Below are 198,380 nucleotides of genomic sequence, written 5' to 3' on the forward strand. Positions count from 1 at the left end.
CATCACAACGCCAAGACGGACCGCCGGTGTGATTATCTCTTCGACCCCGTCACCGGGTTTGTGTACTGGTTGTTTGAGGATGGCACGTGGGAGTCGACGGAGCCGCAGGGGATTATGGCCCAGCGGTGGCGCCAGACCATTTCCCAGCGCACCGAACAGCTCGCCGCCGAGCGCAACCTCATCCCGCTGCCCGAACCGGAGGAGACCAGCTTCGCAGACTAGGAGTGACGACGAGCGACGAGGATGACGTCGCTGTGATGCATGGCCCCGGCGCCGTGCGTGACGTGACGGTCGCGGCGGGATAATTCGACGACCTCGAGCTGCGTGAGCTGTTCGGCGAGCCATTCTGGCATGGCGACCTCATCGGATTCCATATCGTGGTGGACGAAGAGGAGCGTGCCGCCGGGAGCGACGAGCGACTCGAGACGAGCGACTGCGTCCGTGGTGGCGGGGATGCCGCCGTAGTGGACCGAGACCAAGTCATAGGTTGTGCCGCCGAGCTCGGCGAAGTCTGCGACGCGAGCGATTAATCCGTGTGCGCGGGTGCGGGCGACGGCGGTAGGCGCGAAGTCGATGCCCTCGGCGTCCCAGCCGTGCGCATCGAGCCAGGCCAAGTCCGCGCCTTCGCCGCAGCCGATGTCAAGGGCAGTGCCGGGCTTGAGCGTGCCTGCGTAATCGACAAGCGTGGAGTTGGGGTTGCCGGACCACAGTTGCTCGGACTCGAGGTAGCGGGCTTCCATTTCCTCGGCGGTGGGCTGGTATCCAGGACCCTTGTGCTCGTGGTGATGTTGGTGCTGTGTCATTGCACCAATGCTACTGGCAGGAGTGCTTAGGCGCGCTCGATGGGATTCGTGAGCGAACCAATGCCGGGAATCTCGATCTCAATGGAGTCGCCCGGGACCATGGGCGCGGTGCCCGCCGGGGAACCGGTCGTGACAACGTCGCCGGGCAGCAGGGTCATGGACTGGGAGATCTCGGCGAGGATGCCGCCCATCTTCACAATCATCTGGTTGGTGTTGGAGTCCTGCTTCTGTTCGCGGACGCCATCGTGGGTGAGGTAGGCGTTGATCTTGGTGTCATCGAGATCGAACTTGTTGATGTCGGTCTCGATCCAGGGACCGAGCGGGCAGAAAGTGTCAATGCCCTTGGCACGTGCCCACTGGCCATCCTTGAACTGGAGGTCACGGGACGAGACGTCGTTGCAAATAAGGAAGCCAAGGACGTGATCCTGCCAGCGCTCCGGATCGATATTCTTGGAAACCTTGGAGATGACGACGGCGAGCTCGCCCTCGAACTCGACGTTGGTGGCGAACTCCGGGATCTTGATAGGAGCGCCCGGACCGATAACGGCGGTGGACGGCTTAACGAAGATGGTCGGCGGCAGGTCGTCTGCTGACTTGGCGAAGACCTCGGCGACGTGGTCGGCGTAGTTGCGGCCGAGCGCGACGACCTTGGTGGGCAGCGTCGGCGCGAGGAGGCGGAATTCGCCTTCCTTAAACTCGCGGCCGGTGGTCTCCGGCGGGGTAAACGGGGTGCCGGAAATTTCCTTCGCAACGAGCGAGCCGGGCTCGCCTTCGATGATGGCGAAACAAAGTCCTTCTTGGTGTGCAATTCGTCCTAAGCGCATGGGGGCAATCATACTCAGGGCAGGGTTAGCACACGTGCAAAGGTGGGATTAACAGCTGTGGCGCATGGAAAGGGCTATGCATTAAATTCTGCGCTCGGTGACGACGTCGCCGAGTTTTACGGCGTTCATATGGGACTGTTGAGCGAGGAAGAGCTCGCCGCACGCGAGGGCATCGGACAGCGCGTTGTGGCTGCCGTAGCGCGGTAGCCCATAGCGCTCGCGCACGCGGGCAAGCCGAAGGTCCTCGCCACGAGGCACGGTACCGGTACGCTCCATGCGACGTCGCTCCAGCGCGAAGGTGTCCGCAATGGTGAGCGTGGGTAGCTCGCCGCGCAGCTCGAGGCAGGCAGCGTCGAGAAAATCAGCCTCGATGCTGGCGAAGTGCGCGAGGAGAACGCGGCCGTGGAGTGCGGCCAGGAGGGCATCGAGGGCATCGGCAAGCGGAGTGCCGTGGGCGGACTCGTCGTGGGTGATGCCATGGAGGGTGGCGGACTCCCCCACCTCGACGCCGCGGATGACGTGGTAGCCAGCCAGACCAAGCGCGATGAGTTGGCCACGCACGGGAACCCAGCCCATGGAGACAATGCGGTCGCGACTGGAGTCGAAGCCGGTGGTTTCAAAATCGACGGCGAGAAACTCCACCTTGGCGAGCGGCGTGGATTTTTCGGGCGGGTCGAGGTCCAACTTTCTACGCGTGAAGAAACGAGTCAGCATGGACGAGCCTCCTCCCTCAAGAATTAGATATTGCGTACAGGATACTTGGTGGCCAAGGCGTTCTGCATCGACTTGATAATGCGGAAGGCGTCGCGCAACTGTTCGCGCTCAAGACGGCTGAGCTGCGCGGGGTCGATGCGATAGTTCGGGGTTTGCCCAGCCCGGACTTGAAGGGATTGGTGGCGGAGGGTGAGTGCGCGGAGGACCGAGTGGGCATCGGCAAGCTCGTGAGCTCCGGCGGCGGAGACGCTTTTTCCGGCAGCCGAGGTAAGACGCTCATCGGTCTCGAGGGCTGTCGAACCTGCGGCAAGGGCGAAGAGGCGCGCCATTTGGACGATGCCGGCGGTGCCGCCCTTCTTGATATCGAGGGTGTTGACGTGCTGGCCGTCGCGCTCGACCACGAGGCCGCGGAAGAACGTCAGCGGCGGCTCGCGGCGGGCGGCAAGGCTCGCCAGGTGTGCGTGGAGGCGCTGCGAGGTCGCTGCCGCGACGGCCGCGGCGTGGACGCGCTCGCCCAGCGCGAGGGTGCCCGCGACCGCGCGGAAGTCGAAGAATACCTGGGCATGGAGCAGGGCATCGGGCTCCGGTGCAGCGGTCCACGTTGCAAAGGTCTGTTCCCACTGCGCGACCGTCATGCGCCATCGCGGGTTCTTGGCCATCATGTCGCCCGGGCACAAGGACTGGCCGCCGGCGTCGAGGCCACGGCAGACGAACTCGGCGAGGCGTGCGAAGTACTCGCCGTGGGCCTCCGCGTCATAGGAGTTGTCGAGGACAAGCGCGTTGTCCTGATCCGAGGCGAGACCCATTTCCCGGCGGCCCTGGGAGCCAACCGCGACGAAGGCGTATGGCACGGGCGGCGGGCCAAGCTCGAGCTCCGCGAGTTGGCACAGGCGGCGGGCCAAAGCGTCCGCGGCCATCGTAATGATGTTCGCGACCTCCTGGGGGCTCGAGCCGCGATCGATATAGCGCACGGCGAGTGTCGCGGCCTCAGTAAACGCGCCGTGAAGCTCCGCGAGGCTGCTGCGGCGGGACAAATCCGCGGCAACAAAGATGGGATCCGCATGCAGGAGCCGGGCGATCTCCGAATCCGTGACGACGCCGAGGACGCGGTCGCCGACCACCGGCATGTGGTGGAAACCGCGCTCCGTCATGAGGAGATGGACTTCCATGGCCATGGCGTCGGGACGCACGGACAGTGGATTCTCCGTCATAATGCGACGCACAGGCTCGGACGGATCCAGGTTCGCCGCAAGAACCCGGGTGCGCAAGTCACGGTCCGTGACGATGCCGCGCAGCTGGCCGTCGTCGAGGACGAGCAGCGAAGATGTCTCCGCCTGCGTCATGGCGCGGGCGGCCTCGGCGATGGTGGCATCAGGAGACACAGATTGTACCGGCCGCAGCGTCATCTCAGACAGGCGCGTGCGCAGCAACTCCGTCGAGTCCTCCTGCAGCTCGTGCGCGAGGTGGGAAGCACGGCGGGCCTCCGTGTCGTAAAAGCGCGCGAGGTCCGGATTCTCCGCGGAGACTGCCTGAAAAGCGGCGCGCGGCAGCACAAGGAGCAGACAGTCCTCGACGACGTCAAAGGTATAGCACGAAACGGGGTCCTCGACGAGCGTCGAGTAGGCCAAGGACTCCCCCGCCCCGCGGCGGTCCACGAGCTGGCCTTCCTCGCTGACCACGTCCACCGCGCCCGAGCGGATGATGTAGAGGTTATCGCCCCGTTCGCCCGCCCTCAGCAGCTGTGTGCCGCGGCGGGCGTAGAGCACGCTGAGCTCTGACGTCAACGCGGCGAGATGAGGCAGGCGCGAAAAGGGTTCGTGTTGGGCGAGGAAGCCCGTGACCTCCTCAAGCTCGACGGTGGGGGTGTTCATAGTGGGCTAGATTACTGGTAACTGACGAACCATGGGCGCGGTTCGACAGAAAATGTCCCCTCCGGTGTAAGCATGGGCTGGTCTTCGTCAATGAAGTTCTTCCATGCCATGAAGAAATTCGGGCTCAGGCCTTCCCGCATCATGTTCCACGTCTCCATCTTGACATCGGTCGGCCCGTGGCCATCCGCGTGAAGGACGAAGGCAAGCTCCGGGTGGTCTGTATTGATGGTCTCGCGGTCGCGAATCATCTGCAGCTGGAACTGGTGCAGCACGAGCGCTTTCTGCGGCAGCTTCTTCTCGGAGACTAACCCCGCCAGCCAGTCTGCGACCTCGTTGACCTCTGCGGCCTCGACGTGGCCGATGTTTTCCATCGGCTGCTCATCCGGACCAATCTTCCACTCGGGGTCAAGCGCAAGTCCCACGTTGGGGCGCGAGAGCAGGTCCTCGTAGCGCTTCGCTTGCTCGAGCAGACTCGCGCGGCCTGGCTGCAGGTCAAGGACGGCGTAGCCTCCCGCGTCGACAATGGCGTCGACGTAGGGCTCCAGCTCCGCCGGGTCCGTCTCATTCGAGTAGTTGCCATCCGGTCCCGGGCCGCCGGAGGCCACCGTCGCGATGACCTCGAAGGCCGGAATGACCGGGTAATCCGTGAGCTGCTGATACTGCGCCGCGAGTTCCTTGACCTTCGCGACCGAGCCGGCCGGGTCCTGCTCGCCCATAACACCCAGCGCCGGTCCCGACGGGTGCCCGTAGAGCGCCACCATGCGTCGGCCCGGGAAGACGAGTCCGCCGCCGCCAGGCAGCTCGCCATTCGCGGCGAGCTCGACCCTCCGGTCAAAGTTTTCCTGTGTGCCAAACGCCGGGCCCAGCGCCACGACGTTGCCCTTGGTCACGGCATCCATGGACGCCTTCGTCGCGCGCGGGTCACCCACCGCAAGCGGCATCACGGTCGCGCCCGCGGCGCGTGCCGTGGCAATATCTGCCAATCCGGCCTCCGCCGTAACGAGCGCCGTGACGTCACGCGTCTTCGGCGGCGTCATGCCAGCGACGGTCTGCATATCCCCGAAAGGATCGCTTGCCGATGCCCCCTTCTCCAAAGCCTCCGCATTCTCATAGGTCCCCACGTTCCCGGCCGTGTATACCTTGGTCACGCCGAGTTTCTCCAGCTGCGCCGCGGTATCCGCGCCATCGAAAAACATGGGGATGCCCTTGTCGACTGCGGTCTCGGCGCCGACGAGCGCATGGTCTTTATCCGTGACGACGGCCTCCTCCGTAGCATCGAAGAAAGAAGACGCGTCGGCCATCACCGTGGGCGCGCTCGGCGCGGTGGTCTCCTGAGACGGCTGCGTTTCAGGCGTGCTGGAGCAGCTGCCGAGAGCGAGGGCACTCGCGGCGAGGACGGCGGCCGAAAATGTACGAAGGGAGCGCACTGTAGTCATTGGCCTAATGCTACAGGGCGCTCCCAGGAATGTGGTCTAGACTGCGGCGGCGATTCGGTCGCCCACCTCAGTCGTACGAATGGGGGCATCGCCGCGGGCGGAGACGTCCTCGGCAACCGCCTTCTCAATGCGCTGCGCGCCCGCCTCGTCACCCAGGTGGCGCAGCAGCATAGCGCCCGACAGGATGGCGGCAGTCGGGTCCGCAATGCCCTGGCCCGCAATATCCGGGGCCGAGCCGTGGACGGGCTCGAACATGGACGGGTTGGTGCCGGAGGCATCGATATTGCCGGAGGCCGCTAGGCCGATGCCGCCGGTCACGGCGCCAGCAAGGTCCGTCAAAATGTCGCCAAAAAGGTTGTCGGTAACGATGACGTCGTAGCGGGACGGGTCCGTGACTATGTAGATGGTCGCGGCATCAATGTGGTTGTAGTCGACCGTCACATCCGGGAATTCCTGTGCGACCTCGTCGACGGTGCGCTGCCACAGCGAACCGGCGTTGACGAGCACATTCGTCTTGTGCACGAGCGTGACGTGCTTGCGGCGCTTCTGGGCGCGCGCAAAGGCATCACGCACGACGCGCTCGACTCCGAAGCGGGTGTTTTGGGAGACCTCGGAAGCGACCTCGTGCGGGGTACCCTCCCTCAACGTGCCGCCGTTGCCACAGTAGAGGCCCTCGGTGCCCTCGCGGACGACGACGAAGTCGATGTCACCGGGATGAGCCAGCGGCGAGGTCGACGTCGGATACAGCTTGGACGGACGCAGGTTGACGTGGTGGTCAAGTGCAAAGCGCATCTTGAGCAGCAGGCCGCGTTCGAGAATGCCCGGCGGCACGGAGCCCGGGGCGCCGATGGCGCCGAGCAGAATGGCGTCATGTTCGCGCAGGGAGGCCAGATCATCCTCGGTGAGCAGTTCCCCGTTGCGCAGGTAGCGACGCGCACCGAGGTCGTACTCGGTCGTCTCGATATCGTCGCGCACGGCGCAGAGAACCTTGAGCGCTTCTGCCGTGACTTCCGGGCCGATACCGTCGCCACCAATAACCGCGAGTTTCATTTTGCGGGATTCCTTTCTCGCCTGATGGATTTTCTGGCTAGTGTAGCACGCAGAAACGGGCGCCACCATCCGGTGACGCCCGTTTCAGAGTGGGGTGTTTACTCGCTGAGCTCGAACTGGAAGGCCTCAGCCTCGAGCTTCGCCGAGATGGACTCAACGAGAGCCTCCGGGACCTCGCGATCGACGCGGAGGATGAGGACTGCGGACTCCGCAACCTTGCCCTGGGTCAGGGCAGCGGCCTGGATGTTGATCCCCTCCGCACCCAGCGCGGTACCGACGGTGCCCAGTGCGCCCGGCTTGTCCGCGTAGCGGAAGAAGATGTTGCGGCCGGTAGCGCGCATGTCGACGCCGCGGCCGTTGATACGGACGAACTTCTCGACGCCGTCGATGCCGGTAAGAGCACCAGTCAGCTGCGAGGAGTCGCCGTCGGCGGCGATGACCTTCACGCGCAGCGAGGAACGGTGGCCCTTGGACTCAGCGTTGGTGCGCACGGAGACGTCGACGCCGCGGGTCTCTGCGATCTGCATGGCGTTGACGAAGGTGACCGGCTCGGAGACGACGCGGGAGAACAGGCCGCGGACGGCGGACAGGCCCAGGGCCTCGACGTCCTCAGTGGACAGCTCGCCGCAGGCCTCGACCTCGATGGCGACCGGCGCCTTGTCGAGCAACGCACCAGCGGTGAGACCGAGCTTGCGGGCAATCTCGAGCCAGCCGGCGACCTCTTCGCCGACGCGGCCGCCCTGGACGTTGACGGCATCCGCAACGAACTCGCCGTTGAGGGCCTTGAGCACGGAGGCTGCAACGTCAGTACCGGCACGGTCCTGCGCCTCGACGGTCGACGCGCCCAGGTGCGGGGTGACCGTGACCTGCGGCAGCGCGAAGAGCGGCGAGTCGGTGCAGGGCTCGGTGGCGTAGACGTCGAAGCCAGCGCCACGGTGGCGGCCAGCCTTGATGGAGTCGGCGAGGGCCTGTTCATCGACGAGACCACCGCGGGCAGCGTTGATGAGGATCTGGCCTTCCTTCGCCTTGGCCAGCAGCTTCGCGTCGAACATGCCTGCGGTCTCCGGGGTCTTCGGCAGGTGGATGGTCACGAAGTCAGCGCGCGCCATAAGGTCTTCGAGTTCGACGAGCTCGACGCCCAGGGCGGCGGCGCGGGCCGGGTTCGCGTACGGATCGTAGGCAATGATGGTGGTCTCGAACGCGGCGAGGCGCTGCGCGAAGAGCTGGCCAATGTGGCCGAAGCCGACGATACCGACGGTCTTGCCGTAGATTTCCACGCCCTTGAAGGAGGAACGCTTCCACTCGGCACCGCGGAGGGAGGCGTCAGCCGAAGGAAGCTGACGGGCGGTGGCCATGAGCAGCGCGATGGCGTGCTCGCACGCGGAGTGGATATTGGAGGTCGGAGCGTTGACGACCATGACGCCGCGCGCGGTGGCAGCCGGGATGTCCACGTTGTCGAGACCCACGCCGGCACGGCCGACGATCTTGAGATTCGTCGCGGCGGCGAGAACTTCCTCATCGACCGTGGTGGCGGAACGGACAAGCAGCGCGTCGGCTTCCGGGACAGCGGCGAGGAGCTCGGCACGGTTGGGACCGTCGACCCAGCGGACCTCCACCCCCTCTCCCAGTGCAGTCACAGTGGACTGAGCGAGCTTGTCAGCGATGAGGACTACCGGCTTCGACATTACTTTCCTTCTTTTCCCTTGAGGGAAATGTCAGTGGGGTGTATAAGATACGCCGAATTGTAATCTATTCATGCCAGCCTTGTCCAATTCGGTCGGACAATAGGCTGGCATCACCGAAATCGCTGCCCAATGCCACCAGCGGGCCATTTTCTAGACCCGCCACCATCGCGTACGCCGCTTTCGACGCGGTCGGGTCGCCCGAGGGCATGACGCGCACGGACGCGCCAAAGGCCACGGCATTCGCGACCGCGGCAATGGGCGTCGTGGGCGTCGCGACAACAATCGGCGACATCTGGGCGTCGCGGCGCGATTGCGCAGGCAGCGGCTCGACGCGCTTGATGTCCTCGTAGCGCGTGAGCGGCTGCCACGCGGCCTTGAGCTCGATGTGCTTCGCGCTATCGAGGTTGGCAACCGCGGCGACCATGCGCTGCGGGTCCGCAATGACCTGGCTCGTGAACTCGAAGGCGGTGAACTCCCCCATCGCGCGGGTGAACCCATTGTCCTTGATGACGGTCAGGGAACCGGCCGTGTTGGACGCCAGTGGCACGTCGCCGACGAGGACGATGCGCGAGACCCCCAGCTCGTTGACGAGCCCCATGATATCCGTACGCGCGTCTTCCCCATACGTGACCATGGGTACGCGCTGAGCGACGGACAGGGACGCGGCGCGCAGCGCGGTGGCATCGGAATCTTCTGCAATGATGAGCGATTCCGAGTCTGGGAAGAAAGTGCGCACGGCGTCGACGCCCGTAGCGTCCGTGAGCACGCTGATGTGTCCCTCAAAATCCTTCGACACGAAGCCGTTGACGTTTTGTGCGCGGGCCTGCTCGAGGTTGATCTCCGAGTCCGGCAATTCCGTGATATTCGTGGGCACAGCTACGTGGGCGTCCTGTGCGCAGCCCGCGAGGAGCAGCGTGCAGGCACAGGCGGCGAGAAATCTACCGCACGAAGGCATTCGGCCCCTCATCACCGCCGCCCAGGTCGTTTTCGTTCACGTCGCGGATGACCGGCTTGCCGATGGCGTACTCGACCATGCCAATGAAACGCTCGCGGCGGTCGGCGAAGAAGCCTTTCCAATCCGAGGTGTGGAGCGTCGTCGGGTCGATCTCGTGCGAGGCGAGGACGGCGTCGAAATCAGCGTCGTCGAGGATCGACTTGGACTGCAGGCGCGGCAGGTAGCGCTGCGGCGAGCGGCCCTCGAGGACGACCTCGGTGCGCTTGCCCATGGGCGTACGGTTGAGCACGGACGCCGCGAGGACGGGATCGACGCCGTTCTTCTCGCACCAGGCGAGCGGGAAGACCGGAAAGAAACCCGGCTTGAGCTCGGAAAAGGAGTTCTTGTCGAAGACGCGGCCGGTGCGCCAATCACGGGCGCCGCGGGCCATGAGCAGCGCGTCGAGCGCCTTGAAGATGCCCGTCGTGGAATCCGCAGACAGCAGGCGGGATTCGCGGAAGTCAGTGTCACGCACGGTCTTCGGCTCTACGTCCGTGGTACCCAGCACCCAGGCGACAACCTCGTCGACGTCACGGCCGGAGCGCTGCGTCACGGCGGAAGAACCGTAGAGCTCGCCAAAGACGCCGGACCAGAACCAACGGTTGATCTTGTCCCACGCCTCTTGAGTGGACAACGCTCCGGGCTCGGAGACGAGACGCGCAAGGATGACGGACAGCGGCACGATCTGCTTGGAGAACGGCACCTGCTCGTGGCTCAAAATGCAGCGCTCGGACAGGAAGGAGGCGACCTCCGCCATGGTCACGCGCAGCGTCTTCGTCGCGTCCTTGTACTCCGGCAGGGACAGCGACAGGATGTCTTCGCGCGTGCCGGAGGCATGTCCGCGCAGCGAGGTCGCGAGCAGAGAGACGGCCGAGAGGAACTCCGTGCGTCCGATGGCGTCGAGCGCGCCGTGGCGACGCAGCAGCTTCTCGGTCTCGGCCCAGTCCTCCGCCAAGTGGAAGTTCTCGTCCTCGCTGGCGAAGACCGCGGTGAGCAGATCGAAGACATCCATCTGCAGGCCGGAGCTATTCGCCTGGGCGAAGACCTGGCCCACGCCAGCACGCTCGGTCTCGCGGGACAGGCGGATGATCGGGATATCGTAGCCTGCAAGCGGGCGGAGGATGCGGTTGTGGAACGCCACGGCGGCATCGGCAAGCTCAGCGTCGCCGGAGGCAGCCAACTCGAAGAGGGCCTTGGTGCCGTCCTCAAAGAGGAGATCGGCGACCGGAATGCAACCAGCTTCCAGCGCGGTGGCGCGGTCCGGGATGCGCTCCAGGTCCGGGCCGAAGTGCGAGCGCATCATGCCATCCTGATTCACTGCGAACACGGCCTCGTCCGGCATGAGCTCGTTGGAGACGGCCTTGCGCACGTCGACGTAGAAGGTGCGGGTGATCTTCTTATTGCGGAAGTCCTTGGTATTGACGCGGCCTTCGCCGCGGAAGCAGTGGTACAACGTGGTGAGGCGCTGCTGGCCATCGAGGAGCAACAGGCCCGGGTTCACGCCGGTATTCGGCGCACCGGTGAGCGGGCGCGGGCGGAAACGCATGGGCTCGTTACGAGTATCGAGCACCATGAGCGCGCCCACCGGGTAACCGCGCAGGACGGTGACGATGAGCGAGCGGATGCGATCTTCATCCCAGGCGTAGTGACGCTGGAAATCGGGCAACTGAATATCGCCGCGCTCGATGCGGGCGAACAGGTCGGTGAGATCAAAGCTTGGCGTTGTAAAACCCATGTGCCCGAGGGTACCCCGCAAAGGGAACACCCGCCCGCATAAAAGCGATCCCAGGGCATATCTCACACAAACGGAGCCAAAAGCAGGCATGCAAAAGCCCTCCCGCGTGTATCGCAGGAGGGCTTGAGTGCGAAGAGCTTAAGCGGTCTGCTCGCGAGCGTCGACCTTGACCCAGCTCATCATGTCGCGAAGCGTGGAGCCAGTCTTCTCAATCGGGTGGCTGGAGACCTCGGCGCGCATGCCCTCGAGCTCCTTGTTGCCACCCTCAACGTTGGCGACGAGGCGCTTGACGAAGGTGCCGTCCTGGATGTCCTTGAGAACGTCCTTCATGCGAGCCTTGACAGAGTCATCGATGATGCGCGGGCCGGAGACGTAGCCACCGAACTCAGCGGTATCAGAGATGGAGTAGTTCATATTGGCCAGGCCGCCCTCGAAGATGAGGTCGACGATGAGCTTCATCTCGTGCAGGCACTCGAAGTAGGCCATCTCCGGCTCGTAGCCAGCCTCAACGAGGGTCTCGAAGCCGCCCATGATGAGGTACTCCAGGCCACCACAGAGGACAACCTGCTCGCCGAAGAGGTCAGTCTCGGTCTCCGCCTTGAAGGTGGTGGGGATGACGCCGGCGCGGGCGCCACCGATAGCAGCGGCGTAGGACAGGGACAGGTCGTGGCCCTCCCCCTTCGGGTCCTGCGCAGTGGCGATGAGGCAAGGAACACCCTTGCCGTCGACAAACTGGCGACGGACGAGGTGGCCCGGACCCTTCGGCGCAACCATGCCAACGGTGATGTCAGCAGCCGGCTTGATGAGCTCGAAGTGGATATTAAGGCCGTGGCCGAAGAACAGGGCGTTGCCTGCCTCCAGGTTGGGCTCAATGTCCTCGGTGAAGATCTGCGCCTGGGACGTATCCGGAGCCAGCAGCATGACGACGTCGGCCCACTTGGCGGCCTCCGCGTTGGTGAGGACCTTGAAGCCGGCCTCTTCGGCCTTCACGCGAGACTTGGAGCCTTCACGCAGACCGACAGCAACCTCAACGCCAGAGTCGCGCAGGTTCTGCGCGTGCGCGTGGCCCTGGGAGCCGTAGCCGATGATGGCGACCTTGCGGCCCTGGATGATGGACAGATCTGCATCTGCGTCGTAGAACGTCTCAATTGCCATGAGTGTCAATCCTTACTGTTGGTTCGTGCGAGTGCTTTCTTTATTTCTAGCACACGATAGAAGAAAAGTGTTCATTATCTGAGACAAATTTTTCAGTTTGTCTCAATTGGCGGGAAATTTGGGGTTATTTCGTGGGCGCCATCGACTTCGGACCGCGGCCCAATGCGACGCGACCGGACTGAATGAGCTCGCGAATACCAAAGGGCTCGAGCACATCCAGCAGCGCACGCAGCTTGCCCGGGGTGCCCGTCGCCTCGATGACGACAGACTCGGGAGCGACGTCAACAACGCGAGCACGGAAGATGTCGACCGCACCGACGACCTGCGCGCGGTTGTCGTTATTAGCCGAGACCTTCACGAGCATGATCGCGCGCGAAATAGTGGTCTCCTCATCGAGCTCTACGACCTTGAGGACGTGGATGAGCTTGTTGAGCTGCTTGGTCACCTGCTCCGTCACGATGTCATTCGCATCGACGACGATGGTGAGGCGGTTGATGCCCTCCACCTCCGTCTTCGCTGACACAAGCGAGATGAGGTTGTAGCCGCGACGAGAGAACATGCCGGTGACGCGGGAGATGATGCCTTCCACGTCCTGCACGAGGACGGAGAGGGTGTGGCGAGTGATATCGGTTGCTGCCATGGTATTTAAGCCTCCTCCAGGGCCTCGTGGATGTCGGCGGGTTCTTCCGCCGCGGACGTGTTGTCATCAAAGAGCGGTCGCAGACCCAGCGCGTACTGAATCTCCTCGTTCGAAGCTCCACCCGCAATCATCGGCCACACCTGAGCGTCCTCGCCGACAATGAAGTCGATGACAACGGGGCGGTCATTGATGGCGCGGGCGCGCTCAATAGCGGGCACGACCTCGTCCTCAGTAGTCACGCGAATCGCCTCGCAGCCCAAAGCTTCCGTCAACTTCACAAAATCCGGCAGGTAATGGTCGGCCTCGCGCAGCTTGGTATGCGAGTAGTGCTCGTCGAAGAAGAGGGTTTGCCACTGGCGGACCATACCCAAGTTGCCGTTATTAATCACGGCAACCTTGAGCGGGAAGCCTTCCACCGCGGCGGTGGCCAGCTCTTGGTTCGTCATCTGGAAGCAGCCGTCGCCATCGATCGCCCAGACTTCCTTCTCCGGCATGGCGGCCTTGGCGCCCAGTGCCGCCGGGATGGAGTAACCCATCGTGCCCGCGCCGCCCGAGTTGATCCACGTGCGAGGATTCTCGAAGTCGATGAACTGCGCCGACCACATCTGGTGCTGGCCCACGCCAGCGACGTAGATAGCCTCCGGTCCGACGGTCTCCGAGAGCTTCTCCAGGACGAACTGCGGGTTAAGCTTGCCGTCCGCGGTGGGCTTCCAGCCGCGCGGGAAACGCTCCTTCATATCCTCCAGGTACGCAATCCAATCCTCGATGTCCGGCGGATTGAGCTTCGCCTTGCCCTGGTACGTCTTCGTCAACTGGAGCAGAACCTCGCGGGCGTCGCCCACAATCGGGACCTCAACCTCGCGCAGCTTGCCCACTTCGGCTGGATCGATATCTGCCTGAATAACCTTGGCGCCCGGCGCAAAGGTGTTCAAGTCGCCCGTCACGCGGTCGTCGAAGCGCGCGCCAATCGTAATAAGAAGATCCGCACGCTGCATGGCGGCCACAGCCGGCACCGTACCGTGCATGCCTGGCATACCCATGTGCAGCGGGTGCGAGTCCGGGAAAGAACCCAGCGCCATGAGCGTCGTCACCACCGGAATGCCCGTGTACTCCGCGAACTCCAGGAGCTCGCGGTGCGCATTGGCCTTAATGACGCCGCCGCCCACGTACAGCACCGGACGCTCGGACTTCGCGATGAGTTTTACCGCCGAAGAAATCTGACGCGGGTGCGGCGTCGTGGTCGGCTTGTAGCCCGGCAAGTCCAGCTGCGGCGGGTAGGAATAATCGAGGTAGCCGTTTTGGACGTCTTTGGGAATGTCGACGAGGACAGGACCCGGACGCCCCGTGGAGGCAAGATGGAAGGCCGCGACGATTGCTTCCGGGATCTCCTGCGGATCCGTGACAATGAAATTGTGCTTCGTAATCGGCATGGTCACGCCACGGATATCCGCCTCCTGGAAGGCGTCCGTACCCAACAGGCTCGAGCCCACCTGTCCGGTAATGGCGACGATGGGAACGGAGTCTAGGTTCGCGTCCGCAATCGGGGTCACAAGGTTGGTCGCGCCTGGGCCGGAGGTCGCAATGCACACGCCCACCTTGCCGGAGGCCTGTGCATAGCCTTCCGCCGCGTGGCCCGCGCCCTGCTCGTGGCGGACGAGCACGTGACGCAGCTTCGTAGAGGCATAGAGGGCATCGTACAGCGGCAACACGGCGCCGCCCGGAATGCCGAATACAAGGTCAGTGCCCAAATCTTCGAGGGTGCGGACGATGGCCTGCGCGCCAGTCATGCGCTCGGTGCCCTTCTTGGCGCCGGACGTCGACTTGGCGAGCGAAGCCGGGGTCGGCGACGGTGATGCTGCCACGGTCAATTACTCCTTGGGGTCAAAGCTTGTTTATTTTTACGGTGCCGCGGGTGTGGCGCCGTGCGATCTGTGAAGGATGAAGGTGGTCCTCCAACAACAAAGCCCCCGTCTCAGTTGCGGTGTGTGCAACTGGCGAGGGCGCTTGCTCTAATCAACGACAACTTATGCCGTTGCGGCAGGCGCCGCGTCCGGTACTACAAGCTGAAGTCGAATAATGATCATGGTTTCTATCTTACACTCGATAGGCTATCCCGCCACTTGATACCCCCATTTCACATATTGAAACAATCATCTCACGAGGTGAGCCGGATTTCTCACACTCGGACGGTCGCCCCCGTTACGCACCTCCCCGCCGTGTCCACTAGTGTCTATTGACATGAATGCGCACACCTTCAGGCCGGATCGCACCCATATCCTCGCCATTGTGCTCATTGCGATGATCGCCATCATCGGCATCGCGTGGGCACCACTCAAACTCGGTTGGCTGTTGATCTTCCCCGTCCTGTGGATCTGGTGGGTACTCAAAGCCCGCACCACGGTCTCCGAAGACGGCATTGATATTGGCTACGCCTTCCGCGGCAACGTGCACCTCGACTGGGATAACTTCCGCGGCATCGGTTTCAAAGGTTCCCGCACATTCGCTTCCGATGCCGCCGGCAAGGACCACAGCCTGCCCGGCGTCACGTTCAACTCGCTGCCCCAGCTTTCCGATGCCTCCCGCGGCCGCATCCCCGACGCTCTCACCGCCGGCCGGTACGCCGCCGAGGAAAAGGTCGTCATCATCCACCGCGACGGCGAGCAGATTCTTCTCACCAAGGAAGAATTCGCCGACTACAAGCGCACTCACCCCGACGCTTAAACTCACCCGAACATAAACAAGGACTCCCCATGTTTCCCCTGCGCTCCAAAGTAACCACCGTCGGCCGCCAGGCCTCCGGCGCCCGCGCCCTGTGGCGCGCCACCGGCACCAAGGAACACGAGTTTGGCAAGCCGATCGTCGCCATCGCCAACTCCTACACCCAGTTCGTTCCGGGCCACGTCCACCTCAAAAACGTCGGCGACATCGTGGCCGAGGCCGTCCGCGCCGCGGGCGGCGTGCCCAAGGAATTCAACACCATCGCCGTTGATGACGGCATCGCCATGGGACACCAGGGCATGCTCTACTCGCTGCCGTCGCGCGAGATCATCTCCGACTCCATTGAGTACATGGTCAACGCGCACACTGCCGATGCCCTCGTATGTATCTCCAACTGCGACAAGATCACCCCGGGCATGCTCAACGCAGCACTCCGCCTCAACATCCCCACCATCTTCGTCTCCGGCGGCCCGATGGAAGCCGGCAAGGCCGTCGTCGTCGACGGCGTGGCACATGCACCCACCGACCTCATCACCGCCATCAACGCGACCGCCAACGAGCAGGTCTCCGACGAGGGGCTGACCGCCATCGAGGCAGCCGCCTGCCCGACCTGTGGCTCCTGCTCCGGTATGTTTACCGCGAACTCGATGAACTGCCTCACCGAGGCCCTCGGCCTCTCCCTGCCGGGCAACGGCACCACGCTGGCCACCCACACCGCTCGCCGTTCGCTTTTTGAGAAGGCCGGCGCCACCATCATGGATCTGTGCCAGCGCTACTACGGTGAGGAAGACGAGTCCGTCCTGCCGCGCAATATCGCGACGAAGGAAGCCTTCACCAACGCCATGGCGCTCGACATGGCCATGGGTGGTTCTACCAACACCATCCTCCACACGCTTGCCGCCGCCCAGGAGGGCGAGGTCGACTTCACCCTCGAGGACATCAACAACCTGTCCTACAAGGTGCCGTGTATCTCCAAGGTGGCTCCCAACGGCAACTACCACATCGAGGACGTCCACCGTGCCGGCGGCATCCCCGCCATCCTCGGCGAGCTGCGCCGCGGCGGCTTCATCGACGAGTCCGTCCACACCGTCGCCTACGACACGGTCGACGGCTGGCTCAACGACTGGGACATCCGTGGCGGCAAGGCCATCGATGAAGCCACCGAGCTCTTCCATGCAGCCCCTGGCGGCGTGCGCACCACCGAGCCCTTTTCCCAGTCCTCCCAGTGGGAGACCCTCGACACCGACGCGGAGAACGGCTGCATCCACTCCGTGGACCACTCTTTCTCCTCCGACGGCGGCCTCGTTGTCCTGCGTGGCAACTTGGCCCCCAATGGCGCCATCGTCAAGGCCGCCGGCGTCGACGAGGAACTGTGGACGTTCTCCGGTCCTGCCCGCGTGGTCGAGTCCCAGGAAGAAGCCGTCTCCATCATCTTGAAGCACGAGGTCCAGCCGGGCGACGTCATCGTCATCCGCTACGAGGGCCCGTCCGGCGGCCCGGGCATGCAGGAAATGCTCCACCCGACCTCCTTCCTCAAAGGCTCGGGCCTGGGCAAGGCTTGCGCGCTTATCACGGATGGCCGTTTCTCCGGCGGTACCTCCGGCCTGTCCATCGGCCACATCTCCCCGGAAGCCGCCCACGGCGGACTCATCGGCCTGGTCGAAAATGGCGACACCATCACCATCGACATCCACGAGCGCACACTCACCCTCGAGGTCGATGAGACCGTCATCGCGGATCGTCGCAACGCCCAGGAGTCCCGCGAGAACCCCTGGACTCCGGTCAACCGCAACCGCCAGGTGACCAAGGCGCTGCGCGCCTACGCCAACATGGCGACCTCCGCTGACCGCGGCGCCGTCCGCGTTGTCGACGGCTTCGTCAACTAGGCATATCGACCCTCCTGTTGCCCCGACAGGAGGGCTTCGCCGTTTTCACGCGCGGATGGCCTAGAGTTATCTAGCGATGAAACTGCTTGAGAATCCCGCCTTCCGCCTCACCCTCGCCGTCCTCGGCGCGCTGGGTGGCCTCGCCACCATCATTCAGCACGTCCTCGTGACGGACTTCCCGGTGGACATGATCATCTACCGCGAAGGTGTGAAGGCCTTCCTCGACGGCCGGTCCGTCTACGCGGAACCCATGATGGCTGGCGACCTCAAGCTGCCATTTATTTACCCGCCCTTCGGCGCACTGTTCATGGTGCCGCTCACCATCTTCTCCGGCATTACGGATTCGATGGCCGGCGACATCATGATCGTCATCTCAGACCTCGCGATCCTCGCCTGCCTCTTCGGTATCTTCCGCGCCGTGACGAAGCGCAGCGACATCTGGTGGGCCATCCTGCCCGTCTGGGCCCTAGCCCTTAACTTTGAGCCCGTCCGCCTCAACGATGGCTTCGCCCAAATCAACATCGTGGTCATGGCGCTCGTCGTCGCCGATCTTGTTCCCCGCAAGCGCTTTCTCCCCCAAGGCTGGCTCATCGGCGTCGCTGCCGCTATCAAGATCACGCCGCTGGCCATCCTGCTCTACTTCCTGGTCCGCAAGGAATGGAAGCCCATCCTCACCGCAGCCGCATCGGCCGTCATCGCAACGCTGCTCGCCGCCGCGGTGCGCTGGCAGGTTTTCGTCGAGTTCTTCTCCACCAAACTGCTGCAGATGGGCTCCGGCGGCGACTTTGGTGTGGGCACGGACTACCAGTCCAACTCCTCGCTCAAGGCCGTCATCCAGCGTCTATTTACCTCCAAAGAGGCCGCCGAGGCCCACGGCACGCTTATCAACCTCCTGTGGCTCGCCGCGGCGCTGCTCACCGTCGTCCTCGGTGCGCTGCTCATCCGCCGCCTCGTCCACCGCGGCTGGGACACCGAAGCCTGGATGACCGCCGCCGTCGTCATGCTGCTCATCTCCCCCGTCTCCTGGTCCCACCACTGGGTCTGGCTCGCGCTCATCATCCCGGTACTCATCTACCGCGTCTTTGAAACCCGTACGTGGCTTACCGGCGGACTCATGGCCGTCCTCGTCGCCTGGGCCGCTATGCTGCTCACCGTCCCGCCCAAGTGGTGGTTCGGCGACCAAATCGACGTCTACGGCATGCCCTTCTTCCAGAAGTTCCTCGTCGATGACTTCGTGTGGCTGGCCGTTATCGCTTTCACGCTCTTCGCTCTGTGCTTCGCCCGCACTCAGTCCCCGACCACCTCGCGCAGCGCCGCCAAGTGACCCTCGAACGCCGACTTTCCGGCCGTGGTGAGCATGACCCACACGGTGTCCTTGCCGCGCGAGGAGCCATACTCACGAAAGCGTGAGACATAACCATGTTCCTCGAGCGTGCCCAGCTGCTTGGACAGCGTCGCATCCGAGAGCCCTACCTCGTCACGCAGCGCCGCAAACTTCATCTCCTTGCGGACCTGCCCCTCAACCGCCCCAAACGCGTTGAGCGCCGCGCAGATTTTGAAGCGATTGAGCGGGTGAATGACCGGATCAAGCGCCGCCATCACTGCACTCCCGGGTTCATCAACGCGCCACTGCGGAGCATCCAGGCACTATGCGCCGTAGCGCACGCCCCGAAGAGAACGCACGGCCACACCGGCATGGGATCAAAGAAATTATTGATGAGGTCGACGAACAACGGCCACAACATGAAGCTGAGGGCCGCGTAGAAACTCTTGCTCACCTTCGGCTGCGTAAACGGATCCTGGCGCATAGCCGGGCGCACCTTGGACAGACGGGCAATCTGCCACGCCAGGACGCAGAGAACTACGAACAACCCTCCCATCGTGAGAAAGCTCTGCCACCCTCCTCGGTTCAGTGCAAGAACGAAAATGGAAACGCCGTAGACAAGGCCAAAGAGCACCGCCATCCACACCGGCGCGGCGGTCGTCCGATGTGCCTTTTCCTGAACTCCGGCCTGGTATCCCAGGGCCTCACGAACTTCATCGTTCATCATTCCTCCTTGTTTTCCTCTATGGAAACTGTTTCATTTTCCGCTCTGGAAAGCAAGGGGTTATTAGCCGAAACCCCCGAATAAGGTCGAGAATTTTCAATTTTTCGCCGCTTATTCGGACGTTGTGGCTAAACAAGACAAAGCAAAAGCCCGCCGCAGCGAACTGCGACGGGCCGTGAAAGGAACACGGCCAAGCTTTTAGCTCAGCGGATTAACGCCGGCACCGAACCACCAGGCGACGACGAGGATAGCGATACCAATGACGACGAAGATCCAGGACGAGGCCAGCGGGCGGCGAGCCCAGGAGCGACCAAAGTCGAAGGAGATAACGCCCGGGCCAGTGAACTGCAGGGCGAAGGCTACCAGGAAGAGGACGATGGACAGCCACATGGCGTCCGGCCAATTGAACAGGTTGAGTCCAGCGCTCGACTGCGTGAGCTCATGAATGACAGTAAAGCCGGTGACAACCAGGCCCAGCATGGATGCCAGCGGGGTGACCAGGCCGAGCAGCAGGAAGACGCCAGCGATGAGCTGGAGCGTCGGCACCGCGATAGCGAGGACCTGCGGCAGGGCGTAGCCAGCAAACGAGGTCTCCAGCTCGGAGAGCCCCTGGGCTTCGCCGAGGCCGAAGAAGGTGCCAACACCGGCGACGATGAGGTACAGGGCCAGCGCGATACGGACGAAGAGGAGGCCGAAGTCGAGGGTGCCGCGGCGGGGGTCAGCCTTCCACTGCTCACGCTTGGCGCGGGCATCGGCAGCTTTTTGCTCCTCCGGGGTCGGGCCCTCTTCCGCCTCAGCGACGGCGACGGGCGCGGCGTTCGTATTCGGGTCGAAGTGCTGGGTAGGGGCAGCCATGTCGACCGTCTCATTGCGCACCTCAACGGGCTTGGAGTAATCCTCGGAAGTCTGCGCGAACTGCGTGGTCTCCGCCTGGGGCTCCTTCTGTGCGGCCGAGTCAAAGCTAATGGTCTCCGGCGAGCCACCCACCTGCTGGGGCTGGGCGCGGTCGCCGAAAGACGTGCTCGCAGGCGAGGAGCCGGTGCTCGGGTTGTAGGTCGGAACGTCGACGTCGTCGAAGTCGCGTGCGTTATCGGGCCTGTTTTTGTCGGTCATACTCTCCGAATGTAGAGCAGTTCCTGGGAGTTTGCCGTGGGGCGCGCCGATTGTTACCGAGGCGTTGTTTTTGCACTACGGGAAAACTCGGACTATTCTAAGGTTCAATATTTTGTTGACACGTTCACAACTTTGGGCACAACTTTAAGGCAGGGACCCGCAATGGCCACTCAGGAGACCGCAACGGATTGGGCCGGCGACGCGCACAATGCCTCTCCGGACGGCGAATTCGTCCGCGACACCACCTACATCGAAGACCGCATCTCCCCCAGCGTCTCCGAGCCGACCGCACAGGACGACGGCACATTCTTCTGGCCCATGGAAGCCGGCCGCTACCGCCTCGTCGCGGCACGCGCCTGCCCGTGGGCACACCGCGCCGTCATCACCCGTCGTCTCATGGGTCTCGAGGACACGCTCTCACTCGGTCTGGCTGGCCCGACGCACGACGTGCGCTCCTGGACCTTCGATCTGGATCCCGGCGAGGTCGATCCGGTACTCGGTACGAAGCGCCTTCAGGAGGCCTACTTCAACCGCTTCCCCAACTACCCGCGCGGCATCACGGTGCCAGCCATCGTGGAGGAATCCACGAAGCGCGTGGTGACAAACTCGTACAACACGATCGTCCGCGACTTCATCACGGAGTGGACCGATTTCCAGCGCGCGGGCGCGCCGGATCTCTACCCAGCTCAGCACGCCGAGGAGATGGAAAAGCTCAACGAGTACATCTTCCACAACATCAATAACGGCGTGTACCGCGCTGGTTTCGCGGGTTCCCAAGAGGCCTATGAGAAGGCCTACAACCAACTCTGGGAGGCGCTCGACTTCGTTGAGGAGCGCCTGGGCACGCAGCGCTACATGGTGGGCGACCACATCACGGAGACGGATATCCGTCTCTTTGTCACCCTCATCCGCTTCGATCCGGTCTACTACGGACACTTCAAATGTTCACGCGAGAAGACGGCAGAAATGCCGAATATCCGCGGCTATCTGCAGGAGCTGTTCCAAATCCCGGGCTTCGGCGACACCACCGACTTCACCGAGATCAAGCAGCATTACTACATGGTGCACACGGAGATTAACCCCACCAAGATCGTGCCCGTTGGTCCGGACATGTCCTGGCTGGCGCAGCCGCACGACCGCGACCGCTTCGGCGGTGCCCCGTTCGCTGAGGGCACCACGTTGCCCGGCGCGCTTCCCGCCGGCGAGCACATCAAGAACCCGGAGCAGTTCCAGATTGATCTCTTCGGTCCCGCCGTCGCAGGCAAGTAACGCCTAACGCAGTTCTGCCGCAGCCTCGTGCACAAACTCGGTGAGCTTATCGAGCATCTCCGAGTCCAAGCGCCAGCGCTGCCACCACAATTCCAGGTCGAGATGCACGTTGTCGAGGACGACGAGCTCGCCGCTTTCTAGAAGCGCCTCGGCCTGGATTTCTGGGATCATGCCCCAGCCCAAGCCAACCCGCACGGCTTCGTTGTAGGCATCGATGGCGGGCACAAAGTTACGCCGCCCGCGCATCTCCCGCAGCTCCAGACCCAACCCCCGGAGCGTCGATTTCAGCACGGGATCCTGCTTGCTGTAGAGCACCATCGGCATTTCTTCCCACGGCCCCACCAGCAGGTCCGGCGAGGCCATCGCGTAGTAGCGCATGGTCCCCAGCCGCGACGCCTCGCAGCCTGCGACCGGAGTATGTTCACTCGTCACGGCACCCAGCACGTCGCCGCGGCGCAGCATGCCCAGCGTTTCCGTCTCGTCTTCCACGCGCAACCGCAGCGTCGCACCGTCCAGCCCTGCCACCTTCCCGATGACCGGTTGAAACCACGAATGCAGACTGTCTGCGTTAACCCCCACCGACAACGGAATAGAACGCACACGCGCATCAAGCTGCGCTTGCGCCTCCGCTTGGACCAGCGCGATCCGTCGCGCGGTCTGCACGATGACTTCGCCCACCTCTGTGGGTTCGACCGGCGTCGTGCGCCGCAGCAGCACGCGTCCTGTATCGGATTCCAACGCCTTGATGCGCTGGCTTACCGCCGAGGGTGAAATCCCCAGCACCGCCGCCGCCACTTCAAAACTGCCTTCTTCCACGATGGCAAGCAGCGTATCCATCTGTACCTGGTTCATGAAGCTCATCTTAATCGAATGAAGAAGATGTAAATGGACTTCATATAACCCCCGTACTACTTTTCAAAGCATGTCAATCCTCGTCGCCGGTTTCGTCCTCGGTCTGTCGCTTATCGTCGCCATCGGTCCCCAGAATGCCTACATCATCAAGATGGGCATTAAACGCAACCATATCGGCGCGATTGTGCTGGCCTGCGCACTCTCCGACGTCATCCTCATCCTCGCCGGCACCGCCGGCGTGGGTTACCTCGTGGACCGCCACCCCATGGTCCTCACAGTCCTCAAGTACGCCGGCGTTATCTACCTCGCCTATTTCACGTACCTCTGCTTCCGCGACGCCTTCAAGCCCCAGGGCGAAGCCCTGGTCATTGAGCACACCGAGCCTTCCGATGCCCCCTCCACCTCCCCCAATTCTTCCTCCGCCGTCCAGACCCTGGTGCGCTCCGCTCCGGCTGCGACCTGGGTCAAGCCGGTCCTCGGCGCCATGGCGCTCACGTGGCTCAACCCCGCAGCCTATGTGGACACGCTCGTCATGCTCGGCGGTATCGCCAACCAATACGGCGAACAAGGCCGCTGGGTCTTCGCCGCCGGCTCCATCTGCGCGTCCTTCTGCTGGTTCCCCCTGGTCGGCTTCGGCTCCCAGCGCTTCGCCCACGTCCTTGCCCGCCCCAACGTGTGGCGCGGCATCAACTTCGCGATTGGCTGCGTCATGACGGGACTCACCCTTAAGCTACTGCTGCACTAAGCCCATAAACAAAGAGAACAGCCCCGTCATGCGCGATCGAGCGTGTGCATGAGGCGGGGACTGTTTTTATGTTTCGAATATATCGCACAAACGGCGGGCTGCTTAGTTCTCGTCGTTCGTTACGAGAGCCGAATCGATGGCCTCGAGCTCAGCGTCGCTGAAGTCGAGGTTGTCGAGTGCGTGCAGGTTCGACTCGAGTTGGGCGACGCTCGAGGCACCGTTGACGACCGAGGTGACGGTCTGTTCGCCGCGGTCGCGCAAAATCCAGGCCAGTGCCATTTGTGCCAACGTTTGGTCGCGTTCACCTGCAATGTCGTTGAGTGCACGCAGGGAGGCTAAGGCGGCATCGGAAAGCCAGTCTGCGTCAAGCGCACCGTTGCCGGGAGCGCGGGCGATGCGGGAGTCCGCGGGGATGCCGTCGAGGTAGCGATCCGTGAGACGACCCTGCGCCAGTGGCGAATAGCAGATAACGCCCAAGCCTGCGTCCGCGGCGACCTCGAGGAGGCTATCGCCTTCGTCACCCGGCTCTTCCACCCAGCGGTCGAGCATGTTGTAGCGCGGCTGGTGGATAAGGAGCGGGCACCCTTCCTCCTCCATGAAGTCCGCGGCCTCGGCCGTGAGGTCCGCGCCGTAGTTGGAGATTCCGACGTAGAGGGCCTTGCCCGCCGCCACGATGTCGCGCAGGGCGCCGAGAGACTCCTCGAGTGGGGTCTCGGGGTCCGGGCAGTGGTGGTAGAAGATGTCCACGTAGTCGAGGCCCAAGCGGCGCAGCGAGGCGTCGAGGGAGCTCACGAGGTACTTGCGCGAACCGCCTGTGCCGTAGGGCGAGGGGTTCATCTCGAAGCCCGCCTTGGTAGAAATAATCATCTCGTCACGGTGGCTCTGGAAGTCCCTGGCGAAGTGGCGTCCGAAGTTCTCTTCGGCGGCGCCGGGACCCGGACCGTAGTTATTCGCAAGGTCGAAGTGCGTGATGCCGTGGTCGAAGGCCGCGCGAAGGATGGCGGCTTGGGCGTGGAAGGTGGTGTCGTGGCCGAAGTTGTGCCACAGGCCTAAAGACAAAGCCGGGAGTTTGAGGCCGGAGGAGCCAACCCGGCGGTAGGTCATGTCGTCATAGCGGTGGGCGGCGGGTGTGTAGTCATCCATGCTGCCCATTGTGCCCTTGAAACAGAAACGGCCGCAGGGTCCCTGCGGCCGGATTCTTTGTTTTACTTGGAGAGCGTGGGGCCTTCCTCAATGTTTTTGACGGTGTCCTCGAGGAACTCCGCGATTTCTTCGTCGGAACGTCCTTCCTCAACGCCGTCGAGCCCGGTGTAATCCGTGACATCATGGGCATCCTCGTCGAAATCGTCGAGGGAGAAATCAACGTCGTCATCGGCATCGAGCTTCTCCGTCACCTCGGTGACGAGTTCTTCGTAAAGGGCCTCGTCCTCCATGTTGGAGTCGACGACGTGCTGACCGATTTCCTCGTCGAACTTCTCGTCATACGCCTTGTCCGGGTGCAGCTTGAGCGCGAGCAGCGCGCGAATGCGGTCGCGGCGAATGGACTCGTCCTGAATCTTGGACAGGCCACGCAACCACGCGGCCACGAGGACGACAACCATGACGATGCCCAAGTAACCGAGGACCGGGTACACGGAGCCCATGAGCTCCTTGAAGCCGACGAAGGAGAAGGCAAAGCCAACCAGCGTGCCCACGATAAAGACCGGACGGTAGAGGTGCGGGCGCGTGGAGGTCAGGCGCTTGCCCAGCGCGTAGAACATGCCGATGGCCGTGTTGAAAATCATAAGGTAGATGGTGATGGCCATGAGCAGACCCAGCGTGGGGTTGATCTCATTGACGAGGGTGAGCATCGGGATATCCGAGCCCGCGGCGTCCGGACGCATGAGCAGCACGAAGCCGGCGATGCCCATGAGGATCGCGTAGGAGATGCCGCCAATCAGGCCGCCCCAGCCTGCCTCGCGCGGACTGATGTTGTCGCCGCCAATGACGAGAGACATGGACACAGCGAGGATGAGCGCAAGACCGCAGTAATTGAGCGAGGACACCAGCCAGTTGTTAATGGGGCTTTCCGTCTGGGCTGCGATATTCATCGACTCGACCGGATCGGCCGGCATATTCAGAAGGGCGTGGATTCCTACGCCGACAACCGCGATGATGATGAGCGGGGTAATCGCACCGATAACCTGCGAGACCTTGTCAACGTCGAGCATGCCCGCGACAAGGACGAGGACGACCATGATAGCCGAGCCTATCCACGCGGAAATGCCGAATTGCTGGGACAGGTTTGAGCCCGCGCCGGCGAGCATGACCAAGCCGACGGCGAACAGCGTGAAGATGACGCAGACGTCAAGGAACCGCGAGATAAACGGGTGCGTGACGTGACGGAATACGTCCGAGTGCGCCGAGGCATGGAAGTACGAACCCAGCTGGAGGAACACCGTGCCGGACAAGGCCATGATGAGGCCTGCGACGATGATGCCCCACACGCCGCTCACACCAAAGGACGTGAAGTACTGGACCACCTCCTGTCCCGTGGCGAATCCAGCGCCGACGAGCAAGCCGATGAATGATAAAGCGATACCGATTGTCTTGTTAAAAGACACGTTTTCCTTTGGTTGACAGCAGTTCTCCATGCGCTCACGCCGCACCCCTCGGCGGAAGGCAATCGCTACCCATAATACCCCCGGCTACTCCCCCGGCGCCGTTTGTGGAATGGTGAGATTTCCTGCATCTATGCTCTTGCGTGGGGTAGACCAGGATTCTTTGGCCTGGATGAGGTGGCGGGCTTTAATCAATTCAGGCCACGATCGACGGCCGAAACAATAAGAACCCACAGCCAGCTTTCAGTCGTGCGCTCGTTGCCTCCTTGGCTTTGGGTTTATGGTGCCTCGGGCCTTCTCTCGACGTCCAAAGCGCCATAAAACCAAAGCTAAGCCGACGCGGGCTGAGAGGCGCTCGAAAGCGTCGCGGACGCTGTGGCGGAAGCCCTCGACGCGAACGGTGCGTTTGGCCTTGCGCTCCTCGCGGAGTCGGCCCTTGACTTCGCGGTAGAGAGTACCCGGGCTGCGTCGACTTCCTCCGCAACCGTGGAGACGCCCCAGCGGCAGGTGTCGGTATCGAAAGCGGCGAGGGCCATCTCAGCGAGGACGGACTCCTCTGCTTTGGTGAAATCCTTGAGCTCGGCGAAAGCGTGCTCGGCCTCAGCCTCGACGTGGAGGTGTCCTTTGAGCAAGGCGCGCACCCTTCGTTCAGCACATGATGTGACAACTCCACGGTGCGTCCGGCCGAAACCGGGCATGAGCGTAGAGTTCTTAGGCGTCGAAGGTGGAGGTGTCGATGACGAAGCGGAACTTCACGTCACCTTTCACCACGCGGTCATAGGCGGCGTCGACGTCGTCCACGCCGATCTTCTCGATGACGGCGCCGATGCCGTGCTCGCCACAGAAGTCGAGCATTTCCTGGGTCTCGGCGATGCCGCCGATGTTATTGCCGGTGAGCACCTTGCCGCCGCCAATGAGACGGTTCATGTGGATGCCCATCTCCTCCGGCGGCAAGCCCACGACGGACATGATGCCGCGCGGCTTGAGCAGGCCCAAGTACTGGTCGAGCGAGTACGGCGCGGAGATAGTCGACAGGATGAGGTCGAACTCGCCGCGGTGGTTCTTGAAGAAGTCCGGATCATCGCCCGAAGCCAGAAGGCGGTTGGCACCGAGCTCCAGGGCTTCCTTTTCCTTGCGCGTCGAGCGCGAGATGACGGTGACGTCCGCACCCTTGGCAGCAGCGATCTGGACGCCCATGTGGCCGAGGCCACCTAGGCCGACGATGGCGACCTTCTGATCGGGCTTGATGTCCCAACGGGCCAGCGGCGAGTAGGTCGTAATACCGGCGCAGAGCAGCGGCGCCGCGTGGTCGAAGTCGATAGAGTCCGGGATGGTGCACACGAAGTTCTCATTGACAACGACCTTCTGGGCGTAGCCGCCCTGGGTAATCGTGCCGTCGACATCCTCCGAGTTATACGTGCCCACGTTGCCGTTGAGGCAGTTCTGCTCCTGCCCATTGCGGCACTGCTCGCACTCGCCACAGGAGTTGACCAAGCAGCCCACGCCGACGCGGTCGCCGACCTTGAACTTCGTTACGTCAGAACCAACGGCTTCGACGACGCCGGCGATCTCGTGGCCGACAGTAAGCGGGAAGTGCGCCTCGCCCCACTCGTTGCGAATGGTGTGGATATCAGAGTGGCAGATGCCGGCGGCCTTGATATCGATGACGACATCGTCAGCGCGCGGGTCGCGGCGCTCGATGGTCGCGACCTTAAAGGGGGCATCAGGAGAGGTCTTCTGCAGGACCTTGGTAGAAATTGTCATGCAGCCGAGCCTACAGAAATGCCCCCTGACCTCGCATAACGGAAAGTGTTTCCAATAAAAATGCCACCGCCGCAGCGGTGGCACGGGAAAGCTAAAAGCTTTAAGCCAACTTCTTCGCGATGAGCTGGTTGACCTGAGCCGGGTCAGCCTTGCCGCGCGTGGCCTTCATGACGGCACCGACGATGGCGCCGGTGACCTTCTTGTTACCAGCCTTGTACTTCTCGACGATGTCCGGGTTGGCGGCAAGTGCCTCGTCGACGGCGGCCTCGATGGCACCGTCGTCGCGGACGACCTCAAGACCGCGGGCTGCGACGACCTCGTCGACGTCGCCCTCGCCGGCAAGGACGCCGTCGACGGCCTGACGGGCCAGCTTATTGGTGAGCTTGCCCTCGTTGACAAGAGCGATGACGCGGGCAACCTGGGCCGGGGTGATGTCCAGGGCGGCGAGCTCCGTGCCGGCCTCGTTGGCCTTACCGGAGAGGTAAGAGACCCACCAGGAACGGGCCTCGTCCGGCTTCGCGCCAGACTCGGTGGTGGCGATGATGAGGTCGAGTGCACCGGCGTTAACGAGGTCGCGCATCTCCTCGTCCTTGAGGCCCCACTCTTCCTGGATGCGGGCGCGGCGGATCCACGGCATCTCCGGAAGGGTCTTGCGGACTTCCTCGACCCACTCGCGGGAGACCTTCACCGGCGGGAGATCCGGGTCATTGAAGTAGCGGTAATCCTCCGCGGTCTCCTTCGGGCGGCCCTTGGAGGTCGTGCCGTCGACCTCCTGGTAGTGGCGGGTCTCCTGGTCGATGGTGCCGCCGTCTTCGAGGACCTGTGCCTGACGCTGCATCTCGAAGCGCACGGCCTGCTCGACGGAGCGCAGCGAGTTGATGTTCTTGGTCTCGGTACGAGTACCGAACTCCTCCTGGCCGATGGGGCGCAGGGAGAGGTTGGAGTCGACACGCATGGAACCCTGGTCCATGCGGGCATCGGAGACGCCGAGGGCCGCGACGAGCTCGCGCAGGGCGCCGACGTAGGCCTTGGCGACCTCGGGGGCACGTTCGCCCGCGCCGATGATCGGCTTGGTCACGATCTCAATAAGCGGGATGCCTGCACGGTTGCAGTCCACGAGCGACGAGGTTGCACCAGAGATGCGGCCGTCCGCGCCACCGATGTGGGTGAGCTTGGAGGTGTCTTCCTCCATGTGGGCGCGCTCGATTTCCACGCGCCACTCCGTGCCGTCCTCGAGCACGACGTCAAGGTAGCCGTCGTACGCAATCGGCTCGTCGTACTGGGAGATCTGGTAGTTCTTCGGCTGGTCCGGGTAGAAATAGTTCTTGCGCGCGAAGCGGGAGGACTCTGCGATCTTGCAGTTGAGCGCCAGGCCAATCTTCATGGCTCCCTCGACGCCATCGTGGTTGACAACCGGCAACGCGCCCGGCAGACCCAGGCAGACCGGATCCACGTTGGAGTTCGGGGCCGCGTTGAAGTTCGTGGCGGAGGTAGAGAACATCTTCGTATTCGTGTTGAGCTCGACGTGGACCTCCATGCCCATCACCGGTTCAAACTTTTCGAGGACCTCGTCGTAGTCCATCAGGTCATACATCGCAGCAGTCATGGGGGCTATCTTAATACGTCGCCCGACGCGAGGCGCCATGCGGATCGAACTTCGAACACAGGTCCACTTCTCTGCTTATTCCGCTGCGTCATGTCGGCCCCCTCCGATAGTCTCATCCTCATGACGCTAAGCACAGGAAACTTCGCCGCGACGGCGAATGTGCACACCCTGACTCGTCTCAAAGACGACTCCCCTGCCTGGGCCATCTTGCGCTCGCCCCTGGCGCCGGCCATTTTATCGATCCTGGGCACCGTCTTTACTGGGGACCGGCAGCAGATCGAGGGCTCCGAGCTCGTCCATGCCATCGGCCCACTCCTCACGGACATCCGGGAACAGACCGACGCGGATCTGCCACGGTCAGCCGCGCACTACCTCACAGAGTGGGTCAAGGCGGGATGGCTCATCCGCCGCAGTCCCCAGGGTCAACGCGAGGAGATCTACGAGCTCTCCATGGATACACTCGCCGCACTGGACTACATCCAGACTCTCGCCGCGCCGACGCGCACGGTCACTAGGTCGCGTCTTGCCACGCTCATCACATCGCTGCAGTCGCTCGCCGCAGACACCGACCCGGATGAGACCACGGCCATTGCAAGGTTGGAGGAACAGCAGGCCGCGCTCCAGGCGCGCATCGACAGGATTCGCGAGCGGGGCGTCGAGGCCATCTCCGATGACGAAGCCATTGAGAAGACACGCGAAGTCCTCGGGCTGCTCGGCGACCTGCCCACTGACTTCGCACGCGTGCGCAGCGATATCGAAGGAATCGATACGAACTTGCGTCGCGCGGTAGTCGAAGAAGAACTGACTGCCTCCGAGGTGCTCGAGAACGTATTCCGCGGCGTCGACCTCATCAGCGATTCCGAAGCTGGCCGCGCGTTCAACGGCTTCTATGAACTGCTCTTCGACCGCGAACAGGGAGCCCGGCTCGACGCCACCGTGGAGGCAGTCCTCTCGCGTGACTTCATTGATTCGCTCAGCCCCACGGACCGCACGCAGCTGCGTCACCTCGTGGGCGGCCTGGAAGGCTCGGCCGTTCAGGTCCAAGACTCCATGACCAGCCTATCCCGTTCGCTGCGTCGCTTCGTCCAATCCCGCGAGGCGGCCGCACAGCAGGCCCTCGTCCAGTCCATTACGTCGGCACAACAGCTGGCATTGCGCGTCGCCCAGCATCTCACCACCGGCCGCCATCCTATGGACATCGAGCTCGAGCTCAGTGGCTTCCAACCCCGCTCGATTTCCACGTGGCATCTCCATGATCCTGCCGACTATCGAATTACCGAAGAAGTCGAAGACCACACCGTGGGCGACATCGAACTCGCCGCGATGTACGAACGCATCCGCGCCTCGGAGATCGACTGGCCGGAACTCCATGCCGCGGTCAACGACGTGCGCACCACGCATCCGTCTCCCAGCATCGCCTACGTCTTGGGCGCGCACCCGGCAACGCAAGGCCTCGCCAGCGTGGTTGGGCTCATTCGCCTAGCGGACTCCTATGGCGAGCGCGGCGAAGGCACGGAGACACTGCCGTGGACGAGTACCCAAGGCCAGCGGCTCCGCGCGCGCTTTCCCGTGTGGCGCTTTACCCAGGAACTTCCCGAACTCAACGCTTTCTATCGGCCCTCAACCCCTACAAAGGACTCTTAAACCCTCATGTCTGAGCCCCTCTACCCTGATGACACCGGCACGCTCACCGCGCCGCAACGCCGCGCTTTCCAGGAACTCCTGCGTGGCCCCTTCGTCTCCTCGCTCAAGGCGCCGGAGATTTTCGCCACCGTCTCTGATTCACGCAAGGAACTCGCCAGCCAACTCGACAATCTCTTCCTCGATCTTGTCGTCGACGATCAGGCGGGCGTCGCCTACACTCGGGCGCGCGAGACTGACGTTCCTGAGCAACGCTCCATCGTGCGCACCATGTCGCTTACCTTCATGGATACCGTCGTTCTACTCTGGCTGCGCCACGAGCTCGTGAAGACCAGCCCCAACGAGCGCACAGTCGTCGACGAAGACGATGCCTATGAAGCCACCGTCCCCTACCAGCCTTCCCGCGGCACCGACCATACCGCGCAGCGCAAGCAGTTCACCGCGACGTGGAACAAAATGAAGAACAACAGCATCGTCAACGAAACCCCGGTGGCCGGGCGCTTTGAAGTCTCCCCACTCCTGCGCATCGTCTTTTCGGCCGAACACGTCGCCCAAGTTGAACGCAGCTATCAGGACTTCCTCGCCGAGCACACCGCCGAGTCTTCCCAAGAGGAGGATGACCGTGTCTAATACCTCGCCGCTCTTCGACTCCCCCGGCGCGCCGCAGGGCCTTATCCCTGGTCAGTTCCGGCTCAGCCAGATTCAGGTCTACAACTGGGGCACATTCGACGGCCTCCACACCATCCCCATCGCCCGGGCCGGCCACCTCATCACCGGCCCGTCCGGCTCCGGCAAGTCCACGCTCATCGACGCGGTCTCCACCATCCTCGTGCCGCAGACCCAACGGCGTTTCAATGCCGCCGCAGACTCGGGCGGCTCCTCCGGCCGCAGCCTCATCACCTACTGCCGCGGCGCATGGCGGCGCGAGCATGCTGCCGATGCCGACGAGCTCACCCAATCCTTCCTGCGCACCGGCCCCACGTGGTCCGGCGTGGCGCTCACGTTCAGCACGGGCACGCACCCCGAGGCCGAGACGATCACCGCGGTGCGTCTCATGTACCTCAGCGCCAACGCGCACACCGCCTCCGACATCGTCGATCTCTACATGCTCCTGCCGCGCGAGTTCTCCCTCGCAGAAGCCAGCGATATCGCGCGTGATGGCCTCAATATCGCACACTCGAAGAAGCACTTCCCTGAGGCCTCCGCCGTCCAGCGCAATCACCCTGCGTTTATCGATGCCCTCCGCAAGAAGCTGGGCATCATCAACCGCACGGCTTTGGAGCTGCTCCATAAGACGCAGTCAACGAAGACGCTCGGTGATCTCAATCATCTCATGCGCACCTTCATGCTGCCAGAGCCTGCAACCTTCGCCCTCGCTGAGAAAGCCGTCGAGCAGTTCGCGGATCTCGAGTCGTGCTACCAGTCCGTGGAGAACGCCCGCCGCCAAATCGCCTGTCTCGTTCCCCTCCGCGACGCCCACCGCGCGCTCGAGAAAATCCAGGCTCAGATCTCCGAGATCGTCGCCGATCAACAGGGCCTAGGCTGGTACGTCGCCACGAAGCAGCTCGACTTTGCACGCGCCGAACGCGACGCCGCACAGGCAGACGCTGCCGCGGCACGTGCTCGGTGGGAGTCCATCGATGAAGAACTCACGCAGCTGCGCACCGAGCATGCGGGCGTGCACACCGCCATCCACGGCGTGGAGAATGCCGGCATTGTTCAAGCACGAACGGCACTCGAGAACCAACAAAAACACCTGCGTCACATCGAAACCGCCGCCCATCAATTCGCCGCCCTCGCGGCACTCATCCCCGCGAGTATTCCATCGACGAGCGAGGAATTCGTCAACCTCCGCCTCCAGCTCGAGGACCACATCACGGAGCTCAACACGCAACTGGAGCACCTGCGCGCTGGCCATGAGTCCGCCGTCGTCGACGTGAGCGATATCGATCGCAAGGTCAAAGCCGACGTTGCGGAACTGGGGTCCATCAAGCAATTCGGCTCCGCCATGGATCCCTCGCTCCTCAAGGCCCGCGAACTCATCGCCCAGGCCGTGGGAATCGAATCCTCACAACTGCCGTTCGTTGCCGACTGCATCCACATGGCCGACGGCAAGACCGAATGGCAGCCTGTAGCCGAACGCGTCATGCACGGCTTCGCCCGCCAGATGCTTGTCCCAGACGAGCATTATCGCGACGTCACCGCGATTATCAACGCCACGCACCTCGGCACCAAGCTCACCTACGTCCGCTTCACGGATTCCCTTGCCGCGACTCCCATCGGTGCCTTCGGCTCGAATACCCTCGGCACCACAATCACCGTGCGCTCCGCGGGTCGCTTCGCCCGCTTCCACGACTGGATTCAATCCCAGCTTTCCAGCTCGTTTGATTACCTCTGCGCCGAGGACGTCGAAGAACTCGAAAAGGCTCACCGCGCCGTCACCCGCGACGGCCTCGTCAAGTACAACGCGCACCGTCACGTCAAAGACGACCGCTACGCCATCACGGAGCGCCGCCGCTGGGTGCTCTCCGGCAACGTCGACGAGAAGATCGAGGAGCTCACCGCCTCCCTCAAGGCACTGCGCGAGGACCTGGACAAGGCCGTTCGCCGCCGTAATGATCTTGCGAAGCGTATCGACGACACCAAGAACTCTCTGACCACCGTCCGCCGTCTTCTCGAGACGGAGGACTTCGCCGCCATCGATGTTTCCCGTGCCCGCGCCGACGTGGACAAAGCCCAAGCATGGCTCGACAAACTCGTCGATGACAACACGGACCTCCGCGAGCTCCAAGAACGCGACGCGCTGCTCACAGCACGCATCGCAGGGACCGATAAACAACGCTCCGCTTTGAGGGAGACCATCGGTTCCCATAACTCACGTGCCACGGCCGCCGAGAAACAGGTCACCCGGCTTGAAAGCCACTGCGCGGATCTGACTCCCGCCAGCGAGGACGTCATTGCACGTCTCGAGAAGGCCATTGCGCAACACACGCATTCCGCTCGACCGGACAACCTCGAGCGCGTCCGCGATCTCGTCGCGGACGAGCTGGCGAGCCGTCGGCGTTCCCTCGACCAGGCTGCGCAAGGCCATGAGTCCACGGCACAGAACGCCATGTCCTTCTACGTCGCGCAGTGGCCGTCGCGCAGCGGCGATCTTCGCCCCGAGCCGGCCTACCGCGGGGACTTCCTGCGGGAGCTCGAACGCCTCGAAGGCGATGACCTTCCTCGTTTTGCCGAGCAGTTCCGCACCATGCAACAGGAACAAGCGCAGCGCAACCTCGGCCAGATCCGCAATCAGATTCAACGCGCCACCCGTGAGATTCGCACGAGCGTGGAAACCATCAACGAATCCCTGCGTGCCGTGGAGTTCTATCCCGGCACCCACCTCACCATCGAGGTCCGCGAGGCTCAACCTGCCGTCGCCAAGGACTTTGTGGATAAGCTCTCCCAGGCGCTCGACGGCATCCTCCTCGAGCAGACTCTCGAGAGCGCCGAGGAACGCTTCGCCGTCCAGCGCGAGATCATCGGATTGCTGCGCGTGAGCGACGACACCCCACCCCGGCAACGCCAGCTCCGCCTCGACACCCGCCTCCACGTCAAGTTCCTCGGCGTCGAAATCTCCAGCGACGGCACCAAGGGCGCCGTCTACGATTCAGCCGAGGGCCTCTCCGGTGGACAAGCGCAGAAGCTCTCCTCTTTCTGCCTGGCCGCCGCCCTGCGCTATCAGCTCACCGGCCAAGGATCGTCTCCTGCACAGATGAAGGCCGCGACCGTCGACCACAATGACACCGTGTACCCCAAGTACGGCACCATCATCCTCGACGAGGCCTTCGACCGCGCCGATAGCCAGTTCACCCGCGCCGCCATGGACGCCTTCCGCCAGTTCGGCTTCCACATGATCCTCGCCACCCCGGAGAAACTGCTCCAGACAGTCCAGGACTACATCGGCGGCGTGCTCATGGTGCAGTGCGAAGACCGCAAGCACTCGCGCACGAGCCAGCTTCTCATCGAAGTAGAACCGGACGATCCCAAGGAGGAGTGAGTGAAACACATCAAAGATCTCACCGCCCGCGCCGCCACCGCGTACCGCCGCAACGTGCGCACCTGGCTCACCGGCGACTGCGCACCGGTGACGCTCAGCCTCGCCCCGCCCACGGCCAAAGATCTCGCTGACGACGGCGTCGAGGTCCAAGCCTGGCTGCGTGAGTGGGACGCCTGGGAGAAAGCTTGGTCCTCGCAGCAGGACGACCCCAGCCCACTCCACCGCGAGTCGAAGCGTCTCGGGCACCTCGGCTCCTATGACCTCCCGCGCCGCGTCGTCCTCACCACGCCCGCGGATATTGCACGGGCCGCAGGCACGACCGCCGAATGGAAGCGCATCCAGACCCGGTTCGGCAGACTGACCGCAGAACTGGGAGCCGATGCCGCCGAGCCACTCGTCCACCACTTCGAGCGCTGGCGCTCACTGCCCAACGAAGACGTCACCCGCCTCATCGCCGTCGTGGACTGGCTGCGCAGTCATGACGTCGCGCACTTCTACGAACGCGAGGTCCCCATCCATGGCGTCGACGGCAAATGGCTCGAGCGCCACCGCCAACTCACCACGGCGCTCGCCGGCGAACACGTCTTCAAGGCCACGCCGCGCCTAGTCTACCTCCACTTTCTCGATACCCCGGGCCCCGCAGGCTTGCCCATGCTCACCGTCCCCGTCGAGGATGCCTCCACACTGCTCGCGCCAGCATCCCGGCTGCTCGTCGTGGAAAACTACGTGACGTTCCTCGCCCTGCCGCCGCTGCCCGGGACCATCGCGGTTTTCGGCGGCGGCTTCGGCGCGGGCGACATGCTCGCTCGCCTCGCGCTCCCCGCGACCACAGATGTCATCTACTGGGGCGACCTCGACTCCCATGGCTTTGCCATTCTCAACCAAGTCCGCGCCCATCACCCCGCGACGCGCTCTGTCCTCATGGACATCGAGACCGCACAACGCCACGCCGCGCTCGCCGTCGAGGAGCCCCGCCCCTCCACCTCGGCCCTCACCCACCTCACGCCCGCCGAGCACCACTGCCTCGACTGGCTCACCGAGCATTCCTCCACCGGGTGTCTACGCATTGAGCAGGAAAGAATCACCTTTGACTACGCGACGGCTGCATTACAGGCGCTCTTCGCATAATCTGGTCGCCATGGAACCGCGCCTCGCTTTGGGTCTCTACCCCACTCTGCCCACCCTCGACCAGATCAGTGAAAGGCTGAACGCTCTCGACGCCCAGCTTCTCGAGCTTCCCGCGGAGGTCGAGGAAGGCACCGGCCTCTTCGCCCTCGTGGGAAACGACCATCTTGTCCTTATCCGGCGCACGGAGTCCGTCCTCCCCGACGCGCAGACTGGCCACCCATTGCTGGCACGCGCCAGCGCCCCGCACCTTAAAGACGCCACCGGCATGGTCGTCGTCATCACCTACGCCACAGAGAACCTCGCGGTCAGCCCCGTCGAGTTCGCCCATATCCACGCGCGCCTCACCGCCGCGCTCGTTCCCGACGCCCTCGCCATTCACAACACGGGCGCGGCCACCACCGTCGACGCCGACGTCTTCCGAGCAGCCGTTGACGAGGGCCCGCTGTCCTACGCACTCGCCCCGGTCTGGCTCTACGAGGAAGACGGTCGCTACGGCGCTTACACCATGGGCCTGCACCGCTACGGCCTGCCGGAGCTCCAGGTCGCGCCCGGCAGCACCGGCCCCATGGAGCTCTTCCAAGGCCTCACCCAGCTTGCCGATGCCGCCCTGTCCCCCAATCCCCCAACCGCCGGCGCCACAGTGCTTCTGGCCGAGGGCGAACAGCCCCGCACGCTCGTCGAGTCCACGTGGGTCGTGGGCAAGGACGTCCCTGCTCTTACTCTGCCCGCCGTCTAGCTTCGAAGGAATCCGCCGTGCCTACTCCCTTTGCCGTCAACCGCGCCCACCTCGCCCGTCAACGCTTTACGCTCGTCCTCCTCGACAGCGAGGCCGACGTCATGATGAAGATCCGCACCGCGCTGTCCAACTACTTTGGTCCGCGCCTCGGTTCCTTCACCCCGGCGCCCAAGGATGACGGGGCCTTCTCCGTGGCCATCAACAACGTGGCCACCATCGCCTTCGCGCAGACTGCCGGCACGATGGTGGGCGAGTCGGCTCCCATCGCGCACCCCATTCTCACGGGAAGCTTTGATCCGACGAAGGTACGCTCCATCGTAAGCATCGCCCAGGTCGAGCCCGCGCTTCCTGGCACAGACAACGAGTCGCGCGAGGGTGTCTTCGCCCAGCTGCGCATCCTCGCCGAGGCCACCGCGGCGCTCTGCACGCTGCCCGGCGTCGTGGGCGTACGCAACGATCTGGGCCGCGTCATCGCCCAGCCCGATATCTATGCCGAGGCCGTCGCGCGCGACGAAGCCCCACACTATCTCGCCACGGCATGGATCACGCCCGGCGAGGGCCGCACCATCAACGCGGGCACCGTGGGCATGCCGCCCCTCGGCCACCCGGAAATCCAGATTCAAGGCTTTACCGGCGACCCGACGGACCTCTACTACCGCATGGCCAACCTCATCGACTACGCCGCCCGCGGCCCGCTACTCAAGCCCGGCGACACACTTTCCTTCGGCGAGGGCCAGCCGCCTATCAGCATCACCGAGGCCACGAACTTCGTCTCCTCCGACATCCCTACCGTCGAGGTCCACCTGACCTAGGGCCTAGGCCTTGCGCGCGTCCGACCAGCGGCAGCCTGCCGCCAACAGTGCGCCGGACAGGTTGTGCCACACGGAGAACACCGCCCCCGGCAGCGCCGCCAGCGGATTCATGTAGGCGCTCGCCAGCGAGGTCGCCAGACCGGAGTTCTGCATGCCTACCTCGACGGCCATCGTGCGGCGCGCCGCCACCGGCTGGCCGGTGAACTTACCCGTGAGGTAGCCCAGCAGGTAACCAAAGCCGTTGTGCAGGATGACGGCCGCGAGAACCAGCGCACCCGCAGTCGCGATATTGTCGTGCGCGCCGCCCACCACGATGCACACGATGGCCGCGATCGCCGCCACGGAGATCCACGGCAACGCTGCCTGGATCTTCTCCACGATCTTCGGGATGAGCATGCGCACGAGCAGACCGCCAACGACCGGCACCAGCACGACCTTGACGATGGACATGGCCATCGAGCCCGCGCTCACCGGCATGTACTCCCCCGCCAGCCACAGCGTGAGCAGCGGCGTCAACACCGGCGCGAGCAGCGTCGAGATGGACGTCATCGTCACCGACAGCGCAACATCGCCACGGGCTAGGTAGGACACGACGTTGGAGCTCGTGCCACCAGGAGCACAGCCCACGAGGATGACGCCCACCGCGATATCCGCCGGCAGGTTCAGAACTTTGACGACCACGACAGCGACCAGCGGCATGATGACGAACTGTGCGATGACGCCGATGAGCACCGGCAGCGGACGCTTGGCCACCACTACGAAGTCGACGGGGCGCAGCGTAAGACCCATGCCAAACATGATGACGCCCAGCAACGGGGTAACCCACGGCGCAAACGAGCTGGAGGTCTCCGGAGCGAGGTAGCCCACGATGCCGCCAATAATCACGAGCACCGGGAAACCGAGCGCGGCAATAAGCGCGGCACGGTCCTGCGCTGCCGTAGTCTGCGTCGCCGGGCTCGCCGCGGCGACCTTTCGGGATTCACTCTGAGTGCTCATAGAGTGAACACTAGCGCCCATATATTGAGAAATCAATCTCACTTTTTGGAACGTGAGCAAGGAGACATGCACAAGGCCGCTCGAGGAAATCCTCAAGCGGCCTTCGACGAAGCTGTGAAATGTTTAGCCGAAAAGCGCACGCGCCGTGGCATAGCGGCGATCCGGCACGATCTTCAGCTTGCCCACTGCGTCTTCGAGCGGAACGAGGTCGATGTTCTCACCGTGGAGCGCAACACACATCCCGGACTCGCCGCGGTGTGCGGCGCGCGCAGCGTGAACGCCGTAGCGCGTCGCCAGAACGCGATCGTACGCAGTCGGGGCACCACCGCGCTGGATGTGGCCGAGCACCGTGGTACGCACGTCATAACCCGTGCGCTTGTGGATCTCGCCGGCAATGACCTGGCCAATGCCGTTGAAGGTCTGGTGACCGAACTGGTCAACGCCGCCTTCCTGGAACTCCATCGTGCCTTCCTTGGGCAGAGCGCCCTCGGCAACACAGATGATGCCGTACTTCTCGCCCATCTGGAAGCGACGCTCCATCGCCTTCGTGATGTCCGCGATATCGAACGGCTCCTCAGGAATCACGGTGTAGTGCGCGCCACCGGCCATACCGGCATGCAGCGCAATCCAACCCACGTGGCGGCCCATAACCTCAACGATGAGGATACGGTTGTGGGACTCTGCCGTGGTGTGCAGACGGTCAATGGCATCCGTCGCGACGGAAACGGCGGTATCGAAACCGAAGGTGTAGTCGGTGGCATTGACGTCGTTGTCAATGGTCTTCGGAACACCGATGACCGGAATGCCATTGTCCGAAAGGAACTTCGCGCCCTTGAGCGTGCCTTCACCGCCGATGGCAATGAGCGCGTCCACCTCAGCGTCAGCCATGTTGGCCTTTATCTGGTCGATGCCCGCCTTAAACTTATCCGGGTGCAGGCGGCCGGTACCGAGGATGGTACCGCCGCGCAAGAGGATACGGTCGATTTCCGCATCATCATAGAGGTCACGGCGGTGGTCTTCCATGAGACCAACCCAGCCGTCCTCGTAGCCGACGACGGTGTCGCCGAACTCGTTGGAGGCGGTGCGCACGACGGCGCGAATAACGGCATTGAGACCAGGGCAATCGCCACCGGAGGTAAGTACTGCAAGGCGCATGGCTCCCAATTTACCGCGCTGGCGCCTATCGTGCAGCAGCTGCCAACGTGTCCCGGAAGAACAAGGATGCGATAAGTCCCACAACCAGCGCCGCGACGATGACGAACAGCGAGTTCGCCATGCCACCCGATCCCTCCGCAGACTGCATAACCGCAGACACCGCTGACACGCCCACCACGGAGCCCACCTGTCGCGAGGTGTTGTACACGCCCGAGGCCGCCCCCATCAGTGGCGCCGGCGTATCGCGCATGGTCGTCGCGGCATTCGAGCCCCAGATAAAGGACTGCCCCACACCCAACAGCACCATGGGCACGCTCATCCACCACGCGCCCACTTCGGCGCGCATGAGTACAACGGTGAGCACCAGCGTGCCGATGAGTACGACAAAACCCGTCGTCGCAAGTCGCCGCGGGTCCACTTTGTCCGCCAAGGCGCCCGCCATCGGCGAGACAGCCAGCGAGATAATCGCCATCGGCGCGACGATCATGCCCGCCGTGCCGGCGCCCAGGCCCTTGACCTCCTGAAGCCACATCATCACCGGCAGCATCATCGACGCCGCCATGAATCCCATGGCCACAATCGCCAAAGACCCGGCCGAGTAGTTACGGTCCTTAAACAACCGTAGAGGCACGAGCGCCTCGGTACCGCGCGTCCCCGCCGTCGACTGCAGCCACACGAATGCCACAAGCCCGCCGATGCCCACGGCCATCAGGCCCCAGACCCAGCCAGCCCAGCCGGCCCCCGGGCCTTCCTGAATGCCGTAGACGAGTGCCGCAAGCGCCACGAACGAGACCGCGACGGACACATAGTCCACCCGGCGCGCCGTGGTCGCCAGCACCGGGACCCAGCGCTGCGAAAGCACGATGGCCGCAATGACAAACGGGACGTGCACCCAGAACACCGCCTGCCAGCCACATGCGCCCACAACGAAACCACCAAGCAGCGGGCCCGCGAGCGACGCGACGGAGCCGATGATGCCCCACACGCCAAGTGCGTGCCCGCGGCGCTCGCGCGCGAAGATGCGGTTGATAACGGCCATCGTCTGCGGCATCTGCAACGAGGCACCGAGCCCCTGCAGCCCTCGCGCCGCGATGAGGAACCCGATATTAGGCGCCAAAGCGCAGGCCAGCGCACCGATACCAAACAACGCAATGCCGAACTGGAACATCTTCTTTTGTCCATAGATATCGCCCAAGCGCCCGGTAAAGAGCAGCGGGGTCACGACGGCGAGTAGATAGATGGAACTCACCCACATCACCTGACCCACCGTTGCCTCAAGTCCGTGCTGGATGCCCGGCAGGGCGACCGCAATCATCGACTGGTCGAGCAGCGAGACGAAGAATCCCAGCGAAAGCGCGAACATCGCACGCCACGCGTCGCGTTCCGGTGGGACTTCAGAGTGAGAGGCAAATGTGGGCACGGTCATAGCCTGCGAGTCTAGCGAAGCCGCCCCAAGTGGTCGCGGCCGCGCCTACACTGTGTGCCATGGGATCCATCGACATTAAGAAACCGCAGACCGTCTCCACCGCCACCACCGTCGCCTTCGGCCTCATCGGCGGCTGGCTCACCGCACGCGAAACCGCCATCCGCCCGCTCGGCGGCGTTGTCCTCGGCGCCGCCGGCCTCTGGGCTGGCCGCAGCTGGCTCGCGAAGACCGATCCGGTCACCACCACGGCGCTCTCCGCCATCTACCTCGGTGCCTTCGGCGCCTCCCATCCGCTCGCGAAGAAGATCGGCGCTTGGCCAGCTGTCCTCACCGTCACCGGTGCGGCAGCTGGCGCCGCGTACTCACTTTCTGACATGAGGTAAAACCTCACAAAGGCACTATGCCAATAGCAATAAGCCCTGGTCGCGAAAAATGAGGATTTTTCGCGACCAGGGCTTATTGCTTTCGGAACATTGCCTTCGTGGGCTAGAGCTCGCGCGTGGCGGCTTCCTCTTCGACTTCCAGCTCGGCGACAAAGTCGCTCTTGGAGGCCTGCCACTCGTCTTCGGTCATGCGCAGGCGCCAGTACCCGGAGATCGACGCGTCGCGCTTCGATACGCCGCGGTTAACAAAGAGGTAGCGGCGCAGCGACTTGATCATCTCAGCCACGCCGTGGACGAACCAGCCGATGTTGCCATCTGGGATCTGGTAGGTACGGACGGCATCGGAAAGCGCGGTGCCGGGCATCTCTCCGTTGCGGTAGACGAAGCGGACCTCGGACTCGGGGTTCTCCGGCATAGGAATTTCGTGGCCCGGTGCCTCGACCTCAATAAAAGCGACCGCCGTCGAGCCCGCCGGAATCTTCTCCAGCGCCGCGGCAACCGCGGGCGCAGCCGCCTCGTCACCGGCGAGCACGAAGTGGTCGTAGTCGGCCGTTGGCGCCCAGCCGCCGCCGGGGCCAGCAAAGGCGAAGGTCTCGCCCACCTGGGCGTCGCGCGCCCACGGACCAGCCAAGCCCGCGTCGCCGTGAAGGACGAAGTCGATGGACATCTCGCCCGTCGTCGTGTCCACGGTGCGCAGCGTGTACGTGCGGGTTACGGGGCGCAGGTGCTTGGGCTGCGTGTCCTTGATGTGCCCCAGGTCGAAGGGCCAGGAGTAATCGGCGCCCTCCGGGACAAACAGAATCTTGATGTAGTGGTCTGTCTTATCGAGCTCACGCCCAATGATGCCCGGCGCCGTCGCAAAGAGGCGCACCATGTCGGGCGAGATCTGCTCCTTGCCCGTAATCGTCGCCTCGATGGCTGTGCGCCCCTTCTTCTTTGGTGGTTCGGGCCGTGACTCCTGCTGGGCAGAGCCCGCTGCAAGGAATTGCGCGCGCCGTTCTTCCTTCTCCTGGTAGCGGCGCGCCTTAGCATCGTGCTTCGCGCGCTTGCGGTCCGCGTAGGAGGCGGCATAGAGATCGGCACGGCCAGCCGCCATGCCTTCGCGATAGCCTTCGGCGTAGGCGGCGGCATACCCGGCTTTGAATCCCTCAGTCCACTCGGGCGACGGGTTGATCGGTGCGGGTGCAGGTTGCTGCTCAGCGCTCATGATGCCTCCTCTAGGTTCAACTAGAAGCAAAGGCTACCCTAACTCAAATGAGCAGTTCTAATCGCGGGGGTGGTTGTCCCTCCGCGCGCGAAGCCCCAAGACTCCCATAACCGTTGTGGAAACCACCAGCACCGCGGCGATGGACACCAAGATAACCGGGCTAGCCGATGTCGTCTGCAAGAGCCCCTTGGCCGCCAGTACAAACAACGTCACAAGAGCGACAAACGACACGAGGGACACGATTTGGGCCGCGCGGAACACGATTTCCTCTTTAAGGTCTACGTGGCCCCCTACCCTAACAAAGGCACGTGCATGCCGTGCCCGGACTTGTAGAACTGGGCGCAGTGACGCCACCAGTAAAAGGAACACTCAATGCGTACGCGCGTGAGCACGACACGGCACAGTAGGACATAGACGAAAGCCCCAGTTCACAGTGTGAACTGGGGCTCGATGCGCGTTAAGGTCTACTTGTTGCGGCCAGCCTCGTACGCGGCACCCACCTTGTACAGGCGGTCATCCTGGAACGCCGGCGCCATGATCTGCAGGCCGGTGGGCAGGTTGGTGTCCGAAGCCAGACCGGACGGCACGGACATGCCGCACACGCCAGCGAGGTTGAGCGGCAGGGTGCACAGATCGAAGTTGTACATCGCCATCGGATCTTTGACCTTCTCGCCCAGCTTGAAGGCCGTGGTCGGGGTGGTCGGAGACACGAGGACGTCGGCGACCTCGAAGGCCTTGGCGAAGTCCTGGGCGATGAGCGTACGCACGCGCTGCGCCTGGAGGTAGTACGCGTCGTAGTAGCCGACGGACAGGGCGTAGGTACCCAGCATGATGCGGCGCTTGACCTCGGGACCGAAGCCGGCGGCGCGGGACATGGACATGACCTCTTCGGAGGAGTGTGTGCCGTCGTCGCCAACACGCAGGCCGTAACGCATGCCATCGAAACGAGCGAGGTTCGAAGAGACCTCACACGGCATGATGAGGTAGTACGCAGCGAGAGCGTCGTCGAAGTGCGGGCAGTCGACCTCGACGATCTCAGCACCCTGGGAACGCAGCTGCTCCACGGCGGCGTGGTAGGCCTCCATGACGCCGTCCTGCCAGCCGTCGCGCTCGAACTGCTTGATTAGGCCCACCTTGACGCCGGTGAGGTCTCCGTTGGCGCCTTCCTTGGCGGCGGCGACAACCGGGGCAACCGGCTTATCCACGGAGGTGGCATCGAAAGCGTCGTGGCCCGCGATGATCTCGTGGAGCAGCGCCGTATCAAGCACGGTCGTCGCACACGGACCGGCCTGGTCCAGGGAGGACGCCGCAGCAATGAGGCCGTAGCGCGAGACGGTGCCGTAGGTCGGCTTCACACCCACGGTGTTGGTGAGGGCGGCCGGCTGACGAATGGATCCGCCTGTGTCGGTGCCGATGCCCAGCGGGGCCTGGCCGGAAGCCAGGGCCGCCGCGGTGCCGCCGCCGGAGCCGCCCGGGGTGCGGTCCGTGTCATACGGGTTGTGGGCCGGGCCGTAGGCGGAGTTCTCGTTCGAGGAACCCATGGCGAATTCGTCCAGGTTCGTCTTGCCCAGGATCGGGATGCCGGCCTCGCGCAGCTTGGTCACCAGCGTCGCGTCGTACGGGGACATCCAGCCCTCGAGCATCTTGGACGCGGCGGTCGTGGGGGCATCGGTAGTAACCAACAGGTCCTTGAGCGCGAGCGGAACGCCAGCCAGCGCAGAGGCCGGAGCCTCGCCAGCGTCGAGGGCCTTATCGACGGCATCGGCAGCAGCAAGTGCTTCCTCTGCGCCGACGTGGAGGAAGGAGTTGAGCTCGCCGTTAGTCTCCGCGATGCGATCCAGGAAGGCCTGAGTGACCTCGCGGGAGGTCAGCTCGCGGGAGTGGATCTTCTCCGCCAGCTCAGCGGCGGTGAGAGAGGTAAGCCCCTCCGAAGGTGCGATAAAAGTCGACATTTACTCTCCTCCCAGAATCTGCGGAACGACGAAGCGATCGTCTTCGCGAGCCGGCGCCTGGTCCAGGGCCTGCTCGGCGTTGAGCAAGCGAATGACCTTGTCCTCACGCATGGGCGCGTCCACGGAGTGCGGGTGGCTCATGGGTTCCACGCCCTCGGCGTCGACCTTGCCCACGGCCGAGACCGAGTCCACAATCTTGTCGATCTGGCTGGCAAATTGCGCCAGTTCCTCGTCGCTTAAAGCCAAGCGGGAAAGCTTGGCCAGGTGCGCGACCTCTTCACGCGAAATCTCAGACACGCGAACTCCATCCTTTAATTCAGATACGTCTGTGTAGCTAGGCAACCATGTTACTGCACTGTCCAGCATGCGGCGGCACGGGGCGCTCACTCCCCTCACCCATAGGGTTGGACCAATTCCTTGTGGAGTGATCCACGACACGAGTACCATGGGGCGGAACGCCCAAATCCATCGAAAGTTTGCCATGTCCTTCCTTATCCGAGTCATCCTTCCCGACACACCCGGCAGCCTCGGCCAGCTCGCCGAGGCCTTCGGCATCGCCGGCGCGAACATCCAGTCGGTGGATATTGTTGAGACATCCCCCGAGGGTTCCGTCACCGATGACATCGTGGTGGAGCTGCCCGCCGGCACCATGGCAGACGTCCTCTTTACCGCCGCCAACGAGGTCGACGGCGTCGAGATCGACTCCATCCGCCCCTTCAGCGGCACCGTCGACCGCCGCGGCCAGATCTCACTGCTCGCCCGCGTCGCCGCGAAGCATGACACGACCGCCGCCATGCAGGAGGTCTGCGCCGCCATGCCACAAGCGCTCACCTCCACGTGGGCCATCGTTATCGACAACAATGAGCCCATCCATCGCATTGCTGCTTCCGATGCCGCCCCCGAGGACGATGGCACCATCCCCTCCAACATCGCAGTCGACGGCGCACGCATTCTCCACCCCGAGTCCGAGGAGTGGATCCCCGAGTCGTGGGCGCTGCTTGACTCCGCGCTCGCCGCCGCCCCGCTCGGCAACACCGGCCTCGTCATGGTCATCGGCCGCGTCGGTGGCCCCGACTACTTGGCCTCCGAGGTCGACCACCTAGGGCACCTGGGCACGATTTTGGGTGCATTTGTGAAATAAGTATCCGATCGCAGCGTGCACCACTACGATCGGATAATGCCTTAAACGATCGAAGTTTGATGGACTTCGATCGTTTCTTGGTTTACGCTCTACCCATGTGGCCCGCCGTAGAACTGGAAGAACTCACGTGGACATCGCACGCGCCCATGTCCCGCCGGGCACAGGCAAAACAACCCGCGACGTACGAGTCCGCGCTTGTGCCCGCCATCGCCAGCGAAGCCGTGGAACTCTCCGCGGCGCTTGTGGCCAAGCTCGAGCAAGCCACCGTCGCCGCCGCGCGCTTCGACGCGGAGCACGCTGGAGCAATCCTCCCCTTCGCACCGCTGCTGCTGCGCGGCGAGTCCTTCGCCTCCTCCCGGATCGAACAGCTCAGTTCCACAGCCCGGCGCATCTTAGAGGCTGAGGTTTTCGGTTCCGCGTCCGGCAACGCCGACCTCATTGCCGCCAACACAGCACTCATGCGCGCTGCCTCGCGGCAGGAGGTCCCGGATGTAGCAGCGCTTGCCACGCTCCACGAGATTCTGCTCAGCCGCTCCGCGCCCGCCATCGCCGGTAAGTTCCGCACGGAGCCGGTGTGGATTGGCGGACCCGACGCACATCCCGTCGGCGCGCTCTTCGTTCCGCCGCATCAGCGACACCTCGAAAGACTTCTCACCGACCTCGTTGAGTTTCTTCATCGCACCGACATACCGGCCCTTGCACACGCCGCGCTCACCCACGCCCAGTTCGAGACCATCCACCCATTCGCGGACGGCAACGGGCGCACCGGACGCGCGCTCATCCATATCGTCTTGCGCGCCCACGGCCTTGCCGTCAATGGCATCCTTCCGCTGTCGGCTGCGCTGCTGCGCGACACCAGCACGTATTTCGCAGCGCTTGATGCCTATCGCGACGGAAGCATCGCGCCAATCGTCGCCTTGTTCGCCGATGCCGCCCTTCATGCCACAGAATTGGGCCGCGGACTCGCCACCCAGCTCACTCAGCTCCGTGCAGACTGGAACGACGAGATCTCCGCGCGCCGAGATGCTGTCGACTGGAAGCTCGCCGATTTCCTACTGCGCCAACCGCTTGTCGATGCCGCCATGGTCGCCGAAGAACTCGACGTCACCCCAGCCAACGCTCGGCGCGCCCTCGAACGGCTCGAGCACGACGGCGTTATTGTATCCGCGCAAGTCACCAAGAAAAAGCGCGCCTGGCGTGCACCTGAGGTTCTTGAGCTGCTCGACGAATTCGCGGATGCCGCTCGGCGTCCCGGTCTTGGCTGACTTCCTAGTTCACTGCCGTCGCCGCTACGGCTGCCACAATAATCGCGGCATTAATCGATGCGATGGCCTTGCGGATCGCCTCGTCAACATGACCAGGCGCGTCAACGGTTGCTTCCAGCTCCTCAACGCGCCTTGTTTTCCTTCCGCGACATGCCGCCCGACTCTTTCTCGAGCACCTGGTGGCCCGGCGCCACGGCGCTAAGCACGCCCAACAAGAACACGTCTTCCGGCGACGGCGCACGGGTGCCGCGCAGAACCTCCGCCAAGCGCGAGCGCAGTTGGGCTTCCGGTGAGGGTTAACGGCTGGATAAGATGTGCGGCCGAGTCCAAGGAAGTCCGCGGGCTCCTCGTCGACGATGCCGACCTCGACGAGACGCTCGCCGACAACGTGTGTCGGATCCACGCCGCGCGCGGACACGACCGCCGAGACCTTCTTTCCGTCTAGTTTGCGGAACGCCTCTACCCCGAAATCCAAGACCGGGTCGTTAAGGCTTGCCCCCCGGAGTCTACGACTCGGACGCGCGGGTTCTTCGCGTCGTCGTCGAATTTCGCGATTCCTCGAATCCCCAGGTTCGACAGAAGGGCGCCCGTCGTTCCCAGACGCGGTGCTTGAACGCCCGACTCGAACTTCCCGTCTGTCCGACGCAGCAGCAAAAATAGTTCTTCGACGATGAGCATGGGTTTTTCCGCTTTGAGCGGGAGCGCTCTCGCGTGTTGCGACCAGCATAGCGCCGGCTGGTGTGACGTATGACATATAACGCCGCTGTCGTCATCGCGGCATTCGATTGCGTTAGACTGCCGCCGTGGAGGAAAAGAAGCTCACCAGCCTGGTCTTTGGAAATGTCGTCATCGAGTCCGCGCTTATGGGCGCGTTCGTGCGCATCTACAGCCGCGACATGCGCTCCTATTCGATGAACACGGATCGGAACATCACGCTCAAGGCGCCGCTCGACGACTACGGGGCGAAATCCCACCCGGGCATCTCGACGCGCTGTGCGAACTCATCTTTCACGACGTCGAGGAAGAACTCGACACTCACTACCCGGGTGGCGTTGACCGTGCCCGCAAGGAGTTGCGCGAGTGGCTAGGTAACTCTGAACATTAGATTCCCGAAAGCGCAAAGATCCGATCACTCGCCTACTTTCGTATCGTTTAACGGGCTGGCAGCAGCGTTCGCCTTATCTCTTCCTGCCTCGGACCATTGGGCCTTCTTCTGCTCCGACTTCCGGTGCTTGCGCACCGCCGTGATCGCGAAGATGATGCCCAGGACAATCGGCACCCAAATCTTCGTGTACTCAAGCAGAAACTCGAGCCACGCGGGTATATCAAACTCCGGGAACTCCCAGTCCGGTACAGGGATAGTCGGCAGATCGATGTGCGGGAAATGCGGCACGGGCAGTGTGACGTACGGCGGCGAGGGCAGTTGCCAGTCCGGAAAATCAACATCAGGGATAAAGCTCAGCAGCCACCCGATGAAACGTGAGACTATCGGCCCGAGCACAAGAACGGCGAGCGCCCAGCCGCCTTTGCCCAAACCGGTCGCGATGGGAAACGCCACGCGCTTGAAGGTCGACGACTCCATTGCCGCGCGACGCTTTGCCCCGCGCGAGCCCGCGGGCGGCTCGAACTCCACGACCTCTGTCCCGTTGCGGTAGTCGACGTCGAGGAGCTCGCCGAACATGTTGGTCTGCACGCGAAGATGCGGTGTGGTGCGCGCGGTGCCAGACGTGGTCATTGAGGAAAGCTTCTTTCCGCTGTGGCGGCGCAGCGGTATCCGACCGTTCGATGCGGATTCAAACCTTCCCCACACATCCCCGTCGACCTTCACACGTAGACGCACCGGCGGGCTGGACACCCACGCCTTGAAGCGCTCGCGCAGACCGGCATCGAGAGGCGGATCCGTATAGGGAGTCGGATTCCCATCGTCGCCAGTCGGGACGGCCTGCGGCCACGACGGATCGATCTCCTTGAATTCCGCGTCATAACCACGCTCGACCTCGATGAGGCCTACATCGGGGTGATTAAGGCTCCACGTCTCCATGACTACCTAGTTCCCCTGCCACCGAGCTTGCCCAACCCCCACGCGACGACCATGAAGATCGGAATGTAGATCCACGCTCCGTCGTTAAAGTACATCCGCGACGCCACCCACGTCGCGACACCAACAAGAATTGGTAGTGTCCACGAAGGACGGAATCCGCGCGCGTCAACGAACGACAACACCGCCACGAGCACAAGATAAACAGCAACGACCGTCCATCCAGCGGCGCTAGTAGGGACCAGCACACTGATTATCCACGGCACGAAAACTAGTGCGGCTACCAGCACAACCGGAATCACCCAGTGCCAGCCGGTGCGCTTTTCTTCAGATTCCCCTTCCTCCGCATCCTCGGTGGGGACGAGATGCGCAACAGAATCCTGTTCGATGTCGAAGACTTCGTCGTTGTTCACGCCAGACACGTTAACAAGCATTTCGACTAAATGACACCATTGTACAATTACGTTTCTGTCTCGATTTCCGGATGCCAACCGCCTCAACGCGAATGAAGTTAAAGGTCAATCCACCCTTCGAGTTCAATGTCTTCACAGAATTCCTCGTCATGGCTGACCACAATGAGTGCACCTTCAAAACCCGAGAGTGTGTCCACCAACCATCGCACCGTGCTCAGATCCAGGTTGTTCGTGGGCTCGTCGAGGAGTAACAGGCGCGGTGCCGGTTGGGCCAGCAATGTCCGCGCGACTTCTACGCGGAATCTCTCACCGCCCGACAGTTCGCCGCACTTCTTGGAAACATCGTCATTGACGAAGAGCAATTGTGCGAGATGGTCCCGAAGCCACTGCGGATCGGCTTCCGGATTTGCCGCTCGCACCACGTCCCACACTGTATCCTCAGCAGGCAGAGTGATGCGTTGGCGGACGAAGCCGATGTCAGAAAGTGCGTAGGCCACCTGGAAATTGGACCGCTCGGCTGCATCAGCATCACCCGCTATGGTTCGGAGGAGCGTCGTCTTTCCAGATCCATTCGCCCCGCCCAGCCTAAGGCGTTCGGGCCCGGTAACGATGAGCGGGCGTTCTCCCACACGCGGCGTCAGCTCCAGTACTTTTGTTCCCTGTGCCAATCGCGATCCCGGCAAGTGAAGAAACACCGAAGCGTCGTCGCGAATACGCAATTGTGCCTCGTACTCATCGCGCCGCGCGTCCTCCACCGACTCCGCATGTGACGAGTGGCGACGCGCTGCCGCGCGTTCCGAGCGTTGTTTGTCAAGCCCCATCGCCATGCCAGGTTTACGCTTCGACGCAGCACATTTCTTTCCGCGACGAGCGTCGCGCGCCAGCCGAGTTTCCATGTCTTGACGTTTGCGCACAGCCTGCTTCCGGTGCGACCGAGCCTCCGTCCACGCCTGCACAGCCTTGTCCTGTTCAAGGGCAATCGCGGACTCGTAAGCAGCGTAGCCGCCAGGAAAACTTCGTACACGACCAGCAAAGAATTCGATGATTTCGTCGGCCATGCTCAGAAGCTTGCGATCATGGCTCACCACCACAACCGGCACCGTCGATGTGGCCAGAAATCCATACACAGCCTCGCGGCCTGCGCGGTCGAGATTATTCGTTGGTTCATCCAGCAGATACAGATCCGGCATGCGCAGCTGCAGTCCAGCGAGCGCGACCTTGACGGCTTCGCCGCCCGACAGCGTCGTAGCAGGACGTTGCAGATTCACGGGATCCGAAATACCTGCCTCGGCAAGTACAGCCTCCGCTTGGTCTCGAATATCCCAGTGCCCCTCGACCAGCGCGAAATCATGCTCATCGACCCCACCACCTTCGATGCGCTCAAGAGCCTCGACGACGGTCCGAATGCCCAGCACATCGAGAACCGTACTTCCCTCAACAGACGAATTTTGCGGCAGATACCCAATGCGCCCGGGCACGCGAAACGAACCAGCGCTCGGTGCTAGCTCACCAGCGAGTATCTTGAGGAAGCTGCTTTTCCCAGAACCGTTATCGCCGACGAGGGCAGTTACGCGCCGATTGATATCCACGGAGACATCTGCGAAGCATTCAGTTCCGTCGGGCCAGGTAAGACAAAGATGATCCGTAGAGACGACGGAATGAAAGAAGTTGGCAGCCATGAGTGAGCCTTTCAGCAGTTGGTGTACAAGCTGAAGGCCGTGCCTCGGCGCTTCAGCGAATTACTTGACAAGCAGTTCGCTGTTCACTGGTCTTCCTTTGTTCGATGATTCGGACGCCATCGACTGTATCAGCTCTGACTACCGGCATGTTAGCTTCGACATCATGGATACAGTCCTGATCACCACCTTGTTCGTCGCACCGCCGGCCCGGATCCCGGAAGCCTATGAGCTCTATCGCACCCGAACAGGCGCTGCCGATGCCGCCATCCTCGCCCAGTCCACACACCCGCGCCCAGTCACCGATGACCCTTACACGCTGTGGGAGCTGCGCTCCGAGGCCGCCTTCTACCGTCTCACACAGCCGCAAGACATGGAGCTTTTCAAACTGAGTAGCCTGGTGCGCTACAACAGCGACGACAATAAACTTTTTGATCGCGTGCACGAGAAGTTCTTCTTCGAGAACCACGACGAGCCCACGGTGTTCCCCGGTCAGGTCTCTCAGACCCCCGGTTTGAAACTCCCGGACACCGCACCAGAGCGCATGCCAGGTCAGCTCAATTACCTACGGATTTCGTTCCTCAGCCAAGAGACGAACGCCGCAGCCGTCGCCCAGTCCTTCCATCAATTCGTCGAGAAGGCCTCCGCCTTCGCCTATCTCCAGGACGCAGAGGGCGGCATAAGCTCCGACAACCCGGATATCGCTGGGCCCCTGTGGGTCTGCAACTCCACTAACACTGCGGCAGGCGTCGGCGACGGCGCGTTCCCCTTAGCACAGCACCTGTGGGTCGGCTACGCCCTGTGCGAGGCCGCGGCCGACGAGGCCGCGGCGCTCCTCCCCGACCGCACCGATCCCGACTGCACGATCCTCGGCCAAGTGGAGCTGCTCGACACGCTGACGACGAACCTTGCCCCGTAAGCCTCACCACGGCAGAAGAAAACCACTAACCCCGGTGATATGCACATGTCGCGCAGGGAACACTCCGGGGCTTTCGACAAAAGCGGAGGACGTAGTCGCCTCCGAACGTTTAGAGTCCCGCGCTGGCGAGTCGCAGACCAGCAGGTACGTCCGCCACCACGTGATGAGCGCGAGCCTGCACGTCGGGGTGTGCATGCGGGAAGGTGAAGGAGGCATCGGCAAGCTCGTGCATGGGCAGGTCATTAAAGCTATCGCCGAAGGTGGAGAGCTGGACCTCGGCGCGGGAAAGCCCGAGGTGCTCAAGAAGCCAGGTCAAGCCAGTGCCCTTGTTGTGGTCGGGCGGCATCATGTCGAAGAAGCCAGTGTTGAGCGAAGTCGAGATGTCATAACGGCCGTTCACCCACGGAATGACCTGATCCTGCAGCGGCTGGTTGTCCGGCATGTAAGCCGAAAGCAGCACGACTTGCTCGTGGCTGAGCTCCGCGCGAGAGACGGCGCGCGGGCACTGGATGAAGGCGTTGGAGGATTCTGGGATGCCTTGCGTGACGATGCCGTCCGCGCCATCGAGCGTCGTGCAATACAGGTTGAGCCCCGGGGTGCCATCGAGGTGCGCAGCGACTTCATTGACGATCTCTGCGTCCAAGTGGTGCTCGTAGAGGACCCGGTAATTCGCGTCCGCGATGACGGTGCCGTTGTAGAGGACGTGGTAGTCCATGTCGACGCCGAAGGGCTCGAGCGCGCGACGGACCGAGTCGATGGACTTGCCCGTCGCGGAGACCGCGAGATTGCCCGCGGCGCGCCAGTCCTTGATGGCCTGGACCGTTTCAGGCGCGATCGCGTGATCGATGTAGACGGTGCCGTCCATGTCGAATGCCGCAATCTTCATGGACAACACTGTAGTTGGTTTAGGCCTCGCCCGTGTCCAATAATTTCTGAAAGCCGGCTTCGTCGAGGATCGTGAGGCCTAAGTCGCGGGCCTTCTGCTCCTTGGAGCCGGCGTTTTCGCCGACCACAACGTAGTTGGTCTTCTTCGAGACCGAACCCGACGCCTTACCACCGCGGGTGAGGATGGCTTCCTTGGCGCTATCGCGCGTGAAGTTCTCCAGGGTTCCGGTAACGACGATGGTGAGTCCCTCGAGGGTTTGCTCCTTCTTGTCGGTCTCGGCGACCTCCATGGACACGCCGGCGTTCGTCCACTTCTCCACGATCTCGCGGTGCCAGTCGACGTCGAACCAGCTCTTGAAGCTCTCTGCGATAATGCCGCCCACACCGTCGGTCTCCGCAAGGTCCTCCACCGGCGCCGCGCGCAGGGCCTCCATGGAGCCATAACGCGTGGCCAGCGCACGCGCGGCGATGGGACCAACATGGCGGATGGACAGGGAGACGAGGACGCGCCAGAAATCTGCGTTCCGGGCGGTCTTCAGGTTCTCTAGCAGCTTCTTGCCCGGCGCGTTGAGCTTGCCGGCCTTGGTCGTATAGGCGCTGGTGCCCAGCAGCTTTTCCTCGTCGAGGTCGAAGAGATCGCCTTCGTCGTGGAGCACACCGGATTCGATGAGGTCGCGAGCGGCTTCCTCGCCGAGCGCCTCGATATCAAGCCCCTTGCGGGAGGCCAAGTATTCCAGACGCGCGGAAAGCTGCGCCGGGCAGCTGCGGGTATTCGGGCAGCGCCAGTCTGCGTCGCCATCTTTCTGTGGGGCGAGCTTCGTGCCGCAGGACGGGCAGTTATCCGGGAAATGCCACTCTTCCTCGGTGCCGTCGCGCTTCTCGGCGACAGGTCCGAGAACCTCCGGAATGATCTCGCCGGCCTTGCGGATGATGATGGTATCCCCGATGAGCACGCCCTTGCGCTTGACCTCGGACTGGTTGTGCAGCGTGGCGCGCGAGACCGTTGAGCCGGAGACGAACACCGGCTCCATCACCGCGTACGGGGTCACGCGACCAGTGCGGCCCACGCCGACCTCGATGCCGAGCAGCTTCGTGGTCACTTCCTCCGGTGGGTACTTGTACGCAATCGCCCAGCGCGGCGCGCGCGACGTCGCACCCAAAGCACGCTGCGAAGCTAAGTCGTCCACCTTGACCACGAGTCCGTCCATCTCAAAGATGGCGTCGTGGCGGTGGTCCGCCCAATACTTCACGCGGTCTTGGACGTCCTTGGCGGAGGTCACTTGCTCCGTGTACGGGGAGACCGGCAGACCCCAAGCTTCCATCGCCTTGTAGGCGTCGTGCTGACTCGTGGGCGAGAATCCCTCGCGCGCGCCAATGCCGTGGCAGACCATGTGGAGGCGACGCTTCTTCACGTCTTCAGGATCCTTCATGCGCAGGCCGCCCGCCGCCGCGTTGCGCGGGTTGGCAAACGCCGGCTTGCCGTCGGAGAGGCGTTCCTCATTGATCGCGCCGAATTCTTCCGGGCGCATGTAGACCTCGCCGCGGATTTCCACAAGCGCCGGAACCGGATACTCCTCGGTGCCCGTGAGCTCGTGCGGGATGTCCTCGATAACGCGGGCGTTGTTCGTGATGTCCTCGCCCACGCGGCCGTCGCCACGGGTGGCGGCAGTCGTGAGCTTTCCGTCGCGGTAGACCAGGTCGATAGACAGACCATCGATCTTCAGCTCGGTGAGGTACGTCTTCGCCGGGGTGCGGTCCAGCCAGTCCTGCATCTCGGACTCGCTGAAGACGTTATCCAGGCTCATGAGCCGCTCAAGGTGCTCGATGTCCGCTGCGCCCTCCGGTGCCGCGCCCACTTCCTGGGTCGGCGAATCCGGCACGGCCAGCTCGGGATGCTCGGCCTCCAGCTCCTGGAGACGACGGAACAGCGCATCAAAGTCAGCGTCCGGGATGACCGGCTGGTCGTTGTAGTAGAGCTCGCGGTGGCGGCGCACCTCTTGGGCGAGCTCGGACCATTCGCGTTGGATATCAACTGGGTTAGTCACGAGGGACAGTCTAGTGAAGTGGCGGACATGACTTCGAACTACATCGGCCTCCCGTGGCATCTTTTTTTACACCGCGGGACGCTCCCACAAACTTTCCGAATCTGTAGCCGTAGCAATAAGCTTTCGAAGCTCTGCAACAGAAATAGTTGCGTCATCATCGACAGCGTAGGCAACTGCTGTTTCGAAAATTACTCTGAGTACTAGGCCAGTGGGCCCGAGCAGCATAGCTAACCCCCGACGTGTCTACTTTCCAGGGGTCAGGCCCTCCACCGGCTGCAAGCACCTTCTCCACTTCAGCCATAAGCTCACGAGGTGCCGGCATCGGTGGATTGTCCCTGAGTCGAAGGAGCCGGACACGTTGCTCACCTAGCTCAACAATTTTGCGATCAATTTCGGCAAGTGCGGCATCATACAACTCGTCTTCGGAATCAACGACCACGGATTTGAGCGGAATTCCTGCCACGACCAGTTGTCGAACTTTCACTAGAGCCGCGAGGTCCGCAAGAGAGTAGTCCCGGTACCCATTCGCTTTCCGCTCAGGTTCCGGAACCACACCCTGTTGGTGATAGTGACGAATGGTGCGAACACTACAGCCTAGCGCTCGGGCGACTTCAGAGATCCTCATAAGGCTTTTATAAACTATGACGTCGCGTCAAGGTCAAGGCACGAACGGCTACGGTTTAAAGGTTCACGTATTTTTGCCACATGGTTTCCTACACGTGGCGCAGCCGTATCGACAGCCAACAGGTTGACAACTACGACATCGAGTTTCTCGGTGGTGCTCCGCGCCCAAGGCCTACAACTCACAGACAAATACGTTGCGCGTTGGCAGCTCACGGCACCGTCTAATTGGACAACCTCGCACTTCAGCTTCAGCGCCACCGTGCAGAGTAAGGATAATTGGTCGTCCTCCATCGCGGCTTCAGGCAATCAGCCCACGGGACTCCCTGCGCCAGGACTCGACGCTGGAGTAGATCTCTCCAGCGCATTAGACATCGATTTGGGACGTTGCCCAATGACGAACACGATGCCCATTCGGCGGCTCGGCCTGCTTGAGAACGACGTTGCCCGCACGCCATTCATCATGGCGTGGATTGATATGCCTTCAATGTATGTCATCGCAAGCGACCACTACTCTCCCTCAGCAACCAAGAGTTCCGTGCGCTACGAGTCAGGAACACGGGACGTCAACATCCATCTCAAAGTCGACATCAACGGAGATGCCTTCGACTATCCCGCTCTCGCACGGTGAGTCTCGACCGCGCATCACTCCCGGACCCCTCATCGTTAGTGCCGAGTCTAACGAACTTGACAGCAGCAGTTGACGCACAAAAAGAGCAAACGTACAATTTTTTGTACAATCCCAGACGTTAAGGAGATTTACGATGCGCACCATGACTTACTCCGATTCTCGAGCTCATTATGCCGAGGTACTCGATTCCGTCGTGGATGACCGAGAAGAGGTCATCATTACTCGAAACGGCAAAGAATCAGCCGTTATTGTTTCGCTCGATGATTACAACTCACTTCGGGAAACCGCCTATCTTATGCGCTCTCCTGCCAATGCCCGCCGCCTCTTCGATGCAATTGAGCGCCTAGAAAACGGCAGCGGAACCGAGCACGCTCTCGTCGAGGACTAGCCTCCATGAAGCTCGTCTGGGACAACAACGCGTGGGAGGACTACGTATGGTGGCAAACCCAAGATCGCAAGGTTCTCAAGCGCATTAATGCCCTCATCAAGGACATTGAGCGCAACGGAAACGAGGGCATCGGAAAGCCGGAGCCGCTCAAACATGATTTTGTAGGCTACTGGTCACGGCGTATCACCGATGAACATCGCCTGGTCTATAAAGTCACCGACGATGCCGTGCTTATCGCCATGTGCCGTTATCACTACGGGCAATGCTAGCGCGGACGACCATTAGAAATTCAGCAACGCCTTCGTCGCGCGCCGTTCGTCCATGGCAGCGTAAGCCGTAGCGGGATCGGCAAGCGGCAATTCGAGGCCGAAGACCACGCCGGGGTCGATGGCGCCATCCTTGATGAGCTCGATCAGGTGCGGAATGCGCGCGTACTCGGCCCGGGTGCCGACGCCGCCAACCATCTACACGTGCGTGCAGAACGACTGATAGCCCGCCCGGCAGATCTCGCGCGTGTTGTCCGAGGCGACGAAGGATCCAACCACGAGAGCGCCGGCCTTGACGTTCTTGACCTCAGCCCCACCTTCTTCAACGACGCCGACGTATTCGTGTCCCATAACGCGATCCTGAATCTCGCCACCGAGGCCTCGGTAGGCCCACAAGCCGGAACTGCACACGCGCGTCAGCTCCATCTTGATGATGGCGTCCGTCGGAGCTTCGAGCGTTGGATACTAGCGTTCGACGACGCGGACGAATCCGGCTTCGTGCATGACTACTGCGCGCAAAATGACTTTCTTCTCTATGAGATCGTGGGAGTGCCCCCAGGGGATCCGCGAGACGATACGCTAGCACTCTCACCTCGCGATCGCAGTCTCATGTCCGGCAGTTTTGACGTTCCTGTCTTCATGTCGAGGCGGGGCGCTAAGGTGTAAACCATGAACTTCGACGCCAGCCGCATGCTCTCTTTCGACCTCGAGACCACCTCCGTTAATCCCAAGGAAGCCCGCATCGTCACCTCCGCGCTCGTGCGCATTGATGGACGCGACGTCGACGCGCGCGAGATGCTCGCCGACCCGGGCGTGCCGATCCCTGAGGAAGCCGCCGCAGTCCACGGCATTACAACCGAAAAGGCCCAGGCCGAGGGCCGCCCGCACGATGAAGTCCTCGCCGAAACCGTTTCTGCAATCAAGCAGGCCTGGGCTGATGGACTCACGCTCATCGTCTACAACGCGCAATATGATCTCTCGGTGCTGCGCGCCCTCACCGGCGACTTCACGGTCGACGGCCCGGTCTTCGACCCCTTCGTTATCGACCGCGTCATGGACAAGTTCCGCAAGGGCAAGCGCACTTTGACGGATGTTTCCGCCCATTACGGCGTGGAGATCGGCAATGCGCACGAAGCCACTGCCGATGCCCTCGCTGCCGCCCGCGTTGCTTGGAAGCAGGTCCGCAAGTTCCCGGAGTTGACCGAGATGGACATGGACGAGCTCATGGAATTCCAAGCCGTTAAGTGGCACGAGGACCGTCTGAGCTTTAAGAAGTATCTCGAGGGCAAGGGCCGCGACGCCTCGGACGTTTCCACCGCGTGGCCGATGATTAGCTAAACTTCTCGAATTTCTCGACAGCCCGATTACCAGCAGATTCAGCGCCAAATCAGCCGATTTAACGTCCACGTTCGAGAAAACCTCCCTCCCCAAACGCCGCACGGCTCACCGCCGTGCGGCGTTCCTTTTGTCACGAGCGCGTCCCATTTTCCATAATTCTTGAAGTTTTTTGAATTTTCTGGAATTTTGGAATACATGACCATGACAGACCTCGTACAGCGCCTCGCCGAGGTGGAGCGACGCCTCGATGCTCTGGAGCACAAGCCCTCTGCAAAGCAGCAACCCGCGTCAGCCGACACTTTCTGGCTCCTTGACGCCCTTCAAGCCGGTCCCGAGATCCCGGATGGCTCCGTCGCCTTCGGCGGCGACGTCCAGCTCGGCGGCCGCAGCTACCAATACCAATGGCAGCGCCCCACCCACGCCGTGACAGACGAGCCGTGGACCGACGCCATCACCCGCCTTTCTGCGCTCGCGCACCCGCTGCGCGCGGAGATTCTGCGCCGTCTCCTCGCGGCCCCGGCGGCGGCGGCCGACCTCGTGGAGGAGGGCATCGTGAGCTCCACGAGCACCGCCTACCACCATCTCAACGAGCTCAGCTCCGCCGGCTGGATTAGCAAAGCCCAAGCATCCACGTTTGAAATCCGCCCCAGCCGCGTCATTGCGCTGATGACCATCATCATCGCAGGAGAGGACCACTAATGACCAAACGCATCCTCATCGCAGTCCTTGTCGCCGCCCTCACCGCGGCGGTGCTCATTGCATCAGGGCCGCGCGGAATCGCCACCGAATCACGTCGCACCGGCACGCTCGACCTCACGAGCCACGCGGAGCGCGGCCACCATCAGCTCGCCGCCTTCGTCCTCACCGACGGCACGCCCGAGTTCGGCGGCCTCGGCGCCGACGAGCACACTGAGGTTGAAATCGGCTCCGTGACCAAAATGTTCACCGTCGAAATCACACAGCAGCTCATCGAAGAAGGAGCGCTCTCCCGCGACACTCGTATCGGCGAAGTCCTCGACCTCGGGGACACCCCCGCCGCCGACATCACCGTCAAGGAACTCGCCACCCACACCTCGGGCCTTCCGCGCCTCGCCAACCCCAACTTCTTTCGCAGTCTCGTCACAATGGGCACAAACGGAAATCCCTATGAGGGTGAGACAACCGAGGACATTCTCGATGCCGCCCGCACCGCGCAACTCGAAAACCGCGGAACGAAGCAGTACTCCAACTTCGGCTACGCGCTCCTCGGCGCCCTGCTCGCGGAGAAGACCGGCACTTCCTACGAGGAACTCGTGCGCACCCGCATCTTTGAGCCCGCCGGCATGACGGAGTCCTACGTCGCGCTCCCCGGCACCGCGCCCGCCGATGCCCCACGCGGTCTCGCGCCGAATGGCCGTACCGCTGAGGCATGGGAGATGGAGGGCAGCGCCCCGGCCGGCGCCATTCGCTCCACCGCCGCAGACATGGCGAAATTCGCCGCCTGGATGTGCAACCACGGACACTTCGATCTCGGTTGGGAGAAGGAAGACAACAGTGATGACACCTACTGGCACAACGGCGGCACCGGTGGCTACAGCACGATGCTCATCATCCAGCCTGAGCGGCACCGCGCCGCCTACGCCAGCAATGACGGCATGACCGGTGTCGAAAGCCTTGCCCGCGCGCTATTTAAGGAGCACGCATGATGGCCATCGGTATCGCTCTCGCCTACTCAGCAGGACTACTTTGGAGCACCTGGCGCCTGCACGCGCGGCCGCTATCCCTCCCGAACTTCCTAGCCAACGCGCTCTTCGACATCGTGCTCGCCCTCTATTTCGGCCGCGTGCTCGCCTGGAACCCCGGCGCCCTGTGGGCGTGGTATATCCTCGTCGCCGCCGTAACTCTACGCATCGGCGTTGGTGCCTACCAGCTGTTTTATAAGTCCCCTGCGTCACGCTCAAGTATGCCCGCAACTTCAGCCGCGAAGCGGTAGTCGCGCGCGGCGTCCCGGACGGGCCACGGGTTGATATCGACGTGGGTGACGAGCAGCTCGCGGCGATGTCCCAGGCGGTCGAAATGCTGAGCCACGGCAATCGCGGCGGCGCGGGCATCGGCAAACGCGCGCGGATCGAGTGCCAGGCCCACACGGCGGCCGGCCTCGAGGTGTTCGCCCAGGCCGTCGAGGTTCGCTGGCGTATCGAGTCCCACGAAGTCGACGAGCAGTGTGCCCGCCGAGGCCAGTGACCAGAGATTCCCGGCGCGCAGGTAGTCCGCGCCACACTCCTCCAGCCTCGCGATTGCGACCTCCTCGGGGACGGCCCGGACCGGGTCAAAGTCAGTGGTGCCCGGGATGGTGCCGGAGAGGGTATCGGCAAGCTGAGGCTCGTCGAGCTGGAGGACAACCTCGGAGTTAAAGCGGCGGGCGACCCGCGCGGCGTGGGCCTGGATGCCCTCGCGGAACGCGGCGTGGAGATCCTCGCGCGCACCGCGGTCGGTGATGACGCGGTGGCCATCTGCAAGCTCCACCGCGGCGGCGAGCGTCCACGGTCCCACAGCCTGGATCTTCACGCGCGGGACGTGCTCGCCCCACACCTCCGCGATGGCGTCGAAGTCGCGCTCCATGCGGTCCCACACGCGGCGGGTCTCGCGCTGCGGGCGCGCGGTCATCTGCCACGCACGCGGGCCGCGATCAACCGTGAGCGTCTCGAGCAAACCCGCGGTGCGGCCGATGGCATCGGAGCCCAAGCCTCGGTCCGGCAGCTGCGGCAGGTGCGGAAGGGTGCCGGTCTCCCCTATCACGATGTCGGCGGCTTCGGACATGGAGGTGCCGGGCATGGGGCCTAATCCGAAACCGGTCATAGGTGCGCATCCTTTTGTTAGGTTGGTGGCTATGGCTTACGACAGTATCGCAACATGGTGGTTCAACGACGAAACCGACATTCCAGCGGACGTGCCGCTCGTGCCCGGCGAAGAAGCTATCGCCGCGTATACGACGCTGCGTGACATCGCTGTCTTCACCACGAAGCGGCTCATCGTGCGCGACGCGCAAGGCCTGACGGGCAAGAAGAAGGAAATCTACTCGCTGCCGTACTCCTCCATCACGATGTGGTCATCTGAGAATGCAGGCAAGATCGACCTCGACGCGGAACTCGAGTTGTGGACCCGTGCCGGGCGCATCAAGGTCAGCGTAGGCAAACAGGTCGATGTCCGCGCCTTGGACCAGCTGATCAGCCGCTGCGTGCTGGGAGCTTAGTTCGTCCCGTTGATGGTGCCAGACCCGATAACGATGTCGCCGAGCTCGTCCGGGCTGGGCAGGTAGAGCACGGCGGCCTGACCGCGGGCGACGCCGTCGAGGGGCTCGTCGAGCTCGAGCGTCATCGTGTCGTTCGCGCGGTCGACGATGGCGTGGCAGCGCACGACGGAGCCGTGGGCGCGGACCTGGACGTCGCAATCGAACTCGCCGTCCATGGCCGGGTGCAGGTACTTAAGACGGTCCGCGGTGATGCGCGTGACCTTGAGATCCTCGCGGGAACCGACCGTGACGGTGCCGGTGGCGGCATCGATGTCCGTGACGTAGCGCGGGCGACCATCGGCAGCGGGGGCCTTAATGTCGAGGCCCTTGCGCTGGCCGATCGTGAAGTTCCACGCGCCGTCGTGTTCCTTGAGCTCGTGGCCCTCCTTGTCGACGATCATGCCCGGGCGCAGGCCAATCTTCGCCCCCAGGAACGCCTGCGTGTTGCCGTCCGGGATAAAGCAAATGTCGTAGGAATCCGGTTTCGTCGCGGTGGAGAAACCGTGGCGCTTAGCCTCCTCGCGAATCTGCGGCTTGGGCGTGTCCCCAATCGGGAAGAAACAGTGGTCGAGCTCGTCCTTCGTGATGACACCCAGGACATAGGACTGGTCCTTGTTTTCGTCGAGGGAGCGGCGCATGTAGCCGTCCGAGTCGATGGTGGCGTAGTGGCCGGTCGCGACGGCATCGAAGCCCAGCGCCATGCCCTTGCGCAGGAGGGCTGCGAACTTGATCTTCTCGTTGCAGCGCAGGCACGGGTTAGGGGTCTCGCCGCGAGCGTAAGAGTCCACGAAATCGCCAATGACAGCTTCCTTAAACTCCTCCGAGAAATCCCACACGTAGAAGGGAATGCCCAGCTTGTCGCAGATGCGGCGGGCATCCGCGGAGTCCTCAAGCGAGCAGCAGCCGCGGGCCTTCTCACGGGTTTGCTGTGCGTCCTTGTGCAACGCGAGGTGCACGCCCACGACCTCGTGGCCGGCCTCCACGGCGCGTGCGGCCGCCACAGAAGAATCGACGCCGCCGGACATTGCTACTAGAACTCGCATGGAGGTCAGTTTATCCCTTAAGGCAAATTATCCCACGACCCCGCCGAACGCTGTGCCGATGCCGTATGTCACCGCCAGGCCGAGCGCGCCACCCCGCACGAGCCGGAGTACCGCGCGCACGGGATCCGTGTCAGAGAGTTTGGCCGAGGTAAAGCCCGTAATCACCAGCGCGAGCAACGTCGTCGCGAAGACGACGAGGGCAGAGTTGGAGGAGAAGAACACTGATGCCAACGGCAGCGCCGCACCGGCCAGGAAGGAAGCGCCCGAAGCCGCGGCTGCCTCCCAGGGATTAGTGAGTTTCTCGCCATCGAGGCCGTACTCAATCTGCAGGTGCGCGGTGAGCGGGTCGCCCTCTCCAATCTCCTGCGCCGCCTTGTGCGCGGTCTTATCCGAAATGCCGTAGCCGGAGAGGATGCCGGCGAGCTCCTTGGCCTCCTCGTCTGGGGTCTGCTCCAACTCCTCAATCTCGCGCTCTACCGCCGCGCGCTCGGTATCGCGCTGCGCCGAGACCGACACGTATTCGCCCAACGCCATGGACACGGCACCAGCAACGGTGGAGGCGATGCCGGCGGTGAGAATGGCGGCATCGGAAGCACCGGAGCCTATAACGCCGAGGAGAAGCGCGGCATTGCTGATGATGCCGTCGTTCGCGCCAAGCACCGCTGCGCGCAAGGAATTAACAGTGACCATGCATTCATTATGCACGACCTATAAGAGCTGGTCTAGGCTTGAAAACCTAACCTAACATGCGTCCGACGAGCCTGCCCTTAGTAAGGTATAGCGCATGGGTAGACAACGCGCGCACTCCTCCGACCCTCGGGTCGGCACCTACGAGATTTCCACGGGCTCGGCTTCCGTCGAAGCCGACCCATTCCGGGAGGGCGCGTATATCCTCAACGTCAACGGCGTGCCGTCTTCCCACATCGTGCTGGACGAACCGGAGGAGCTTGAGTTCGAATACATGCGCTGGATCGCTGCGGCCGTCGAGTCGCTGGCTCCTGGTCGCCGACTCGTCCACCTTGGCGGCGCGGGGTGCTCGCTGGCGCGCTATTTCGCTTCCGTCTGGCCTAACTCGCACAACACCGTGGTAGAGCTTGATGCCAAGCTCGGACAGTTGGTGCGTGAGCTTTTCGATATCCCGTCTGCCCCCACCGTCAAGATCCGCGCCGGCGAGGCGCGCGCGGTGACCTTCGGCTTCCCGCCTGGGCGCTGCGATGTCATCATCCGCGACGTCTTCGCCGGTTCCACAACCCCGCGCCCTCTCACCACGGTCGAGTTCTTCGAGGCGGCTCACTCTGCGCTGAGCGCGGGCGGCCTGTATGTCGCGAACTGCGGCGACCACTCCTCGCTGCGGGTGGCGAAGGCGGAGCTGGCCGGCCTGGCGCAGGTCTTCTCTCATGTGGCCGTCATCGCGGACCCGCCGATGCTCAAGGGCCGCCGCTACGGAAACGTCATTCTCATCGCCTCCGATACCGAATTGCCCGGTGAAGGCTCGCCGGAGTTCGCTGCTCTTAGCAAGCCGCTGCTCGCCGGAGCCGTTCCGGCTCGTTACGAGGATGAGGAGTGGACGCGGAAGTTCTTTAAAGGAGCGGACGCACTGCGCGATCCCGCCGAGTAGGTTAAGCTCCGTGACGAGGACCACACATTCAAGGGGGATTATCATGGATGACCTCGTCCTTCCAGAGCTCAGCCGCTCGAAGCTGCGCACGCTTGTCAAGAACGGCAAGGCCGTGCCCATCTGCAGAGGCTTGTACCTGAGCCGCACGCCCACAGCGGCGGAGTTAGCTGTCATCCTTCAAGACCGGACGCCGGACCTCGTCCTCACTGGGATCACCGCAGGACAGATAGCTCATGGAAAGCCGCTGACGCTGCCGCTCCACGTCGCGTATTCAGAAACTCTTCCCCACTCGCAGTTCTTCGTTGCGCACCGCACAACGCAGCTAGCGAACGACATCCACAGCAAGGCACGCATTCACTACCCCATTCTCGCGGTCGCATACATAGATGAAGACGAGCTGGGCCTGAAATACCTTGAGCATGCATATGCAGGTCAGCCCGGAAAAATCCGGCTCGAAAAGCACATGGAGTCGATTGCTCGCCTGCCCAAACGCTCGCGAGCGCTCCTCGATCGCGCGGCACTCGGGACCGACTCGGGCGCAGAAAGAAGTATCGTTCGCGGATTACGCGATCTCGGCCTGCACACTGAATCCAATGCTTTCATCGGACCCTATCTCTGGGACATCGTGCTGCCCAACTTGGGATTTGCCGTAGAAATCGACGGCTTCGAGTACCACTCCCGCAAACCCGAGACCATTCGCGACGCGTGGAAGACAAACGACGCAGTGCTGCGCGGCTGGCGTCCGCTGCGCTATACGGGAAGCTGCGTGACATATCACCGCGACGATATCCTCCGGCAAATCTCGACGGCGCTGAATCCCGACTTGAAGGCGAAAGTCCACACACCGGTTCGGCAGTGGCACCGGTGGTTTAGTACGCGCGACGATCCGTGGGACGTCCCTCATTAGACCGAAATAGCCACAACGTCCGAATAAGGAGTCGAAATGTGAAAAATCAAGACCTTATTCGGACGTTGTGGCTAATTTCAGTGCTGAAGGCTAAGCCCCGGCGAGCATCCGGTTCACGGCCGCCGCGACGGAGCCGGAGTCCATCTGCGGCAGCGCAACGCCGACCTCGCGGGCAGCCTTCTGCGCGTGGTCGACCTCGACGGCTTCGACCTCGGTATTGGACAGGTGCGCCGAGTTGTCGAGCAGCAGCGCGAGGTCGGAGAGGGTGGCACCGTTCTTCAGCATCTCTTCGAGCTGAGCCTTCGGCAGCGCGTCATTGGCAATGAGAGCCTTAGCCATATCGGTGAACTGGTCCCCTCCGGCCGCCTCGGTGAGGGCAGGAGCGACGGCGGCGCCGACGGACAAAGCAAGGATGGCAGCAATGACGGCACGTGCGTCGCCGGACAGGTCAACGCCCGGGATGACGAGGTTCTCGAGGATGCCGCCGAAGTCGATGTAGTTACCGGCAGAGAACGTCTCGAGCTGCATGTGGGTGCCATTGAAGATGTTCATATCCACCGGGCCAGTGATGCCGCCCACGCGACCGGAGTCAGAGCGCTGCCAGAAGGCGATGCGGTCCCAGCCGCCCACCGGCTCCGGGGCCTGATCCTGGTACGCGGCGAGCCACAACGGGAACTCGGAGAACTCCGTCGTGTTGCCCATCTCGTGGAGCCAGAAGTACTTGTACGTGTAGATCATCGGGGTGCGGCCGGTCAGGCGCTGCAGCTCCGAGGTGAAGGTGCGCGTCCAGGCCACGAGCTCGGCCGGGGACTTGCCCTCGGAGACCTCGAGGTCGAGGACCGGCGGCAGGGTCTGGCCCGGGACGAGGGCGAGCTGTGCAGCGAACTCTGCGGCCTGGCGAGCGGGATCCGCTGCCGGGCGGGCGTAGTGGTACGCGCCGACCTTGAGACCGGCCATTTTCGCGGCGTTCGCGTCGCCGACGTAGTGGCTGTTAACCCAGCCTTCGCCCTCGGTGGCCTTGACGAACGCGAAGGACTGGCCGTCCGACTTCACGGCATTCCAGTCAATGCCAGCGAGCGTGGTGTGCTGGTGTCCAGAGACATCGATGCCGCTGGGCGCAACGAGGCCGCCCAAGTCTTGGGCCTGAGCGACGGTGCTGGACACGGTGGCTGTGGACAGAGCAAGTGCGGCAGCCGTAAGGGCCGCGACGATACGGCGTGCAGAGATCATGTCTGCGACACTACACATCAATCACACGAGTCACACTCGCAACACGCGTTACTGCGCTAACTTTTCGGATCGGGCGGCGAGCCACGCGCGCACGGCACGCGCCGCATCCGCAGCCGAGAGCGACGGCACATAGGCGTGGACGACCGCGGCGGCGATAGCAGGCAGCGCCAACTCATCGTCGTACGCGAGGTACCACGCGTGCTCCGTCGGCTGGAACTTGCGCTTGCTCGCCGCCAAAGTCCGAAAACCGTAGAGCGGCTCCATCTCCTCGCCCACGCGCGACAGTAGGGCGTCGAGCAGTCCCGGCTCGGACGGGCTGCCGGACAACGGCGCACCGGAAAGCGATATCCACGCGCACCCCTCGGCGGCGGCTTGCAGCAGTGCCTCGGAGATAAGCAACTCCATAACACCCTTGAAGCCGTCCTCGGAACGGCGCATGACATCGAGGGTGTAGCCAACGACCTCACCCGCTGAGCGCACTGGCATCCACGAGGTCACGCCGTGCAAAGAACCATCAGGACCGACGGCGAGCAGCAGCCGCGTGCCCGATACGCGCAGCTCTGGCAGGGAGCCCAAGGTAAAGCCCATCTCCGGCAGCGCCTTGTCGGCAACCCACTCCTCGGACAGCGCCACCACTGCAGCCTGGAGTTCCAAGGAAAGTTCAGACCACGTCGTCCACATAGTCCTCACACCCTCCTTGCCCGCCTTGTTGCGGGCAGTGCGCACGTTCTGGAACTTCTTGCCTTTAAATTCCACGTTGTCGGTGGACAGCACTGCTTCCTCGGCGACTTCGAGGCGGCGGAACCCGGGGCGCTCGAAGGCCTCGGACACGGAGTACCACGCCGGACGCAGGGAGTTCTCACGGGCAAAGGACTCAAACTCAGCGGCGCAGCCCTCGGGGTCACGTCCCACGGGCTCGCCCAGTGTGAGCGCGACGCCGCGTGACGCACGGTAGGCCACGTAGGTATCCCCTGCCGCGTTAAAGAAGTAGCGGTTTCCCTCCCACAGCGTCATAAACGACAGGTGGTCGCCAGAGCCGGACTCGAGAATGGCGCGCGCGTGAGTGGCATCACCGGAAGGGTCAGCAGGTCGGGCAAACATGCGCCAGCCGGCCCACGCGGCATAGAGCCAAAAGACCGTGCCCACCCACTCGTAGAGCGCCCACGCCGCCGAGGTGCCCGGCACGAGCGCGTACGGCAGGAGCAGCGCAACGACAGGCGGGAGGAAGCGCAGCGGCCATTCAAACGCGATAGCACCGAAGGACGCGTCGTCAAAGGAAGTCCTCAGAACCCAGGCACCCACGAGCCACACGGCGCTTGCTACAACGAAAGCGAGCAGGAGGCGCAGCAGTACGCGGCGGACCGAGGCGGAATTCTCGCGCACGCTGAACACGCGGCGATTCCAGACGAGCACACAAACACACCCCAGCCACGGCACGAGAACCGCCGCTAGGTTGATGCCGTAGAGCGCCACGCCGTCGGCATCGAGGTCGAAGAGCTGCGTGACGAGCACGACCATGGCGGCAAATTGGACGAGAAGCGAACCCCACCACGCGGCGCGGCGGCCCTTCCACAGACCGTAACAGAGCACGAGTTGAATGAGCAGCGGGATGAGGTCTGCGACGGCCGGGCCCAGGCCGTAGACGCGCGACCAGCTGAGGGCCTCCTGGCACTCCTGCGAGCCGGGCAGGGAGTGGCATAGGCCGGCGGTGAGGGCATCGGAAGCACCGTCGGACCACATGAGCTGGGTGACGGGGCTAAACGGGCCCTCGGCGCCAGGATTGAGCGCGACAAAGAGCGGACCGAGCGCGACGATACCCACCACCAGTGCGGTGAGCACGCGTTTCTCGCTTGCCGATGCCCCCGCGCCGCGGGTTTCCTTCGCCCACCAGGCACCCACGGCGATGGACAACACGGCGGCGGTCACGCCGATGACATCGGGAAGCGTGCCCGAATACAAGGCCATGGTGGAGGGCAGCACGAGGATGACCAGGCGCACGCGGCGGCGCCACAAGCGCGGCAGCCGAGCCGAGGCCACGCCGGCCGCGCCGATGATAAAGGCGATGAGCGTCAGCCGCGTCGAGCGCAGGAGATCATCGCCCCAGCGGTTGAGGCCGACGACCTCGATACCGCGGGCGACGACAAGCGAGAGAGGCACAACGAGTACCTGGCTGGCCAGGCCCACGCCGAGGAACCGCCGCGAGCCTAAGACGCGCTCGGCGGGGACATCGACGGCAAGCGCAAGCAGCGTGAGCATGAACGCCCCGCCGGCGGTGTGAACGGATAGGTCGTCGAGCAGCCCATCCGAGGCACCAAGAATCCACAGAGCCCACACGATGACGATGAGGAGGAGCGTCACTGGGTTGCGACGCAGGAAGGTTTTAGAGCGTGACATCGGAATCTTTCAGTCCGTCGAAGGGGTCGGTCGTTACAGTGAGCCCGCCGCGGCGCGCGGCCCACGCGAAGGCGCGTTGTAGGCCAGGGCGCCACATGTCAAAGGAATGTCCACCTTCGAGCGTGCCGTACCACGCCGGAATTCCGGCGGCACGCGCCTTGGCCGAGAGGTCTGTGAGCGCGCTCTTCGCATGCTCATCCGCGGTGCCCGCGATGAAAACGGCGGCCAGCCCCGAATCCTTGTAGCTGTGTGCGGTAAGCAGGCTAGCGGGGTTTTGTGCTTGGTACTTGGACTCGTCGCCACCGAAGAACTTCTCAACCGTCGCGGCATGCGTGCCGATGGTCGGCTCCGCCTCGCCGGACAGATCGATGACCGAGCCGAATGCGGACGGGTGCGTCGTGGCGATCTGCAGCGTGCACGTGCCGCCGTAGCTCAAACCAGCGACCGTCCAGTGCTTCTGATCCGCATCCACGCGGAAGTCTGCCTTAATCGTGTTCGGCACGTCCGTCGTGAGGTACGTCATCACTGTGGCGACCGAAGAGTTGGCGCAGATGGGGTTGGCGTTCTCGGAGCCTGTGGCATCGACAGCGATGACGATCGGGCTTACTCCCCCGTTGGCGGCCTGGAAGCGGTCCGCGGTCTGCGCTGCCTCACCGGAGCCGAACCACTGCTCCGGTCCGCCGGGGTTGCCGTGGAGCAAGACGATAACCGGCAACGTGGCGTTCGACGTGAAATACGCCGGCGGCAGATACGCCGTGGCGTCGCGCGAGGTGAATCCCGAGACCGCGGAGGACACCGGGAAGGTAACGAGCGCGCCGTGGGCGCCGTCCGTCGCCGACGCAGCCTTGACCTGATCGAGCGTCATCTCCGGAGCTACGGGCTGCGGGTCGAGCGAGGCGACCGTGGGATACGTGCCGTATTCCATGTTGGCCAGGCCCGCGGTGGACACGGCGGAGACGACGGCGACGAGCGCGAGGAGCACGCGCAGGCGCGGCAGGACGGCCACGCCCACGAGCGCGAGCACCGAGACGAGCCCAGCGGCGAAAAGGTAGAGGGGAATATCCCAATGGCGGAGAATAAACCATGCCGCGGAGACAGCGGCGAGCGCCACGGCGAGGGTAAGGCCCGTGCGGTGCCACCGCTTCCAGCCGGCCCAGAGGACGACACCCGCGCCGAGGACAAGTAGCACCACGTAGATGACGCCCGCCGCGGTTCCCGTGAGCGGAATCTCCCGCACAAAATCGATAACTGATTGCACAAGATAACAGTAGTTCCCGCCTGCTGGAACGTTACGGGCGAAAGCCCACGAGTTTCCTACTTATACGCTGCGAGCTCGCTCCACGATGCTGGGAATTTCCTGACAGGCAGCATCCACGTCCGCCTGCGTGGTGCCGGGGCCGAGGGTAAAGCGCAGACTACCGGAGTGGTCCTGGTCGATCCCCATAGCTTCGAGGACGTGCGAGGGGCGGTACACGCCGGCATGGCATGCGGAGCCTGCCGATGCCTCTATCCCCGCAGCGTCGGCCAGCATGAGCAAGCTATCCGAGTCCGTGCCCGGGAACGTGAGATGCAGGTGGCTGGGCAACGCCGGCTCATGCGTGTTGCAGATCGCGTCGGGCACGGCGGCCAATAGGCGATCGCGGAGAGCGTCGCGCAGTACGCGCACGCGGGCGGCCTCGGACTCGAGCTCGGCGAGCGACTCGTGGAGCGCGGCCGCCGTCGCAGAAGCGGCTGCCACGTCGACGGTGCCGGGGCGGATGCCGCGCTCTTGTCCCCCGCCGTAGGCGATGGGCTGCGGTGCCGGCGAGCGGCGCGCGAGCAGGAGGCCTGCGCCACGCGGACCGCCGAACTTGTGGGCACTGGCGGCCAACGTTGTGGCACCCAGCGCGTGGAAGTCGATAGGCAGCTTGCCCATGACTTGAACGGCGTCGATGTGGACGGGGGTCTCGCCCGCCCGGTCAATGACTTCTTTGACAGGCTGGATGGCGCCGGTCTCATTATTGGCCCACATGCACGTCGCGACGGCGGCGGGGTCGTCGAGCGCGGCGAGATCACCGAGGTGACCGTCGGCATTGACCGGCAGCAGGTCAACGGTTGCACCTTCCTGAGCGAGGGCGGCGACGGTCTCGAGGACGCCGGGGTGCTCGATGGGCGTGGAGACGACGCGGGCGGGCGCGCCGGCAGCCACGCGGGCGCGGTAAAGGCCCTGGATGCCGATGTTGTCCGCCTCGGTGCCAGACGAGGTGAAGATGACCTCGATGGGCTCGCAGCCGAGGTCGGCGGCGATGGACTCGCGGGCATCGTCAAGCACGCTGCGCGCGCGGCGGCCCGAAGCGTAGGTCGCGCCGGCGTTGAGAGCGCCCGACGCGGCGACCCAGGCGTCCACGGCCGCTTGACGCATGGGCTGAGTCGCCGCGTAGTCGAAATAGTGTGACATTAGCCGCGACGCGAGTTGAGCTCGGCGGTCAGCGCCGGGGCGATCTCATGGAGGTCACCCACGACGCCGAGGTCGGCGATCTCGAAGAAGGGCTCGTCCTGGTCCTGGTTGACCACGACGATGGTGCCCGAGGTACGCATGCCGGTGAGGTGCTGGATGGCGCCGGAGATGCCGAGTCCAATATAGAGATCCGGCGAGACGGTGACGCCGGTCTGGCCGATCTGGTGCGCGGGGTCGTAGGCGCCGTTGTCCACGGCGTCGCGGGTGGCGCCGACGGCGCCCCCGAGGGCATCGGCAAGCGGCTCGACAACTTCGGCGAACTTGTCGCCGACGCCGCGGCCGCCGGAGACGACGACCTTGGCGGCGGTGAGCTCAGGGCGCTCGGAGTGCTCGGCGGGCTTAAAACCGGTGACGGTGACGTCGCGCTCGGTGGCACCCGGCAGCGGCATGGGGGCGAGCTCGCCCGCGGCCGGCTGCGGTTCGGCCTTGACGGCACCGGGGCGCACGGTAAAGACCGGGCAGGCACCCGCGGCGGTGGAGGTCGCCTGGAAGGTGCCACCGAAGATGACGTGGGTGGCGGAGTGATCCGGGTTGATGGCCGTGACGTCCGCAAGGACGCCGGAGGCCAGGCGTGCGGCGACGCGGCCGGCAATCTCGTTGCCGGTGGGCGTCGCGGCGATGACGATAGGCGCGGGGTTCGCAGCGCCGAGGGCGTGGAGAGCGTCGACCTCGGGGGTGATGAGGCGCTGGCCGTAGTCGGCCGTGGTGGCCTCGACGACCTGGGCGGCGCCGAGTTCGGCGAGCTCCTTCTCAAAGCCTGCAGGCGAGGCGGAAACGACGACGGCAGAGACGACGCCCAGCGGGCGGGCGGCGGTAATAAGCTCGGCGGTAACCGGTGAAAGCTGGCCCGCCTCGTGCTCGACAAGAACGTAAACGTGCGACATGGTGGGTGCTCCTTAAATGAGGTTGCGGGCGGCGAGGAAGTCGGCGATCTGGCGGGCGGCCTCTTCGGCGGAGACGCCGGAGATGACCTCGCCGGCGGTGCGCGGCGGCAGTTCCTGGGAGTCGGTGACCTGAGTGGCCGGCGCAATGGCGTCGATGCCCAGGTCCGCGACGGACCACTCGGTAACCTCGGCCTTTTTCGCGGCCATAAGTCCCTTGAAGTTGGGGAAACGCGGCTTGTCCGACTTATCCGTGACGGTAACAAGTGCCGGCAGGGCGGTCTCAATTTCCCACACGCCGCGGGCGTCCTCGCGGGTGCCCGTGAGCTTGTCGCCGGTGAAGTTCAGGGTCTTCACGCCGGTGAGCGCGGGCAGCTGGCGGTACTCGGCAAGCAGGCCCGCGAGCAGACCGGTCTGGGAGTCCGAGGCCTGGGAGCCGGCGACGACGATGTGGACGGGGTCGGTCTCGGCGAGCTTGGTGAGCGCGGCGTTTAAGGTCCACGCGGTGGAGAGTGCGTCAGCGCCAGCAAGCTGATCGTCTACCACGTGCACAGCGGCGTCCGCCCCCATGGCGAGCGCCTTGCGCAGAGCTTCGTCGGCCTGGGCCGGGCCCATGGTGAGAGCCACGACGCGGAAGCCAGCGTCCGGATTATTTTCGCGCAGGCGAAGGGCCTGCTCGACGGAGAATTCGTTGATCTCGTCGATGACGTTGTCCACGTCGCGGTTAATCCGGTGGTCCTCCCCCAGCGTCTTCGTCGACCAGGTATCCGGTACGTGTTTGACCAGCGCCACGATGGTTGGCATGTGTCGTGTCCCTTTCCGTCATGCGTGTGTTACGAAAGTTAGCTAAACCTCGCTCGATGATACTCGGGGGCCGCAGATAAATGCGACCTGCCGCGAACTTCCGGCGGCCGAGCCTGCGCGGCCGTCGTCGACGCGCGCCACCACCACCGTGCGCGCCGCGGAGCCACGCAGCTTGAGCTTCTTGCGGAGCTGGTCTGGGTCGACGTTCACGCCACGCACGAGGATTTCCGCGCGGCCACAGTCGTGCGAAGCGAGCGCGGCCTTGAGCTTCTTGAGGGGGACCTGCTCGATGAATTCAAATCCCGAGGTGCCCGCGGGCAGTCGGTCGCCGGTGAGGTAGGCCAGATGCTCGTCGAGCTGCCAGAGGCCCTCGCGGGCGGCGTAATGCTGGACGAGCCCGGCGCGGATGATGGCACCGTCGGGCTCGAGGATGAAGCGGCCGGGCTCGCCGGGCGCGGGTGGTTCGACGGGCGCGTCCGTGACGATGTCCGTGTGGCCGTCGCGGAGGACGACCGCGCGGCGGCGGGCGGTAGCGAGGTCCGGCGTGTAGAGGCACGCCTCCTTGACGCCGCCGTCGACGGAGACGATGTCCACGCCGCCGTCCCACTCGGAGAAGTCGAGGCCTGGCGCGCACTTGATGGCCAGCGGACGACCGGGGTACGCGGCGACGAGGTCTGGCAGCGGAGGCAGGAGCTTGGCGGGGTCGGTAATGCGGCGCCCACCCGCGCGACGGGCGGGATCGGCGACGATAACGCCGGAGTTGCTCACGGGTACCAGGGCGTCCGCGCGGACGAACCAGCCGTCGGGCACGTTGTGGCGGGCCATGGCCAAGCGCGAGGCGTCGAGGTCGGAGCCGACATAGTCAATTCGTGCGTTGCGGAGCAATGCCCCCTCAGTGCCGATGGAACAGGTGACGTCGTGGACGAACTCGACGCCGAGCGCAGCCAAGTGTTGGGCGCGGAAGGACGCGACGGCCGGTGGGGTGGCTTGTTGGGCCGAGGTGGCATCGGCAAGCCAGTGCGCAGGGAGCTTGCCAGAGCGGCGGGCTTGGAGGAGCTCGGCGACGGCGCGGGCGTGCTCGCCGTAGAGCCCGCGGAGGAACTCCACGTCCTTGAGCTGGGTCTTGGCAGTGAGCTCAAGATCGTGGTCGAAGGTGTGGGCCGCGAGGAAGGCGACCTCGTCGAGGGTGAAACTCATATGCGGTCCACCGGGCGGGTCGCGAAGTAGTCGCCGTAATGTGGGTCATCGACTGGGTCGCCGATGACGGGGCGCAGGTCGGCGTGGGCCGCGGCCTTGATCACGCCGGAGACGCTATCGTGCTCCGCGAGGCGGGCAAGCTGGCGCCACGTGGGCAGGGCAAGGCGCACGAGCCCGGCGCGCCATCCATCGAGGATGAGCTGGGGCGGGAACCAATTGGCGTCAGCGGCTTCAAAGGTCGTGGCGTCCGGCTCCTGGCCCGGAGGCAGCGTCGCGATAAAGAAGAACGTGTCGAACCACTGGCCCTTATCGACGCCCGCCCAGCGCGCCCAGGGGCGCAGCATGTCTGCGTCGAGCTTGAAGCGGCGGCGCGAGAGGAACTCTGTAAAGGAGATGGTGTGGTTTTCGAGCTCAAGGCGCTCGTCGTGGTAGCGGCGCGCGTCCTCGAGAACCTCGCCGGACAGGCCGCGCACCAGCAGCGTGCCGGCCTCCTCAAAGAGCTCGCGGGCAGCGGCGAAGACGAGGGCGTGCGTCTTGTAGCGGGTCACGCCCATCTTGCGGGCCATGGAAATGGTGGACGCGCCGGACCACAGCTCGCCGGAATCCCACGTGCGCGGCGGAAAGTCGCGGGGGTCGACGCCGCCGCCGGGGAAGACGACGTGCCCCGGATAATTGCGCATGGTGGACACGCGTTCTTGTACCCAGACCTCGAGCCCGTCCTCGCCATCGCGAACGATAAGGACGGTGGCGGCCAGCTTGCCGCCGTTAAAACCGGTCTGGTCCGCGTGGTCGATGGCGTCGTGCTCACCGACGCCATCACGGAAATAAGTCCGGTTAGGGTCCCGATAGGTTGGCATAGTGAAGCCAGATTACCGCAACCTAGCGCACGCGGCGTGCGAAATAGCGCTCTCCAATGCGGTCAACCTGAATGGGCTGATGGAACGCCGTGGAAAGGTTCTCGGAAGTCAGCACGCTATTGATAAGGCCCATGTCTACGACCTTGCCCTCGTCGAGGATCATCGCGTGGGTAAAGCCGTACGGGATCTCCTCGACGTGGTGGGTAATCATCACGATCGCCGGGGCGTCCGGATCGAGCGCCAACTCCCCCAAGTAACCCACGAGGTCCTCGCGGCCGCCCAGGTCCATGCCCGCGGAGGGCTCGTCGAGGATGAGCAGCTCCGGGTTGACCATGAGGGCGCGGGCTAAGATGACGCGCTTCTTCTCCCCCTCGGACAGGGTGCCCCACGTGCGCTTGGCCAGGTGGGTCGCCCCCACTTGGGCGAGGATTTCCTCGGCGCGGCCGAAGTCCATATCCTGGTATTCCTCACGCCAGCGGCCGAGCACGGCGTAGCCGGCGGAGATGACCAGATCGTCGACCCGCTCATTGTCCGGGATGCGGTGCTGCACAGCGGCCGAGGATATGCCGATGAGCGCGCGCAAGTCGCGCATGTCCGTCTTACCGATGCGCTCGCCCATAATGAACGCCGTGCCCTTGGACGGGAATTCCTCCGCCGCGGCCATGCGGATAAGGGAGGTCTTACCCGCCCCATTGGGGCCGATGATGACCCAGCGTTCGTCGAGCTCTACTTGCCAATCGATGGGGCCTACGAGGGTGCGTCCACCGCGGCGCAGCTCCACGCCGTGGAAGTCGATCAGAAGGTCGGGGTCAGCCACGTATTCAGGTTCGGCGATCTCTTGCGCAGTCATGCCCTCTATAGTGCCTTACGTTCCACTTCCCCGGTGAAAGTGACACAGCTAGGTTAGGCTGAAAGGCATGACTTCTCCCACCTCCTCCCCACGCATGTACGGCCATGCTTTCGGCCGCCTGGGCATTGACGATGTCCGCCCCGTCATCTCCGGCGGAAAGCTGCCCTCCAAGGGCACCGTTGGGGAGGTCATCCCCGTCACGGCTTTGGTCTGGCGCGAAGGCCACGACGCCATCGCCGCCACCTTGTCTGTGTGGAATGCGGAGGCCTCCACGGTCTCCTCGAAGACCATGGACTTCGACCCCGTCAACCCGGACCGCGTCCATGCCGTTTTTACCCCCGCCACCCCGGGCCGCTGGTTCTTCCGCGTCGACGCATGGAGCGATGTCATGGCCACGTGGCGCAACGCCGTGACGAAGAAGATGGACGCCGGCCAATCCGCACAGGAGCTCGCCAACGATCTCTCCCACGGCGCCGACCTCTTTACCCGCGCCGCACTCCAGACCCCCACGGACCAGGCGGGCCCGCTCTTCGCTGCGGCCAAGGCACTTGCTTACGATGCCCCCGTCACCGAGCGCGTCGCCCCCGCCTTCTCCCCCGAAGTCACCGAAATCCTCAAGCTCCACCCGCTGCGCGAGCTCCTCACCGAAGGCGAGATTTACGAAGTCGACGTCGAGCGTGCCAAGGCCCGCTACAGCTCCTGGTACGAGCTCTTCCCCCGCTCCACCGGCGGTTGGGACGCAGAGGGCAACCCCGTCCACGGCACCTTTGAGACCACGAAGCGCGCGCTGCCCCGCGTGGCGGAGATGGGTTTTGACACCGTCTACTTCCCGCCCATTCATCCCATCGGCGAGGTGCACCGCAAAGGCCGCAACAATGCGGTGACGGCGCAGCCGGGCGACGTGGGTTCCCCGTGGGCCATCCAGGACCACACGACCACGCACCCGGAGCTGGGCACGATGGAGGACTTCAAGGATCTCCTCTCCTACGCCGAGTCGCTCGGCCTCGAGGTCGCCATCGACCTGGCCCTCCAGTGCGCACCGGACCACCCATGGGCGCAGTCCAACCCCGAGTTCTTCACCGTGCTCGACGACGGCACCATCGCGTATGCGGAGAACCCGCCCAAGAAGTACCAGGACATCTACCCGCTCAACTTCGACAACGACCCAGACGGCATCTACGAGACCATCTACGACATGGTCATGATCTGGGTGAACGCCGGCGTAAAGACCTTCCGCGTGGACAACCCGCATACCAAGCCCGCCAACTTCTGGGCGTGGCTCATCGCCAAGGTGCATGCCACGCACCCGGACATCATCTTCCTCGCCGAGGCCTTCACGCGCGCCCCGCGCCTGCTGGGCCTGGCCAAGGCGGGCTTTACGCAGTCCTACTCCTACTTCACGTGGCAGACCTCCAAGTACGACCTCACGGAGTTTGTCCAGCACCACCTGGAGCAGGCCGATATCTGCCGCCCCAATATGTTTGTCAACACCCCAGACATCCTGCACGAGTCCTTGCAGACCGGCGGACGCGCCATGTTCGCCATCCGCGCCACGCTCGCCGCGACGCTCTCCCCGCTGTGGGGCGTGTACTCCGGCTTCGAGCTCTACGAGCACGAGGCCGTCACGCCCGGCAGTGAGGAATACCTCGACTCCGAGAAGTACGAGCTGCGCCCGCGCGACTTCCAGGCGGCGCTCAACTCCGGCGACTCGCTCGAGCCCTACATCGGGATGCTCAACCGTATCCGCCGCGCTAACCCGGCCTTGCAGCAGCTGCGCGCGCTCACCTTCCACGAGGTGGACAATGACAACGTCATGGCCTACTCCAAGGCGGACGCCACCACGGGCAACGTCGTGCTCACCGTGGTCAACCTCGACCCGCGCAATACCCAGGAAGCCACCGTCCACATTAATTACGCGGCCATCGGCCAGGACGAGGGCGCGACCTTTGAGGTCCACGACGAAATCTCCGGCAATACATTCACGTGGGGGCCGCACAACTTCGTACGCCTCGCCCCGCAGGGCGACGTCGCCCACGTCCTCGTGCTGCCCACCGTCGCCCAGGAGCGCCGCGCGCAGCTGGCCTGGCGTCCGCAGGACACCTACCGCGCCTAGTGCCAGCCAGGCCCTGCACGCCCGTTCGAGTGAGCAGGGTCCGCGGACACAGTATCAACCGCTCGGTGCCGATCAAGAGAAAACTCACATCGCCTGCACGCACCCCTCTATAAAGGTACTTTTGACTCTATGAGCATCCCTCAGTCTGACCTCGATCTCCTCAACTCCTGCCGCCACTGGGCGCCGCACGATTTCTATGGCTGGCACGACGGCGTCGTGCGCACCCGCAAGCCGGGCGCCGAGTCGGTCGAGCTCGTCACGGCAGAGAAGACCATTGCCATGACAAACGTGGGCAATGATATGTGGGAAGCCTGCTTGGTTCGCGAGGCCGATTACCGCCTGCGCGTGACCTATCCGGGCCAGCCCGCCCGCGAGGTGGCCGACGGCTACCACTTCCTCCCCACACTCGGTACCTTTGACCTGCACCTTATCGGTGAGGGCCGCCACGAGCGCCTGTGGGAAGTGCTCGGCGCGAACCTCAAGTCCTATGAGACGGACCTCGGCGTCGTCGAGGGCGTCGCCTTCGCCGTGTGGGCCCCCAACGCCGTGGGCGTCGCCGTCGTCGGCGACTTCTGCGGATGGAACCCCACCCAATACCCCATGCGCTCGCTGGGCTCCACGGGCATCTGGGAAGTCTTCGTCCCTGGCATCGGCGTGGGCGAGCGCTACAAGTTTGCCATCCAGACCAAGTACTCCGGCCGCATCGACAAGGCCGACCCGCTCGCCAAGGCCACCGTTGCCCCGCCGGCCACGGACTCCGTCGTCGCCCACTCCACCTACACGTGGAACGACCAGAAGTGGATCGACGCACGCACCGGCGATATCAACGTGCCAGTCAATATCTATGAGGTCCACGTCGGTTCCTGGAAGATCGGCTCGAACTACAACGTGCTGCGTGAGGAGCTCATCCCCTACCTCCTGGAGCACAACTACACGCATGTCGAGCTTATGCCCGTCGCCGAGCACCCCTTCGGCGGCTCCTGGGGCTACCAGGTCTCTGGCTACTACGCGCCCTCCGCGCGCTGGGGCTCGCCAGAGGATCTCAAGGCACTTATCGACGCCCTCCACCAGGCGGGCATCGGCGTCATCATCGACTGGGTCCCCGCGCACTTCCCCAAAGACGAGTTCGCGCTCGGCCGCTTCGACGGCCAAGCCCTCTACGAGCACCCGGACCCCCGCCGTGGCGAGCAGGCAGACTGGGGCACCTACGTCTTCGACTTCGGTCGCAACGAGGTTCGCAACTTCCTGGTCGCCAACGCTTTGTACTGGGCGGAGGAATTCCACGTCGACGGCCTGCGCGTCGACGCCGTGGCCTCCATGCTTTACCTCGACTACTCCCGCGAGGAGTGGCTGCCCAACCAGTACGGCGGCCGCGAGAACCTCGAGGCAGTCCAGTTCCTCCAGGAAACCAACGGCACGCTCCACCGCGCCCACCCGGGCGTGTGGACCATCGCTGAGGAGTCCACCTCCTGGGATGGCGTTACCCGCCCCACCTCCGACGGCGGCCTGGGCTTCGACTTTAAGTGGAACATGGGCTGGATGAACGACACGCTCGAGTACTTCAAGCACGAGCCGATCCACCGCTCCTACCACCACGGTGAGCTCACCTTCTCCATGGTCTACGCCTACTCCGAGCACTACATCCTGCCGTTTAGCCACGACGAAGTCGTCCACGGCAAGGGCACCATCTGGGGCCGCCAGCCGGGCGATGACTGGAACAAGGCGGCCGGCGTGCGCGCGCTGTATGCCTACATGTACTCCCACCCCGGCAAGAACCTGCTGTTCATGGGCCAGGAATTCGGCCAGACCACGGAGTGGAACGAGTCTTCTTCCGTCGATTGGTCCAACCTGGAGGGTTGGGGCCACGAATGGCACCAGGGCATCAAGAAGCTCTCGCGTGACCTCGGTGCTCTGTACAAGAACACCCCGGCGCTCTACACGCGCGACTTCGATCCCTCTGGCTTCCACTCGGTCGTGGGCGATGATGCTAACGGCAACGTGCTCGCCTACGAGCGCTACGGCGAGGACGGCTCCGCGCTGCTCGCGGTCATCAACCTCTCCGGTTCCTCCCACACTCATTACCAGCTCCACCCCACCCGCCCGGGCCGCTGGGAGCTCGTCCTCAATACGGATGACTCCAGCTACGAGGGCGCGGGCAACAACCTGCCATCCGAGTTCACCGCGGGCGACGACGGTGCCTGGCTGCACCTGCCCGCCAACTCGGCGCAGTGGTACGTCTACCGCGGCTAGTTCTTCCAGTCTCGCCCTGAGACTCAATGACCACAACGTCCGAATAAGGCCCCGAAAATCAAAATTTTTCAGGCTTATTCGGGCGTTGTGGTCATTTTCAGATCTCCAGGTTACTTCCCCACGAGCCCGCGCACGTGCGCGTCAATCTCGTCGCGGATAATCCGCATACGTTCCATGCCGTGGATATCCTGCTCGACGGGTTCGGATACCTCCCAGCGCTCCAGCTTTCCAGTCGCGTCCTCCGGCCAGTCCAGCTCCGCGCCACCCACGATGACCACGTGGTCGACGCTGCGCAGCAACTGTGGGTCCACGGCCTCGGCCTGGCCGTGGGTCATGTCCGCGCCGACCTCGGCGAGCGCCTCGACGGACTCCTGGTTAACCTCACCCTCGGCACCCGGCTCGGTGACCTTCACACCCGCGGAGTAAATCTCCCACTCCGGAGCGTGCTTACGCGCCAGCGCCTCGGCCATCTGGGACTTGCCACGGTTGCTATTGCACAGGAAGTAAACGGAGGGCATGGTGGTCACCTTTCAGTACAGAACACGGTTGATGTGGGTCATTGTAGACATGACAACGCCCGCACGGCCGGTTGAAGGGCAGCGCGGGCGCGTGGGGTTGAGCTCTTACTTGTAGATGCCCGAACCCTTCTCATAGTTGTCCAGGTCAATCTGCTGCGTAGGCTGCAGCGTCTCGTTAGCGGGGTTGACGACGTCCGGTAGCTTGAGGTCGACGTCGCTGTCGAGGTTGGTCTCCTTATAAGGCAGCTGTCCGTCGAGCACCTGGTGAACGCGGTTCATGTCGACGGAGTGGGTCCAGCGGCCGACCAGGACGGTGGCCAGGGCGTTGCCCGCGAAGTTGGTCAGCGCGCGAGCCTCGGACATGAAGCGGTCGATACCGACGATGATGTCCACGCCGTGCAGGAGCTCCGGGCGGTGCGACTGCAGGCCCGCGGCCAGCGTCGCGATGCCGGCGCCAGAGACACCGGCCGCGCCCTTGGAGGCGATGATCATGAAGACCAACAGACCGATCTGCTCGCCCAGGTTCATGGGCATGTGCATGGCTTCCGCGATGAAGATGGAGGACAGCGTGAGATAGATGGCGGTGCCGTCGAGGTTGAAGGAGTAACCAGTCGGGACCACGATGCCGACGGTGGGCTTTTCCACGCCGAGGTGCTCCATCTTGCGCATGAGGTTCGGCAGCGCGGACTCGGAGGACGAGGTCGCGAGGATGAGGAGGAACTCGCGGCCCAGGTACTTGCACAGCTTCCACATGGAGATGCCGCCGAAGACGCGGGCGATGGTACCGAGTACGAGGAAGACGAAGAGGAAACACGTGATGTAGAACGCCAGCATGAGGATGGCGAGCGACTTCACGGCATCGAAGCCGGTGGCGCCAACCACGCCGGCCATGGCGCCGAACGCGCCGATGGGTGCGACCCAGAGGATCATCGACAGCAGCTTGAACACGAGGCGCTGGAGGTGCGCAATGAACGCGAGGATGGGCTCACCCGACGGGCCCATGGACTGCACGGCGAAGCCGCAGAGTAGCGCGACGAAGAGAACCTGGAGCACCGAGCCCGACGTAAAGGACGAGAACAGCGTGTCCGGGATGATGGACGCAATGAAGCCCGTGAGGCCCTCGTGGCTTTCTTCTGCCTGAGCAATAAAGGAATCCGCTGCACCGGCAGACGCTGAAATGTCGAGTCCGGTGCCTGGCTCGATGAAGTTACCTACGAGGAGGCCCACGGCGAGCGCGAAGGTCGACATAATGATGAAGTACGCCAGGGCGATGCCGCCGGCCTTGCCCACCGAGGCTGCAGCACGCACGGAGCCGATGCCAAGCACGATGGTGCAGAAGATGACTGGGGCAATGATCATCTTGATGAGGCTCACGAACATCGTGCCGAGGATCTTAAACGGCGCGGCGGCCTCCGGCGCGACGAGGCCGAAGACCACGCCACCGACGACCGCGACGATGACAGCAATGTAGAGCCAGTGCGTGCGGTCCTTCTTCGGGCCCTTCGCCTGAGCAATTTTTGGGGTGGTGGTAACTGGCGAAACCATAGCCGTCCCTTTCTTGAGAGTGTGAGCCGCTCGATAGCACACAGAGTTATGTATCGTCTTTTGTACCGAACGTGAAGCGGCTCACGTACGGGTGATACAGGGATACTAGACCCGCTCTTTTCTGTCGCGAAAACCTAGGAAGTACAGGGTTACTGTGGTTTTAACCCCGGGGCTAGGCAAGGGGTGTCCGCGAAATTCGCCAAGCGAACACAAAGCCCCCGCACGGGTGAGCATTTCTCTCACCCGTGCGGGGGCTAACCCGACAGTCAGGTCATTATCGTGGCTGTTGGACGCGCCGAAGCGTGCAGCTGGTCACACTCGCCTAGTACAGGGCGCTCGCCAGCTTGGTACGTGCCGCGAGGACACGCGGGTCGCCCGCGTCGAAGAGCCCGAAGAGCTCGAGCAGGCGCTCGCGCAGCGCAGCCTTCTCGTCACCCGCCGTGACCTTCATCGTGTTAATAAGGCGGTCGAAGGCCTTTTCCGGCACGCCGGCGACGACCTCGGCATCCGCAGCATGCATCTGCGCGGCGGGCGAGGGATCGGTTTCTGCCTCGGCGATGGGGTCTTCGACGCCGGAGATACGCTTGAGCAGCTTCGTGGTGTCGCGCGCCTGCTTGATGTCCGTCGCCTTCGGATCGTCTTCGAGGATCGCGTCGTAGACCGTGATGGCTGCGTCGAAGTCGCCCGCGTTGAGCGCGTCCTCGGCCTGCGTCACGCGCGGATCGAGCTCCGGTTCCTGGGGCTGTTCCCCCGCGTCCGGGATGCCCGGCAGTTGGGCGCCGACCTGCTGGACGAGGGCGGCGACCCACTGCTCGAGGCTCTCGCGCGGCTGGCCACCCTCGAAGTGAGTGATGGGCTTGCCTGCGGCGAGCGCAATGACGGTAGGCAGGTTTTGTACGCCGAAGACCTGCGCGACCTGCGGGGTGGCATCCGCGTCGACGTAGCCGACCACAAACTTGAGGCCGCCAGCCGCGGCGAGGTCCGCGAAGTCGGTCTTCAGTTGCTCCGACTGCGGCGAGCGGGCCGTGCCCACGAGAACGACAACGGGCACCTGGGCGCTGCGGCGCGCGACGTCTTCTTCAAAGTTGGCCTCGGTCACCTGGAAGAAGGGCTGGACGCCGCCAGACGAGCCACCGGGCTGCTGGGCAGATGCCGCCTTGGCGCGCGCGTCATTGCGTGCTTTAAGCTCCCCCAGATCCAGGGCGCCGCCGACGAAACGATTCGGAATAGTCATGGCTTAAACCTCCCCATTCTTCAGGTGGCGCTCGACGGCCTCGACCTTGCTGGTGAGCTGTCCCGTCACGCCCTCGCGAATATCGGCCTTAATCACAAGACCCGTGCGCGGCGAGACCGCGCGCACGGCGTCCGTGGCCTTCTTAATGACGGCGAAGACCTCGTCCCAGTCCCCTTCCAGGAGCGTAAACATGGCGTTCGTCTCGTTGGGAAGGCCAGATTCGCGCACGACCTTCACGGCGGCGGCGACGGCCTCGGACATCTCTGCGGTGGGCGACTCCACAATCGTGGGCGCGACAGAAAAAGCGACAATCATGCGTGCAATTCTACGCGCGTGAGCCACCCCACCGCCGGGTGGATCGCACTCAACGATCAGCCCTGTGCTCACCCCCGAGCCGCGAGCGCGAAGGGCAGGACTTCTGCCCCCGTCGTCGTGGAAATGCCGCTGCCCGCGACGGTGACGGACCACGCCGTGTCCACGAGATCGGTAACGAGGAGCACCGGTCCGCCCGCCGCAGCGATGACGTCCTGATTGATGCTCGCGAAGTCATAGTGCTGTAGCAGCCCCATGACGCGGTAGGCGGAATTCTGCGCGGTGACCTCCGTGGTGCCGGGCGCGGTGCGCAGGGTGCCGGCGAACTGCATGCGGCCCAGTCCTGCGACCGCCTGGGCGAGGCGCTCGACGAACGCCGTGGTCTCCGGGTCCACGTTGCCCAGCGCGACGACGGAAGTGGGACGCGTCTGCCAGTCCCAGCCAGCGAGAACCTCGACGACCTGCGGCAACCACGGGTCCTGCTGCCACGGCTGGCTGGGCACCCAGGCACACTCCGTGACGAGCGTGGTAAGCGCCGGGCCGCGCCCAATGTCATTAAGACGTCCGAGCGCCTTGCCTTCACCCACGCCCTTGATACGGCCCTTGACCGCGACGGGCCGGGTGATGCCCGTCGGCCACATCTTGCGGTGCGGCAGCGCCACGCCGGGCGCGGTGAGTTGCGCCTTCACAGACTGGCCGACGGCGGCGTCGACGCTCGGATCCCAGCGTCTGCCCGTACAGTTGTCGCAGCGGCCGCAGGGGTCGGTCGCAGTGGCGTCATCGAGCTGGTGGCGCAGGAAGAGCATGCGGCATTCCGTCGTCGCCTCGTAGTCAAGCATGGCCTGCTGCTCCGCTTTGCGCGCGGCGGCGAGGCCTTCGTAGCGGGCCGAGTCATACGACCACGGCTGCCCGGTGGACTGCCAGCCGCCCTGCACGCGCTGGACGGCGCCGTCGACGTCGAGGACCTTGAGCGCCTGTTCCAGACGCGAACGGTTAAGGTCCACGTGCGGCTCAATCTTCGCCGTGGACAACGGGCCGTCCGCGTTCGCGAGGACCTCGAGGAGCTGGCGCACGACCGGCTCGGGCGGGAAGGTAAGCGACGCGAAGTAGCCCCAGATGTCCTGGTCCTCGACGCCGGGCAAAAGGAGGACTTCCGCGTGATCGGTGCCGCGGCCCGCACGGCCGATCTGCTGGTAATAGGACACAGGCGAGCCGGGTGCGCCAACGTGAACGACGAAGCCCAGGTCCGGCTTGTCGAATCCCATGCCCAGCGCGGAAGTCGCCACGAGCGCCTTGAGCTCATTGTGGATGAGCGCCTGTTCGAGACGCTCGCGTTCCTCGGCCTCCGTGCGGCCGGTGTAGGCGGCGACCTCAAAGCCGGCACCGCGCAGCGCCTCCGCGAGGTCCTCCGCCGCGGCGACGGTAAGGCAGTAGATAATGCCCGAGCCAGGCAACTCATTGAGGTGCGTCGCGAGCCAGGCCGGGCGCTGCGTCGTATCCTCGAGGCGCAACACCGCCGGGTAGAGCGACTCACGGTCGAGCCCGCCGCGCAGCACGCCGGTGTTCTCCCCCAGCTGTGCCTGGACGTCCGCAACGACACGGTCATTCGCCGTCGCCGTCGTGGCCAGCACTGGCGTATCTGGGCGCAGGCCAGCGAGCAGATCCTTGATGCGCCGGTAGTCCGGGCGGAAGTCGTGACCCCAATCGGAGATACAGTGCGCCTCGTCAACGACGAGCATGCCGGCGGCACGGCTAAGCTGGGGCAACACCGCCGTGCGGAAGGACGGATTATTGAGGCGCTCGGGAGAGATGAGCACGAGGTCTGCCTCACCCACAGCAATCGCGGCGTGGAGATCGTCCCACTGCGTCATATTCGCGCTGTTAATGGTCACCGCGCGGATGCCCGCGCGGGCGGCGGCCTCCACCTGGTTGCGCATGAGCGCCAACAACGGCGAAATGATGACCGAGGCCCCAAAGCCACGGGCACGCAGCAGCTTGGCTGCGATGAAATACACGGCTGACTTGCCCCAACCAGTGCGCTGCACCACGAGCATGCGGCGGCGCTGATTGACGAGCGAGTCGATGGCGGTCCACTGGTCGTCGCGCAGATGGGCCTCGGATCCGGCGATGCCCTGGAGGAGGACGTCGGCTTCTTCACGGGTTGCGGGGTTCATGCCTTCCAAGTCTATCGGCGTGCGCGAAGCGTCACGCCCTAGCGGCGTTCCCAGCAATGCCGGTGCCAGTGGCGGCGGTCATCCCCGCGCCCGCCGGTATCGCGCGGCCACGCCACAATGTGCGCGACGCCGGGCGGAATGTTCTGGTTGCAGCCGGGGCAGATATAGAACTTCCTCGCAGCGGCCGAGCCGATGTGTCGCATAATGTAGGGCTCGCCGTGAGTCCAGCTGGGCCCCTCGACGGTCTGGGAACCGAAGAAAGAGGAGCCATCGGCGGGCAGGTAGCGTGGTTCGGTCTTGATTCTTCTATTGCGGCGTGGCATTAGAACAGGCGCAGCTCGTTGCTCTCAATGCCGCGCAGATCCTGGTAGTCAAGCACGACGCAGCGGATGCCACGGTCTTCGGCGAGGATGCGAGCCTGTGGCTTAATCTCTTGAGCGGCGAAGACGCCCTGGACCTTACCCAGTAGCGCGTCGCGGTTGAGCAGGTCGAGGTAGCGCGTGAGCTGTTCCACGCCATCGATGCCCCCACGGCGCTTGATCTCCACGGCCACATGGTGACCCTCAGCGTCGCGCGCCATGATGTCCACGGGTCCGATGGCCGTGGGGTACTCGCGCCGCACGAGCGTGTAGCCCTCACCGAGGGTCGTAATGTGCTCGGCGAGCAGCTCCTGCAGGTGGGATTCGACGCCGTCCTTCACCAGGCCTGGGTCCTCGCCGAGGTCATAGGCGAACTCGTGGAGGATTTCCTGGATGGTGATGCGCAGCTGCTCGCCCTTGGGATTTTCTACGAGCCACAGAATCTCGCCCGTGTCCTCGCCGTCGAGGTCCGTAATGGGCGACTCCTCGAGCGTGCACGGCGGCTGCATCCAGTTGAGCGGCTTATAAGCGCGATCGTCCGCGTGGACGGACACGGATCCGTCCTTCTTCACGATGAGCAAGCGGTCTGCGAGCGGCAGGTGTGCATCGAGACGGCCAACATAATCCACGGAGCAACGGGCGATGACTAAACGCATGCTCACTACCCTAGCGTGGACGGCACGCGGCCTTGCAATCGGCTTTCCGATGCCCCCTTGTACCCGGCCATGCAGGCTGGCTTAGCGTCCCTGCTGGCGCTTATCGCGCTGCACGCGCTCGCGCAGCTTCTTGATGTCCACGCGCTCAAGCCGCTTGGACGGTGCCGACTCAACCCAGGCGTTGAGCGCCATCGCCCCATGGAGATCCGTGGCAAGTTCGTACTCCTGGCCGGCGGCCTGGAAATGGACGGCCTCGGTGGCCTCCGTCATAAAAGAAGCCTCGTCATCGTCGAGGGTGCGAGAACCCAAGAATTCGATGTCGAGGCGATTGAGCGTGAGATCGGCGGCCGGCCATACGGAACGCAGCTTGTAGAACTCCATGAGCTCACCGCGGTAGCGCAGCAGGCCGTGGCGCCAATTGTGCGTATCCTTGGCCGGCACGGTGCGCAGAAGTATCTGGGTGCCGTTGGAACGCAGAGCAAAGAAGCGCACGGCAGCGAGCAGCACCACAACGACGACGGTGAGCAGAACAAGCCAGCCCAGAATGGTCATCACGGTCTCCACGGCGGTGCCACCTCCATGCAACAGATAAATCTAAATTTGGGGTTAGAGGTAACTCTAGCGCGTTCGCATTCCCTCGCGCTAAAAAATGACCGGAGACGGGTCAAGGATCACACGCGTACTGATTCCTTTTTCGGTGGGCACGGGGCACTGCGCTGCGCCGAGAGCCGCACCCGCTCCGACTGCAAGAAAACGACGAATCCCGCCTCCCCTTCCCGAAGGAAGGACAGGCGGGATGCGACTCAAGCGAGAGCAGGAAGGGCCTTGCTGCCCTTGTCATCTCTCCAGCCGCAGAGTCTTAAGACTCCTGGGCACGACGGACGGCGCGCTCACCGGCGGTCTTACGAGCGTTCTCCAGCCATTCGCTGGTGTACTCGGAGCCCACGGTGGTGTCCTTGCCGTATTCGTCGGACCACACGGCCCAATCGGCAAGGACGGTCACCTTGTCTGCGTTGATGGAGAGGAAGCCACCCGACACGGCGGCGACGCGACGGTCGCCGTCGACCGGACGGATGGTCACGACGCCGTTGTCGACCAGCTGGCCGATCATGGGCTCGTGGCCAGGAAGCACGCCGATCTCACCCTCGGTGGTCTCAGCCGTGACGATCGTGGCCTTGCCGGTCCACAGCATACGTTCGACGGAAACCAGTTCCACGGTGATGTCAGCCATGTGCGTCTCCCTACTTCTTCTCGGTCAGCTTCTTGTACGCAGCCTCGACGTCGTCCAAGCCACCCAGGCCGTTGAAGGCCTGCTCCGGGTAAGCGTCGAACTCGCCATTGCAGATGCGCTCGAAAGCGTCGATCGTCTCGGACAGCGGGACGTAGGAGCCCGGCAGGCCCGTGAACTTCTCTGCGACGAAGAAGTTCTGGCCCAGGAAGCGCTCGATACGACGTGCACGCTGAACGGTGATCTTGTCCTCCTCAGACAGCTCGTCCATACCAAGGATGGCGATGATGTCCTGGAGTTCCTTGTTCTTCTGCAGAATACCGATGACGCGCTGCGCAACTGCGTAGTGGCGCTCGCCGACGATGGACGGCTCGAGGATACGAGACGTCGAGGTCAGCGGGTTCACGGCCGGGTAAATACCCTTGGACGCGATACCACGGTCAAGCTCGGTCGTGGCGTCAAGGTGGGCGAAGGTCGTCGCCGGTGCCGGGTCGGTGTAGTCATCGGCCGGGACGTAGACGGCCTGCAGGGAGGTAATCGACTTACCCTTGGTGGAGGTAATGCGCTCCTGCAGAACACCCATCTCATCAGCCAGGGTCGGCTGGTAACCCACGGCGGAAGGCATACGACCCAGAAGGGTCGACACCTCAGAACCGGCCTGGGTGAAACGGAAGATGTTATCGATGAACAGCAGCACGTCCTGGTTCTGGACATCGCGGAAGTACTCCGCCATGGTCAGGCCGGACAGGGCCACACGCATACGAACTCCCGGCGGCTCGTCCATCTGGCCGAACACAAGGGCCGTATCCTGCAGAACGCCCATTTCTTCCATTTCGAGGAAGAGGTCGGTGCCCTCACGGGTACGCTCGCCGACGCCGGCGAAGACGGAGGTACCGGAGAACTCGCGTGCGATACGAGTAATCATCTCCTGGATAAGAACGGTCTTACCCACACCTGCGCCGCCGAAGAGGCCAATCTTGCCGCCCTTGACGTACGGGGTCAGAAGGTCGATGACCTTAATACCCGTCTCAAGGATTTCGGTCTTACCCTCGAGCTGGTCGAATGCCGGCGGCTCGCGGTGGATGCCCCACTGCTCGCCGTCACGGCCCAGACCCGGCTGGTCGAGGCAGTCGCCGAGGGCGTTGAACACGTGGCCCTTGACGATGTCACCGACGGGAACCGAAATCGGCTTGCCGGTGTCGGTCACGACGGCACCGCGAACGAGGCCGTCAGTCGGTGCCATGGACACGGCACGGACGAGGTTGTCACCGAGGTGCTGAGCGACCTCGAGGGTGACAGTCTTTGCAACAGCTTCGAGGGAGATCTCGACGTGCAGTGCGTTGTACAGTGCCGGCAGTGCGCCGCGCGGGAATTCCACGTCGACGACCGGACCGATGACGCGCACGACGCGACCGGCAACCGCCGAATCCTGTGCATTCTGCTCTTGCAGAGCTGTAGTCATAATCTAGTCACTTTCTGCGCTGTCAGATAGCGCGCCAGCGCCACCGACAATCTCTGTAATTTCCTGGGTAATCTGTGCCTGACGGGCCTGGTTGGCCACACGCGACAGGTCCTTGACAAGGGCCGTCGCGTTATCAGTTGCAGACTTCATAGCGTTGCGTCGGGAAGCGGACTCGGACGCCGAAGACTCCAAGAACATGGAGAACAGCGTACGCGAGACGTACTGCGGAAGCAGGGCATTCATGAGAGTGTCTGCGTCCGGCTCGAACTCGTAGTCTGCAGTAACCTCGTCCGTCGTCGCCGCAGTGGCAGACTCCGGAAGATGCAGATCCTCTTCCTGGATGACCGGAACGACTGGCAGCAGCTGCTGCGCACGCGCAGTCTGAGACAGCATGGACTCAAACTCCGTGTACACAACGTGAACCTCGTCGAAACCGCGGGCTGGCTGGCCCTCGTTGACGCCTTCACGCGACTTGGCCGTACCATTCGAACCCGCGAGGAAGCCATCAATGATGTGACGGCGCACGTTGTGGGTTGCCTCCCAGGACGGATCCTGGGAGAAACCGGTCCAGGCACCTGCAACCGGATCTTCGCGGAACTTGTAGAAGCCCACGCCCTTGTTGCCGGTGACGTAACGAACGACCTCGAGGCCGCGCTGCTTGAGCAGCGCTTCCAGCTCGGCCGCCTTCTTGAAGACGTTGTTGTTGTAGCCACCGCACATGCCGCGGTCCGAGGAGACCACGAGAATGGCAGCTACACGCGTGTCTTCACGGGGCGTAAGCATCGGGTGGTCGAGCGAGCTAGCCGCAGCGAGTCGATTCATAACGTTGTTCAACTCGTGTGCGTACGGCTGGGACGCTTCCACGCGAGCCTGCGCCTTGGTAATGCGCGAGGTAGCAATGAGCTCCTGAGCCTTGGTGATCTTCTTAGTCGAGTTCACGGACCGGATACGGTCGCGCAATTCGCGAAGATTTGCCATGGTGTTCGCTCCTCCCTTCTTTAATCTAGACGGTTAAAAGTCGTTGGATGTGTGACTTACTTGGCCGTCTTGCGGGAGACGTTGAGCTCGGTCTTCTTGTGCTCCGCTTCTGCCAGCGGCTCCACCGGAGCCTCGGTGCCGAGGTTGTGGCCCTCGGTCGTCTGGAAGGTCGGAGTGAAGTCCTTAGCACCAGCGAGGAGCGCTTCCTTGGACTCGTCGGTCAGAGCCTGACCGCCAGCAATCTGCTCGAAGACCTGCGGCGCGTTGGAACGCAGGTACTCCTGCACATCGCGCTCGAAGCGGCGAACGTCCTCAACGGGAACGACGTCGAAGATGCCAGCGTCGGCCAGGAAGATGGACACCATCTGGTACTCAACCGGCTGCGGGGAGGACTCGGACTGCTTCAGCAGCTCGACGAGGCGCTCACCGCGCTCCAGCTGAGCCTTGGAAGCAGCGTCAAGGTCCGACGCGAACGCGGCGAAGGCCTGCAGGTCGCGGTAGGACGCGAGGTCCAGACGCAGGTTACCGGCAACCTTCTTCATACCCTTGGTCTGAGCGGCACCACCGACACGAGACACCGACACACCGACGTTAATTGCCGGACGGACGCCCTGGTTGAACAGGTCGGACTCCAGGAAGACCTGGCCGTCGGTAATGGAAATAACGTTGGTCGGGATGAAGGCGGAGACGTCGTTCGCCTTGGTCTCGATGATCGGGAGAGCCGTCATGGAACCAGCACCCATGTCGTCGGAGAGCTTTGCAGCACGCTCCAGCAGACGGGAGTGCAGGTAGAAGACGTCGCCCGGGTATGCTTCGCGTCCCGGCGGACGACGCAGCAGAAGGGAAATCGCACGGTAGGCCTCAGCCTGCTTGGTCAGATCATCGTAAATGATCAGGACGTGGTCGCCCTGGTACATCCAGTGCTGGCCAAGAGCAGCACCGGAGAACGGTGCCAGCCACTTGAAGCCTGCGGAGTCGGAAGCCGGAGCAGCCACGATGGTGGTGTACTCCAGGGCACCGTGCTGCTCGAGCGTGTGGCGCACGCCAGCAATGGTGGAACCCTTCTGGCCGATAGCGACGTAGATGCAGCGAACCTGCTTGCTCTTGTCGCCGGACTCCCAGTTAGCCTTCTGGTTCAGAATGGTGTCGATGCAGACTGCGGTCTTACCGGTCTTGCGGTCGCCAATGATCAGCTGACGCTGGCCACGGCCGATCGGGGTCATTGCATCGATAGCCTTGATGCCGGTCTGCATCGGCTCTTCCACCGGCTGACGCTGGAGAACGGAAGGTGCCTGCAGCTCGAGGACGCGGTCCTCTTCGGCTTCAATCGGGCCAAGGCCGTCAATCGGCTGGCCCAGGGGGTTGATAACGCGGCCGAGGAATGCCTCGCCCACGGGAATGGAGAGAACCTCGCCGGTCCTCTTGACCTCGTCGCCCTCAGTAAGGGACTCGAAGTTACCCAGGACAACGACGCCAATCGAGTTGGTGTCGAGGTTCTGTGCGACGCCAATCACGCCGCCGGGGAACTCGAGAAGTTCGTTAGCCATAACGGAAGGCAGGCCAGAAACCTGCGCAATACCGTCGGCTGCCGAAATCACCACGCCGGTCTCCTCACGGGAGGCCTCCGCGGAGTAGCTCGAGGTGTAGTTCGCAATCGCGCTACGGATCTCATCGGAGGAGATCGTCAGCTCCGCCATGTTGTTCCTACTCTCGGTAGTATCGTCCAATAATTTCTAAAGTTGTGTCGTCATCGAAGACGAGTTGAAGGAAAGGCTAAAGCCTTTACTTCGACATCGCGGTACGCATACGAGCAATCTTGCCCGCAGTGGAACCGTCGATGACCTCGTCGCCGACGCGGATGATCATTCCGCCAAGGATGCTTTCGTCAACCTCGGAGTGAATGGACATCGCACGACCGTAAATCTTGCCCAGCTTGTCGGCGAGTGCTTGCTGCTGATTGTCATTCAGTGCGCCCGCGGAGGTGACATAGGCGATGGAGCGGCCCTGCAGCTCAGCTGCCTGGGATGCCAAACCCGCAATGTCATCAATCGGGTTGTGCTCGGGGCGAGCGATGGTCTGAAGCGCAAGCGCCTCAGTGAACATCGTGACCTTGCCATAGAGCACGTTCGCCAGCAGTCCGCGCTTACGCGCAGACTCAGCAGTGCGATCAGTAAGCAGCTGGGTCAGCTCGCCCTCACGGTCCAGAATGCGCGACAGGCGGAAGAGCTCGTCTTCAACCTGGCCCAACTGGCCCTGAGCCTCGGCACCGCGCAGAAGTGCGCGACGGCCAAGATTAACCAAGCCGTTCACGAGGTCGCGAGCGGACGACCACTGGTGGGTCACAACGTCCTCGAGCACGCGCAGAGCGCGGTCCGAGACCTTGGAACCGAACAGAGTGTTCACAAGCGCCTTGCGAGCGTCTGCAGAAGCAGCCGGATCCTTGAGGGCGCCGCGCAGCTCGCGGTCGCCATCGAGAACCTCGACAACCTCAAACAGATCGAGGCCGGTGCGTGCAAAGTCTGCGACCGCGTCGCCACCGTAAAGGACAGAGTCCAAGGTGGTCTGCGAGGTCGCGAGTGCTTCGCGGCTAGCTGCCTTCATGTCTGCCTACTTTCCGGCCGGTGCCACAGTGTCGAGCTCGGACAGGAAAGCATCAATCGTGGAGGACTTGCGGGTGGCGTCCGAAAGTTCGCCGCCCAGCAGCTTCTCTGCGAGGTTGATGGAGTTCTGACCGATTTCAGAACGCAGCTCGGTAACGACCTGTGCACGGGAAGCTTCCAGCTGCTTCTCGCCAGCGGCGACAATGCGGCGGGACTCTTCCTCAGCCTGAGCCTTTGCCTCGGTCTCGATCTGCTTGCCGCGCTCACGCGCCTGCTCACGGATCTCGGCAGCCTCGGCACGGGCATCAGCCAGCTGAGCGTTGTACTTCTCGAGTGCAGCCTTGGCCTCAGCCTGCTGAGCTTCGGCGCGCTTCAGGCCGCCCTCGATCTGGTCTTCGCGTGCCTGGAGCATCTTGTTGTACGCCGGAAGAACGAACTTCCAGAACAGGAGCAAGATGACTACGAAACAGATCAAAGACCAGACGATGTCATAAGTCGCGGGGAGAAGAACCGAGAACGAATCCTCGTTCCCTTCTTCGGCCGCAGCCAAATAAAAGACGTTGTTCATTGGTCTCCAGTCTTAAAAAGGTTGGTGTGGTTAACGCGAACTTTTTAGAACAGGAAGCCGGCGACCAGGCCGATGAGGGCGAGGGCCTCGGTGAAGGCGATACCCAGGAACATGGTGGTGCGCAGCTGGCCGGCCATTTCGGGCTGGCGAGCCATAGCCTCGACGGTCTTGCCGGCGACGATGCCGATGCCGATGCCCGGGCCGATAGCAGCGAGACCGTAGCCGATGGTGCCAAGACCGGAGATGGAGGACTCAGCAGCCTGTGCCAGGATGATTTCGTTCATGGTGAAAGTCGTTCCCTTTCGTGTTCCCCGGCCTGTGTATCAGTCCGGGATGAGGATGTTGATGGAGTTGAAAGAATTCTTAGGTCGTGTAGACGACCTTCGTCCTAGTGCGAATCCGCGTGGAGGGACAGCTCGATGTACACCGCCGTCAGCAGAGCGAAGATGTACGCCTGCAGGAAGATGACGATGATTTCGAACAAGCTGAAAGCAATACCCAGGATGATGGTGACACCCGAGAGAGCCGTCCAACCATTCAGCTGCCAGAAGAAGAAGTTCGAAGCAGAGAACAGCAGGACCAGAATGATGTGTCCAGCCAGGAAGTTCGCCATGAGACGAATGGCAAGAGTGACCGGTCGAAGAATGAAGGTCGAGAAGAACTCGATCGGCACAACCAGCAGGTGCAAGGCCGGAGGCAGGTTAGGAATAACCACCGACGACTTGATGAACTTGCCAAAGCCATAGCGCTTTGCGCCTGCGTAAATCATGGCGATGTACGCGACAGCGGCGAGCACGATAGGCATGCCGATACGACCATTAGGCGAGATGTTCAATCCCGGAATAATGGTCGGTACGTTCATAAAAAGGACCGCGAAGAAGATGGTCGCGATAATCGGAAGGAATCGCTTCGCCTCCTTCTTACCCAGAATGTCTTCAGCGATATAGACGCGGACGAAATCGACCGCGTGCTCGCCGACATTCTGCAGACCCTTCGGAACCAGCTTCGGGTTCTTGAAGGCCAGCGCGAAAAGAACCACCAGAACGAGCGTCATCAAAACGCGCACGAACATAAGGCGGTCGAACGCAAACGCGCCGCCAGCAAAGTCCCGAAGGAACAGCTCAGAAGGATTAATTTGCCCCGGGAAGAATTCCTCACCCAAGTTGGGCTCGTGGAAGTGGCCACTTAGGGCCAAAGTTGTAACGCTCAGCGTTCTCTCCCGTGTTTGGGCCGTACGTAGTTCGTAAAAACTCACGCACGGTGCGATGGACGTCTCAAGCTCTCTGCCACAACTTTGGACTCCGTCGCACATCACACGTTGTGGCAGGGACTTACCAACCAAGATCCGTCATCCTCGCAGGTTATGCGGTGAAAATGTCGAATCTGCGGTAACCCGCGGTAAATAATATCAGGTTGGTAAGGGGTTTTCGCCCGCGGGGGCGCGCTTTTGTTTCGCCTGACAACGCGTACCGACTTTTATCTAAAACCCGTGCCACTGAGCACGCGATTTACCCTGCTCACCTGGCATAAGTAAGATACGTCACAAAGGAGAGGATCCCGCAGTAAATGGGGGTAGCTGCAATTATTGAACCCGCCCCTAACCGGGGTATTAAACTCTCACACCACGTATCAACACCGAATGCCCGCCCCCACTTCTTCGGGGACGGGCGTGGACCAGTGCTGAGCTAAGTTTTAGAAGACGTTCGACATCTGCGAAGTCATGACTCCCCACACCTCGGAGGCCAGGACGACCACGAGGACGGCGACCACGGTGATAAACAAAGCCACGTGATGGTAGAACTCGAGATCACGAATAAGCGCCATGACGATAATCAAGAGCACAAGCTTGAGCAACCAGCCACCGAATACGACAGCAAGGGTCGTATTCGGCGTTGTGTTGGAGGTAAAAAGCACCGAAGCCGCCGTCATCAAGACGAACGCGCCGCCGATGGCCGCTCCAATGAGCACTCCCCAGATACCCGGCAACCCAGCTACGCCGCCCCAGATAGCGAGCGACACAATCGTGATAGCTACAAGGCCTTTCCAGCCAAAGCTTACGGCACGCTGAAGCGGGCGGCGCGGGTCATCAATGCCTTCAACGCTGTTGAGCGGAGGCAGCTGCGCGGAATTGGCCGCGGAGTTGTCGGCGGAGTTGTCGTTGTGGGAAGCGGTGGATTCAGACACGGGAGACGATAATACCGCACCCTTCGCACTCCCCCAATGCTTAAGTCACTTAGGCCGGATGGACGTGCTCCACGACCGTTGTCGGTCGACGCTTTCGGCCGATCTTGCCTTGCCGCAGCGGAATGAGGGTCGCAACGAAAGCAAGGACCAGCGCGACGATGGTAAACGTCACTGCCGCCGCCGGCGGCACGATAGAAAAACTCACTGCGCCAAAAGCCACAGCAGAGACCCACATGTAGAGCACGAGCACCGTTCGGCGATGTGTGTGTCCCAGGGAGAGCAGACGGTGGTGGATATGGAGCTTGTCCGCTGCGAACGGGGATTTGCCGTGCGAGACGCGGCGTACGACGGCCCACACGAGGTCGAGCACGGGCACAAACACTGCGGCCGCCACCACGATTAAGGGGCTCATGAGAGCCACCATGTCCACGCCGCCATAGAGCGACATGTTGATCTTGCCCGAGGCCGAGGTCGACGCAGCGGCGAGCAGCAGGCCGATGAGCATGGCGCCGGTATCTCCCATGAAGATGCGGGAAGGCTCAAAGTTGTGCGGGAGGATTCCGGCACAAATGCCCACGAGTGCCGCCGCTATGATGGCCGGCGGGTACGCCGAGACCGCGCCGCCTTGGTCATGCAGGACGGTCAAGGAGAAGATGAGGATTGCGGCCCCTGCGATCATGCCCAGGCCCGCAGCCAGCCCATCCAGGCCATCGACGAAGTTGATCGCGTTGATGAGCAACACCGTAATGAACACAGTAAAGAGTGTGGACTGGACTTGGTCGAGGACGATGGTCGTTCCATCGCCTGCCGGGATGAAGAAGAGAGTCCAGCTCAGTCCCAGCACACTCATGACGCCGGCGGCGACCACCTGTCCCACGAGCTTGACCATGGCAGACAGTTCGTAGAGGTCATCGAGGATGCCGACCAGGACAATGGCGGCGGCCGACCAGAGGACCGCGGTCATCTCCGGGGTGACGGGCATGAACCCGCGCGTCAAGGCTGGAAGCTGTTGGGCAAGAAAGATGGCCGCGATGAAACCGGTAAACATTGCCACACCGCCCAGCTGCGGGGTGGGTTGCGAGTGGGCGTCGCGCTGGCGGATCTCCGCCACGCGTCCGGTGCGGACAAGCAACGAGCGCACCACGCCGGTGCACAAGTACGTGATGGCGGCGGCGACGAGCAGCACAAGACCGAGCTCACGCAGCGGTACGCCGGTTCCAGCCATCTATCCTTCTTCCTTCGTCATGTCGCGCTCTACTCCACGGGGAAATCGGCGCCGGGCAGTATCAGTTCTATACGGTTAGTCGCGGACGGTAAGTTACGGACGCGTGCGCAATGTCTCCACAGGAACACCGATGACCTCAGAAATCTGCTCGGCAGAAATCGCGCCTTCGCGCAGGAGGTACGGGTGCGCCTGGGACAGGTCGACGATGGTCGACGGCTTGCCGATGGCGGCCTCTCCCCCGTCAAGGTACACCGACACGGCCTTACCCAGCTGCTGCTTGGCGGCAATGGCCGTGGTCGGCGGAGTGTGTCCCGAGATGTTGGCAGAGGAAACGGCCATAGGACCGACCTCGCGGAGCAGCTCGATAGCGACGGGCTGCAAGGGCATGCGCAGCATCACGGTGCCGCGGGTATCGCCCAGGTTCCACGGCAGGCTGGGAGCCTGCGGGACGACGATGGACAGTCCGCCCGGCCAGAATGCCTCGACGAGCAGCTGCATGGTGTCCGTAATCGACGCGACGAGCCCCTTGTACGTATCCCAGGAACCGACGAGCACCGGCACCGGCATATCCGGGCCGCGGTGTTTCGCAGCGAGCAGGCTCGCGACGGCGTCGTTGTCGAAGGCATCGCAGCCGATGCCGTAGAGGGTATCCGTCGGCATGACGACCAGGCGCCCGGACTTCGCGGCCTTGACGGCTTCAGCGATGCCCTCGGCACGGGTGGCCTCATCGGCGCAGCTATAAATCTTTCCTTGCATGTCTAAGGATTCTCCAGCCTTGATGGTGTGTGGGAACGGTTAATGAGGTGCGTTCCTTTTAACCCGGACTAGCTTACTCGTCTCGTAGGGCGGTCACGAAGCGTGGTGTGCCCGTAAGATCCGTGAGGGGTTGAATTGCTGTAAATCCCCCGGCCTCATGCAGCGCGGCCTGCACCAAGGAACTGGTCGTATCGTCGTGTTCGATGCCCACGCGGCCGCACGGTTTCAGCAAGCGGGAGACCGTCGGCACCATCTGTCGAATGAGCGTCATGCCGTCTGCACCGGAGAAGACCGCCTCGTGCGGGTCGGCGTAGACCTCCGGCTCCAGGTCATCGGTCTCCGGGACATAGGGCGGGTTCGTCACAAGGAGGTCGACGCTACCATTAAGCTCCGCCAGAATTTCGGGATCTGTGACATCGCCTTGGATGAGCGTCACGCCGGAGTCGGCGAGGTTGCGCTGGGCGTAGGAGAAGGCGGCATCGGAAAGCTCGACGGCATAAACCCGGGTGTTCGGGACCTCGTGCGCGATATACGCCGCCAAGGCTCCGGAGCCGGTGCACAAGTCCACCACCAGCGGCGTCCCGCTCGCTGCGCGCGCGGTGCGGAGCGAGCGCACCGCCCACTCCGCGAGGACCTCGGTCTCTGGACGCGGGATGAACACACCGGGGCCGACCTCGAGTTCCAGGGGTCCGAACCAGGCGATGCCAAGGACGTGCTGGAGCGGCTCGCGGCGTTCACGGCGGGAGACGAGTGCCTCATAGGCGACGTCGAAGCCGGGCATGGGTTTCTCATGGAGAGGAATATCCATGTGTCCGGTGTGAATGAGATACGCGACCATAAGTCTCGCGTCCCACTCGGGGCTGGGCACGCCAGACGCGCGAAGGCGCTCCGCAGCACTGCGAAGCGCCTGTCCGTAGGTGTGGGGCACCGTTTAGTCCTCGGCCTCGAGGCGCTCGGCGCGCTCCTGGGCCTGCAGGGCCGTGATGAGATCCTGCATGTCGCCGTTCAACACGTGGTCCAGATTATTGGCCTTGTAGCCAATGCGGTGGTCCGTGATGCGGTTCTCCGGCCAGTTGTAGGTGCGGATGCGCTCGGAACGGTCCATGGTGCGCACCTGGGAAGCGCGCTGTTCGCCGGCCTCGGCCTCGCGGGCCTCGCGCTCCATCTGGTCTAGTCGGGCCTGCAGAACCTGCAGGGCACGCGCCTTGTTCTGGATCTGGGAGCGTTCCTTCTGACAGGTCACAACCAGGCCGGTGGGCAGGTGGGTGATACGCACGGCCGAGTCGGTCGTGTTAACACCCTGGCCGCCCTTACCGGAAGAACGGTAGACGTCGACGCGGATATCCTTCTCGTCGATGCTGACAGACTCGATCTCGTCCGGCTCCGGGTAGACGAGCACGCCGGCCGCGGAGGTCTGGATGCGGCCCTGGGATTCGGTAACCGGCACGCGCTGGACGCGGTGTACGCCGCCCTCGAATTTGAAGACGGACCAGGCGCCGTCGCGCGACGGGGTCTTGGACTTGAAGGAGATGGACATGTCCTTCACGCCGCCCAGGTCGGATTCGTTGAGGCCGAGGACCTCCCACGCGAAGCCGGCCTTATCGGCGAAGCGCTCATACATGCGGGCCAGGTCGCCAGCGAAGAGGGCAGCCTCTTCGCCACCGGCGCCAGCCTTGATCTCCATAATGATGTCGTCGCCATCGTGCTCGTCGCGGGGCGCGAGCAAGTCAGCGAGCTTTTCTTCGAGCTCGACCACGAGCGGCTCGAGGCGGTCGACCTCCGCCTGGAAGTCGTGGTCCTCGTAGGCCATCTCCTTGGCGTCCGCGAGATCCTCGCGAGCCTGGACGAGCTCATCGTTGATGCTCACGATGGGACGCAGCTCCGCATAGCGCTTGGACAGCTTGCGGAACATCTTCTGATCACCGGCCACCTCAGGGTCAGCCATCTGCATTTCGATGCCTTGGTACTCGGAGACGATGTCGTCAACGAGGGAAACTTGGCTAGCCATTAGACGTAATCCTCCACATCCTTGTCCGCGACCATGGGCGCGGAGCTGGCGATCTGCATGAGGAACTCGCCATTCGATTTGGTCTTCTTGAGCTGCTTGATAAGCAGGTCAATGGCCGCGAACGAGTCGAGGCCAGAGAGGATGCGACGCAGCTTCGTCATGATCCGCGCCTCCTCTGGGACGAGCAGGAGCTCGTCCTTACGGGTGCCAGACGGGTTAACGTCGACGGCCGGGAAGATGCGGCGCTCGGAAATCGCGCGGTCCAGCTTGAGCTCCGCGTTACCGGTGCCCTTGAACTCCTCGAAGATGACCGTGTCACCCGTGGAGCCGGTCTCCACCATCGCGGTGGCGATGATGGTGAGCGAGCCGCCGTTTTCGATGTTGCGCGCAGCACCCAGGAAGCGCTTCGGCGGGTAGAGCGCGTTGGAGTCCACACCACCGGAAAGGATGCGGCCCGAGGCCGGGGACGAGTTGTTGTACGCGCGGCCCAGGCGGGTAATGGAGTCGAGGAGAACAACGACGTCCTTGCCCTGCTCCACGAGGCGCTTGGCGCGCTCGATGGCCAGCTCCGCGACGGCGGTGTGCTCTGACGGCGGACGGTCGAAGGTCGAGGCAATGACCTCGCCCTTGACGCTGCGCTGCATGTCCGTGACTTCCTCAGGACGCTCGTCGACGAGGACGACCATGAGGTAGCACTCCGGGTTATTCGTGGAAATCGCGTTCGCGATGTTCTGCAAAATGGTCGTCTTACCGGCCTTCGGCGGGGAGACGATGAGCGCACGCTGTCCCTTACCGATCGGCATAATGAGGTCGATGACGCGCGTGGTGAGGATCTTGGGATCCGTCTCCAGGCGCAGGCGCTGGTTCGGGTAGAGCGGCGTGAGCTTGCCGAACTCTGGGCGTTCCTTCGCCGTCTGCGGGTCGAGACCGTTGACGGAGTCGACTTGCACGAGCTGGTTGTACTTACGGCGGTTGCGGCCGTTGCCCAGCGTCTTGGTACCGGCACCGACCTTGACCTGGCCGGTCACGGCGTCGCCGGAGCGCAGGCCCAGGCGGCGCACCAGGTTGTTGTTGACGAAGACGTCGCTGCCCGCGGCGTGGTAGCCGGTCGTGCGCAGGAAGGCCACGTTGTTGTCAACGACCTCAAGAATGCCGCCCACGGCCTGCAGCTCGTCGCCCTCGCGGACCTGCAGATCGCCGTTGCCGCCGTGATTGTTGCCACCCTGGCCGTCGTTGCCACCGCGATTGCGGCGATTGCGACGTCCGCGGCGACCGCGGCGGCCATTGCCCTCGTCGTCGTTATTGCGGCGGTTGCGGCCGTTCTTGTCGTTCTGGCCGTCGTTGTCGTTCTTCTCGTCACGATCGTTATTTCGGTCGTTACCGCGATCATTGTTGCGGTCGCTGTGACGGCCGCGGCGGTTGCCGCGGCCACGCTGCTCGTCGTGGTTGTGCTGGTCTTCGGAAGAACGCTCAGCGTTGTCGCCCGCGCTGGAGTCGGCAGAGGAGTCCTGTGCAGCCTCGTCGTCGCCGACGCGGCTGCGCTCGCGCAGGGACTTCTTCGAGTCATCATCCTGCGCACCGTTCTCCCCCTGTTCGTTGCGGGCCTCGCGGCGCGCACGATTGCGGCGGGCGCGGCGGGCCTGAGAGCGGGACTCGTAGGTGCGGTTATCGCCGTCGTCCTGCTTCTCACCCTGGTTGGCCTGCTCCTGCGGCTCCTGCTCAGCGGCCATTTCTGTGGCTCCAGAGGCAGCAGTGGTGTCAGCAGCGGTGTTTTCGGCGGCAGCCTTGCGCGGGACGCGGCGCGGGCTGTCGCCGCCCAGGACGTTGCGCTTGGGCGTGGAGGTCGCGGGGGCATCGGCAGCCTTGGCTGCCTTAGCGCGCTTCGGCGCGGTGCCCGTGGTCAACGCCTCGATGAGTTCCCCCTTGCGCAGGCCCGAAATGCCCTTGAGGCCGCGCTCGGCGGCGAGCTTGCGCAGTTCCGGCAGCTTCATCGACGCAAGGTCAGCGGCTGCGGTGGTGTCCGTAGTGCTCACGGATATCCTTTCGTTTCTCCCCGGACCATGGGTGGGATCGCCGCGCACGCACGTGCGATAAGGCCCAGGGAGCCATCTTCAAACAATGTCTATGAATCCCCATGGACGCAATCACGGTGCGAAACGCGTTACCCGTGAGTGAAGACACACGCGGCCATGAGTAGAAATCGGGTGACTGGTGGAATGAAATTCGCGGGGACAGCGGCGCCACGAGTCTTTGAGCCGAGCACGTCGAGTACAGCACGTCAAAGGGGGCGACCGTCACAATCCGCACAGTCGCCACCCAGTATAGATCACCTTTCGCCCCATGTCGCAATAGGCACCCGCGCGTGGCAGGTGTGCGGCTACCATAAAGGGCATGCTTTCGACGATGCAGGACGTGCCGCTGAATATCTCACGCATCTTGGACTACGGGTCCACGGTCCACGGGGCCACCCCGGTGACCACGTGGCGTAGGGACGCGGCCGCGGGCGAGGAGCCACAAGAGGTCGCAACGTTTGCCGATATCGGAGCGCGCGCGGCGGCGTGGGCGCATGCGTTGCACGAAGACCTGGGGGTTACGGGCGACGAGCGCGTGGCCACGCTCATGTGGAATTGCGCGGAGCACCTGGAGATTCTTTTCGGCACAGCGTGTAAAGGCGCGGTCTTCGTGCCGCTGAATAAACAGCTCATGAATGACCAGATTCGCCACATCATCAACCACTCGCAGGCGAAGGTCGTTGTCGCGGACCCGCGCTTGGCCGTGCAGCTGGGTCGCATCTTAAGCGGCGCGCCAGAGGTCGAGTCCGTGGTCTTTACTGGCTCGGTCGGGCTTGCCGATGCCGCCCTCCACATGCCCCGCAGCGTCGCAACGTACTCCTACGAGCAGCTCCTCGACGGAAAGTCCTCGCGCTACCGCTGGCCGGAGCTCGACGAGCGCACTGCGGCGGCACTGTGCTACTCCACGGGTACGACCGGCGCGCCCAAGGGCGTGGTATACTCCCACCGCTCCATTTACTTGGAGGCCATGCAGCTGCGTTCCTCGGATTCGCTGTGCGTCACGCACGGCGAGACCTTCTTGTGCTGCATCCCCATCTATCACGTGCTCAGCTGGGGCGTACCCTTTGCAGCGTTTATGACGGGCACCCCGTTGGTGCTTCCAGATTCGGACGTCTCGGCGCCCACGTTGTCCAAGCTCATCGCTGCGACCCACCCGCGCGTGGCGCATGGCGCACCCACTATTTGGCTCCAGCTCATCGTCCACTACATGCAAAACCCGCCGGAGCGCATGTCGCTCACCGAGATCTACGCGGGCGGCTCGCCGGTGCCGCCGCAGCTCATCAAAGTCTGGGAGGAACGCTACGGCGTGGACGTCATCCACGTGTGGGGAATGGTGGAAACCTCCACCGTGGGCTCCGTAGCCCGCCCACCGCAGGGCGTCAACGGCCCGGCGCGCTGGGCCTACCGCATCTCCCAGGGGCGCATTCCCGCCTCGTTGCAGTATCGCGTGGTCAACGACGGCCAAGTCGTGCCCAAGACGGACCGCAACTCCGGCGAGATTCAGGTGCGGGGCAACCTCGTCACGGCGTCCTACTACGACTCACCCACGGCTTCTTCGGGTGGTTCGGCCAGCGAGTTCCGTGGCAAGGCTGTGGAGAATGCCGCCTCCAAGTTCACCGCAGATGGCTGGCTGCGCACCGGCGACGTCGGCTCCGTCACACACGACGGCTTCCTCACCATCGAGGACCGCGCCCGCGACGTCATTCGCTCCGGCGGCGAGTGGATCTACTCGGTCCAGCTGGAAAACCTCATCATGTCTGATCCGCGCGTTATCGAGGCCGCCGTCATCGGCTACCCGGATAAGCAGTGGGGCGAACGCCCGCTCGCCGTCACCGTGCTCGACCCGCAGACTTCCCCCACCATTGAGACGGCCGAGTCCCTGCGCGACGCGATGCGCAAGGAGTTACCCAGCTGGATGCTGCCGGAATACTGGACCTTCGTGAAGTCCATCGATAAGACCTCCGTGGATAAATTCGATAAGAAGGACCTGCGCATGCACCTGGCTGAAGGCGAGTACAACATCATTCGCCTCTCCGGTCCGGGCGAGACCCACCGTCCCGAGTTCGATGAGTTCGAAGCGGAGGAATTCTAGGCCAGCCGGCCCCACGCCGTAGAGTGCTTGGATAAGGACATCCCCTCGCCGTTGGCCTCCTCGTCGAGGAGCTGCGCCGCCGTGTCCGCCCAATCCCATCAGTGCGGGAGAGCACTCTCGGTAGGTCAGCACTACTCTCGGCAGCTCGACACACCCGGGGAATAAACACGAACAAACCCGCGTTATATTGTTTATACTGTGCCCACGTCCAAGCTATGGTGGAAACCCTATGACTTCCCCGTCTCAACTCACCCGCGTCGCGCTTCCGCTGCCGCGCATCGGCGGCGCTCCCACGCCACCCGCGGATATGCCCGCAGCTCATGCGGACGGTTCGCGCGCGCTCATCGACCGCTACGGCCGCGTCGCGCGCGACCTGCGCGTCTCCCTCACTGACCGCTGCAATCTGCGCTGCACGTACTGCATGCCCGCCGAGGGCCTCGATTGGATGCCCACGGAACACACCCTCTCCGACGAGGAGACCATCCGTCTCATCCGCTTGGGCGTCGAGCGCCTCGGTATTCGCCAGGTGCGTTTTACCGGCGGCGAGCCGCTACTGCGCAAGTCCCTGGAGAAAATCATCGCGGCAACCAAGCAGCTGCGCACTGACGAAGGTGTCGCGCCCACCATTGCGCTCACCACCAACGGCCTAGGCCTCCACCGCCGCATTGAAGCGCTCAAGGCGGCGGGCCTCGACCGCGTGAACATCTCGCTCGACACCATTGACCGCGAGCTCTACGCGCAGCTCACCCGCCGCGACCGTATCAAGGATGTCTTCAAGGCCATCGCTGCCGCGAGCGCAGCGGGTCTTCACCCCGTCAAAGTCAACGCCGTGGTCATGCCGGGCGTTAATGAGGACGGCATCGTCCCGCTCGCCCGCTTCTGCCTCGAGCACGGCGCGCAGCTGCGCTTCATCGAACAGATGCCGCTGGGTCCGCGCGAGAAGTGGCGCCGCGACCAGCTCGTCACGGCGGACCAAATCCTCGATTACCTGCGCGAAGACTTGGAACTTACTCCGGCCCGCGAGCCGCGCGGCTCCGCCCCGGCCGAGCTGTGGGAGGTGACCTCCCACGATGGCACCCTCCACGGCACGATCGGCATCATCGCCTCGGTGACGCATCCTTTCTGCGGCGACTGCGACCGCACGCGGCTTACCACGGATGGCGCGGTGCGCAACTGTCTCTTCGGCAACTCGGAGACGTCCCTGCGCGACCTCATGCGTGCGGGTGCCACCGACGAGGAGCTCATGACCGCCTGGGCCGGCGAGATGTGGGCCAAACTGCCGGGCCACGGCGTCAACGACGAAGGCTTCTTGCAACCAGATCGTCCTATGTCCGCCATTGGCGGCTAACCTAAACGTCTATGTCCGTTACCATCGCTGCGCACCGCGCGCGCGTCCTCGCGCTAGCACATCCGGCCACGCCCGTCGACACGCCACTCGCGGAGCTGCCTGGCCGCGTTCTCGCTGCTGACGCTCCTGCGCGTTTCCCCATCCCGCCTTTCGATAACTCGGCGATGGATGGCTTCCTCGTCCGCCGTGCCGATCTCACGGGTGAAGGCCCGTGGACGCTGCCCGTCGCAGGCGATGTCCCCGCGGGCTCCGCGCCGCTGCCCGTGCCTGTTGGCCACGCCGTGCGCATTATGACGGGCGCACCCACCGGAGATCCTTCCGGACTTGCCGTCATCCCGGTCGAGGACACCAACATTCCGTCCGGCCCGCACCCGCTACCAGAGTCGGTCACTGTTTTTAGGCTGGGCGAGCGCTCGCATATCCGGCGCGCGGGCGATAGCCTCCAGCCCGGCCACCCCGCGGCGACTGCTGGCACGCCTGCGGATGCGCCCACCCTCGCCGCGCTCGTGTCGGCAGGCGTCGCCTCGGTTTCTGCCTACCCGGCGCCGGCCGTCGCCGTCGTGACGTCCGGCTCCGAGCTGCTCACGGCGACCGACGCCGCGGCGCTCTCCTCGCTCCCGGCTGGGGCGCTTCCCAATTCCAATGGCCCCATGCTCGCTGAGCTCGCCCGCGTTGCTGGCGCCAGTGAGGTCACGCACCGTCACGTCGTGGACTCACCCGAGGCGCTCGCGGCGGAGCTCGATTCGCTCGCCGCTGCCGGGGTCGATCTCATCATCACCTCCGGTGGCGTGTCCGCCGGTGCCTTCGACGTTGTTCACGAGGTCCTCGGAGCCTCGCCTGACGCCTGGTTCGGCGAGGTCTGCCAGAAACCCGGCGCGCCGCAGGGCGCCTCGACGTGGCGTGGCGTGCCCGTACTTTCCTTCCCGGGCAATCCCGTGGCGGCTTTCGTGTCCTTCCATCTCTACGGTGCGCCGGTCCTGCGGCGCCTGCGCGGTCTGCCCGACGCGCCCGCCCCGTGCGTTGTCGCCCAGCCCGACACTGAATTCCCGCGCGTACGCGACCGCGTCCTCATAGTGCCAGTGCGCCTGGACTTCACGGTCTCGCCGCCGCGCGCCACGCCTTTTAGCGGCCGCCACGTGGGCAGTCACCTCGTCGGCTCGCTCGCGGGCACGCACGGCTACGCCGTCCTCGAGTCCACACTCCCAGACGGCGCACCCGTCGACGTCTACCTTTACTAACCCCCGGATTTCCCACTGATTGGAGCCTTTATGAAGTTCACGCACCTCAACGACGCCGGCGCCGCCTACATGGTCGACGTCACAGAGAAGAAGCCCACCGTGCGCACGGCCACCGCCCGCGGCGAGGTCTACTGCTCGCCGGAGGTCCTCGCCGCGCTGCGCGACGGCACGGTGCCCAAGGGCGACGTCCTCGCCGTCGCCCGCGTGGCCGGCATCGCCGCGGCGAAAAAGGTTCCGGAGCTCCTCCCCCTCGCCCACACCATCGGCGTCCACGGCGCCGCGGTCGACCTTGAGCTGCGCGAGGACTGCGTCTTCATTGAAGCCACCGTGCGCACCGCAGACCGCACAGGCGTAGAGATGGAAGCACTCACCGCCGTCTCCGTCGCGGCGCTCGCCGTCATCGACATGGTCAAGGGCGTCGACCGCGCCGCCTACATTCGCCGCACCGGCATCGTCGCCAAGTCCGGCGGCCGCTCCGGCGATTGGTCCCGCGAGCTGCCGGAGCTCGCCGAAATCCCGGCCGCTGAGTAATGCGCTCCACAACCGGAGTCATCGTCCTCGCCGGCGGACGCGGCACACGCATGGGCGGCGTGGATAAAGGCTCCGTCACCGCGCGTGGCGCGCGCCTTATCGACCATGTGCTCGCCGCGCTGCCCTACGGCACGCCCACCGCCGTGGTCTCGCCGTACCCGCTGGGTCTGCCGCAAGTCTGCGAGTCTCCGCTCTTTGGCGGTCCCGCCGCCGGCATCGCCACCGGCTTCCACACGCTCGACACCCCGCGGGTCGCGGTGCTCTCCGTCGATGCGCCCGATTCCCCGCGCATGCTTCCCCGCCTGGTAGCGGCCCTCGACGCCGCACAGGGGGCACCGGCAGCCGTCGCCACGACCGGCTCACGCATCCAGCCGCTCATCGCGCTGTGGAACGCGGACGCGCTTGCGACCGCGCTGGCGGGGCTAGGTTCGCCGCACAATACATCCGCTCGCCGTCTCCTGCGCGCCGCCCCCGGCGCCCTTGTCCGCGTGCCCGGCACCGGTGCCGAAGTCGACTACGACACCCCCTCCGAATTGTGTGCCTGGGCTGCCCGCGCCTCAACTTAGTCGAAGGCTGAAGGCCTAACAGGCGTCTCGGAAGATATCCCCCACGAGTGGCAGCATCACACCAAGCGTGTCAGCGACCGCGCCGCGCGAGGACGCCGAGTTGATGATGAGCGATCCGCCGCCGCGATCCGTCATGCCGATGATTCCACGCGAGAGACCCGCCTTGTGCGAGGACTCCAGGCCCTTGAGCAAGACTTGGGTCTCCAGGCCGGTAAGCCGCGCGGTGACGAACTCCGCGGTGACTTCTGGCGTGTAATTCGTGGTGCCTACGCCTGTGCCGCCGATGACGACGATGACGTGCGTGCCAGCGCGCACCTCGGCACGCAGCGCCTCCGCAACACGGGCGTAGCCTTCCGCGATCACGACGTGGGAGCCCACTTCGAAGCCCGCATCTACCATAAGCGACGCCGCGAGTTCACCCGCCGTATTGGGCTTTTCGCCGCTGAGAATCCTGTCGGCGGTAACGATGATGGCGGCCGTGGTGGGCGTCATATCTGACTCCTTCAATTCCGTACACAATGTGTGACAAATTCAACACATTCAAACGTAAACAAAACTTAGGGTGACCTTCTTCAAGTTAACCTGCACCGGGCGCGAGTGAATTATTTTCGCAACATTTTCATGCCGTAATTAAACACGGAAGAACCCGTGAAAAAGGTCATGCTCCAGCATAAACCACGATAAATTGGAGAGGAGCCCTTTTCTACGAGATATGGCAAGGAAAATAATGACTGCTCTCGATACCTCCGGTTCTACCATTCAAGGGTGGAACCCGGAAGATCCAGACCACTGGGATTCCAAGATCGCGTGGAAGACCCTTTGGATCTCCACTTTTATCCTCATCATCGGCTTCGCCACGTGGTACTTGGTATCCGCCATCGCGCCAATGCTCAACCAGATCGGCTTCGATCTGTCGAAGAGCCAGCTGTACTGGCTCACCTCCATTTCGGGCCTCGCCTGCGGCCTGTTTCGACTGCTGTTCATGTTCCTGCCGCCGATCATCGGCACGCGCAAGCTCGTGACGCTGTCCTCCCTGCTGTTTATCATCCCGATGCTCGGCTGGTTCTTCGCCGTGCAGAACACCTCGACTTCGTTCTGGTGGTTCATGGTGCTGGCCTTCCTCTCCGGCGTCGGCGGCGGCGTCTTCTCCGGTTTTATGCCGTCCACCGGCTACTTCTTCCCCAAGCGCATGTCGGGCACGGCGCTGGGCATCCAGGCCGGTATCGGTAACTTCGGTATCTCCTTCATTCAGCTCGTCGCGCCGTGGCTTATGGGCTTTACGCTTCTGGGCATCGGCTTCGTGGCGCCGCAGCGCACGGATGAGGGCGATATCTTCGTGCATAACCCGGCTATCTTCCTCGTGCCGTGGGCCCTCATCGGAGCCATTCTCGCATGGACCATGCTCAAGGACGTGCCGATCAAGGCCAACTTCCGCCAGCAGATCGACATCTTCGGCAATAAGAACACGTGGATCCTCACCGTCGTCTACCTCATGTCCTTCGGTGCTTTCTCCGGCTTCGCGGCCCAGATGGCACTGCTCATCAACAACATCTACGGCGCCAACTCCTCCTTCGCAGGCACCTTCGAGAACCTGCCTAAGGGCGCGACCTACGCCTTCCTCGGCCCACTCATCGGCGCACTCGTCCGCGCACTGTGGGGCCCGCTGTGCGATAAGTTCGGCGGTGCCATCTGGACTTTCATCGGCTGCCTCGGCATGACGGTCTTCACCGCAGCCTCTGCACTCTTCCTCAACCCGAGCGACCCGAGCGAGTTCAAGTGGTTCCTCACCTGCATGCTCATCATGTTCTTCTTCACGGGTCTCGCTAACGCCGGCACCTTCAAGCAGATGCCCATGATCCTCCCGGCCCGCCAGGCTGGCGGCGTCATCGGCTGGACCGGCGCCATTGGTGCCTTCGGCCCGTTCGTCGTGGGCGTGCTGCTGTCCGCCATGCCTGCAGCTGCGTTCTTCTGGGGCTGCGTGGTCTACTTCATCATCACCACGGCGCTCGTGTGGATCTACTACGCCCGCCCCAACGCTCCGTTCCCCGGTTAAACCAACTTTCTAGGAGTATTTACCCCCATGACTACTCACGTTGAGCCCCAGAATGGCAAACTCAACCCGCTGTTCAAGCTGGGCGCCTACCTGCGTCACGGCGAGGCCAGCGCCTCCGGCCAGCAGCTGTTTCTCCAGGGCGGCCGCCAGGCTGATGTCTTCTACCGCAACCGCTGGGCCTTCGACAAGATGGTCCGTTCTACGCACGGCGTGAACTGCACCGGTTCCTGCTCGTGGAAGGTCTATGTCAAAGACGGCGTCATCACCTGGGAGTCCCAGGCAGTGGACTACCCCACCACCGGCAATGACATGCCGGAATACGAACCGCGCGGCTGCCCGCGTGGTGCCTCCTTCTCCTGGTACACCTACTCGCCCACCCGCGTGCGCTACCCGTACGCCCGTGGCGTGCTCGTCGACATGTACCGCGAGGAAAAGAAGAAGACCGGAGACCCGGTCCTCGCCTGGCGCGCCATCCAGGAAGACCCGGACAAGCGCGCGGCCTATATCTCGCAGCGCGGCAAGGGCGGACTCATCCGCATCACCTACGAGGAGGCCATCGAGATGGCCGCCGCGGCACACGTCTACACCATTCGTGAGCACGGCCCCGACCGCATCTTCGGCTTCACCGTTATTCCGGCCATGTCGCAGGTCTCCTACGGCGCCGGCTCGCGCTTCCTCCAGCACATCGGCGGCGTAGCACTCTCCTTCTATGACTGGTACGCCGACCTTCCGCCGGCCTCCCCGCAGACCTTCGGCGACCAGACGGACGTCCCAGAGTCGGGCGACTGGTACAACTCGTCCTACCTCATGATGTGGGGCTCCAACATTCCGGTGACCCGTACGCCGGACTCCCACTTCATGGTCGAGTCCCGCTACCGCGGCACCAAGGTCGTTGTCGTCTCCCCGGACTTCGCAGATAACACGAAGTTCGCCGACGAGTGGGCGCAGATCAACCCGGGCACCGACGCGGCGCTCGCGTTCGCCATGGGCCACGTCATCTTAAAGAAGTTCCACGTTGACCGCCAGGAACCGTACTTCATGAACTACATGCGTAAGTTCACGGACTCACCGTTCCTCCTCACTCTCGAGGACCGCGGGGATGGCACGTACACCCCAGGCAAGTTCCTCACTGCAGCCCAGCTTTCCGATGCCTCCCTCAACGGCTCCCCCAATGCCGCCTACCGCACGCTCGTCATGGAAGAAGACGGCAAGGTCGTCGACCCCGGCGGCACGATGGCAGACCGCTGGGACATGGAATCCTCCAAGTGGAACCTGTCGCTGGACAACGCCGATCCGGTCATGTCCATCGCGGAGACCGACTCCTACTCCACCGCCGAGGTGCTCTTCCCGCGCTTCGACCTCGATGCTGACCCGAGCGATGTGGGCACCGATAAGCCGATCGGCGCAGGCATTGTCCACCGTGGCGTCCCGGTCCGCGAGGTCGACGGTCAGCTCGTGACCACCGTCTTCGACGTGTTGCTCGCCCACTATGGCGTCAACCGCGAAGAGCTCAATCTCCCGGGTTCCTGGCCCAAAGACTTCTACGATGCCTCTGAGGTCGGCACCCCAGCCTGGCAGGAGGAGCTCACCGGCGTCGCCGCTGAGACCTGCATCCGCATCGGCCGCGAGTTCGCGCAGAACGCCGCGGACTCGCAGGGCCGCTCCCAGATCATCATGGGCGCCGGCGTCAACCACTACTTCCACGCCGACACCATTTACCGCACGTTCCTGGCGCTGACCTCCATGTGTGGCACGCAGGGTGTTAACGGCGGCGGCTGGGCTCACTACGTGGGCCAGGAGAAGCTGCGCGCCGTCAACGGTTGGACGCAGTGGGCCATGGGCACGGACTGGCAGCGTCCGCCGCGCCACATGATTTCCACCGGCTTCTACTACTTCGCCACGGAGCAGTACCGCTACGACAACTCGCACGCCTCGCACCTGGGCTCGCCGCTAGCTAGCCACGGCTCCATCGAAGACAAGATGGCCGCCGACACCATGGTCGAGGCCATGAACCGCGGCTGGATGCCCTCCTACCCGCAGTTCAACAAGAACTCGCTGCTCCTCGCGGACGAGGCCAAGGCCGCTGGCCAGGACATCAAGGACTACGTTGTCAACCAGCTGGAATCCGGCGACCTCGAGTTCTCCTACAACAACCCGTCGGCCAAGGAAAACTGGCCGCGCATCCTGCTCAACTGGCGCACGAACCTGCTGGGTTCTTCCGCCAAGGGCACGGAATTCTTCCTGCGCCATCTGCTGGGCGTGGACTCGGACGCCACCGCGGCCGAGCTCTCCCCGGAGGAGCGCCCGAAGTCCATCACCTGGGTCGACGACGCGCCTGAGGGCAAGCTCGACCTCATGCTGACCACGGACTTCCGCAACACGTCCACGACGCTCGTCTCCGACATCGTACTCCCAGCCGCCACCTGGTATGAGAAGCACGACATGTCCTCGACGGATATGCACCCGTACCTGCACTCCTTCAACGCGGCGATTAACCCGCCGTGGGAGGCACGCACGGACTTCGAGGTCTTCCGTGACCTCGCTGCCTCGCTGTCCGCGATGGCCGTGAAGTGGCTGGGCACGCAAACCGACGTGGTCACACAGCCGAGCCACCACGACACCCCGGATGAGATGGGCATGGCCCGCGGAATCGTCCCCGATATCAAGGAAGTCGGCCTCGTCCCGGGGCTGACCATGCCGAAGATCGCCACCATCGAGCGCGACTACACGAAGATCTACGAGAAGTGGACCCACTTGGGCCCGCTGTCGGCCAAGGCCGGCACCGGCGTCCACGGCACGAAATTCAACGTGGAAAAACAGGTCGAAGAGCTTAAGCTCATCTGCGGCACCGAGAAGACCTCCATGGGCGAGCTCGTGGATCTCACGAAGGACACCAAGGTCATCGACGCCATCCTGCACCTATCCGGCGTCTCCAACGGCGAGCTCGCCAAGCAGGGCTTCGAGTTCCTCTCGTCGCGTACCGGCAAGGACCTCACCCCGCTCGGCACCGCTGACGAGGATGTGCGCATCACGTGGGATTCCATCAAGGAGCGCCCCACCGAGATCATCACCTCCCCGGAGTGGACCGCGGATAAGCGCAATGGCCGTCGCTACACGGCGTTTAGTATCAACGTCGAGTTCGACAAGCCGTGGCACACGATTACCGGCCGCATGCACTACTACATCGACCACGACTGGTTCATGGACTACGGCGAGTCACTGCCCGTCTTCCGTCCGCCGCTCGACCACCTGCGCATGCACGGCGAGTTCGAGCCTGGCCAGCAGCTGACCAACGACCGCGGGGAGGCCGAGGTAACCGTGCGTTACCTCACCACGCACAACAAATGGTCCATCCACTCGCAGTACTTCGATAACCTGCACGTGCTGTCCATCTCCCGCGGCGGCCAGGTCGTGTGGATGTCTGATAAGGACGCGGCCAAGATCGGCGTCGCCGACAACGAGTGGGTTGAGGTCTACAACCGCAACGGCGTCGTCTCCGCCCGCGCCATCGTCTCCCACCGCATCCCGGAGGGCACGATGATTATGAACCACGCCCAGGAGCGCACAGTGGGTACGCCGCTCAACGAGCACACCGGCCGCCGCGGCGGCACGCACAACTCGCTCACGCGTATTTCCATCAAGCCGGTCCACATCGCCGGCGGCTACGGCCAGCTCACCTATCACTTCAACTACATCGGCCCAACCGGCAACAACCGTGACGAGGTCACGCGCGTGCGCCGTCGTTCCCAGGAGGTTACGTACTAATGAAGGTCATGGCACAAATCTCCATGATTATGAACCTGGACAAGTGCATCGGTTGCCACACGTGTTCAGTCACCTGTAAGCAGGCATGGACCAACCGCGAAGGCACCGAGTACATCTGGTTCAACAACGTCGAGACCCGTCCGGGTCTGGGCTACCCGCGCACCTGGGAGGACCAGGAGAAGTGGAAGGGCGGCTGGGAGCTCACCTCTTCCGGCAAGCTCAAGCCCAAGGCAGGCGGACGCTTGAAGAAGCTGGCCACCATCTTCCACAACCCGAACCTGCCCACCATCCAGGACTACTACGAGCCGTGGAGCTACCAGTACGAAGACCTCATGGGGGCCAAGGCCGGGCAGAAGACCCAGCCCACCGCCAAGCCGGTCTCCCAGATCGACGGCCGCGAGATCAACAAGATTGAGTGGTCCTCCAACTGGGACGATAACCTCGGCGGCTCCACCACCACGATGGACGCAGACCCCACGCTGCACAAGATGAATCTCTCCGTGAAGAAGGAGATCGAGGATTCGTTCATGTTCTACCTGCCGCGCATCTGCGAGCACTGCATGAACCCCACCTGCGTGTCCTCCTGCCCGTCCGGCGCCATGTACAAGCGCGCCGAGGACGGCATCGTCCTCGTTGACCAGGACCAGTGCCGCGGCTGGCGTATGTGCGTCTCCGGCTGCCCCTACAAGAAGGTTTACTTCAACCACAAGACCGGCAAGGCTGAGAAATGTACTCTCTGCTACCCGCGCCTTGAGGTCGGCCAGCCGACCGTCTGCTCCGAGACCTGCGTGGGCCGCCTGCGCTACCTCGGCGTCATCCTCTACGACGCTGACCGCGTCGCCGAGGCCGCATCCGTCCCGGACGAGAAGGACCTCTTCGAGGCACAGAAGTCCATCATGCTCGACCCGCACGACCCGGAGGTCGTCAAGGCCGCCCAGGCTGCGGGCATCCCACACTCCTGGATCGATGCCGCGCAGAACTCGCCCATCTACGACCTCATCTTCAAGTACGGTCTGGCACTGCCGCTCCACCCGGAGTACCGCACGCTGCCCATGGTCTGGTACATCCCGCCACTGTCCCCCATCGTCGACCAGGTGACCAAGTCCGGCAACGACGGCGAGGACCACAAGATCCTCTTCTCCGCCTTGTCGAATATGCGCATCCCGCTCGAGTACCTCGCAGGCCTGTTCACGGCCGGCGACACGGTGCCCGTCGAGAAGTCCCTGCGCCGCCTCGTCGCCATGCGTTCCTACATGCGTGATATCAACCTGGGCAACGAACCGCAGGAAGAGATCGCACAGGCCGTCGGCATGACCGGCGAAGACATGCTCTCCATGTACCGTCTGCTGTCTATCGCTAAGTACGATGACCGCTACGTCATCCCGACTGCGTCCCCGGAGACCCCGCGCGGCATCGCCTCGCTCGATCCCTTCGGCAACGTCGACCCGTCCCGCGCCAGCGACGATGTCTTCCATGACCTCGGCATGGGCGCTCCGGAAGCCTGCCACACCGAGGGTGCGGCGGCATCGGGAGGCAAGGTCTCCTTGCTCAGCTGGACGGGCGACCGCCCGGACTCCATGTTCCCGGAGCGCTAAATGGGTATCTTCGAAAAGCTCGCCGCGCGCATGCCGGTGCCCCAGCCTGACGATGCCCCCGCGGGCTTCGGCACGCCCGCCGGCATCGGCAGCATGGGCGGCGCCGCCGACGTCAAGCGCACCGTGCGCACGCATACCGGTAAGGTGCCAGCAACGCTCGTCGCGCCCGTCGCGGTTACCGACGACCAGCGGCGCATCGTCGCCATGGCCGCCTCCGTGCTGCTGCGTTACCCGGGCGAGGATTACCTCGAGCGCCTCGACATCGTCCAGGAGCAGCTCGGTGAGCTGCCCATGACGATTGCGACGGACTTCATGTCCTTTGCGGACTGGGCGCGCTCGACCGGCCTGCGTGGGCTCGAGGAGCACTACGTCGAGACCTTCGATCAGCGCCGCCGTTGCTCGCTCTTCCTCACCTACTACGCGGTGGGCGATACGCGCCAGCGCGGCATGGCCATCCTGTCCATCGGTGAGCAGCTCACGTCTTTGGGCTTTGAGCTCGACTCCGATGAGATGCCAGACCACCTCTGCGTCATGCTCGAGGCACTCGCCTACACCGAGGGCGAGCCGCATGCCCGCGCGGTGGAGATGCTCGCCAGCTATCGTGAAGGCATCGAGGTGCTCCGCGCCGCGCTGGAGCAGCTTGGCTCTCCGTATTCGCACCTCATCGTCGCGCTATGCAAGGCCCTGCCCGACGTCGACGAGGAGACCGCGCAGAAATACGTTGACCTTATCCGAACCGGCCCGCCCGCTGAGATGGTGGGTATCGCCGATCTTCCCTTCCCCACCGCTCAACCCGACATTCATTAAGGATCCACCATGGAACATTTCAATAACTTCCTCTGGGGTGCGTTCCCGTGGCTCGCTATCGCCGCCTTCTTCGTGGGCATCTTCTGGCGCTGGCGCACCGACCAGTTCGGCTGGACCACGCACTCGTCCCAGATTTACGAATCCAAGCTGCTGCGTCTGTCCTCCCCGCTCTTCCACTGGGGCATGGTCTTCGTCGTCATCGGCCACCTCATGGGCCTGGCAATGCCCAAGTCCTGGACCCGTGCCGTGGGCATTTCTGACCACGCCTACCATCTCATCGCGACGATCCCCGGCTCCATCGCTGCCGTCGCCGTGGTCCTCGGCTTCTGTGGCCTGCTCTACCGCCGCATTGTCAACCGCTCCGTCTTCCTGTCCACCTCGAAGTCGGACAAGGTGATGTACGTCTTCCTGGGCCTGGCGCTGCTCTCGGGCACCATCGCGACGTTCTCCACCCAGGTCTTCGGCGGCCCGCAAGGCTACGACTACCGTGAGACCATCTCGCCGTGGCTGCGCGACCTCATCGTGTTCAATATCCACCCGGAGACGATGGTTGACGTCCCCTGGCAGTTCAAGCTCCACGTCCTCGCTGGCTTCACCATCATCGCCGTGTGGCCGTACACCCGCCTGGTCCACGCGTTCTCCGCGCCGGTCGGCTACGTCACGCGCCCGTATGTGGTCTACCGCTCCCGCGATTCCCGCGCGACGGACATGCGCCGCCACGTCGCCTGGGAGCCGGTGCGCAACCACCACTCCCAGCTCGACAAGTCCGAGACACCTTCGCACGGTGCCTAACCGGCGCCCTGCCCCACCAACGCCCGCTCTCCTCGCACAGGAGCGCGGGCGTTTCCCTATCCCCGTGTCATTTTTCGCCGCCTAAGCCTCCGGATTCGTCGGTTTTGAGAACCTTCGTCGACCAAAAATTCCGCCCCGTGACGGGGAGACACAAAGACACCGCGCCTCGAACCGGGGCGCGGTGTCTCGGGTGCCAGGTGGCTGCGGTCTACTCAGTGACGATGATCTTGCCGTGCTGGCCCTTCTCGGCGTTCGTCATGATGTGGTTGACGAAGCTGTACGTGCCGGGCTCGTTGAAGGTCATCTCCACGAAGCCGCCTTGCGCAGGCAGGAGATCGAGGGCCTGCGAGCCTGTCTGCTTCTCGTCGCGGATGAGGTACGTGCCCTCCTTGTAGACGGTGTCAAACTGCTCGCCCACGACGTGGAAGCTCAGCGGCTGGTCCGGGCCGACGTTAAGGACCCACAGGCGGACGGTCTCGCCGACCTTGGCGTGCAGCGGCTCGAGGTCGTACTGGTTGGGGTAGCCGTTAAACGCCATGAGGTCGAAGTCACCGTTCGCGACGCGGTCGGGGTTGGCACCGATGGCTTGGTCGCCGAGGAAGACGTCGGAGGCCACGAACGTGTACTCGCCGTCAACGTCGCTCAGGGCATCGTCGCCGACCGGGTCGATGATGACCGCGCCCATCATGCCGTTGGCGATGTGGAGGCTCATCGGGTCGGTCGAGCAGTGATACATCCAGATTCCCGAGCGGTTGGCGGTGAACTCGTAGGTGAGCTCCTCGCCGGGCTCGATGGTCGCCATGGTGGTGTCGGGGTTGACCTCGCCGGCGTGGAAGTCGACGGAATGGCCCATGGTGCCGTTGTTGACAAGCGTGATCTTGAACGTGTCACCCACCTTACCGTGAAGCGTCGGACCCGGGGCTTGGCCGTTAAAGAGCCACTGCACTTGTTTCACGCCCGGCGCGACCTCGCGGACTTCCTCGGTCATCTCCCACGTCTCCTCGTGGACCGTGCCCGTCGACGGTGCCAGAGCGGCGTCGCGCGCCTCGAAATCGTCGCGCTTCTTCGTGCGGTCCGCAGCCGACGGCACGGTGACAAACGGGTTGGAGGCACCGGCGACGGCATGGTTGTGCTCACCAGATGAGGCTTCGGAGTTCGCACCCGTCGCATGCACCATGAACGTCATGCCCTGCATCTCGTGGCCAGCAATCGTGCAGATGCCCTTGATGTCCTCCGTGATGACGCCCGCGTCGAGCTGCGCGGACTTGCCCGGCTCGATGCGGCCGGTCTCGTTATCGCCGATCTTCAAGTCGTGGACCTTGTCGCCGGTGTTCGTAAAGTTCACGATGAGGCGCGAGCCCGCGGGCACGTCCACGGAATTCGGCACGAAGGCCATGCCGTCCACGGTGACATCGACAACGACATCGTCTCCAGATGCCGCGACCGGAGCCGCCGGCGATGAGGCCTTGTTCGTTGCCGTCGTGTTCACCACGGCGAGCACGACCACGGCCGCGATGGCGAGGCCAATGAGCAGCCAGGCGGCCCAGCCGTTGGCGTTCGACTTCGCCGGTTGAGACGGCTGGGACGGTTGGGAGGGTTGCGGGGACATAAGATTCGTCATGCGGACTTCCTAACTTTCAGCGACCAGCAGATAGCCGCCACGTGACCGATGAGGCCTAACCCCATCATGATAATCCCGGCCAGTGCTGGGCCGGTAAGCGTAATGAGCGCGCCGAGGTTGACCAGCACCACACGCGCGGGCGCCGCGAACGTGCCGCGTCGACGCCCTTCGTAAACGGCCTCACGCCCACCACCGCGCAGCGTGGGCAGCAGGTGCGTGAGCACGCCCGTAACGAGCTGGAGCAGCCCGCCGCCCACGAAGGCTGGCATGAGCACGAGGGTGACGGCCCGGGGGAAGGCTCCGGCCAGGACTGAGGCGGCATCGGCAGCATTGAGCGCCACCATCCAGAACACTCCGGCCAGCACGCTTGCCGATGCCGCCGTCACCTGCGGCGCCCCGCCCAGCACGCCCGACACGACCGACGCGATTACGAGCGCACTGGCGAGCACAGTGAGCAGCTGCGCAATGCCCGCGGGCAAGGGCAGGCCGAGCGCGTAGCACACGACGGCGGCCGAAAGCCCACTGCAATGCACCGTGAGCGCACGCAGGCAGCGGGCGCGGGCGGTGGGCGAAATCTTCGTGTTGGAGAGGGTGGGCAGCAGCGTCACCACGGTGCCGACGATGGTGAGCAAGGCAAAGCCCCAGACCGCCGCGCGTTGGTGGGCCGCGATGAGCGAGGAATAGTTGCCCACTCCCCGCCCGGCGAGCACGGCGCAGACGACGGCGACGATCATGAAGGCGGCGGCTGCGATGTAAAAGGGCACGGTGACGGCGAAGGACCCGGCGAGCGAACCGCGCAGAGCGCGCGCGATGGCCCAGATGTGCCACGCGAGGGAGGCAATGATGAGGAGCGAGGCGGCATCGGCAAGCGGGCCCCAGTCATAGCCCGCGCGGTCGATGAGTAGGAAGAGGAGTCCCACCTGGACGAGCGCCACGCGCGCGGCAACGGCGCGGTAATTCTGTGTCGCGGTGCGGGTGAGCGCCTCGGCGAAGTGCGTGGAATAGACGATGATCGCCGTGGTGAGCGCGCCGATGGTAAACGGGTGGATGAGCTCCCACCAGATGACAGGTGCGCCGAATTGGCGGGCGATGACGTAGCCCATGCCAATAAAAATCCACAGCGCGATGACCGCGAAGGCCAGCGTGTGCCAGCGGCGGCGGCCTGCGAGCGAGACGTCGCTCAACGGCGCGGCCTGCGCTTTAAGCCGTGGTTGCGGTGCGCTGGGGCCGAGTCCTATCTCCATGACGCGCCTCCTTCCAGGTAAGAATTATGCCGGTAACTAAGAACACGAGCACCGCGAGGATGGTCGCGAGCCCGCCCGATTGATAGGCCCCGGTGTACTGGCGCAGATCCGCGTAGATGCGCAGGGCCAACCCCAGGTGCAACACGATGAGCGGCACGTAGAGCGCCGGGTGGTACGGGAGCTTGCGCCGGATGACGGAGGTCAAAATGGTCGGCGCGTGGGCGAAGATCATGGAGATGACGAAGCCCAGGAAGACCGCGTGGATGGATGCATCGTAGGCAAAGCCCGTCACGTCCGGTCCGAAGGCCAGCCAGAACACGCCGCCAAGGGCGAGCCAGCCGTAGCCGGCGAGCATCGCGATGGCCGTATAGCGCGGCAGGCCGGTGGACCGCACGAGGTTCTTCGCGACGTCGAGCTGGGCCGCGCGGGCCGCACACGCGACGAGGGTGAGCCCCATGACGCGGTAGCCAATGGCCGGGTTGGCGAGGAAGAGCACCGCCGCGGCGGCGAGTGCCAACACGAGTGCGGCGAGCGAACCTCCGGCGCGGGCGCCGGACATGGTAAGCCGCGCGAGCTCCATGCGTTCACCCAGGATGGTCGCCACGGCGTAGAGCACCGCGAGCGGCATCGCGGCGGCGAATCCGCCGGTGGTGGCCCACTGGACGGCCGCGGAGACTCCGCCGAGCACGCCGACGGCCTGCACGAGCACGGCGAGCATGGGCTGACGGTGGCGGTAAATCTCGGTGTATATCGCGCCGAGGACGAGGAACGAAGCGGCAAAGGCGGCTGCGGGCACGGCACGCGGCAGGCCCGCGAGCAACGTCACGACGCCCAGGACGTGGAACGCCGGTCCCGCCCACGCCCAGGACGTGCGCACGGCGACGGCGCGCTCCAGGCCGATGGCGCCGCCCACGAAGCCAAAGACCATAAGCGGCCCATGGTCGCGCGCGATGGAGGCCGCCGCACCCGCAGGCCCCCACGTAAAGCCGAGCAACGAGGCGCCGGCGGCGAGACCGACGAGGAGCGACGCGCCCGCGACGGCAAGGAACGCCATCCGGTGCGCGACGTTCTGCGTGGCTCGATTATTTTTCACGACTTTTATCGTACTAATATTGAGCCTAAGATAAAAGCGAATATCAACCGAAAGGACCACAGCCATGCAGCTGCCCATCTCTGACGCCCACAAGGGCAACGACATCCCGACCCTCGACGCCACCACGATTCCGCACGCCGTGCGCCACGGCGCCATTCATGGTGCGCTGGGCACCCTCAACGTGGGTGAGTCCATGGTGCTCGTCGCCCCGCATGACCCAATCCCGCTGCTGCGCGAGATCGAGGCCCGCGAGGAGGACTTCGAGCTCGAGTACCTCAAGAAGGAGCCGCAGGAGGTGCACATCAAGTTCACGCGCACCGCGTAAACTCCTCTGCCTTCGCACCATCGCCCCGCCCCACAGTGCGGGGCGATGGTGCGTTTTTCATCAGATATTTGTATTTGCACCCACTAAACTTGAACCCATTACTCGCCTCTGCAGAAAGTTCACTCATGCGTCTTATCCGTCCGCTTCTCGCCGTCCTTGCAGCCTCTGCCACCGCCGTCACCTTGAGCGCCTGCTCCCCGACTCAGCAGAAGGACTCGAGCACCGGCTCGGCCGACACAGTCGCGTCTGCGTCGTCCGATAATTCCGGGGCCTCTAACACCCCGGCTTCCGATGCCGCCGAATCCGTGCAGCTGGCTCTCTTCGCCGCGTCCTCGACGCGCGTCCTCAACGAGGCCATGGAGAAGGCCGCGGCAGACATCCCGGCCACGCTCACCTTCAACAACGGTGGTTCGGCTGCGCTCGTCCAGCAGATCAAGGAGGGCGCTCCGGCGGACCTGTTGCTCACGGCATCGAAGAAGACGATGGACCAAGCGGTCGCGGACGGCACCGTAGACGAGCCGCAGACGCTAGCCGAAAACGTCATGGTCATGGTCGTGCCCAAGGGCAACCCGGCGGGAATCACGTCCCTTGATGACCTGACCGAGGACACGACCTTCGTGCTCTGCGACCCCACCGTGCCGTGCGGCGACGTCTCGACGAAGATCATGGACGACAAGGACCTCGACCTCAAGGCAGACTCGCTCGAGAGCCAGGTCGCGGACGTGCTGGGCAAGGTCACCTCCGGCGAGGCCGACGCAGGCTGGGTCTACTCCACGGACGCCGCAGCCGCCGGTGATGCCGTCGAGGTCATCGAGATTCCGGGAGCCGAGAAGTTCACCAACTCCATCCTGGGCGCCACCGTCAAGGATTCCGAGCACAAGAACGCGGCGACTAAGCTGTTGAATACGCTCGCCGATGACTTCGATTCCACGTGGACGGAGTTCGGTTTCACCCCGGCTGATTAGTTCCCGGATACCCCACCTGCTGTTTACATGAACGCCACTGACCTCGAATCCCCGCTTCGCCTGCGCCGCGCTCCAGTAACGACACCGGTCGTCTTCACCGTGCTGGGTATCGCGGCAGTGGCGTATATCGTAGGGCCCATCATCGCCTTGGGCCTGCGCGTGCCGTGGGGACGCTTCGTCGAGATTGCCGCGCGTGCCGAGACCCGCGAGATGCTCATCATCACGCTCGCGGCAGCCGCACAAGCAACAGTCATCGCGGTAGCACTCGGTGTGGGGCTGGCCGTATGGCTGCACAACCTACGCCGCGGCGCATCCATCGTGCGCCTGCTTGTCTACGTTCCACTGGCCATGCCTCCGGTCGTCGCAGGCCTCGCGTTGACCGCAGCTTTCGGGCGCCGCGGACTGCTCGCCCCGATACTCGACGCCCTCGGCATCCAATTCGCCTTCGACTTCTCCGGCGTCGTGTTGGCGCATATCTTTGTCGCGCTGCCTTTCGTTGTGGTCGCCGTCGACACGGCACTGCGCCAAATCGACGGGGAGATCCTCGCCTCGGCGCGCGGCATTGGGCTCACGCAGTGGCAGATTCTGGGCAAAATCACCGCACCCATGACGGCCCCAGCCATCCTCACGGGCGCCGCGCTCGCCTTCGCACGGTCCCTGGGTGAGTTCGGTACGACCATCACCTTCGCCGGTTCCATGCCTGGAATTACGCGCACGATGCCGCTGGGCATCTACCTCGAGCGCGAAGTAAGCACCGAAAACGCCTACGTGCTCTCAGCCATCCTCATCGCGCTCGCCATCGTCTCGCTCGCGGTGGCTGGCCTGCCGACGCTGGTCCGCAAGACTCCGCGCCAGCGCGCCCGCGAGCTGGGGTGTCTCGATTCCGCGCGCCTGCGCGAGCTCACCGCACCGGACTCAGCGGCCGCGGTCACGGTGTCCCACGGCGACCACACGACGGTCTTCCCGGCCGGCACGATCTCCGCCATCATCGGCGAAAACGGCGCCGGTAAGACGACGCTCATGAATATCATCGCCGGCCGCGTGCGCGCGGACGTCACAGTGGACGCTGGCGGCGGACGCGTGGTCATGCTCACGCAGCGGCCGGGCCTGCCGCCCACGACGACGGCGTTGGGAGCCGTCGCTATGGTCGTCGGCCGCGAGAAGGCAGCACAGATGCTCGATGCCGCCGGACTCGCCGATGTCGCCGACGCCCGCGTGCCCACGCTCTCCGGCGGCCAGGCCGCGCAGGTCGCCCTGGTCCGCGCGCTCGCTGCGCGTCCGGCGGTGCTCATCCTTGACGAGCCACTCGCCGCCGTGGACGTCGCCTCAGCCGCGCGGTGGCGCCGCTTTCTCCATGCCACCGCGCACGACCGTACGACACTCATGGTCACTCACAACGCGCTCGACGTCGCGGGACTCTCCTCCTTCGCGGCCGTACTCGAGGGCGGCCAGGTTGTCACCGCGGGCCCCACGGACACGCTGCTGCGCACGCCGCCCACGCCGTTCGTCGCGGGACTGGCGGGACTCGGGATGCTCCGTGTGACGGTCACCAGCACCGACGAGGTCGTGTGCGCTGGCACGCGACTGCGCGTCGACACCGATGGCCTGCCGGAAGGCGCCGCCGCGTTGGCCACGTTCCGACCGACGGCGGCCAACATCGTGGACTCAGACGACGGCCTGGCGGGCAAGGTCATCGCGGTCACGGCGACGACGCTGGCGGATGCGACGGCGAGCGTCGACCTCGGCGCGGGCGTCGTGGACGTGCCCATCGATGCCGCCACCGCGGATGCTCTTACTCCGGGCATGAGCGTGCGCTGCCAAATTCCGGCCTCAGAGCTCAAGATCTACGCTGCAACGTCGTAGCCTTGACTTTCGGGGTGGTGTATTATTTACGGGGTTCGTGATGTTTATTACAACATCGCAGAAGAATGGGTACGCCGCTCCACGCGGAGTAATCTCAAAGCTGTTATCTCTTCGAGTGAACGTTTTCGCGCTCTGTTCAAGCGCTTGTCATCAAGGATGTGAGTATGCCTTCTACGCCGCGCTCATCCACTGAGCTCTTTCCCGAGGCCCTGCGCCTGTCTCCTAAGCAGCGCGAAGTTCTCACCACGCTGCAAGATTTCCCGCAAGGCGCACGCGCCGCGGAGATCGCAGACGAGCTCGACATGCATGTCAACACCGCCCGCGGCCACCTCGACGAACTCGTCGCCGCTGGTGCCGTGCGTGTGATTACCGCGCCCGCCAAAGGCCGCGGACGACCGTCGCTCATCTTCCAGGTGCGCATTCCGGACAACCGCTCCATCGCCGAGGAATACGTCGCGCTCATCAGCCTCATGGCGGAGATGCTCGCGGACAAAGACAGCCTTGACGATTTCCAGTCCGAGCAGGCCCGCGAGATTGGCCGCCGGTGGGCACAGACCATGACAGACTGCGGGCGCGACGGTGACGATCCGCTCTCCCCGCTCTACCGCAAGATGCGCGACATGGGCTTCGATCCCACCATCGACGCCCAGGAACTTAATTCCACCGGCGTCTCCGCGATGGAGCTGCATGCCTGCCCGTTCGTCGCGGCGGGCGTCCATCCCTCTCCCTTCGTGTGTGCAGTCCACGACGGCTACCTCGATGAGCTCTCGCGCCGCGACCTCAAGGGACGCCTGCACCTCAAGCTCATTCCGAAGTCCGGAAACCGCATCTGCCAGGTTCACATCGAGCGCGTTGAGGCGGCTGAGCCCGCCGCTGCTGAGCCTGCGATGACGACTGCAGGCAGCGCAGCGTAAGACTAAAGCCCGAGCGGCGTGCTGCGGCTCGCGCCCCACGACGACAGCTCCCCTTGCCGTTGGCAAGGGGAGCTTTTGTCGTGCGTCTCTGTCCGGTGTCTAGGCCCGGGAGACGGTGACCTCGACGGGGCCTGCGACCTCGAGCTCGAGGACGCGCAGGCCAGCGGCGCGGGCGTCGTCGAGAATGGCGGCATCGATAGGCTCAGTGTGCAGGACCGCACAGGTCGGGCCCGCGCCGGAGAGGTACGCGGCGTAACCGCGGTTGCGCAGGCGGTTGACCCACTCTGCGGTCACCGGCAGGACGTCCGAACGGTACGGCTGGTGCAGGCGGTCGCGCGTGCCTTCCCAGAGCAGCTCCGGGTAGTGCTGAAGCGCTGCGACCTGAACGGCGGTACGCGACACGTTGAAGGCGGCATCGGAATGCGTGACGTGCGACGGCAGCACGCGGCGCACAGCCTGCGTCGACGCGTGGAAGTCCGGGATGAGCGCAGTGACCTTGATGTCCGGGTGAACGTCAAGGGTTGCGGCCTTGTACTCCGGCGCAGTGCGGCCGTCGACGGGGACGGTGGTCCACGAGACGACGGCCTGGCCAAGGGCAGACGCAGACGAGTTATCCGGATGGCCCTCGAAAGCTGCAGAGAGCTGCACCAGCTGCTCAGTGGTGAGCGGTGAGCCCGCCAGGCCGTTGCCGGCGGCGACGCCCGCGACGGCGGCGGAGGCCGAGGAGCCAAGACCCCGCGACTGCGGGATGGTGTTGTGGCAGACCACGCGCAGGCCCGGGGCGTGCGCGTCCGCGGCGGTGAGCGCCGCACGGATGGCCTTAACCACGAGGTGGGAGCCATCGTGCGGAAGCTCGTCCGCGCCCTCGCCGAAGATCTCCACCTCGAGGCCGGAGGCAGTGACCTCGACCTCGACGGTGTCGTAGAGGCTCAGCGCAATGCCGAGGGTGTCGTAACCGGGGCCCAGGTTCGCCGAGGAGGCCGGAACCTTCACCGTGGCGGTCGTGCCGACTTCAATGTCAATGCTCATGAAGAATTACCTTAGTCGAGCGGACTTAGTTGTCGAGGCGGATCACGGAGTTGACCGCGTGGACGTCGTCAAGGCCAGAGAGGTGCTCGACAATGTCCTCGAGGACAGATTCGCGCGCAGCGTGCGTGACGACGATGAGGCGGGCGGTCTTGCCGCGGTCTTCCTGGCGCACGGTACGCAGCGAGACGCCGAACTCGGCGAAGACGTTGGAGATAGCCGCGAGCACGCCGGTGCGGTCCGCGACCTCCATGTCGATGTGGTAGCGAGTCTCAACCTCGCCGAAGGCGGCGATGGGCAGGTGCGCGTAGGTGTTGTCCTCCGGAGCGCGGCCGCCGTGGACCTTGTTGCGCGAGGCACCGACGAGGTCACCGAGGACGGCCGAGGCGGTCGGGTTACCGCCCGCACCGTTGCCGTAGAACATGAGGGAGCCTGCGGCCTCGGCCTCGACGAAGATCGCGTTGTAGGACTTGTTGACCGACGCCAGCGGGTGGTCCTTCGGCACGAGGGTCGGGTGGACGCGGGCGTTGACGGACTCGGTGCCGTCCGCAGCGGTGAGACGCTCGCAGATGGCAAGGAGCTTGATGGAGTAGCCAGCCCGGTCGGCGGCTTCGATGTCCTCGGCGGTGATCTTGGTGATGCCCTCGCAGTAGACGTCGTCGAACGTCACGCGCGTGTAGAAGCCGAGGGAGGCGAGGATGGCTGCCTTGGAGGCGGCGTCATGCCCCTCGACGTCGGCGGTGGGGTCGGCCTCGGCGTAGCCCAGGCGGGTGGCCTCGGCGAGCGCGTCCTCGTAGGAGGCACCGGTGGTCTCCATCGCGTCGAGGATGAAGTTCGTGGTGCCGTTGACGATGCCGGAGATGCGCTGGATCTTGTCGCCCGCCAGCGAGCGGCGCAGCATGCCCACGACCGGGATGGCGGCGGCGACGGCAGCCTCGAAGAAGAGGTCGACGCCCGCGGCGTTAGCGGCGGCGGCGAGCTCATCCGCGTGCGCGGCGACAAGCGCCTTGTTGGCGGTCACGACGGACTTGCCGGCGTTGAGCGCAGCGAGGACGAGCTCGCGCGGGTAGTCGATGCCACCGATGACCTCGACGACGACATCGACGTCGTCGCGGTTGATGAGTGCGTGAGCATCCGTGGTCAGCAGCTCCGCAGGAACGCCCGGGCGCTCCTTGGAGGTGTCCGATACGGCGATGCCGCGAACGGCGACGGGGCCGCCGATGCGCTGCTCAAAGTCGTTGGCATTGTCGTTGATGAGTCGGAACACCTCGGCACCAACGGTACCCATACCCAACAGCGCGATGCCGACGGTCGCGCCGATACCCTTGCCGTGGCCATAGGTGGTTGCTGCCTGGTTATTCGCCATGAGGTGTCCCCTTGAAAATAGTGGGTGTAATAATTACTTCCGCTCATAATACAGACCCCTCGGTCTACTCGCGCACTAGTCCCCCGCCGATGGGTGGCAAATCAGTAGGTGAAAACGCACGACGCTCCGCTGGCCTGGGAATTCCAGACCGCGGTGCGTGAATAAAAGTGCGTGCGGCGGGCTTTAGTCGGCCTCGAGAGCAAGCAGATCCGCGACGGTTTCGCGGCGCAGCATGAGGCTGGCGTCGCCGTTGCGCACGGACACGACGGCTGGGCGCAGGGCCCCGTTGTAACGCGAGGACATCATGTACTGGTACGCGCCCGTCGTAGCAAAAGCGACGAGGTCGCCCGTCGTGATGTCGCCGGGGAGCTTGCGCTCGTCGATGAGAATATCGCCGGACTCGCAGTGGAAGCCCACGACGCGGGAGTCGACGGGCGTGGCCTCGGTCTCGCGGCCGACGAGGCGCACGTCGTACTCGGAGCCGTAGAGAGCCGGGCGGATATTGTCCGACATGCCGCCGTCAACGGACAGGTAGCGGCGGATAGGCAGCTCGGCCTTGCCGGTTTCCACGTCCTTGACGGTACCGACGCGGTAGAGCGTCACCGCGGAGGCACCCACGAGGGAGCGGCCGGGCTCGACGAGGACAAAAGGCGCGGCGATGCCCAGCTCCTGGGCCGTGCGGTCGACGGCGGCCAGCAGATCCGCGGCGAGCGACGCGACGTCGAGGGCTTGCTCGTATTCCATATACGGAATACCGAAACCGCCGCCCAGGTCGAGCTCGGGCAAGGCGACGCCGAGCTCAGTGTGGATGCGCTTGTAGAGCGAGAGCACGCGCTCGGCGGCAAGTTTGAAGCCCTCCGCGTTGAAGACGGATGATCCGACGTGGCAGTGCAAGCCCACGAGGTTGAGGTTGGAAGCCTCGAGGCACGCGCGGGCTGCCTCGAAGGCGGCGCCGGTGGCGAGCGAGATTCCAAACTTCTGGTCCTCGTGCGAGGTGGCGATGAACTCGTGCGTGTGGGCGTCGACGCCGGGCTTCACGCGGATCATGACGTTCTGGACGCGACCCGCCGCGGCGGCAATCTCGTTGAGCTGTGCCAGCTCGCCCTCGTTGTCCAGCACGACGTGCGCCACGCCGTTGTCGACGCAGAGCTCGAGGTACTCCGTCTCCTTGTTATTGCCGTGCGCGGTCATGCGCGACGGCGGGAAGTTCGCGGCGAGCGCGATCTTGCACTCGTTGAGCGAAGCAACGTCAAGGCACAGGCCTTCCTCGTTGACCCAATTGACCACACGCTTGGTGATAAACGCCTTGGACGCGTAGTGGATGTGGTCCGGGCCGCCGAAGGCGTCCGCCATCTCACGGCAGCGCGCACGGAAGTCGTCTTCGTCGAAGACGTAGAGCGGCGTGCCGAACTGCTCGGCGAGCTCCGGCAGCGGGACGCCGGCAATGGTGACGACGCCGTCTTCTTCGCGGCGGGCGTTGCGCGGCCACACGTGCGCCGGCAGCGTGTTGAAGTCGGACGTGCTCACTTACATCTTCTCCGGAGTGGACACGCCCACCATCGTGAGGGCGTTAGCGAGGACCTGACGGGCGGCATCGGCCAGCGCGAGGCGCGCGGAGTGGATCGGCTCGGCTTCCTCGCCAGCCTTGGGCAGGACCTGGCACTGGTCGTAGAAACGGTGGAAGACGCTGGCCAGCTCCTCAGCGTAACGCGCGATGCGGTGCGGCTCGCGGAAGTTCGCGGCGGCCTTAACGACCTCCGGGAACTCGCCGAGGGTACGGATGAGGTCACCCTCCTTGTCGTGCGTGAGCAGCGCGAGGTCCGCGCCCTCTGCGGACACGCCGATCTCAGACGCCTTGCGCAGGATGGAGCAGATACGAGCGTGGCCATACTGCACGTAGTAGACCGGGTTGTCCGAGGACTGCGAGGTCCACAGCCCCAGGTCGATATCGAGCGAAGAGTCGACGGAGGAACGCACCAGCGAGTAGCGAGCGCCGTCGACGCCGATGGCCTCGACCAAGTCATCGAGGGTAATGACGGTGCCGGCGCGCTTGGACATCTTCACGGCGACACCATCGCGCAGCAGGTTGACCATCTGGCCAATGAGGACCTCGACCTGGTTCGGGTCGTAGCCCATGGCCGCGGCGGCCGCGCGCAGGCGCGCGATGTAGCCGTGGTGGTCCGCGCCGAGCATGTAGATGGCGAGGTCGTGGCCGCGGTCAAACTTATCCGCGACGTAGGCGATATCGCCCGCGATGTAGGCGGCGTCGCCGTCGGATTTGATGACCACGCGGTCCTTGTCGTCGCCGTAGTCGGTGGATTTCAGCCACCAGGCGCCGTCCTCGAAGTAGAGCTTGCCGTTGTCCTTGAGGTGAGCGACGGCCTTCTCCACCGCGCCGGACTCGAAGAGGGAGTTCTCATGGAAGTAGACGTCAAAGTCGACGCCGAACTCGTGGAGGGAGTCCTTGATGTGCGCGAACATCATCTCCACACCGGAAGCGCGGAACTTCTCACGGATCTCGTCCTCGGTGCCCTCCAGAGCGTCCGGGACCTGCTCCATGACCTTAGCGGCAATCTCCTGGATATAGTCTCCGCCGTAGCCATCCTCCGGGGTCGGCTCACCCTTTGCGGCGGCAACGAGGGAGTTGGAGAAGCGGTCGATCTGGCGGCCATGATCGTTGAAGTAGTACTCGCGGGTCACGGTGGCGCCGGAGGCCTCGAGCACGCGGCCGAGGGAGTCGCCCACGGCGGCCCAGCGGGTGCCGCCCAGGTGGATGGGGCCGGTAGGGTTCGCGGAGACGAACTCGAGGTTGATCTTCTTGCCCGCGTATTCCTCGTTGGAGCCGAACGCAGCGCCAGCCTCGCGGACCTGGGCGACGATGGCACCCTGCGCGGCGGCGGCCAAGCGGATATTGAGGAAGCCGGGACCGGCGACCTCGGCGGAGTCGATGGCGGCGTCGGCCGAGAGGGCATCGGCAAGCCAGGTAGCAAGCTCGCGCGGGTTGGCGCCGGCCTTCTTAGCGACCTGAAGGGCGAGGTTGGTGGCGTAGTCGCCATGTTCCGGGTTGCGGGGGCGCTCGACGGTCACGGACTCGGGCAGGACGGAGGCGTCCAGATCGTGCGCGGCCATGACGGTTGCGGCGGTGTCGCGAATGAACACGGAAAGATCTGCAGGATTCATAGGGACAAATTCTATAGGTCATGCACGGCCGGGGCACCATTAGTCCCTGCTGGACCGCAGCAGGTTGCACGCCGATGCCCCCGTCTGGCGTGAGGCAGATGTCATAAATCGGGCAAATGTGGAATACATCGCCCACCCCGGTTTAGGCTAAGAGAGACCAACCCATCCTCTTTATCTATCGAGCAGGGCCACCGTGTCCTGCTCTGCCTAGGGAAAGCGAGTTCGTATGAACACCTTTCAGATCACGACAGACGCCATAGCTGGCTCGCCGGCGCTCACCGCGCTGGTGTCCATCTTGCCGCTCGTCGCATTCTTCATCATGCTGCTGGGTATTAAGGCCCGCGCGCACACCTCTGGCGCCGTCGCGTTGCTCGTGGCGCTTGTCATCGCCATCTTCGGCTTCGACATGTCCTTCGGCATGGCCGTCTCTTCCGCCGTGCGCGGCGGGCTCTTTGGCCTGCTGCCCATCGTCTGGGTCATCGTCACCGCCATCTGGTTCTACGAGATCACCGTCGCCTCGGGACGCTTTGAGGATCTGCGCAAGACCTTCGACCTTCTCGGCGACGGCGATATCCGCATCCAAGCCATCCTCATCGCCTTCTGCTTTGGCGGCCTGCTCGAGGCCCTCGCTGGCTTCGGTGCTCCGGTCGCCATTACCGCGACGATGATTCTGGCGCTCGGCGTCAAGCCGCTCAAAGCCGCCACCGTCGTGCTCATCGCAAACACCGCTCCGGTGGCCTTCGGCGCCGTGGGCATTCCCGTCACCACCGCCGGTGAGGTGGGCGGCCGCACCGTCGAACAGACCGCGGACATCGCAGGCCTCATCTCTTCCATCGTCTTCCTCATCGCGGCCGCCGTGCCGTTCTTCATTCTGTTCATCCTTGACGGCTGGCGCGGCGTGAAGGAAGCTGCTCCGGCCGCTGGCGTCGTGGGCGTCTCCTTTGCCATCGCGCAGTGGCTCGCCGCGAATTTCTTTGCCTACCAGCTCACCAACGTCATCGCCTGCATCGTCTCGCTGGGCTGTGCGTTTGCATTCCTGCGCGTGTGGAAGCCCAAGAACGTCGACGCCCTGCGTGAGCGCATGGGCCTGCCGGCGCAGGAGACCTCCACGGATCTCACCGGCTCCCGCATCTGGATGGCCTTGCTTCCCTATGCCGTCGTCACCGCCGTCTTCGGCCTGGCCACCGCCGTGCCGGCTCTCTTCGGCTTCCTCAAGGTGAAGTTCGCCTGGCCGCTGCTCGATGGTACCGTGCTCGCCACGGACGGCAAGCCCATGGACACCGCGTTTAGCTTCAACGTCGTGGGCAACCCGGGCTCGCTGCTACTTATTGCTGGCATCATCGTGGCGGTCATTTACATGTTCTTTAACGAGAACGGCCGCTACACGCTCAAGGCTTCGGACCCCGTCACGAAGTTTGGCGACGTGGCCAACCGCATGAAATGGTCGGCCCTCACCATCATCCTGGTCCTAGCACTCGCCTACACCATGAACTACTCGGGCCAGACCATCGCGATTGGCGAATTCGTGGCCTCGGCCGGCGGCATCTTCGCCCTCTTCTCCCCTGTCCTCGGCTGGGTCGGTACCGCCGTGACGGGCTCGGATACCTCCGCCAACGCCCTCTTCGCCAACCTCCAGGTCACCGCCGCCAACAATATTGGCGTAAACCCGGACCTCATGCTCGCCTCGAATACCGCTGGCGGCGTCGTGGGCAAGATGATCTCCCCGCAGTCGCTCGCCATCGCCGCGACCGCCGTCCAGATGGAAGGCCAGGAGTCCAAGATCCTCAAGGCCGTCGTGGGCTACTCCGCACTCTTCCTCGTGGTGGTCTGCGTCATTGTCTTCCTCATGACGAACGCGCTCGGCTTCCTGGTTCCCTAAAACCACTTTCCTCACGCCCCGTCCACGCTGGATTTCCTTAAGCCAGCGCGGGCGGGCTTTGTGCGTTCTTGGAGGTTACAAGACGCCCATACTATGGATTACCCTCCTGGATTACCCCCGTTTTCTTGTGATTAAATCCTCACGCCCGTTCGGGAATCCGGCTTCCCGGCCCGTCTTTTGACAGCGGCCGCGCAGGTAGCGAATTCCGCAACACTAATGTTGCGGAATAAGCGCAGCTAGGAGCCTATTTTTGCGTCGAATTTACACACAATGCGCGGTACTATTTCATACATAACCCCATAACACGTACACCCAGCAGTCAGTGTCCGTTTCCGTGGAAAATGCTGGCTTTAGCCCTCATCGAGGCAACAGGCAGTGCTGCTGGAACCTAAAGGAGCGCATACATGCGTATTGCACTGTTTTCCACGTGCATCGGCGACGCCCTGTTCCCGGATGCCCACAAGGCCACGGCTCTCATCCTCTCGCGCCTCGGCCACGAGGTTGTCTTCCCGGAGGAGCAGACCTGCTGCGGCCAGATGCACTTCAACACCGGTTACCAGAAGGAGTCGCTGGGCATGATCCGCTCTTACGCGGATGCCTTCGCAGACCCGTCCATCGACTACGTTGTCGCCGCCTCCGGATCGTGCGTGGGCGCTGTGCGTGAAAAGCACGTGCAGCTCGCCGACCGCCACGGCACCGCCGCGGACGTGGACGGCGCGAAGAAGGCCGCGGGCAAGACGTACGACCTCCCGGAGTTCCTCGTGGACATCGCAGGTGTCACCAACGTCGGCGCCTTCTTCCCGCACCGCGTGACGTACCACTCCTCCTGCCACGGCCTGCGCTTCCTCAAACTGGGCGACCGCCCGTATCAGCTGCTCGAGCAGGTCGAAGGCATCGACCTCGTCCCGCTGCAGAACGCGGAGGAGTGCTGTGGCTTCGGCGGTACCTTCTCGCTGAAGAACCCTGAGGTCTCTCAGTCCATGTCCTTCGACAAGGCTCGCCACATCAAGGAGACGGAGGCTGAATACGTCACCGGCGGCGACTCTTCCTGTCTCATGAACATCGCCGGTACCCTGTCCCGTCAGCGCTCCGGCATCCGTGCCGTCCACATGGCAGAAATTCTGGCGTCCACCAAGGAGCACCCGTGGACCCCGAAGTCGGCCGCTTACTCCAAGGAGAAGATGCTCTAATGACCACGTTCCTCGACACCACTCCGCCGCGCTCCCCTGAGGGCGTGGGCAACCTCCGCGGTGACCGCGGCTTTGTCCCTGCCGCGCACGATGGCCTCAACAACGCCACACAGCGCCGCAACCTCCAGCACGCCACCACCACCATTCGTAACAAGCGCCAGCGCGCGGTCGATGAGACCCCGGACTGGCAGCAGCTGCGCGACGCTGGCTCCGCCCTCAAGGAAGACGTCGCAGCTCGCATGCCAGAACTCCTCCTCCAGTTCGAGGAGCAGGTCACCAAGCGCGGCGGCCACGTCCACTGGGCACGCGATAACAAGGAAGCCAACGAGATCATCACCTCCCTCATCCGCGCCGAGGGCGTCCAGGATGTCGTGAAGATCAAGTCCATGGCGACCCAGGAAATCGGTCTTAACGAGCACCTCGAGGCCGAGGGCATCCACGCCCAGGAGACCGACCTCGCCGAGCTCATCGTCCAGCTGGGCGACGACAAGCCCTCGCACATTCTGGTTCCGGCCATCCACCGCAACCGCGCCGAGATTCGCGATATCTTCGTCAACAAGATGCCGAACACCACGGACGAGCTCAAGGCCGAGCCGTCCGAGCTGGCCGAGGCCTCCCGGCTCTTCCTGCGCGAGCAGTTCATGAAGGCGAAGGTCGCCATCTCCGGCGCTAACTTCGGCGTGGCGGAGACCGGCACCATCAACATCGTGGAGTCCGAGGGCAACGGCCGCATGTGCCTCACCCTTCCGGAGACCCTCATCACCGTCATGGGTATTGAGAAGCTCGTGCCGAAGTTCCAGGATCTCGAGGTCTTCCTCCAGCTGCTGCCGCGTTCGTCTACGGCAGAGCGCATGAACCCCTACACCTCCATGTGGGCGGGTGTGACGGAAGGCGACGGCCCGAAAAACTTCCACATCGTGCTCCTCGACAACGGCCGTACCGCCGCCCTGTCGAGCCCCATCGGCCACCAGGCCCTCAAGTGCATCCGCTGCTCCGCGTGCCTCAACGTCTGCCCGGTCTACGAGCGCGCCGGCGGCCACGCCTACGGCTCCGTCTACCCGGGCCCCATCGGCATCTCGCTTACCCCGCAGCTCACCGGCATCAAGGACCACCACGATCCGTCGGCCTCCCTGCCGTACGCTTGCTCGCTGTGTGGTCGTTGTGACGAAGTCTGTCCGGTGAAGATTCCGCTCACCGAGGTCATCCTCGAAAACCGCCACCAGAAGGTTGAGCACGCCGCCCCGCCCATCGAGCCCAAGCTCTTCGGCGCCGTGGGCCTGCTCTGGAACCACCCGCAGCTGTGGGACAAAGTTACCCGCGTCGTCGCTCTGGGCCGCGTGCTCGGCGGCTTCAACGGCGTCATGGAATCCCTGCCGCTGTTCCTGTCCGGCTGGTCCGCGGGCCGCGACACCGCGGTGCCGCCGAAGAAGTCCTTCCGTCAGTGGTTTGATACCGAGGACGCCAAGGACCTACTCGCCCAGGCGCGTGCCGAGGGCCTGCCCACCAATGCCCTCTCGAACGCTCACCAGAAAGGCGAGGACAAGTAATGGACGCCAAGACTGAGATCCTGCAGCGCATCCGCACCGCCCAGAAGCAGGCGGGTCTCCCCGACCACGTAGAGATCCCCCGCGAGTACCAGACCAAGGGCACGCTCAACGCGCAGGAGCTGCATGAGATGCTCATCGACCGCCTCGTAGACTACAAGGCGGACGTGCACGAGGCCGCCGAGTCTGAGCTGCCGCAGAAGATCGCAGAGATCCTCCAGCAGCGCGGCTGCTCCGACGTACGCTACGCCGAGGGCATGGACGCTTCCTTGCTCGAGGCCTTCAATGCCGCGGGCGGCCACGCTACCCCGGACTCCCGCGAATCCGACCCGCGTGAACTCAACGACGTCGATGCCGTCGTCACCGAGTCCCACGTCTCCTCCGCCCAGACCGGTACCATCGTGCTCGAGGCAGGCCCGCTCTGCGGCCGCCGTGCTCTCTCGCTCGTGCCGGACCGCCACCTCGTCATCGTGCGCCCGGACCAGGTTGTCTACGGCGTGCCGGAGATGGTCTCCCGCATCAACCCGGACTACCCGGCCACGTGGATTTCCGGCCCGTCGGCCACCTCGGACATCGAGCTCTCCCGCGTGGAGGGCGTCCACGGCCCGCGTGACCTCATCGTGCTGCTCGTGAAGTAAAACGCCTCCGCGACCCGCCACGGGTCACAACGCCCCGCTCGCGCATCTTTCCGATGCCGCCGGCGGGGCGTTGTGCTGTCGCGCGGCGCCCCGCACGGCACGGGTCAGCCGCGCCATGTAGCCAGCTTTGTTACAGTAAAAAGTAGTTCCAATAGTCTCTGTCGTCCCGTCTCCCGGGCCACCACAACGCCCGCGGCGGGAACGGTCCGTCTTGCAAGGAGTTGTGTGTCTACTAGTCCCCGTCCTCTCCGCGGCCTGCTCGCCACTCTGGCGGCAGCCGCGACGCTGCTTTCCCCGAGCATGGTCGCTCAACCTGCCGCACAGGCTCAACCCCAGGCTAAGAATCGGCCAGCCATCGCGTGGGAAGACTGCCCCGCTGAGGTCACTATCGACCGCGCGCAGTGTGGCCGTGTCACGGTCCCCACGTATTACGGTCACCCAGATCGCGGCACGATTTCCGTCGGCTTCGTCAAGGTGCCCGCGGCCAATCCTTCTGCACGCCGTGGTGCGCTCTTTACCAACCCGGGCGGCCCGGGCGGCGACGCCTACGGGTGGGCTGGCAATGACGCAATTGCGTGGCCACAGGCCGTGCGCGACGAGTGGGACGTCATCGGCGTCCAGCCCCGCGGCCTGCCCGGCTCCACGCCAGTGCGCTGTGAGGAAGCAGGAGGCAGCGAAGCTGACGTTTTCCTTGCCTACGGCAAGCTAGTGCGTGACGCCTGTGAGAAGGGTACGCCAGGCTACACGAACTCGCTCACCACGGAAAATACCGCGCGTGACTGGGAGGAAGTGCGCAAGGCCCTGGGCGAGGACCGCATCTCCATCGCAGGCCTCAGCTACGGCACGTTCCTGGGCTCGACGTATGCCACGCTCTTCCCGCAGCACACGGACCGCGTCGTGCTCGACTCCGCCATGGGAACGAGCCTCACATGGAACGGCATTCTGCCCGCCCAGCGTGCTGGCTATGAGGGCGCTTACCACGATCTCTTCGCTTACATCGCGGCCAACGACGCACGCTTCCACCTCGGCACGACCCCTCTGGCGGTCTACGAGCGCTGGTCTGCTCGCATTCAGCGCGAATCCGGCGTGCGCCCCACCACGCTCCCGCCGAACGCGAAGATTGGCGACCTACCGCCCGGCCTTGAGGTCGTGGGCCAGCCCGGTGCCGATCTCATGACGGCCACGGGCGCGCTGCGCGCCAACGCCAATTTCCTTGCGGACAAGGTGACGCATCCCAACTCCGTGCCCGTAACGTCTCCGACCTTCACGATCACCCGCGAGGTCGGCCCGCGCCCCGAGAGGTGGGAGAAGTTCGCCGAACACCTCGCAGGACAGCGCGACATGGCCGCGGAAGGTATCGACGGCCTCAGCGAGCAGGACCAACAGAAACTCGTGGACGCGACCATGCAAGCGCAAAATATGCAGGCGCTCATCATGTGCAACGAAAACACCGTTCCTGGCGACCTCACGCAGCTGCCGCTGCTCGTCTGGTCCAACTTCGTGACGGGCGACTTCAATGACGTTATTCCGGCGCTGTGGGGCTCTGGCACCGCCTGCAGCGGCCGTGGCCCGGTAGCCACCCCGGTCAAGCTCAGCGGCGCACACCTAGCGACCCGCCCGCTCGTGATCTCCGGCACCCGCGACCCGCAGACGCCGTACCGCTACCAAGGCGAAATCCGTGACGCGATGGGCGCCCACCAGGTCACCGTCAACGGTCCGGGCCATGGCCACTTTGCACTCGGCAACAAGGCCGTCGATGACATCGTGGTGGACTACCTGCGCACCGGCCATACCGCCGCTACCTCGGCACCGGGCCTGCACTAGGACTTCCACTCAGTCCAGCCACCACGCCACCACCGGGGCAATTCCTGTTCCGGGAAGGGTGTGAGTTAAACTATTCCTCGTTGCGTGCGCAGTGCCCGGCGGTGCTGCGCACAGCACATGCCTCCGTAGCTCAGCGGATTAGAGCATCGGTTTCCGGTACCGAAGGTCGCAGGTTCGATCCCTGTCGGGGGCACACGAAAAATCCCGTTGAACAGCAGAAATGTTGGCCAGCGGGATTTTGTTTGTATGTCTCAACGTTCGGCTCCCCGTCACTATCACGCGGCCAGCGAGCAGCCACTCAACGCTGCTCGCTATGCAGCTGTGTCATGTAGTGGTTCAGGAACAAAAGCACAGTGCGCCAAGACAACGAACGGCCCCGGCAAGTGCCGGAGCCGACGCGCTAAAGCTCAATGCTCATTAGAAGAGGGAACCCATCTCAATGTAGTGCATACCCATGAGAGCGGCCAGCCACACGATGGCCGAGAGGATGAACATCGGGACGGTAAAAAGGAATTCCTTCGCGATGCCGTTGTCAGCTTCGCGGGCGGCAGCTTCTTGCTTTTCGGTTTCCAGACGAGTGCTCATGTCGTCATTCCTTTCGTTCATCCTTTGAGACCAGGAAGGCCGCAGCGGCACTTCGATAACGTTCTGGTCACTTTATAACCCTTATCAGAATAGCAGGTGGTGCCCCATATCTCCCTATCGATAAGGAGATATGTCGTTACCAGACGGTTATCTAGCGCTGACAACCCCCTTACGGGGTACGCAAAAAGTTCGAGCGCCTACACGCCCGGATCTTCGCCCGCTTCCAGCGCGTCCAGGAACGCCTCACGGTCCGCGAACATGCGCTCAATATCTTCCTCGGGACCGACAATCCACAGCCCAGATTCTTCGTCGAAGGTCACGGCGTCCCCCACGTGGCGCGCGAAGACCTCCTCCATGAGGTCGAGCTGCTCCTCGGTAGCCGTATCGTCCTCAAAGGACGCCGGATCCCCGAGCCGCGGCGACTCCTCGCGCAACTCTGTAACGCCATACTCCGCGTACTGGCGCAGGGGGTGCTCAAATAATTCTTGACCCATCATGTCCGCCATTCTATGGCACCCAGACAAAAGAAGACCCCGCGCCACCAATTCTTTTAAAACGGTGCCGCGGGGTATCAGGGCGCTACTGAACGCCCCTACGTGCCGATGTGGGGCTGTAATTTAAGCTTCGCTCTGGGCCGGCACGTGAACGCCGGAAGAGAAGTCCACCGGATGGTCCACCACTGCGGCGAAGTACTTCTTTAGCACCTCGACGTCCGCCATGTCCATTGGGTCAAAGACCAACTGGCGCACGGACTCAACATGGTCCGGGGCGGCCGCCTCAAGGCGCTCCAGGCCAGAGTCGGTGATGCGCACAACGACACCGCGAGCGTCCCCCACGGACTTCATCTTCTGCACGAGACCGCGGCGCTCCATGCGCGTGACTTGGTGCGAGGTGCGGGAGCGGTCCCAGTCCAGATCCGCGCACAGTTCGCGCAGACGCAGCTGCTGCTCGGGAGCCTCAGACAGCGAAACGAGAACAGAGAACTCCGACACAGAGAGATCGCCACGCGCCATGAGCGCCTCATCCATGCCGCGGTTGATTTTACGAATGGTGCCGAGAATATCGCGCCAGAGATCCTGCTCTTCCGCGTTAAGCCATCGAGGTTCTGTAGCCATGTCAACGAGGGTAGCACTTCAACGCACTTGAACAAACAAACACATGAGTTTCTTTTGCTTTCTACCTGCGACTTTATCGGATTCGCATAACGAGTTTTTACCCTAAGTTCACAAAACATATCAGAACAACGTAATTAATAAAGTCGCCGCGGAGCACAATAGTGACACCGTAAACAGTTGTACATTAAGGACTATTTAAGGTTTCGTTGTGCTATTCATCCATCGCTCACCCTGACAGTCGTGCATGCCAGGGTGGGCGTCAAAGAATTACCGACCCGCAATAGGAACACGTTTCAGCTCTTCGATGTCGAACTCGACGCGACCGGGGATCCACTCATAACGCTCAGGCATACACGTGAGCACAATGACCTGGCTGTGACGCCCGGCATCCGCGAAGATGGTGGACATGAGCTCTAGGCGCTGCGAGTCCGTGGAGCCCAATGCATCGTCAATGATGACGGGCACACCAGCATTCGGCTCTCCCCCACCCTCCGCGTCATCGCCCACCATGTCGGCGATAGCCAGACGCGTGAGAATGCCCAGCTGCTCTTTCGCACCACCGGACAACGCATCAAGGTCGACCGTGACGCCGCCGCGTGTGCGGCTGGCAATGCGCAGTTCCTCATCCAGGTCGAATGTGATGTCGCCGCCGAACAGGGAACGCGCGAGCTGCCCCAGGCGGTCAGCAAACGGTGCCGCGTACCGCTGGCGTGCGGCCGTCTGGTGCTCCTGGAGCACCTCGTAGAGTCGGCGCGCGGCAGCAGCGCGACGCTGCACAGCCGCGAGCTTTTCCTGCGCCAGCTCTTCAGCAGCAAGAGCAAGCTCAAGTTCTTCTGCTGCGCCGGCGGCTGCCGAAATATAAGACTCCATACTGAGCATCTCCTTCTCGGCGGTGCTGATGGTCTTCTCCAGAGTCTCAACGCGCGTCTGTGCGCCCACCACCAGCTTCTGTGCCAGCGTCGGGTCGTTGTCTGCAAGCTCGCGCTCAGCCGTCTCCAGCTGTTCCTCCAGTTCACTCAGCGCCGTCTTCGCGGCCTCCGCCGCCGCCTGCAGGTCCTCGACGCTGCCGGCCTCTGCGGCTGCAGCCACGGCTTTCTGAGCGCGCTCAACGTTCTCGCGGGCTGCCTTTTCGTTCTGTCGCACCGCGATGAGCTCCGCCTGCGCCTGGCGGCGCTGCAGCGGTTCAAGGCGAGCCGCGGCCTTGTCGACCTCGGCGTCAGCGGCCTCAAATGCATCGTGCGTTTCCTTGCGGGCTTCTTCTGCCTCGGCGACGCTGAGTTCTTCCGCAGCGCCTTTGGCACCAGCAGCCGCAACCTCGAGCTGTGCCTCCAGGGCGCCCAGCTGTGCACGCAAGTCGCCGAGCTCCTCGCCACGCAGCGCAGAGCGCAAGTCGGCCTCGGCACGGGAGAGGTGCTCCCCCACTTCGCGGTGTGCGTCACGGGTCGCGCGGACCTCATCCACGTCTACGCACTCGAGCTCCTGCAGAATATCGGCGAGTGCGGCACGTGCCTTGTCTTCACGGGCACGCGCATCTCCGCTCGCTGCGGCGCCTGCATCGAAGCGAGCAGAAATGCCGGCGATATCCAACACGGTGCCGTTATCGAGCGCGACAGTCACATCCTCATCAGCGGGCAGCGCACGCTCCTCGCCGTCAACGGTGACGCTCGCGTCCTTGGCCGAACGCAGAATCAGCTTGGCCGCCGCCTGCTCACGCAAGGAGGCAGCAAGCTCGACCTCGTTGGAGGCCTTTTCAGCACGCGTGACGTCAGCATCCGTGATGACGCGACCACGCGCAGCGGCGGCCTCGCGGGCGGCCCTCACTGCCGCGTCGAGGCCATCAAGTTCGCTCACGCGCTCGCGCAGCTGGGCCAGGCGTTCACGGTCCTGGGCGTATTCAGCAGCGACACGGGCAGCATCGCGGACCGTGCGTGCTTCATCACGCACAGCCTTCGCCTTGGTGAGCGCCGCGGTGAGCTCCTCGACGGTCTCTTCCTCTTCCCTGGCGGCGGTCTCTGCGGCAGCGACGGCCTCGGCGGCCGTCTTCAGCTGAGTTTCGTACTCCTCCAGGTTGCTGCGCAGCTCTTCCCGGCGCGCGAGGTCTTGGTCCGCGCGCTCAGAGTCGAGACGTGCGCGTTCCACGCCCTGCCGCTGCTGTTCCACGGCGGCAGCCATCTGCGTCGCCTTCGCAGCTGACGTCTCACGCTCTTGCAGAATGGAACGCGCCTCAGGGAGATCCTCACGGGCACGCTCGAGTTTGTCGTTCGCGCGAGCGTGGCTGTCCACGTAGCCTGCAAGTTCATCGACCTTCTTCTGCTTCTGCGCGGTCTCGTCGACGCAGGTCTCATGGTTTTTCTCCGCCTTGCTCAGCTCACCGGAGGCACGGCCCTTCTCCGTGAAGTAGCGACGGAATTCTTCCGAGACGCGGCGCATAAGGTCAGTGTCGTCACCAAATGAGGTCTCGGCGTCCGTGCCAGTCTCGCGCTCCAGCGCCGCAGTCAGCGACGGCACGCCAGCCGCAGCGATGCCCTCATCAAGCTGGTCCTGGCGCAGGAAGAGCGTCGCTAGCAGGGCCTTGTCGAGATGTTCAGCGATAATCTCGTCGAGTCGTGCCTGGGCATCCGGACCGGTGAGACTCTCGCGCTTCGGCGAGGCAATCTCCAGCTCCGTCTTCGGGCCTTTGATAAAGCGCTTATACAGCCTGAAGTCATAGGGGCCGATGCTCATGGACACGGTGACCTCGGGTGCCTCGTCCACGTCCACGGGTTTAAGCCACATGACGCCGCGATCGGACAGCGTTTTATCGCGCGCAGTTTTCGCCGTGGACCCGGCACGCTCCAAAAGTGCGATGCCGAGCGCGTCGAGGATGGTCGACTTACCCGCCTCGTTGCCGCCATGAATGACGATGACGCCGGTATCCGGAAGGTTGTCGGCACGCAGGTGGCGCACGCCGCGGACGTTGTTCAATTCGATGGAATGAATACGCATGGTGGTTTAGGCTCCCTTGGCGGTAAGACGAAACAGCAGATTGGTGGCATCACGCGCTTCGAGATCGCCGGCGCTCATATCCTCGACGAGTTCTTCCAGAGCCGACGCGGCGAAGCCGGTAAGTCCGAGGTTGTCGAGCTCGTTCGGGTCGGGCTCGGTCACCAGGTCCATAAGGCGCTCGCGCGGATAAAGCGCGGCAAAGATATCAGTGAGTTCATCAAGTCCTGATTCCAGCGCGCGCTGTGCGGTCAGACTCAGCGTGCCGGTGAGACCGTACTTGATGACGGTGCGGTCCTTATTTTCATAGGCACGCAGCTGCGACAGGAAAGACTCCACGTCTTCGAGGGAGTCGAGCTCCGCGGACACAGCGTCAAAGCGCCACTGCCCCACGTGGTGCTTTTCTACCGTCACCGTAGCCGGTCCCGTGCCGTCCTTTTCGATGGTGACCACGAGAGCATTGCCGGAATCACGCTCGCCGTTATCCGTCTCGAGGCCATGGAAATCCGTCACTTCGGGCGAACCAGAAAACCACACCGCACCGGTCGCCGAGAGGTTCTGGGTTGAGTGCGTATCGCCCAAGGCAAGGTAATCGATAGTGCCGGCGCGAACGGCCTGCTCGACCTGCGCTAAATCAATCTCTGCTGGCGAAGGCGTGGAGGTACGCGAGGAGACCTGGCCGTGGCCCACTGCGATCCGGATATTCTCCGTGGGCTCGAGTCCCTGCAGGGCCTCAGCGACGAGGTCACGGTTGACATGCTTGGTAAGCAACGGAGCACCCACGAGCTCGACGCCGTCGGCCACCTCCTGTGGCACGCTATCGCCCAAGACATGGACTTTCTCCGCCGTCGCGGTACGGAAAATCGAGTCAGCCACGAGAGGATCATGGTTGCCCGGCAACAGGTAAACAGGCACGGGCAGACCAGCGAGCACCTCATTGGCGCGGCCGGTGGTCTGGCGTGTGAGAGAGTTATGTTCAAAGACGTCTCCGGCCGCGACAATAAACTGCGCGCCGGTACGCGTGGCGAGATCGCCCAGGCGCTCAACGGCGGCAAGACGGGCGGCGCTAAAGCGGGCTTGTGCCTCGCCTTCGAGGAACCAGCGCTGCATTCCCCACTGGAAGTCCGAGGTATGGATAAAAGTTACGCGTTGAGTCATGGCTCCACCATAAAACAGGGGGTCGACATGACGCCGAGTTATATCGAACGCGCCTGCTAGGAGCCTTGCTCCATGTCTTTAGCGCTGCACCAGAAAATCGTAGAGTTCTTCGATATCGCTCACGGCGCGCAACAACTCGAGATTGGTGTGCGTGACAGAGCGCAAGGCCTTGCGGAGCAGATCCATATCGGAGTCCTCAAGGGCCGGCGCGATTTTGGGCTCGGGAATATCGGGCAGGCCGCGGCCGTTCCAAAACAGCTGGTTGCGCTCCGCGGAGTCCAGACCGGAGTTCGGCGAATACGCGTCACGGGAAGCTTCCTGAGCTTGGGCCACCATGGACTGTTCCAGCGTGGCGAAGCTCAGCCCGCGCATGGCGAAGACGACGGAAGGGTCGGCGTCCATGCGCGCGGCGAGGCGGTCGACCACCGCCACGATGTGCTTGCAGAACGGAGCGTGATCCGGGCACGAGCAGCTAAAGCGCACGTCGTCGGGGTCCTCACCCAACAGGATATCGAGGACGCGGACGGGCAGCAGGCCGTCGCGCGCGTCACGGATGGCATTGGGAGTGCGCGCCATGATCTCGCTGACCTTGCCCACATCGTCGTTGCTGCGGTACGGCAGCTGGATGAGCACGGCAAAGGGCTCGTTTTGGCTGCCGGCCACACGCCCGTGAATGGCACCATTGCGCACGTCAAGGCCGACGACGTTGCCCGCATGCGCGTAGTCACGCCCGCGCGCCAAGCGTCCGGCGTCGACTTCCTTGCTCATGAAGGACACGAGGCGCGTCGCGGCCGGAGACATGGAGGATCCGGAGTGGTTGACGCGGTCGACCTTGAGGACCTCGTCCTGCGTAGTCACGCGCTTGCGCGTGCCGAAGTTGACGTAGGTGACGTTGTCGGGCGTCGAGCCGTCGTTCGTTGCGTCGCCCGTGGTTGAATCCGCCATGGCTTACTCCCTTCCCCTATAGCTCATAAGATCAGCAAGCTGCTCGGGGCTGAGCTCGGTGAGCCAGCCCTCGCCTTCGCCCACGATGGCGCCGGCGAGCTGCATCTTGCCGTCGAGGATGTCCTGGATGGATTCCTCGAGCGTGCCCGCCGTAATCATCTTGTAGACCTGCACGTTGCGCTCCTGGCCGATGCGGAAGGCGCGGTCCGTGGCCTGATTTTCCACGGCGGGGTTCCACCAGCGGTCCATGTGGACCACGATATTCGCCGCCGTAAGGTTAAGGCCCGTGCCGCCCGCCTTGAGCGAAAGAATCATCACCGGCGGCCCATCGGGCGCCTGGAAACTCTCCACCATTTGGTCACGCTTATTCTTCGTCACGCCGCCGTGCAGGAAGGGAATCTCGCGGCCGAGTTGCTCCGTGAGGTACGGCTGCAGGATATCACCAAAGGCCTTGTACTGCGTGAAGACGAGAATGCGCTCGCCGGTCTGCGTGGCCTCATCGACAATGCGCATGAGTTCGCGAACCTTGCCAGAGCGGTGTTTGCCGCGAATGGTCACGGCGCTTCCATCGCCCAGGTAATGCGCCGGGTGGTTACAAATCTGCTTAATGTGTGTGAGCGAGGCGAGCACGAGGCCGCGGCGCGCCATGCCCTTCGCTTCCTCCAAGCGCCGCTGGATGGAGTCGACGAGCGCTTTATACAGCGCCGCCTGCTCCGAGGTCATCTCCACAGTAACGATCTGCTCGGACTTCTCCGGCAGGTCATCGATGATGGTGGGGTCAGTCTTCAGGCGCCGCAGGATAAAGGGCGCGATGAGCTGGCGCAGCCGCTCAGCCAGGCCGGGGTCATCCCCGCGTTCGATGGGCTTGGCGAAGTGGTTGCGGAAGAAGCTCGCCGAGCCCAGGACGCCCGGGTTGCAAAAGTCGAGGATGGAACGCATCTCGCTCAGACGATTTTCCACCGGGGTGCCCGTGAGAGCTATCCGATGCCGCGACGGCAGCGAGCGCACAGCCCGCGAGGCCCGCGTGCCGGAATTCTTAATGGCTTGCGCCTCGTCGAGCACGACGCGGTCCCAGTCCACTTCGCCAAGCATGAGGAAGTCCCGCGAGGCCGTGCCGTACGAGGTGATGACGAGGTCGTAGTCGCGTGCCTTGTCCACGAAGTCCTGATCGCGCAGGCGCTGCGAGCCATGCTGGACAAGCACCTTAAAGCTCGGCACGAACTTCGCGGCCTCGCGCGCCCAGTTACCTACGACGGAGGTGGGCGCAATGACAAGCGTAGGGCCAGGCTTCGCTTCCTCCACAGCCGCGGCCGCGGCGTGTTCGACCGCGAGCAGCGTGAGCAGCTGGAGGGTCTTGCCCAGGCCCATGTCGTCCGCCAGCACCGCGCCGATGTCGTTCTGAGACATCCAGTAGAGCCAATCCACGCCGCGACGCTGGTAATCGCGCAGCTCCGCGTGCACCGTCTCCGGGATGTCGACGCGCTTGGGCGCCGGGGTTTCCATGCCGCCAAGCAAGGAGTTGAACCAGCCGCTGCCGGTAAACTCGATCGGGTCCTTGGCCATCGCCTCGAGCGCGAGCTGGCGCAGTTCCGCGACGGTGACCTCGCCGAAGTCTGCGTCGTCCGCGGCCTCGTTGAACTCCGCAAGCCGGCGCTGGACGTCCGCGATCTGGTCTTCCCAGCCCGGCGTGCCCAGGTCTCGAGCGTGCTCGGCGCGCATGAGGTCACGCTCGAGCTCCTTCTTCATCCGCTCGCGCGACTGCTTGGCAAGCTTGGACATGTAGTCGCTAATCCGCGTAATGGACGCCGTATCCGCCATCACCCAGTTGCCGCGCAGGCGGATAAGTCCAGACTTCGAGGCGATGAGTTCGTCCATCTCGTCGTCGGTGAGCTCAATATCGCCCACGGACAGACGCCAGTCATACTTGACCAGGTTTTCCATGCCGAGGTGGCGCTTCGTCGCGCCGTCCGCCCCGGAGTCCGCCTCGCGGGTCTCCAGTGTGGCGGTGGTCTCCATCTGGGACCATGCTTTGGGCAACATCACGTTGATGCCGGCCGTGCGCAACGCCGCGGCGTCCGTGCCCACAAATTGAAGGAGATCCTCGGTGCTGAGATAGACGTCCCAGTCGCCCGCGTTGTCGTCATAGCGGTCCGGCTCGCGGGAATTCTCCTGCGCCAGCCGAGGCGCAATCTCGATGGCGCGGCGGCGCACGTCGCGCAAACGCTCCACGCTCGTGCGGTCGAGCTGGCTCGTGCGGATGGGTTGCGGCGCGTCCGTGCCCGAGCGCACGGCAAGGCGCACCGGCCACGTCGTATCCGGCGCGCTCGGGGTAAACCTTTCCTCCTCGTCGTCTCCGGCGCTGGAGGCAGCGGCAAAGCCGGGAGCGGGGGCATCGGCAAGCTCCTGCTCCGCCGGCGGCTCCTCCACGATGATCACAAGCTGGAGGTCGACCTGGGTAATGGAATCCTTCCATTCGTTCAGCCCGCGCAGGAGCTGCGCGCGGCCGCGCTTGACCGCCGTAGTCCGCAGGAGCGCATCGACGAACTCGTGCCATGGGTACGGCCGGATTTGGGTGCGCAGGTCCTCGAGCTCGACGTAGGTAATCCAGTGCGTGAGCTCGTCCGCCATGTCATCGGTCAGCGCCCGGTTATTGACGGTAAGAATGCCAGGCGCCGCGGCAACCATCTCCGCGAGCCACCCGCGCTCGCCCAGCCCGGAGGCGAGCTGCCACATGGGAAACCACTCGCCGGACTGGTAGTTCAGGCGCATGGTCACGCGCCCCGCGCGCACAAACTTGGTGAGTCCCTCATACGCACGCACGAGCCAGAGCAAATCCGGGGCGAGGCTTTCGCGCTGCTCCAGGCTCACGCCCGGCGCGCGCCGTGTGACGGTGGTGAGCTGGCTTAAAATCTTCACCGTCTCGTCGGGGCCAAACATGGCCATGGGAACCATGAGAGAGACGTCTTTGCCCTTGGGCGTGCGCAGCGTCATGCGCGCACGGTTGCGGAAAGATTTATTAGCAAGAATCTGATCCACGACCGCGGGGAAGGTCCCCTCCGGCACCGCGGCGGGCGTGATGATCTTGTGCCCTTCGACCTGCTCAATCCACAAACCTAGCCCGGAGACCGGCAGCCAGATTCCATGCACAAGGTACGAAGACATAACGACCATTCTAACATTCTGGCCCCACCGCGCCGCCTGTCGGGTTTTCGCTGGACGCCGCACTGTAAGCTGCAGTGTTATCGCACATGAATTCGTATTTGTTGAATGATTTGACTAAAACGCCACGATCCCCCAGTGTGTTCCATACCATAGTGCGGGACAGACTAATTCGTAGGTCACGCTGGGTCCTGCGCGATTCTGTGTGCGGCTTACGCTCACCGCGTGCCCCCTGACAGAGCACGACTCCCGCAGTGCACGACTCTCTACAAGCAAAGGAGGCGTGAGTGACTACCTCAACTTGGTACGTACTCGCCATCATCATTTATCTCTTTGTCATGCTTGCGATCGGTTTTTGGTCATACAAGCAGACGAGCCAGTACGACGAATACGTCCTGGGCGGGCGTGGTCTCAACCCCTTCGTCGCGGCTCTTTCGGCCGGCGCCTCGGATATGTCCGGTTGGCTGCTCATGGGCCTGCCCGGCGCGCTCTTCCTCACAGGTTTCTCCGAGCTGTGGATGGCCATCGGTCTGACCGTCGGCGCCTGGTTCAACTGGAAGCTCGTGGCCCCGCGCCTGCGTGCCTACTCGGAGGTCGCCAACAACTCGATTACGGTGCCCTCCTTCTTTGAAAACCGCGTGCACGATCACTCGCGCGTGCTGCGCATCGCCGCCGCACTCGTCATCATCTTCTTCTTTACCTTCTACGTCTCCTCCGGCATGGTCTCCGGCGGCCGCTATTTCGAGTCGACGTTCCAGGGCGACTACTTGACCGGCATGCTCATCGTCGCTGCAGTGACGGTGGCCTACACCTTCATCGGCGGCTTCCTCGCGGTGTCCTATACGGACGCGGTTCAGGGCATGCTCATGTTCGCCGCGCTCATTATCGTCCCCGTCATGGCGATCATCTCGCTGGATAACCCGGCCGATATCTTCTCCTTCGCCGCGGAGAACCCCTACGCCACGGGCGGCGCTATTGAGAACCCGCAGTATTTCTCGCTGTTCTCCGGCGTCTCCGCCGCCGTCATCATCGGCAACCTCGCTTGGGGCCTGGGCTACTTCGGCCAGCCGCACATCATCGTGCGCTTCATGGCGCTGCGCTCGCCTGCCGATGCCGCCACGGGCCGCCGCGTGGGCATCGGCTGGATGGCTCTGTCTATCCTCGGCGCCGTCTTCGTGGCCCTCAGCGGTACGGTCTTCTTCACCAACACCGACCACGCCATCACGGACCAGGAGAATTACGAGACCATCTTTTTGGACATGGCGCAGATCATGTTCCACCCGCTTGTCGCCGGCCTCGTGCTCACCGCGGTCCTTGCCGCCATTATGTCGACGATGTCCTCGCAGCTGCTCGTCGTCTCCTCCTCGCTCATCGAGGATCTCTTCACCATCGTCAAGAAAGACAAGCCCTCGGACACGGTCATGATGAACCTCTCGCGCACCGCCGTCGTCGCCGTCGCCGTCCTCGCCGCCGTGCTCGCGATTAATCCGAACGACTCCATCTTGGGCCTCGTCTCCTTCGCCTGGGCCGGCTTCGGCGCCGCCTTCGGGCCACTGGTTCTGTTCTCCCTGTTCTGGAAGCGTCTCAACGCCCCGGGCGCCATCGCAGGCATGATTACCGGTGCCGTCGTCACCATCGTGTGGGGCATGACCGCCCTGGGCGACCTCATCTACGAGATCGTCCCCGGCTTCGCCGCCGCCGCGATCGTCACTTGGGTCGTGTCGCTTGCCACCGCAGCACCTCGCGCGGAGACTACCGCGGAGTTCGACGCTGCACAGGAGCTCATCGCGAAGGCCAACCGCGATAAGAACTTCCAGTTCGAAGGCGCCGCCGATTAACGAGCGCCGTCTCCGCGGAACCTTTCGCCGCGCCGGACAGTCCAACTAAGTCGTGAATGCTTTTCTTCGCGACTGCGTGACTGCCCGGCGCGTGTACGTTTTTCTTCTCACTCTCGCCACCCTCACCTTTCTCGTGCCGCGTTGGCTTAGCCCGCCTGCATGGATATCCCCGCCCGGGCCTACCGATGCCGCCCTGCCCACCCCACGCGATCTCCTCGCCGCCGTCCCCGTCGCCCCGGGCGAGCGCCACCGCGTCGTGGGCTACGAGCGCGAGGCCTTTGGCGACGGCTGGGGCATGGCGCGCGTAACAGGCCTGGAGCACTGCACGTCCCGGGAGGCAGCGCTTGCCGTGCAGTCGCGTCCGCGCGCCACGAGCTGCGAGCCTGCCGCGGTCATTGAGGATCTCTATGCCGACACGCGCGTCTTCTCCACGGAGCGGCTCGAGGCTGACCACGTCTTTCCGCTCGCCGCCGCGTGGGACATGGGCGCCTGGGCGTGGGACGACGCACGGCGCGTGGAGTTTGCCAACGATCCGCTCAACCTCGTCATCACCTCGCGCGCCCTCAATCAGGAAAAGTCCGATCAACTCCCCTCACGGTGGATGCCGCCGGCGCGGGCCCGCCAGTGTTGGTACGCGCAGCGGCTGGCCGCCGTCGCCTACGCCTATTCCCTGCCGTTGCCGGCCGCGGACCATAGAGCAGTGCGTCGCGCCTGCCGGTTGTAATTCCCCGTGCCCCCGGTTCGCGAAAGGCCCTGTTCGCCTATAGGCTAGTTCCCTAATGGCCGCAGGCGGCTTGCCTGCGTGCACGAAGCCCACAACGAAAGGTTTTCCGACAGGTCACCCCCATGACTACTCTCGCCATCGCAATCCACGTCATCGCTGCCATCCTGCTCGTCGGCCCGGTCATGGTCTCTACCTCCATGTTCCCAGCCCAGATCGCCACCGCCAAGGGCGGCAACACCGGCGCGCTCAACGTCCTGCACCGCATCACGAAGACCTACGGTCTCTTCTCCGCCATCGTCCCGGTCCTCGGCGTCGCCGTGTTCCTCACGGATCTGGCGACCTACGGCAAGCAGGGTCAGTTCCACGCCTCCATCGCTCTCGCCATCATCGCCTGGGCTCTGCTCATCGGCGTCGTCATTCCCAAGCAGAAGGCCGTCGTCGCAGCGCTGGGTGGTGACGCTGACACCGTGCAGGCAGCCGCTCCGGCCGATAAACCGGTCGATCTGGAGAAGTCCCGCTCCCAGATCGCGATGTTCTCCGGCATCTTCAACCTGCTGTGGATCGTCATCGCCATCCTCATGTTTATCTAACGCACCGCAGTCCCTCCTATTTGCCCGCGTTCTGACTTGAGGCATCACAGACCTAGGTCATCACGCCACTGGCTCCGCACTTTCCGCGCTGCCAGCGCACGCACAAGACCCGGCCAGCAAGCTCTTCTCGAGCTCACTGGCCGGGTCTTTACGTATGCGTGCGTGCGGGGCTAGTCGCGCCAGCCACCACGGCGATCATCGCGGTCACGGCGGAAGCCACCGCGGCGATCATCACGGCCACCACGACGGTCATCACGGTCGCGGCCGCCACGGTAACCACCGCGGCGATCGTCACGGCCACCTCGCTCGTCACGGTCGCGCCAGCCACCACGGCGGTCATCACGGTCACGGCCGCCACGGTAACCACCACGGCGATCGTCACGGCCACCACGGTCGTTGTCGCGACGCGGCGGACGACCAGTGTCCTTCGCGATGTTGATGAGCTGGCCAGAAATGCGCGTGTCCTTAAGACGGTCGAGCACGGCCGGATCCATGTCCTTCGGCAGATCGACGAGGGTGTGGCCCACGGCGATGGTGATGCGACCGAAGTCCTTGGAGGTCAAGCCACCCTCATTGGCCAGGGCACCGACGATGGCACCGGGACGGACGTTCTGGCGCTTGCCCACATCAAGGCGGTAGGTAACAAAGTCACCGTCAGGACGACGCGGGCCGCGATCACCACGGTCACCGCGGCCGCGGAAGCCACCGCGGTCGCGGTCGCGACGGTCGTCGCGCTCAAAGCGGTCACGGTCGCGGCGGTCACGCTTGGACTTCGGCTGCTCCTTGAGCAGGAACTCCTGGCCGCCCTGCAACTGCACGGCGAGTGCGGCGGCAATGTCGTCCATGGCCACATTATTGGTCTCCGAGTACGTGCGCACGAGGCCGCGGAAGATCTCCATCTGCTTGTCCTCGAGGGACTCGCCGATAGACGCCGCGAACTTCTCCTTGCGCTTCGCGTTGACCTCGTCAACGCTGGGCAGATCCATTTCCTCGAGGCGAGCATTGGTCACGCGCTCAATAGAACGGAGCATGCGACGCTCACGCGGGGTGACGAAGAGGATGGCCTCGCCCGTGCGGCCGGCACGACCGGTACGGCCGATGCGGTGGACGTAGGACTCCGTGTCATTCGGAATGTCGTAGTTGATGACGTGCGTGATGCGGTCGACGTCCAAGCCACGGGCCGCGACGTCTGTCGCAACGAGGATGTCCAAGCGGCCATCCTTGAGCTGGTCGACGGTGCGCTCACGCTGCTGCTGCGCGATGTCGCCGTTAATGGCGGCCGCGTTGTAGCCGGCGTCGCGCAGGGCGTCTGCGACCTCTTCGGTCTCGTGCTTCGTGCGGCAGAAGACAATCATGCCGTCGTATTCGATGACCTCAAGGATGCGCGTGAACGCGTCCATCTTCTGGCGGTGTGCCGTGAGCAGGTAGCGCTGCGTGATGTTGTCATTCGTGCGGCGCTCGGACTTGACGGTAACCTCAGCCGGGTCATCCAGGTACTGCTTGGACAGACGGCGGATGCCGTTGGGCATGGTCGCGGAGAAGAGGGCGACCTGCTTTTCGTCCGGGGTGTCCTCTAAGATGCGCTCGACGTCTTCCTGGAAGCCCATGTTGAGCATCTCGTCTGCCTCATCGAGAACGAGGAAGCGCAGCTGGGAAATGTCCAGCGAGCCCTTCTCCAAGTGGTCGATGACGCGGCCCGGGGTACCCACGATGACCTGTGCGCCACGGCGCAGGCCCGAGAGCTGAATGCCGTAAGCCTGGCCACCGTAGATGGGCAGGATTTCGATGCGGCCGAGGTGGTCCGCGAAAGACTGGAAGGAGTCTGCAACCTGCAGGGCAAGCTCACGCGTCGGCGCGAGAACGAGGGCCTGCGGGTGGCGGGCATCCGGATCGATCTGGGAGAGAACCGGCAGCGCGAAGGCTGCGGTCTTGCCCGTACCGGTCTGTGCGAGGCCTACGACGTCGCGGCCCTCCATCAGGTACGGGATCGTCTCTGCCTGAATGGGTGACGGGGTGGTGTAGCCCACCTTGGCAACGGCCTCCTGAACCTCTTCAGGCAGACCGAGGTGCGCAAACCCCTGGGAGTTGTCATTGGCCGAATCCTCAGATTCGGCGCCGGTGTCCTCAGAAGTTGCCGCAGCCCTGGTGTCGTTGTCATTCGAGTCCGTGGCGTTTTCTGCCACGACGTTATCCGTGGCATTGTCCGCCACGACACCTTGCGTGTTTTCCTGAGATTCCGACTGATTGAAATTTTCTTCCGGCTCGTTGACGCCGCCGGTGGCGTTATCGGTAATGCTCATTGCTCCACCCACACTACTTGACGCAGGCAATAAACACCATTGAATACACAAATAGTTACGTGTTGGTGGGCGGAAACACCGCGGTGCGCTCCCGACCCGAAGAGTCACAATGGCTCGTCCCGGTTGTTAGTTCCGGTCGCGTCTCTCCCCTTCCCGCCGTACGCCCGCAACGCGAAACGGCGCCCACGATTCCATCGTGGACGCCGTTTGTATACGGGGTGTTAGCCCATGTTCACGCTAACGAAAGCTGCGCCAGATTAGAGGGCGGGCGACAGTCCAGCGTCGTCCTGTCCGGAGACGCGGAACAGGTGCTCATTGACGAACTCGCCCACGCCCCAGCGTGCGAGCTCTCGGCCGTAGCCGGAACGGCCCACACCACCGAAGGGCAGGCCAGCGGCTGTCACGGAGGCCTCGTTGACGAATGTCATGCCATCCTTGAGCTGGGAGGCGACCTTCGCGGCAGCCTCCAGATCCGCGCCCCACACGGAGCCAGACAGGCCGTACTCGGAGGCCTCGTTGGCGACCTTCACGGCCTCGTCCGCGTCCTTGACCTTGTAGACAATTGCGACGGGACCGAAGATCTCGTTGCAGCCCACGTCTGCCTTCGGGTCGACGTCAGTGAGCAGCGTCGGTTCCATGTAGGCACCGTCGCGACCGAGGGCCTTGCCGCCCACGCGAATGGTGGCGTCACCGTTGTGCGCAGCCTTCTCGAGTCGCTCAACAATCTCGTCGCGCGCGTCGATGGAAGACAGCGGTCCGATGTCCGCGTTCTCGTCGTCGAAAGAGCCGACCTTCATCGCACCGATCTTCTTCTCGAGGTACTCGACGGTGCGGTCGTAGAAGTCTTCCATGACGATGAGGCGCTTGGGCGCGTTGCACGCCTGGCCGGTGTTGTACATGCGGATGGGCAAGTACTGGTCCAGGACCCACTCGAGCTTCGCATCGTCGAGGACGATGAACGGGTCGTTGCCGCCCAGCTCGAGCACGGACTTCTTGTAGTTCTCGCCCGCAGTCTTTGCCACGGCAGCGCCAGCGCCCTCGGAGCCGGTGAGGGAGACACCCTTGATGCGCTTATCCGCCACGAAGTCATCCATCTGGGAGCCCGAGGCGTAGATATTGATATACGCGTCCTTGGGCAAGCCCGCCTCGACGAGCAGATCCTCGCAATCCTGGGAGGACAGCGGGCAAATCGAGGCGTGCTTCAGCACGATGGTGTTGCCCAGCAGCAGGTTCGGGGCTGCGAAGCGCGCGACCTGGTAGTACGGGAAATTCCACGGCATGATTCCCAGCAGCGGGCCCAGCGGGTCCTTGCGTACGTAGCTGTGGATGGCACCCTGGGCCGGGAGTTCCTCGTCCGCGAGCAGCTCGTGGGCATGCTCGGCATACCAGCGGTAAATATCGGCAACGATAGAAATCTCTGCCTTACCCCAGCGCGTGAGCTTGCCCATCTCACGTCCGATGTGCTCGGCAAGCTCGTCTGCGCGCTCCTCGTAGAGGTCGGCGGTGCGCGCCAGCACGGCGGCGCGCTCATCGATGCTCGTCGCGCTCCACTCCTTAAAGGCCGCCGTGGAGCGGTCTAAGATGCCATCGCGATCAGAATCAGCGATGCGCTGAAAAGTCTCTTCTTGCTTACCTGTGTTCGGGTTGTTTAATGCGAAATCAGCCATGGCCCCTGTGTACCCGCGCGCCTGGCAGACTTCAACGGCGAGCGTTCACCCCTGCGGCTGACCACGCCAATGACATGTCATACCTTTGCATATAAAGGTCTGTTCAGGCTTAGGCGTGGCGGCTGGCAGTCGCCTACTTGTTGAGGCGCGTGATCGCACCCGACAATGCAGTCGCGAAACCGCACCACGCGGGATACGCAGACAAGGCGACGGCACGCGGGGTACTCTGTCCGGCCACACGACGCAGGAGGTCAGCACTGCTCAGAGCGAGGGCCGCCGCGACGCCCGTAGCCAGCGGACGGTTCTTCGCGCGGAAGAAGGCCGCGGACCAGCCAGCATTAAGGCCGAGAGTGACGGCGAGCGCGGCGGCATCGGCAAGCGCTTGGCGCTGCCCCAGCTCCGACTCATCCTTGAGTTCTTCGGTGAGGGTGCGGCTCATGACCACGCCGAGGCGGTGGCAAGCACAGAGGTATGCGTGGCGACAGCGACGACGATGGCTTTCTTTGTCATTTCCATGTTTTCGAGCGTACGTCGCGGCCCGCCGGGCGGTAGCCAATTCAACCGTAACCAACACACTCGGAATAGAGCATAGATGCGCGCCGTTGTAGCCACCATGACCACTAGCGATCTGTTTAAGCCCCTGTCCCTCGGCCGCTACGAGCTGGCCAACCGCGTCACCATGGCGGCACTCACCCGCTCGCGCGCCGGCGAGTCCGGCATTCCTACCGAGCTCCACGCGGAGTATTACTCGCAGCGTGCCAGCAACGGACTCGTCGTCACCGAGGGCACCTTCCCCGCGGTGTCCACCCGCGCCTTTCCCGGCCAGGCCGGTATCGAGACCGCGGAGCAGCAGGCCGGTTGGGCCAAGGTTGCGGACGCCGTCCACGCCAAGGGCGGCACAATCTTCATGCAGATGATGCATGCCGGCCGCTTGTCCCACACGACGCTCGCCGAGGGCGCACAGCCGGAGGCGCCATCCGCCATCGCGTCCGGTACTGCCGTACGCGACTTCGAGGCCCGCAAAGATTGCCCGGTGCCCCGCGCCTTGGAGACCTCAGAGATCCCGCGCGTCATCGAACAGTTCCGTGCCGCCGCCCGCCGCGCGGTGGACGCCGGCATTGATGGCGTCGAAATCCACGGCGCCAACGGATACCTGCTCCATGAATTCATGGGCGCCGTCTCCAACCAGCGCACGGACGAGTACGGCGGTTCTCCGGAGAACCGCGCCCGCCTGCTCATCGAGCTCACCCAGGCCCTCGTCGAGGAAATCGGCGCCGACCGCGTCGCCATCCGCCTGTCCCCCAAGATGAATGCCCAGGGTCCCATCGATCCCGAGGACAACGACGCAGAGGTCGCCGCCACCTACGGTGCGTACCTCGACGGCATCAAGGATCTGAACATCGCCTACGTGTCCTTGCTCTGGGGATTTGAGGAAAACGAGCTTATCCAGAACCTGGCGGAGAAAGCCCGTGCCAACGGCACAACCCGCGTCCTGTTCAACACGGGCTTCCCCACCGTCACGCAGCTTTCCGATGCCGCCGCGCTCATCGAGCGCCCCTACGTCGACGCCGTCGTCGTCGGCCGCATGATTCTGGCTAACCCGGATCTCTCCCGCCGCTGGGAGGAGGGCCTTGAGCTCAACGAGCCGGACCCCACCACCTTCTACGTGGGTGGCGCACACGGTTACACGGACTACCCGTTCGCTAGTTAGTCACGCTCTCGTTCACCACTCAACAACGCCGCCGCACTCCCCGTCTGGGGACTGCGGCGGCGTTGCTTTTATAGTGTGCGCGCATGGTGCGTGCTGCGCTTAGGCCTCGAAGACGCGCTTGAGTCGATCGAGCCGGTCCTGATATTCCTTGACGCGCTCCGCGTAGCGCTCACCAATCGTCACGATGACCGAGTTGGCAATCATGAGCGGCACGGACATGGACAGCCAGCCATCGCGGGCGCCACGCGGGGACGCCAGCACGATATCCGGGATGGGCGAGAGAATCTGCAGATTATCCGTCACGAGCAGGACGCGTGCGCCAACCTTCTCCGCGTGCGCAAGGAGGTGGCGCAGCTGCTTGGAAGCTTTGCGGAACTCGAAGACGATGAGGACGTCCTTACCCATCATGGTGAGCACAGCCTCCGCATTCTCATGCGCCGTCAGGTCGGTGAGGTCATGTACCGCAAGGCCAAAGCGGCCGAGACGGCGATAGTACATCTCAGACAACAGCGCGGAGTCGCTGCGGCCATAGATATAAATGCGCTCGCCTTCCATGATGAAATCCGCGGCAGCGTCGATATCACGCTGCTTCACGTTCTTCGGGATGAGAGTGAAGTTATCAATCTCAGACTGCACCATGGTGCCCAGCGTGGAACCATCGCGCATAGTCGCTGCCCGCGGCTTGAGCGTCTCCAAGTTACTAGCAAGGAAATCAGAGTGCATGTCGCGCAGATCCGCGCGCAGCTCAAGGAAACCCTTGTAGCCGAGTTTCTTCGAGGTACGCGTCACGGCAGAGGGATGGACGCGGGCACGTGCGGCCACGTCTTCGCCGCGCCACAAGGCGGCCTCTGCTGGGTTGGACAGCAACGCATCAACGATCGCGAGGTCCGACTTATTCAGGTCGGCACGATGACTGTCGACACGTTCTTTGAAACTCACGGGCGCTAGCCTAAGGAAATTTTTATTGCACAAGCAACCGTTGGTCAATTTTTTCCGTTCCGCACGCGCACACGGCGCGAGATAACCCCTTCTAGCGGTTCGCGAGCAAAGAACCAACCGCTCAGCCCCACAACGGCAATGACCGCACATAGACCAAAGGCCGCCATAAATCCCCATTCGTCCGCGAGTGCGCCAATGACGATGGGACCTAAGATTTGACCAAAGTCGCCCGCCATCTGGAATACGGAGAGCACCTGGCCGCCAGACCGCTCGTTGCCAATAACGTCCGCGAGTGCTGCCTGCTGCGCCGGATTAATAAGGCCCGAGGCCGCGCCAGCCAGCACGGAGAATACGATGAGCGAGACCACGTGGTCCGCGAACCCCAGCGTGCCCATGAAGACCCCGGAGCCCACCAGACCACTTATGATGAGGGGCTTGCGGCCCCACTTGTCTGCCAGTCGGCCCGAGAATTGCAGAACCGTCGCATTACCCGCTGCGAACGCCGCCAGCGCGAAACCAGAAGCCGCCGCGCCGTTGTGAAAGACGGACGCCGCAAACAACGGAAGCACGGAGACGCGCACACCCATGTTGATCCACGAGTGCGCGAAGTTCGACGTCAGCGCGGCGCGAAACGCCGTGTCAGACCATGCGTCACGCAGCGTCATGTGCGGCGCCTCGTGGGCACGCTCCTCCTGGGGGTCAACCTTAGGCATGAGCACCGCCACGATGAGCGCGGCAATGCCGACGCCGACGCCGTAGATAAAGAACGGCCACCGGAAGCCGAGGAACGACAAGGACGCACCCACCAGCGGTCCGGCCACGTTACCCAAGAGGAATGCCGTGCCGTAGAGCGCCGAACACTTGCCGCGAATCGTGGGCGGCGACAATCGCACAATAAGTCCCATGGCGGACACCGTGAACATCGTCGAGCCAATGCCTGCGATGGCGCGCAACGCGAGGATGTGCCAATAGCTTTGCGACAAAGCAACCATGCCCGTGGCAACACCCACCGTGCTAAGGCCCACGAGGTAAATCCGGCGCGAGCCCAGCATATCCACGAGGCGTCCGGACGCAGGCGCAAACAGCAGCCGCGTCGCGGCGAATGCAGAGACCACAAAACCCGCGGCCGCCATCGACACGTCGAAGCTCACCACGAACTGCGGCAGCAGGGGTGCGATGAGCCCGTAGCCGATCGCAATCATGAACGCCGCAGCGACCATAATCCAGATCTCACGCGGTATCTTCGCCTCAATCTGCGGCTCTGCCGACTGCTGCGGCTCCGGGTGCGGCATGCCAGAAGATTCCGCGGCGGACTGGCGTAACGCAGACAGATCCCTGTCGTGTTCTGAAATTTTTTCTTCCCCTTTCTTCGTGCTATTCAGTCTATCGCTCTTGGCTGCGCCACTATACTCACCACGTTTCGAACACAATTTCGATGTTCTGCACTGTCCGGACCCGGCGTGTTGGGGCCTAGCCCTACTCTGCGAAGCATGAACACTGTTGCTGATACCCACCTTGCCATCGAACTCTCCGCCGCAGAGACCGTGTCCAAGCTGCGCACCGTGCTGCGCCACCCGCGCTCACTTGCCCGGCCCGTCGCCAGCTGGCGTCCGCCCACACTGGCGCTGCCTGCCGTGGGGGCTGCCCCACCGCTCACCATCGCGCTCACGCGCTATCGCGTGGGCCCGGTGGCCAAGGCTCGCGTCCGCGGTTATGGCGCCACCCGCGAGCCCGCGTATCTCATCAGCGCGCGCATTACCGATCCCGCTGGACCGCTGCATAGCGACGCCGCACTCGTCGCCGCCGAAGCATGGGTGCACGCTGCGGTCAGCCCGGCGCCAGCACCCGCCGAAGAAGACGCGTCACGCCCGGCGCTCGCAGCGGTCGACACGCCGCATGACAGCTACGGCGGAGACGCGGTACACGAGATCACGACGTCCTCGGCCGCCACCTTTGTCTGGCTCGTGGACCGTGACTTCCGTCCGGTGCCGTCGCCGTTGTCCATGTTCGAAAGCTTTGCGTCTGCGGCCTAGCCAGCCACCGGCCATGGTCGCGAACCATTACGGGGACCGCTGCCGCGCTGCGGCTTAAGCCCTGTGGCGGCCTTGTTCGTCTGCGCCTGGCGCGCGAAGGCCCTCGTTGTGAGGCATTCCTGCGGTGCCGGTAGTTTCGCGTGCGAGCTCATTCAACGCACGGCCGGCGTCCTTGACTTCTTGCTCGCTCTCAGTGAGAAGAATGCGGGACAGCCGCGGCTCGTTGCCGATAAAGGTAAAGAAAGCCATGGGGCGCGGCGGCAGTTAACGCACCAGGACGAGCACGATGAGCAAGCAGAACGTTTTATCAATGCTGTCGCAGATGAGGTTCTGCAAGATAGTGGCTTCCACCTCACCCATGCGCAGCAGCACAAAGAAGTTCGCGAAGGATTCCGCGTTCGGCGTCGAATCGCCGCGCAGCGCAACGAGGACGGTGAGCGACGACAACATGCCGTTGATCAGACCGATGAGCGCACCGCGTGCCATGACGTTGCCGAGTGAGGAGAACACGGAGACGCGCGCGCAATAGCTCACGGCCAGGGCAACGAAGGCTGCGGAGACCACGTGCGGAATGATCATGGGTGCCGAGTATCCCCAGAGCACGGCGGTAAGCCCGGCGGTCGCAAGCCCGAGGATCGGTCCGCCGATGATAGTTGCGCCGATGGTGCCCAGCGTGTCGCCATAAAAAGGCAATCCCAGGCGATCGACGGACATGCCCACCACAATGTTGGCGAACACGCTCATGGGCACGATGATGAACACACGGTCGGGCACGCTGCCGTATCCACCAATGAGAAACAGTACGGTCGCGATGGCGACGAGGATATACATCGTCTCCCCTGCCGGAATGTCATAGATGCGGTGGAGCGGAATGTCCCCTGGCCATTGAAACAATGCGACAAACCACTGGCTGGCTAGGAGCGCGACGCCCACAACAGCGAGGACGGTGCGCCACCGCGCTTGGGTCTGGAACTCCACTGTCCTGTCGTCCTCGTCTCTCATCTAGGCCATGGCGTGCCGCCGCGCCGAGTGAAATCGGCGCGACACATACATTCAGACTATTAGTTTAACGCGACGGCAGATACTTTAACGCGGCAATCGGCACATTTCTTCAGCGGTGGCTATCCAACCCATCGCCGCAGACTAGTCGCGCGTGATGTCGGTGCCCTCGGCGTCGTCGTCAGTCTCCACATCGTCCTCGTCCTCGTCGAAGTCGTCGTCACCGTCCAGCTCGTCCGCGTCGAGATCATCGGCGCCGAAGATGTCGTAGACCTCAGGCTCGTCATAGTCGTCATCGTCGAAGGACACGAGCTGTGCTTCCCAATCGAGGGCCTGCTCAGAGACGAGTCCCAGTACGTCGAAGAGACGATCAAAGTCGGTGTACGTGCCCAGCTCGAGGGTCTCGGCGGGAATCTCAATGACGGGGCCTTCTCCCAGGCCATTGCTCAGCAGCTCGAGGCGATCATCATCGAAGTCGTCGCCCAGCTCCCACAGCTCGTGAATGGACTCGTCTTCGAGCTCCTCAAACTCTTCTTCATCAAAATCGAAAGCCACGAAGCGCACGACGGCGCAGGGCTCGCTGTCCACGGACTCAACGAGCACGCGCAGCTCCGAGTCATTGGCGACCTCGGCGACAACGAGATTCGGGTTGAACTCGTCTTGTGCGAATTCAAGTTCCGCAATGCGCTCATCGGTGCCCTCGAGCAGATCGCGCAGCACCGTGACAACCTGGTCGGTCGCGATGTGGCGCGCCACAGCGTCGAGCGCGTCGTCTACGGAGAAGGCGACGGAGACCAAGACGGCTTCAAATTCCTCATCGTCTTCGTCGACATCCGCGGCGGCGATGTACACGTTGGCCGCTGGCAGCAGCGGATCAATCTCCTGGAACTGAATCTCCAGGTCAGAGGTGATAGGAACGAACATGATGTCATCGTGAACGCGGGACTCGATGCCCTCAGCGTCCAGTGCAGTCGCAATATCTTCAAAGAAGCTCATGGTGACCCTTTCGATTCGTGATGGCGTGCACGAGGTGGTGGCTTCCGTCCACCGCCACAGCTTACCTTTATTCCAGCCTGTCCGTGATGAATCCCAGTTGTGCCGCCAACTCTGGGCGGCCGACTCCCCACTCGCACATATTGTAATTATCCCAGGCCACGCGGCGTTGCGAGTACGGATCCGCCTCGACATGCACCGCATCGTCGAAGACAAGAGTCTCGCGCAAGTCCGGCTGAGCGCGTGTCTCCTCGCCCGCGGGCACTAGGCGATGGGCCGCATCGGCCGGGTGCGCGACTCGGTACGGTGGCCACTCCGGGCCCGGTTCGCCGCCGTGGATGAAGGCGGCCCACTGGCGCTGCATGAGGACCGTGAGTTCATCGAAGCTCTCTGTCGAGCCGATACGCGTGAGCGTCGACATGCGCGAGGCCTGCGCGTCGCCGAAGACGTTGGAGAGCTCAAGAGAATGCATGGCGCCAAGCCCTAGCCAACGCAGCGCCACCGGCGCAAAGTCGAAACGGTACATCCATGTCGGTGCGACCAGGCTGTGTGCCTCGGCGACACGCACGGACGGCGCCCAAAAGAGGGCATCGGCAAGCAAATGCGCAAAGTCCGCGCGCGTGGACGCGCCGTTATAGGCGGCGACGACGGCAGGCGCGCCCTCCTCGTCGAAGCTGGAGAGCAGGCGCAACGCCGCGCGCTGGCGGGCAAATTCGCGCTGAAAGAGGAACTTACCAAAGCTCGCCTCATCCGAATTCGTGCCGATGAGCAGAGGCACGGGGGCTTGCTCGCCCGCCTCAAACGTAGCGATGGGGTGCCGCGGCACCAGATCCCCGTCGACGGTGGGCGCGTAGCAGGAGTTGAGGTGAAAAAGTTCGCCGGCGCGCCACATCATGGATTGCCCGGCGCGCACGATGTCCGCGAAGTGCTGGTTCTGGATGTCCCCTAGCGTGGCCAGGCGCGGCAGGGACAGCTTGTTTACCAGCTCGCGGGCCCACAGGGTCGACTGCGTGCGCGAATGGATCATGGAAATGGGCGGCGATTGCGCAATGGCGCGGTGAAATAGCCCGCGCGCAGCCGGGGTGCCCATGAGCGTAAGCACGGCCGCACCTCCGGCGGACTCCCCCATGAGCGTGACGGAGTCCGGGTCGCCACCGAAGCTCGCAATGTTATCGCGCACCCACTTCAGCGCGAGGAGCTGGTCGCTCACGGCCGGGTTGGCGCACGCACCCTCGGCTGCGCCGAGACTGCGCATGTCGAGGTATCCCAACGCACCGAGCCGGAAGTTCACGGAGACGTAGACGACGTTCATGGTCTGCGCGAGCTGAAAGCCACGCAGCATGAGCATATGGGAGGAACCGACGATAAACGAACCGCCGTGGAGATAGACGACCACGGGCAGGGTCTCGTCCGTGTCGGGGCGCACGACGTCCAAATGGAGGCAGTTCTCAGAGCCCACAATCTTGTCCGTCCACGAATACGTGGGCTGTGGGGCGACCGGACCAAATTCGCGACAGTCACGTATGCCTTCCCACCCCGGTGCGGGGCGTGATCGCTGAAAGCGTCCCGGGCCACTCGTATCCGCGCCAAACGGAATGCCGCGCCAGGAGCGCACGGTCTCTCCCGAAACGTCCTCATACAGACCGCGCACCCAGCCCTGCTGTGTGTGCACCGTCAAGGCATCCGCCAGCGCATTATCGGCCCTTAACTGGGCACGACGTGCGCGCGCATGAGCCTCCCGAGCGGCCCGCCGCGCCTCGGACACGGTGGGCTCATACCCATGGTCCGCACGCGTCTGACCCGCGGCGCCACGAGGGGGCCGCGGGGGCGTGTTTTCCGGGCGGTGTGCGCGCGGTGGACGGTTGAGCGAGCTCATGCCTCCAGCGTAATTCCGTACACTCGATCCTGCGTACCAAAGACAAACATGATTTAAGGAAGCGACCATGATTTCAGACAAGCTCTTTGGAAAGAAGTCCTCGAACAAGGCTGAGGTGCAGCCGCGCGACGACGGCGAGGGCACCGTCCTCACGGAGGAAGAGCGTTCCCTCAACGATTCCTTTCGCACGCAATGGGCCACGGAAAATTCTGACGGTGACAAGTTCTCCGCCATCATCTTGAGCACGCTCGACCGAGCGGTCGGCATTCAGGCCAGCACCATCTCGAAATACGTGGACGGCATAATCGAGAAGAACCCGAACGCCTCCATGGACACCCGCCAGGGCGTTATCGATGACCACTTCCTCAAGATTGTCACGGGCACCGGCGCCGGTGCCGGCGGAGCCGCGGCCATTCCGGGTATCGGTTTCGCGACGGGTACTGCGGCGATTGCCGCGGAGTCCGTGGTCTTCCTCGAGGCCGCCACGTGGTACATCCTGGCCTCGGCTAAGCTCCGCGGCATAGCCATTGAGGACAAGGAGCTGCGCCGCGCACTTGTGCTCATGGTGCTTTCCGGCTCCCGCGGCACCGCCATCGTTGACACCTTCTTCACCGAGGCTGCCGATGCCCCCGGTGCGGCCACTGCCACCCGTCCCGGTTCCCTTGCCTCGGCCGCCGCGCTCACGCGCTTTTCCGCACCGACGCTGCAGGGCCTGTCCGGTCGCCTGGCCAAGACATTCACCAACAAGGTCGTCGGCCGCTTCAAATGGGCATGGCTGTCCAAGCTGCTGCCGTTGGGCCTGGGCGCCGTCGCTGGCGGCATCGCCAATCGCAAGCTAGCGCGCAGAGTCATGGACAACGTACACACGCAGCTGCGTGCTCTATAAGGACCCTGCACCTCCGTGTCCACCCCGTGGCCCCAGAGCACGACCTGTGTACTACTTTCCGACTTCGTCCTGCGCTGGGTGGTGGACGCGGCACCCCCGCTTGGGCGAGCGTTCCCCACACCGTAACGAATAAGCGCAGGTTAGTGGGCGGAAATTATGCACCCACTCTAAAAGTCACCAAACGACCCCCCACTCTGTGAATGTTTCACAGTGTGGGGTTTATCATGGTGGGCAGACTATCGGCACCGGTGGGCCTTCTGCAGGCCCTTCTAGATTCCGGCCGTCGGTCCCAGCGTCGAATAAACGACCGCGATAAACGCAACTTAAATAAGCATGTAAGCAAGGAAATGAGGCGAGCATCTGCCGTGAGCAACTCGAGCATCTTCGGCCCCAACGCATGGCTGATTGACGAACAGTTCCAGCAGTATTCCAAGGACCCGAACTCCGTCGACAAGGAGTGGCGCGAGTACTTCAAGGCCAACGGCACCCCGCAAAGCGTAACGCAGTCTCCGGCTGCCGTGAAGCAGTCCGAGGGTTCTTCCATCGAAGTCAAGCAGTCCGCGCGCGAGACCAGCACGTCTGCCGCCGCTGCCGACGCTCAGGCTTCCACGAAGAAGGCTGCACCGGCACCGGAAAAGCCGGCTCCCGAGAAGTCTGCTGCGAAGAAGCCGCAGTCCCCGCTCGAGCGCATTGGCGAGGCACCGGAGCCGGGCGAGACCCAGCTCAAGGGCATGTTCAAGGCCATCGCCAAGAACATGGATGAGTCTCTGACCATCCCCACGGCCACCACCGTGCGTGATATGCCGGTCAAGCTCATGTGGGAAAACCGCGCGCTCATCAACGATCACCTCAAGCGTACCCGCGGCGGCAAGATCTCCTTTACCCATATCCTCGGCTACGCCATGGTCAAGGCCGTACAGATCCACCCGGCCATGAACGTGCGTTACGAAAACAAGGACGGCAAGCCTTTCGTTGTTCAGCCCGAGCACGTCAACTTGGGTCTAGCCATCGACCTTCCGCAGAAGGACGGATCCCGCGCCCTCGTCGTTGCGGCCATCAAGGACTGCGAGCACAAGTCCTTCGCCGAGTTCCTCGACGCCTACGAGGACATCGTCGCGCGTTCCCGCAAGAACAAGCTGACCATGGATGACTTCTCGGGCGTGACCATCAACCTCACCAACCCGGGCGGCATTGGTACCCGCCACTCCATCGCCCGCCTCACCAAGGGTTCTGGCGCGATTATCGGTGTCGGTTCTATGGATTACCCGGCCGAGTTCGCAGGTGCCTCTGCAGACCGCCTCGCTGAACTGGGCGTAGGCCGCCTCGTCACCCTGACCTCCACCTACGACCACCGTGTCATCCAGGGTGCGGAGTCCGGCGAGTTCCTGCGCACCATCGGCCAGCTCATCAATGATGACGCCTTCTGGGATGAAATCTTCAAGTCCATGGGCGTGCCCTACGCTCCGTTCCGCTGGGCACAGGACGTGCCGAACACCGGCGTGGACAAGAACACCCGCGTCATGCAGCTCATCGAGGCCTACCGCTCCCGCGGTCACCTCATCGCAGACGTCAACCCACTGAATTGGCGCCAGCCGGGCCTGCCTTGGCCGGATCACCGCGACCTGGACATGCGCACCCATGGCCTGAGCATCTGGGATTTGGACCGCACCTTCAACGTCGGCGGCTTCGGCGGCAAGGAGCAGATGACGCTGCGCGAGGTGCTCTCCCGCCTGCGCGCTGCCTACACCCTCAAGGTTGGCTCCGAGTACGCCCACATCATGGACCGCGACGAGCGCGAGTGGCTGCGCGACCGCCTCGAGGCTGGCGTCCCGAAGCCCACCAACGCTGAGCAGAAGTACATCCTGCAGAAGGTCAACGCGGCAGAAGCCTTCGAGAACTTCCTGCAGACCAAGTACGTGGGCCAGAAGCGCTTCTCGCTGGAGGGCGCCGAGTCGCTCATCCCGCTCATGGACTCCATCATCGACACCGCCGCAGGCCAGGACCTCGACGAGGTTGTCATCGGCATGCCGCACCGTGGTCGCCTCAACGTCCTGTTCAACATCGTGGGCAAGCCGCTGGCCGACATCTTCGGTGAGTTCGACGGCAAGTACAAGGAAGGCCAGCTCGGCGGCTCCGGCGACGTCAAGTACCACCTCGGCGCCGAGGGCGAGCACTACCAAATGTTCGGCGACGGCGACATCAAGATCACCCTTGCTGCCAACCCGTCCCACCTCGAGGCCGTCGACCCCGTCATGGAAGGCATGGCCCGCGCGAAGGAAGATCTTCTGGGCAAGCCGGGCGAGCACCCCGTCGTGCCGATCATGCTCCACGGCGATTCCTCCTTCAACGGTCTGGGCATTGTCCAGGAGACCATCAACCTCTCCCGCCTGCAGCCCTACACCGTGGGCGGCACCGTCCACATCGTCGTCAACAACCAGGTGGGCTTCACCACCACCCCGGACCTGGCGCGTTCCACCCACTACTCCACCGACCTCGCCAAGGGCTTCGACTGCCCGGTCTTCCACGTCAACGGCGACGACCCGGAGGCTGTCTACTGGGTGGGCCAGCTGGCCGCTGAGTACCGCCACGTATGGGGCAAGGACGTCTTTATCGACCTCATCTGCTACCGCCTGCGCGGCCACAATGAGGCGGACGATCCGTCCATGACGCAGCCGATGCTCTACGACATCATCGACGACCACACCTCCGTGCGTGAGCGCTACACCCAGGAGCTCATTGGCCGCGGCGACCTCTCCGACGAAGAGGCAGAGGCAGCAGCACGCGACTTCCACGACCAGATGGAGTCCGTCTTCACCGAGGTCAAGGCCGCAGAGAAGGCGCAGCCGAAGCAGCAGACCGGCATCACCGGCTCCCAGGAGCTCACCCGCGGTCTCGACACGTCCATCACCCGCGACGAGCTCGCGGCACTGGGCCAGGCCTTCCTCGATACCCCGGAGGGCTTCCAGTACCACAAGCGCGTGGCCAAGGTAGCCGAGCAGCGTGCGAAGGCCGCCATCGAAGGCGGCATCGACTGGGGCTTCGGCGAGCTCATCGCCTTCGGCTCCCTCGCTAACGCCGGTAAGACCATCCGCCTCGCTGGTGAGGATTCCCGCCGCGGTACCTTCACCCAGCGCCACGCGGTCGTCTTCGACCCGACCTCTGGTGACGAGTTCAACCCGCTTGACGCTCTCGCTGACGAGCGCGGCAACGGCGGCTCCTTCCAGGTCTTCAACTCCGCGCTGACCGAATACGCCGGCATGGGCTTCGAGTACGGCTACGGCCTGGGCAACCCCGACGCCGTCGTCGCATGGGAGGCACAGTTCGGTGACTTCGCCAACGGCGCACAGACCATCATCGACGAGTACGTCTCCTCCGGCGAGGCCAAGTGGGGTCTGCTCAGCTCGCTCATCCTCCTCCTGCCGCACGGCTACGAGGGCCAGGGCCCGGACCACTCCTCCGCCCGTATCGAGCGCTACCTGCAGCTGTGTGCTGAGGGTTCCATGACCGTGGCTCAGCCGTCTACCCCGGCTAACCACTTCCATCTCCTGCGCCGCCAGGCGCTCGGTGACATGAAGCGCCCCCTCGTTGTCTTCTCCCCGAAGGCCATGCTGCGTCTCAAGGAGGCGGCTTCCTCCGTCGAGGAGTTCACCGAGGTCAAGAAGTTCCGCTCGGTCATCAACGACCCGAAGTACTTCGACCTGCAGGGTGAGAAGATTGCGGATACCTCCAAGGTCAAGACCATCATGCTCGTTTCCGGTAAGCTCTACTACGACCTTGCTAAGAAGCGCGACAAGGATGGCCGCGAGGACGTTGCTCTCGTGCGTGTGGAAATGCTCCACCCGATCCCGTTCAACCGTCTGCGCGAGGCCTTCGCTGTATACCCGAACGCGGAGCAGATTCGCTTCGTCCAAGCTGAGCCGGCCAACCAGGGTCCGTGGCCGTTCTACAACGAGCACCTGCGTCGCCTCATCCCGGATATGCCGGAGATGGTACGCGTGTCCCGCCGCGCTCAGTCCTCGACTGCAACCGGTAACGCCAAGGTCCACGCCGTTGAGCATGACCAGCTGCTTGAGGAAGCCTTCGCGAAGTAAGGTTCTTCCCTCCTAGCACAACGCCCCGGTGACAGCTCCTCCGCTGTCGCCGGGGCGTCGGTGTTTTCACGTCCCCGCGACGCACAAATCCGCTCGCCCACGCCATGGACGAGCGGGATATCTCTAGCGGCATCGAGCCCGCGCATAGCCGCGCCGCAGGTCTCAGCGACTAAGCCGCCACGCTACTTCAGCGTCGAGCCGCCGGTATCCCCAGACCCCGACCCGGCGCCGGCGTTGGCGCCGGCATCCCCGCCCGCGCCGCCATCGCTCATGCCGCTACCCTCCGAACTACCGCTTGTGTCTTCTGGGTTCGACGTGGAGGTGTTAATCCAGTGCGCCACCGTCTGGCTCACGCTGCCTGTGCGGTCAGCCTCCTCCACTAGGTCGTCGAGGTCCTCGGTGGTGAGGTACTTCGTCACCGAGGCAATCGCAAAACGCTCGTCTCGATCAAGCAGGTCTTTGGCGTAGATGGGTACAAAGTTCTGGGGCAGATCTACCTTTTCATGATCTTTGCAGCCCGGTGCGGACGAAGGATCCACGGTTGTCAGCACTGTGGGCAAAGCATTCATCATCGCAATGTGCGTCTCTGCAAGAAAGTCCCGGTCCTTCGCGTCACCGGCCTCCTCCCGTTCCTTCTCTAGGCGCTTGGCCGTGGGCATATCGAAGCCCGCGAGCGCGTTGCCGGTACATGCCACGAGGAAATTCGACGTTCCCTCTTCCAATACATCCACGCCGGAGCCGCTATCCGGCGTCTGTTCATGCACGAGGCTGGCAGAGCGCCCCTCCTCCCCGAGGGTCTGGATATAGATTTCTCCGAGTACGAGCTCCTGGGGGGAATCAGGGTCCACCGCGATGCGCACTTGTGCCTGAGACAGGGCAGATGCCGCAGGCAACGGCTCCTGGCTCCCGCACGCACTCACCCCTGCCGTACTCACTGCCACCGTTGTGAGAGCCACAAGTCGGCGGGCAAAACGTGTGTGCATGAACGGGGCTCCTTGTCGCGAGATCAGCTCGAATCCAGATGGTACGGGTGACTAGTTTACACGGGAAGATCCGGGACTAAGATAGGTAGCTAATATGACTAACGCAATTGAAGAATCCCACGTACGCGAGGCACTGTCCCGCGTCGAGGACCCCGAAATCGGTCGCCCGATTACCGAGCTGGACATGGTGAAATCCATCGCCATTGACGGCAACGATGTCGCGGTCGAGGTCTACCTCACCATCGCTGGCTGCCCCATGAAAAACACCATCGAACAGAACACCCGCGCGGTGCTCGAAGACCTCGAGGGCGTGGGCACCGTGACCGTGACCATGGACGCGATGAATGACGACCAACGTCGTGCCCTCAAGCAAAAGCTGCGCGGCGGCCAGGCCGAGCCTGAAATCCCCTTCGCCAAGCCGAATTCCACCACGCGCGTCTTCGCCGTGGCCTCCGGCAAGGGCGGCGTGGGCAAGTCGTCCATGACGGCCAATCTGGGCGCCGCACTCGCCGCCCGCGGCCTCAAGGTTGGCATCGTCGATGCCGATATTTACGGCCACTCCATCCCCGGTCTCCTGGGCAATATGGAACCGCCCACGGTCATCGATGAGGAAATGCTGCTGCCGCCCATCGCGCACGGCCTTAAGTTCATCTCCATCGGCCAGTTCATCGAGGGCAATGCCCCCATCGTGTGGCGCGGCCCTATGCTCCACCGCGCGCTTCAGCAGTTCCTGGGCGATGTCTTCTGGGGCGATCTTGACGTTCTTCTCCTCGACTTGCCGCCGGGTACCGGCGATGTCGCGCTTTCGGTCGCACAGCTCATCCCCAACGCGGAGCTCCTCGTCGTCACTACGCCGCAGGCAGCCGCCGCTGAGGTCGCTGAGCGTGCCGGCTCGATGGCGCAGCAAACCGGCCAGCGTGTCGCCGGAGTCGTGGAGAACATGTCTGCCATGGTCATGCCGGATGGCTCCACGATGGAGATCTTCGGCGCAGGCGGCGGCCATACTGTCGCCAATCGCCTGAGCACGCTCCTTGGCACCGACGTTCCGCTGCTCGGTCAGATCCCGCTGGATCCGGCCCTGCGCACCAATGGCGATGAAGGCACCCCCGTAGTCGTTGCGGCGCCTGAGTCCCCCGCCGGAGCTGCGCTTGCCGATGTCGCCTCGAAGCTCGTCGTCCGCAAGGACTCGCTCGCTGGCAAGTCTTTGAGCCTCGGCGTGAAGTAGACGCGCACGAGATAAGGCCTCGCGAACACTGTACCGAGTTCGCGGGGCCTTTTCTTCTGTGGGCTTGTGCTTTGCGGCTGTTCCCTGTGGTTGTTCCCTGCGGTTGTTCCCTGCGGTTGTTCTCTGCGCCTGCGGCTAGGTGATATCCGCCCAAGAGAAGCCACCACCGCTGCTGTAGTCGCCGCCATTCTCGCCACGCTGCTGCGGGTTCTGCGGTGACTGCGCAGGATTCTGGGCCGAATTCTGAGCGGGATTTTGAGGCGCCGGAGCCGCGCCCGGTCCCTGGTATCCCTGAGCGCCGCCCTGATTCGGTTGGGTGCCTGCAGCAGGCTGTCCGGGCTCCTGGTGTCGCGCAGGCTTGCGCGGATCGAAGTCATCCCAGGCGGAATCATCGCCATCAAAGAGTGCCTTAGTAATCGCCGCGCGCGGCCCCATGCGGCCCCACTCCGCAGCTGTATTGATGGGACCACGCAGAGCGTCAAACTCTTGGCCCAAGCTGCTCATCTCGCCATTGAGTTCCGCCTTGGCACTATTGATAGCCTTGCGCGCAGCATAGATAGCAGCGCGCACGTCCTGAATCACACCAGGCAGGCGCTCGGGGCCAATGACCAAAACAGCAATAATGGCGATGACGAAAATTTCGCCCCACCCGATATTGGAAAACACGCGTTCTTTACCTTCTTATTGCGCGACGCAGCGTGTCGAGCTTATCCAAAAAGTCTTGTTTAGGAGTACACGCGAGCTCTTCCCCATTGGGCCCGGCGCACTGGGGTGATGACGCAATATTCGTGAGCCGTGCGACGAGGCTTTGCGGGATATGCACATCCTCGCTGCGTTGGCGGACCCACTCGGCTGCGCCACGTTGGCGCTCAATCTCGCCACGGCATTCCGGGCAGTGCACGAGGTGCACCCGAACACGATGTTGCGACTTCGGGCCCATCTCACCATCGACAAATGCAACGACGGCTTCTGGACCGAGGTGACCAATGGAATCGTAACGGCGCGCTTTTGCTTTCAGCTTGTCTACCGTGCGCTGGCGCGCTGCGCGTGCGCCGCCGAGCGACACGGGTGCGGCGTGGTTCTTCATGGCCACCTCCTTTATCCAATCGGGTGAATGAATCGGGTCCGCCGCGCTCGTGCTGGCGGGCGTGTGTACGTCTCCAGCCTAGCGCGCTGAATGCTACCGCGTACGGAGCAAAATTCGTGCGTCAGAATCGTTGACGGCCGCGGCCTCGAGTGAGGCGCGCAGCTGCGAGCGCCCGCGGTGGATACGTGAACGAACCGTACCCATCTTGACGCCCAGCGTTTCTGCGATTTCGTCGTAGCTCATTCCTACGACGTCACACAGAACGACGGCGACGCGAAAGTCCGGACTCAGCTCATCGAGCGCACGTTGCAGCGCAGGGTCGAGGTTTGCCACGGTGTAAGCCTGCTCCGGGGTCATATCTTCGCCCGGGACGCGGTCATAGTCCTCCGGCAGCGCCTCCATGCGGATCTTGCTGCGATGACGCACCATGTCAAGGAAGAGGTTGGTGGTGATGCGGTGTAACCAGCCCTCAAAGGTTCCGGCCTTGTACTTATCCAAGGAGCGGAAGACGCGCATAAACGTTTCCTGGGTGAGATCTTCCGCATCATGCTGATTACCGGAAAGGCGGTACGCCAATCGGTACACGCTATCCGCGTGCTCTGCGACGAGTTCCCCCCACGTGGGCATGCTGGCCTCGCCCGCGTCAAAGGCAGCGGTCCCGTGAAGCTGGTCCGAATAATGGTCTGCCATTGCGCGTTTCATGCATTTCATTGTGCTATATCTGTGCTCCAAAAGCCAGATATCGAGCTGCTAATCCACTGTGAATGTTCCTGTGCACGACCTGTCAGCCCCGCGCACCGGCTTGGGCCGCTAGGATAAGCACTGTGACTTCTACTGCATATAATGCCCTGCTCGACTACATCGACACGACCACTGAGCGCTCGGAGGCGCTGCGTGCCGCCTACGCGCATGCGGAGGAATTCTCGCTTCCCGCCCCAGGTATTGCTGTAGGTCAGCTCCTCGCCACTCTTACTTCTGGTGGCGTGCACGCGGAGAAGCCGCAGGCGATTGCCATCACTCCGGCGGTTTCCGTAGCAGGTCTCTATCTACTCGAGGGTCTGCCTGAAGGCGGCATCCTTTCGTGCATCGACCCAGAGGCTGAACACCAAGCCAACGCCAAGCAATTGTTCCGCACGGCAGGCCACCCTACCTCGCGCGTGCGCTTCCTCCCGTCGCGTCCCCTCGATGTCATCGGTCGTCTTGCCAACGAGTCCTACCACGTCATTTACGCTGATGTTCCCACCATGGACCTGCAGGCTCTAACGAAGGCCGCGTGGCCGCTGCTCACACACGGCGGCACGCTCGTCCTTGCTGGCGCATTGCTCGACGGAACACTGGCCGATACGTCACGGACGGATCGCACCACGACTGCTGCGCGCGAAGCCGATGAGTTCGCACGGTCACTGGAGGGCGCTGTCATTACGCGTCTGCCGCTCGAATCCGGTATCACTCTGATTACCAAGCGTTAAGAGCCAGGTCGCGGTAAGCGCCCCGCCGTCACCGTCGGCACAATGCACAAAGACCTCACTATTCCGGTAAGGAACCGTGAGGTCTTTGCATACCTACGCTAGAGGCGCACAGCGTTGAGCAGCCACGCGGGCGCTTCACCACTCACGCCGAAACGGTGCCAATAAGGAAAGTAGGCACCAGCGCTGCGAAGGCCAGAATACCGAATCCGGCGAGCATCAGCGTCTTGTTATCTTCCGAGGACTTATCAGAGTCAAGATCCGCACTTGCTGTTCAACCACTGCCGAGTTGCCGGCCGCTTATTGTCAAGCTCGCACTGCCGCTTCTGCGCGAGCTTTCTCCGCAGCGCGCTCCACTTCGCTCAAGCCGGATCCATCAGCCGCACGATCCATGCCGCGGCCCTTCTCCTCCTAGCCAACCCCGACCCCTCGTTTGCACCGGACTGTCTTCTATCTCCGCCGCTTATGCCTGCGCTCAAGACCGCTCACGCAACATGGCACTGAAACGCTCTACACCCGATTGTGTGCTTACCGCGCTGTACGGTCCATGCTGCCGGGAGCGGACGCGGCAGCGGCGGTGTCATGGACAGCGCCCTTGTCAAAGGCCTGGGGAACCGCCGCCGAACCGCCGACCACGATGGTCAAGGCCGTCCCAAAGGCGACGACTGATTTGAAGACGATATCAAACTGCATGGATTTCATAATTCCCCACTATGCTGACTGCTCTGTGCGCGTTTTATACGCAAACTACAGTCAGAGTAACTGAGAGTGTTATAAGAAAGCAACCTTTTTGTTACGTAATCGCTGTGAGATCGAACAAGGCCCGCACAGGGCGGGCCTTGTCGCTGAAGCACTACCGTGACACGGTCGTTACCCGTGCATCACCTGGCGTATTTCCATACCGGTTTTACACCGTCTCGTTCTTGCCCACGACCACCACGCCGCCGGCAGATACGGTGTATTTCTTCTCGTCACGCTCACGGTCAACGCCAATAATGGCGCCATCGGAAATAACGACGTTCTTGTCAATAATGGCGTGGCGCACGACAGCACCCTTGCCCACGCGCACGCCTGGCATGAGAACCGACCCCTCGACAGTCGCGCCGTCTGCCACGTGAACGTCGGACGCGAGCACCGAGTTGCGCACCGTACCACCCGAGATGATGCAGCCCGCGGCAACCATGGAGGCCTGCGCGATACCGTTCTGCACAAACTTCGCCGGCGGCAGGTTCGTCGCATCCGTCGAGAGGATGGGCCACTGTGAGTTGTACAAGTTGAAGATGGGCAGCACAGAGATGAGATCCATATGTGCCTCGTAGAAAGAGTCGATGGTACCGACGTCTCGCCAGTAACCGTGGTCGCGTTCGGTTGCACCCGGAACCTCGTTCGACATGAAGTCGTAAACGTGGGCCTGGCCGCGCTCGACGAAGTACGGAATGATGTCGCCGCCCATGTCGTGCGCCGAGTTCTCGTTCTTCTCGTCATCCAGAAGTGCCTGCTTGAGCGCAGAGGCAGTAAAGACGTAGTTGCCCATCGAGGCGTAAGTCATATTCGGATCATCCGGCGTGGACGGCGGGTTGTCCGGCTTCTCCACGAATTCCGTGATAGTTCCCATGCCGTCCGCCTCGATGCAGCCAAAGGCCGTCGCTTCCGAGCGCGGAACGCGAATACCTGCCACGGAGCAATCCAGACCGGTCGCGATGTGTTCCTCGACCATCTGGGACGGATCCATGCGGTAGACGTGGTCTGCACCGAAGACGATGACGTAATCCGGCTTCTCATCGTTAATGAGGTTGAGCGACTGCACGATGGCGTCTGCCGAGCCGTTGTACCAGCGCTTACCGCGACGCTGCTGCGCCGGGACCGAAGCGATGTACTGCGGGGTAGGACCTGACAGGCTCCACGCCTGGGAGATGTGGCGGTCGAGCGAGTGAGACTTGTACTGCGTCAGCACGGCAATTTTGAGGTAACCGGCGTTGACCAAGTTGGACAGAACGAAGTCGATAAGACGGTAGGCACCGCCAAAGGGAACAGCGGGCTTGGCGCGATCCTCGGTGAGGGGGAAGAGGCGTTTTCCTTCGCCACCGGCCAGAACAATGGCTAGAACATTAGGCTGGGATTTCACATCTTCCAACTTATCCATGCTTAGCCTTTTTGTCATTGAAAATATGCGCAAATTCATGTGATGTTTACACAGGCACCCCCGGGGCCACAAGAATCCCCGGCGAGGGTGCGGTTTTGTGGTTACTCTGGTCGAGTATGAGAGCCGGAATTTTTACCAAGGAATACCCGCCCGAGATTTACGGCGGTGCTGGCGTTCACGTCGCCGAGTTGACTCGTTTCATGCGCGACATTATCGATGTTGACGTCCACTGCATGGGCGCCCCGCGTGACGAAGCCAATGTCTACACATACGGTGTTGATCCGGACTTAGCTAATGCCAACGGCGCACTCAAAACGCTGAGCACGGGCCTGCGTATGGCCAACGGGGCATCGGCAGCCGATGTCGCCCACTCACACACCTGGTACACCGGCCTTGCTGGCCACCTTGCAGGGAAGCTCTACGGCATTCCACACGTGGTCACCGCACACTCGCTCGAACCCCACCGCCCGTGGAAGCGCGAGCAGCTCGGCGGCGGTTTCGACGTCTCATCGTGGTCGGAGCGCAACGCCATTGAGAATGCGGACGCCGTCATTGCTGTGTCCGCAGGCATGAAGTCCTCCATCCTCGACGTCTACCCCAATGTCGACCCGGACAAGGTCCATGTCGTCCTCAATGGCATCGATACGCAGCTGTGGCAGCCGCGCGAGGCCGAATTCCTCGATAAGTTGGGGGTCGACCGTAACCGCCCCATCGTTGCCTTCGTTGGCCGTATCACCCGGCAGAAGGGCGTGGCTCACCTGCTCAAGGCAGCCGCCGACTTCGACCCCGACGTGCAGCTCGTGCTGTGTGCCGGCGCTCCGGACACTCCAGAGATCGAGGCAGAAACCAAGTCGCTCGTGGAGGGCCTCCAGGCTCAGCGCGATGGCGTCTACTGGGTCCGCGAGATGCTCTCCCGCACCGACATTCAGCAGATTTACTCGGGCGCTGATATCTTTGTGTGCCCCTCCATCTACGAGCCGCTGGGCATTGTCAACCTTGAAGCCATGGCGTGCGGAACTGCCGTCGTGGCCTCTGACGTGGGCGGAATTCCGGAAGTTGTCGTGGACGGCGAAACGGGTACCCTGGTCCACTACGATGAGCAGGTGCCCGCGGAATTCGAGGCGGGCATTGCTGCCGCCGTCAACCGCCTGGTGGGCGACGCCGACACGCTGCGTGCGTGGGGTGCGGCCGGCCGCAAGCGTGCGGAAGAGAAATTTAGCTGGGCGACCATCGCCGCCCAAACAGTCGATATTTACCGGAGCCTGATTTAGATGACCTACCGCCCTGAGCTGCACGTCGCTTTGGAGTCTGGGGTGCTCGAAGCACCCGCAGGAGCCTTACTCGACGGCACGACGTGGCACCTCTTCTACCAATATCGTCCGGCTCCTGGCGAGCCTTCCCGATGGGGCCACGTCTTTGCGGAGGAAGCGCCCTTCGAGTGGCTCGAGTGCGATGACGCTCTCGCGCCCGTAGGCGGCGAGTTTGGCCTGCGTGCCGGATCCGTGGCGGCGGTCGGCCCTGATATCAACCTGTATTTCACCTCGTTGACCGCTGGCGCCTCGTCCATTCGCCTCGCTAAGTACACGGGCTATGACGAAACGTGTGAGGTCTCCGACGATCCTCAGGCGCTCGACCCCAACGTGGCTCGCCATGGCGAGGTCATCACCAGTGCCGATGGATTCTCGCGCTTTCGTTCGCCGTGCGTTGTCCCCGACTGGGCTACCAACGACAAGCGGGAGGACGGCCACGAGGGCTGGCTCATGCTGGCGCTGTCCGGTTCCACGGAGACACCAACGCCGGTCGTGCTGCGCAGCGCCGATGGCGACACGTGGCACTTCGAAGGTCCGCTGACGTTCAAGGACGCTACCGCCTTCCCCGGCACCAAGGACGATCTCCCGGCCGCGATCGTCTCCCCTCGCATCATCCGCCTACGCGATGAAATCGACGGCAACGTCTATGACGTTCTGTTCTTTACTGTCGAGGCTGTGGGCGAGGAATCCGGCGAGGTGGCTGGCTACCTCGTGGGCCGTCTGCAGGGCACCGAGTTTGAGGTTGTTTCCGGCTTCCGTCGTCTCGACTACGGCCACGATTTCACCCGCCCGCGCAATACGAATTCCACACCGGGCACGTTCTCGGAGGACTTCAATTACCGGGAAGCCTGCCTGTTCGGTTTGCTCAATGGTCGCGGTCGCAGCGATAACCCCGCTGTTCATCACTCGTGGACCGAGGAAGGTTGGGCCAACGCGCTCACGCTGCCGCGCCTCGTGACGCTACAGGGCGGCGTGTTGTACCAGACTCCCCCGCGCGGATTGCCGGACGCTGTCTCGCATTCGAAGCGCGCCCGCATGTGGACGGGCCTGCTCGAGGTTCCGGCTGGCAGCGCCGTCACCGTCACGCTCCTCGACGGCCACGGCAAGCCAGCGACGACGGTCACCCACGCGGGCACGGAGCTGCGCGTCGACCGCTCCATGTCGCGTGCCTTCGACGAAACGTATAAGACGGACATCCCTGCGGTGGCTCCGCTCACCGAGGATCCAGACAACGTCGACGACTCGCTCACCATCGTCGTCGACGGCACGACCGTGGAGATTTTCGCGGACTCGGGCTTGGTGACCATGGCCTCGCGCATGTACTTCGATGGCGGCTGCAGCGGCTTCCGCGTTGAGACGACGGGCGACGCTGAGGTCGTGCGCAGCTTCGAGCGCGCCGGCTCCTAATCGCGCGGTCTGGCGCCCGCCACGGTACGGAAACGGCCCCGCAGCTTCACAGTTCGTGATGCTGCGGGGCCGTTTGTCTGTCCCGTTCAACGCCGAGCGCGTAGCGTGGGGCGCGCGGGGCAACAACCCGGACCGGTGAGCTAGCGGACGGGGCGCAAGCGATCGAGGCGCGCGCGGGCGGTCACTGTCATCGACTCAGGCAACGCGGCCATACGCTCAGCCAGTTGCTCCGAGCTCATGTGGCGCGCAGATGGACTCATTCCGACTTGTGCGACGATGGAGGCCTTGTCGAGCACGAGAGGGAAAGAAATATCAACAGGGTCTGCGGCTTGTTCGAGGTAGCCCTTGGCTTGCTCGTACATGCGCTCAACTTTGCCTTCTTCCACGCTGAGAATGCCCAGCGGGGCGCGCAGTTCGTCGAGATGTCCCACCGCGGGAGTAAGAACGACAACTTGGCCATGCGGCGCGAGCACGCGTTGGAACTCCGCGGGATTGCGCGGCGCGAAGACAACGGAGATAGCGTCAATGACGCCATCGCGCAGCGGCAGGCGTTCCCACACGTCTGCGACCACGGCGCCAATGCGCGGGTGAGCCTTTGCCAAGTGCTTGGCCGCGTGCGTAGAAATATCCAGGCCCACGCCACGAGCGCCGTCCAAGGAATCCAGTGTATGCGCGAGATAGTAGCCGGTGCCTGCGCCGACCTCGAGGAGCGCCGGCGAGTGTTCTTCCGGTGCGAGGTCGACGACGTCTTGTACGGCGCCGGTCACCGCCTCCACGAAAGGCGCGAAGTGACCGCGGGAAAGATACGTCTCACGGGCCTCGACCATGGCGGCGTCATCACCCTTATGCTTAAGCCCAGCCCCCGGGGCGAGTGTGACGTAGCCTTGCTTGGCGACGTCATAAGAGTGACCCGACTCGGCGACGAGACGAGCACAATCGTCCGCGCCGGCCAATGGCGTACCGTCGACGGGATCAGCGAGAAGATCGATTACGTCGGCAAGCACTTATCCGGCAGCCTCCGTGAGCAAAGCTCCGAGCTCAGCGGCTTCTTCCTTAGTCATCTCAACGACGATGCGTCCGCCGCCATCAGACGGGATGCGCATAACGATCTTGCGAGATTCTTCCACTGCTTCCATCGGGCCGCCGGTGGTACGTGGCTTCATTGCTGCCATGAGCGAAGCTCCTTATATCTCAGTTATTAGGTATACCCCACCTAGTCTACGCTACTTTCCCGCGGGTTTAGCCCACGTCACGTCGCGGCCAAGGGCAGAGCGGACTGAAACACTGCAAATAGCGGCGATCGCGTGGCAGCCTAGGACCGGCGCTCGTCCTCGCTTGGACCATCGACGATGAAGAAGCTTCCTGCCTGCGGAGAACCAGCGTCGGGAGTCTGCGTCACTGTCATCGTTCCGGTGCGGTCCTCTTTCTTCTGCGACTCGGCTGGCTTCTCGTCCATGCGTTCTTCCGGGCGACCAGCCTGCTGCGCAGGTGCGCTCGGAGCGGCGGCCGGAGACTCGGCAGCGGTTACTCCGGGCGCAGGCGTGGACATCGCGCGGACAGCGGCGAGTTCTTCCTCCAGTTCTTGGAGACGCTGGTCGAGGGCTACGAGGACCTCGTCGACCTGGCTTTGGCGGTAGCCGTTGCGCACGACATCAAAACGGACATCGTCCAGGTCACCGTGCTTGACCGCCCCGCGGTTGCGCGCGCGCACATCGGAGGGGCCTTCTGGCCCATCCATCACTGCACCATTCGCACCGAACTTACCCGTCGCCCAGATGCCCAGGACGACAAGGATGGCGAGAATAAGGATGAGCAGGATCCACGAAAACATGCTGTTTAAGCTACCTTACTTTCAGTGTGCGCTACGCAATAGCCACGGGAGAATCCACGAGAAGCCGCCGGAAGCCCCAGTGGGGACGACTAGCGCGCGTTGCGGATGCGCTGGTCGGCAATGACCGCGTGGCATTTAACGATGTGGGCCACGGCCTCCTCCGGATCATCGGTGATGAGGAAGAGATCGGGGTCTTCCGGATTGATATAGCCGTCGATGACGAGGGTCTGGCGGATCCAATCCACGAGGCCGGACCAGTACTCGGAGCCCATGAGGACTATCGGATAGTTCGTCACCTTGCCGGTCTGCACCATGCAGAGGACCTCAAAGAACTCGTCCATGGTGCCAAAGCCGCCGGGCAAGCAGATGAAGGCCTGGGAGTACTTGAGGAACATCGTCTTGCGCGCAAAGAAGTAGCGGAAGTTGAGTCCCAAGTCGACGTAGGCGTTGAGCCCCTGCTCGTGCGGGAGCTCGATGCCCAGGCCCACCGAGGTGCCGCCCGCCTCATGCGCGCCGCGGTTGGCGGCCTCCATGATGCCGGGGCCGCCGCCGGTGATAACGGCGTACTCGGCGCCCGCTAGCTGACGGCCAACCTCGACGCCGAGGTCGTAGTAGGTGTCACCCTCGTGCAAACGGGCGGAACCGAAGACGGTCACGGCCTTGGGCAGGCGGTAGAGCGCATCAAAGCCGGCGACGAACTCGCCTTGGATGCGCAGCACGCGCCACGGGTCCGCATGCATCCAGTCATGGTCTGCCCCGGATTCGAGGAGTCGTTGGTCGAAGGTGGAGTCCTGCTGCCCCTCGGTGCGCAGGAGCATGGGGCCGCGCAGGGTGCGGTCTTTCGTGACGTGGTTGAGCTCGGGTGCCATGTGGGTGTGTGTACTTTCTCAGCGTTGAAGGTCTTAGGACGTGGTGAGGTAGGCCTTAAGCGCGCGGGCGACCTCACGGATCTGTGCGACGGGAACTTGCTCGTCTTTCTTGTGGGCAAAGCCCGGATCGCCCGGACCGAAATTAACGGCCGGGGTGCCCATCTCGGAGAAGCGCGCGACGTCGGTCCAGCCGAACTTCGCTCTAAAATTGCCGTCGACGGCGGCGAGCAGCGACTGTGCCGCCGGCTGGCCCAGGCCCGGCAGAGCGGCCGCCGCAGCGTCATCGACCTCGACGGTGATGGTGCCCGGCGCGCCGGCCTCGCCGCCGTTGGCGCCCACCTCGAGTTCGAGGACGCCGAGCGCATGGGCCATCGCCTCGTCGAGCGACCGGTCCGGCGCGAAGCGGAAGTTGACGAACATCCATGCCTCGTCCGGAAGGGTATTCGTTGCCACGCCCGCCTCGAGGTGGACGATATTAAGTCCCTCGCGGTACTCGCATTCGTCGATGGCGACGGTGCGGGGCTCATAGGAGGCCACGCGCTGCATGACCGGGGCCAGGGTGTGGGCGGCGTTGGAGCCCAGCCAGGCGCGCGCCGAGTGGGCGCGCGTGCCGTGGGCCGTCACACGCAGGCGGATGGTGCCCTGGCAGCCCGCCTCGATCATCGCGCCGGAGGGCTCGCCCAGCAGTGCCAGATCGCCAGCGAGCCATTCGGGATGGTCGCGCTGCAGGTGGCCCAGGCCATTGAACTCGGTGGCGACTTCCTCACCCTCGTAGGCGATGAGGGTCACGTCATGGGCGAGCGAGGGGGCATCGGCAAGCTCGGCGAAGGCATGGAGGTAGACAGCCATGCCGGACTTCATGTCCACGGTGCCGCAGCCCCACATGACGGCATCCTCGCCAGAGCCTTCCATGTGGTGCGGGACGTTATCCGCGATGGGAACCGTGTCGATGTGGCCGGCGAGTACGACGCGGGAGGCCAGCCCCCGGTTCGTGCGGGCACACACCGTGTTGCCGTAGCGCTCTACCTCAATGGGAGCCCGCAGCATACGCAAAGCTTCTTCCACAGCGTCCGCGATCGCCTCCTCGTGGTGCGAGGGGCTGGGAATATCTACCAGCGCGGCAGTGAGTTCGACGGGGTCAGCATGCAAATCTAGAGTCACAAGTGGCCATCGTACCGCCGTGACAGGCCACGCGCGCGCCGATGTTAGGCTTTAATGCGTTCTACTCGAAGCCTATAGCGCGAAAGAATCTTCCTTATGAGCACCTCTCCAGCAGCGGGCAAGCGGCTGAAATCACGCCACCTCACCATGATGGGCCTGGGTTCTGCCGTCGGCGCCGGGCTCTTCCTCGGCGTCGGCGTAGGCATTCAGGCCTCCGGTACCTCGGTCCTTATTTCTTATGCCATCGCGGGCGGGCTCATCGCGCTCGTCATGGTCATGCTTGGCGAGATGGCCGCCGCACGTCCCTCGCTCGGATCCTTTTCCACCTACGCGGGCCAAGCCTTTGGCAACTGGGCACGGTTCACGCTGGGCTGGCTCTACTGGTTCATGCTCATCATGGTCATGGGTTCGGAAATCACCGGCGCCTCCGCCATCATCGCGGGGTGGACCGGCTGGGCGCCGTGGATCCCGGCGCTCCTCGCGGTGACCTTCTTCGCTATCGTCAACTTCGCGGCTGTGCGCGGCTTTGGCGAATTCGAGTTCTGGTTCTCCATCATCAAGGTCGGCGTTATCATCGTGTTCATCGCCATCGGCCTGCTCATGGCGCTGGGCTGGTGGCCGAACACGGACACCGTCCACCTGTCCAACTTCACGGAGAACTTCCTGCCCAACGGCGCGCCCGGTTTCGCCGCGGGCCTGCTCGCCGTCGCCTTCGCCTTCGGCGGCATCGAGCTTGTCACCATCGCCGCCGCCGAGTCCGAGGACCCCGCGCACAATGTGTCCACCGCCGTGCGCGCCGTCGTCTTTCGCATCATCGTCTTCTACGTCGGCTCCGTGGCTATCATCTCCCTGCTGCTGCCCTTCGACCGCATCCACGACGCGGACATCGCCGCACAGTCCCCATTCACGCTCGTCCTCGAGCAGGCCGGCCTGCCGGGCGCCGTCGGCGTCATGGAGGTCGTCATCGTCGTCGCCCTTCTGTCCTCGTTTAACGCACAGATCTACGCCACCTCCCGCCTCGTCTTCGACATGGCGCACGAGGGCAACGCGCACAAGCTCTTCCTCAAGACCTCCCGCACTGGCTCCCCCGTCAACGCCGTCATCCTCTCGATGATCTTCGCCTTTGCCTCGGTAGGCCTGCAGTACTGGAACCCGCCGGAACTGCTTACCTTCCTCTTCAACGCTGTGGGCGGCTGCTTGTTGGTCATTTGGCTCTTCATCACGGTCTCCTACCTCAAGCTCCACCCGCAGCTCAAGGCCAATGGCGAGATCACCGCGCTGCGCGTGCCGGGCTTTCCCTACGTCCCGTGGCTGGTCATGCTCGCCATGGCAGCACTCATCGTGCTCATGGTCTTCGACCCGTCCGCGCGCGGCCAGGTCATCGCCGTACTCGTCCTGTCCGCCGCCCTCATCGTCCTCGCCGTGGTACTTCCGGTGGGCAAGCGCGAGAAGCTTGTCCGTGAGCCCTCTGGCGCAGCCCCCGGTCAGGTGTGAGCCAGGTATCACTGAACTGAGATTCCTTTCAGGGTCGGCTAGACTCCTGAAACGATGTGCGCCGCGGCGCGGCGCTGCCCTACTAGACATTTACCTCACGAAAGTACTCTGACTTCTCATGACCTCAGCATCCGCCCGCGGACTGGCCACGCTCACCCACGACGGCACCGTCCTCGACGTTTGGTTCCCTGCTGTGTATACGGATCAGCCTGTGGACGCGACCGGCACCACCCGCCTGGAGCAGACCCCGCAGCAATTCGCTTCCCTCGTCGGCCCTGATGAGGAGCGTGGCGTCGCCCGCGTCGCCGTGGAGACGACCATCAAGGACCTGGACGAGGCTCCGGTGGACGCCTACGACGCGTACCTGCGCCTCCACCTACTTTCTCACCGCGCGGTCAAGCCACACGGCCTCAACATGGATGGCATCTTCGGCCTGCTCGCCAACGTCGTGTGGACCAATTACGGTCCCTGCGCCGTCGCCGACTTCCAGATGGTCCGCGGCCGCCTCGCCTCCCGTGGCCCTGTGGTCGTCTTCTCCGTCGACAAATTCCCGCGCATGGTCGACTACGTCGTGCCATCCGGCGTGCGCATCGGCGACGCGGACCGCGTGCGCCTGGGCGCCCACCTCGCTGAGGGCACCACCGTCATGCACGAGGGCTTCGTCAACTTCAACGCCGGCACGCTGGGCACCTCCATGGTCGAGGGTCGCATTTCCGCTGGCGTCGTCGTGGGTGACGGCTCCGACGTGGGCGGCGGCGCCTCCATCATGGGCACGCTGTCCGGTGGCGGCAAGGAAGTCATCTCCATCGGCGAGCGCTGCTTGCTCGGCGCGAACTCCGGCATCGGCATCTCCCTCGGCGATGACTGCGTCGTCGAGGCCGGCCTCTACGTCACGGCCGGCACCAAGATCGCCGTTCACGGCGCCGTCGCCACCGCCCTCGGCGTAGCCGACGGCGACACCGTCAAGGGCTCCCAGCTCTCCGGCGGCTCCGGCTTCCTCCTGCGTCGCAACTCCGTCACCGGCGCTGTCGAGGCCACCGAGTGGAAGGCCTCGGCCGTCAAGCTCAACGACGCGCTCCACAAGAACTAACGCGCTTTCGCTTTCGCCACCACCCCGCACCGCATCCCGCGGCGCGGGGTGTCCGCGTTTTCCTGCGCCTTGCCCCGCGGACCGGCGCACCGCCCACTCCGGCGGCCCGCCGCTCCCCGTCGCCGGCGGAGTGTGCTCCGCTGCCCCTAATGCGGACCACGCCCCACCGGCGAACTAGCATGATGAGCGTGTCTGATACATCCTCCTCTCCCCTCGGCCACGGTCTCAAGGTCCGCCACCTCACGATGATGGGGCTTGGCTCGACCATCGGCGCCGGACTCTTCCTCGGCACCGGCGTCGGCATCTCCGCCGCAGGCCCCGCCGTCCTCGTCGCCTATGTCATCGCCGGCTTCCTCGCCATCCTCGTCATGCAGATGCTCGGCGAAATGGGCACCGTCATCCCCGCCTCCGGCTCGTTCTCAGAGTACGCGGAACACGGCATCGGCCGCTGGGCCGGCTTCACGCAGGGCTGGATTTATTGGCTGGCCACCGTCGCCGTCCTCGGCGCAGAGATTACCGGCGCGGCCGGCTTCATCGGTGCATGGTTCGGCGTCACGCCCTGGATCCCCGCCGCCATCTGCGTCGCCATTTTCGGCATCATTAACCTGCTCCACGTCCGTAGCTTCGGCGAATTCGAGTATTGGTTCGCGGCCATCAAGGTCATCGTCATCGTCGCCTTCCTCATCATCGGCGCGCTCCTCATCTTCGGCCTCCTGCCCGGCCACACCTTCATCGGCACCGAGGTCTTCCTCGCGGACGGCTTCATGCCCAACGGCCTCGGCGGCGTTGCAGCGGCACTTCTCGCCGTGGCTTTTGCTTTTGGCGGCATCGAGGTCGTCGCCATCGCCTCCGCCGAGTCCGAAGACCCCAAGCGCTCCCTCGTCAACGCCGTGCGCTCGACCATCCTGCGCATCTCCGTGTTCTACCTGGGCTCGGTCCTCGTCATCACCTTCCTCCTGCCCTACTCGTCCCTGGGCAACGCGCAGTCCGCCGCCGAGTCGCCCTTCACCATGGTCCTCGAGCGCGCCGGCATCCCCGGCGCCGCCGGCTTCATGGAGGCCATCATCGTCCTGGCGCTACTGTCTGCCTTCAACGCGCAGATTTACGCGTCCTCGCGCATGATGCACTCGCTCGCCGCCCGCGGCGAGGCCCCCAAGCTCTTTACCAAGACCAACGCGAAGGGCGTGCCCACCAACGCCATCGCGTTGTCCGTGGCGCTCTCCGTGGTCATGGTCATCCTCAACTACGCCGACACCGGCTGGCTGCTCACCTTCATGCTCAACGCCGCGGGAGCCTCGCTGCTCATTGTGTGGGTCTTCATCGCGGTGAGCCAGCTGCGCCTGCGCCGCCAGCTCGAGGCCATCCACCCCCTGCCCATCCGCATGTGGGCTTTCCCCTACCTCACGTGGTTCGCACTCGCCATCTTCGTCGCACTTGCCGTGCTCATGCTCTCCGATGCCTCCGCGCGCGTCCAGCTCGTCTGCGCCGCCGCCATGTTCGCCATCCTCACCGTTGCCAGCATCATCAATGCCAAGGTCCGCGGCATCTCCCCCACCGCGCGCCTGCCGCTGCCCGACACCGCCCATGCTTCCGATGCACCCCGCGCCTAAGACTCAGCCCTGAGCTCCCCCGCGTTCACCCCCATGACGCACCCCATGCCCTGGACTCCCCACGGAGTCTAGGGCACTCGTGTCTGTGCGCCCGGCGACGCCTTATTTCATGCGCAGCTCCCCGCGCTGGCCCACCTCAAAGCCGTGGCCGTCGGCTGCCGTGACACTGAGATACGGCTCCTCCCCTGGCCCCTTGAAGGTCACACGCACGCCCTCCACATCGGTCTGCGTGCCGGCCTTAATTTCGCGCACGCGTTCATAGTTGTCCCCGCCCAGCTCAGACGCCATCGCGTCATCACTGCCCGCGTACCCATATCGGAACGTGCCATCCTCGGTACGCTCCACAAAGTCGGCCGGCGTTTGCCCTTCAGCGCCGTCGACCAAAGGCGCATCCATTTGGCCAATCATGCAGCGCACAGTGGCGCCCTCGTCCGCGATGTAGCAATCGCCCATGCCAAAGCGAATGCGATACTCGCCCGAGCCGATGCCACCCGCGAACGCGCCTGGATGCAGCCACGTAAGGCCCGCCTCCTCCGCCTCGGCACGCAGCCTGTCCGACTCGGCCTTCGACGCCTCATAGTCGTCCGTGGGCTCAGTGTTCTCCGCCGACGCAGTACCGTTCGCAGCGCTCGTCTCCGCAGCCGCAGAGGATTCCGCAGCCCCAGGCTGCGGCTGTGCCGTCGAGGTCACCACGATGACCTCCGGATCAGGCGACGTGCACGCACTCAGGCCCGCCGCCGCGACGGTAAGCAGGGACAGGGAAAGGAATAAGAAACGTCTCATGGACCCAACGTTAGCGCGGACCCCCGACATCACCATGTAGAAACCCCGGCGCCGCAGTCTGAGCTGCGGCGCCGGGGGACGGGGGCGGCCTAGGCGGGGTGGCTTTCTTCCACCACGCGTGGGGCCTTGGGCTTTGAGCGGAAGGTCCACAACTTGTTGATGATGAAGTTGATGGGCATCGCTACGATGATCGAGATGATATTGGCCCAGTAGCTCTTATTGCGCAGGCCTGAGGAGTCATCGAAGACTTCCGAGGACAGCGCGATAGGCGACGTGGGGTTCACCAACGCCACCATAATGACCTGCGAGACCACGTAAGCGCCAATGCCGGTGAGCAGGAACGGGAAGAACCCGCGCCACCACGACACCTTATCGACTGAGCTAAACGTCCACTTGCGGTTGAGCTGGTAATTCCACAAGTTCGCGACAAAGAAGGCAATGAACGCGAAGATGTTGTACCAGCGCACGTTGAAATCCGTGAAGGGGATCGCCAGCAGCGGGTCGTAGTAGTGAATATCCCAGACAACCTCGAAGAGCTTCTTCGCGACGACGAACATGCCCGCGTTGACCACGGTGCCTGAGCCGCCCACGAGACCGAATTTAATAAACTGCCCCACGTTTGAGGCGAAGCGGCCGGCCGTAATTGACGTGCTCATGGCGGCGCCCTTCCTAGTGGTGGATTTTTCTATAACTGTCCTAGGGTACCCCGCCAGTCCCGCGAAATTGAAAAGCGACGCTGCTTGCCGGTGAACGGATCGCTTAACCACAGCGACGTCGCAACCAGCGCCAACGGCGTAGAAAAGTCGTAAAGCGCCAGTCCTTTATCCACCGGATACGTGTCATCCCCCACAATCGGCGAGCCAAGATAGTTCAACAGCACGCGCAACTGGTGCGTATGCCCCGTCTCCGGCCGCAGCACCACCTCGTCACCGCGGCCCTCAAGCCACGTCCGCGTGAGCGTGCCCGCTGGATCCACGCGCACCTGGCGCTCGCCCCGTTCCTTGCGCATGCCTAGGTCCACGACGCCCGCCGCGCGCTCCAACGGTGGGGACACGAGCGCGTGATATTCCTTGTGCACCTTCCGCCGCGCAAACAGCTCTTGGTAGGCCCCACGCGTCGCGGGGTTACGCGAGCACACGACCACACCCGACGTGAGCCGGTCGAGCCGATGCAGCGGCACTATCTCGTCCTCACCACATTCCACGCGCAGCCGCGTTTGCACCGTCTCGCGCACAATTCGCCCGTTCGACGTCGTGGGGAGAAAATGCGGCTTATCCACGACGATGAGGTCGCGGTCAGCGTAGAGCACCTCGTAGTGGAAAGGAATCGGCGGCTCCGGCGGCACCGCGGGGTGGTACCACGCCGACACGGGCCGCTCCAGAAGACGTCCCGCAGGCAGTCGCTCCCCCGGTGAAAACGGCGAATCGCCTGCCGATGCCGCCCAATAGGCAACGTCGGCAGGCACCCGGCCCACAAGGACCGTCTTGCGCGGCGAGATTCCCTCCCGCGCCGGCGGTCGGTAGGAGCCGACCGGAGAGTTAGGACGCAAGGCGCGCGCACGCCGCGTCGACGCGCTCGTCCGTGCCATTAAGCCCCATGCGAATGAACTGCTCGCCCTCCGGGCCGTAGAAGTCGCCCGGTGCGACAAGGATGCCGCGCTCGGCCAGCCAGTCGACCGTGTCGCGGCAGTTTTCGCCACGGGTAGCCCACAGGTAGAGACCTGCCTCGGAATGCTCGATGCGGAAGCCCGCGTCCGTGAGCGCACGCACGAGCTTGGCGCGGCGCGCGGCATAGCGACCGCGCTGCAGCGCCTCTGAGTCGTCGTCCTCCAACGCTGCGACCATGGCCGCCTGGATGGGGCCCGGCGTGATAAGTCCGGCGTGCTTGCGCAGCTCGAGCAGCTCCGCGATAAGCGCAGCGTCGCCGGCGAAGAAGCCCGCGCGGTAGCTCGCCATATTCGCGGACTTTGACAGCGAATGCATAGCGATAAGGCCCGTGTTATCCCCGTCCGTCACGCGCGGATCGAGGATGGAGACCGGCTGCTTCTCATCGTCCCAGCCCAGACCGATGTAGCACTCGTCCGAAGCCACAATCGCGTTATTCGCGCGTGCCCACGCGACAACCTCACGCAGATACTCGATGGTGAGCACCTCGCCCGTCGGATTCGACGGCGAGTTGATAAATGCCAAGCCAGCAGAGCCGAACGTCGCCGGGTCAGACTCGCGCACCGGCGTGGCCCCCGCGATGAGCGCGCCCACCTCGTAGGTCGGGTATGCCACCGGCGGGATGACGATGGTCTCGCCACGCAGGCCGAGCAGAGTAGGCAGCCAGGCGATGGCTTCCTTCGTGCCCACCACAGGCAGCGTCGCCGCCGGGGACTCGACCGCAATGTTGTAGCGACGCGACAGCGCGTCAAAGATGGCCTGGCGCAGCTCCGGCGTGCCAGCCGTGGCGGGATAACCGGGAGCCTCCGCAGCAGCGGAGAGCGCCAGCTGCACGCCGGGTGCTACTGGGTCGACGGGGTTGCCCACCGAGAGGTCGACAATTCCGTCCGGGTGCGCCTGGGCCTGAGCTTTAGCTCCGGCCAGCGAGTTCCAAGGGAAATCCGGAAGTGTATTACCTAGCGGGGTGCGTGCCATCGATATCCATCTCCAACTAATTAGTCTTGATTTTGCGGCGGAAGTGCAGCCACGAGCGGAGCATCGAAGTCCTGCGGGCCCAGCGCCGCCGCGCCGCCCGGGGAACCCAGAGAATCGAAGAACGCCGCGTTCGCGTCGTTGTAGTCGAGCCACTCGTCCGGCACATCATCTTCGTAGAAGATGGCCTCGACGGGGCATGCGGGCTCGCAGGCGCCGCAATCCACGCACTCATCAGGGTGGATGTAGAGGGAACGCTTGCCCTCGTAGATGCAGTCGACCGGGCACTCCTCAACGCAGGCACGGTCCATCACGTCGACGCAAGGCTGCGCGATAGTGTACGTCATGGGTTTGAAATCACTTCCGAAAAATTGAGATTACGTCAGGGGGATGTGAACTTACCTAGTATGTCACTTCCCATGGAAGAAAGGCCACCCGCCCCCGGCTACTCCAGCCGCAAATAACAGGATGGTCGATAATGTGGCGGGCAACGCTTGCAGGCTGCCGATGCCCCCTGCTAGCGCCAGGCCCAAAAAGCCCAGCGTCCACACGATAAGGGGCACTGCGGCGACGAGGGTGCGGCGCGACCAAAGCAAAGCCGTGCGCGTGAGTACAAGGTTGAATCCAAATGCCACGGCGATGGTCACGGGGAACGGGATGGAGGTCTCCCCCAGCGGCAGACGCGCGCCGAGATAGACCACCTCGAGGAGCAGCGAGAAGATTGCACCGAGGCTCAGCCACACCAAGCCCGTCACCGCCTCACCCCGATCGAAATTCGTGCGAATCGCCGGCTGCGCCTGCTCTCGGGCCTGCTGGGAAGGCTGCTCCGCCTGCGCGTTATTCATCGCTCGAGTCCTGCGAACAGACCTGCAGCGCCTTCTGCTGGCGCCACCGCGGCGATACCTGCCTGGCCCAGGTGATAGAACTCGGCGCGCAGCAACGGCATGACGAGCAGGTTCGACAATCCAAAGGCCACCGGCGCCACGGCCGGGTCGCCAATGCCCGCGAAGGCCGACACCGGGTTCGTCCGCGACACCGTTCCATCAGCCAGCCAGATCTGCGTCGGGTGGGCGGCCATGCCCGCGCGCTTGGCGGCGTACGCCGCGTCATCGAGCGAGTAGCGCACGAACGTCTCGGCCTCCGAGGCCTCGTTCGTGAAGTTATCGAGGTAGTCCCTGTCCGGCTTCTGCCAGCCCTCCGGCGCGGTGAGTGTGTCGAGGCCCGCGTAGTTCTCTGCGCGGTCGAAGACAGCCCACCACACGCGACGGTCTCCCGCCGCGGTGTGCACCGCCTTATGCACCGCAATATGGTCCGGGTGGCCGTAGCCACCGTCCGGGCCGTAGGTCACGATAATATGCGGGTCGAGCTCCGCAAACCTGCCACGCAGGTGCCCCGCCGCCTCCTCGACGCGATTGACGAGCGCACGCGGATGCTCGTGCGCGGGTGAGCCTTCCATGCCCGAGTCGCGGAAGAAGCCGGCGCCGTTGACAAACTCGTGCTCGATGCCCAACGCCACGACGGCGTCTTCGAGCTCGCGCACGCGCAGGCCCGCCAGCACGCCGTTGTCCACGACGCCCTGGTACGGCTCGCCGATGACTTCGCCCTCATCGCCCAGCGTGAGCGTGAGCAAGGTGACCGTCGCGCCACGGCGCGCCAGGTCCGCGAGGGTGCCGCCGGTAAAGAGGACCTCATCGTCCGGGTGCGCATGCACCGCGACCACGCGGAAGCCAGTCAAATCCGTCATTCTTTTTGTCCTTCTTCCTCGTTCGTGCCCTGTTCAGCATCGTTGTCTTGGCCTGCGTCCTGATCGGCGCCTCGCGCTGCCTCGCGGACAGCCGTCGACGTCGCGGCCGGATCCTTGTCCTCGGGCGTCCACTCGGGTGCCGTCGCGAGTCCCGCACGCCATGCGTCCACTGTAGTCCCCGGCCCCACGATGCCCTCTCCCAGGGCGAGGAGCCGTGACTCGCCGAGCAACGGAATAACCACGTGGCTGCGCGCCTGCCACTCCGCCAACGCGCGGGCGGCATCGGCAGGCTTTGTCTCCCCGCGCAGAATCGCCGCACGCGTCACCGCCGCGTCCGGCGGGCAGACGCCAGACAGCTCGCCCGGGAAGGTCTCCGGAGTCTCGTCCTCGTCCCACAGATCGCCCAGCGACGTCGCGGTCTCCTCGCTCGTGCTCTCCGCCGCCGCGGTATCCTTCGCCGACGTGTCTGTCGCAGAAGGCTCCGGCGAATCCGGCGAGGTCGCCCCGGCTGGCTCAGCCGCGCTTGTTGCAGCCGACGACGTTGTCCCCGCCGGGACCGGATCGCTCGCGCAGACGTAGGAGCTGGCCACGCGGAGTGGATTCTCGTCCACGGTATCCCAGCTCAGCACGGCATCGACCTTGCCCGAGGGCAACGACTCCGCCGCCAATGTGCGCATGCGGTCCGCAACCACCTTCGCACTCACGCCGTGCAGGGCGAGCTGGTCGACAAGGATATTGGCCGCCGTAGCCGCCGTCGTATCGGAGGGATCGACGCCGATGCGCACGGGACGTCCCAAGGCGACGAGCTCTGCGACGTCGGGGGTCTCTGCCGCCTCGGACGAGGGGGCATCGGCAGCCTGGCCTGGGACATCGAGCGGTGCGGTGCGCCCGGTGGCCAGCCGTGCGACCTGGCGGGCATCGATGAGCTCCGCGAGCTGCGCGCGGGCTTCCTCGGGCAGCGCGACGTGCAGACGCAACTGGCGCGCGGTATCGACCGTCTCCGCGTCGACATCCGGCAGGAGCGAGAGTGCCTCGAGCGTGGTCTGCTCCGGCGTGAAGTCCGCGAAGCCAATCTGGCCGGAGCGCAGCATATTGATGGCCTGCTCCGCATCGCGGACCGAGCGCAACATGATGACGTCAGTGCGCGCAGGGTCTTTGCCCCAGTAACGATCGTTGCGGTTGAGCGTAATGACCCCACGGGCGCGGTCCACGGTCGCGACGAGGTAGCGGCCCGCCGAGGCCGGAATATCGTCTTGCAGGACCGTATCGAAGGCGACGTCACCGAACAGGTGGGACGGCACGAGCCCGTGAAAGAGCCCCTGCCAGTTCGCGACGCGTTCGCGGAAATCGACGGTGACGACGCGCCCGCCGTCGCTCGAGGCAATCGTCGAAATGGCTCGGTAGCCCGCCGGGTCCTGGACGCCGGCGGTGGTCACCATGCCGTGCCACAGGTAGCTGAAGTCTGCCGCGGAAATGGGCGTGCCGTCTGACCACTGCGCGGCGGAGGAAATCTTGTACCGCACGCGCTGCGCAACACCCCGCGGGGCCTCGACTTCCTCGGCGCTATCGAGCAGGTCTGTATCCATGACGCCGTTGCGGAACGCGGACGGCAGCACGAGGTCCGTGAGCTGCTGGACGAGCTCCTGATTATTCGCGGTGAGATGCGGATTGAGACCGCCTACCAGCGGATCAACGCCGATGGAGACCGTGGTGCGCTCCGGCACGTCCGTCGCCGCGCGCGTGGTCGTGGGAGTCCCCGTGACCGTCGCGGCTTCCTCGTCATCGACAACCGGCGGCGGGCCGGGGTTGGCAGCACACGCACTCAACGCGCCAACACACACGAGCGCAGTCGCGCCGCGCAGGAGGGGCTGGAGGAATCGCACCATGCCTCGTACTTTCTCCGCTTTCTCTACGGTAATTCTGTTGAGCCTACTGTAGCGCCGTGCAACGCACAGACGAACGCCGCCGCGCCCTCCTGCGTGAGAGCAGGCGGGCGCGGCGGCGCCGTGTGAAGCAGAATCTTACTTGTTCATCTGCTTTGCGCGCGACGCAGCGCGCTTACGGTCGGTCGCCGACAGTTCGACCTTGCGCACGCGCAGGACGTTCGGGGCAACCTCGACGCACTCGTCGCCGCCACAGAATTCCAGCGCCTCGTCGAGGGACAAGGTGCGAGCCTTCTGCAGGGTCACCGTGGCATCCGCGGTGGCGGAACGCATGTTGGTGAGCTTCTTTTCCTTCGTGATGTTGATGTCCATATCCTCATCACGGTTGTTGGCGCCCACGACCATGCCCTCGTAGGCCTCCATGCCCGGCTCCACGAAGAAATCACCGCGGTCTGCGAGCTGCTGCAGCGCGTACGCCGTGATCTGGCCGGAACGGTCAGCGACGAGCGAGCCGGTGGCACGCGACTTGATCTCGCCAGCCCAGACGTCCAGGCCGTCCGAGATGGAGTTGGCGATACCCGCGCCGCGGGTCTCGGTGAGGAACTGGGTGCGGAAGCCGATGAGGCCACGGGCCGGAACACGGAAAGTCATGCGGACCCAGTCGCCCTCACGGACGTCCATGGACTGCATCTGGCCCTTACGGGTGGCCAACAACTGGGTGACGGCACCCTGGTGCTCGGACGGGGTGTCGACCGTGAGCATCTCGTACGGCTCCATGGTTTTGCCATCGATGACCTGGGTAACGACCTGCGGCTTACCCACGGTGAGCTCGAAGCCCTCACGGCGCATGTTCTCGATGAGCACGGACAGCGCCATCTCGCCGCGGCCCTGGACTTCCCAGGCATCCGGACGCTCGGTGGGCAGAACCTTGATGGAGACGTTACCGATGAGCTCCTGGTCCAGACGAGCCTTGACCATACGAGCGGTCAGCTTGTCGCCGCCGCCCTGGCCTGCCATCGGCGAGGTGTTGACGCCGATGGTCATGGAGATGGCCGGCTCATCGATGTGGATCTTCGGCAGAGCAACCGGGTTGTCGACATCAGCGATGGTGTCGCCAATCATGATCTCCGGGATACCGGAAATAGCGATGATATCGCCCGCGATGGCCTCGGTATCCGGCTGGCGTTCGAAGCCGACGGTACGCAACAGCTCGGCAACCTTGACGTTCTTAACAACCTCGTTGCCGTCCTCATCCCAGGAAATCCACGCGACCTGCTGGCCCTTCTTGATCTTGCCGGAGTAGATACGCAGCAGAGCAATACGGCCGAGGAAGTCAGAAGAGTCGAGGTTGGTGACGTGTGCCTGCAGCGGGCCGTCGACGGAAGCAGACGGCTCCGGCAGGACGTTGTAGATAACGTCGAAAAGCGGCTGGAGGTCTTCGCCCTCCGGGACATTGCCGTTGCCCGGGTTCTCGATAGACGCAATGCCGGCACGACCGGAAGCGTACAGAACCGGCAGGTCGAGCAGCTCTTCAGCAGCGGCCTCAGCCTCCGGGTCGTCGAGACCCGCAGCGATTTCGAGCAGCAGGTCCTGGGACTCAGCAACGACTTCGTCGATACGTGCGTCCGGGCGGTCCGTCTTGTTCACACAAATGATGACGGGCAGCTTGGCTTCGAGGGCCTTGGTGAGCACGAAGCGGGTCTGCGGCAGCGGACCCTCGGACGCGTCAACCAGGAGGACAACGCCGTCGACCATGGAGATACCGCGCTCGACCTCGCCGCCGAAGTCGGCGTGACCCGGGGTGTCGATGACGTTGATGATGAGGTCGCCACCGTCCTTGCCCAGGCCCTTGCGGTGGATGGCCGTGTTCTTGGCCAGAATGGTAATGCCGCGCTCGCGCTCCTGGTCATTGGAGTCCATGACGCGGTCCGTGTGCTCGCCGTGGTCACCGAAAGCGCCGGACTGCTCCAGCATGCCGTTGACGAGGGTGGTCTTGCCGTGGTCAACGTGGGCGACGATGGCGACGTTGCGGAACTCGGTTTGGGTCACGAGGGGGATTCTCCTTTAAGAATCTGGGGGTGAAATTTCCCGCACCAGTGGCAGGTCCGCACCGCTTACCCGGGCAGCGACCTCAGAAGGCCTGCGGATAAGGGCGCTCATGTCCGTCAAGCGGGGCCGAATGCCGCCGCCGTCTGCACGGGAAAATCATGAACGGGAAAGAATCTTACCCCCAACACGGCAAAGACGCAGCATTAAGGGCCACGACAGCCACCTCACAGCGGCCAAGAGTGGGCATTCTCACCGCGAGCACACACTCGCAAGAAACGACACACCCCCACCCCAACACCGTCGCACACCCCAGCCAAAAGTCACAGATCGGTAACAATTTCACAGGAGTCCCACAAAATCCAGCCCTATCAGTTGACCGAGCAACTCAAGTGACTATTGTGGCTCATGTTGATCATTTGACAATAACTTCATGTTTGTTCAGCGGCGCGCCCTACGCTCCGCCCGACACGGATGGCTGGCCGGCCGTCTCCGTCGGTGCGGCGTAGCCCACGCCGCCGTCGGTGTATCTTCGTGCCTTCGCGCGGAGCGTGCCCGACCGCATTGTCTCCTATCCCAAGAAGGAAACCCTTTACCCGTGAGCTCCTCGGTTACCGTCCTGCGCCGTGCCGCCGCTGCGTGCGTTGCCTCCGCGACGCTCGCTGCGACCGCCACCGCCGCGGCCATTGTGCCCGCCACTGCCGCCGCGCCGGACTTCTCCTCCGTCACCGGCCTGCCCGCGTCCTCCAACCCGCTCGACGACCTAGGCCGCCCCACGCCGCAGACGCAGGCGCGCATTCACGCCTTCGTGGATCAGCCTTTCGTTCCGCAGGACCTTCGCAACGCCGTGCTCTCTGCGCTGGCGTTCAGCACCGGCGAGGGCTCCACCGGCGAGGGCGGCGTCCAGCTTGTCGAAGGCGGCCCCGGTTTTACCCAGTTCTACTGGCCGACGGTCTCCGCGAACTGCATCGGCGGCCAGCAAGACGCCATGGGCTCCGCCATCGCTGTGCCCGGCCCCACGGACATCCCGGCGCCTGGCGCTGGCCCCGGCGAGATGGTCTTCCTCTTTACCGCACTGGGTACGCAGACCGCCGCCCCCAACCAGGGCGCCATGAGGGTCCAGTGGTTCAACATCGATAATTTCGCGTTCGGCGAAACCCCGCTCACCAACCACGGCATCAACCCGGACGGCCCCACGACGGTCTCCGGCCGCGCGCAGACCGGCACCGGCACCGTCATCGCCGTGCTCTCCGGCGCCGTGAACACCGCCGAGTCGCACTGCACCTTCGCCCCCACCGCCGCCATCATCGAGGCCAAGTAATGCACGCGCCGAAGCTGGAGACCTTCCGCCTCGCCGACCACATCAACGTCGATCCCAAGGGCATCGACCGCACCGTCGACACGTACGAGCGCCACGAGTTCGGCCTCTACATGGCCCGCGGCGCCAACCACCCGCGCTTCGGCTACCTCGAGTCGTGGCTGCTGCCGGACCTAGGTCTGCGCGTCAACAAGTTCCATGAGCGGGCGGGCGGCCACTTTTACCAGGACTTCTACATCGACGTCGCCAGCATTGAGCCTTCCGATGCCGCCTGGACCACCCGCGACCTCTACATCGACCTTCTTTCCACGACCGGCTCCCCTATCACCGTCGATGACATCGACGAGCTTTCGCAGGCCACCGCACAGGGGCTCATCTCCGCCGAGGACGCCGAGTTCGCCATCGAGGCCACCCTGCGCGCCGTCGACGGGATTACCCGTCACAACGACAACGTCCTTGACTGGCTCACGGCCATTGGCTACCCACTCACATGGGCGGAGCATGTCGAACTCGTGCCGGAAGGTTAGCGAACCAGTAAGATTAGCGCGTCTATCCCCTCCCTAGCGCAAAGGATTTCTTCATGGCCGGTGGACTCTTCGCCCTTCTCGATGACATCGCACTCATCGCCCGCTCCGCCGCGGCGAGCGTCGATGACGTTGCGGCACTCGCTGGAAAGACCTCCGTCAAGGCAGCCGGAGTTGTCATCGATGACGCCGCTGTCGCCCCGCAGTACGTCCAAGGCGTCCAGCCCGCGCGCGAGCTGCCCATGATCTGGCGCATCACGAAGGGCTCGCTGCGCAATAAGCTAGTCGTCATCCTGCCCATCGCGCTCATCCTGTCCTGGATCGCGCCGTGGGCGCTTACTCCCATCCTCATGGCCGGCGGCACCTACTTGTGCTTCGAGGGCGCGGAGAAGGTCATCCACTTCTTCAAGCACGATGAACACCACGAGGATGCAACTCCCACGAGCGAGTCTCCCAAGGAGGCCGAGGACCGTCTCGTCTCCTCTGCCATCACCACGGACCTCATTCTGTCCGCGGAAATCATGATCATCTCCCTCAACGCCGTCATGGAGGAGACGTTCTGGTTGCGCCTGGGCACGCTCATCGCCGTCGCCATCGTCATCACGCTCGGCGTCTACGGCGTCGTCGGCCTCCTCGTGAAGATGGACGACATGGGCATCGGCCTGCTCAAGCGCCACAACGGCAAGTCTGCGCTGGGCACGGCCCTCGTCAAGGGCATGCCCATCGTCCTCAACATCATCTCCGTCATCGGCACCTTCGCCATGCTCTGGGTCGGCGGCCACATCGTCATCAACGGTCTCCACGAATTCGGCGCGCACGAGCTCCACAACCTCATCGAGCGCGCGACAGCGATCGCCTCAAACGGAGCCCTGCAATGGCTCATCGACACCGGCATCTCGCTCGTGTTCGGTCTCCTCCTTGGCCTCGTGGTGGTCTCCATCATCACCTTCGCCAAGCGTTCGGCTGGTTCTACCGCGCGTTCATAAATTCCTCCTCGAGGAGTTGCTTTTCTTCTTCCACCCACGCCGGCAGCGGGCCTTCCAGCTCCGGCGCGACCGGCGTGCCCGGCGGGTGATACCAGCCCTTGGGCGGTACCCAGTAAATCGTCCCGCGCCTTCTTAAAAACCCGCGACCATCCACCTCGTTGACCGAATTGTGATACTGGCACGCAATCGTGAGATTCTCCGGGCTCGTCTCCCCGCCATCGCGCCAAGCTTCAAGATGGTGCACCTGGCAATCGTGCGCGCCCTTCGAACAGCCCGGCCACGGGCAGACGGGATTTTCGCCCATGGCCATCAGCCGCTGCTTCGTGGAGGC

General features: G+C 63.7%; 177 protein-coding genes, 1 tRNA gene and 1 pseudogene. 66 read left to right on the plus strand and 113 right to left on the minus strand.

Annotated features, from left to right (window positions below; translation table 11 throughout):
- Positions 1-222: pseudogene (locus ABJ196_RS02185) on the plus strand (HNH endonuclease); the annotation flags it as partial.
- On the opposite strand, the gene ABJ196_RS02190 reads toward ABJ196_RS02185, so the two are convergent.
- The 12 genes from ABJ196_RS02190 to ABJ196_RS02245 form a co-directional block, all read right to left on the minus strand.
- The gene (locus ABJ196_RS02190) at positions 219-803 is read right to left on the minus strand and encodes a class I SAM-dependent methyltransferase (protein ID WP_347305027.1); all 585 of its coding nucleotides are present in this window, start codon (positions 801-803) and stop codon (positions 219-221) included. The pseudogene ABJ196_RS02185 and the gene ABJ196_RS02190 sit on opposite strands and share 4 nt — an antisense overlap.
- Before the next feature lie 26 nt (positions 804-829).
- A complete protein-coding gene (locus ABJ196_RS02195) occupies positions 830-1,627 on the minus strand; it encodes a fumarylacetoacetate hydrolase family protein (RefSeq protein ID WP_347305028.1) in 798 nt (265 codons plus the stop codon).
- A gap of 81 nt (positions 1,628-1,708) precedes the next feature.
- Positions 1,709-2,341: an exonuclease domain-containing protein gene (locus tag ABJ196_RS02200; protein ID WP_347305029.1), complete on the minus strand. Its 633-nt coding sequence runs from the start codon at positions 2,339-2,341 to the stop codon at positions 1,709-1,711.
- A 23-nt stretch (positions 2,342-2,364) separates the two neighbouring features.
- A complete protein-coding gene (locus ABJ196_RS02205) occupies positions 2,365-4,212 on the minus strand; it encodes a DUF294 nucleotidyltransferase-like domain-containing protein (protein ID WP_347305030.1) in 1,848 nt (615 codons plus the stop codon).
- A gap of 11 nt (positions 4,213-4,223) precedes the next feature.
- Positions 4,224-5,648, minus strand: a complete 1,425-nt coding sequence (locus tag ABJ196_RS02210) for a cell wall-binding repeat-containing protein (RefSeq protein ID WP_347305031.1) — start codon at positions 5,646-5,648, stop codon at positions 4,224-4,226.
- 36 nt (positions 5,649-5,684) lie between these two features.
- A complete protein-coding gene (locus tag ABJ196_RS02215) occupies positions 5,685-6,698 on the minus strand; it encodes a 3-isopropylmalate dehydrogenase (RefSeq protein ID WP_347305032.1) in 1,014 nt (337 codons plus the stop codon).
- 98 nt (positions 6,699-6,796) lie between these two features.
- Positions 6,797-8,383 carry a phosphoglycerate dehydrogenase gene (gene serA, locus ABJ196_RS02220; RefSeq protein WP_347305033.1) on the minus strand — a complete coding sequence of 529 codons (1,587 nt, stop codon included), beginning with the start codon at positions 8,381-8,383 and terminating at the stop codon, positions 6,797-6,799.
- 64 nt (positions 8,384-8,447) lie between these two features.
- The gene (locus tag ABJ196_RS02225) at positions 8,448-9,338 is read right to left on the minus strand and encodes a hypothetical protein (RefSeq protein ID WP_347305034.1); all 891 of its coding nucleotides are present in this window, start codon (positions 9,336-9,338) and stop codon (positions 8,448-8,450) included.
- The gene (locus tag ABJ196_RS02230; RefSeq protein WP_347305035.1) at positions 9,322-11,112 is read right to left on the minus strand and encodes a DUF262 domain-containing protein; all 1,791 of its coding nucleotides are present in this window, start codon (positions 11,110-11,112) and stop codon (positions 9,322-9,324) included. The genes ABJ196_RS02225 and ABJ196_RS02230 overlap by 17 nt, the downstream gene beginning before the upstream one ends.
- A 138-nt stretch (positions 11,113-11,250) precedes the next feature.
- Positions 11,251-12,267, minus strand: a complete 1,017-nt coding sequence (gene ilvC, locus ABJ196_RS02235) for a ketol-acid reductoisomerase (protein ID WP_347305036.1) — start codon at positions 12,265-12,267, stop codon at positions 11,251-11,253.
- Between the two features lie 124 nt (positions 12,268-12,391).
- Positions 12,392-12,907, minus strand: a complete 516-nt coding sequence (gene ilvN / locus ABJ196_RS02240) for an acetolactate synthase small subunit (RefSeq protein WP_066493401.1) — start codon at positions 12,905-12,907, stop codon at positions 12,392-12,394.
- A gap of 5 nt (positions 12,908-12,912) precedes the next feature.
- The gene (locus tag ABJ196_RS02245; RefSeq protein ID WP_347305037.1) at positions 12,913-14,775 is read right to left on the minus strand and encodes an acetolactate synthase large subunit; all 1,863 of its coding nucleotides are present in this window, start codon (positions 14,773-14,775) and stop codon (positions 12,913-12,915) included.
- A gap of 370 nt (positions 14,776-15,145) precedes the next feature.
- On the opposite strand from ABJ196_RS02245, the gene ABJ196_RS02250 reads away from it, so the two are divergent.
- The 3 genes from ABJ196_RS02250 to ABJ196_RS02260 all read left to right on the plus strand — a co-directional run bounded on the left by ABJ196_RS02250 (position 15,146) and on the right by ABJ196_RS02260 (position 18,835).
- Positions 15,146-15,628, plus strand: a complete 483-nt coding sequence (locus tag ABJ196_RS02250; RefSeq protein WP_347305038.1) for a PH domain-containing protein — start codon at positions 15,146-15,148, stop codon at positions 15,626-15,628.
- 29 nt (positions 15,629-15,657) lie between these two features.
- Positions 15,658-17,511: a dihydroxy-acid dehydratase gene (gene ilvD, locus ABJ196_RS02255; protein ID WP_347305039.1), complete on the plus strand. Its 1,854-nt coding sequence runs from the start codon at positions 15,658-15,660 to the stop codon at positions 17,509-17,511.
- A gap of 76 nt (positions 17,512-17,587) precedes the next feature.
- Positions 17,588-18,835 (plus strand): glycosyltransferase family 87 protein, encoded by a 1,248-nt coding sequence (locus ABJ196_RS02260; RefSeq protein WP_347305040.1) that lies wholly within the window; start codon positions 17,588-17,590, stop codon positions 18,833-18,835.
- Here the strand turns inward: ABJ196_RS02260 and ABJ196_RS02265 are convergent.
- The 3 genes from ABJ196_RS02265 to ABJ196_RS02275 form a co-directional block, all read right to left on the minus strand.
- Positions 18,799-19,110, minus strand: a complete 312-nt coding sequence (locus ABJ196_RS02265) for a transcriptional regulator (RefSeq protein WP_347305041.1) — start codon at positions 19,108-19,110, stop codon at positions 18,799-18,801. The genes ABJ196_RS02260 and ABJ196_RS02265 overlap by 37 nt on opposite strands.
- Positions 19,110-19,559, minus strand: coding sequence for a hypothetical protein (locus tag ABJ196_RS02270; protein ID WP_347305042.1), 450 nt, complete (start codon positions 19,557-19,559; stop codon positions 19,110-19,112). Before ABJ196_RS02270 ends, ABJ196_RS02265 begins: the two co-directional genes overlap by 1 nt.
- Before the next feature lie 198 nt (positions 19,560-19,757).
- Entirely contained in the window at positions 19,758-20,672 is a 915-nt protein-coding gene (locus ABJ196_RS02275; RefSeq protein WP_347305043.1) for a DoxX family protein, read from the minus strand.
- Between the two features lie 162 nt (positions 20,673-20,834).
- Here ABJ196_RS02275 and ABJ196_RS02280 point away from each other — a divergent pair, with 162 nt between their 5' ends.
- Positions 20,835-21,941: a glutathione S-transferase C-terminal domain-containing protein gene (locus ABJ196_RS02280; protein ID WP_347305044.1), complete on the plus strand. Its 1,107-nt coding sequence runs from the start codon at positions 20,835-20,837 to the stop codon at positions 21,939-21,941.
- A gap of 3 nt (positions 21,942-21,944) precedes the next feature.
- Here the strand turns inward: ABJ196_RS02280 and ABJ196_RS02285 are convergent, their stop codons facing one another.
- Positions 21,945-22,793 carry an ArgP/LysG family DNA-binding transcriptional regulator gene (locus ABJ196_RS02285; RefSeq protein WP_347305045.1) on the minus strand — a complete coding sequence of 283 codons (849 nt, stop codon included), beginning with the start codon at positions 22,791-22,793 and terminating at the stop codon, positions 21,945-21,947.
- Between the two features lie 70 nt (positions 22,794-22,863).
- Between ABJ196_RS02285 and ABJ196_RS02290 the strand changes: the two genes are divergently transcribed.
- Positions 22,864-23,538: a LysE/ArgO family amino acid transporter gene (locus tag ABJ196_RS02290; protein ID WP_347305046.1), complete on the plus strand. Its 675-nt coding sequence runs from the start codon at positions 22,864-22,866 to the stop codon at positions 23,536-23,538.
- 102 nt (positions 23,539-23,640) lie between these two features.
- Here ABJ196_RS02290 and ABJ196_RS02295 read toward each other — a convergent pair whose 3' ends face one another.
- The 5 genes from ABJ196_RS02295 to gatB form a co-directional block, all read right to left on the minus strand.
- Positions 23,641-24,681, minus strand: coding sequence for an aldo/keto reductase (locus tag ABJ196_RS02295; protein ID WP_347305047.1), 1,041 nt, complete (start codon positions 24,679-24,681; stop codon positions 23,641-23,643).
- 62 nt (positions 24,682-24,743) lie between these two features.
- Positions 24,744-26,141 (minus strand): hypothetical protein, encoded by a 1,398-nt coding sequence (locus ABJ196_RS02300; RefSeq protein WP_347305048.1) that lies wholly within the window; start codon positions 26,139-26,141, stop codon positions 24,744-24,746.
- Between the two features lie 326 nt (positions 26,142-26,467).
- Positions 26,468-26,770 carry a hypothetical protein gene (locus tag ABJ196_RS02305; protein WP_347305049.1) on the minus strand — a complete coding sequence of 101 codons (303 nt, stop codon included), beginning with the start codon at positions 26,768-26,770 and terminating at the stop codon, positions 26,468-26,470.
- Positions 26,771-26,849: 79 nt separating this feature from the next.
- The gene (locus tag ABJ196_RS02310; protein WP_347305050.1) at positions 26,850-27,902 is read right to left on the minus strand and encodes an NAD(P)-dependent alcohol dehydrogenase; all 1,053 of its coding nucleotides are present in this window, start codon (positions 27,900-27,902) and stop codon (positions 26,850-26,852) included.
- A gap of 100 nt (positions 27,903-28,002) precedes the next feature.
- Positions 28,003-29,508 carry an Asp-tRNA(Asn)/Glu-tRNA(Gln) amidotransferase subunit GatB gene (gene gatB / locus ABJ196_RS02315; protein ID WP_066493365.1) on the minus strand — a complete coding sequence of 502 codons (1,506 nt, stop codon included), beginning with the start codon at positions 29,506-29,508 and terminating at the stop codon, positions 28,003-28,005.
- 120 nt (positions 29,509-29,628) lie between these two features.
- Here gatB and ABJ196_RS02320 point away from each other — a divergent pair, with 120 nt between their 5' ends.
- The 6 genes from ABJ196_RS02320 to ABJ196_RS02345 are packed head-to-tail and all read left to right on the plus strand — an operon-like array spanning position 29,629 to position 37,867.
- The gene (locus tag ABJ196_RS02320) at positions 29,629-31,152 is read left to right on the plus strand and encodes a DUF3375 domain-containing protein (protein WP_347305051.1); all 1,524 of its coding nucleotides are present in this window, start codon (positions 29,629-29,631) and stop codon (positions 31,150-31,152) included.
- Between the two features lie 6 nt (positions 31,153-31,158).
- The gene (locus ABJ196_RS02325) at positions 31,159-31,779 is read left to right on the plus strand and encodes a DUF4194 domain-containing protein (protein WP_347305052.1); all 621 of its coding nucleotides are present in this window, start codon (positions 31,159-31,161) and stop codon (positions 31,777-31,779) included.
- The gene (locus ABJ196_RS02330) at positions 31,772-35,191 is read left to right on the plus strand and encodes an ATP-binding protein (protein ID WP_347305053.1); all 3,420 of its coding nucleotides are present in this window, start codon (positions 31,772-31,774) and stop codon (positions 35,189-35,191) included. Before ABJ196_RS02325 ends, ABJ196_RS02330 begins: the two co-directional genes overlap by 8 nt.
- Positions 35,192-36,319 (plus strand): Wadjet anti-phage system protein JetD domain-containing protein, encoded by a 1,128-nt coding sequence (locus tag ABJ196_RS02335; protein WP_347305054.1) that lies wholly within the window; start codon positions 35,192-35,194, stop codon positions 36,317-36,319.
- 10 nt (positions 36,320-36,329) lie between these two features.
- Positions 36,330-37,055, plus strand: coding sequence for a hypothetical protein (locus ABJ196_RS02340; RefSeq protein ID WP_347305055.1), 726 nt, complete (start codon positions 36,330-36,332; stop codon positions 37,053-37,055).
- A gap of 17 nt (positions 37,056-37,072) precedes the next feature.
- Positions 37,073-37,867: a DUF4261 domain-containing protein gene (locus ABJ196_RS02345; protein WP_347305056.1), complete on the plus strand. Its 795-nt coding sequence runs from the start codon at positions 37,073-37,075 to the stop codon at positions 37,865-37,867.
- A 3-nt stretch (positions 37,868-37,870) separates the two neighbouring features.
- Here the strand turns inward: ABJ196_RS02345 and ABJ196_RS02350 are convergent, their stop codons facing one another.
- From ABJ196_RS02350 to ABJ196_RS02360, 3 genes are all read right to left on the minus strand, one after another.
- Positions 37,871-38,863 (minus strand): bile acid:sodium symporter family protein, encoded by a 993-nt coding sequence (locus ABJ196_RS02350; RefSeq protein WP_347305057.1) that lies wholly within the window; start codon positions 38,861-38,863, stop codon positions 37,871-37,873.
- Positions 38,864-38,986: 123 nt separating this feature from the next.
- On the minus strand, positions 38,987-40,018 hold the full coding sequence (locus ABJ196_RS02355) for a 6-phosphofructokinase (protein ID WP_347305058.1): 1,032 nt from the start codon (positions 40,016-40,018) through the stop codon (positions 38,987-38,989).
- 25 nt (positions 40,019-40,043) lie between these two features.
- Positions 40,044-41,444, minus strand: coding sequence for an MFS transporter (locus ABJ196_RS02360; protein ID WP_347305059.1), 1,401 nt, complete (start codon positions 41,442-41,444; stop codon positions 40,044-40,046).
- 59 nt (positions 41,445-41,503) lie between these two features.
- Between ABJ196_RS02360 and ABJ196_RS02365 the strand changes: the two genes are divergently transcribed.
- On the plus strand, positions 41,504-41,827 hold the full coding sequence (locus ABJ196_RS02365) for a hypothetical protein (protein ID WP_347305060.1): 324 nt from the start codon (positions 41,504-41,506) through the stop codon (positions 41,825-41,827).
- A gap of 103 nt (positions 41,828-41,930) precedes the next feature.
- Here the strand turns inward: ABJ196_RS02365 and ABJ196_RS02370 are convergent, their stop codons facing one another.
- From ABJ196_RS02370 to gatC, 3 genes are all read right to left on the minus strand, one after another.
- Positions 41,931-43,034 carry a siderophore-interacting protein gene (locus ABJ196_RS02370; protein ID WP_347305061.1) on the minus strand — a complete coding sequence of 368 codons (1,104 nt, stop codon included), beginning with the start codon at positions 43,032-43,034 and terminating at the stop codon, positions 41,931-41,933.
- 464 nt (positions 43,035-43,498) lie between these two features.
- Entirely contained in the window at positions 43,499-44,986 is a 1,488-nt protein-coding gene (gene gatA, locus ABJ196_RS02375; protein ID WP_347305062.1) for an Asp-tRNA(Asn)/Glu-tRNA(Gln) amidotransferase subunit GatA, read from the minus strand.
- Positions 44,987-45,283: an Asp-tRNA(Asn)/Glu-tRNA(Gln) amidotransferase subunit GatC gene (gene gatC / locus ABJ196_RS02380; protein WP_347305063.1), complete on the minus strand. Its 297-nt coding sequence runs from the start codon at positions 45,281-45,283 to the stop codon at positions 44,987-44,989.
- A gap of 184 nt (positions 45,284-45,467) precedes the next feature.
- Between gatC and ABJ196_RS02385 the strand changes: the two genes are divergently transcribed.
- The 4 genes from ABJ196_RS02385 (at position 45,468) to ABJ196_RS02400 (ending at position 48,480) form a co-directional block, all read left to right on the plus strand.
- Positions 45,468-46,127: an amino acid-binding ACT domain protein gene (locus tag ABJ196_RS02385; RefSeq protein WP_347305064.1), complete on the plus strand. Its 660-nt coding sequence runs from the start codon at positions 45,468-45,470 to the stop codon at positions 46,125-46,127.
- A gap of 95 nt (positions 46,128-46,222) precedes the next feature.
- The gene (locus tag ABJ196_RS02390) at positions 46,223-47,392 is read left to right on the plus strand and encodes a Fic family protein (protein ID WP_347305065.1); all 1,170 of its coding nucleotides are present in this window, start codon (positions 46,223-46,225) and stop codon (positions 47,390-47,392) included.
- A gap of 289 nt (positions 47,393-47,681) precedes the next feature.
- Positions 47,682-47,837, plus strand: a complete 156-nt coding sequence (locus ABJ196_RS02395) for a hypothetical protein (RefSeq protein WP_347305066.1) — start codon at positions 47,682-47,684, stop codon at positions 47,835-47,837.
- A gap of 358 nt (positions 47,838-48,195) precedes the next feature.
- Positions 48,196-48,480 carry a hypothetical protein gene (locus tag ABJ196_RS02400; RefSeq protein ID WP_347305067.1) on the plus strand — a complete coding sequence of 95 codons (285 nt, stop codon included), beginning with the start codon at positions 48,196-48,198 and terminating at the stop codon, positions 48,478-48,480.
- 41 nt (positions 48,481-48,521) lie between these two features.
- Here ABJ196_RS02400 and ABJ196_RS02405 read toward each other — a convergent pair whose 3' ends face one another.
- From ABJ196_RS02405 to ABJ196_RS02415, 3 genes are all read right to left on the minus strand, one after another.
- A complete protein-coding gene (locus ABJ196_RS02405; protein WP_347305068.1) occupies positions 48,522-49,433 on the minus strand; it encodes a hypothetical protein in 912 nt (303 codons plus the stop codon).
- Positions 49,434-49,435: 2 nt separating this feature from the next.
- Positions 49,436-49,843 carry a hypothetical protein gene (locus ABJ196_RS02410; protein ID WP_347305069.1) on the minus strand — a complete coding sequence of 136 codons (408 nt, stop codon included), beginning with the start codon at positions 49,841-49,843 and terminating at the stop codon, positions 49,436-49,438.
- Positions 49,844-49,941: 98 nt separating this feature from the next.
- Positions 49,942-51,522, minus strand: a complete 1,581-nt coding sequence (locus ABJ196_RS02415) for an ATP-binding cassette domain-containing protein (RefSeq protein ID WP_347305070.1) — start codon at positions 51,520-51,522, stop codon at positions 49,942-49,944.
- Between the two features lie 163 nt (positions 51,523-51,685).
- On the opposite strand from ABJ196_RS02415, the gene ABJ196_RS02420 reads away from it, so the two are divergent.
- The gene (locus ABJ196_RS02420; RefSeq protein WP_347305071.1) at positions 51,686-52,438 is read left to right on the plus strand and encodes a hypothetical protein; all 753 of its coding nucleotides are present in this window, start codon (positions 51,686-51,688) and stop codon (positions 52,436-52,438) included.
- 109 nt (positions 52,439-52,547) lie between these two features.
- Here ABJ196_RS02420 and ABJ196_RS02425 read toward each other — a convergent pair whose 3' ends face one another.
- Together ABJ196_RS02425 and ligA are read right to left on the minus strand one after the other, a co-directional pair.
- Positions 52,548-53,324 carry an HAD hydrolase family protein gene (locus ABJ196_RS02425; RefSeq protein ID WP_347305072.1) on the minus strand — a complete coding sequence of 259 codons (777 nt, stop codon included), beginning with the start codon at positions 53,322-53,324 and terminating at the stop codon, positions 52,548-52,550.
- Between the two features lie 19 nt (positions 53,325-53,343).
- Complete coding sequence (gene ligA / locus ABJ196_RS02430) at positions 53,344-55,368, minus strand: NAD-dependent DNA ligase LigA (protein ID WP_347305073.1); 2,025 nt, start codon at positions 55,366-55,368, stop codon at positions 53,344-53,346.
- A 778-nt stretch (positions 55,369-56,146) separates the two neighbouring features.
- Here ligA and ABJ196_RS02435 point away from each other — a divergent pair.
- The 3 genes from ABJ196_RS02435 (at position 56,147) to ABJ196_RS02445 (ending at position 57,277) form a co-directional block, all read left to right on the plus strand.
- Positions 56,147-56,620 carry a putative glycolipid-binding domain-containing protein gene (locus tag ABJ196_RS02435; RefSeq protein WP_347305174.1) on the plus strand — a complete coding sequence of 158 codons (474 nt, stop codon included), beginning with the start codon at positions 56,147-56,149 and terminating at the stop codon, positions 56,618-56,620.
- 133 nt (positions 56,621-56,753) lie between these two features.
- Positions 56,754-57,008, plus strand: coding sequence for a type II toxin-antitoxin system prevent-host-death family antitoxin (locus tag ABJ196_RS02440; RefSeq protein ID WP_066491016.1), 255 nt, complete (start codon positions 56,754-56,756; stop codon positions 57,006-57,008).
- A gap of 5 nt (positions 57,009-57,013) precedes the next feature.
- Positions 57,014-57,277 carry a Txe/YoeB family addiction module toxin gene (locus ABJ196_RS02445; RefSeq protein WP_257068453.1) on the plus strand — a complete coding sequence of 88 codons (264 nt, stop codon included), beginning with the start codon at positions 57,014-57,016 and terminating at the stop codon, positions 57,275-57,277.
- A gap of 12 nt (positions 57,278-57,289) precedes the next feature.
- Here the strand turns inward: ABJ196_RS02445 and ABJ196_RS02450 are convergent, their stop codons facing one another.
- Together ABJ196_RS02450 and ABJ196_RS02455 are read right to left on the minus strand one after the other, a co-directional pair.
- A complete protein-coding gene (locus tag ABJ196_RS02450; RefSeq protein ID WP_257068454.1) occupies positions 57,290-57,472 on the minus strand; it encodes a hypothetical protein in 183 nt (60 codons plus the stop codon).
- The gene (locus tag ABJ196_RS02455) at positions 57,473-57,709 is read right to left on the minus strand and encodes an alcohol dehydrogenase catalytic domain-containing protein (protein ID WP_347305175.1); all 237 of its coding nucleotides are present in this window, start codon (positions 57,707-57,709) and stop codon (positions 57,473-57,475) included. It abuts the gene before it with no gap.
- A 234-nt stretch (positions 57,710-57,943) separates the two neighbouring features.
- Here ABJ196_RS02455 and ABJ196_RS02460 point away from each other — a divergent pair, with 234 nt between their 5' ends.
- The 3 genes from ABJ196_RS02460 (at position 57,944) to ABJ196_RS02470 (ending at position 60,297) form a co-directional block, all read left to right on the plus strand.
- Complete coding sequence (locus ABJ196_RS02460) at positions 57,944-58,612, plus strand: 3'-5' exonuclease (RefSeq protein ID WP_066491007.1); 669 nt, start codon at positions 57,944-57,946, stop codon at positions 58,610-58,612.
- A gap of 201 nt (positions 58,613-58,813) precedes the next feature.
- Positions 58,814-59,311: a helix-turn-helix domain-containing protein gene (locus tag ABJ196_RS02465; protein ID WP_347305074.1), complete on the plus strand. Its 498-nt coding sequence runs from the start codon at positions 58,814-58,816 to the stop codon at positions 59,309-59,311.
- A complete protein-coding gene (locus ABJ196_RS02470) occupies positions 59,311-60,297 on the plus strand; it encodes a serine hydrolase domain-containing protein (protein WP_347305075.1) in 987 nt (328 codons plus the stop codon). The genes ABJ196_RS02465 and ABJ196_RS02470 overlap by 1 nt, the downstream gene beginning before the upstream one ends.
- A 229-nt stretch (positions 60,298-60,526) precedes the next feature.
- On the opposite strand, the gene ABJ196_RS02475 is transcribed toward ABJ196_RS02470, so the two are convergent.
- On the minus strand, positions 60,527-61,450 hold the full coding sequence (locus ABJ196_RS02475; RefSeq protein ID WP_347305076.1) for a methionine synthase: 924 nt from the start codon (positions 61,448-61,450) through the stop codon (positions 60,527-60,529).
- A 31-nt stretch (positions 61,451-61,481) separates the two neighbouring features.
- Between ABJ196_RS02475 and ABJ196_RS02480 the strand changes: the two genes are divergently transcribed.
- Positions 61,482-61,844, plus strand: a complete 363-nt coding sequence (locus ABJ196_RS02480) for a PH domain-containing protein (RefSeq protein ID WP_347305077.1) — start codon at positions 61,482-61,484, stop codon at positions 61,842-61,844.
- Here the strand turns inward: ABJ196_RS02480 and mnmA are convergent.
- On the minus strand, positions 61,841-62,926 hold the full coding sequence (gene mnmA / locus ABJ196_RS02485; protein ID WP_347305078.1) for a tRNA 2-thiouridine(34) synthase MnmA: 1,086 nt from the start codon (positions 62,924-62,926) through the stop codon (positions 61,841-61,843). The genes ABJ196_RS02480 and mnmA overlap by 4 nt on opposite strands.
- 27 nt (positions 62,927-62,953) lie before the next feature.
- Entirely contained in the window at positions 62,954-63,616 is a 663-nt protein-coding gene (locus tag ABJ196_RS02490) for a VIT family protein (protein ID WP_347305079.1), read from the minus strand.
- 94 nt (positions 63,617-63,710) lie between these two features.
- Here ABJ196_RS02490 and ABJ196_RS02495 point away from each other — a divergent pair, with 94 nt between their 5' ends.
- Positions 63,711-64,544: a fused MFS/spermidine synthase gene (locus ABJ196_RS02495; RefSeq protein ID WP_347305080.1), complete on the plus strand. Its 834-nt coding sequence runs from the start codon at positions 63,711-63,713 to the stop codon at positions 64,542-64,544.
- A 43-nt stretch (positions 64,545-64,587) separates the two neighbouring features.
- A complete protein-coding gene (locus ABJ196_RS02500; RefSeq protein ID WP_347305081.1) occupies positions 64,588-65,451 on the plus strand; it encodes a hypothetical protein in 864 nt (287 codons plus the stop codon).
- A 90-nt stretch (positions 65,452-65,541) separates the two neighbouring features.
- Here ABJ196_RS02500 and ABJ196_RS02505 read toward each other — a convergent pair whose 3' ends face one another.
- From ABJ196_RS02505 to ABJ196_RS02545, 9 genes are read right to left on the minus strand one after another with little or no spacing between them, the layout of a single operon-like run.
- Positions 65,542-66,681: a glycoside hydrolase family 25 protein gene (locus tag ABJ196_RS02505; protein ID WP_347305082.1), complete on the minus strand. Its 1,140-nt coding sequence runs from the start codon at positions 66,679-66,681 to the stop codon at positions 65,542-65,544.
- A 48-nt stretch (positions 66,682-66,729) separates the two neighbouring features.
- On the minus strand, positions 66,730-69,075 hold the full coding sequence (locus tag ABJ196_RS02510; protein WP_347305083.1) for a DUF2156 domain-containing protein: 2,346 nt from the start codon (positions 69,073-69,075) through the stop codon (positions 66,730-66,732).
- The gene (locus ABJ196_RS02515) at positions 69,062-70,333 is read right to left on the minus strand and encodes an alpha/beta hydrolase-fold protein (protein ID WP_347305084.1); all 1,272 of its coding nucleotides are present in this window, start codon (positions 70,331-70,333) and stop codon (positions 69,062-69,064) included. The genes ABJ196_RS02510 and ABJ196_RS02515 overlap by 14 nt, the downstream gene beginning before the upstream one ends.
- Before the next feature lie 60 nt (positions 70,334-70,393).
- Positions 70,394-71,512, minus strand: coding sequence for a cysteine desulfurase family protein (locus ABJ196_RS02520; protein WP_347305085.1), 1,119 nt, complete (start codon positions 71,510-71,512; stop codon positions 70,394-70,396).
- The gene (locus ABJ196_RS02525; RefSeq protein WP_347305086.1) at positions 71,512-72,456 is read right to left on the minus strand and encodes an electron transfer flavoprotein subunit alpha/FixB family protein; all 945 of its coding nucleotides are present in this window, start codon (positions 72,454-72,456) and stop codon (positions 71,512-71,514) included. Before ABJ196_RS02525 ends, ABJ196_RS02520 begins: the two co-directional genes overlap by 1 nt.
- Before the next feature lie 12 nt (positions 72,457-72,468).
- Positions 72,469-73,257 (minus strand): electron transfer flavoprotein subunit beta/FixA family protein, encoded by a 789-nt coding sequence (locus ABJ196_RS02530; protein WP_347305087.1) that lies wholly within the window; start codon positions 73,255-73,257, stop codon positions 72,469-72,471.
- A gap of 42 nt (positions 73,258-73,299) precedes the next feature.
- A complete protein-coding gene (locus ABJ196_RS02535) occupies positions 73,300-74,454 on the minus strand; it encodes an SAM-dependent methyltransferase (RefSeq protein ID WP_347305088.1) in 1,155 nt (384 codons plus the stop codon).
- On the minus strand, positions 74,451-75,311 hold the full coding sequence (locus ABJ196_RS02540; protein WP_347305089.1) for an NUDIX hydrolase: 861 nt from the start codon (positions 75,309-75,311) through the stop codon (positions 74,451-74,453). Before ABJ196_RS02540 ends, ABJ196_RS02535 begins: the two co-directional genes overlap by 4 nt.
- A 22-nt stretch (positions 75,312-75,333) precedes the next feature.
- Positions 75,334-76,161 (minus strand): ABC transporter ATP-binding protein, encoded by an 828-nt coding sequence (locus ABJ196_RS02545; RefSeq protein WP_347305090.1) that lies wholly within the window; start codon positions 76,159-76,161, stop codon positions 75,334-75,336.
- 67 nt (positions 76,162-76,228) lie between these two features.
- Between ABJ196_RS02545 and ABJ196_RS02550 the strand changes: the two genes are divergently transcribed.
- On the plus strand, positions 76,229-78,274 hold the full coding sequence (locus ABJ196_RS02550; RefSeq protein WP_347305091.1) for a maltotransferase domain-containing protein: 2,046 nt from the start codon (positions 76,229-76,231) through the stop codon (positions 78,272-78,274).
- A 129-nt stretch (positions 78,275-78,403) separates the two neighbouring features.
- Positions 78,404-80,524 (plus strand): 1,4-alpha-glucan branching protein GlgB, encoded by a 2,121-nt coding sequence (glgB, locus tag ABJ196_RS02555; protein WP_347305092.1) that lies wholly within the window; start codon positions 78,404-78,406, stop codon positions 80,522-80,524.
- A 110-nt stretch (positions 80,525-80,634) separates the two neighbouring features.
- Here glgB and ABJ196_RS02560 read toward each other — a convergent pair whose 3' ends face one another.
- From ABJ196_RS02560 to rho, 22 genes are all read right to left on the minus strand, one after another.
- Positions 80,635-81,051, minus strand: a complete 417-nt coding sequence (locus ABJ196_RS02560; RefSeq protein ID WP_347305093.1) for a low molecular weight phosphatase family protein — start codon at positions 81,049-81,051, stop codon at positions 80,635-80,637.
- A gap of 96 nt (positions 81,052-81,147) precedes the next feature.
- Complete coding sequence (locus ABJ196_RS02565) at positions 81,148-82,587, minus strand: cation:dicarboxylase symporter family transporter (protein ID WP_347305094.1); 1,440 nt, start codon at positions 82,585-82,587, stop codon at positions 81,148-81,150.
- A gap of 322 nt (positions 82,588-82,909) precedes the next feature.
- Positions 82,910-83,821 carry a tetratricopeptide repeat protein gene (locus ABJ196_RS02570; RefSeq protein WP_347305095.1) on the minus strand — a complete coding sequence of 304 codons (912 nt, stop codon included), beginning with the start codon at positions 83,819-83,821 and terminating at the stop codon, positions 82,910-82,912.
- A 3-nt stretch (positions 83,822-83,824) separates the two neighbouring features.
- On the minus strand, positions 83,825-84,136 hold the full coding sequence (locus ABJ196_RS02575) for an MTH1187 family thiamine-binding protein (protein ID WP_347305096.1): 312 nt from the start codon (positions 84,134-84,136) through the stop codon (positions 83,825-83,827).
- 68 nt (positions 84,137-84,204) lie between these two features.
- Positions 84,205-86,307, minus strand: a complete 2,103-nt coding sequence (locus ABJ196_RS02580; RefSeq protein ID WP_347305097.1) for an ATP-dependent DNA helicase RecQ — start codon at positions 86,305-86,307, stop codon at positions 84,205-84,207.
- Positions 86,308-86,345: 38 nt separating this feature from the next.
- Positions 86,346-86,630 carry a hypothetical protein gene (locus ABJ196_RS02585; RefSeq protein ID WP_347305098.1) on the minus strand — a complete coding sequence of 95 codons (285 nt, stop codon included), beginning with the start codon at positions 86,628-86,630 and terminating at the stop codon, positions 86,346-86,348.
- Positions 86,630-87,322 (minus strand): endonuclease NucS, encoded by a 693-nt coding sequence (gene nucS, locus ABJ196_RS02590; RefSeq protein ID WP_347305099.1) that lies wholly within the window; start codon positions 87,320-87,322, stop codon positions 86,630-86,632. The genes ABJ196_RS02585 and nucS overlap by 1 nt, the downstream gene beginning before the upstream one ends.
- Before the next feature lie 81 nt (positions 87,323-87,403).
- Positions 87,404-87,886 carry a DUF2550 domain-containing protein gene (locus tag ABJ196_RS02595; RefSeq protein ID WP_347305100.1) on the minus strand — a complete coding sequence of 161 codons (483 nt, stop codon included), beginning with the start codon at positions 87,884-87,886 and terminating at the stop codon, positions 87,404-87,406.
- Positions 87,887-88,181: 295 nt separating this feature from the next.
- On the minus strand, positions 88,182-88,553 hold the full coding sequence (locus ABJ196_RS02600) for a F0F1 ATP synthase subunit epsilon (protein WP_347305101.1): 372 nt from the start codon (positions 88,551-88,553) through the stop codon (positions 88,182-88,184).
- A 10-nt stretch (positions 88,554-88,563) separates the two neighbouring features.
- On the minus strand, positions 88,564-90,012 hold the full coding sequence (gene atpD, locus ABJ196_RS02605) for a F0F1 ATP synthase subunit beta (protein WP_066490872.1): 1,449 nt from the start codon (positions 90,010-90,012) through the stop codon (positions 88,564-88,566).
- Between the two features lie 3 nt (positions 90,013-90,015).
- Positions 90,016-90,990: a F0F1 ATP synthase subunit gamma gene (locus tag ABJ196_RS02610; RefSeq protein WP_347305102.1), complete on the minus strand. Its 975-nt coding sequence runs from the start codon at positions 90,988-90,990 to the stop codon at positions 90,016-90,018.
- A 56-nt stretch (positions 90,991-91,046) separates the two neighbouring features.
- Positions 91,047-92,687 (minus strand): F0F1 ATP synthase subunit alpha, encoded by a 1,641-nt coding sequence (atpA, locus tag ABJ196_RS02615; protein WP_347305103.1) that lies wholly within the window; start codon positions 92,685-92,687, stop codon positions 91,047-91,049.
- An 85-nt stretch (positions 92,688-92,772) separates the two neighbouring features.
- Positions 92,773-93,591, minus strand: a complete 819-nt coding sequence (locus ABJ196_RS02620) for a F0F1 ATP synthase subunit delta (RefSeq protein ID WP_066490852.1) — start codon at positions 93,589-93,591, stop codon at positions 92,773-92,775.
- A 6-nt stretch (positions 93,592-93,597) separates the two neighbouring features.
- Positions 93,598-94,158, minus strand: a complete 561-nt coding sequence (locus ABJ196_RS02625) for a F0F1 ATP synthase subunit B (protein WP_066490850.1) — start codon at positions 94,156-94,158, stop codon at positions 93,598-93,600.
- Positions 94,159-94,202: 44 nt separating this feature from the next.
- Positions 94,203-94,442: an ATP synthase F0 subunit C gene (locus tag ABJ196_RS02630; protein ID WP_257035175.1), complete on the minus strand. Its 240-nt coding sequence runs from the start codon at positions 94,440-94,442 to the stop codon at positions 94,203-94,205.
- Positions 94,443-94,546: 104 nt separating this feature from the next.
- Positions 94,547-95,353: a F0F1 ATP synthase subunit A gene (gene atpB / locus ABJ196_RS02635; RefSeq protein WP_257054835.1), complete on the minus strand. Its 807-nt coding sequence runs from the start codon at positions 95,351-95,353 to the stop codon at positions 94,547-94,549.
- Between the two features lie 497 nt (positions 95,354-95,850).
- A complete protein-coding gene (locus tag ABJ196_RS02640; protein ID WP_257054921.1) occupies positions 95,851-96,276 on the minus strand; it encodes a hypothetical protein in 426 nt (141 codons plus the stop codon).
- Between the two features lie 115 nt (positions 96,277-96,391).
- Complete coding sequence (locus ABJ196_RS02645; protein WP_257054833.1) at positions 96,392-97,567, minus strand: MraY family glycosyltransferase; 1,176 nt, start codon at positions 97,565-97,567, stop codon at positions 96,392-96,394.
- Positions 97,568-97,660: 93 nt separating this feature from the next.
- A complete protein-coding gene (locus tag ABJ196_RS02650; protein WP_257054831.1) occupies positions 97,661-98,323 on the minus strand; it encodes an L-threonylcarbamoyladenylate synthase in 663 nt (220 codons plus the stop codon).
- A gap of 73 nt (positions 98,324-98,396) precedes the next feature.
- Positions 98,397-99,251, minus strand: coding sequence for a peptide chain release factor N(5)-glutamine methyltransferase (gene prmC / locus ABJ196_RS02655; protein ID WP_347305104.1), 855 nt, complete (start codon positions 99,249-99,251; stop codon positions 98,397-98,399).
- Between the two features lie 3 nt (positions 99,252-99,254).
- On the minus strand, positions 99,255-100,331 hold the full coding sequence (gene prfA / locus ABJ196_RS02660) for a peptide chain release factor 1 (RefSeq protein ID WP_347305105.1): 1,077 nt from the start codon (positions 100,329-100,331) through the stop codon (positions 99,255-99,257).
- On the minus strand, positions 100,331-102,364 hold the full coding sequence (gene rho / locus ABJ196_RS02665; protein ID WP_347305106.1) for a transcription termination factor Rho: 2,034 nt from the start codon (positions 102,362-102,364) through the stop codon (positions 100,331-100,333). Before rho ends, prfA begins: the two co-directional genes overlap by 1 nt.
- Positions 102,365-102,722: 358 nt before the next feature.
- Here rho and ABJ196_RS02670 point away from each other — a divergent pair, with 358 nt between their 5' ends.
- The 5 genes from ABJ196_RS02670 to ABJ196_RS02690 all read left to right on the plus strand — a co-directional run bounded on the left by ABJ196_RS02670 (position 102,723) and on the right by ABJ196_RS02690 (position 108,178).
- On the plus strand, positions 102,723-104,495 hold the full coding sequence (locus ABJ196_RS02670) for a long-chain fatty-acid--CoA ligase (RefSeq protein ID WP_347305107.1): 1,773 nt from the start codon (positions 102,723-102,725) through the stop codon (positions 104,493-104,495).
- 229 nt (positions 104,496-104,724) lie between these two features.
- Positions 104,725-105,843, plus strand: coding sequence for a GTP 3',8-cyclase MoaA (gene moaA / locus ABJ196_RS02675; protein WP_347305108.1), 1,119 nt, complete (start codon positions 104,725-104,727; stop codon positions 105,841-105,843).
- Positions 105,844-105,854: 11 nt separating this feature from the next.
- The gene (locus tag ABJ196_RS02680) at positions 105,855-107,081 is read left to right on the plus strand and encodes a molybdopterin molybdotransferase MoeA (protein WP_347305109.1); all 1,227 of its coding nucleotides are present in this window, start codon (positions 105,855-105,857) and stop codon (positions 107,079-107,081) included.
- A 30-nt stretch (positions 107,082-107,111) separates the two neighbouring features.
- The gene (gene moaC / locus ABJ196_RS02685) at positions 107,112-107,612 is read left to right on the plus strand and encodes a cyclic pyranopterin monophosphate synthase MoaC (RefSeq protein WP_070539596.1); all 501 of its coding nucleotides are present in this window, start codon (positions 107,112-107,114) and stop codon (positions 107,610-107,612) included.
- Positions 107,612-108,178 carry an NTP transferase domain-containing protein gene (locus ABJ196_RS02690; RefSeq protein WP_347305110.1) on the plus strand — a complete coding sequence of 189 codons (567 nt, stop codon included), beginning with the start codon at positions 107,612-107,614 and terminating at the stop codon, positions 108,176-108,178. The genes moaC and ABJ196_RS02690 overlap by 1 nt, the downstream gene beginning before the upstream one ends.
- A gap of 15 nt (positions 108,179-108,193) precedes the next feature.
- On the opposite strand, the gene ABJ196_RS02695 is transcribed toward ABJ196_RS02690, so the two are convergent.
- Positions 108,194-108,670, minus strand: a complete 477-nt coding sequence (locus ABJ196_RS02695) for a molybdopterin-binding protein (RefSeq protein WP_347305111.1) — start codon at positions 108,668-108,670, stop codon at positions 108,194-108,196.
- Between the two features lie 235 nt (positions 108,671-108,905).
- Between ABJ196_RS02695 and ABJ196_RS02700 the strand changes: the two genes are divergently transcribed.
- The 5 genes from ABJ196_RS02700 to narI are packed head-to-tail and all read left to right on the plus strand — an operon-like array spanning position 108,906 to position 117,190.
- A complete protein-coding gene (locus ABJ196_RS02700; RefSeq protein WP_347305112.1) occupies positions 108,906-110,231 on the plus strand; it encodes an MFS transporter in 1,326 nt (441 codons plus the stop codon).
- 27 nt (positions 110,232-110,258) lie between these two features.
- The gene (locus ABJ196_RS02705) at positions 110,259-113,996 is read left to right on the plus strand and encodes a nitrate reductase subunit alpha (RefSeq protein ID WP_347305113.1); all 3,738 of its coding nucleotides are present in this window, start codon (positions 110,259-110,261) and stop codon (positions 113,994-113,996) included.
- Positions 113,996-115,591, plus strand: coding sequence for a nitrate reductase subunit beta (gene narH, locus ABJ196_RS02710; RefSeq protein ID WP_347305114.1), 1,596 nt, complete (start codon positions 113,996-113,998; stop codon positions 115,589-115,591). The genes ABJ196_RS02705 and narH overlap by 1 nt, the downstream gene beginning before the upstream one ends.
- Positions 115,592-116,398 carry a nitrate reductase molybdenum cofactor assembly chaperone gene (gene narJ, locus ABJ196_RS02715; protein ID WP_347305115.1) on the plus strand — a complete coding sequence of 269 codons (807 nt, stop codon included), beginning with the start codon at positions 115,592-115,594 and terminating at the stop codon, positions 116,396-116,398.
- A 9-nt stretch (positions 116,399-116,407) separates the two neighbouring features.
- Complete coding sequence (narI, locus tag ABJ196_RS02720; RefSeq protein WP_066490788.1) at positions 116,408-117,190, plus strand: respiratory nitrate reductase subunit gamma; 783 nt, start codon at positions 116,408-116,410, stop codon at positions 117,188-117,190.
- A gap of 208 nt (positions 117,191-117,398) precedes the next feature.
- Here narI and ABJ196_RS02725 read toward each other — a convergent pair whose 3' ends face one another.
- The 3 genes from ABJ196_RS02725 to ABJ196_RS02735 are packed head-to-tail and all read right to left on the minus strand — an operon-like array spanning position 117,399 to position 121,148.
- Positions 117,399-118,811 carry a multicopper oxidase domain-containing protein gene (locus ABJ196_RS02725; RefSeq protein WP_347305116.1) on the minus strand — a complete coding sequence of 471 codons (1,413 nt, stop codon included), beginning with the start codon at positions 118,809-118,811 and terminating at the stop codon, positions 117,399-117,401.
- Entirely contained in the window at positions 118,808-120,055 is a 1,248-nt protein-coding gene (locus ABJ196_RS02730) for a beta-carotene 15,15'-monooxygenase (protein WP_257070712.1), read from the minus strand. Before ABJ196_RS02730 ends, ABJ196_RS02725 begins: the two co-directional genes overlap by 4 nt.
- Positions 120,012-121,148 carry a hypothetical protein gene (locus ABJ196_RS02735; protein ID WP_347305117.1) on the minus strand — a complete coding sequence of 379 codons (1,137 nt, stop codon included), beginning with the start codon at positions 121,146-121,148 and terminating at the stop codon, positions 120,012-120,014. The genes ABJ196_RS02730 and ABJ196_RS02735 overlap by 44 nt, the downstream gene beginning before the upstream one ends.
- Positions 121,149-121,212: 64 nt before the next feature.
- Here ABJ196_RS02735 and ABJ196_RS02740 point away from each other — a divergent pair, with 64 nt between their 5' ends.
- The 4 genes from ABJ196_RS02740 (at position 121,213) to ABJ196_RS02755 (ending at position 125,215) form a co-directional block, all read left to right on the plus strand.
- The gene (locus tag ABJ196_RS02740) at positions 121,213-121,473 is read left to right on the plus strand and encodes a DUF2249 domain-containing protein (RefSeq protein WP_066490781.1); all 261 of its coding nucleotides are present in this window, start codon (positions 121,213-121,215) and stop codon (positions 121,471-121,473) included.
- A gap of 125 nt (positions 121,474-121,598) precedes the next feature.
- On the plus strand, positions 121,599-122,438 hold the full coding sequence (gene modA / locus ABJ196_RS02745) for a molybdate ABC transporter substrate-binding protein (protein ID WP_347305118.1): 840 nt from the start codon (positions 121,599-121,601) through the stop codon (positions 122,436-122,438).
- A gap of 27 nt (positions 122,439-122,465) precedes the next feature.
- Positions 122,466-124,301 (plus strand): ATP-binding cassette domain-containing protein, encoded by a 1,836-nt coding sequence (locus tag ABJ196_RS02750; RefSeq protein ID WP_347305119.1) that lies wholly within the window; start codon positions 122,466-122,468, stop codon positions 124,299-124,301.
- Positions 124,302-124,465: 164 nt separating this feature from the next.
- Complete coding sequence (locus ABJ196_RS02755; protein WP_347305120.1) at positions 124,466-125,215, plus strand: helix-turn-helix domain-containing protein; 750 nt, start codon at positions 124,466-124,468, stop codon at positions 125,213-125,215.
- A 99-nt stretch (positions 125,216-125,314) separates the two neighbouring features.
- Here ABJ196_RS02755 and thrB read toward each other — a convergent pair whose 3' ends face one another.
- From thrB to argS, 4 genes are all read right to left on the minus strand, one after another.
- Positions 125,315-126,244, minus strand: coding sequence for a homoserine kinase (thrB, locus tag ABJ196_RS02760; RefSeq protein WP_347305121.1), 930 nt, complete (start codon positions 126,242-126,244; stop codon positions 125,315-125,317).
- Positions 126,245-126,269: 25 nt separating this feature from the next.
- Positions 126,270-127,607: a homoserine dehydrogenase gene (locus ABJ196_RS02765; protein ID WP_347305122.1), complete on the minus strand. Its 1,338-nt coding sequence runs from the start codon at positions 127,605-127,607 to the stop codon at positions 126,270-126,272.
- Between the two features lie 183 nt (positions 127,608-127,790).
- Positions 127,791-129,134, minus strand: a complete 1,344-nt coding sequence (lysA, locus tag ABJ196_RS02770) for a diaminopimelate decarboxylase (protein ID WP_347305123.1) — start codon at positions 129,132-129,134, stop codon at positions 127,791-127,793.
- Positions 129,135-130,787, minus strand: coding sequence for an arginine--tRNA ligase (gene argS / locus ABJ196_RS02775; RefSeq protein WP_347305124.1), 1,653 nt, complete (start codon positions 130,785-130,787; stop codon positions 129,135-129,137). It lies immediately after the preceding gene.
- A gap of 226 nt (positions 130,788-131,013) precedes the next feature.
- Between argS and ABJ196_RS02780 the strand changes: the two genes are divergently transcribed.
- From ABJ196_RS02780 to ABJ196_RS02805, 6 genes are all read left to right on the plus strand, one after another.
- Positions 131,014-132,666: an L-lactate permease gene (locus tag ABJ196_RS02780; protein WP_347305125.1), complete on the plus strand. Its 1,653-nt coding sequence runs from the start codon at positions 131,014-131,016 to the stop codon at positions 132,664-132,666.
- Positions 132,667-133,070: 404 nt separating this feature from the next.
- Positions 133,071-133,856, plus strand: a complete 786-nt coding sequence (locus tag ABJ196_RS02785; RefSeq protein ID WP_066490756.1) for a (Fe-S)-binding protein — start codon at positions 133,071-133,073, stop codon at positions 133,854-133,856.
- Positions 133,856-135,403: a LutB/LldF family L-lactate oxidation iron-sulfur protein gene (locus ABJ196_RS02790; protein WP_347305126.1), complete on the plus strand. Its 1,548-nt coding sequence runs from the start codon at positions 133,856-133,858 to the stop codon at positions 135,401-135,403. The genes ABJ196_RS02785 and ABJ196_RS02790 overlap by 1 nt, the downstream gene beginning before the upstream one ends.
- Positions 135,403-136,038 (plus strand): LUD domain-containing protein, encoded by a 636-nt coding sequence (locus tag ABJ196_RS02795; protein WP_066490752.1) that lies wholly within the window; start codon positions 135,403-135,405, stop codon positions 136,036-136,038. The genes ABJ196_RS02790 and ABJ196_RS02795 overlap by 1 nt, the downstream gene beginning before the upstream one ends.
- 225 nt (positions 136,039-136,263) lie before the next feature.
- Positions 136,264-137,862, plus strand: a complete 1,599-nt coding sequence (locus tag ABJ196_RS02800; RefSeq protein ID WP_347305127.1) for an alpha/beta hydrolase — start codon at positions 136,264-136,266, stop codon at positions 137,860-137,862.
- 119 nt (positions 137,863-137,981) lie between these two features.
- Positions 137,982-138,055, plus strand: a tRNA-Arg gene (locus ABJ196_RS02805).
- Between the two features lie 224 nt (positions 138,056-138,279).
- On the opposite strand, the gene ABJ196_RS02810 is transcribed toward ABJ196_RS02805, so the two are convergent.
- The 7 genes from ABJ196_RS02810 to ABJ196_RS02840 all read right to left on the minus strand — a co-directional run bounded on the left by ABJ196_RS02810 (position 138,280) and on the right by ABJ196_RS02840 (position 147,809).
- Complete coding sequence (locus tag ABJ196_RS02810; RefSeq protein ID WP_347305128.1) at positions 138,280-138,447, minus strand: hypothetical protein; 168 nt, start codon at positions 138,445-138,447, stop codon at positions 138,280-138,282.
- 197 nt (positions 138,448-138,644) lie between these two features.
- The gene (locus tag ABJ196_RS02815) at positions 138,645-138,944 is read right to left on the minus strand and encodes a molecular chaperone GrpE (protein WP_347305129.1); all 300 of its coding nucleotides are present in this window, start codon (positions 138,942-138,944) and stop codon (positions 138,645-138,647) included.
- A 120-nt stretch (positions 138,945-139,064) separates the two neighbouring features.
- Positions 139,065-139,562 carry a MarR family winged helix-turn-helix transcriptional regulator gene (locus tag ABJ196_RS02820; protein ID WP_347305130.1) on the minus strand — a complete coding sequence of 166 codons (498 nt, stop codon included), beginning with the start codon at positions 139,560-139,562 and terminating at the stop codon, positions 139,065-139,067.
- A 267-nt stretch (positions 139,563-139,829) separates the two neighbouring features.
- A complete protein-coding gene (locus ABJ196_RS02825) occupies positions 139,830-142,547 on the minus strand; it encodes an AAA family ATPase (RefSeq protein ID WP_347305131.1) in 2,718 nt (905 codons plus the stop codon).
- 6 nt (positions 142,548-142,553) lie between these two features.
- Positions 142,554-143,702, minus strand: coding sequence for a metallophosphoesterase (locus tag ABJ196_RS02830; protein ID WP_347305132.1), 1,149 nt, complete (start codon positions 143,700-143,702; stop codon positions 142,554-142,556).
- Positions 143,703-143,780: 78 nt separating this feature from the next.
- Positions 143,781-144,647 carry an SWIM zinc finger family protein gene (locus ABJ196_RS02835; protein ID WP_347305133.1) on the minus strand — a complete coding sequence of 289 codons (867 nt, stop codon included), beginning with the start codon at positions 144,645-144,647 and terminating at the stop codon, positions 143,781-143,783.
- A 3-nt stretch (positions 144,648-144,650) separates the two neighbouring features.
- Positions 144,651-147,809, minus strand: a complete 3,159-nt coding sequence (locus ABJ196_RS02840) for a DEAD/DEAH box helicase (RefSeq protein ID WP_347305134.1) — start codon at positions 147,807-147,809, stop codon at positions 144,651-144,653.
- A 284-nt stretch (positions 147,810-148,093) separates the two neighbouring features.
- Between ABJ196_RS02840 and putP the strand changes: the two genes are divergently transcribed.
- The 3 genes from putP to ABJ196_RS02855 all read left to right on the plus strand — a co-directional run bounded on the left by putP (position 148,094) and on the right by ABJ196_RS02855 (position 150,958).
- Positions 148,094-149,644 carry a sodium/proline symporter PutP gene (gene putP, locus ABJ196_RS02845; protein WP_347305135.1) on the plus strand — a complete coding sequence of 517 codons (1,551 nt, stop codon included), beginning with the start codon at positions 148,094-148,096 and terminating at the stop codon, positions 149,642-149,644.
- Between the two features lie 91 nt (positions 149,645-149,735).
- Positions 149,736-150,368, plus strand: coding sequence for an HNH endonuclease family protein (locus tag ABJ196_RS02850; protein ID WP_347305136.1), 633 nt, complete (start codon positions 149,736-149,738; stop codon positions 150,366-150,368).
- Between the two features lie 122 nt (positions 150,369-150,490).
- Positions 150,491-150,958, plus strand: coding sequence for a DUF2269 domain-containing protein (locus ABJ196_RS02855; RefSeq protein WP_347305137.1), 468 nt, complete (start codon positions 150,491-150,493; stop codon positions 150,956-150,958).
- 170 nt (positions 150,959-151,128) lie between these two features.
- Here ABJ196_RS02855 and ABJ196_RS02860 read toward each other — a convergent pair whose 3' ends face one another.
- The 3 genes from ABJ196_RS02860 to ABJ196_RS02870 all read right to left on the minus strand — a co-directional run bounded on the left by ABJ196_RS02860 (position 151,129) and on the right by ABJ196_RS02870 (position 155,364).
- Positions 151,129-153,258: a DEAD/DEAH box helicase gene (locus ABJ196_RS02860; RefSeq protein ID WP_347305138.1), complete on the minus strand. Its 2,130-nt coding sequence runs from the start codon at positions 153,256-153,258 to the stop codon at positions 151,129-151,131.
- Between the two features lie 257 nt (positions 153,259-153,515).
- Positions 153,516-154,925 carry an NAD-dependent succinate-semialdehyde dehydrogenase gene (locus tag ABJ196_RS02865; protein ID WP_347305139.1) on the minus strand — a complete coding sequence of 470 codons (1,410 nt, stop codon included), beginning with the start codon at positions 154,923-154,925 and terminating at the stop codon, positions 153,516-153,518.
- A 133-nt stretch (positions 154,926-155,058) separates the two neighbouring features.
- Positions 155,059-155,364 (minus strand): tryptophan-rich sensory protein, encoded by a 306-nt coding sequence (locus tag ABJ196_RS02870; protein WP_347305140.1) that lies wholly within the window; start codon positions 155,362-155,364, stop codon positions 155,059-155,061.
- A 174-nt stretch (positions 155,365-155,538) separates the two neighbouring features.
- Between ABJ196_RS02870 and ABJ196_RS02875 the strand changes: the two genes are divergently transcribed.
- Positions 155,539-156,636: an alkene reductase gene (locus ABJ196_RS02875; RefSeq protein ID WP_257068511.1), complete on the plus strand. Its 1,098-nt coding sequence runs from the start codon at positions 155,539-155,541 to the stop codon at positions 156,634-156,636.
- Between the two features lie 99 nt (positions 156,637-156,735).
- On the opposite strand, the gene ABJ196_RS02880 is transcribed toward ABJ196_RS02875, so the two are convergent.
- Both ABJ196_RS02880 and ABJ196_RS02885 read right to left on the minus strand, forming a co-directional pair.
- Positions 156,736-157,575, minus strand: a complete 840-nt coding sequence (locus tag ABJ196_RS02880; protein ID WP_347305141.1) for a MurR/RpiR family transcriptional regulator — start codon at positions 157,573-157,575, stop codon at positions 156,736-156,738.
- Between the two features lie 44 nt (positions 157,576-157,619).
- A complete protein-coding gene (locus tag ABJ196_RS02885; RefSeq protein ID WP_347305142.1) occupies positions 157,620-158,867 on the minus strand; it encodes an MFS transporter in 1,248 nt (415 codons plus the stop codon).
- Positions 158,868-159,065: 198 nt separating this feature from the next.
- Between ABJ196_RS02885 and ABJ196_RS02890 the strand changes: the two genes are divergently transcribed.
- Entirely contained in the window at positions 159,066-159,608 is a 543-nt protein-coding gene (locus ABJ196_RS02890) for a hypothetical protein (RefSeq protein WP_347305143.1), read from the plus strand.
- 54 nt (positions 159,609-159,662) lie between these two features.
- Here ABJ196_RS02890 and ABJ196_RS02895 read toward each other — a convergent pair whose 3' ends face one another.
- The 4 genes from ABJ196_RS02895 to ABJ196_RS02910 all read right to left on the minus strand — a co-directional run bounded on the left by ABJ196_RS02895 (position 159,663) and on the right by ABJ196_RS02910 (position 163,365).
- Positions 159,663-159,857, minus strand: a complete 195-nt coding sequence (locus tag ABJ196_RS02895; protein WP_347305144.1) for a hypothetical protein — start codon at positions 159,855-159,857, stop codon at positions 159,663-159,665.
- 15 nt (positions 159,858-159,872) lie between these two features.
- Complete coding sequence (locus ABJ196_RS02900) at positions 159,873-160,586, minus strand: hypothetical protein (protein WP_347305145.1); 714 nt, start codon at positions 160,584-160,586, stop codon at positions 159,873-159,875.
- A 165-nt stretch (positions 160,587-160,751) separates the two neighbouring features.
- Entirely contained in the window at positions 160,752-161,603 is an 852-nt protein-coding gene (locus ABJ196_RS02905) for a DNA primase (RefSeq protein WP_257070686.1), read from the minus strand.
- Between the two features lie 67 nt (positions 161,604-161,670).
- Complete coding sequence (locus ABJ196_RS02910) at positions 161,671-163,365, minus strand: carboxylesterase/lipase family protein (RefSeq protein WP_347305176.1); 1,695 nt, start codon at positions 163,363-163,365, stop codon at positions 161,671-161,673.
- Between the two features lie 178 nt (positions 163,366-163,543).
- Here ABJ196_RS02910 and ABJ196_RS02915 point away from each other — a divergent pair, with 178 nt between their 5' ends.
- Together ABJ196_RS02915 and ABJ196_RS02920 are read left to right on the plus strand one after the other, a co-directional pair.
- Positions 163,544-164,362, plus strand: coding sequence for a hypothetical protein (locus tag ABJ196_RS02915; RefSeq protein ID WP_347305146.1), 819 nt, complete (start codon positions 163,544-163,546; stop codon positions 164,360-164,362).
- A gap of 365 nt (positions 164,363-164,727) precedes the next feature.
- Positions 164,728-168,453, plus strand: a complete 3,726-nt coding sequence (locus tag ABJ196_RS02920) for a multifunctional oxoglutarate decarboxylase/oxoglutarate dehydrogenase thiamine pyrophosphate-binding subunit/dihydrolipoyllysine-residue succinyltransferase subunit (RefSeq protein ID WP_347305147.1) — start codon at positions 164,728-164,730, stop codon at positions 168,451-168,453.
- A gap of 182 nt (positions 168,454-168,635) precedes the next feature.
- Here the strand turns inward: ABJ196_RS02920 and ABJ196_RS02925 are convergent, their stop codons facing one another.
- Complete coding sequence (locus ABJ196_RS02925) at positions 168,636-169,301, minus strand: hypothetical protein (protein WP_347305148.1); 666 nt, start codon at positions 169,299-169,301, stop codon at positions 168,636-168,638.
- A gap of 229 nt (positions 169,302-169,530) precedes the next feature.
- Here ABJ196_RS02925 and ABJ196_RS02930 point away from each other — a divergent pair, with 229 nt between their 5' ends.
- Positions 169,531-170,661 carry an Mrp/NBP35 family ATP-binding protein gene (locus tag ABJ196_RS02930; RefSeq protein ID WP_347305149.1) on the plus strand — a complete coding sequence of 377 codons (1,131 nt, stop codon included), beginning with the start codon at positions 169,531-169,533 and terminating at the stop codon, positions 170,659-170,661.
- 135 nt (positions 170,662-170,796) lie between these two features.
- Here ABJ196_RS02930 and tatB read toward each other — a convergent pair whose 3' ends face one another.
- The 3 genes from tatB to sigE all read right to left on the minus strand — a co-directional run bounded on the left by tatB (position 170,797) and on the right by sigE (position 172,450).
- Positions 170,797-171,327: a Sec-independent protein translocase protein TatB gene (gene tatB, locus ABJ196_RS02935; protein WP_347305150.1), complete on the minus strand. Its 531-nt coding sequence runs from the start codon at positions 171,325-171,327 to the stop codon at positions 170,797-170,799.
- A gap of 7 nt (positions 171,328-171,334) precedes the next feature.
- Positions 171,335-171,748, minus strand: coding sequence for an anti-sigma factor (locus tag ABJ196_RS02940; RefSeq protein WP_347305151.1), 414 nt, complete (start codon positions 171,746-171,748; stop codon positions 171,335-171,337).
- 93 nt (positions 171,749-171,841) lie between these two features.
- Positions 171,842-172,450 (minus strand): RNA polymerase sigma factor SigE, encoded by a 609-nt coding sequence (gene sigE / locus ABJ196_RS02945; RefSeq protein ID WP_347305152.1) that lies wholly within the window; start codon positions 172,448-172,450, stop codon positions 171,842-171,844.
- A 122-nt stretch (positions 172,451-172,572) separates the two neighbouring features.
- On the opposite strand from sigE, the gene ABJ196_RS02950 reads away from it, so the two are divergent.
- Positions 172,573-173,217 (plus strand): O-methyltransferase, encoded by a 645-nt coding sequence (locus ABJ196_RS02950; RefSeq protein WP_347305153.1) that lies wholly within the window; start codon positions 172,573-172,575, stop codon positions 173,215-173,217.
- A 525-nt stretch (positions 173,218-173,742) separates the two neighbouring features.
- Here the strand turns inward: ABJ196_RS02950 and ABJ196_RS02955 are convergent.
- Both ABJ196_RS02955 and glgC read right to left on the minus strand, forming a co-directional pair.
- Positions 173,743-173,916, minus strand: coding sequence for a hypothetical protein (locus ABJ196_RS02955; protein ID WP_347305154.1), 174 nt, complete (start codon positions 173,914-173,916; stop codon positions 173,743-173,745).
- A gap of 205 nt (positions 173,917-174,121) precedes the next feature.
- Complete coding sequence (gene glgC, locus ABJ196_RS02960) at positions 174,122-175,339, minus strand: glucose-1-phosphate adenylyltransferase (protein ID WP_347305177.1); 1,218 nt, start codon at positions 175,337-175,339, stop codon at positions 174,122-174,124.
- 134 nt (positions 175,340-175,473) lie between these two features.
- Here glgC and glgA point away from each other — a divergent pair, with 134 nt between their 5' ends.
- Positions 175,474-176,628, plus strand: coding sequence for a glycogen synthase (gene glgA / locus ABJ196_RS02965; RefSeq protein WP_347305155.1), 1,155 nt, complete (start codon positions 175,474-175,476; stop codon positions 176,626-176,628).
- Positions 176,629-178,074, plus strand: coding sequence for a GH32 C-terminal domain-containing protein (locus ABJ196_RS02970; RefSeq protein ID WP_347305156.1), 1,446 nt, complete (start codon positions 176,629-176,631; stop codon positions 178,072-178,074).
- Positions 178,075-178,214: 140 nt separating this feature from the next.
- Here the strand turns inward: ABJ196_RS02970 and ABJ196_RS02975 are convergent, their stop codons facing one another.
- The 5 genes from ABJ196_RS02975 to dapE all read right to left on the minus strand — a co-directional run bounded on the left by ABJ196_RS02975 (position 178,215) and on the right by dapE (position 181,935).
- Positions 178,215-179,078 carry a methyltransferase domain-containing protein gene (locus ABJ196_RS02975; RefSeq protein WP_347305157.1) on the minus strand — a complete coding sequence of 288 codons (864 nt, stop codon included), beginning with the start codon at positions 179,076-179,078 and terminating at the stop codon, positions 178,215-178,217.
- The gene (locus ABJ196_RS02980) at positions 179,079-179,246 is read right to left on the minus strand and encodes a DUF3117 domain-containing protein (protein WP_068801645.1); all 168 of its coding nucleotides are present in this window, start codon (positions 179,244-179,246) and stop codon (positions 179,079-179,081) included.
- Positions 179,247-179,386: 140 nt separating this feature from the next.
- Positions 179,387-179,905, minus strand: a complete 519-nt coding sequence (locus ABJ196_RS02985) for a hypothetical protein (RefSeq protein ID WP_347305158.1) — start codon at positions 179,903-179,905, stop codon at positions 179,387-179,389.
- Between the two features lie 89 nt (positions 179,906-179,994).
- Positions 179,995-180,774, minus strand: coding sequence for a TIGR00730 family Rossman fold protein (locus ABJ196_RS02990; RefSeq protein WP_347305159.1), 780 nt, complete (start codon positions 180,772-180,774; stop codon positions 179,995-179,997).
- A gap of 33 nt (positions 180,775-180,807) precedes the next feature.
- The gene (dapE, locus tag ABJ196_RS02995; protein ID WP_347305160.1) at positions 180,808-181,935 is read right to left on the minus strand and encodes a succinyl-diaminopimelate desuccinylase; all 1,128 of its coding nucleotides are present in this window, start codon (positions 181,933-181,935) and stop codon (positions 180,808-180,810) included.
- Between the two features lie 96 nt (positions 181,936-182,031).
- Between dapE and ABJ196_RS03000 the strand changes: the two genes are divergently transcribed.
- The 3 genes from ABJ196_RS03000 (at position 182,032) to ABJ196_RS03010 (ending at position 186,129) form a co-directional block, all read left to right on the plus strand.
- Entirely contained in the window at positions 182,032-183,429 is a 1,398-nt protein-coding gene (locus tag ABJ196_RS03000; protein ID WP_347305161.1) for an amino acid permease, read from the plus strand.
- Positions 183,430-183,547: 118 nt separating this feature from the next.
- Positions 183,548-184,519 carry a 2,3,4,5-tetrahydropyridine-2,6-dicarboxylate N-succinyltransferase gene (gene dapD, locus ABJ196_RS03005; RefSeq protein ID WP_257053877.1) on the plus strand — a complete coding sequence of 324 codons (972 nt, stop codon included), beginning with the start codon at positions 183,548-183,550 and terminating at the stop codon, positions 184,517-184,519.
- A 188-nt stretch (positions 184,520-184,707) separates the two neighbouring features.
- Positions 184,708-186,129, plus strand: coding sequence for an amino acid permease (locus ABJ196_RS03010; protein WP_347305162.1), 1,422 nt, complete (start codon positions 184,708-184,710; stop codon positions 186,127-186,129).
- A 102-nt stretch (positions 186,130-186,231) separates the two neighbouring features.
- On the opposite strand, the gene ABJ196_RS03015 is transcribed toward ABJ196_RS03010, so the two are convergent.
- From ABJ196_RS03015 to typA, 9 genes are all read right to left on the minus strand, one after another.
- On the minus strand, positions 186,232-186,912 hold the full coding sequence (locus ABJ196_RS03015) for a hypothetical protein (RefSeq protein WP_347305163.1): 681 nt from the start codon (positions 186,910-186,912) through the stop codon (positions 186,232-186,234).
- 89 nt (positions 186,913-187,001) lie between these two features.
- Entirely contained in the window at positions 187,002-187,568 is a 567-nt protein-coding gene (locus ABJ196_RS03020; RefSeq protein WP_347305164.1) for a GtrA family protein, read from the minus strand.
- Between the two features lie 29 nt (positions 187,569-187,597).
- On the minus strand, positions 187,598-188,410 hold the full coding sequence (locus ABJ196_RS03025) for a pseudouridine synthase (RefSeq protein WP_347305178.1): 813 nt from the start codon (positions 188,408-188,410) through the stop codon (positions 187,598-187,600).
- Between the two features lie 40 nt (positions 188,411-188,450).
- Complete coding sequence (gene dapC, locus ABJ196_RS03030; RefSeq protein WP_347305165.1) at positions 188,451-189,551, minus strand: succinyldiaminopimelate transaminase; 1,101 nt, start codon at positions 189,549-189,551, stop codon at positions 188,451-188,453.
- A 20-nt stretch (positions 189,552-189,571) separates the two neighbouring features.
- Entirely contained in the window at positions 189,572-189,895 is a 324-nt protein-coding gene (gene fdxA / locus ABJ196_RS03035; protein ID WP_257070666.1) for a ferredoxin, read from the minus strand.
- 63 nt (positions 189,896-189,958) lie between these two features.
- On the minus strand, positions 189,959-190,393 hold the full coding sequence (locus ABJ196_RS03040) for a hypothetical protein (RefSeq protein WP_347305166.1): 435 nt from the start codon (positions 190,391-190,393) through the stop codon (positions 189,959-189,961).
- Positions 190,390-191,292, minus strand: a complete 903-nt coding sequence (locus ABJ196_RS03045) for a PIG-L family deacetylase (protein WP_347305167.1) — start codon at positions 191,290-191,292, stop codon at positions 190,390-190,392. Before ABJ196_RS03045 ends, ABJ196_RS03040 begins: the two co-directional genes overlap by 4 nt.
- Positions 191,289-193,178 carry an ABC transporter family substrate-binding protein gene (locus ABJ196_RS03050; protein ID WP_347305168.1) on the minus strand — a complete coding sequence of 630 codons (1,890 nt, stop codon included), beginning with the start codon at positions 193,176-193,178 and terminating at the stop codon, positions 191,289-191,291. The genes ABJ196_RS03045 and ABJ196_RS03050 overlap by 4 nt, the downstream gene beginning before the upstream one ends.
- 135 nt (positions 193,179-193,313) lie before the next feature.
- The gene (gene typA / locus ABJ196_RS03055; protein ID WP_347305169.1) at positions 193,314-195,224 is read right to left on the minus strand and encodes a translational GTPase TypA; all 1,911 of its coding nucleotides are present in this window, start codon (positions 195,222-195,224) and stop codon (positions 193,314-193,316) included.
- 595 nt (positions 195,225-195,819) lie between these two features.
- Here typA and ABJ196_RS03060 point away from each other — a divergent pair.
- The 3 genes from ABJ196_RS03060 to ABJ196_RS03070 are packed head-to-tail and all read left to right on the plus strand — an operon-like array spanning position 195,820 to position 198,049.
- Complete coding sequence (locus ABJ196_RS03060; RefSeq protein WP_347305170.1) at positions 195,820-196,542, plus strand: hypothetical protein; 723 nt, start codon at positions 195,820-195,822, stop codon at positions 196,540-196,542.
- Positions 196,542-197,066 carry a DUF402 domain-containing protein gene (locus tag ABJ196_RS03065; RefSeq protein WP_347305171.1) on the plus strand — a complete coding sequence of 175 codons (525 nt, stop codon included), beginning with the start codon at positions 196,542-196,544 and terminating at the stop codon, positions 197,064-197,066. Before ABJ196_RS03060 ends, ABJ196_RS03065 begins: the two co-directional genes overlap by 1 nt.
- A 53-nt stretch (positions 197,067-197,119) precedes the next feature.
- Positions 197,120-198,049 carry a DUF808 domain-containing protein gene (locus tag ABJ196_RS03070; protein ID WP_347305172.1) on the plus strand — a complete coding sequence of 310 codons (930 nt, stop codon included), beginning with the start codon at positions 197,120-197,122 and terminating at the stop codon, positions 198,047-198,049.
- Here the strand turns inward: ABJ196_RS03070 and ABJ196_RS03075 are convergent.
- Positions 198,033-198,380, minus strand: a 348-nt coding sequence (locus ABJ196_RS03075) for an HNH endonuclease signature motif containing protein (RefSeq protein WP_347305173.1), incomplete at its 5' end; no start/stop codon positions are given. The two genes, ABJ196_RS03070 and ABJ196_RS03075, sit on opposite strands and share 17 nt — an antisense overlap.

It is taken from the genome of Corynebacterium sp. SA-MJD20WY100 (assembly GCF_039822565.1).
Classification (GTDB): domain Bacteria; phylum Actinomycetota; class Actinomycetes; order Mycobacteriales; family Mycobacteriaceae; genus Corynebacterium; species Corynebacterium phoceense_A.

Coding starts and splice junctions, on each gene's coding strand:
- ABJ196_RS02190 (WP_347305027.1), bottom strand. CDS start 803: ATGACACAGCACCAACATCACCACGAGCACAAGGGTCCTGGATACCAG.
- ABJ196_RS02195 (WP_347305028.1), bottom strand. CDS start 1,627: ATGCGCTTAGGACGAATTGCACACCAAGAAGGACTTTGTTTCGCCATC.
- ABJ196_RS02200 (WP_347305029.1), bottom strand. CDS start 2,341: ATGCTGACTCGTTTCTTCACGCGTAGAAAGTTGGACCTCGACCCGCCC.
- ABJ196_RS02205 (WP_347305030.1), bottom strand. CDS start 4,212: ATGAACACCCCCACCGTCGAGCTTGAGGAGGTCACGGGCTTCCTCGCC.
- ABJ196_RS02210 (WP_347305031.1), bottom strand. CDS start 5,648: ATGACTACAGTGCGCTCCCTTCGTACATTTTCGGCCGCCGTCCTCGCC.
- ABJ196_RS02215 (WP_347305032.1), bottom strand. CDS start 6,698: ATGAAACTCGCGGTTATTGGTGGCGACGGTATCGGCCCGGAAGTCACG.
- serA (WP_347305033.1), bottom strand. CDS start 8,383: ATGTCGAAGCCGGTAGTCCTCATCGCTGACAAGCTCGCTCAGTCCACT.
- ABJ196_RS02225 (WP_347305034.1), bottom strand. CDS start 9,338: ATGCCTTCGTGCGGTAGATTTCTCGCCGCCTGTGCCTGCACGCTGCTC.
- ABJ196_RS02230 (WP_347305035.1), bottom strand. CDS start 11,112: ATGGGTTTTACAACGCCAAGCTTTGATCTCACCGACCTGTTCGCCCGC.
- ilvC (WP_347305036.1), bottom strand. CDS start 12,267: ATGGCAATTGAGACGTTCTACGACGCAGATGCAGATCTGTCCATCATC.
- ilvN (WP_066493401.1), bottom strand. CDS start 12,907: ATGGCAGCAACCGATATCACTCGCCACACCCTCTCCGTCCTCGTGCAG.
- ABJ196_RS02250 (WP_347305038.1), top strand. CDS start 15,146: ATGAATGCGCACACCTTCAGGCCGGATCGCACCCATATCCTCGCCATT.
- ilvD (WP_347305039.1), top strand. CDS start 15,658: ATGTTTCCCCTGCGCTCCAAAGTAACCACCGTCGGCCGCCAGGCCTCC.
- ABJ196_RS02260 (WP_347305040.1), top strand. CDS start 17,588: ATGAAACTGCTTGAGAATCCCGCCTTCCGCCTCACCCTCGCCGTCCTC.
- ABJ196_RS02265 (WP_347305041.1), bottom strand. CDS start 19,110: ATGGCGGCGCTTGATCCGGTCATTCACCCGCTCAATCGCTTCAAAATC.
- ABJ196_RS02270 (WP_347305042.1), bottom strand. CDS start 19,559: ATGAACGATGAAGTTCGTGAGGCCCTGGGATACCAGGCCGGAGTTCAG.
- ABJ196_RS02275 (WP_347305043.1), bottom strand. CDS start 20,672: ATGACCGACAAAAACAGGCCCGATAACGCACGCGACTTCGACGACGTC.
- ABJ196_RS02280 (WP_347305044.1), top strand. CDS start 20,835: ATGGCCACTCAGGAGACCGCAACGGATTGGGCCGGCGACGCGCACAAT.
- ABJ196_RS02285 (WP_347305045.1), bottom strand. CDS start 22,793: ATGAACCAGGTACAGATGGATACGCTGCTTGCCATCGTGGAAGAAGGC.
- ABJ196_RS02290 (WP_347305046.1), top strand. CDS start 22,864: ATGTCAATCCTCGTCGCCGGTTTCGTCCTCGGTCTGTCGCTTATCGTC.
- ABJ196_RS02295 (WP_347305047.1), bottom strand. CDS start 24,681: ATGGATGACTACACACCCGCCGCCCACCGCTATGACGACATGACCTAC.
- ABJ196_RS02310 (WP_347305050.1), bottom strand. CDS start 27,902: ATGACAATTTCTACCAAGGTCCTGCAGAAGACCTCTCCTGATGCCCCC.
- gatB (WP_066493365.1), bottom strand. CDS start 29,508: ATGACTGCTGCGATGTATGACCTGATGGACTACGACGAGGTCCTCGAA.
- ABJ196_RS02320 (WP_347305051.1), top strand. CDS start 29,629: ATGACGCTAAGCACAGGAAACTTCGCCGCGACGGCGAATGTGCACACC.
- ABJ196_RS02325 (WP_347305052.1), top strand. CDS start 31,159: ATGTCTGAGCCCCTCTACCCTGATGACACCGGCACGCTCACCGCGCCG.
- ABJ196_RS02340 (WP_347305055.1), top strand. CDS start 36,330: ATGGAACCGCGCCTCGCTTTGGGTCTCTACCCCACTCTGCCCACCCTC.
- ABJ196_RS02350 (WP_347305057.1), bottom strand. CDS start 38,863: ATGAGCACTCAGAGTGAATCCCGAAAGGTCGCCGCGGCGAGCCCGGCG.
- ABJ196_RS02355 (WP_347305058.1), bottom strand. CDS start 40,018: ATGCGCCTTGCAGTACTTACCTCCGGTGGCGATTGCCCTGGTCTCAAT.
- ABJ196_RS02360 (WP_347305059.1), bottom strand. CDS start 41,444: ATGACCGTGCCCACATTTGCCTCTCACTCTGAAGTCCCACCGGAACGC.
- ABJ196_RS02365 (WP_347305060.1), top strand. CDS start 41,504: ATGGGATCCATCGACATTAAGAAACCGCAGACCGTCTCCACCGCCACC.
- ABJ196_RS02370 (WP_347305061.1), bottom strand. CDS start 43,034: ATGAGCGCTGAGCAGCAACCTGCACCCGCACCGATCAACCCGTCGCCC.
- gatA (WP_347305062.1), bottom strand. CDS start 44,986: ATGTCGACTTTTATCGCACCTTCGGAGGGGCTTACCTCTCTCACCGCC.
- ABJ196_RS02385 (WP_347305064.1), top strand. CDS start 45,468: ATGTCCTTCCTTATCCGAGTCATCCTTCCCGACACACCCGGCAGCCTC.
- ABJ196_RS02390 (WP_347305065.1), top strand. CDS start 46,223: ATGTGGCCCGCCGTAGAACTGGAAGAACTCACGTGGACATCGCACGCG.
- ABJ196_RS02405 (WP_347305068.1), bottom strand. CDS start 49,433: ATGGAGACGTGGAGCCTTAATCACCCCGATGTAGGCCTCATCGAGGTC.
- ABJ196_RS02415 (WP_347305070.1), bottom strand. CDS start 51,522: ATGGCTGCCAACTTCTTTCATTCCGTCGTCTCTACGGATCATCTTTGT.
- ABJ196_RS02420 (WP_347305071.1), top strand. CDS start 51,686: ATGGATACAGTCCTGATCACCACCTTGTTCGTCGCACCGCCGGCCCGG.
- ABJ196_RS02425 (WP_347305072.1), bottom strand. CDS start 53,324: ATGAAGATTGCGGCATTCGACATGGACGGCACCGTCTACATCGATCAC.
- ABJ196_RS02440 (WP_066491016.1), top strand. CDS start 56,754: ATGCGCACCATGACTTACTCCGATTCTCGAGCTCATTATGCCGAGGTA.
- ABJ196_RS02445 (WP_257068453.1), top strand. CDS start 57,014: ATGAAGCTCGTCTGGGACAACAACGCGTGGGAGGACTACGTATGGTGG.
- ABJ196_RS02450 (WP_257068454.1), bottom strand. CDS start 57,472: ATGGTTGGCGGCGTCGGCACCCGGGCCGAGTACGCGCGCATTCCGCAC.
- ABJ196_RS02460 (WP_066491007.1), top strand. CDS start 57,944: ATGAACTTCGACGCCAGCCGCATGCTCTCTTTCGACCTCGAGACCACC.
- ABJ196_RS02465 (WP_347305074.1), top strand. CDS start 58,814: ATGACAGACCTCGTACAGCGCCTCGCCGAGGTGGAGCGACGCCTCGAT.
- ABJ196_RS02470 (WP_347305075.1), top strand. CDS start 59,311: ATGACCAAACGCATCCTCATCGCAGTCCTTGTCGCCGCCCTCACCGCG.
- ABJ196_RS02475 (WP_347305076.1), bottom strand. CDS start 61,450: ATGACCGGTTTCGGATTAGGCCCCATGCCCGGCACCTCCATGTCCGAA.
- ABJ196_RS02480 (WP_347305077.1), top strand. CDS start 61,482: ATGGCTTACGACAGTATCGCAACATGGTGGTTCAACGACGAAACCGAC.
- mnmA (WP_347305078.1), bottom strand. CDS start 62,926: ATGCGAGTTCTAGTAGCAATGTCCGGCGGCGTCGATTCTTCTGTGGCG.
- ABJ196_RS02490 (WP_347305079.1), bottom strand. CDS start 63,616: ATGGTCACTGTTAATTCCTTGCGCGCAGCGGTGCTTGGCGCGAACGAC.
- ABJ196_RS02495 (WP_347305080.1), top strand. CDS start 63,711: ATGGGTAGACAACGCGCGCACTCCTCCGACCCTCGGGTCGGCACCTAC.
- ABJ196_RS02500 (WP_347305081.1), top strand. CDS start 64,588: ATGGATGACCTCGTCCTTCCAGAGCTCAGCCGCTCGAAGCTGCGCACG.
- ABJ196_RS02505 (WP_347305082.1), bottom strand. CDS start 66,681: ATGATCTCTGCACGCCGTATCGTCGCGGCCCTTACGGCTGCCGCACTT.
- ABJ196_RS02510 (WP_347305083.1), bottom strand. CDS start 69,075: ATGTCACGCTCTAAAACCTTCCTGCGTCGCAACCCAGTGACGCTCCTC.
- ABJ196_RS02520 (WP_347305085.1), bottom strand. CDS start 71,512: ATGTCACACTATTTCGACTACGCGGCGACTCAGCCCATGCGTCAAGCG.
- ABJ196_RS02525 (WP_347305086.1), bottom strand. CDS start 72,456: ATGTCGCACGTTTACGTTCTTGTCGAGCACGAGGCGGGCCAGCTTTCA.
- ABJ196_RS02530 (WP_347305087.1), bottom strand. CDS start 73,257: ATGCCAACCATCGTGGCGCTGGTCAAACACGTACCGGATACCTGGTCG.
- ABJ196_RS02535 (WP_347305088.1), bottom strand. CDS start 74,454: ATGAGTTTCACCCTCGACGAGGTCGCCTTCCTCGCGGCCCACACCTTC.
- ABJ196_RS02540 (WP_347305089.1), bottom strand. CDS start 75,311: ATGCCAACCTATCGGGACCCTAACCGGACTTATTTCCGTGATGGCGTC.
- ABJ196_RS02545 (WP_347305090.1), bottom strand. CDS start 76,161: ATGACTGCGCAAGAGATCGCCGAACCTGAATACGTGGCTGACCCCGAC.
- ABJ196_RS02550 (WP_347305091.1), top strand. CDS start 76,229: ATGACTTCTCCCACCTCCTCCCCACGCATGTACGGCCATGCTTTCGGC.
- glgB (WP_347305092.1), top strand. CDS start 78,404: ATGAGCATCCCTCAGTCTGACCTCGATCTCCTCAACTCCTGCCGCCAC.
- ABJ196_RS02565 (WP_347305094.1), bottom strand. CDS start 82,587: ATGGTTTCGCCAGTTACCACCACCCCAAAAATTGCTCAGGCGAAGGGC.
- ABJ196_RS02570 (WP_347305095.1), bottom strand. CDS start 83,821: ATGACTATTCCGAATCGTTTCGTCGGCGGCGCCCTGGATCTGGGGGAG.
- ABJ196_RS02575 (WP_347305096.1), bottom strand. CDS start 84,136: ATGATTGTCGCTTTTTCTGTCGCGCCCACGATTGTGGAGTCGCCCACC.
- ABJ196_RS02580 (WP_347305097.1), bottom strand. CDS start 86,307: ATGAACCCCGCAACCCGTGAAGAAGCCGACGTCCTCCTCCAGGGCATC.
- ABJ196_RS02585 (WP_347305098.1), bottom strand. CDS start 86,630: ATGCCACGCCGCAATAGAAGAATCAAGACCGAACCACGCTACCTGCCC.
- nucS (WP_347305099.1), bottom strand. CDS start 87,322: ATGCGTTTAGTCATCGCCCGTTGCTCCGTGGATTATGTTGGCCGTCTC.
- ABJ196_RS02600 (WP_347305101.1), bottom strand. CDS start 88,553: ATGGCTGACATCACCGTGGAACTGGTTTCCGTCGAACGTATGCTGTGG.
- atpD (WP_066490872.1), bottom strand. CDS start 90,012: ATGACTACAGCTCTGCAAGAGCAGAATGCACAGGATTCGGCGGTTGCC.
- ABJ196_RS02610 (WP_347305102.1), bottom strand. CDS start 90,990: ATGGCAAATCTTCGCGAATTGCGCGACCGTATCCGGTCCGTGAACTCG.
- atpA (WP_347305103.1), bottom strand. CDS start 92,687: ATGGCGGAGCTGACGATCTCCTCCGATGAGATCCGTAGCGCGATTGCG.
- ABJ196_RS02620 (WP_066490852.1), bottom strand. CDS start 93,591: ATGAAGGCAGCTAGCCGCGAAGCACTCGCGACCTCGCAGACCACCTTG.
- ABJ196_RS02625 (WP_066490850.1), bottom strand. CDS start 94,158: ATGAACAACGTCTTTTATTTGGCTGCGGCCGAAGAAGGGAACGAGGAT.
- ABJ196_RS02630 (WP_257035175.1), bottom strand. CDS start 94,442: ATGAACGAAATCATCCTGGCACAGGCTGCTGAGTCCTCCATCTCCGGT.
- ABJ196_RS02645 (WP_257054833.1), bottom strand. CDS start 97,567: ATGGCTGGAACCGGCGTACCGCTGCGTGAGCTCGGTCTTGTGCTGCTC.
- ABJ196_RS02650 (WP_257054831.1), bottom strand. CDS start 98,323: ATGCAAGGAAAGATTTATAGCTGCGCCGATGAGGCCACCCGTGCCGAG.
- prfA (WP_347305105.1), bottom strand. CDS start 100,331: ATGGCTAGCCAAGTTTCCCTCGTTGACGACATCGTCTCCGAGTACCAA.
- ABJ196_RS02670 (WP_347305107.1), top strand. CDS start 102,723: ATGCTTTCGACGATGCAGGACGTGCCGCTGAATATCTCACGCATCTTG.
- moaA (WP_347305108.1), top strand. CDS start 104,725: ATGACTTCCCCGTCTCAACTCACCCGCGTCGCGCTTCCGCTGCCGCGC.
- ABJ196_RS02680 (WP_347305109.1), top strand. CDS start 105,855: ATGTCCGTTACCATCGCTGCGCACCGCGCGCGCGTCCTCGCGCTAGCA.
- moaC (WP_070539596.1), top strand. CDS start 107,112: ATGAAGTTCACGCACCTCAACGACGCCGGCGCCGCCTACATGGTCGAC.
- ABJ196_RS02690 (WP_347305110.1), top strand. CDS start 107,612: ATGCGCTCCACAACCGGAGTCATCGTCCTCGCCGGCGGACGCGGCACA.
- ABJ196_RS02695 (WP_347305111.1), bottom strand. CDS start 108,670: ATGACGCCCACCACGGCCGCCATCATCGTTACCGCCGACAGGATTCTC.
- ABJ196_RS02700 (WP_347305112.1), top strand. CDS start 108,906: ATGACTGCTCTCGATACCTCCGGTTCTACCATTCAAGGGTGGAACCCG.
- ABJ196_RS02705 (WP_347305113.1), top strand. CDS start 110,259: ATGACTACTCACGTTGAGCCCCAGAATGGCAAACTCAACCCGCTGTTC.
- narH (WP_347305114.1), top strand. CDS start 113,996: ATGAAGGTCATGGCACAAATCTCCATGATTATGAACCTGGACAAGTGC.
- narJ (WP_347305115.1), top strand. CDS start 115,592: ATGGGTATCTTCGAAAAGCTCGCCGCGCGCATGCCGGTGCCCCAGCCT.
- narI (WP_066490788.1), top strand. CDS start 116,408: ATGGAACATTTCAATAACTTCCTCTGGGGTGCGTTCCCGTGGCTCGCT.
- ABJ196_RS02725 (WP_347305116.1), bottom strand. CDS start 118,811: ATGACGAATCTTATGTCCCCGCAACCCTCCCAACCGTCCCAGCCGTCT.
- ABJ196_RS02730 (WP_257070712.1), bottom strand. CDS start 120,055: ATGGAGATAGGACTCGGCCCCAGCGCACCGCAACCACGGCTTAAAGCG.
- ABJ196_RS02740 (WP_066490781.1), top strand. CDS start 121,213: ATGCAGCTGCCCATCTCTGACGCCCACAAGGGCAACGACATCCCGACC.
- modA (WP_347305118.1), top strand. CDS start 121,599: ATGCGTCTTATCCGTCCGCTTCTCGCCGTCCTTGCAGCCTCTGCCACC.
- ABJ196_RS02750 (WP_347305119.1), top strand. CDS start 122,466: ATGAACGCCACTGACCTCGAATCCCCGCTTCGCCTGCGCCGCGCTCCA.
- ABJ196_RS02755 (WP_347305120.1), top strand. CDS start 124,466: ATGCCTTCTACGCCGCGCTCATCCACTGAGCTCTTTCCCGAGGCCCTG.
- thrB (WP_347305121.1), bottom strand. CDS start 126,244: ATGAGCATTGACATTGAAGTCGGCACGACCGCCACGGTGAAGGTTCCG.
- ABJ196_RS02765 (WP_347305122.1), bottom strand. CDS start 127,607: ATGGCGAATAACCAGGCAGCAACCACCTATGGCCACGGCAAGGGTATC.
- argS (WP_347305124.1), bottom strand. CDS start 130,787: ATGAATCCTGCAGATCTTTCCGTGTTCATTCGCGACACCGCCGCAACC.
- ABJ196_RS02780 (WP_347305125.1), top strand. CDS start 131,014: ATGAACACCTTTCAGATCACGACAGACGCCATAGCTGGCTCGCCGGCG.
- ABJ196_RS02785 (WP_066490756.1), top strand. CDS start 133,071: ATGCGTATTGCACTGTTTTCCACGTGCATCGGCGACGCCCTGTTCCCG.
- ABJ196_RS02790 (WP_347305126.1), top strand. CDS start 133,856: ATGACCACGTTCCTCGACACCACTCCGCCGCGCTCCCCTGAGGGCGTG.
- ABJ196_RS02795 (WP_066490752.1), top strand. CDS start 135,403: ATGGACGCCAAGACTGAGATCCTGCAGCGCATCCGCACCGCCCAGAAG.
- ABJ196_RS02810 (WP_347305128.1), bottom strand. CDS start 138,447: ATGAGCACTCGTCTGGAAACCGAAAAGCAAGAAGCTGCCGCCCGCGAA.
- ABJ196_RS02815 (WP_347305129.1), bottom strand. CDS start 138,944: ATGATGGGTCAAGAATTATTTGAGCACCCCCTGCGCCAGTACGCGGAG.
- ABJ196_RS02820 (WP_347305130.1), bottom strand. CDS start 139,562: ATGGCTACAGAACCTCGATGGCTTAACGCGGAAGAGCAGGATCTCTGG.
- ABJ196_RS02825 (WP_347305131.1), bottom strand. CDS start 142,547: ATGCGTATTCATTCCATCGAATTGAACAACGTCCGCGGCGTGCGCCAC.
- ABJ196_RS02830 (WP_347305132.1), bottom strand. CDS start 143,702: ATGACTCAACGCGTAACTTTTATCCATACCTCGGACTTCCAGTGGGGA.
- ABJ196_RS02835 (WP_347305133.1), bottom strand. CDS start 144,647: ATGGCGGATTCAACCACGGGCGACGCAACGAACGACGGCTCGACGCCC.
- ABJ196_RS02840 (WP_347305134.1), bottom strand. CDS start 147,809: ATGTCTTCGTACCTTGTGCATGGAATCTGGCTGCCGGTCTCCGGGCTA.
- ABJ196_RS02855 (WP_347305137.1), top strand. CDS start 150,491: ATGACTACTCTCGCCATCGCAATCCACGTCATCGCTGCCATCCTGCTC.
- ABJ196_RS02860 (WP_347305138.1), bottom strand. CDS start 153,258: ATGAGCATTACCGATAACGCCACCGGCGGCGTCAACGAGCCGGAAGAA.
- ABJ196_RS02865 (WP_347305139.1), bottom strand. CDS start 154,925: ATGGCTGATTTCGCATTAAACAACCCGAACACAGGTAAGCAAGAAGAG.
- ABJ196_RS02870 (WP_347305140.1), bottom strand. CDS start 155,364: ATGAGCCGCACCCTCACCGAAGAACTCAAGGATGAGTCGGAGCTGGGG.
- ABJ196_RS02875 (WP_257068511.1), top strand. CDS start 155,539: ATGACCACTAGCGATCTGTTTAAGCCCCTGTCCCTCGGCCGCTACGAG.
- ABJ196_RS02885 (WP_347305142.1), bottom strand. CDS start 158,867: ATGCCGCACCCGGAGCCGCAGCAGTCGGCAGAGCCGCAGATTGAGGCG.
- ABJ196_RS02890 (WP_347305143.1), top strand. CDS start 159,066: ATGAACACTGTTGCTGATACCCACCTTGCCATCGAACTCTCCGCCGCA.
- ABJ196_RS02895 (WP_347305144.1), bottom strand. CDS start 159,857: ATGGCTTTCTTTACCTTTATCGGCAACGAGCCGCGGCTGTCCCGCATT.
- ABJ196_RS02905 (WP_257070686.1), bottom strand. CDS start 161,603: ATGAGCTTCTTTGAAGATATTGCGACTGCACTGGACGCTGAGGGCATC.
- ABJ196_RS02915 (WP_347305146.1), top strand. CDS start 163,544: ATGATTTCAGACAAGCTCTTTGGAAAGAAGTCCTCGAACAAGGCTGAG.
- ABJ196_RS02930 (WP_347305149.1), top strand. CDS start 169,531: ATGACTAACGCAATTGAAGAATCCCACGTACGCGAGGCACTGTCCCGC.
- ABJ196_RS02940 (WP_347305151.1), bottom strand. CDS start 171,748: ATGAAGAACCACGCCGCACCCGTGTCGCTCGGCGGCGCACGCGCAGCG.
- sigE (WP_347305152.1), bottom strand. CDS start 172,450: ATGAAACGCGCAATGGCAGACCATTATTCGGACCAGCTTCACGGGACC.
- ABJ196_RS02955 (WP_347305154.1), bottom strand. CDS start 173,916: ATGAAATCCATGCAGTTTGATATCGTCTTCAAATCAGTCGTCGCCTTT.
- glgA (WP_347305155.1), top strand. CDS start 175,474: ATGAGAGCCGGAATTTTTACCAAGGAATACCCGCCCGAGATTTACGGC.
- ABJ196_RS02970 (WP_347305156.1), top strand. CDS start 176,629: ATGACCTACCGCCCTGAGCTGCACGTCGCTTTGGAGTCTGGGGTGCTC.
- ABJ196_RS02980 (WP_068801645.1), bottom strand. CDS start 179,246: ATGGCAGCAATGAAGCCACGTACCACCGGCGGCCCGATGGAAGCAGTG.
- ABJ196_RS02985 (WP_347305158.1), bottom strand. CDS start 179,905: ATGTTTTCGTGGATCCTGCTCATCCTTATTCTCGCCATCCTTGTCGTC.
- ABJ196_RS02990 (WP_347305159.1), bottom strand. CDS start 180,774: ATGGCACCCGAGCTCAACCACGTCACGAAAGACCGCACCCTGCGCGGC.
- ABJ196_RS03000 (WP_347305161.1), top strand. CDS start 182,032: ATGAGCACCTCTCCAGCAGCGGGCAAGCGGCTGAAATCACGCCACCTC.
- dapD (WP_257053877.1), top strand. CDS start 183,548: ATGACCTCAGCATCCGCCCGCGGACTGGCCACGCTCACCCACGACGGC.
- ABJ196_RS03015 (WP_347305163.1), bottom strand. CDS start 186,912: ATGAGACGTTTCTTATTCCTTTCCCTGTCCCTGCTTACCGTCGCGGCG.
- ABJ196_RS03020 (WP_347305164.1), bottom strand. CDS start 187,568: ATGAGCACGTCAATTACGGCCGGCCGCTTCGCCTCAAACGTGGGGCAG.
- dapC (WP_347305165.1), bottom strand. CDS start 189,551: ATGGCACGCACCCCGCTAGGTAATACACTTCCGGATTTCCCTTGGAAC.
- fdxA (WP_257070666.1), bottom strand. CDS start 189,895: ATGACGTACACTATCGCGCAGCCTTGCGTCGACGTGATGGACCGTGCC.
- ABJ196_RS03040 (WP_347305166.1), bottom strand. CDS start 190,393: ATGAATAACGCGCAGGCGGAGCAGCCTTCCCAGCAGGCCCGAGAGCAG.
- ABJ196_RS03045 (WP_347305167.1), bottom strand. CDS start 191,292: ATGACGGATTTGACTGGCTTCCGCGTGGTCGCGGTGCATGCGCACCCG.
- ABJ196_RS03050 (WP_347305168.1), bottom strand. CDS start 193,178: ATGGTGCGATTCCTCCAGCCCCTCCTGCGCGGCGCGACTGCGCTCGTG.
- ABJ196_RS03065 (WP_347305171.1), top strand. CDS start 196,542: ATGCACGCGCCGAAGCTGGAGACCTTCCGCCTCGCCGACCACATCAAC.
- ABJ196_RS03070 (WP_347305172.1), top strand. CDS start 197,120: ATGGCCGGTGGACTCTTCGCCCTTCTCGATGACATCGCACTCATCGCC.